Raw genomic sequence first — 191,036 nt, 5'->3', positions numbered from 1 at the left:
ACATACAGTTCGGTTACGAGGGTGTCCAGATCGGCGTCCATGACGAACCTCCCAGTTCGACGAATGGGGTAGCAACGCCGATCTTGGACACCCTCCCTATCTCATGGCACGTCGCCACGCCGTACCCGACCCCTTGGAATAGGTCATCTAGCGGTAGAACCTGGCCAGGAAGGTCGCGACCACCGCGGGACGGTCGCTGCCCTCGACCTCGATCGTCTGGTCGACGGTCAGCTGCACGCCGTCGCCCTTGACCTCCTCGACGGCGGCGATGGTCGAGCTCATCCGGATCCGGGCGCCGACCGGGACGGGGGCGGTGAAGCGCACGCGGTTCAGGCCGTAGTTGACCTTCGTCTTCACGTCGGCCACGTCCATCAACTCGCCCCACAGCGGGATCAGCAGGGAGAGCGTCAGGAAGCCGTGGGCGATGGGGCCACCGAACGGGCCGTCCTTCGCCCGCTCCGGGTCGACATGGATCCACTGGTGGTCGTCGGCGGCGTCGGCGAACGTGTTGACCTGTTCCTGGGTGATGGTGCGCCAGGGGCCGGGCCCAACCGCGGTGCCGACCAGGGACGGCAGCTCGTCGAACGTGTACATCGTCGTCATGGGATGTCCTCTCGAACCAGGGTGTCGGGATGTCAGGGTGCCGGGTGGTCAGTGGGTGAAGGCGCTCAGCCCGGTGATGGCCCGGCCGACGATCAGGGAGTTGATCTCGTGGGTGCCCTCGTAGGAGTAGACGGCCTCCGCGTCGGCGAAGAACCGGGCGACGTCGGTGTCCAGCGTGATGCCGTTGCCGCCGCAGACCTCCCGGGCCAGCGCCACGGACTCGCGCATCCGCGCGGCGCACCAGGACTTGGCCAGGGCCGAGTCCTCGTCGCGGTAGACGCCCGCGTCCTGCTGCACGGACAGACGGGTGAGCAGGCCGAGGCATCCGGTGATGTTGCCCAGGATCCGCGCCAGCTTCTCCTGCACCAGTTGGAAGCCGGCGATGGGCCAGCCGAACTGGGTCCGCTCGGTCGTGTACCGCAGGGCCGCCTCGTAGGCTCCCGCCTGCACGCCGGCCGCGATCCACGCGACGTCGGACCGCATCCGGCGCAGCATCCGGGCGACGTCCTTGAAGGAGGTGCAGCGCTGCAGCCGGAACTCTTCGGCCACGGTCACGTCGGTGAGGGTGATGTGGGCGTTCTGCACCATCCGCAGGGCGGCCTTGTTGGCGATGACGTCCAGGTGTACGCCCGGGGCGTCGGTGCGCACGAGGAAGCCCTTGACCTGCTGGTCCGCAGTGTCGCGGGCGAACACGGCCAGGTACTCGGAGAAGGTTGCGGTGCCGATCCAGCGCTTGGCCCCGTTGAGTACCCAGGTGTCTCCGGTGCGGGTCGCCGTCGTCGTCAGTCCGCCGGCGACGTCGGACCCGTGGTCCGGCTCGGTGAGCGCGAAGACGCCGCGCATCCGCCAGCTGGTGATCTCCCGGTCCCAGCGGGCGACCTGCTCGGGGGAGCCGCCCTCCCGGACCGCGGTGCGGAAGAGGCCTGCCTGACCGGTGTAGTAGGTGGCCAGGGAAGCATCCGTGCGGGCCAGTTCGAAAACGCGGAACGCGTGGTAGAGGCCGCGCGGCTCCACCCCGCTGGCGGTCAGGGAGTGCGGTGCCATCAGGTCCAACTCGTGCAGCGGGGCCATCAGCTGGGTGGGGAACTCCGCCCGGTCCCAGTACTCGGCGAGCAGCGGGTGCGCCTGCTCGTCGAGGACCCGCCGCAGTCCCCACAGGACATCCCGCTCGGCGTCGGTCAGCAGTGATTCGTGGTCGTACGGGTCGCACGCCGCGTAGAGGCGTTCCGTCATGGTCGTCGCCTCCTCACGCGCCGGCCGCGGCACTCCTGCCGGAGGTCAGCCCCAGCAGCCGCACGGCGTTGTTCTTGAGGATCTTCGGGCGTACCTCGTCGGAGAAGGACTGCTGTTCGAACGCGCCGAGCCACTTCTGCGGTGTGATCAGCGGGTAGTCCGTTCCGAACAGCACCTTGTCCTGCAGGATCCCGTTGGCTGCCTTGACGAGCGACTCGGGGAAGTACTTCGGGGACCAGCCGGAGAGGTCGATGTACACGTTGGCCTTGTGGGTGGCGATCGAGTTCGCCTCCTCCTGCCACGGCACCGAGGGGTGTGCCATGATCACCGGCAGGGCCGGGAAGTCCGCCGCGACCGCGTCGAGCAGCAGCGGGTTCGAGTAGGCCAGCTTGATGCCGCCCCCGCCCGGCAGGCCGGCGCCCATGCCGTTCTGGCCGGTGTGGAAGATGCACGGCAGACCGATCCGCTCGAGCGCCGCCCACAGGGCGTGGAACTGCGGGTCCGACGGGTCGAAGCCCTGCAGACTGGGATGGAACTTGAAGCCACGGACGCCGAGTTCGCCGGCCAGGTATTCGGCGCGGGCGATCGCCTCCGCGCCGGTGCGTGGGTCGACGCTGCCGAACGGGATCAGCACGTCGTTGTTCCGGGCGGCGCCGGCGACGAGGTCCTCCACACTGTTCGGCTCGTGCTTCAAGGCGGTGCGGGCGTCGACGGTGAAGACGACGGCGGCCATGCCCCACTCGCGGTAGCGGGCGGCGATGGTGTCGATGTCGGGGCTGCGGTCCTCGGCGTTGAAGTACGCGCTGGAGGCCTCGGTGAGCGCCGCCGGTAGGGACGCGTGTCCGTGGTCGTCGACCTCGACGTGCACGTGCATGTCGATGGCGGTCACCGCGTCCGGATCGACGCCGAGTTCGTATCGGACCGGCGCGGTGCTCTGCGCGCTCACTTGGCGCCCCCCGTCTGCTTCAGGTTCTGCGTCGGCTTCAGGTCCTGCGGCAGTGGCGGTAGCGTCTCGCCGACCGTGGCGAGGTTCCCCTCGGCGATCGTGGGGAACTGTTCGCGCAGCGCGTCGTACGTCCAGCCGCCCTCCCGGTACTCGGTGATGACCGCCGTCGGGTGGGAGAAGATCTGCAGTCGGTCCCCACCGGAACCGATGGCCTGGCCGGTGATGGTCGCGGCCTCGTCGGAGGCGAGGTACGCGACCAGTCCGGCCACATCGTCCGCGGTACCGAAGCCGAGGTCGTGGCGGAAGAAGGACGGCATGGCCTCACCGCGCTCGTCGGCCTCGACGGCGGCGGCGAAGTACGGCACGGTCTTGGTCATGGCGGTGGCGGCGACGGGGATGATGGCGTTGGCGGTGACGCCGGCCTTCTTCATCTCCAGGGCCCAGGTGCGCACCATGCCGACGATGCCGGCCTTCGCTGCGGCGTAGTTGGTCTGCCCGAAGTTGCCGTACTGACCGGTCGGGGAGCCGATCGTGATGATCCGGCCGCCCACGGCGTGCTCCTTGAAGTAGGCGTATGCCTCCCGGACGCAGGTAAAGGTGCCGCGCAGGTGCACGTCGATGACGATGTCGAAGTCCTCGTCGGTCATTTTCAGGATTGACTTGTCGCGCAGCACGCCGGCGTTGGTGACGAGGATGTCGAGGCCGCCGAAGGTGTCGACGGCGGTGCGCACGAGCTGGCGCGCCGTCTCGGTGCTGCCGACCGGGGCGACGACGGCGACGGCGCTGCCACCGGCACCGGTGATGGTCGCGACGGCTGCGTCGGCCACGTCCTGATGCACGTCGTTGATCACGACGTTGGCGCCCTGGCGGGCGAGCTCGGCGGCATAGGCGAGGCCCAGGCCCTGGCCCGAGCCGGTGACGATGGCGGTCTTGCCCTGCAGGCTCATGCGATCCTCCGGTGCGTCTGCGTGCACGGTCCACCGGGATGCGGTGAGACCCTTGTCACATTCCATGAGAATATGGATCATTGAAAATGTCAACGATTGATCTTCTTCATTTCCTCGGGAGGGCATGTGACCGTCGGAGACACCGTGGGGACGAGGCCGTCCCGGCTCGCGCAGGCAGCGATCGCCGACGACATCGGTCTGCTGCTCGCGAAGCTGCACGCCGCCGGATCCGTCCTCAACAACCGGGCGCTGGCCGCCGTCGACCTGCGCGAGCGGTCCTACTCGGTGCTGCGGCTGGCCTGCAGCGGGCTGGAGCCGACGCAGCGGGAGCTCGCCGAGTTCCTGAGCCTGGACCCGAGCCAGATCGTCGCGCTGGTCGACGGGCTCGAGCAGCGCGGCCTCGTGGTCCGGGAGCAGGGTCGCACCGACCGGCGGCAGAAGATCGTCCTCGCCACCCCGGCCGGCGAGCGAATCCACGCGCAGGCCGCGGCGGCCGTCCGGGCGTGTGAACGCGAGCAACTGGCCGGCCTGGACGACGACGACGCGGCGACGCTGCGGGCGCTGCTGCGTCGCGCGTTGTGGGGTTGATCCGCACGCTGCGTGTATCCCGCCACCCTCTGCCATGAGCATTTGACGGTGCATCGGATGAAGCGGCGGCGGAACCGCCGCCCGCGCAATGATTCCAGGGTCGGGACAAACGGCGCACATCTTGCGGACCTGAGTCACAGATCCCGGGTATCATCGCTGACGTGGGAGGGCGTTGGTTTCAACGATTCGTGGGGCTCATCATCCTGGGTGCGGTCGGTTTCGCGGCGGCACTGCTCTGGTGGGGGGTGGCGGCGAACGTGCCCGCGCGCCTGTGGGAGCCGGTACAGCTGAGCATCGCCGGGGTGTGGAGCGTCTTCTACGACGCGAACCTGCCGGACCTGCGGGTACTCGCGATAGCGGGGGCGCTGGCCCTGTTCCTGGGCGCTGGCATCGCCCTGGTGGAGCGTCGGGTGGCCACCCTGTACCGCCGGTCCCCGCCGCACCTGGTATCCCGACCCCTCGCCCCACGCGTCATCATGAACGCCACCCGCGGCGTGTTCGCCGGCCCGGTGACGATCACCGTGCTGATCCCTGCGCACAACGAGCAGGTCACGTTGCCGGGCACCCTCGCGTCCCTGCGGGAACAGGACCGGCGGCCCGACCGGATCGTCGTCGTCGCCGACAACTGCACCGACCGCACGGCGGAGCTTGCCCGTGCGGGCGGAGCCGAGGTGTACGAGACCGTCGGGAACACGGAGAAGAAGGGGGGAGCGCTCAACCAGGTGCTCCGCACCCTGCTACCGGATCACAGGGACAACGACGTCGTGATGGTGATGGACGCCGACACGACGCTCGACGACGGATTTCTGGCCGCCGCGGAGAAGGCTTTCGAGGGGGACCGGGCGCTGATGGCCGTCGGGGGACTGTTCTACGGCGAGGAGGGGCACGGCCTGATCGGCCAGTTCCAGCGCAACGAGTACGTGCGCTACAGCCGCGAGATCGCTCGCCGTCGTGGTCGTGTCTTCGTGCTCACCGGCACGGCATCGATCTTCCGCCCGGTGGCGTTGCGCACCATCGCCGCCCTCCGCGGCACCCAGATCCCGGGTCGGCCGGGCGACGTGTACGACACCGCGGCTCTGACCGAGGACAACGAACTGACGCTCGCCCTCAAGTCGTTGGGCGGACTGATGATCTCGCCGCCGGGCTGCACCGTAGTGACCGAGTTGATGCCGACATGGCACACCCTGTGGGCGCAGCGGCTGCGGTGGGAGCGCGGCGCGCTGGAGAACCTCGGTGCCTACGGCGTCACGCCGCAGACCTTTCGTTACTGGGCGCAGCAGCTCGGCATCGGCTACAGCGTGATCGGTCTGAGCACCTACCTGCTGCTCATCGCCGTCATGCTGGCCTCGATGGATACCTGGATCTGGTTCCCGTTCTGGCTCGGCGTGGGCGTGCTCTTCGCGATCGAACGCGTGGTCACCGCGTGGAAGGGCGGCTGGCGGGCTCGGCTGCTGGCCCTGACGATCTTCCCCGAACTGTTCTTCGACCTGTTCCTCGACGTCGTCTTCGTCAAGGGCATCCTCGACATCACCCGGGGCCGCCGGGCCACCTGGAGCCATCTGACGCGCACTGAGACCCCGGCACCGGCGGCCCGCCCGTGAACGCGCTCGCCCTCGCCGCTGCCTTCGTCCCCCGGGGGATCCTGCTGCCCGAATCGGTGCTCTACGGCCACGCCTTCGCGGTGCTGTCGACCTTTGTGGCCATCAACACCGTCATGTACGCGGTGCTGACCATCGTCAAGATCTTGCCCGGTGTCCGCCTGCCCCGGCGTCGCAGCGGGCGCCGCCTGCGCAAGGAGACCAGGAGCATCTACCCTGACGGGCCGCTCTGACCCCAGGGTTGCGAGGGCCGAGGCGCTCGGCCCGCAACGGAGGATGACGCCGGGTGTCGGTACTCCCACGTGCGTCCGACCGGTCGGTACGCTGGAGTGTCACGTCAGGAGGCATCATGCGCTACGCCGAGTCCGTGCTGGACACCATCGGCAATACCCCGCTCGTCAAACTCAGCCGCGTCACCGAGGGCATCGCCGCCACGGTCCTGGCGAAGGTCGAGTTCTTCAACCCCGGCGGTTCGGTCAAGGACCGGATCGCCGCCGCGATGATCGACGCGGCGGAGAAGTCCGGCGAGCTCAAGCCCGGCGGCACGATCGTCGAACCCACCAGCGGCAACACCGGCGTCGGGCTGGCGCTCGTCGCCCAGCAGCGCGGCTACCGCTGCATCTTCGTCTGCCCGGACAAGGTCGCCGAGGACAAGCGCGCGACGCTGCGCGCCTACGGTGCCGAGGTCGTCGTCACCCCGACCGCGGTCCCGGCGGACAGCCCCGACTCCTACTACGGCGTCTCCGACCGGATCGTCGCCGAGACGCCCGGCGCCTACAAGCCGAACCAGTTCTTCAACCAGAACGGCCCGGGCGCCCATTACGCCAGCACCGGACCGGAGATCTGGCGGGACACCGAGGGGGCGGTCACCCACTTCGTGGCCGGCATCGGCACCGGCGGGACCATCAGCGGCACCTCCCGGTTCCTGAAGGAGGCCTCGGACGGCAACGTGCGGGTGATCGGTGCCGACCCCGTGGGGTCGGTCTACTCCGGAGGCACCGGTCGGCCCTATCTGGTGGAGGGCGTCGGCGAGGACATGTGGCCGGGCGCCTACAACCCGGGTCTGGTCGACGAGGTCATCGCCGTCGACGACGCCGAGTCCTTTGCCATGACCCGGCGGCTCGCCCGGGAGGAGGGCCTGCTGGTCGGCGGCTCCTCCGGCATGGCGGTCGCGGCGGCGCTACGGGCCGGGAAGGACCTGCCGGCCGACGCCGTCGTCGTCGTGCTGCTGCCGGATTCCGGCCGCGGCTACCTGCAGAAGGTCTACTCGGACGCGTGGATGCGTTCGCTCGGTTTCGCGGGCCCGGACGGCGACACGACGGTCCGCGAGGTGCTGGCCGGGAAGGACGGCGGCCTGCCGGCGCTGGTGCACGCACACCCGTCCGACACGGTGCACGACGCGATCGAGATCATGCACGAGTACGGCGTCAGCCAGCTGCCCGTGCTCTCGACCGAGCCGCCTGTCATGCTCGGCGAGGTAGCGGGATCGCTGGACGAAAGGTCCCTGCTCGACGCCGTGTTCACCGGCGCCGCCCGGCTCGCCGACCCGGTGAGCCGGCACCAGGGCGCCGGCCTGCCCCACATCGGCATCCACGAGGACATCGACGCCCTGCAGCTGCGGCTGCGGGACGCGGACGCCCTGCTCGTCCTCGAGGAGGCCAAGCCGGTGGGTGTGATCACCCGCAGCGACCTGTTGGCGTTCTACGCGAAGGAGGCATGACGTGTCCGGTTTCTCCACCCGCGCCATCCACGATGGCCAGGTTCCCGACTCGCGCACCGGCGCGGTGATCCCCCCGATCTTCATGACGTCCACGTTCGTCCAGGACGGCGTCGGCGGGCTGCGTGAGGGCTACGAGTACTCGCGGTCCGGCAACCCCAGCCGCGACGGGCTGCAGACCCAGCTCGCCAGCCTCGAGGGCGGCGCCCGCGGGTTCACGTTCGGTTCCGGTCTCGCCGCCGAGGACGCCCTGGTCCGCGCCGTGCTCAAGCCCGGCGACCACCTGTTGATGGGCAACGACGTGTACGGCGGCTCCCACCGGCTGATGAATCGGATCTGGGCGCCCTGGGGCATCGAGCTGTCCACCGTGGACGTCGCCGATCTCGACGCCGTGCGCGCCGCGATCCGACCGAGGACGCGGATGCTGTGGGTCGAGACGCCGTCGAATCCGTTGATGACGATCTCCGACATCGCCGCCCTCGCGCGGATCGGGCACGAGGCCGGCGCCGTCGTCGTCGCGGATAACACGTTCGCCACCCCCGCGCTGCAACAGCCGCTCGGCCTCGGCGCCGACGTCGTCGTGCACTCGACCACGAAGTACATCGGCGGGCACTCGGACGTGGTCGGGGGCGCCCTGATCACCGCCGACGACGCCGAGCTCGCCGAGCAGATCGGGTTCCTGCAGTTTGCCGTCGGCGCGATCAACTCCCCGATGGACGCGTGGCTGACCTCGCGGTCGCTGAAGACGCTGGATGTGCGGATGGAACGGCACTCGACCAACGCGCAGCGGGTTGCCGACGCCCTGGCGGGCAACCCGGCCGTCTCGCGGGTGTTCTACCCCGGCCTGCCGGACCACCCGGGCCACGAGCTCGCGGCCCGGCAGATGTCCCGGTTCGGCGGCATGGTCTCGATCCGGCTGGCCGGCGGCCCCGAGGCGGCGCTCGCGCTGGCCCGGCACACCGAGCTGTTCGCCCTGGCCGAGTCCCTCGGCGGGGTGGAGAGCCTGATCTGCTACCCCGCCGAGATGACGCACGCCTCGGTCAAGGGCACCGAGCTGGCCGTCCCCGAGGATCTGCTGCGGCTGTCCGTAGGCCTGGAGGACGCCGACGACCTGGTGGCCGACCTCGAGCAGGCGTTCGCCGCGATCGGTTGAGCCCGACCCAGAACGACGGAGTGACCGCCATGACCTCCGTCATTGCCGGCCACGCGGGAATTTCGACCTCCCGCCGTCGCCTGTACCAGATGTGATGGACACGATCGAGACCCCAGAGCCGACCACTCCCGCACAGCGGACTGCCCTCGTCGTCGGCGCGAGCGGCATCACCGGGTCCGCGCTCGTCGACCGACTCCGGGACGCCGGGTGGGAGGTTCTCGCGCTGTCCCGCCGGGCCTCGTCATCGGCCGGTGTCCGCGGCATCGCCGCCGACCTGCGGGACCCGGAGAGCCTGCGTACCGCGCTCGCGGACGAGCGGCCCACCCACGTGTTCTTCACGGCGTGGCAGCGGATGCCGACCGAGGTCGAGAACATCGCCGTCAACGGCGGCATGGTGTGCGATCTGCTCGCCGCCTTGTCCCACGCGCCGCTGCGGCACGTGGCGCTGGTGACCGGGCTCAAGCACTACCTCGGGCCGTTCGAGGCCTACGGCGAAGGCCGGATGCCGGACACCCCCTTCCACGAGGAGGAGCCGCGACACGAGACCCCGAACTTCTACTACGCCCAGGAGGACGAGCTGTTCGCCGCGGCCGAGCGACAGGGCTTCACCTGGTCGGTGCACCGCTCTCACACCGTGATCGGCTACGCGGTGGGTAATGCGATGAACATGGGTCTGACGATCGCCGTGCAGGCAACGCTCGCGAAGGAACTCGGCCTGCCGTTCGTCTTCCCCGGCAGCGCGACCCAGTGGAACGGGCTGACCGACATGACCGACGCCGGTGTCCTCGCCGAGCAGATGGTCTGGGCGGCGACCGATCCGGCTGGTGCCGACGAGGCGTTCAACATCGTCAACGGTGACGTGTTCCGGTGGCGGTGGATGTGGCCGCGACTCGCCGCCCACCTCGGGGTCCCGCCGGAGCAGGTCGTCGGCTTCGAGGGCGCTCCCCGCCCACTCGAGCAGCAGATGGCCGAGCATGAAGCGGCGTGGCCGGGGATCGCACAGAAGCATGGCCTCGTCGAGCCTGACATCAGCCGACTCGCCTCGTGGTGGCATACCGACGCGGACCTCGGCCGCGACATCGAGGTCGTCACCGACATGGGCAAGAGCCGGGCCGCCGGGTTCACCGGCTACCGTCGCACCGAGCAGGCCTTCGCCGAGCTGTTCGTCCGCTACCGCGCCGACCGGCTGATCCCCTGACCGGTGATCGCCGACGCATCGGCCCGGTGATACTGGCTGCATGAGACCGACGATGCCGGGCGCCTTCTCCCGGTCCGAGGGCGAGCGGGCCGGAACGCACCTGCTCGTGATGCTGCACGGCTACGGCACGGGCGAGGAGCGGATGGAGTCCCTCTTCGCCACGCTGCCGGCCGGGTTCACGGCCGCCGCTCCCCGGGGCAGCCTGGACGTCGGTGACGACGTCGGCTGGTACCTGCTCGACCCGGGCCTGCGCACCGAACAGGGAACGGTGATCGCGGCCGCGTCCGGGGTTCTCGCCTGGTTGGACGGCGTGCTGGCCACGGGTCCGTTCCGCAGTGTCAGCCTGTTCGGCTTCTCCCAGGGCATGGCGATGGCCACCATGCTGCTGCGGCTGCGCCCGGACGGGTTTCGCTGCGTGACCGGGATCGGCGGCTTCGTCCCCGACGTCGAGCTGCTCGCGGTGACCGAACCGCTGCCGGTCCGGGTGCCGTACCTGTGGCAGCGGGGCACGGCCGACCACATGATCCACCCGGGCGCCGTGCAGGACACGCAGGAGTGGCTGACCGCGAACACGGCCCTCACCCGGCGCGAGTTCTCCGACGTCGGGCACGTGATCACCCCGGCGATGATGGTCGAGACCGACATCTTCCTGCGTGAACACGTCCTCGACGACGGGTGAGACCCTCAGAGCCAGCGTGGTGCGGCGGCGGCGGGCGAGCCGTCGGCGAGTGTCACACCCGACTCCTCCCCGGCCGGCACCCGACCGGAGGCCCAGCGGACCAGGTCCGCGAGGGAACCGCGGACCTCGACCCCGGCGGGATCGTCGATGACGCCGACCCGACCACCGTCGGCTGACCCCGATCCGGCTGACCCCGCTCCGGCTGAGCCCGCGTCGGCGCCTGCATCCGACCCGTCCGTCACCGTCGGCGTGAACGCCTCACCGCGCTTGGCCCAGGCACCGGCGATCTCCGGCAACAACCGGCGCAGCACCTCGACCGGGACGTCGGTGAACCGGGCGCCGTTGTCCAGATCGATGGCATGCAGCCACACCTCGCGGGTGCGCATCCACACCGTCTCCGAGGCCGGGACGGTGCGGCCCTGCGCGGTGCGCACCTCGGCGACCCACTTCTCGTCGGGCAGGTCGCGCCACTCCACGGACAGGTGCACCGCGGAGTGGTCGAACAGGTTCAGCAGGGCGATCGGCTGCAGCGTGGCGCCGAACTCGATCTCCCGGTTGCGGTACGCCGTGTCCGGGTACATCGGGGTCTCCACCCCGCTCGCCGCCCACTCCACCAACCGGGAGATCGCCCGCGCGTTGTATCCCACGTGGGCGATCAGGTGCCGGCGGCTCCAGCCGGGCAGCAGGGACGGCTCGTCCATGTCCGCGTACGAGAGCTCCCCGAGTTTCCGGGCGAAGAATGCCGTGCCCCGGCGGGCGGTCAGCAACTCGCCGCGGACCTTCTCGTCCGTGACCAGGTCGTGGCGGGCGACCACGCTCAGACCCCCAGCGCGGCGGGCACCTGCGCGCGGGCCACGTTGACCAGCTCGCCGATGCCCTCGATCCGCGTCTTCACGGTCTGACCGTCGGTGATGTACACCTCGGGTGTGCGGGCGCGGCCCACGCCACCGGTCGTGCCGGTGAGGATGAGGTCGCCCGGATTGAGCGTGATGATCTGTGAGATGTAGGAGACGAGGAACTCGGGCCCGTGCACCAGGTCGCCGATCGAGCCGACCTGCATCTGCTGCCCGTCGATCTCGGTGGTGATCGCCGCGTCCTTCGCCAGTTCGTCCGGGGTGACGACGACGGGGCCGACCGGGGTGGAGGCCTCCCACATCTTGCCCTGCAGCCACTCCTTGGTGCGGAACTGGTAGGTCCGCATCGAGATGTCGTTCGCCACGGTGTAGCCCGCGATGTACTGGCCGGCTTCTGCTTCGGACACCCGGCGCGCGGTCCTGCCGATGACGACGGTCAGCTCGGCTTCCCAGTCGATGGCCGGGTCGGCCTCGGGCAGCTCGACGTCGTCGTAGGGGCCGGTGAGCGTCTCGGCGAACTTCGCGAACAGCGTCGGGTACTCGGGCAGATCCCGGCCCATCTCCGTGATGTGCGAGGCGTAGTTCAGGCCGACGCACAGCACCTTGGACGGGTTCGGGACGACGGGGGCCAGATCGGCGCCGTCGATCGGGTGCTTCGCACCCTCGGCGGCGGCGGCGATCCCGCGCCAGTCGGGCCGGGCGAACAGCTGCCCGAGGTCGGCGTACCCGTCGATCTCGACGAACGCGTCCCCGTCCTGCCGAACGGCAACAGTACTGACGGCGACGGTCCGCCCGGCGGTCGCTCCGGATGTCGTGCGCAGGGTGGCAAGCCTCACTTGGTCTCTCCCTCGATGTAGGTGCGATTGAAGGCGAGGCGCTCGTAGATGGGCGCATCGCCGAACGTGAAGAGGTCGAAGTCGGTCTCGGCCTCGATGGACCAGGCGGCCCAGGACGGGACGACGACCATGTCGCCCTTCTCCACCCGGTGGGTGGTGCCGTCGAGCACGAAGGAGCCGACGCCCTCGAAGATCTGGTAGACCGACGAGCCGACCTGGCGGACGGTGCGGGTCTGCACGCCCGCGCGCAGGCGGTGGAACTCGGCGCGGATCGTGGGCATGACGTCGCCGCCGGTGGTCGGGTTGGTGAAACGGACCGCGGCGTGGCCCTGACCCACGGTGGCCGGGTACCCCTCGTCCTCGAGGGCGAGCTGCTCGGTCAGGGCACGATCGGTGTACTCCCACCGGTAGGCACCGATGGGGGAGTTGGTGGTGTTCTGCAGACCCGAGAGCGGGCGCAGCCCCGGGTGGCACCAGAGCCGTTCGGACCGGGAGATGTCCGGGGTGGCTTCGTCGGTCACGCGTTCGGTGCCGAACTCGAAGAAGCCGGCGTCCATGCCGTGCACGAACGGGATGTCCAGACCGTCGATCCACGCCATCGGCTGGTCCGTCTCGTTGTGGTGACCGTGGAAGTTCCAGCCCGGGGTGAGCAGGAAGTCACCCCGGGACATCCGCACCGGGTCGCCGTTGACGACGGTCCACACGCCCTCGCCCTCGACGACGAAGCGGAAGGCGTTCTGGGAGTGCCGGTGCTCGGGAGCCACCTCGTGACCACCCAGGTACTGGATCGCGGCCCAGAGGGTGGGCGTCGCGTACGGCAGGCCGTTCAGACCCGGGTTGGCCAGGGCGATCGCGCGCCGCTCGCCACCGCGGCCGACCGGAACCAGGTCCCCGGCGCGGGCGGCGAGCGGCAGCAGGGTGTTCCAGCGCCACACGTGCGGGACGGCGGCCGGACTCGGTGTCATCGGCATCAGCTCGTCGATCTGGGTCCACAGCGGGATCATGTTCTCGTCCCGCATCATGGCGTACATCTGCTCGAGCTCGGCCGCTTCCTCGGGCGTCGGCTCGGCCGCGACCATGGCGTTCGTCGTGCTCTCGTGCGTCGTGGTCTCGTCGAAGACGGACATGCTGACCTCCTGCTGGATGACGGGGGGGGGGACGCGTCGGCGGTGTTCGCCGGTTCCCCGGTGCCCGGGGTGACCCTCCACATTCCTGTGGTACGGGTCACGCGAGCCTGTGAACGACTCTAGAGCCGTCCACGCGGGCCGGGAAATCGATTCTGCCATCCGGAATCTGGTCCGGTGCGGATCAGTCGTCGGTATCCAGGTCCGCCAGTTCCTCCTCGATCTGCCGCCGCCGGTCGAACAGCACGGCGCGGACCGAGCGCGCCGACAGCCGCTCGTACCGGAACGTCGGCGCGGAGAGGCTCAACGACGCCACCGCACGCCCGTCGGCGCTACGGAGGGCGACGCCGAGGGCGCTCACCCCGCTCTCGGTGGCATCGATGTTGGCGGCGAAGCCTTGCTGCCGGATCTGCGCCAGCTCGCGCAGCAGGTCCTCCAGGCCGGCTTCGTCGAGGGCGTCCCCGCTCGTCTCCGCTCCCGGGGAGGTGAAGAGCCGGCGCACCGCGTCGTCGTCGAGCTCGGCCAGCAGCACCTTTCCGCCCGAGGTGCGATGGGCCGGCAGCACCGCGCCACGGCGGTCGCCCACCCGCAGCACGTTCGACGACTCCACCGTGAAGAGGAAGCGGGACTTCGTCCCCACGCGCACGCTGAGGTTGACCGTTTCCCCGGTGTCCGCGCACAGTGCCTCCATCTGCGGCGCGCACAGGGAACGGAGCTGCCGGTTCCGGCTGCTGGTGACCGGACCCACGCCCAGGGCGGGACCGGGCTGGTAGCGCCGGTCCTCGTCCTGCACGGCGAACCCGCGGTAGACCAGCATGGCCATCAGCCGGTGGGCCGTCGACGGCGCGATCCCCAGTTCCTCGGCGGCGTCCTTGAGCCGGAGCCTCCCGGTGTCGCGCAGCAACTGCAGCAGGCGCAGCGTGTTGTCCACGGACGTGAGTGCATACGCGGGACGGGTCTGCAGCGGTGAATTCTGCACACCAGAATGTTATGCCCATCTCATCGATGTGACCTCCACCATGGAGCCCATGCCCCCTTCTTCTCCTGCGCCGACGACGATGTCGGACGCCCCAACGTCGCGGTTGCTTCCCCCGCGCACCCTGATCGCCGTCGTCGTGTGCTGGCTGCTCGTCGTCTTCGACGGGTACGACCTCATCGTGTACGGCACCGTGCAGAACGAGCTGATCACGACGACGGGCTGGGGTCTGAACCCCGCCACCGCCGGCACCATCGGCTCCCTCGCCTTCGTCGGCATGATGATCGGCGCCATCTTCGCCGGTCGAATGTCGGACACCTGGGGGCGCAAACGCACCGTGCTCGGATGCGCGCTGGTGTTCTCCCTCTTCACCGTGCTCTGCGCGTTCGCGCCGAATGCCCCCGTCTTCGGCATCCTGCGGCTGCTCGCCGGCATCGGCCTCGGTGGGCTGGTGCCGACGGCCAACGCCCTCGCCGCCGAGTTGATCCCGCCGCGGTGGCGGTCCATGACGGCCACCCTGATGATGTCGGGCGTGCCGATCGGGGGCAGCGTCGCGGCCCTGACGGGGCTCGCGCTCATCCCTACCCTCGGCTGGCCGTCGATGTTCCTGATCGCCGTGGTCGCCCTGGTGATCCTGGTCCCGATCGGCTTCGCCGTACTGCCGGAGACGCTGCCCTCGGCCGACCGTCGCGCCGCCGCGGCCGCGGGTGTCCCGGAGCGGAACGCGCCCGGCTTCGGTCACCTGCTGCGGGCGCCGTATCTGAAGATGAGCATCCTGTTCGCGGTGGCCACCCTGTTCACCCTCTTCGCCTGGTACGGCCTCGGTACCCAGCTGCCCAAGATCATGGCCTCCACCGGCTTCGACCTGGGGCCGGCCCTGCTGTTCACCCTCGCCCTGAACCTCGGCGCCGTCGCGGGCTCTCTGCTGACGGCCTGGGCGGGTGATCGCTTCGGCTCGGTGCCCACCGCCATCGTCGCCGCCCTGCTGGCCGGTGTCGCCCTGATCCTGTTGCTGACGCACCCGGCCTCCACCGGGATCGTCTACCTGTTGCTGGTGCTCGCCGGCATCGGCACCCACGGCACGCAATGCCTGATCATCGCGGCCATCGCCAGCCGGTACCCGGACCGGCTGCGCGGCACGGCACTGGGCTGGGCGCTCGGCGTCGGCCGCATCGGCGCGGTCCTCGCCCCGCAGATCTCGGGTCTGCTGCTGGCCACCAGGGGACTGGACCCGGCGGTCAACTTCCTGGTCTTCGGCCTTGCGGCGCTCGTCGCGGCCGTCCTGCTGCTGGGCGTACGCCGTCACCCCGTGCGCAGCACGGGGGGTATCAGCGGCACGGAGAACACTGCGAACGTCGAAGAGACCGGTACCGCGAGGAACCCTGCACTGGAGGTCAAGTGAGTATGGACAACACCACCACCACGAACACCGAGGTCCTGGTCGTCGGGGGCGGCATCGGCGGTCTCGCCGCCGCCCTGGCGATGAAACGCAACGGTGCGGACGTCACCCTCGTCGAACGGGCGCCGGAGTTCGGTGAGGTCGGTGCGGGGCTGCAGCTGGCCCCGAACGCCACCCGCGTACTGCGTGACTGGGGGCTGCTGGAGAAGGTGCTCGACGTCGGCGTGGCGCCGAAGCACATCGTCTTCCGGGATGCCGTCACCGGCGCCGAACTGCTGCGCCAGAACGTCCAGGGTCGGTTCGCCGAGCGGTACGGCGCCCCGTACGTCGTCGTGCACCGGACCGATCTGCACCGGATCATCCTCGACGCGGCGGCGGAGGCCGGCGTCACCCTGCTCAACGACGCCGAGGTCACCGGGACCGTGACCGTCGGCTCGCGGGTCTGCGCGACGATCCGGGACGGCCGCACCTTCGAGGCCGACGTGGCGCTCGCCGCGGACGGTCTGCACTCGGCGCTCCGCGCGCAGATCGCCGACGACAAACCGATCCCGTCCGGATACGTGGCCTTCCGCGGCGCGCTGCCGGTCTCCGAGGTGAAGTACCAGTCGGACATGGAGGACGTCGTCATCTGGCTCGGACCACACTGCCACCTCGTGCAGTACCCGCTGCGCAAGGGCGAGATGTTCAACACCGTCGCCGTGTTCCGGTCCCCGGCGTTCCTGCGGGGCGAGCAGATGTGGGGCAGCGAGGACGAACTGGAGGAGGCCTACCAGGACTGTGTGCCCGAGGTGCGTTCCGCTCTGGCGAACCTCTGGCGGGTGCGGAGCTGGCCGATGTTCGACCGGGTGCCCATCCCCGACTGGATCGACGGGCGCACCGCCCTGCTGGGCGACTCTGCGCACCCGATGTTGCAGTACCTCGCGCAGGGCGCCTGCCAGGCCCTGGAGGATGCCCGCACACTCGAGCGGATCACGTCCGACACGGTGTTCGCCGGTGGTTCCGTCGACAATGCGCAGTGGGACGAGGCGCTGTCCCGGTTCAACCGGGTTCGTGCCCCCCGCACCGCCCGGGTACAGCGGACCGCCCGCGTCTGGGGCGAGTCGTGGCACGTCAGCGAGCCGGTCGAGAAGCTTCTGCGCGACATGCTCTTCGCCTCCGCGGTCGGCGACGTGTACCGCTTCACCGACTGGGCCTATGCGGTGGAGGCGACCGACGCCCTGGAGGCCGCGGCCGGGCCGAGCGCCGCGGTCGAGAAGATCGCCGCCCGCACCGATGACAACGCTCCCGGCGGCGGGGCCGGCATCGTCGGCACCGCCCCGACGGTTCAGCCGCGGGAGGAGCTGACCCACAAGGTGGCCGTCTGATCGGTCGGCCGGGTGCGGCGAACGGGGCCCGCGCAGTGCGCCCGTACGGGACCCGTTCCCGTCCGCGGTCCGTCCCGGGCGGGACGGAGGGGGAGATCCTCAGTCCACTGAGTACAGTGGACGGAGCATTCGTCCGCGACCCAGGAGGAACCATGGCGGATCGACCGGCCAACCCCGCAATGAGGTTCGCCTCCAAGGCGGCCTTCGACGACGAGGGCAACCCGAAGCCAGGACTGACCAAGGTGCTCAACCGCGCAATGGACGTCAATCGTCCCCTCGTGCTCGCCAACCTCAAGCGGCTGCGCCGCAAGCACCCCGACGCGAGCGCGAAGAAGCTCGCCCGAACCCTCGAGCGCAACTACCTGGCGGCCGTGACCGTCGGTGGCGGAGGGATCGGCGCCACGGCGGTGGTCCCGGGGATCGGCACCGTCGCCTCGCTCGGCCTGTCCGCGGTCGCGACCGGCGCCTTTCTGGAAGCCAGTGCGTTCTACGCCCAGTCGATCGCCGAGCTGCACGGCGTGCATGCCAAGGACCCCGAGAAGACCAAGGCCATGGTGATGGCCATCATGCTCGGCGAGGAGGGCAACCAGCTGATGCAGTCGTTCGCGGCGCAATCGGCAGGCCGCGGGGCCGGCCCCAACCCCCGCTGGGGACTGGTCCTCGGCCGCGGCACGTCGGACACCATCACGAAGACCATCGTGTCGAGCATCCGACGCCGGTTCATCAAGCGGTATCTGCTGCGCAGCGGCGGCGCCGTCCTCGGCCGCGCCCTCCCGTTCGGGGTCGGCGCGGTGGTCGGCGGTGGTGCCAACCTGGCGATGGGCCGCGCGGTGATCAAGGCCACCCAGGAGGCTTTCGGGGAGGTTCCGGACACCCTGCCGGGGGAACTCGTCGCTGACCTGCAACGCGTCGAGCTGTCATCGACGCCCCCGTCGGCTGATCCGTCTACGCCGTCGACCGCGGGCGGCGGGACCGGGCCCACCGCGGGGGACACGGGTTCCGACCGGTGACCACGGCCCTGGTCACCGGGGCCTCCGCCGGCCTCGGGACGGAGTTCACGCGGCAACTGGCCGCCGCCGGGCACGACGTCGTCCTGGTCGCCCGGGACGCCGAGCGGCTCGCCGCCCTGGCCGACGAGCTGCACCGGGACCACGGGGTGCGCACGGAGGTGCTGCCCGCCGACCTGGTCGCCCAGGACGGGCTGGCCGCCGTCCGGGCCCGGATCGAGCAGGACGAGGACCCGGTGACCGTGCTGGTCAACAACGCCGGATACGGGATCCTCACCGACTTCATCGACACTCCGGTGGCCGACGAGCAGCGGATGCTGCGCCTCCTCGTCGAGGTGCCCCTGGTGCTCGGTCACACCGCGATCAGGGCGATGGCCACACGCGGGGGTGGCCACGTCGTCAACGTCTCCTCGGTGGCCGGTTTCATCCCGCGCGGCAGCTACGGTGCGGCCAAGGCCTGGCTGATCAGCTTCAGCCGGTGGGCCAACGTGCGGTACCGGCCCCGCGGCGTCGTCGTCACCGCGGTGTGCCCGGGCCTGGTGCACACGGAGTTCCACCGGCGGATGGAACTGGACACCCGGAACATCCCCGGTTTCGCCTGGCTGGACGCACCCCGCGTCGTCCGTGAGGCTCTGGCCGGCGCGTTCGACGGCCGCGCCGTCGTCGTCCCGTCGAAGCGGTACCGCGTGGTCGTGGCCGCGAGCCGCGTGCTCCCGGACCGGCTGATGGCCGCGGCCGGCCGCCTCGGCCGCTGACCTGCCGCGCACCGGGGATGCTCAGCCGAAGACGGCCTGCGCGATCGCGAAGATGACCAGCCCCGCCAGCGACCCGACCACGGTGCCGTTGATCCGGATGAACTGCAGATCCTTACCGACCTGCAGCTCGATCTTCGCCGACGTCTCCTCGCCGTCCCACCGCTCGACGGTCTCGGTGATGATGGACGCCGCCTCGTGCCGGTACCGGCGCACCAGGTACGACGCCGTGTCGGCGAGCCAGCCGTCCACTTTGCCGGCGAGCTCGTCGTCGTCGCACAGCCGCTGGCCGAACTCCGTGACCAGCCCGGTGAACCGGCGGGAGAGGTCGCTGTCCGGGTCGGAGACCGCCGTCAACAGCGCCGCCTTGGCCTGATCCCAGGCGGTGGCCGCGAACCCGCGCACCCGCGGATCGTCGAACGTGCTCTCCTTGATCCGGTCCACCCGGGCCATCATCACCGGGTCGTGCTGCATGTCGTCCGCCAGCCGCAGCAGGTAGTCGTCGATGGACCGGCGCACCCGGTGCTGGGGATCCGTCTGGATGGCACGCACGAACTTGAGCAGCTCGCTGTGCACCTTGTAGCCGACGACACCGTCGAGCACGGACGGCACCCAGGACGGGGAGCGCTCGGTGACCAGGTCGATGACGGTGCCCTGATTCCCGTCCAGCCACTCCTCGGCCCGGTCCACCAGCATGTCGACCACCGGGCGGTGGTGCCCGTCGACGAACAACTCGTGCGCGACCCGACCGAGCGGCGGTCCCCACGGCGGGTCGACGACGTGCCGGCGCACCATGCCCTCGATCAGGCCGGCGACGTCCTCGTCCTTGAGCAAGGTCAGGGCACCGCGGATGACGACGGCGCCCTCGGCGGTCACGGTCTGGGCGCCGGTGCGGCCGTCGTCCTCGCCGGGCGAGACGAGCCAGCGGCCGACGCGCCGGGAGACGTGGGCGGCGGCGAGCTTGCCCCGCACCACTGTCTCCGAGAGGAAGTTCGACTCGACGAAGTCGCCCAGGGATGCACCGATCGCGTCCTTGCGCCGGGGGATGATGGCGGTGTGGGGGATCGGCAGGCCCATCGGGCGCTTGAACAGGGCAGTGACGGCGAACCAGTCGGCCAGGGCTCCGACCATGCCGCCCTCCGCGGCCGCCCGCACGTACTGCAGCCACGGGTACCGGCCCTGCAGCGCGAACGCGACGAGGAAGATGACGGCCAGGCCCACGAGGAGGGCGAGAGCGATCGTCTTCATCCGGCGCAGTCCGGCCGCGCGGACAGCGTCCTGCTCGGCGGACATCGGCGCCGGGTCGGTCGCGGTCGGGATGCTGCTCGTCGTCGTCATGCCTCTATCTTCCCGCGCCGCGGGAGCTGGACAGCGGTTGCGCTCGCCACAAGGGAAAAGACTCGCGCGCGAAGACCATCAGGGTGCTGACAATCCGCTAGGCTGGGATGCACCGAAGAGATCGGTGAATGGGCGGCGACCGCTGCCCACCCATCACGGAGGAGGGGTCATGACCACGACTTCCCACAATCGCACCGGCCGGGCACCCGTGCAGACCGTCGCACTGATCGTCGGTGCGGTGTTCCTGCTCGTCGGCATCCTCGGATTCATCCCCGGCATCACCAGCAACTACGGCGCGATGTTGTTCGCGAGCGATCAGTCGGACGCGCTGCTGCTGGGCGTGTTCCAGGTGTCCATCCTGCACAACATCGTGCATCTGTTGTTCGGCGTCGCCGGCCTTTCCGTGGCCCGCTCCTTCTCGGGGGCGAAGAACTATCTGATCGGCGGCGGCGTGATCTACCTCGTGCTGTGGCTGTACGGCCTGCTGGTCGGCAAGGAGTCCGCCGCGAACTTCGTTCCGCTGAACACTGCCGACGACTGGCTGCACTTCGTCCTGGGCGTGGGCATGATCGTCCTCGGCGTGGTGCTGGGACGGCGGGTGACCACCCGCCGGCACACCTGAGCGGATTCCTCCGCCGGCCCGGTGAAGAGCCATCATCGGGCCGGCGGAGGTCTGGCTCCCGACCCGTCCGCGAACCGACCGATGTCACCATTCCGAGCACCGATCAGCGACTGCAGAGGAGACGATCATGAGCAGCAGCGTCAATCGTCCGTCCGGTGACGGGCCGCTCGACCCGCGCCGACCCGAGGACTCCGAGGGCGCCGGACCCCGTCACGGCACGGACGGCGACGGCACGCGGGACGGAGCCACGCACGATGACATGGCTCGGGAGCGCGGGTCCCGTCGCGACGCGGGGGCGGCCCGGGACCCGGGCGCGGCCCACGGCGGCCGGCCGGCCGACCGTGTCCGGGAGGATACCGCCGCGGAGACCGCCGCCGGGCAGGGCGGGCCCCGGAACACCACCGCAAGGGACGGCGGTGTTGACGAGACGACCAGACGTCGGCCGGCGACGCGGGAGCGGGTGGTGAAGGAGCGCAGCCGTGCCACCCGGGCCATCGCCCGGACCGTCGCCGCCATCGTCGCGCTCGTCTTCCTCGCGGTCGGTGTGCTCGGTTTCATCCCCGGGATCACGACGGGTGTCGACCGGATGACCTTGTTCGGCGCCGGCTCTGCTGCCCTGTTGCTCGGCGTCTTCCAGGTCTCGGTGCTGCACAACGTCGTGCACCTGGCGTTCGGCGTGGTCGGGCTGTTGATGTCCCGCTCCGCCGGTGCGGCGCGCACGTTCCTGATCGGTGGCGGGATCATCTACCTCGTCCTGTGGATCCTCGGCCTGATGTTCGGGTCCGACGCCAACTTGAACGTCGTGCCCGTCAACGACGCGGACAACTGGCTGCACCTGGGACTGGGTGTCGTCATGGTGCTGCTCGGTCTGCTGGTCGGACGGCGGCACACGGTCAGCCGCGAGATCGTCGACTGATCGGCTCACCGGCGGACCGATCGGCCGCTCGACCGATGCGTGCAGCGTTCCTGCAGGTCGGGCCGGTAGAGTCGGCTGCTGTGAAGGAGATGTCGATCGAGCCGCAGCACGAGCCGACCGCCGCACGCCCGGTCGTCTACGCCCATCGGGGTGCCAGCGCCCGCTGGGCCGAGCACACCAGGGCGGCCTACCTGCAGGCCCTGGAGGACGGCTCCGACGGCGTCGAGTGCGACCTCCGGCTGACCCGGGACGGGCACCCGGTGCTGTGGCACGACGACGACATCGACCGCACGTCCGACGGCACCGGCCGCGTCGCCGACGTCACGCTGGCGGAGATGAGCCGACTCGACGTGAGTTCGTGGAAGGGCGCGGCCATTCCGCTCCGCTTCGGCGCTCCGTCGGAACAACTGCTCACGCTCGACGACCTGCTGGACCTGCTCCTCGAGCACGGGCGTCCCATCGGCCTGGCGATCGAACTCAAGCACCCGATACCGCAGGGCCGCCAGTTGGAGAAGACGGTCCTGGGCACCCTGAAGCGGCGCGGTCTCGACGTGCGCACCTGCCGCCTGGCGAACATCACCGTCTCGTTCATGAGCTTCTCCGCGGAAGCGGTCAACTACCTGCTCGCCACGGTGAACCGCGACCACGTGTGCCAACTGATCGACGACGTCTCCGTCCACGACCTGCGGACCAAGGAACTGCTCGGTCCCGTGATGCGGTTGATCGTCAGCCGCTACCTGCGCCGGCTGTTCTCCGAGGCGAACGTGGTGATCAACAAGCGCCGGGTGGGCCTGGTCGGGCCCGGATTGGCCTATCTGCGCCGACACCCGCGCCGGGTCCAGCGCTGGCGGGATGCCGGGGCCGTCCTGCGGGTGTGGACCGTCGACGACGTCGACGACGCGCGGTACTGCATCGACCGCGGGGTGCGGGAGCTGACCACCAATCGTCCCGCTGAACTGCTGGCCTGGCTGCGGGCCGCGCAGCCGGATCCGGCCGTGCCGGGGGCCTGAGCCCATGTCGACACCCATCCGCGACTACGCGTTCCTCTCCGACCTGCACTCGGGCCTGTTGGTCTCCCGCCACGGCAGCATCGACTGGCTCGCCTTCCCCCGGTTCGACTCGCCGTCCCTCTTCTCCGCGCTGCTGGGCGACCCGGACCACAGCCGCTGGTTGCTGCACGCCGTCGATGGCACCGTCAAGGAACGGCGCTACCTGCCCGGAACGTTCGTGCTGGAGACCGTCTGGCAGGGCCCGACGGGGACCGCCCGGGTCACCGAGTTCATGCCCGTCGGCACCGGCCGGGCTGACGTCGTCCGACGGATCGAGGCCCTGAGCGGAACGGTCGAGTTCGCCGAGGAGCTCGTCATCCGGTTCGGTTACGGGGACACCGTGCCGTGGGTGCGCCGGGTGTCCGACCCCGGCGGCGCACCCGCGCTGGTGGCGATCGGTGGACCCGAAGCCGTCGTCCTGCGCCAGCCCGACCTGCCGACCGGCTCGGACCACCACCACCGCGGACGACTGCGGGTGAGTGCGACGGGATCGGCGGTCGGGCCGGAGCGGCGCCAGGCGGATCTGGTGCTCAGCTGGTTCCGCTCACATCTGTCGGTGCCGGGACCGATCGACGTCGACGTCGACCTCGCGCGCACCATCGATTACTGGGAGCGGTGGACGGAGCAGGCCACGAACACCGGTGGTCACGATGCGTTCGTGCGGCGGTCCCTGCTGGTGCTACGCGCCCTCACCCACGAAGCCACCGGTGGGATCGTCGCCGCCGCGACGACGTCCCTGCCCGAGAGCCTCGGCGGTGAACGGAACTGGGACTACCGCTTCTGCTGGCTGCGCGATGCGGCGCTGACCCTGGAGTCGATGCTCGACCACGGCCACGCCGATGAGGCTCTGCAGTGGCGGAACTGGCTGCTCCGGGCCGTCGCGGGTGATATCGAGGACCTGCAGATCGTCTACGGCGTGGCGGGGGAGCGGGAACTGTCCGAACGTGAGCTGCCGCACCTGGCCGGCTACGCGTCGTCGCGCCCGGTCCGGATCGGCAACGGCGCGGTCGAGCAGTACCAGGCGGATGTGGTCGGGGAGGTGATGGTCGCCCTCGGCAAGCTGCGCGGCATCGGCGTGGCCGAGGACGAGTTCTCCTGGTCCCTGCAGCGCGAGCTACTGCGCTTCGCCGAGCAGAATCTTGAGCGCAAGGACCAGGGTCTGTGGGAGATGCGCGGCGACGACCACTGGTTCACCCATTCGCGGGTGATGATGTGGGCGGCGTTCGACCAGGGCGTCCGTGCCGTCCGCGAGCACGCGATGACGGGCCCGGTGGCGCGTTGGGAGAGAATCCGCGACGGCCTGCGGGCGGAGATCCTCGACCACGGGTTCGACGACCGGGCCGGCTCGTTCGTGCAGGCCTACGGCGGCACCGAGGTGGACGCCTCCCTGCTGCAACTGCCGCAGGTGGGGTTCATCGCCTACGACGACCCGCGGATGCTCGCCACCGTCGCCCGGATCGAACAAGAACTGCGTGACGGGAAGGGACTGGTGCTGCGGTACCGGACGGAGCGCTCCGACGACGGCGTTCGCGGCGGCGAGCACCCCTTCCTGGCCTGCTCCTTCTGGCTCGTAGAACAGTTCGCGATGACCGGTCGGCGCGACGACGCGGTCGCCCTGATGGACACCGTCACCGGTTGCGGCAACGACCTGATGCTCTTCTCCGAGGAGTTCGACCCCGACAGCGGGCGGATGGTCGGCAACTTCCCGCAGGCGTTCTCCCATCTGGCCCTGATCCGGGCCTCCGACGCGCTCGGGGGCCACGACCCGAACCGCGGCCGCAGCGACGGCCGCCGGCACCGACGCTGAACCGGAACGGCCGACGTCAGTCCCGGACGAGCGCCGCCGTGGCCTCCGCGATGGCGCGCTCCTCGTCGGTCGGCACGACGAGCACCGGGATCGCCGAGTCCGCGCCACTGATTCGCCGCGCGTCCGTGGACCGGATCTCGTTGGCAGCGACGTCGAGCGTGACGCCCATCGCCCCGAGCAGCCCGACCACGCGCGCCCGGAAACCCGATGCGTTCTCGCCGATCCCGGCGGTGAAGACGACGGCCTGCGCGCCGCCGACCGCCACGTGGTACCCGCCGATGTACTTGGCCAACCGGTAACTCGCCACCTCCAGCGCCAGCTCCGCCCGTCGATCGCCGTCGGCAGCAGCCTCGTCCACCGCCCGCATGTCCGACTGTCCGGCCAGACCCTTCAACCCGGACTCCTTGTTCAGCAGCCGGTCCATCTCCTCCGCCGTGTACTTCCCGCGCACGATCAACTGCGTGATCACCGAGGGGTCGACGTCCCCGGACCGGGTGCCCATCACCAGACCCTCGAGCGGGGTGTACCCCATCGACGTGTCGACACTGACGCCGTCACGGATGGCGGTCACCGACGCGCCGTTGCCCAGGTGCGCGACGACGGCGGCGAAGTGGGACCGTTGGATACCCAGGAAGGCAGCCGCCGCGCCGGTGACCAGGTCGTGGCTGGTGCCGTGGAACCCGTACCGTCGCACCCCATGCTCGGTGTAGAGCGAGTCCGGCACCGCGTACCGCCACGCGTATTCGGGCAGGGTGCGGTGGAACGCCGTGTCGAAGACGGCGACCTGCGGCAGGTCCGGCAGCGTCTGGGTGATGGCGCGGATGCCGAGCACGGCGGCCGGGTTGTGCAGGGGGGCGAGCGGGGAGAGCCGCTCGATCTCGCGGGTGATCTCGTTGGTGATCCGCACCGGGCCGCTGAACCGCTCCCCGCCGTGCACCACACGGTGGCCGACGGCGTCGAGCGTGCGGCCGCCGAGCTCGTCGTCGAGCCGGTCCTTGAGGGTGTCCAGCGCGTGCTGGTGGTCCGGCACCTCGACCTCACCGATCCGTTCGATCAGGCCGGAGGTGACGACGTCCCCGGCAGTGTCCGCGGTGTCCGCGACCTCGCGCACCTGGTACTTGATGGAGGAGGATCCGGAGTTCAGCACGAGCACGAGCATCGGGGGGCCTTTCTGTCAGGCGGTGGAGGTCAGTCGGTGGCGGGGGCGGTGTCGCCCTGGCCCTGGATCGCGGTGATCGCCACCGTGTTGACGATGTCCTCGACGGTGCAGCCGCGGGAGAGGTCGTTGACCGGTTTGCGCAGCCCCTGCAGCACGGGCCCGACGGCGACCGCGCCGGAGGACTGCTGCACCGCCTTGTACGTGTTGTTGCCGGTGTTCAGGTCCGGGAAGACGAACACCGTCGCCTGCCCGGCCACGGTCGAACCGGGCAGCTTCGAGGCCGCGACGGAGGCGTTCACCGCGGCGTCGTACTGGATCGGTCCCTCCACGGCCAGGTCGGGCCGGGCGGACCGGACCAGTTCCGTCGCCCGCCGGACCGCGTCGACCGCGCCACCGGCGCCGGAGCCGCCGGTCGAATAGGAGAGCATGGCGACCTTCGGATCGACGCCGAACTGTTCGGCGGTCTGCGCCGAGGCCAGGGCGATGTCGGCGAGCTGCTCCTCGTCCGGCTCCGGGTTGACGGCGCAGTCCCCGTACACCAGCACCCGGTCCGCCAGCAGCATGAAGAACACGCTGGAGACGATCCGCACGTCCGGCCGCGTCTTGACGAACTCCAGGGCCGGGCGAATGGTGTTCGCCGTCGTGTGCGCGGCGCCGGAGACCATGCCGTCCACCTCGCCCAACTGCACCATCATGGTGCCGAAGTAGGAGCCGTCCAGCATCACCTCGCGGGCGCGGGCGACGTCCACGCCCTTGTGGGCGCGCAGCCGGGCGTACTCCTCAGCGAACCGCTCCCGCAGTTCGCTGGTGGCCGGGTCGATGACGGTGATGCCGGACAGGTCCACGCCCTCCCGCGCGGCCACGTCCCGGGCCTCGGCCTCGGACCCGAGCAGGGTCAGGTCGCACACGTCTCGGCGGTGCAGGATCTCCGCCGCGTGGAGGATCCGCGGGTCGGTACCCTCAGGCAGCACGATGTGACGCCGTTGGGAGCGGGCCCGCTCGATCAGCCCGTGCAGGAACCGCAACGGCGTCATCTTCTCCGGCCGGGGCAGGTCGAGCCGGGCCAGCAGCTCGGACCCGTCGACCCGCCGGTGCCACGCGCCGAGGGCGGCCGCGACCTTCCGCGGCTGCCCGGTCGAGAGTTCGCCCTGCACCTGCACCACCGCCCGGGTGGTGGTGAACGTGTCGGCGGCGGTGACGAAGACGGGAAACGCCGCGTGCGTGAGCAACCGGGTGACCAGCGGGTTCGGGGTCAGCCCGTTGGTCAGGATCATCGCCGACGGGACGGGAAACTGGGGGGTCATCGCGGAGGCGGTGGCGGCGAGGATCGCGTCGGAACGGTCGCCGGAGACGATGACGAGATTGCCGTCGTCGAGCACGCTGAGGAAGTTGCCGCCCTCCATGGAGGCGACCTTCACGCCGCTGATGTCCCGGGCGGGCCCCTCCGGGCCCGTCACCGGCGCCAGCCCGAGCGTCTTCTGCATCTCGACCACCGACGGCAGGCCGAGGGATGGGATCTCCGGGATCACGTACACCGGCCGCCGCGTGCTGCCGGGGCGGATCGCCGCCATCACGGCGTCCACGTCGGGCGGCTCCACCCGGTTGACCAGCATCGCCAGGATGGACACGTTCTCCGCCTGCAGGCTGCGCCGGGCGACGTCGACGGCGTCGGCGGCCTCGTCGATCGTCCGACCCCGCCCGCTGACCACGCCGACGACATGGCAGCCGAGATTGTTCGCGAGCCGGCTGTTCAGGTCGAACTCGACGGCCGCGTCCTGGCCGGAGAGATTGGTGCCCTCGACCAGGACGATGTCGCACTCCCGGGCGATCTCCCCGAACAGAGCGACCGAGCGGGCATCGATCTCGTCCCGCTCGCCGGCGATCAGCAGCGCCCGTGCGTCCCGGGCCGTCATGCCGGCGCGGGCAGTGGCCTCCGTGAGGCCGAACGAGGAGCGCATCAGCGCCACCATCGAATCCTCGGCCGGGCTCGACGCCGGGGTGATCGGCCGGAAGAACCCGATCCGGTCGGCCCGCTTGTACAGCGAATCGGCCAGGCCGAGGGAGACGAGGTTCAGGCCGGCGCCCTGCGTCATGGCGCTGACATAGATTCCGCGTGCCATGGTGCTCCTTCGCTCGGATGCCCCCATTGTGGCAGGTGGGCCCACCGAGGAGCTCAGGCGTGTCAGTTCACGCGGAATGCCACCTTGAGCGCACGGTCGACCTTCACCATGGTGTCGAGCGTCAGGGCGCCGGCGCGACGGAGATCGTCATCTGCATAGATCGTCTCGATGTCATCGCAGAGCACGCTCCCGGCAAGGACGTCATCGTGCTGGAGCTGAACGATGCTCTCGAGCGGCGGCTTCCGGCTGGTCGTGATACGGGCGACGAGCGCGCTGCCGAGAGCTCGGTTCCGGGCGTTGTTCGACACGACGAGCCAGGGCTTCTCCCCGTACCCCAGGTCGCAGAAGTACACCTGTCCGCGCACGAACGGCATCAGTCCCGGCCCTTCTTCGTCCGGTGGTGCTCGCGGTCAGCACGACGTGCGCGGGTGGCGGCGGCGAAAGCACGGTCGTCGTCGTCCAGCGTGGCCGCGTAAGCGGCATAGCCGGAGGCGATGACCTCGTCGCGCACGGTTGCCCGGGCAACCGCAAGGAGGCTGGAAATCGTCTGCGCCTCGGAGAGTCGCTCAGGAAGCGGCCCCACGATCGCTTCGACCGCTGCGCGCTCGGGCGATCCGGGAGTGCGCACGAGGTCGGCGAGAGCGAGTTCTGCGGCGTCCACGGGCACGCTCTTGCGAATCACGGCTGGAGAGGACATGTGTCCCAGTCTATCGCCGTGACGCATCCTATGCAGCGCTTTCTGCATCACGGGACTCCGCGGTGTTCGGCGTCCGACAGATCAGTGACAGGCTGGACCCATGATCGTCGCCTTCTCCGTGTCCCCCGCCGGTGCTCCGTCCGACCCCGCGCTGCGCGCCGGTGAGGGGGACGCGTCCGTGCACACCGCCGTCGCCGAAGCCGTCCGGATCGTCCGCGAATCCGGCCTGTCCAACCACACCAGCTCGATGTTCACCGAGATCGAGGGGGAGTGGGACGAGGTGATGGACGTCGTCAAGCGCGCCACCGAGGCCGTCGGGCGTTACGGCAGCCGGGTCTCCCTCGTACTCAAGGCCGACATCCGACCCGGGCACACCGGTGAGCTGACCGGCAAGGTGGAGCGGGTCGAGCGCCTGCTCGACGGCGATTCCGGCACCGGCTCCGGCACGGACCACGACGCCGGCGCGTGATCGCCTCCCCTCCACCGCGACCCCGCCCGGAGTGCTGATGGGCCGACGTCGCCGGGGTCCCGACAAGGACGCAGCGGCCGATGCCGATGCAGCGGACGGTCCCGTCGCCGGCACCTACCCGATCGACACCGGCACCGCCGAACTGCTGCCTGACCCCTACCGGGACGGCGCGTGGCAGTTGCTGGTGAACGGTGTCCTCTCCTCCCACTGGGTGCCGGGGAAGCCGGCCGAGCTGGACTTCGAGTACATGCGGTGGATCGCCGCGCTGCTGCGGGACCGGTTCGACGACGTTTCTTCTGGCGCTGGCGCTGGCGCACCCCTGCGCCTGCTGCACCTCGGCGGCGCCGGATGTTCGCTGGCCCGCTGGGCCAACGCCGTCTACCCGGCCAGCCGGCAGGTCGTCGTCGAGATCGACGCGGCGCTCGCGGCCCTCGTCCGCCGCTGGTTCGACCTGCCCCGCGCCCCGATGCTGCGGCTGCGGGTGGGGGAGGCGCGCGCCGTGACCGAGTCCCTGACCCCCGGCACGCGCGACGTCGTCATCCGCGACGTGTTCGCCGGGGCGGTGACGCCGGGGCCCCTGACCACGGTCGAGTTCACCCGCGCGGTCGACGCGGTGCTGGATGACTCGCCCGGTCATGGCGGCGTCTACGTCGCCAACTGCGGCGACCGGCCTGATCTCGCCCTCGCCCGCGGTGAGGCCGCGACCATCGCCGCCGTCTTCGAGCACACCGTGGCCATCGCGGACCCGCCGATGTTCAAGGGCCGCCGCTGGGGCAACATCATCTTCGCCGGCTCCCACGCGCCGCTCGAGCCCTCCCCGGCGCTGCGCCGTAGCCTGCTCACCGACGCCGTGCCCGCGCAAGTGTGGGACGACGCGCAGGTACGCCGCTTCGCCGCCGGCTCCCGCCCGCGGGTCGACTGACGAAGGCCGTCCTTTCGCCGGTATGCGCGCGTCGCGGCCGGTTCACACCAGGTCGATCCGGCACCGAGGCCCGGGAGCCCGAGCCAGTCGGGTGTCCGTGGTCAGCAACGCACTGGCACCGGTCGATTCCGCCAGAGCGACGTACGTGGCGTCGTAACCGCTCAGATTGTGCCTCAACTCCCAGATCCGCGGCCGGAGCCAGTCGGCCGGAAACCTGGTCAGCGTCAGCTCGATGAAACCCTCCAGCGCGAGGACCCCTTGCTCCTCACTGAGCGCGCCGCGGCTGACCAGGCCACGCAGCACATGAGTCACTTCACTGTCGATCAGGTGCGGACTCGCCAGTTCTTCGCCGCCCAGCTTCCCCGGGTCGAGCCCTCCGGCGAGCAGTTCGACGACGACGCCGGCGTCAACAATCTTCAATCGCCGCGTCCGTCGTGCAGAACGGCCAGGATGGTGTCGCGGTCCGATCGACCCCGCACGCGTTCCTGCGTGCGGCGGACGACCTCGACGTTGTCGCGCACGATCTGTGCACGCCTGGCGAGATGCTCCAACTCGCGCTGCATGTACCTGGTCAGCGACAGCCCTTCCGCCCGAGCGGCCCGAGCGATGGCGTCGTGCACGTCGTCGGGAACGTCGCGGATGTGCATGACTTTCGGCATGCGGCAACCGTACACCCGCGTGGGTGCATATTGCACCCACGGCCGACCGCGCGGCACACACGTCACCCGGGGGGCAGCAGCGCCTCCCGCATCCGGTCCACTTGCGCCCGCAACTCCGTCACGAACGCCGCGACCGTCGGCTGCCGGAGCGCCTCCCGCCGGCTGACCAGCCAGTACCCCAGCGTCTCGGACACCACGGCCGGGAACAGCCGGACCAGGTCCTCGTGCCGGTCCGCGATGAAGCAGGGCAGCAGGCCGAGCCCGGCGCCGCCGCGGGTCGCCTCCACGTGCACGAACACGTTCGTCGAGGTCAGAGCGTCGCGCATGGCCGGCAGGATCCGCGGCGCCGCGTCCAGCGGGTCCACGCTGAGCATCGAGTCGATGAAGTAGATCAGCGGTGCCCCGGTCAACTCGGCCACGGACGAGGGCGTCCCGTGCTCGGCCAGCCACGCACGCGACCCGTAGAGTCCCAACCGGTAGTCGGCGAGCCACAGCGCCTCCGCCCGCCGGACCTCGGGTCTGCCGACCACCACCTCCAGATCCAGCCCGGCCCGGTGCTGCAGGGCGCGGCGGGTGGTGGTGACGATCTCGACGGCGATGCTCGGGTGCCGCCGCCGCAGCCGGGCGACCGCGGGCGGCACGACCAGCGCGCTGAACCCGTCGGTGGCGCTGAGCCGGATCACCCCGCTCAGCGCGGGCGCCTCCCGGTCGCCGCGCAACCGGTCGACGGCGGCCTCGACCTGCTCGGCCTCCGCCAGCGCGGACCGGCCCAGTTCGGTCAGCTCCCAGCCCGACGGCGACCGGACCAGCAGCCGCCCGCCGAGTCGACCCTCCAGGGCGGCCACCCGCCGGGAGACAGTCGTGTGGTTCATGCCCAGATCGTCGGCGGCGGTGACATAGGTCCCGGACCGGGCGACTGCCAGGAAGACGAGCAGGTCGTCTGCGATCGGAGCAGCTGCAGGCAGGGGACCGAGTGCCATGGTCTGCATTCTTGCAGATCGCTTCTGCTGTCCTGGTCATTGCCGCGGCCACCCGGTGCCTCCCTACACTGCTGACAACCGGTGGCATGGATCACATCGGTACCCGTCCACTCGCACCGGCCGGGCCACCCCTCGCACCGGCGTCAACGACGACCTCGCTAGGACGACCATCCGGGATCCGGGATGATGCCGTCAGTCAGGAGCACACCATGAGCACGCCGAGCAACGTGGCCGCCACGTCCGCCGCCCGCGATCCCCATCCCAGCCGCCGAGACCTCCGTCGCGTCGTCGCTGCGTCCATGGCGGGCACCGTCGTGGAGTGGTACGAGTTCTTCCTCTACGCCTCCGCCGCGGCCCTCGTCTTCAACAAGACGTTCTTCCCGCAGGGCACGAGCGAGATCGACGGCTTCATCCAGATCATGCTCACCTATGCGGTGGGCTTCATCGCCCGGCCCCTGGGCGGCATCGTCTTCGGCCACTTCGGCGACAGGTTCGGCCGCAAGTATCTGCTCCAGGTGGCGATCATCCTGGTCGGCGTCTCGACCTTCCTGATGGGTTGCCTGCCGGACTTCGCCACCATCGGCTACGCCGCGCCGCTGCTGCTGGTGGTCCTTCGATTCCTGCAGGGCTTCGCCGTCGGCGGGGAGTGGGGCGGTGCCGTGCTGCTCGTGGCCGAGCACGCCCCGAACCGGCGCCGGGGCTTCTGGGCCGCGTGGCCGCAGGCCGCCGTCCCGGGTGGCAACCTGCTCGCCACCGCCGTGCTGTGGATCCTCTCGACCACACTGACCAGCGCCCAGTTCCTCGGCTGGGGCTGGCGGATCGCCTTCTGGCTCTCCGCCGTGATCGTCGTCGTCGGTTACTACATCCGCACCCGCATCACCGACGCGCCGATCTTCGCGCAGGTACAGAGCGAGGTCGAGGAGTCGAAGGCCCAGTCCTACGGCGTCGTCGAGGTGTTCCGCCGCTACCCCAAGGGCGTGTTCGGCGCTATGGGCCTGCGCCTGGCCGAGAACATCATGTACTACTTGGTGGTCACCTTCTCGCTGTTCTACCTGACGCAGCTCAAGGTCAACACCGCCGAGATCCTCGGTCTGATGTTCATCGCGCACGTCATTCACTTCATCACCGTGCCGCTGTGGGGCGGGCTGACCGACCGCATCGGCCGCCGCCCCGTCTACGCCGTCGGGGCCGTCCTCTCCGCCACGTGGGGCTTCTTCGCGTTCCCGATGTTCGACACGCGCAGCACCGTCGTCATCCTCGCCGCCATCGTCATCGGCCTGCTGTTCCACGGCCTGATGTACGCGGGGCAGCCGGCCATCATGGCGGAGATGTTCCCGACGCGGATGCGCTACTCCGGCGTCTCCCTCGGCTATCAGGTCACCTCGCTGATCGCCGGCTCCCTCGCCCCGACCATCGGTGCGTGGCTGCTCAAGGAGTTCGAGTCGTCCGTGCCGATCGCGATCTACCTCGCCCTCGCCTGCGTCGTCACGTTGGCCTCCGTCGCCTGGATCCGCGAGACTCGAGGAATCTCCCTACACGACGTCGACGACGAGGACCGGCAGCGCCTGCTGGCCGAGAAGGGAACCGCGTGAGCACCTCGTCCCCCACCAGCACCACCCTCGCGCCCGCCGCGGCGGCCGACCTGACCGGGCGGACCGCCCTGGTCACCGGCGCCGCGAGCGGCATCGGGTCCGCCATCGCCCGGGCACTGGCCGACCGGGGCGCGCACGTCATCGCCGCCGACCGGGACGACGACGGCGTCCGGGACGTCGCCGGCCAGATCGGCGGGACGCCGTGGACCGTGGACCTGACCGACCTGGCGGTACTGGACCGGCCCCCCGCCGACGCGGCGATCGACATCCTGGTCAACAACGCCGGCATCCAGCACGTCAGTCCGATCGAGCAGTTCGACCCGGCCGACTTCTCCCGGATCATCACCCTGATGCTCGAAGCCCCGTTCATGCTGATCCGGTCCGTCCTTCCGCACATGTACGCGCGGGGCTGGGGCCGGATCGTCAACATCTCCTCCGTGCACGGGTTGCGTGCGTCCGCCTACAAGAGCGCATACGTCGCCGCCAAACACGGCCTCGAGGGGCTGTCGAAGACGACGGCCCTGGAGGGCGGCCCGCACGGCGTCACCAGCAACTGCATCAACCCCGCCTACGTCAACACGCCGCTCGTGCAGCAGCAGATCGCCGACCAGGCGCAGGTGCACGGGCTGGCGGAACACGAGGTGGTCGAGCGGATCATGCTGGCGGAGAGCAGCATCAAGCGGCTCGTAGAGCCGGAGGAGGTGGCATCGTTGGCCCTGTGGCTGGTCTCCGAGCACGCGGGGATGGTGACCGGCGCCTCGTACACGATGGACGGCGGATGGAGCGCACGGTGAGTCAGGACAGCACGGTGGATCACGGCACGGGGACGGCCGGCGCAGCGGGAACGCTCGCGCAGCGGCCCGGCAGCAAGGTGGTCGCCACCATCGAGGAGGCCGTCGCCGGCATCGGCGACGGCGCCCTGCTCGCCGTCGGCGGGTTCGGGCTGTGCGGCGTGCCGCAGATCCTCATCGACGGCGTCCTCGCCTCGGGTGCGACGGACCTGGCCATCGCCTCCAACAACTGCGGGGTCGACGAGGCCGGTCTCGGCGTGCTGCTGATGGCCGGCCGGATCCGGAAGATGTACTCCTCCTACGTCGGGGAGAACAAGGAGTTCGCCCGCCAGTTCCTCTCCGGCGAGCTCGAGGTGGAACTGATGCCGCAGGGCACCCTGGCCGAGAAGCTGCGGGCCGGCGGCTCCGGCATCGCCGCGTTCTTCACCCAGGCCGGCGTCGGCACGCAGATCGCCGACGGGGGGCTGCCCCGCCGGTACGACGGCGACGGCGGCGTCGCGCTCGCCTCGCCGCCAAAGGAAGTGCGGGAGTTCAGCCACGGCGGCACCGCCACGGAGTTCGTCCTCGAGGAAGCGATCGTCGCCGACTACGCGCTCGTGCACGCGCTGAAGGCGGACCTCTACGGCAACCTCGTGTTCAACAAGGCGGCCCGGAACTTCAACCCGCTGGCCGCGATGGCCGGGAAGGTCTGCATCGTCCAGGCCGAGGAGGTGGTCGAACCGGGCGAGCTGGACCCGGACCAGATCCACCTGCCGGGCGTGTACGTGCACCGGGTGCTGCCCGTCGGTGCGGACATCACCAAGCCGATCGAGAAGCGCACTATCACTGCCGCGGGCACTGCCGCGCGCGACGGAGGGAACTGACATGGCCTGGACCCGTGAGCAGATGGCGGCCCGGGCCGCGCAGGAACTGCCCGACGGCGCGTTCGTCAACCTCGGCATCGGGCTGCCCACCCTGGTGCCCAACTACATCCCCGAGGGCCGGTTCATCATGTTCCAGTCCGAGAACGGCATCCTCGGCGTCGGCCCGTACCCGACCGAGGACACCGTCGACCCCGACCTCATCAACGCCGGCAAGGAGACGGTGACGACGCTGCCCGGTGCTTCCTTCTTCGACTCCGCGACCAGCTTCGGCATGATCCGTGGCGGCAAGATCGACGTGGCCATTCTCGGCGGCATGCAGGTCTCCGCCGCCGGGGACCTGGCGAACTGGATGATCCCGGGCAAGATGGTCAAGGGGATGGGCGGCGCCATGGATCTGGTGCACGGTGCCCGGAAACGGATCGTGCTGATGGAGCACTGCGCGAAGGACGGCTCCCCGAAGATCTTGGCCGAGTGCGATCTGCCGCTGACCGGGGCGAAGGTGATCAACCGGATCATCACCGATCTCGGGGTCCTCGACGTCACCGACGACGGGCTCGCCCTCGTCGAACTGGCCCCCGACGTCACCGCCGAGGAGCTGGTCGAGCGGACCGGGGCGCCCGTCGCCGTCTGAGGGGGCCTCTCGGCGCTCTCGGCGCGAACCCGACCGCCGAGTGTGCGGCAATTGCGCTCATCCGGCGGTGATGGCGACGCCGTCCGTACACTCGGCGCGAACCCGACCTCCCACGTCGTCCGTACACTCGCGGGAGTTGCTGTGCGCGGGCTGGAACGTCAGGAGATGCCGGCGGCCTGCTGGATGGCGCCGACGGCGAAGAACAGGACGAACGCGCCGGCCACCGCGTACATCAGCGGGTGGATGTCGCGGGCACGGCCCTGCACCAGGCGGATCAGGGTGTAGGAGACGAATCCGGCGCCGAGACCGTTGGCGATCGAGTAGGTGAACGGCATCAGGGCGAAGGTGAGGAACGCGGGCAGCGCGATCCCCACGTCGCTCCAGTCGATGCGCCCGACCTGGGAGGCCATCATGAATCCGACGACGACGAGCGCGGGAGCCACGGCCTCGAACGGCACCAGGTAGATCAGCGGCGTCAGGAACATGGCGAGCAGGAACAGGACGCCGGTGACGACGTTGGCCAGGCCGGTGCGGGCGCCTTCCCCGATCCCGGCCCCGGACTCGACGAAGATCTGATTGGAGGAGATCGAGGCGCCGCCGCCGGCGACCGCGCCGAGCGCGTCCACCAGCAGCACCCGGTTGACCCGCGGCAGGTTCCCGTGCTCGTCGGTCAACCCGGCCTCGTTGCCCAGCCCGACCATGGTGCCCATGGCGTCGAAGAAGATGCTGAGCAGGATCACGAACGCGAGCAGCAGCGCCGAGACGCCCCCGAGCTGAGTGAAGGAACCGAAGAGACTGACGTTTCCGATCAAGCTCAGGTCCGGAGCCGACCACGCCGGCATGGACGGGACCACGAGGGACCAGCCCTGCTGGTTCGGCGGGGTGTCCGGTCCCAGGAAGGTGGGGCCGATGCGGAAGACGGACTCGAGAATGTTGGCGAGCACGGTGGCCGCGATGATGCCGATCAGAATGGCGCCGCGCACTTTCCTGACCACCAGGGCGATGGTCAGGGCGAGGCCGAACAGGAACACCAGGGTCGGCCAGCCGACCAGTTTGCCGTCGAAGCCGAGGCCGACCGGGACGGTGGTACCCGCCGCGTCCGGGACGCGGCGCACGAACCCGGCGTTGACCAGACCGATCAAGGCGATGAACAGGCCGATGCCGACGACGATCGCCGTCTTCAGGCCCTCCGGGACCGCGCGGAACACCGCCTCCCGGAAGCCGGTGGCGACCAGGAGCAGCATGGCCAGGCCGGCGAGGATGACGAGGCCCATCATATCGGGCCAGGTCAGACCGGGCTGGGTCGCCACCGTGATGGACACCAGGGCGTTCACGCCCAGGCCCGTCGCGATGGCGAACGGGTATTTGGCCCACAGGCCCATCAGCAGCGTCATGATGCCGGCCACCAGTGCCGTGACGGCGGCGACGCGCGGGATGCCCAGCATGTTCCCGGCCGAGTCGGGACCCGCGAGGACGAGCGGGTTGAGTACGACGATGTAACTCATCGCGAAGAAGGTGGCCAGCCCGCCGCGGACCTCGCGGGGCACCGTCGAACCCCGGGCGCTGATGTGGAAGAACCGGTCGACACGGCCGTGGGGCCGCGTTGTCGCTTCGGCGCCGGTGCCAGCCGGTGCCGGTGAGTGTGCGCGCATAGCTGTTGCCCTTCGCCCGTGCCGAGTGCTCAAGAATCGTAACCGTTCGATCACGTTTGCTCTCCTCCTCGCGTCATCCGCGTGATGAACGCCACGATCCCGACAGGCACGACGGTACGCTCGGGGCACGAGCACAAGTTTTCGCAAACCGTAGATCACAGGAAGCGAGGATGCCATGACCGACCAGCCCCGGACCGGCACACCCGAGCCCCCAATGGGCACCGGCCCGTCCGAGCCGCTCCCGGTGGTGGTCGGTGTCGACGGGTCCGACCACAGCCTCGCTGCCCTGGACTGGGCGGTTGCGGCGGCACGGAGCCGGCAGGCGCCGCTCGTCGCCCTGATCGCGTACAGCGTGCCGATCTTCGCCGCGTCCGGCATGGACGGCGGTTACGCCTCGATCGACGACGCCGTCATCCGGGACGGTGCGAACGCCGTGCTGACCGCGGCCCTGAAGGGAGTCGACGCCTCCGGTGTCGACGTGCGGGTCGCGGTGGAATCCGGTGACGCCGCCGGGGTGCTGCTCTCGTGGTCGGAGCGGGCCCAGCTGCTCGTCGTCGGCTCTCGCGGGCGCGGCGGCTTCGTGGGTCGGTTGCTCGGCTCCGTCAGCGGTGCCCTGCCGGCGCACGCCCGCTGCCCGGTCGTCACCGTGCCCCCGGCCGACAAGCGGGCCGATCGGGTGGAGGACGTCGTCGTCGCCGCGGTGGACGGGTCCGAGCACGCCCGGATGGCCGTGCTCGTCGCCGCCGAGGAAGCCACGCGCGCCCACCTGCCGCTGCGCCTGCTGTGCGCGCTGCCGCCGATCACCGCCACGATGGCGTGGGTGCCCGCCCCGCTGGACCGCGACGGCATGCGCAACGACGTGAACGAGCAGATGATCGCCGGGACGCGCTGGTTGGGCCATCACTTCCCGGACCTGGACATCTCCTACGAGCTCATCGACGGTGTCCCGGTCGACGTCGTCGTGGCCGCCTCGGCGTCGGTGCGACTGGTTGTGCTCGGCACCCGCGGCCGCGGGGGATTCGCCGGCATGCTCCTCGGCTCGACCAGCCGCGGAGTGCAGGCGCACGCTCGGGGCCCCGTCATGGTGGTGCCCGACCGGGACGACCCGCGCCTGGCCGATCGCCCGTCGTACGGTCCGATGGCCTGACCACCGGACCAAGCCGATCCCGTCGCTGACCTTCCCGGGCAGCGACGGGGCCGGTCAGCGGCCGACGTCACGACGGGTGAAAGCCGCGGCGGCGACGGCGACGAGGATCGCGATCGCCACCGCGAACGCCAGCAGGACGCCGCCGTCGGCGCCGTTGGCCAGCGGACCCGGCCCGAACACCGCGTGGTACGGGGAGTAGGCCTGCAGGCCCGCCAGGTCGGGTGACTGATTGCCCAGCGCGTTGAACACGTAGCCGAGGACGGCCACGGCGGTGCCCGCGCCGATGCCCCAGACGCGGCGGCCGGTCACGGCACCCGCCGTCAGCGCGACCGTGCCGGTCAGCAGCGCCAGCAGCCCGAACTCGAGGCACATGCCCGCCAGGTGCACCGGATCCAGGCCCAGCCGGGACGGCCCGTTCAGGGCGAGGACGACGACGAACACCACGACGGTCAGCACGGCGATCCGCACGACGAGGGCGGCGAACCGTTCGAGCACCACCTGCGTGCGCGTGACGCCGTGGGCGAGGGTGAGTTCGAGCTGGCCCGATTCCTCGTCGCCGCCCACCGCCGCCGCTCCCCAGGCGATGACGGCGATCGTCGTCAGGACGAAGCCCATCAGCCCGAAGAAGGTCGACTGGGTGTAGCCGGGCCCGGTGCCGATCTGGTCGTAGTTCAAGGTCCGGACCAGTTCCTTCGGAAGCGACGAGATCAGCTGTTGCATCTGCGCGGTGCCGCCGATGGAGGGGAACAGCGGCAGGTACAGGAACAACACCGCGCTCAGGCCGACGCACCAGCCCACCAGCGAACGCCAGCTGCTCTCCAGGGCCACCGCGAACAGCGGCAACGGCCGGGTACTCGTCCACCGTGAATCGGCGACCCTCGCTCCGGTGCTTCTCATCGCGCCACCTCGTCCGAATCACCGGCACCGACCGCCGCGTCGCCCGGCACGAGCGCCGGCCGGTCCGTTCCGTAGAGCCGCAACACGGCGTCCTGCAGATCGGGCTCCTCCAGCACCAGGTCGTGCACCGGCAGGGTGGCGAGTGCGCGGAGCAGGGGCCGTATCGGGCCGCCCAGTTCCGCCTGCACGTCCGCGAGGCCGTCGCGGACGTGCCGCGTCACCGCGGTCAGGCCGGATTCCGCCAGGTCGGCGTCGAGCGCTCGCTCGTCGCGGGTCTCCACCTGCAGCCGCACCCGGCGCACGGCCGACCGGCGCAGCACCTCCACCCCGGCGACCTCGACCACGACCCCGTCCCGCAGGATCACAACGGCGTCGGCGGCCTCCTGGATCTCGCTGATCACGTGAGACGAGAGCAGCACGGTGCGGCCCTCGTCGCGCACCTCCTTGACCATGCCGAGGAACTCCCGCTGGATCAGCGGGTCGAGTCCGCTGGTCGGCTCGTCCAGGATGAGCACCTCGGGGTCGTGCATGAACGCCTGGATCAGCCCCAGCTTCTGCTTGTTCCCCTTGGACAACTTGCGGACGGGCCGATCGAGGTCGATCCGGAGCCGCTCGGCCAGTTCGTCGATCCGGCCGGGAGGCACCGGGCCGGAGACGGCGGCGTAGTGGGAGAGCAGTCGGCGTCCGGTGATCCGGCCCTGCAGGATCAACTCACCGGGCAGGTAGCCGATCCGTCTCCTCAGGTCGGGGCCGCCGGTGCGGCTGTCCGTGCCGGCGACCGCCGTGCGACCCGAGGTGGACCGGATGATGTCGAGCAGGATCCGCATGGTCGTCGTCTTGCCGGCTCCGTTCGGGCCGATCAGCCCGTACACGCTGCCGCGCGGGACGGTGAAGTCCACGGCGCGAAGCGCATCGTGCCGGCCGAAGCGCTTGGTCAGGCTCACGACGTCGATGGCGTTCGCCGTCGAACCGGACCGGCCCTGCGCCCTCGTCGATGCCAGCGCCTTGGTCGGTCCCGGGGCCGTGGCCGGTTCCCGGTCAGCCGGCGCCGCGATCGGTGCCGGGGCGGCAGGTACTGGTGTCGCCGTCGATGTTCGATGCCGTCCGCTCATCGTGTGCTTCCTTCCGGTCCGGCTTCGGTGCCGTGGCTACCGGCGCCGTCGAGAGCGGCGAGGGAGTCCTCGGTGATCCGGCGGACGGTTTCGTCGGTGTACAGACCCTCGGTGTAGAGCTGCAGCAGTGGCCCGGTGAGCCGGCGCAGGACCGTCGGCCCGAAGGCCGGCTCCCCGAGGGTGCGGGCGATCTGGTCGGGCAGCAGCAGCATGGCCAAGCTGCCCATCGCCATCACGACGGCGGTGGCCCGGGCGTCGTCCACCGGGCGCAGCGTTCCGTCGGCGACGCCGGCGTGGACGTACTGCTCGGTCTCGGTGATCATCGTGTCGATGAACCCGGCCCCGGTCGGCGTTCCCTCGGTCACCGCGCGCGCCATGTAGTCCATCGGCACCCGGGTGGCGGCCGGATCGGCGACGAACGACGCGATGACCTCGCGCAACCCGTCCGTGCTCGCCTCGGCGCGGGCCCGCTGAACGAACCACGCGAGCACGTACTCGTCGCACTGCCGGCGCAGCCCGTCCTTGCTGCCGAAGTGATGGATGAGCAGACCGGGGCTGACCCCGGCGTCGGCCGCGACCGCGCGCATGGTGGTCCGGTGGAAGCCCTCCCGGGCGAAGCGGGCGACCGCCGCGTCGCGGATCCGCGCCCGGGTGGTGAGGTCGTCACCGCCGGACCGCTCGGTTCCGCATGTTGAACGCATGTTCAGTACGCTAAACACTCGTTCAACGGTGGACAAGAGTTCACGGCGGAATGAGAACAATGCGGGCGGCCTCTAGGCGCTTCAGCCCCAGCCGAGTTCCTTCAATCGGTCGTCGTCGATGCCGAAGTGATGGGCGACCTCGTGCACGACCGTGGTACGGATCTCGTTCACCACCTCCTCGGGGGAGGTGGCGAGCATGAGGATGGGTCGGCGGTAGACGGTGATGCTGTCTGGCAGCGAACCCGCGTCCCACCAGCCGTCCCGTTCGGTCAGCGGCGTCCCCTCGTAGAGCCCGAGTAGTCCGGGTTCCTCGGGCTCCTCGGCCACGAAGACCGCGACGTTGACCATGGCGGCGCGCAGGTCCGCCGGGATCTCGCGCAGCGCCACCCGTACGGCCAGGTCGAAGTCCTCCTCGGAGAGTTCCATCACCCTCCCATTCTCCCGGCAGGAAGCAGGGGGTGGCGGGCCGACCCCGGGACATCGTTCGTTTTGGCGTAATCGGCGTCCTCCCCTATGCTGGGTGAGGTCCACAACGGGATGCCTCGCCGACGAGGAGTCGCTGCTCGCGCAGGATCCGTGATGTGTTCGGGCCCCCATCGTCTAGTGGCCTAGGACACCGCCCTTTCACGGCGGCGACACGGGTTCGAATCCCGTTGGGGGTACGCGGAGGTCCGGATCGGATCTGCGGAGATCACCGGCTGGGGTAGGATCGAGATCCTGCCCGGGTGGGTACACCAAGGCCCTGTAGCGCAGTTGGTTAGCGCGCCGCCCTGTCACGGCGGAGGTCGCGGGTTCAAGTCCCGTCAGGGTCGCTCAGGCGGTTTCGGCCGACGACGTGAATCGTCCTCCCGGAGCCGTCGCGGCATATCGCCTCGGGGTCGCCGGGGCGGTGCCGGGCTCTGTAGCTCAGTTGGTAGAGCGTTCGACTGAAAATCGAAAGGTCACCGGATCGACGCCGGTCGGAGCCACCATCGTCGAAGAAGCCCCCGGGTGCATCTCGGGGGCTTCTTCCGTTCCCGTGGGTTGCGTACGGCGAGGTTCGCGGCATCGCTACGCTGAGGTTCACGACCGACATGAGAGGCGGCATGGTGACCTGGTCCGAGAGTCCCTCCACGGCGCCCCCGCCACCAGGAATCGAGCGACGCGACGAGGAGATGGTGGGCACCACCCACATCGCCGACGTCGCCGCGGCCCGGATCGCCGCGCTCGCCGCCCGCCGGGTGCCCGGTGTCCACGCGCTCGGTGCCGGCACACCGCGGGCGATCGGCGCGATCCGGGACGCGGTCGGGGCGAACGAGACCCGCAGCGGCGTCCGGGTCGAGATGGGCAGCCGGCAGATCGCCGTCGACGTCGTGCTCATCGCCGAGTTCGGTGAGCCCCTGCGGCAGCTGGCCGAACGCGTGCGGGCTGCGGTGCACCACGACGTCGAGCGGCTGGTCGGCCTGCAGGTGACCGAGGTCAACGTGGAGGTCGCCGACGTCCAGGTGCCCGACCGGCACCGGGACTGACGGCCCGGCGGTACAGGAAGAAGGAAGAGCATGCGCATCACCGGGTTCAGTGACGTGTGCCTACGAGTGCTGATGCGGCTCGGTGTTGCCGGTGACGCCGGTGCGACCAGTCGCGAGGTGGCCTACGCGATCCGAGTCCCGTACACCCACGTCACGAAGGCTGTCGCACGACTGCGTGAACTGGGCCTGGTGCACACCACGAGGGGCCGCGGAGGCGGTCTGCAATTCACCGACGAAGCGGCCGACGCGACGGTCGGATGGTTGATGCGCCGGCTCGAGCCCGACCCGGACCCTGTCGCCTGCGACAACCCGGCCGCGCCGTGCCCCCTGCGCCAAGCGTGCAATCTGCGCACCGCCCTCCGGCGGGCGCGGGAGGAGTTCCTCCGCTCCCTGGACGGTGTGCGGATCGCCGACCTGTTCGACGCGCCCACGTCCGGCCTGCTGGTGCAGATTGCCGCTGCCGGCGTCATGGGGGGAGGGGAGACGAGCAACGGATAACTAGCATATAAGATGCAAGTTATCCGCGCTTGACCCATTCGATCGAGGAGAACCCATGCTGTCGGACCGCGCCCGCCCCGTCGTCGAAGCCACGCTTCCGGTGGTCGGTGAGAACATCGTCGAGATCGCTTCGCGTTTCTACCGACACATGTTCGACGAGCATCCCGAGTTGCTCGACGGCGTCTTCAACCGAGGCAATCAGGCCGACGGAGCCCAGCAGCAGGCTCTCGCCGGCTCGGTGGCGGCGTTCGCGTCCTTCCTGGTCAATCGGCCGGGTGAGTTGCCCGAGCACCTGCTCGACCGGATCGCGCACAAGCACGCGTCGCTGGGCATCTCCCCGGCCCAGTACCAGATCGTGCATGACAACCTGATGTGGGCGATCGTGGACGTGCTCGGAGACGCGGTCACACCGGAGGTGGCCGCGGCGTGGGACGAGGTCTACTGGCTGATGGCGAACGTGCTGATCAACCAGGAGCGCGGCCTCTACAGCGCTCGCGGCGTCAACCCCAGCACTGTCTGGCGCGACTGGGAGGTCGAGCAGCGGATCGCCGAGACGGACGATGTCGTGACGTTCGTCGTCAAGCGCGTCGACGACCGGCTCGTGAAGGCTTCCCTGCCCGGGCAGTACGTCACCGTCAAGGCCCTGATGGCCGACGGCGTGCATCAGCCTCGCCAGTACAGTCTCACTGCCGCGGACGACGGCGAGCACCGCCAGTTCTCGGTCAAGCGGGTGGCCGGCGGTGGCAAACCCGCCGGCGAGGTATCCACCCTGTTGCACGACGACATCCGGGTGGGCGACCGCCTGACCATGTCGCTGCCCTACGGCGACGTCGTGCTCGACGACTCGGGCCGGCCCGTGGTGTTCGCCAGCGCCGGTGTCGGCATCACTCCGATGGCCGGGATGCTCTCCCACCTGGTCAAGGCGCACTCCGGTCTGACCATCCGGGTGCTGCACGCCGACCAGCGTGAGCAGAGCTTCGCCCTGCGCAGCCAGGTCGACCGTGACGTCGCCGCCCTGGCGGACGCGCGCTTGCACCTGTGGTACGAGGACGGGCCGGAGAGCACCCTCGCGGCAGCTTCCGTGCACGAGGGTTATCTGTCCCTGGACGACGTCGATCTGCCCGAGAACGCCGTCTACTACCTCTGTGGACCGCTGCCGTTCATGCAGGCCGTCCGCAGCGGGTTGATCGACCGCGGCGTGCCGGCCGCCGACATCCAGTACGAGGTGTTCGGGCCGGACCTGTGGCAGGCGGACGTCGCCTGACCCCGCAGTCCCGACGACGACGTCGCCCGAGCGGCTCGGCCGCCTGTCCAGGTGCCTGAGCGGCACCGGGACTGACGGAGCCGGCGGAGCCGGCTGTCAGGGCAGGCGCAGCCACACCGCCGTGTCGGGCGCCAGTGCGCCGCCGTCGACGGCGTCCGGGACGCTCGCCAGCAGCAACTCGGCCCCGGCCGGCAGCTCGAACGACCGGCCCGAGGCGTTGAGGACCACGAGCACGCCCTCGGTGGTGAAGGCGAGGACGCCCTCGTCCGGGGCATGCACGTCCGCCCACGCCATCGTGCCGGTGCCCAGGCGCAACTGTCGGCGCAGTGCCGTCAACTGCCGGTACAACTCCAGCGTGGAGCCCGGCACCCCCTCCTGTACGTCCACGGCGTGGTCGGCGAACGCGGCCGGCTGCGGTAGCCAGCTGGCCCCGGTGGGGGAGAAGCCGTACGCCGGCGCCCCCGCCTGCCAGGGCAGGGGTACCCGGCAACCGTCACGGCCGAGTTCGGCCCCACCGCTGCGCACGAACGTCGGGTCCTGCCGCACCTCGGCCGGCAGCTGCGTCGCCTCCGGCAGGCCGAGTTCCTCACCCTGGTAGAGGTAGGCGGACCCAGGCAGGGCGAGCATGGCCAGCGTCGCGGCGCGGGCGCGGCGCAGGCCCACACCGGCGTCGGGTTGCTCGTCGTCCGGCCCGATCCCCGGGGGCCGGTGGGTAGGGTCGGCCAGGCCGAAGCGGCTGGCGTGCCGGACGACGTCGTGGTTGGACAACACCCACGTGGTGGGCGCGCCGACCGCCTCGTTCGCGCTCATCACGTTCTCGACCGCGCGGGCCATCCCCGCCGCGTCCCACCCCTCGATCAGGAACTCGAAGTTGAAGGCCTGCTGCATCTCGTCGGGCCGGACGTACTTCGCCAGCCGCGGGGCGGGTTCGACCCACGCCTCGGCGACCATCATCCGGTCCCCGTCGTACTCGGCGAGCACCTCGTTCCAGTGCCGGTAGATCTCGTGCACGCCGTCCTGGTCGAACATCGGCGCGGGTACGTGCTCCTCGATCGGGTCGGCCCCGTCCGCGCGCGTGGTGCCCTCGACCATCGCGGTGTGTCCGTCCCAGTCCGGCAGGTCGGGGTGTTTGACCAGGCCGTGCGCGACGTCGACCCGGAAACCGGCGACGCCGCGGTCCAGCCAGAACCGGAGGACGTCGTCGAACTCGGCCACCACCTCCCGGTTGTGCCAGTTCAGGTCCGGCTGGGTGACGTCGAAGAGATGCAGGTACCACTGGCCGTCGGGCACCCGGGTCCAGCCCGGTCCGCCGAAGACGGACGTCCAGTTGTTGGGCGGTTCCGCGCCATCGGGCCCGCGCCCGTCCCGGAAGAGGTACCGGTCCCGTTCGGGGGAGCCGGGCGCCGACGCGAGGGCCTGCTGGAACCAGACGTGCTCGCTCGAGGTGTGGTTGGGCACCAGGTCGACGATGGTGCGGATACCCAGGGCGTCAGCCTTCTCCCGCAGGGCGTCGAAGTCGGCGAGAGTGCCGAACCGGGGATCGACCTGACGGTAGTCCGCGACGTCGTAGCCCGCGTCGTGCTGCGGGGACAGGTAGAACGGGGAGAGCCACAGGGCGTCGACGCCGAGCCGTGCGAGGTGGTCCAGTCGGGCCGTGATGCCGGGCAGGTCGCCCATCCCGTCCCCGTCCGCGTCGGCGAAGGAGCGGGGATACACCTGGTAGATGACGGCGTCGGCCCACCACGGGGCGGTCCGGGTGTCGGCCGGGGCGGGTTCGAGGGTCACGAGTTCTTCTCCAGGGTTCAGCTGGTCAACAGGGCGATCGGTAACGATTCGGCGCCACCCACTCTCTCACGGGCGTAAGCGCTTGCGGTCGTCGCCGCGGTCTTACTACTATGACGCACGTCACTGGTGCCGACGGGCCGTCCGTTCGTGACACGTCTCGATGAGGAGAACCGGAATGGGAAAGCGAAAGAAGATCGTCCCGCTGGCGGCGGTGAGTGCCCTGGCGCTCTTCCTTGCCGCCTGCGGGGGTGGCGGGTCCAGCTCCGGCGGGGGGCAGCAGCAGAACAGCGATGCGGCCGCCAACATGGAGGGACGCGGCCCGATCACGTACGTGCAGGGCAAGGACAACTCCAACGTCGTCGCCCCGATGATCGCCAAGTGGAACGCGATGCGCCCGAACGAGAAGGTCACGTTCAAGGAGCAGTCCGACAACGCGGACCAGCAGCGCGACGACCTGGTCAAGAACTTCCAGGTGAAGAACCCCAACTATGACGTCGTCAGCGTCGACGTGGTCTGGACCGCGGAGTTCGCGGCCAAGGGCTGGCTGCAACCCCTCAAGGACTCGTTGGCCCTCGACACGTCCAAGATGATCCCGTCGACGGTCAAGGCCGCGACCTACAACAACACGCTGTTCGCGGCCCCGCAGTCCTCGGACGGCGGCATCCTCTGGTACCGCAAGGATCTGGTGCCGACCCCGCCGAAGACGTGGGACGAGATGATGGGCATGTGCTCGGTCGCCAAGAAGAACAACATCGGCTGCTACGCCGGCCAGTTCGCCAAGTACGAGGGCCTCACCGTCAACACCGCCGAGGCGATCAACTCCGCCGGGGGCAAGATTCTCGACGACCAGGGCAAGCCGGCGGTGAATTCGCCCGAGGCCCAGCAGGGCCTGCAGAACCTGGCCGACGCCTACAAGAACGGCAACATCCCGAAGGAGGCCATCACCTTCCAGGAGGAGCAGTCCCGCGCCGCCTTCCAGGACGGCAAGCTGCTGTTCCTGCGCAACTGGCCGTATGTGTACAACCTGCTCAAAGGCCAGGGCTCCAAGGTCGCCGACAAGTTCGGCATGGCGCCACTACCCGGCAAGGACGGCACCGGCGCCTCCGCGCTCGGCGGCCACAGCTCCGCGATCAGCGTGTATTCGAAGAACAAGGCCACCGCCAAGGACTTCCTCACGTTCGTGACCAGTGAGGAACAGCAGAGGGCGTTCGCCGTCAACGGCTCCCTCGCCCCGGTGCTCGCCTCCCTCTACTCCGACGCGGCCACGGTCAAGGAGTTGCCGTACCTGCCGGTGCTGAAGACGTCGATCGACAACGCCGTGCCGCGGCCGGTGACGCCGTTCTACCCCGCCGTGACCAAGGCGATCCAGGACAACGCGTACGCGGCGATCAAGGGCGAGAAGGATGTCAACACCGCGCTCGACGACATGAACAAGGCACTCACGGCCGCCACAGCCGGCTCCCAGTGATCGACGCCGGGGGCGGGCACGGATCGGACCGGTCCCGCCCCCGGCACTTCCTCGCACCACCACTTCCATGACCCCGCTCCGACCGGGTCAACAGGAAAGGAGGCACCATGTCGACGGTAGTGAACGAGACGGATCTGAACGGCGGCGGCACGGCGCCCGAGCCGCTCGAGGAGCGAGCGGAGAAGACCAACAGTCGCCAGGCGACGATGCTGCTCGCCCCCACCCTCGTCCTGCTGGCCGTGGTGATCCTCTACCCGATCATCAGCGCCATCACCTTGTCCTTCCAGAAGGACCAGGGCCTCGACCCGGCGACCGGCCTCTTCGTGGCCGGCGGGCCGGCGGGCTTCGACAACTACACCACGTGGCTGCTCCAGCAGTGCCCGCCCGGGGCGGGTGCCTTCACGTGTCCGGACGGCAGCATCGGCGGCCAGTTCTGGACGGCGACCGGCGTCACCTTCCTCTTCACCATCGTCACGGTAGCCCTGGAGACCGTGCTCGGCTTCTGGATGGCGACCATCATGGCCCGCAAGTTCAAAGGCCGCGGGCTGCTCCGCGCGGCGGTGCTCGTGCCGTGGGCCATTCCGACCGCCGTCACGGCGAAGCTGTGGTACTTCATCTTCGCGGCCGACGGCATCCTCAACAACCTGATCGGCCAGACCATCCTCTGGACCGGCAGCGAGTGGCCGGCCCGCTGGGCCATCATCATCGCCGACACGTGGAAGACGACGCCGTTCATGGCGCTGCTCATCCTCGCCGGTCTGCAACTGATCCCGGCCGAGGTGTACGAGGCGGCCAAGGTGGACGGCACCTCCGCGTGGCAGCGGTTCACCCAGATCACGCTGCCGCTGGTGAAGCCGGCCCTGATGGTCGCGATCCTGTTCCGCGTGCTGGACGCGCTGCGGATGTACGACCTGCCGGCCATCCTGACCGGCGGCGCGAACGGCACCACGACGCTGTCCATCCTGGTGATCCAACAGATGCGCGCCGGCGTGAACAGCGCTGCGGCGCTGTCGACCATCACGTTCGTCATCATCTTCCTGGTGGCGTTCATCTTCGTGAAATTCCTCGGGGCCAACGTCGTCGCGGGCGCCGGCCCGAAGCGTCGGAAACGGAAGAAGGTGGCAGCAGCATGACCGCCGTCGCAGGGCCCGTGGCCGGAGAAGCCGCACAGGCCCAGATCCCCAACAACAGTGCCAGCCGGCGGGACCGGTGGGCGAACATCCGCACCTACATCAGTGCGGTGATCATCCTGTTGTGGTGCCTCGCTCCCTTCTACTGGATGGTGGTGACGGCGTTCCGGGACGTGAACTTCACGTTCGACAACACGCCGTGGCCGACGCACGTGACCCTGGACAACTTCCGGGCCGCGTTCGACGAGAGCACCGGCAACCGCTTCCTGCTCGCGCTCGGCAACAGCCTGTTCGTCTCCACGGTGACGACGCTGATCTCCTTGGTGGTCGGCGTGTTCGCCGCCTATGCACTGGCCCGGCTGAACTTCCGGAACAAGTTCCTCATCCTCGGCTTCATCCTGGGCGCCTCGATGTTCCCCGGTGTGGCTCTGGTGACCCCCCTGTTCCAGTTGTTCACCAGGATCGGATGGATCGGCACGTATCAGGCGCTGATCATCCCGAGCATCTCGTTCGTCCTGCCGCTGACCGTGTACACACTCACCTCCTTCTTCCGCGAGATGCCGTGGGAACTGGAGGAGGCGGCGCGGATGGACGGGTGCACGCCGGGGGAGGCGTTCCGGAAGGTGATCATGCCGCTGGCTGCGCCGGCGGTCTTCACCACGGCGATCCTGGCGTTCATCTCGGCCTGGAACGAGTTCCTGATCGCCAGCCAGCTCTCGAACGAGGCCACCCGCACCGTCACGGTCGCGATCGCCTACTTCGCCGGAGCGATCCCGAGGCAGGAGCCATACACGACGGTGATGGCGGCGGGCACGATCGTCACCATCCCGCTGGTCATCCTGGTGCTGATCTTCCAGCGGCGGATCGTCGACGGCCTCACGGCCGGCGGCGTGAAGTAGAGCCCACGGCAGCACGATCGGCATGCGGTACGACGATGACGAGGACGAGCTCGACGCGGAGGATCAGTTGCGCCGGGTGCGGATCGCCGAGCACCTGGAAGCGGTGATCGGCTTCCTCGCCTTCGCCGTCCTCGCCGTCGCCGGCATCGGCGTCTACACGGCCGCGAGCGGCCAGCCGTCCTGGACGTGGTTCGTCGGAGCGGTCCTGCTGGCGGGCGTCGTCGTGGCGCTCTGGCGGCTGCGACGCCGCCTCCCCCGGGTGGAGGCCCGACGCCGCCCGTCCTGACGACGCACCGTTTTCCTTTCACCGTCCGGTCTCACGCAGAAGGTTCGGCATCATGCCCAGCATCGACCAGGTCGCGGCGCGTGCGGGTGTCTCCACCGCCACGGTCTCCCGCGCCCTCCGTGGTCGTTCCGGTGTCTCACCCAGCACCCGGGACCGTGTCCTGGCGATCGCGGACGCCATGGGCTATGTGGCCTCGTCCTCAGCGGCCGGCCTGGCGACCGGGCGCAACATGGCCATCGGGGTGCTCGTTCCGGTGGTGCACCGGTGGTTCTTCGCCTCCGCCATCGAAGGGGTGGACCGGCAGCTGCGGGCCCGCGATTACGACCTCGACCTGTACAGCCTCGGGGGCCACGGCACCAACCGGGACCGCGTCTTCCACCGGTCCATGCTGCGCAAGCGGATCGACGGGCTGGTGGTGCTCTGCATGGCCCTGACCGATGACGAGCTCACTGCGCTGCACGCGCTGGAGCAACCGGTGATCGTCGTCGGCGGACCCGTCGAAGGGTGCCGGCACATCAGCATCGACGACCGTGCCGCGGTCCGGGACGCGACGAACCACCTGATCGGTCTCGGCCACGAGCGGATCGTGCACCTGGCCGGCGGGGGCTCGTTCGGTATCGAGTTCTCCGTCCCGCGGCTGCGGGCGGCCGGCTTCGGCGACGCGATGGAAGCCGCGGGTCTGGGCGCGGGCCCCGAGGCGACGGTGTTCGGTGACTACACGGCGGACTCGGCCAAGGCCACGGTGGCCCGCGTGCTCGACCGGGCGCCCGGGACGCGACCGACCGGGATCGTCGCCTCCTCGGACGAGATGGCGTTCGGCGCGCTGCTGGCCGCGGCGGAGGCCGGTCTGCGGGTGCCGGAGGACCTGTCGGTGATCGGCATCGACGATCACGAGTTCGCCGGCGTCTTCGGGTTGACGACGATCCGGCAGGACCCGGTCGCGGCGGGCGAGCGGGCCGCGGCCCTGTTGTTGGGCGAGCTGGAGGGCGACGGGCGTGTCCCGGCCGCCCAGCCCGGCCCGGAAGCACACGAACTGGTGATCCGCCGCAGCACCGGGCCGGCGCCGATGCTCACCGCGGCCACATCGGGTGCCCGCGTCCAGCCCGCCTGAGCGCCCCGGCACCGGCAGCACCGGAATCGGGACGCCGGGTCAGGACGCGCGAGCGAGCTGCTTGATCGGCAACCAACGGCCGGCCAGCCGTCGGTAGGCGGCGGCCGCCCCGGTCATGTCCCCGTCCGCCAGGCATTCGATGCCCAGCCGTAGGTCGGAGGGGGAGTCGTCGGGGTAGACGGCCTCCGCCACCTGCCCGTAGTCCAGCGCCACCGCGGCGCCGTCGTCGAACCCGTCCAGCCACTCGGCGAGTTCGGCGAGCTCACCGAGCAGATCCATCTCCGGGACCACCGCCGCCAGACTGGTCGCCGCGAACTGCACGCGGTCGCGTGCCTCGCCGATACCCGCGCACAGGCGGCAGTTGCGGATCCGCCCGTCCGCACTGAACACCTGAACGGGGTCCTCGTCGCTGAACAGCGCGAACCAGGACAGGGGAACCCCCCACGTGGCGGTCCGGGTGTGCAGTCGATCGGTCCCGTCGGAGGTCCGCAGGTCGTCCAGATGCCGTTCGAGCGCCTCGCCGGGCACCACCAGTTCGGCCAGGTCGGTGGAGACGGCGTTGCCGAGCTTCTCGGCGGCCAGCAGTGCCCGGACCCCGAGCTGGCCGGGATTGAACAACCGGTGCGTCGTCCCGGCGCCGTCCGTGACGTCCAGGGCACGGACGTGCTCCGGGCCGACCGGGAACGGCTGGTAGCGCGGTTCGCAGGCCCGGGCCAGGGACGCCAGCATGTCCATCCGGTCGGCGGCCGCCGGGTCCTCGGCAGCCCCGACCAACCCGTGCGGCTCGAAGGCGTGCAACGGCTCGTACACCCGCAGGTGCGACTGGAAGGGCAGCCCGACGGCGACGTCGTACGTCCCGCCGATCGCCACGATGCCGACCATGGGGTCAGCGTAGACCGGCGCTCACGCCAGCTCCACCACCACCGGCGCGTGATCCGATGCGCCCTTGCCCTTCCGCTCCTGCCGGTCGATGGAAGCGCCGGTGACGCGGGCGGCGAGGGCGGGGGAGGCCAGGATGAAGTCGATGCGCATGCCCTCCCGACGCGGGAACCGCAGCTGCTTGTAGTCCCAGTACGTGTACACCCCGGGCCCGGGAGTGAACGGGCGGACGACGTCGGTGAACCCGGCGCCCTCGAACGCGGTGAAGGCGGCCCGCTCGGGGGCGCTGACGTGGGTCGATTCCTCGCGCTCGAACAGCTCGATGTCCCACACGTCCTCGTCCCGGGGGGCGACGTTCCAGTCGCCGACCAGGGCCACCTGGGCGTCGGGATCCTCGGCGATCCACCCGGCCGCCTGGTCCTTCAGCGCCGTGAGCCACTCGATCTTGTACTGCATGTGCGGGTCGTTCCGGTCGCGACCGTTGGGCACATAGAGGCTCCACACCCGGACACCGCCGCAGGTGGCCGCGATCGCTCGCGACTCCTGCACGGCCTCCGCGCCCTCCTTGCCGAACGCCGGCTGGCCGGCGAAGCTGCGCTCGACGTCGTCCAGCCCGACACGGGACGCGATCGCCACCCCGTTCCACTGGTTGACCCCGGCGTGAGCGACCGCGTAGCCCTTGCGTTCGAACAGGTCCCAGGGGAAGTTCTCGTCCCGGCACTTGGTCTCCTGCAGGGCCAGCACGTCCACGTCGGAGCGGTCCAGCCACGCCTCCACCCGATCGGCGCGGGCCCGCAGGGAGTTGACGTTCCAAGTCGCGATCCTCACCGCACCAACGTACCAAGGCCCCGCTCGTCCCCTGCTGGCCAATTACTAGGATGTCCGAGTATTCTCGCTGGAGACGTGGATCACATCCGGCTCCGATCCCGAGCGGCGTTCCGCGTTCCTCTGATATTCGATGCGAAGGAGTTCCGGTGACCCGCGATCTCACCCACTACAGCGGCGGTGCCCACCGGGCCGGCATGTCCGGCCGTTTCGGCGACGTCCACAACCCCGCCACGGGAGAGGTGACGTCCCGTGTCCCGCTGGCGGACGCCGGTGAGGTCGCCGCGATCGTCGATGTCGCCGCCGCCGCGCAGCCGGCCTGGGCCGCCACCAACCCGCAGCGACGCGGGCGCATCCTGCTGCGGTTCGTCGACCTGGTCAACGAGCACGTCGACGAGCTCGCCGCACTGCTGTCCGCGGAGCACGGCAAGACCCTGGCCGACGCGAAGGGCGACATCGCCCGGGGCATCGAGGTGGTGGAGTTCTCCGCCGGCGCCGCACCGCATCTGCTCAAGGGCGAGTTCTCCGACAACGTGGGCACCGGTATCGACGTCCACTCGCTGCGCCAGCCGCTCGGCGTCGTCGCCGGCATCACCCCGTTCAACTTCCCCGCGATGATCCCGCTGTGGAAGGCGGGCCCGGCGCTGGCCGCCGGCAACGCGTTCGTGCTCAAGCCGTCCGAGCGGGACCCGTCCGTGCCGCTGCGGCTGGCCGAGCTGTTCACCGAGGCCGGTCTGCCGGACGGTGTGTTCAGCGTCGTCAACGGCGACAAGGTCGCGGTCGACGCCCTGCTGGACGACCCGCGGGTCGAGGCCGTCGGCTTCGTCGGCTCGACGCCCATCGCCCAGAGCATCTACGCGCACGCGGCCGCCAACGGCAAGCGCGCCCAGTGCTTCGGCGGCGCCAAGAACCACATGGTGATCCTTCCGGACGCGGACCTGGACATGGCCGTCGACGCCCTGATCGGCGCCGGCTACGGCTCGGCCGGGGAACGCTGCATGGCCATCTCGGTGGCCGTGCCGGTCGGCGAGCGCACCGCGGACGCCCTCGTCGCCCGGCTCAAGGAGCGGATCGACGGGCTGCGCGTCGGCGAGGCGACCGCGCCCGACGTCGACTTCGGCCCCGTGATCAGTGCGGCGGCGAAGGAGCGGATCGAGGCAGCCATCGCCACCGGCATCGACGAGGGCGCCGAACTGGTGGCCGACGGCCGCGGTCGCACCGTCGAGGGTTTCCACGGCGGCTTCTGGGTCGGGCCGACGCTGTTCGACCGGGTCCGGCCCGAGATGGCGCTCTACCGCGAGGAGGTCTTCGGTCCGGTGCTGTCCGTGGTCCGGGCCGCGGACTACGAGGAGGCCCTCCGGTTGCCCAGCGAGAACGAGTTCGGCAACGGGGTGGCGATCTTCACCCGGGACGGTGACGCCGCCCGTGATTTCTCCTCCCGCGTGCAGGTCGGCATGGTCGGCGTCAACGTGCCGATCCCCGTGCCGATCGCGTATTACACGTTCGGTGGGTGGAAGGCGTCCGGGTTCGGTGATCTGAACCAGCACGGCGCCGACGCCTTCCGGTTCTACACCAAGACCAAGACGGTCACCACCCGTTGGCCCTCCGGGATCCGGGCGGGCGCGAGCTTCGTGATGCCCGAGGGCAGCTGATGACGGTGCCGTCCTCTCCTGCGCAGACTCTCGAGCCCGCCGAGCCGCCGGTCCTCACCGCCGTCCGCGGCCGGCTCGGGGCCATCACCTTGAACCGGCCGCGCGCCGTCAACGCCCTGACCACCGAGATGGTGGAGTTGATGATCGCGGCGCTGCAGGCCTGGCGTGACGACGACGCCGTCGACCAGGTGCTCGTGCGCGGCGCGGGGGAGCGCGGCCTGTGCGCCGGTGGGGACATCGTCGCCATCTACCGCGACATGACGGCGGGCGATTCACCCCCGGGTACGCGGGACACGTCCGCCAGTGAACGGTTCTGGGCCCGGGAGTATCTGCTCAACGCCATGATCGCGGCGTACCCGAAGCCCTACGTCGCCTTCATGGACGGTCTGGTGCTCGGCGGGGGGATCGGGGTCTCCGCGCACGGCAGTCACCGGCTGGTCACCGAGCGGACCCGCAGCGGGATGCCGGAGACGACGATCGGTTTCGCGCCCGACGTCGGCGGTACCTGGCTGCTCTCCCGGGTTCCCGGGGGCGCGGGTCTGCACGCGGCGCTCACCGGCGCCCACCTGGACGCCGCCGACGCCCTGCACCTTGGGCTCGCCGACCGCCTTGTCGACGCCGCGGACCTCGACGCGGTCGCCACCGCCCTGGAGACGGAGGCCGCCGACGACGTCGTCGCCCGGTTCGCCGTCGACCCCGTCCCGCCCTCGGCGCTCGCCGCCGCGCGGGCGTGGATCGACGACGCGTACGGGCGCGACACTGCGACCGGGATCGTGGCCCGGCTGGACGAGCTCGGCGCCGCGGGCCATGCGGACGCGGCCGAGGCCGCGGCGACCATCAGGGAGAAGTCCCCGACGTCCGTGGCCGTGACGCTCGAGGGCGTGCGCCGGGCCGGACGCGCGGATCGGCTGGAGCAGGTCCTGGTGGACGAGTACCGGGTGGGTGTGCGGCTGCTGCAGGGACACGACTTCCCCGAGGGTGTCCGTGCGCAGGTGATCGACAAGGACCGCACCCCGCACTGGGATCCGGCGACCCTGGCGGATGTGGATCCTGCCGCGGTCGCGGCCTGCTTCGCGCCGCTGGGCACGGCGGAGCTGGACCTGCACGACCTGGACCTGCACGACCCGAACCGGCACGACCCGAACCTTTCCAGCGACCCGGCGCCAGCCGCCGGACCGGTAACCGCCGGCTCCACCACCGCCGGCACGGCAACGGAGGACGCATCATGACCGACACCACGCCGACCCCTTCGGACGAGGCGGCCGCAGACGAGACCGCCGCCACCGGCTCCGCCGGCGCGGCCCCCGGCACCGGCCGGATCGCCTTCCTGGGGCTCGGGCACATGGGTCTGCCGATGGCCGCCAACCTGGTCGCCGCCGGCCACGACGTCGTCGGGTACGACGTCGTCCCCGCCGCGCTCGACGCCGCCCGCGCCGCCGGCATTCCCACCGCGGACAGCGCCCTCGACGCGGCCGCCGGCGCCCGCATCGTGCTGACCATGTTCCCGAGCGGGGCGCACCTGTTGCGTGCCTACCTGGGCGGACCGGCCGAATCCGGCCTGCTGGCGGCGGCGGAACCGGACACCCTGTTCCTGGACTGTTCGACCATCACCGTCGAGGAGTCGCGGGAGGCCGCCGATGCCGCGCTCGCGGCCGGGCACCGCAGCGCCGACGCCCCGGTCTCCGGCGGCGTCGTCGGCGCCGAAGCCGGCACGCTCACGTTCATGGTGGGCGCCGAGGAAGCGGACCTGCCCCAGTTCATGCCGCTGCTGGAGGTGATGGGCAAGAAGATCGTGCACTGCGGTGGCCACGGCGCCGGCCAGGCCGCGAAGATCTGCAACAACATGGTCCTCGGCGTCAGCATGATCGCCTCCTGCGAGGCCTTCGTGCTCGGCGAGAAGCTCGGCCTGACCCACCAGGCGCTGTACGACGTCATCTCCACCGCCTCCGGGCAGTGCTGGTCGGTGACGACGAACTGCCCCGTGCCCGGGCCCGTGCCCACCAGCCCGGCCAACCGCGACTACCGGCCCGGCTTCTCCGGCGCCCTGATGGCCAAGGACCTCGGCCTCGCGCTGGCCGCGGTGCGCAGCACCGGGGTCGCCGCCCAGCTCGGGCCCGCCGCGGCCGCCATCTACGAGCAGTTCGCCGCGGGCGACGGCGGCACCCGGGACTTCTCCGGCATCATCACGGATATCCGGGACGCCTCGGTGGACGCATCGACCAGCACGCCCGCCGACGCACCCGCCGGCACGACCGCCGGGACACCCGCCGACGGCGACCGGTCGGAAGGCTGAGCCCGTGAGCGAGCAGGAGACACGCGACCAGGGCAACATCCGGGTCGAGACCCGGGACCGGGTCGGCCTGATCACCTTGGACCGGCCGAAGGCGTTGAACGCCCTGAACAAGGCCACCATGGACGAGCTCGTCGCGGCGGCCACAGCCTTCGACGCCGACCCCGGGATCGGCGCCGTCGTCATCACCGGCTCCGCGAAGGCCTTCGCGGCCGGCGCCGACATCAAGGAAATGGCGTCGCAGTCCTACATGGACATGTACGCCGCCGACTGGTTCCGGCACTGGGAGGACCTGACCCGGCTGCGGATCCCCCTCGTGGCCGCCGTCTCGGGCTACGCCCTCGGCGGGGGCTGCGAACTGGCGATGATGTGCGACCTCATCATCGCCGCCGACACCGCCCGGTTCGGTCAGCCCGAGATCGCCCTCGGGGTGCTTCCCGGCATGGGCGGCACTCAGCGGCTGACCCACGCGGTGGGCAAGGCGACCGCGATGGACATGATCCTCACCGGGCGACAGCTCGACGCCGAGGAGGCCCTGCGCGTCCGCCTCGTCTCCCGCGTCGTGCCCGCGGACCGGCTGCTCGAGGAGGCGCTCGAGGTCGCCGGGAAGATCGCGAGCGCCTCGAAGCCGATCGCCATGCTGGCCAAAGAGGCCGTCACCACGGCGTTCGAGACCGGCCTGACCCACGGCGTGCAGATCGAGCGGCGTCTCTTCCACTCCGCCTTCGCCACGGAGGACCAGAAGGAAGGGATGGCCGCCTTCGTCGAGAAGCGGACGCCGGACTTCCGCCACCGCTGACCGTCAGCCCCGTCGCCGCTGACGCCAGTCACTGCGGACCGCCGTGGTCGCGAGGACCGGAGGAGGAGAGCGAGTCGCGGGGCAGGGCCGGTCACGGGTGGTTGTCACTCGGCGAAGTCACCGGCCTGACGGCGGAACCGCGCCAGGATGCGGATCAGCGCGTCGACGTCGGCGGCCTCGAACCCGGTGTCGCTGAACACCTCCCGGTTCAGTGCCTCCGTGGCCCGGCGCGCTAGCTCACGGCCCTCGGCGGTGAGGCAGATCAGCGTCGTGCGCCGGTCCACCGGGTGTGGCGACCGGTGGACCAGGCCGGCCGTCTGCAGCCGGTCCACCGCGTTCGTGACCGACGTGGGGTGGACCTGCAGCAACGAACTCGCCCGACTCATCGCCAGTTCCCCTCGGCGGGTGAAGGCGAGCAGCGTCAGCAGCTCGTACCGGGCGAACGTCAGCGCGTACGGCCGCAGCGTCGCCTCGATCCGCTGCAGCAACAGCTGCTGGACCCGCATGATGGCGGTGACCGCCGCCATCGGCGCGGCCTCACTGTCCCAGCCGCGTCGCGCCCAGTTCCGCTGCGCCTCAGCGATCGGATCCCGCGGGAGCGGTCGGTCCATCCTCGCCCCCTTCGACGCCGGACGTCAGCGAGCCGCCCGCGTCGCCGCCGGAGCCGGCGTCCGACCCGACACCCGCAGACCCGTCCCCCGCAGACCCGCCCCCCGGCGACCCGGCAGGTCGCTGCCCGCGCAGCGACGGGAAGTCGGTGTCCGTGTACTCCACGCCGAGACCCTCCGGCGGGGTCGAGCCCGACGCGCCCGATCCGTGCCGGGCCAGCTCCGCGCTGCGCAGCTGGACGCGGCGGATCTTGCCGGAGATCGTCTTGGGCAGCTCGGCGAACTCCAGCCGCCGGATGCGCTGGTACGGGGCCAGGTGCTCGCGGCAGTGCCGCAGGATGTCCTCCGCCAGTCCCGGCCCGGCGTCGTACCCGGCCACCAGGGTGACGAAGGCCTTCGGCACCGACAGCCGCAATTCGTCGGGGGAGGGGACGACGGCGGCCTCCGCCACCGCAGGGTGCTCGATCAGCACGCTCTCCAGCTCGAACGGGCTGAGCCGGTAGTCACTGGACTTGAACACGTCGTCGCTGCGGCCGACGTAGGTCAGGACGCCCCGCTCGTCCCGGGAGGCGATGTCCCCGGTGTGGTAGACCCCGTCCCGGAACGCGTCGGCCGTGCGCTCCGGATCGCCGTGGTACCCGCGCATCAGGCCGACCGGTCGCGGGTCCAGGCGCAGGCACAGCTCGCCCTCCTCGGCCTCGGCACCCGTCGCGGGGTCCACCAGGACGACGTCGTAGCCCGGCAGCGGCCGGCCCATCGCGCCCATCGTCAGCCGCCGGCCCGGCGGGTTGCCCACCTGCACGGTCGTCTCGGTCTGCCCGAAGCCGTCGCGGATGGTCTGCCCCCACGCGGCGGCAACCCGGTCGATCACCTCCGCGTTCAGCGGTTCGCCGGCCGAGACCAGCTTCCGCGGCGGCGTGGCCAGCTGGCTCAGGTCGGCCTGGATCAGGTACCGCCACACCGTGGGCGGGGCACAGAAGCTCGTCACCCGATACCGGTCCATGGCCGCCATCAGCGCGACCGGATCGAACCGGGAGTAGTTGTAGATGAACACCGTGGCCTCGGCGATCCACGGCGCGAACACGTTGGACCAGGCGTGCTTGGCCCACCCCGGGGACGCCACGTTCAGGTGCACGTCGCCGGGCTCCAGCCCGATCCAGTACATGGTCGACAGGTGCCCCACCGGGTAGGAAGTGTGCGTGTGCTCCACCAGCTTCGCCTTCGACGTGGTGCCGGAGGTGAAGTAGAGCAGCAGCAGCTCGTCGGCGCCGGTCGGCTGGTCCGGGACGAAACGCTCGGAAGCCGTGCGGGCGTCCGCGTAGTCCAACCGGTCCGACGCCGGGGCTCCGTCGATCTGGATGACGCGGTAGTCCCCGGGCACATGGTCGAACTTGGCGGCGTCGTCGGCCGCGGCCACGGCCCACCGCGCGCGGCCCCGCTGCACCCGGTCGGTCAGATCGGCCGGACCCAGCTGCGTCGTCGTGGGGATGAGCACCACGCCGAGCTTGATCCCGGCCAGCATGAGCTCCCACAGCTCGACCCGGTTGCCGAGCATCAGGATCATCCGGTCGCCGCGCTGCACGCCCTGCTCCCGCAGCCAGGTCGCCACCTGCGCGGATCGCCGGGACAGCTCGGCCCACGACCAGCGGGCGGCACTGCCGTCCTCCTCGACGATGACCAGCGCGTCGGTGTCCCCCCGCTCGCCGGCGCCGACGGCGTCGAACCAGTCGAGGGCGAAGTTGAACTGCTCGAACCGGGGCCAGCTGAAAGCGGCGTTCGCGGCGTCGACGTCCTCCCGCAGCTCGAGCAGGCGATCCCGCGCGGCGCGGAACCGCGCGGTCGAGTCGGTCGGCGTGGGGTCGGATACGGCGTTCATACGCCTCCGTTCAGGGCCATACTCGTGATTCAGGTCACAGCGCACTATACTTGGACATCCAACCATGTGGAAGTCTCGACCAGACTCCCGCTGGTTCGGCCGTACCCCCTGTCTCCACACCGAGGAGCCGCTCCGTGCGCCCCATCGTCACCCCCGCCATCACCCCCGTCGACCCTTCGCTCTCCGGCCCCGCGCCGAGCGGATCCGCCGGGCCAACCACGCCCACCGCGTCCCGTCCGTCATCGGCGGCCCCGGTCGGTGCTCCGGCTGCGCCGCAGCTGCTCCCGCTGGACGTTCTCGACGTCGCGGCCGCTCTGAGCGCGAGCGAGCAGGCCAGGCTGGCCGAGGCGACCGCCTGGCTGCAGGAGCGGATCCGCCCGGCGAGCGTCGGGCCCTGGCAGCGCGACGAGTTCCCCCGCGACCTGATCGCCGAACTGGGCGAACGGGGCTACGGGAACCTGCGGCAGTCCGGTAGCGAGCTGTTCATCGGGTTGCTGCACGCGCAGATCGCCCGGGCCGACCTGTCCCTGTCCGCGTTCGTCGGCATCCACAACGAGCTCGTGGTGGGCATGATCGAAGCCCTCGGCTCACCCGAGCAGCGCGACCGGCTGATCCCCGGACTCTCCCGCTTCACCACGCTCGGCGCCTTCGCCCTGACCGAGCCCGAGCACGGATCGGACATCGCCGGCGGCCTGGCCACGACCGCGCGCCGCGACGGGGACACCTGGGTGATCTCCGGAGCGAAGCGGTGGATCGGGGCCGGCACGGTCGCCGACGTCGTGCTCGTCTGGGCCCGTGACGAGGCCGACGGCGTGATCAAGGCGTTCATCGTCGAGGCGGACCGGCCCGGCTTCACCGCCACCCGGATCGAGCACAAGGTCGGCCTGCGCATCATGCAGAACGCGGACCTGGCCTTCGACGACGTGCGGGTGCCCGAGGCGAACCGGTTGCCCGGGGCGCACGGTTTCGCGGCGGCCAATCGACTGCTGTGCGACTCGCGTGCCTGGGTCGGGTGGCAGGCCGTCGGCGCCCAGCTCGCCGCCGTCGACATCGCCCGTTCGCACGCCCTGGACCGCCGGCAGTTCGGCCGTCCCCTCGGCGCGTTCCAGCTGGTGCAGGCCTCGCTCGCGGAGATGTTCGGCAACCTCACCCTGAGCCTCGGGATGATGACGCAGATCGCCCGTACCCAGGCGGAGGGACGGCTGACCATGCCGCAGGCGGCGCTGGCGAAATCCACGATCACCCGGCTCACCCGGGAGAGCCTCTCGCTCGGCCGGAACCTGCTCGGCGGCAACGGCATCCTCAGCGACCACGAGATGGCCAAGATCTTCGCCGACGTCGAGGTGCTGCACACCTACGAGGGCACCTACGAGATCAACACGTTGATCGTGGGCCGGGCCGCGACCGGCATCTCGGCCTTCGCCTGAGCTGTCTTCGACCGAGGTGGCGGGAACGGCGACATCTGCTCGAACCGCTCACCTCACGGCGCGTTCACTGGACATTCACGCGGAGGCCGCATCAGACTTGTTGACTGGCGTCGTCACCGACCGTTCGGTTCGGCTCACGTGAAGGATCGTCGGCCGGGTCGAACCCGGGAACGCCAGGCAGCACCGTCTCACGAGAGAGCCGACCGATGACCACGATCCGGTCCGAACACCCCGATCCTTCCTGTTTCCTGTTGCACGTCAGCGACACCCACCTGCGGGCCGAGGGCCGCGTCGGCGGCGTCCTCGACGCCGAGGCGAGGACCCGGGGGGTGTTCGAGCAGATTCGCGCGGCCGGGGGTTCTCCGGACGCCATCGTCGTGACCGGGGACCTGGCCGACCACGGTGAGGCCGACGCCTACGCGGCCCTGCGCGCCCTGGTCGACCCCGTGGCCGCGAGCCTGGGCACCCGGATGATCTGGGTGATGGGCAACCACGACGACCGCGCGAACCTGCGCGAGTACCTGCGGGGCGACGCCCGGACCGGTGAGCCGCTGGACGAGGTGCACTGGATCGGCGGCCTGCGGATCATCGTGCTGGACACCACCGTGCCCGGTTACCACCACGGTGAACTCTCCGACGACCAGCTGCGCTGGCTCGCCGGCGAACTGGCCGTGCCCGCCCCGGACGGCACCCTGCTGGCCATGCACCACCCACCGGTCCCGTGCGTGCAGAACCTGGCCGCCCTCGTCGAGCTGCGCGGTCAGTCCCGGCTGGCCGACGTCGTGCGCGGCAGCGACGTCCGGTCCATCCTCGCCGGTCACCTGCACTACTCGACGACCGCGACCTTCGCCGGCATCCCGGTGTCCGTGGCATCGGCGACCTGCTACACGCAGGACCTGACCCGGCCCGTCGACGCCGCGAGCGGTATCCGGCCGACCATGGGTCGGGACGGCGCCCAGACCTACAACATGGTGCACGTCTACCCGGGCACCGTGCTGCACACGGTCGTCCCCGCGGCCGGAGGCGACCTGGTCGGCGAGCGGGTGGACGCCGAGGAGGTCGCCCGGCGGCTCAGCGCCGCCGGTCACCAGACCAGCAGCACCCCGGCGACGCCGGCCCTGGCCTCAGCCCGCTGATCCCTTCTGCGCGGCCTGCTGCCCGGTCTTCTCCCAGGGAGCCGGGATCGGGAAGTACCGGGTGAGGAAGTCCGTCACCCGCTCCTGCCGCTCCGCCGCGCTCACCTCCGGGAACGAGCCGTCGTTGAGGCAGAAGAAATCCTGGTTGCGTTTACGCAGCAGCTTGTCCAACCGGTTCAGCCCACTGGGCACGGTGGTGTCCACGTACTTCACCTTGGCGCCGATCTTGGTCACCGCCCGACCGGTCAGCAGCGCGTAGTAGTGGTACAGCGAGTTGGTGACCGAGATGTTGTCCTTGGCCCGGAACCGGCTGGCGGCGGTCTCCGCGAACTCGGCGCTGAACTCCTGCTCCATCTCCCGCAGCACACTCTTGCGCAGCGGTGCGGCCGTGTGTTCGAGGTGCCGGGTGGTGATCCGCCCGAACCTCTCGTAGAGCAGCCGGCGGTTCACCCGCGCCGCGTTCTCGAACCCGGAACGGTCCAGGTGGTTGTCGCCCAGGCCGATCCGGGTGCTCGCCTCGATGAACTTCGTGATCCCGCCGGGGGAGAAGAACAGGTCAGGGCTGACCGGCCGGCCGAAGAACATGTCGTCGTTGGAGTAGAGGAAGTACTCGCTCAGTCCCTCGATGTTGTGCAACTGCGCCTCGATGGCCTGGGAGTTGAACACCGGCAGCACCGACGGGTCGGCGAAGTGGTCGGCCGCGCGGACCACGGTGATCGCGGGATGCTCCGGGTCGAGCCACTCCGGCAGTGCCGAGTCCGTGCACAGGAAGATGCGCCGGATCCAGGGCGCGAACATGTGCACGGAACGCAGCGCGTACCGCAGCTCGTCGATCTGCCGATACCGTGCCTCCGCGGCATCACCCTCACCGTGGACGACCCCGGGCAGGTAGGACGCGCGGCGGGCCAGCAGGTCCGTGTCGGAGCCGTTGACCCAGGAGAAGACGATGTCAATCGGGAAGTCGATGTCCGTCGCGTGGTCCGCGAACATGTTCTCGATCGTCGGCCACGTCCGGCCGAACCGCTCGACCGTGCCGCGGACCGCCTCGTCGGCCGGCAGCGTGCGCCGGGTGACGGAGTTCTCGATCGGCAGCTGGAGGGTCTCCCCCTCCCATTTCCACAACTCGATCTGGACGCCGGTCTCGTGCCCGTAGAGCAGGCCGCCGTGGGGGACGACTCGCGGCCGGTAGAGCCGGAACATGCGCGCCCTCGTGCTCTCGGTCAGCTTCCCGTCGCCGACCAGCAGCGATCGGTCCTTCCGGGCGTCGACGGTCACCGAGTAGAAGGGCTCGTCGGTGCACGCCGCGACGAGGGCCTCGCGCAGGGCCTTCCGCTCCGTCCACGGCACCGCGATCACCGGCCGCGCGTCGTTGCCGCGCACCAGCAGGAACGAGATGCCGGCCCGGTCCAGGGCGTCCCGGACGAACAGCAGATCCTCGACCATCGCCTCGTGCGGGGTCAGACCGTCGTTGATCAGGGCGTACCCGCGGGCGCTGTGGACGACGTCCGGGCGGTCGGCCAGCCTCCGTCCGGCCGCCGCGGACGTGACCTCCTGGACCGTGGTGAGGAAGGTCTCGTCCTCCGCGGTCGCATGGTAGACATCGTTCGGTGTGACGGTGGGATCCACGACAGCCTTTCCTGGACGTTCTCGCCGCCATGATAGGTCCTCCCGCCGCCGGCAGGGTGCCGCGGGCACGGTGGGCGGGCGCGCTGGAGAGGCCGCTGGATACACTGGCGTGCATGAGCGCACCCTCTTCCCTGGACGACGCCCGCGCGCGCCTGCAGGAGCTGATCGGCGAACTCGCCGTCGTGCGCGGCCGGGTCACGTTGGCCAGCGGGATGGAGGCCGACTACTACATCGACCTGCGTCGGGTCACGCTGCACCACGAGGCGTCGCCCCTGGTGGGCCGCGTGCTGCTGGACCTGCTGGACCGCCACGGTCTCGGCGACGTCGACGCCGTGGGAGGCCTGACCATGGGGGCCGACCCGGTGGCGACGTCGATCATGCACACCGCGGCCGGCGAGGGCCGGCGGATCGACGCGTTCGTGGTGCGCAAGGCCCAGAAGTCGTACGGGATGAGCCGGCAGGTGGAGGGTCCCGACGTCGCCGGCCGCCGCGTGGTGGTCGTCGAGGACACCTCCACGACCGGCGGCTCGGCCCTGACGGCGGTCGAGGCGCTGACGGCGGTCGGGGCCGAGGTGGTGGCGGTGCTCGTGATCGTGGACCGCAACACGGGCGCCCGCGAGCGCATCGAACAGACCGCGCAGGTGCCCTGCCTCTCGGCCTTCAGCAAGGACGATCTCGGGCTCTGAGCAATGGACGGTCTGCCGGACCTCACCCGGGCGGCTCAGCAGCTGCGGTTCATCAGCCGGATGCGAACGACGTCCCGGCGCACCTTTCTGCGGACCGCGGCCGTCGGTGCCGTGCTCGCGGCCGATCTCGGCATCACCGGGTGGATCGCCCACGAACGGTCCACCCACACCGTGCAGGGGGTGGGTGCGCCCGACGCCGACGCCCTGCACCCGGACACCAGCTGGCTGGTGCTCCCCGGCTTCAAGCTCAGCTGGGAGGAGAGCCAGTGGGTGCTGAGCTCCCTCGCGCCGTCGATGGTCAAGTGGGGTCGACTCGCGTGGGCCGGCTACTCCAACGAGGGCCTGGAGATCGCCGCCCTGACCCGGGCCGTGCTCGGGTACGTCTCCGAGCGCGGCATCACCCGGATGCTGCTCTACGGGCACAGCTTCGGCGGCATGGTCGCCGTCCAGCTCGCGGTCCGACTGCGCCGCGCCGGTCTCGAGGTGCCGCTGATCGTGCTCGACTCCACGCCCCACAGCCGGGTCGACGTGCTCAACTCCCGGTGGTTCGACGGTCTGGTCTACTCGTACGAGCTCGGCTACGCCATCCCGTCCACGGTGCGCGCCGCGATGGAGCTGGGGGAGCGGGTGGCGAACAAGAACGAGCGGACCTGGCAGCAGATCGCCGACCAGACCGCGGCGCAACTGAGCCCGCTGGCGCCGTCGAACACGCTGATCCAGTCCGAGTCCGCGTACATCTACAACTTCGAGGTGGGGGTCTTCGCCCGTGATCTGGGCTCCACCCGGGTCGGCTACCTGGGCAACGCCGCCGACGACACGGTGGACTCGGTCAACGCCGCGGCCGGCTGGGCGGACTCGCTGCCGCGCAACTTCGTCCCGCCGTTGATCTCCACCGCGGGGGCCCGGCCACCGCATGCCAGCCCGCAGTGGAACCCGCTGCTCTACCAGCAGGCCCTGGACCGGCTGAGCTGGCAGTGCCTCCCGGTGCCCCGGGCCGTCGGAGCGGTGCTGCCCCCGCGTCCCTGATGCGGCTGCCCCGGACGCCGGGCCTCACAGATCCTGCAGGAGCGCCTCGACGTCGTCGTAGATGCGGTTGGGGCGGAACGGGAACGTGTTGATGTCGTCCCGGCGGGTGATCCCGCTGAGCACCAGGACCGTCAGCAGACCCGCCTCCATGCCGGCGATGATGTCGGTGTCCATCCGGTCCCCGATCATCGCCGTCGTCTCCGAGTGCGCTTCGATCCGGTTCATCGCGGATCGGAACATCATGGGGTTCGGCTTGCCGACGATGTAGGGCTGCCGGCCGGTGGCCTTCGAGATCAGCGCGGCCACCGACCCCGTCGCGGGCAGCACGCCCTGCGGCGACGGCCCGGTGACGTCCGGGTTGGTCGCGATGAACTTGGCGCCGCCCATGATCAACCGGATCGCACTCGTGATCGCCTCGAACGAATAGGTCCGGGTCTCCCCGAGGACGACGTAGTCCGGCTCGCTGTCGGTGAGGATGAACCCGGCCTCGTGCAGGGCCGTCGTCAGTCCCGCTTCCCCGATCACGAACGCGCGGCCGCCTGGCGCCTGGTTGGCGAGGAACTGGGCGGTGGCCAGCGCCGAGGTCCAGATGTTCTCCTCCGGTACCGCCAGCCCGGACCAGGAGAGGCGCGCGGCCAGATCCCGGGGCGTGAAGATCGAGTTGTTCGTCAGCACGAGGAACCGGCGCGACGTGTCGACCCACCGTCCGATCAGCTCGGCGGCCCCGGGAATCGCCTGGTTCTCGTGCACCAGGACGCCGTCCATGTCGGTGAGCCAGCACTCGATGTCCTGGGGGGTTCTGATGACGTACTCCTCGGCACGGCGGCAAGGGCGGGCATCTCGATCCTGTCACTGATCCGACGCGCTGGCGAGGGTCGGGAATGTGAGACAACCCATGGCAACTGGTTGTCCCCGTCCGAGCCCCCTCCGACGATGGTGGCATGTCCTCCATCGCCCAGCACCCCGACCGGCTGTTCCCGGCGGACCCCGGCGTCCGGGAGGTGGCCCGACGCCTCCACGCCGCGGTGGAGTCGCTGCCGGTCATCTCCCCGCACGGCCACGTGGACGCCGCCGTCATCGCCGACGACGTCGCCTTCCCGGACCCGACCACCATGCTGATCAGCCCCGACCACTACGTCACCCGGTTGCTGCACGCCGCCGGCGTGCCGCTGGAGCAGCTGCGCGTCGGCGGGAGCGCGGACACGACCCCGCGCGAGGCCTGGCGTGTCTTCTGCCGCCACTGGCCGCTCTTCGACGGAACCGCCTCCGGCTACTGGCTGCGACAGGAGTTCGTCGACGTCTTCGGCGTCGACGATGCGGACCTGCGGGAGGAGACCGCCGACGCCGTCTACGACGCCCTGCAGGCGAGGATCGACGAGCCCGGCTTCCGGCCGCGCGCCCTGATGGCGCAGTTCGGCATCGAGGTGCTCGCCACCACCGACGACCCGCTCGCGGACCTGGCCGCGCACGACCGCCTCGCCGCCGACCCGTCGTTCGCCCCCCGCGTGCTGCCGACATTCCGGCCCGACGCCTACACGAAGTTCTGGGCCGACGGGTTCGCCGCCAACGCCGACCGGCTGATCCAGGCCGCCGGCGGGGGATCGACGGGATACGACGGCTACCTGGCCGGCATCGCCGAACGGCGGCGCTACTTCGCCGAGCACGGTGCGGTGTCCTCCGACCACGGCACGCACACCGCCGACACCCTGAAGCTGGACCGCGCCGAGGCGGCCGCCCTGTTCGCGAAGGGCATGGCCGGGACGGCGACGCGCGCGGAGGCGCTCGCCTTCGAGGCGCACATGCTCTACCAGCAGGCCGCGATGGCCGTCGACGACGGGCTGGTGATGACCCTGCACCCCGGCGTGCACCGCAACACGCATCCGACGACCCTCGCCCGATTCGGGCCCGACACCGGCCACGACATCCCGTTCGCCGTCGACTTCGCCACCGGCCTGCAGCCGCTGCTGGCCGACTTCGGTACCGCCGCCGGCTTCCATCTCATCCCCTTCACCATCGACGAGACCGTGTTCTCCCGGGAGATCGCCCCCCTGGCGGGCTTCTACCCGTCGGTGTTCGTCGGCGCCCCGTGGTGGTTCCTCGACGCCCCGGACGCGATGCTCCGCTTCCGGTCGGCCGTCACGGAGACGACCGGCTTCTCCCGGTCGTCCGGTTTCATCGACGACACCCGCGCGTTCTGCTCGATCCCGGCCCGGCACGACGCCTCCCGCCGGGTCGAGGCCTCCTTCCTGGCCCGCCTCGTCGCCGAGCACCGGGTGACGGAGGAACGCGCGTTCGAGCTCATCGTCGACCTGGTCGACGCCGCACCGCGCCGGGCGTTCAAGCTGTGAGCGCCGCCGAGACGTCACCGGCCGTTCCCCCGTCACCGGCGGGGGAGCCTCGTCCTCTGACCGCCGCCACCGCCGGAGTCGGGCACCGACCGCCCGTCCGCATCGTCCATCTCGGCCTCGGTGCGTTCCACCGCGCCCACCAGGCCTGGTACACGGAGCGGACCGGTGACGGCTGGGGGATCGCGGCCTTCACCGGCCGCAGCCCCGAGGCGGCCGAGCAGCTCGCCGCGCAGGACGGGCTCTACACCCTGGTCGAGCGCGCCGCCGACGGGGACCGACACCAGCTGATCACCGCCGTCGTCGAGGCGCATGACGGCGCCGACCTGCAAACTCTCTCCGGGCTGCTCGCGAGCCCGGACACCGCTGTCGTCACTCTGACCATCACCGAGGCCGGGTACCGGTTGGCGTCCGACAGCCACGACGACGGGGCCGGACCCCGGCTGGACGGCGCCGATCCGCTCGTCGCCGGGGACGTCGCCGCGCTGCGCGCGCACGGGATCGGCGGTGTGACCACGGACGGTGCCGGACCAGAGAACGTCGACGGGACCCGGGTCCGCACGGCCGCCGGCCGGCTCGTCGTCGGGCTCGCCGCCCGCCGGGCCGCCGGAGCCGGACCCCTGGCCGTCGTCCCCTGCGACAACCTGCCGGCCAACGACGCTGCGGCCCGCGCCGCGCTGCTCGGCACCGCGCGACTGGTGGACGCCGAACTCGCCGACTGGATCGAGGCGACCGTCTCCTTCGTGGGAACGTCGATCGACCGGATCACCCCGCGCACCACCGACGCCGACCGCTCCTCCGTGGCCGCGGCCACCGGGTTCGCCGACGCCGTCCCGGTGGTCACGGAGCCGTTCTCCTCCTGGATCCTCGCCGGAGACTTCCCGGCCGGCCGGCCGGCCTGGGAACACGCCGGCGCGGTGTTCGTGCGGGACCTCGAGCCGTTCGAACGGCGCAAGCTGTGGCTGCTCAACGGTGCCCATTCCCTGCTGGCCTATGCCGGGCAGCTGCGTGGTCACGCGACCGTCGCCGAGGCGCTGGCCGACCCGGCGGTCGCCGGCTGGGTCGAGGACTTCTGGAACGCAGCCGAGCGACATCTGACAGCTCCCGAGCTCGACGTCCCGGCTTACCGTGCCGCCCTGCGGGAACGGTTCGCCAACCCGCGGATCGCCCACCACCTGGCCCAGATCGGCAACGACGGCTCCCTGAAGCTGGCCGCCCGCGCCCTGCCGGTCTACCGCGCCGAGCGCGACGCCGGCCGGGACGGTGCGGCGGCGCTGCGACCGGTTGCCGCCTGGATGGACCAGATGACCGCCCAGGTCACCGCCGGGATCCCCATCGCGGACCCGTCGGCCGACCGGATCGACACGGCCGTGGACACCGGACGATCGGGCACCGGGCAGACCGACACCGACCAGACCGCCGCCCTGCTCGCCGTCGTCGATCCCGCGCTGGCGCGGGACGAGCAGACGGTGGCGGCCGTGGCTGCGCTCCGCGCCGGGTCTCGTACTACCGTGAGACGGTGACCCACCCGCCCGGAAGTTGCTCGTCCACTACCGACCCGCCCGACCGTCACCCGGCGAACGGTCCGGCCGCGGTGCCCGTGGGAGTGGAACCCGTCGGAGTGGGGCCGTGGGAGGGCGGCTGGCCGACGGGCGCGCACTGGGACCCCGAACTGCTCCGGCACGGCGACTCCCGCAACGTCGTCGACGAGTACCGCTACTGGCGGCACGAGGCGATCGTCGCCGATCTGGACCGACGCCGGAATCCGTTTCACGTCGCCATCGAGAACTGGCAGCACGATGCGAACATCGGCTCGATCGTGCGCACCGCCAACGCCTTCCTCGCCGCGCAGGTGCACATCATCGGGCGTCGGCGGTGGAACCGGCGAGGCGCCATGGTGACCGACCGTTATCAGCACGTTCGCCATCACGACACGTTGGCGGACTTCCTCGCGTGGGCGCGGGACGCCGGTCTGATGGTCCTCGCCATCGACAACGGTCCCGGCGCGGTGCCCCTGGAAACCGCCGGACTGCCCGAGGCGTGCGTGCTGGTGTTCGGCCAGGAAGGTCCGGGGCTGACGGACGCGGCGCACGACGCCGCGTCGGCGACGCTCTCCATCGCCCAGTTCGGTTCGACCCGGTCCATCAACGCCGCGGCGGCGGCGGCGATCGCCATGCACGCGTGGGTGCGGCAACACCGGTTCGGTACGCTGCCCGGCTGACAGGCTCGGACGGCGTCCCGCCCCGGCGCGGGGCGTCGCCTGCCAACTAGGATGAGAGCGGAAGTCCTGGGCGGCGGCACCGGCCCGCCAGCACAGCCGCGGCGGCAGAGGGCCGTCGCCCCCGACGGATCAAGGAGACGACATGCCCGTTGTATCGCCCGAGAAGTACGTCGAGATGATCGATCGCGCGAAGCAGGGCGGGTTCGCCTATCCGGCGGTCAACGTCACGTCGTCCCAGACCCTGAACGCCGCGCTGCAGGGGTTCGCCGACGCCGGCTCCGACGGCATCGTCCAGGTCTCCACGGGTGGAGCCGGTTACTGGTCCGGCGCTTCGGTCAAGGACATGGTCGCCGGGTCGCTCGGCTTCGCCGCGTTCGCCCGTGAGGTCGCGAAGAAGTACCCGGTCAACATCGCGCTGCACACCGACCACTGCCCGAAGGACAAGCTCGACGGCTTCGTCCTGCCGCTGCTGGCCGAGTCCGAGGCCGCCGTCAAACGCGGTGACGGTCCCGTCTTCAACTCCCACATGTGGGACGGTTCCGCCGAGACCCTCGAGGAGAACCTGCGGATCGCCGAGGAGCTGCTGGCGCGCACGTCGGCGGCGAAGATGATCCTCGAGGTCGAGATCGGCACCGTCGGCGGCGAGGAGGACGGGGTCGCGAACGAGATCAACGAAAAGCTCTACACCACCCCGGCCGACGGGCTGAAGACCGTCGAGGCGCTGGGCACCGGCGAGAAGGGCCGCTACATCACGGCCTTGACCTTCGGCAACGTCCACGGCGTCTACAAGCCGGGCAACGTCAAGCTCCGCCCCGAGATCCTCAAGCAGATCCAGGACGAGGTCGGCGCGAAGCTCGGCAAGGAACGGCCCTTCGACCTCGTCTTCCACGGCGGCTCCGGCTCCTCCGAGCAGGAGATCGCCGACGCCGTCTCCTACGGCGTGATCAAGATGAACATCGACACGGACACCCAGTACGCCTTCACGCGTCCCGTCGCCGGGCACATGCTCTCCAACTACGAGGGCGTGCTCAAGGTCGACGGCGAGGTCGGCAACAAGAAGCAGTACGACCCCCGGGTCTGGGGCGCCGCGGCCGAGGCCGGCATGGCCACCCGCGTCGCCGAGGCCGCCCGTCACCTCGGCTCCGCCGGTCACACCTTCTGACGGTTCACCCCGTCACCGCCGCACCCCGTCACCGTCGCACCCTGACGCCGGGCCCGCGCCGCGTACTCCGCGTGGCGCGGGCCCGGCGTCCGCCCGTCCCGAGAGGAACCCCATGACCGCCGACCCGCATCGCAACCTGCTGCAGCCCGACCCCACCCTGCTCCCCGAGCGGCCCGATCTGGACGCCCGCCTCGAGGCCGGGGACGAGGCCGAGGACCTGGCCCGCCAGTTCCCGGCCGTTTCCCTGCCCTGGGCGCTGCTCGCCGAGGACGCCCTCGGCGACGGCCGTGTGATCGAGGGGTACGCCTATGCGCGGGTCGGCTACCACCGTGGCCTGGACGCGCTGCGCCGGGCCGGCTGGCGCGGCGCCGGTCCCGTCCCCTACCGGCATGAGCCCAACCGTGGCTTCCTCCGCGCTCTGGCCGCGCTCGGGCAGGCCGCCGCGCAGATCGGGGAGATCGACGAGGCGGAACGGGTCGCCGCCTTCCTGCGGGATGCGGATCCGACCGCCGCCGACGCGATCGCCGACGCCGGCCGGCCCGGGACTGGGGGCTGACCGATGGACGTCGAAGCCCTCGTCACCCAGCTCGCCGTCGACCTGCAGGGTGAAGGCGTGACCACGGGGGAGGCGTTCGGCGGTTCCGGCTTGTTCGTGGCCGGTCACCCGTTCGCGTGCCTCAACGGCGACACCATGGCGTTCCGTCTGGGCCGGAACACCGCTGCCGCCCGGGATGCGCTCGCGCTGGAAGGCTCCGGCGACTTCTCGCCCGCCGGTGACGGCGTCGTCGAGACCGGCTGGGTGGCCGTCCCGGTCGAGCAGGTGTCCGAGTGGAACCGGCTGGCGGAGGCCGCACTGCGGAACGTCCGGGGCTGACCGCTCTCGCCGTCGAACCCGTTCGCCGCCCGCGGTGAGAACCACCACCTCTGGACTTTCCGCGCTCGTCCCCGCACGCTGGAAGGAACCGGATCGCCCATCCCCCGCGATCGGTCAATCGCGTCGACGAGATCCGTGCGGCGCCACAGCCGGAAAGGCAGAACTCGATGCGCGTCGGAGTCGTCAAGGAGATCAAACCAGCGGAACGGCGTGTGGGCCTGGACCCGTCCGGCGCGCAGTCCCTCACCGCGGACGGTCACCGGGTGCTCGTCGAGCACGACGCCGGGGTCGGGGCCGGGCACACGGACGCGCACTACGAGGCCGCCGGTGCCACCATCGCCGACGCCGAGCGGGTCTGGTCGGACGCCGAACTGCTGGTCAAGGTCAAAGAACCGGTCACGGCGGAATACCCGCACCTGCACGCCGGGCAAACCCTCTTCACCTACCTGCATCTGGCTGCGGACCGGCCCCTGACCGAGGCGCTGCTCCGGTCGGGCACCACCGCGATCGCCTACGAGACGGTGCAGGACCACACCGGACTGCCGCTGCTGGCGCCGATGAGCGAGGTCGCCGGGCGGCTGGCCGGGCAGGCCGCCGCCATGTACCTGCAGGCCCCGTTCGGCGGTGCCGGGATCCTGATGGGCGGGGTCCCCGGCGTGCGGCCGGCCCGCGTCGTCGTCATCGGCGGCGGCGTCGTCGGCACCCAGGCGGCCTTGATGTCGCTCGGCCTGCGCGCCGAGGTGACCGTGCTCGACACGAGTGCCGCCCGGATTCGCCAGCTGGAGGAAGTCTTCGGCGGCCGGGTGCGCGTGTTGATGAACGACCCGCACACCCTGGCGGCCGAACTCGCCGACGCCGACGCCGTCATCGGTGCCGTGCTGGTGCCGGGCGCCGCCGCGCCGAAGGTGGTGCGCCGGGAGCATCTGGCGCTGCTCAAGCCGCACTCCCTGCTGGTCGACGTGGCCATCGACCAGGGCGGCTGCTTCGAGACGTCTCACCCGACCACCTACGAGGACCCGGTCTTCGAGGTGGACGGGATCCAGCACTACTGTGTCGCGAACATGCCCGGAGCAGTGCCCTGGACCTCGACCAAGGCACTGATCAACGCGACCCTGCCGTACGTGCAGCGGCTGGCCCGGCTCGGCCCCGAGGAGGCACTGCGAGCCGACCCCGCACTGGCGAAGGGGCTGAACGTGGCCGACGGGCGGATCGCTCACCCGGGCGTCGCCGCGGCCTTCCGGGACCTGCCCGCGTCCCTGCGTCAGCTCTCCGCGGCCGGCTGACCCGTAGTGCCGTCCAGGCGTTGCCCGCCGTCGGCGTCGAGGCCGGTCCCGCTGGCACAGCCCAGTGCCGCGGACAGGCGGTCCGCCGTCGACCTCAGTCGGCGTCGAGGTCGCGCCGGTATCCGCTCGGGGTGACGTTGAGGACGTGACGGAAGTCGTTGGTCAGGTGCGCCTGGTCGGCGTACCCGAGGTCCGCGGCCAGTGCGGCCAGGGAGAGCCCGGGTTCTTGACGTAGCCGTTCCGCCGCCTCCTGCAACCGTCGGCGGCGGATCATCGCCGCGGGGGACAGCCCGATACAAGATGCGGCCGGCGTCGGTGATCACCGGGATCCGACGCACCAACCAGGCCGTGAAGGCGGTGACCGCTCGTTGCCGCAGCTCGGTCGGATCGCCGTCGGGGCGCATGGCCGCCGCCACCGACCGGTGGGGCCACGTTCTACCGTCGGCTCATGAGCACATCATCACAGGAGAACACCCGCGGGGTCACCGGTCAGCACACCACCGCGGGCATTCCGCACGGCGTCAGCCGTCTCACCCCGTTCATCGCCGTGCCGCGGGCCGCCGAGGCCATCGACTTCTACCGCGACGTGTTCGGCGCCCGGGCGGTCAGCGTCACGGAGATGGGCGGTGTCGTCGTCCACGCGGAGCTGGATCTCGGCCACGGCCACCTCCAGCTCGGTGAACCGATGCCGGACTACTATCTGGTGCCGCCGCCGGAGGGCGAGGGCGACTGCTACTCCCTCGGGCTCTACGTCGAGGACGCCGACGAGGTGACGCGACGCGCGGAGGCCGCCGGGGCGACCGTCCGGGAGCCGCTGTCCACCTTCGTCTCCGGGGACCGGTTCGCCAGCGTCCGGGATCCGTTCGGCGTTCGCTGGTCCATCATGAGCCGGGTCGAGGACCTCTCCGAGCAGGAGAGCGCCCGCCGCGTCGACGCGTGGGCGGCCGAGCAGCAGGGTTGAAGCGAACCGACGGCGTGTCGCCGCCGCTCCGCCCGCTCGGCACGCGGTGCGCCATCGGGGGCGCCGGTCGGATCCGGCTCGGGACGCGCTCGCCTCCGAAGGTTCGCCGTGGATCCTCCGTCAGTGCAGGATCGTCGTCGTGACCCGGGCCAGTGACGGGGCGGCCGGCGCGGAGGAGAAGCCGAAGGTCACCGGCGGTGCCAGGAGGCGCAGGCCACCCAGGTCCACCCCGTCGTCGTCGCCGTCGACGGACACCACCCGATGCAGGTCCCGCACGCCGTAGAACTCCCGCCGACCGCCGCCGGCAGCGCCGGCCGTGTGCACGCCGCGGACCACCCGCGCCGCGACCGGGTCGATCAGTCGCAGCCACGCCGGAGCGGCAGCGAGAGGTCCGGGAACCCAGCGCAGCAGCCGGCCCCAGCCGGTCCGACCGCCGATGCCGACGGTCGCGGTCAGGGCGCCGGCGGCGAGGTCGAGCGTGGCGGTGAGGACCCCGCCGTCGCCGATCTCGGCCGGGGGGACCACCGGGGCGATGGCGCAGGAGACGGGCTCCACGCGCACCTCGTCGAACCGGTACGTGGCCCCGACGTAGTCGGCGATCGCCGGGTCCGGTGCCACCAGCGTGCGCGTGCCGTCCGGACCCTGCAGCATGACGTCGGTGAAGGCCCCGAACGGGGAAACGTGCCAGTGCCCGACGACCACGCGCAGGCCGCTGCCCGTGCCGAAGCCGGCGATGTGCCCGTCGAAGCGGTCGCGGAGCGGTCTCGGCACGGTTCCTCCCGGGATTGGGCGAGGCGGCGGCGGTCGCCGGGTGGCATGTTGTCCCCCGACTGTCGCAGGATAGTCCGTGTGACCTCTCGCACGCCCGACCCCGTGGCCGCCGCCGCCCGCACCAACGCCGATGTTGTTGATGATCCGACCAGCGCCGACGCGATGCGCGCCGACCAGACCAGCACGGACTTGACCAGCGCCGACTTGACCAGCGCCGACGTGATCCGCGAGACCGCGGCCAGGCTGGACGCCCTCGACCGCCTCGCCGGCTGCCGGGACCTCTTCGTGCCCGCCGACGGCTCACCCGGCCACGTCCCCGTCACCGCCTATCTGGACGGCAATTCGCTGGGGCGGCCCCTGCTCGCGACCGAGACCCGACTGCACGAACTGGTGCGCGGTGCCTGGGGGACGGGCCTGATCCGGTCCTGGGACGAGCAATGGATGGCGCTGCCCTACCGGCTGGGTGACCGGCTCGGCGACGTCTGTCTCGGGGCGGCCCCCGGGCAGACCGTGATCGGCGACTCCACCACCGTCATGCTGTACAAGCTCCTGCACGCCGCCCTCGTGCACCAGCGGGCGGTCAGCGGCGGACGACGCGTCGACCTGGTGCTCGACCGGGAGAACTTCCCCACGGACCGGTACGTGGCCGCCTCGCTCGCCGACGCGCTCGACGCCCGGTTGGTGTGGATCGACCCGGACCCGGCCGGCGGCGTCACACCGGAGCAGGTCCGCGCCGTCGTCGGGGGGCGGACCGCCGTCGTGCTGCTCTCCCACGTCGCGTACAAGTCGGCGTGGCTGGCGGATCTGCCGGCCATCACGGCGGCCGCGCACGGCGCCGGGGCCCTGGTGCTCTGGGACCTCTGCCACTCCGCCGGGGTGATCCCGGTCGGCCTCGACGAGCACGACGTCGACCTCGCCGTCGGCTGCTCCTACAAGTTCCTGGGCGGCGGTCCGGGGGCACCGGCCTTCGGGTACGTGGCCACCCGGCTGCAATCCGACCTCGCGTCCCCGATCACGGGGTGGATGGGTCACGCGGAGCCGTTCATGATGGGCCCGGACTACGCCGCCGGGACCGGGATGCGCCGCTTCGTCTCCGGAACCCCGGCGGTGCTCGGGATGGCCGGCATCGAGGACACCGTGGACCTGGTCGAGGACGTCGGCCTGTCCGCCGTGACGGCGAAGGCGACGGCGCTGGGGGAGTTCGTCATCGGCGTCGTCGACGGGCTGCTGTCCCGCCGCGGGGTCCGCGTCGTCAGCCCACGCGACCCGGGCCGGCGGGGGGCGCACGTGACCATCGCGCACCCGCGGTGCCGGGAACTCTACCGGCAGCTGTGGGGTGAGGGCATCGTGCCGGACTTCCGGGAGCCGGGCGGCATCCGGCTGGGGCTTGCGCCGCTGAGTACGTCGTACGCCGAGGTCGCGACGGCGCTCGTCCGGATCGACGAGCTGCTGCGCTGAACGGGTTGCAGCACATCTCGTCCCGCCTGCTGAGTTCGCCACTACCGCCCGAAAGGGCACATCAAAGAGCCCCACGTTCGGGCGGAACCGGCGAACTCGCGCGTCGGGGTGACGCCGCTGAGCGGGATGCCGGCGTCGGCGCAGTATCCCTCGTCCAAGGCCGCGGTCAACATGCTCACCGCCCAGTACGCGAAGGAACTGGCCGGCACCCCGATCAAGGTCAACGCCGCGAACCCGGGATTCACCGACACCGACTTCAACGGCCACGCGGCGTCCGCCCGGTGGAGCAGGGCGCCGAGCCCAGCGTCCACCTGGCGACCCTGCCCGACCACGGGCCTCCGGTTTGCTGTACGGGCATCTGTGGACCACCGAGGGCGACGGTGACGGCGGCTACGGCATCCTGGCCTGGTGATGCGGTTCGGCGGAGTGGTGAGGTCGGTTCTCCGACGGAGTGGCGGATCGGCGTGCCGGCGGAGCCGGCTGACTCACGGCGGGGCGGGGTGGAGCGTCGTCAGGGTCAACTGACGACGATGGTGCCGGTAGTGCTGGGGCGCCCACGCGAGGATGTCGCGCCGTGTCATCCAGGGCTGGAAGTACGGGTCCCAGGACGGCGGCACCCACATCCCCCGGGCGAGCGCCTCCTCGTCCGCCCGGTCGTACCAGGCCGTGATCGACGTCGTGGTGCGGTCCATCATGCGCGTCATCGCGTCCGGGCTCAGCAGCCGGCCGGCGGCCGCGCTGCCGGCCCAGTTCACGCCGTTGTAGGGAACCGTGCAGCTCTGCAGAAGCCGGCTCCACCCGCGTGCCACCGGGTCGGGCAGCCGGGAGAAGATGCCGATCAACGGGATCGCGGTGCGGGCGACGTTCTGTCCCAGGACCAGGTGGAACAGGAGTTGCCGGTTGCTCCAGCGGGTCCCGTTGGTGGGCCGGTCGAGTTCGTCGCGCCGGGCCGACCGGACGATGCGCGTGAAGTCCGCGGTGACCCGCAGCAGGTCCTCCCGCAGGTCCGAGGGGTCCTGTGGCACGCGTCCTCCCTCCGTTCTTCTGGCGAGTTAGCCACCTGCGCCCGCAAGGGCATCTCAAAGAGCCGCCTGTTCGAGCGGAGTCCGCTAACTCACGGACACGAGGCAGGGCGGACAGGGGGCAGGGCGGAGCTAGGTTCACGGGTCGGTCAGCCGGTGTAGTTCGGCCAGCACGGCGGGCCAGTGCGGGCTGTCGGGGTCGATCAGGTCGAGGTGGTGTGCGCCCTCCAGGATCCGGGCGTGCAGCCGCGGTGACGCGGGCAGGTCGGTGGTGAGGGCGACGGGCACCAGCGTGTCCCGGTTCCCGTGCAGGACGGTCACGGACGCACCCGGCTCGGATCCGGACTTGAGCAGCGCCTGCGGATCCAGGCGCGCGTAGCGGTCGGGGTACTCGGCCGGCGACCCGCCGATCCAGTCCGGGACGGCGTCCGAACCGAGGTGATCACGGTCCGCGACCGCCAGGTCCGCGACCGGGGCGAGCGCCAGCACCGGCACCGGGGCGAGGTCGGCCGTGAGCGCCCGCAGCAGGACGAGAGCCCCGCCGGCGGAATGGCCCACCCACGCGGCGGCGGTGCCGTGCCCCGAGGTGCCGTGCCCCGAGGTGACGTGCCCCGCGGTGCCGGGTAGAGCCGTGCCGGGTACAGCAGCGAGGGCGGCGTCGAGCGCCCGCAGGTCCTCGACCGTGTCGTCGGGGGATCCGGGCACCCGCCGGTACTCGGCGAGCACGACGCGATACCCCTCCGCGGCGAGCGCACGCGCCTGCGGGCGGGCGTGGGTGCGGTCGGTGCCGGGCCGGAAATAACCGCCGTGCACGACGACGACGAGCGGTCCGTCGTCGGGCCCGAACAGCTCGGCGATCTGGTCCGGTCCGGGCCCGTAGGACCACGCCGGGCCAACCGGCCCGGGATCCGCCTGCAGTGCGGTCAGCGCGCGCTGCTCCTCGGCCGCTGCCGCCTCGGCGGAACGCTTCGCCGTGCCGGCGTCCGTCCCGTCCTGGCCCGGATCGTCGTTGCGTGCCCCGCCACTCATCGGGTGGGGCGGCCCAGCGGACCGTCGTCGAGACCGTCCCGCAGCTCGATCAGGGACTCGACCACCGTGGTCGCCCCGGCCCTCGTCAGCTCCTCGACAGAGAAGCCCCCGGTACGGACGGCAATGGTGGGGATGTCCGCCTTGCCGGCGGCGACGGCGTCCCACGTCGAGTCGCCGACCATGACGGCGTCGCGGCCCTCGACCTTGTCCAGGGCCACCTGCACCAGGTCCGGTGCGGGCTTGGATGCCTCGGCGTCCTCCGACGTCGTCCACGCGTCGGCGATGTCCTTCCCGCCGATCAGGTCGAGGAAACGGTCCACGTGCTTCTGCTTGCCCGAACTGGCCAGCACGAGCCGGAATCCGCGTTTCTTGACCTCGGCGAGCAGCTCGGTGGCGCCGTCGAACGCGGCGACCGAGTCGATCATGTCATCGAACTCCTCCACCCACGCCGACCGGACGTCGTCACCGTGACGCTGCTCGACGTCGTCGCCGGCGACGTGGGCCACCAGCTGGTCCCCGCCCATGCCGATCGCACGGTGCAACCGCCACACCGGCAGGGTGATGTCGAAGCGCCGGAATGCCAGGTACCAGGCGAGCGCGTGCTGGTAGTTGGTGTCGACCAGGGTGCCGTCGACGTCGAAGATCGCGGTGTCCGCCATGAGGTTCCGCCTTTCTCACGTTCCGGAGTGGTTCGTCGCCCACGCTACTCGGCGACGAGTGCGCCGGGGAGCACGGGCCCGGCGCCCAGTCGGCGCGCCAGGCCCATCACGTCCACGGGAGCACGGACCTTGACGTCATTGTCGAAGTAGACGTACACGTCCCGGCCGGCGCCGTCGGGACAGCCGGTCCCGGTGAGCCAGCCGTTCACCGTCGCCGCCCACCGGTCCAGCTCGGCCTCGGTGTAACCGGAGGTGTACAGCTCCTCGGCGCCGTGCAGCCGGACGTAGACGAAATCCGCGGTCACGTGCCGCAGATCCGGCCAGCGCCCGGCGGTGTCGGCGACCACCAGCGCGACCCCGTGCCGGCGCAGCTGCTCGGTGAAAACCGGGGTGTCGTAACTGGGGTGCCGGATCTCCAGGGCGTGCCGCAACGGCCGGTCGCCGTCGACGTCGAACCACGTCCGCTCGTCGGTCATCCGCTCGTCCCGGTCGGCGGCGAGCCGGGCGGCCTCAGCCGTGGTGGCGGGCAGTCGGGCGAGGAACTCGTCGAGCAGCGCACCGTCGTAGGCGGCGCGTTCGGGCAGTTGCCACAGCACCGGCCCGAGCTTGTCCGCCAGGGCGAGCACTCCGGAGGCGAAGAAGTTGGCCAGCGCGGTGTGCACGTTCCGCAGCCGCAGCAGGTGGGTGATGTAGCGGCCGCCCTTGACCGCGAACACGAACCCGTCCGGGGTGTCCGCGTACCACTGCCGGTAGCTGCTCGGCCGCTGCAGGGAGTAGAAGGAGCCGTTGATCTCCACGCTGGCCAGGCGCTGGGAGGCATACGCCAGCTCGTCGCGCTGGCGCAGACCCGGCGGGTAGAACGTGCCCCGCCACGGCGTGTACCGCCAGCCGGAGATGCCGACCCGGGCGATGCCGGTGACCGTCGCAGCGTCGTCGTCGTGGGCCATCCCCGCACGCTACTCCCAGAGCGCCCGTCGCCGGTGCGGCACGTACCGTGGACGGGGTGCGACGGGGTGCGACGGGGTGCGACGGGGTGCGACGGGGTGCGACGGGGTGCGACGGGGTGCGACGCAGACGAGCTCGACGCGCGAGTCGCTCCGGTAGACTCGGCTGCGAAGCGCCCCCGGGCTGCGGGATCCCGCAGCGTACGAGGGGCTTTCTCATGTGGCCGCCGGGCGGCACCGGCGTCACTGCATCGCAACGAAGGAGTGATCCGATGCCAGCGATCGTCGTGGTCGGGGCCCAGTGGGGCGACGAGGGCAAGGGCAAGGCGGTGGACCTGCTCGGCGGGCGCGTCGACTACGTGGTCAAGCCCAACGGGGGCAACAACGCGGGGCATACCGTCGTCGTCGGCGGCGAGAAGTACGAACTGAAGCTCCTCCCGGCCGGCATCCTGTCCCCGAACGTGACGCCCGTGATCGGCAACGGCGTCGTCATCAACCTCGAGGCACTGTTCGAGGAGATCGACGGGCTGGCCGCCCGCGGCGCCGACACCTCCCGACTGCTCGTCTCCGCCAACGCGCATCTGGTGGCGCCGTTCCATCAGACCATGGACAAGGTCACCGAACGGTTCCTCGGCAAACGCGCCATCGGCACCACCGGCCGCGGGATCGGGCCCGCGTACATGGACAAGATCGGCCGGCTCGGCATCCGGGTGCAGGACGTGTTCGACGAGTCGATCCTGCGGCAGAAGGTCGAGGGTTCGCTGCGGCAGAAGAACGAACTGCTGGTCAAGCTGTACAACCGGCGCAGCGTCGACATCGAGGAGACCGTCGCGTACTTCCGGTCCTTCGCCGATCGGCTGGGGCCGATGATGGTCGACACCACGCATGTGCTGAACAACGCGCTCGACGCCGGCAAGGTCGTGCTGATGGAGGGCGGCCAGGCGACGTTCCTCGACGTCGACCACGGGACCTACCCGTTCGTGACGTCCTCGAACCCGACGGCGGGTGGGGCGTCCGTCGGCTCCGGCATCGGGCCGACCCGGATCGACCGGGTGGTCGGCATCATCAAGGCCTACACCACCCGCGTCGGCGCCGGACCGTTCCCCACCGAACTGTTCGACGAGATGGGCACCCGCCTGCAGCAGACCGGTGGTGAGTACGGCGTGAACACCGGCCGGCCCCGGCGCTGCGGCTGGTACGACGCCGTGCTGGCCCGGCAGGCCTCCCGCATCAACGGCTTCACCGACTACTTCCTGACCAAGCTCGACGTGCTGACCGGCATCGACCGGATCCCGGTGTGCGTGGCGTACGACGTCGACGGGGTCCGGCAGGACGAGATGCCGGTGACGCAGACCGAGTTCCACCACGCCAAGCCCGTGTTCGAGTACTTCGACGGCTGGACCGAGGACATCTCCGGTGCCCGGTCCCTCGCCGACCTGCCGGCCAACGCCCGCGCCTACGTGTCGGCGCTCGAAGCGATGAGCGGTACCCGGTTCTCCGCGATCGGGGTGGGCCCGGACCGCGAGCAAACGATCGTCGTCCACGACCTGATCGGCTGACGCCGGTCCGGGGCAACGCCACGACGGCCGGGACCGTCTACCTTCGTTGCCGGGCCTCACGATGCGCAAGGTCCGAGTTCATCCACCGGGAGGCCCGGTGTGACCCCATCAGCGCCCCGACGTTGCGGTATTTCTCGAGCCTTCGCGGCATGAGTTCGGCCAGGTCGGACGAGGAGAGCTGGGCCAGTTCGTATTCGATGGCCTGGCCCAGCCGCTGGCAGAAGGCCCGTCCCTCGAGGGCTGCGCCGCCGCGTTCGTCCACGATGTGCTCCACCATTCCGTGAGCGTGGAGCGAGGCGACGTCGACGCCCTGAGCCTCGGCCACGTCCGCGGCGAACTCGGTGCTGCGGTGCACGATGGCGCTGGCGCCTTCGGGTGGTAGCGGGGCCAGCCAGGCGTGCTGTGCTGCGATGGTGCGGTCGGCCGGGAACAGGGCCAGGGCCCCGCCTCCGGTGCCCTGGCCCATGAGGACGGACACCGTGGGGCAGTCCAGGCCGATGAGATCGTGGAGGGATCGTGCGATCTCGCCGGCAAGCCCGCCTTCCTCGGCCTCCCTGGACAGTGCGGCGCCGCCGGTGTCGATCACCGTCACGAGGGGCAGGCCGAGTTCCTCGGCCAGCCGCATGCCGCGGCGGGCTTCGCGCAGTGAGGCCGGGCCCATGGCGGTCTGTTGCGAGGGACGGGGACGGGTGTGTCCGAGCACCACGCAGGACATCTGGCCGAAGCGGGCCAGTGCCAGAAGCAGCCCTAGATCCTTCTCCCCCTGCCCGGTGCCATTGAGCGGCAGCGCATCGCGGGTCCCGTAGGCGAGCAACTGCCGCAGGTCGGGGCGGCGGGGGTTCCGGGAGATCGCGATCGAATCCCAGGCTCCGGCGTCGGACGGTCCCACGGTCAGCGTCCGGGGTGGCCTGACCTGCGGGGGCGGCCCGGCGACGAGGATGCTCAGGGCGCGGTCGACGATGTCGGGCAGCTGCCCCGGCGACACCACAGCGTCCACGAGGCCCTTGTCGAAGAGGTTCTCGGCCATCTGGACGTTCTCCGGGAACGGTTCTCCGTGAAGCGCCTCGTAGACCCGGGGCCCCAGGAATCCGAGGAGGGCGCCGGGCTCGGCGACGGTGATGTGCCCGAGCGAACCCCAGGAGGCCATGACCCCACCGGTCGTGGGGTGGCGGAGGTAGACCAGGTACGGCAGGCCGGCCTGCCGGTGGGCTCGGACCGCCGCAGTGATGGTCACCATGGACAGGAATGCGGTAGTGCCTTCCTGCATGCGCGTGCCACCCGAGGCCGGACCGGCGAGGAGCGGAAGCCCTTCCCGGGTGGCCCGTTCGACGGCGTTCACGACGCGTTCCGCTGCGGCAAGGCCGATCGAGCCGGCCAGGAACCGGAACTCGCTGACGACGACGGCCACCCGCCGGCCGCGGAACAGGCCCTCCCCGGTGAGGACGGATTCGTCCACGCCGGTCTTCTCCCGGGCCGCCGCGAGCTCCTGCCGGTACTCGGGGCTGGGGTCGGGATCAGCCACGGGCGAGTCCCAGGATCGGAAGGATTCGGGATCGAGCACGGTGGAGATCAGTTCGGTGGCGTTCAGGTGGCGGCGTTGCTGGGGTGCGCTCATGCTCAACGGCCTCGCTCGTCGGCGTCGGCGGACTCGGAGGTGCCGCCGTCGTCGTCCGTCGGGAGCAGCCCGAGCCACTGCCTGACCTGATCGCCGTTCTGGTTCAGCAGCGGCGGCGCTGTGTGAGCCTTCAGCGTGGTCTCCGCGGTGTCCGCGGTGCTGAAGAAGCGCAGTGGCGGGCCCGGAAGGGTGACGTTGCCGAGGACCTGGTGGTCGACGTCGATCACCAGGCCTTGGGAGTGCACCTGGTCCCATGCGTAGACCTCGTCCAGGGTGCGGACCTTGCCGGCGGGGATCCCTGCTTCGTTCAACAGCGCGAGGAGCGGCTCTGCCTCGTAGTTGGCGAAGACGCGTTCCACCTCTTCGATGACCTGGTCCCGGTTCTGGACCCGCTCGGCGTTGGACGAGAACTCCGGGCGGTCGGCGTCGATGCCGAACGTGATGGCGAATGTGCGCCACAGCTTCTCGCTGCCGACGCTGATCTGCACGCTCCCCCCGCGGCAGTGGAACAGGCCGTAGGGTGCGATGGAGGGGTGGTGGTTGCCCTGTGCCTGGGGGACCTCGCCGGCAACGGTGGCGCGTGTCCCCTGGAACGCGTGCACGCCGACCAACGCTGCCAGCAGCGAAGTCCGCACGATCTGACCTTGCCCGGTCCGTTCGCGCTCCAGCAGCGCCGCGAGCGTGCCGAACGCCCCGTACATGCCGGAGAGCAGGTCGGCGATGGGCACACCCACGCGCTGCGGATCGTCCGGCCCGGAGCCGGTCAGGGACATCAGCCCGGCCTCGCCCTGGAGGATCTGGTCGTAGCCGCTGCGCCGTGATTCGGGGCCGTCGTGACCGAACCCGGTGATGGACAGGATCACGAGGGCGGGGTTGATCGCGTGCATGTCAGCGGCGGAGAATCCGAGCCGATCGAGCACGCCGGGCCGGAAGTTCTCGATCACGACGTCGGCCCGCTCCAGCAGCTCGCGCAGGATCGTCCGTCCGTCGTCGCTTTTGAGGTCGAGGGCGATGGACTCCTTGTTGCGGTTGCACGAGAAGAAATAGGTGGCCTGCGGGTCGTCGTCGGGGCCGACGAACGGCGGTCCCCAACCGCGGGTGTCGTCTCCGGTGCCGGGGTTCTCGATCTTGATGACGCGTGCGCCGAGGTCGGCGAGCATCATGCCGGCGTGCGGCCCGGCCAGGGCTCGGCTCAAGTCCACCACGAGGTAGCCGGCGAGGGGCCCTTCGGGCTGGGGTGTGGATTCGTGGCTCATGCTGGTGTTCCTTCTCTTGGTCGGAGGGGGCGGCCGGTACAGGCCCGGAAACGGCGATATCCGGACGGCTACATCCAGCCGGGAAGGACCATGACCAGCCAAGCGATGGCGGGGCCGGCAACCACGACGATGCCGCTGTAGGCCAGGATCTGCTTGTAGAACCGGTCCTTGTCCACGTTCTCCGGGGCACTGGCGAGGACCAGAGCGCCGTTGGTGGAGAACGGCGAGACGTCCACGATGGTGGCGGAGACCGCCAGCGCCGCGATGACGCCAACGGCACCGATCTCACCGGTGGACAGGAACGGGACGGCCAACGGGATGAGGGCAGCCAGGATGGCGGTGGAGGAGGCGAAGGCGGAGACGATGGCGCCGATGTAGCAGATCAGTAGGGCCGCCAGCAGCGGCATCCCGAGCTGGGCGACGCCGTCCGAGACGAAAGTGATGGTGCCGGCCTCCTCGAGGACGCCCACGAAGGTGAGCATGCCGCAGATGAGCAGGACCGTGGACCAGCTGATCTTGTTCACCGCGCCCTTCTGCGCCGCGGGAGAGACGAGGGCCAGGATGACGGCGATGGTGATGGAGACGAATCCGACGTCGACCTTGAAGCCGAGGGAGATGACGGCGAGGACGATCAGGCCGGCGATGGTGATCACCTGAGCGAAGGTGGCCCGAGAGCCGGCGGCTTCGGGGGAGTCGGCAGCCGAATCGGCTGCGGGGACGCTGGAGGTTCCCTTGCGGGCGACGCCGGCGGCCGAGATGTCCGAACCGGAGCCCTGCAGGGTGACACCGGCGGCCCGGGAGGCGACGCTCACGGCCATGCGGGATTCGGCGGCCTGTTCCACGAGCTGGCCGGTCCGGGTGAGGAGCAGTCTGCTGCCGCCCAGCACGATGAAGAGCACCATGGCGATGGCGAGGTTGAAGATGAAGCTGGCAAGGAAGATCGCCATCGGGCTGGCTTGTAGGTCCGTCTTGGCGATGATGCCGTTGACCGTGACGCCGTAGACGGAGATGGGCGAGAAGCCGCCGGCCTGTGCGCCGTGGATCACCATCATGCCCATCATCAGCGGGTTGATCCGGTACTTGGCAGCGGAGCTGAGGGCGATCGGGGCGATGATCGCGACGGCGGCCGGAGACAGGGCTCCGACGGCGGTGATGACTGCCGTGATGACGAACATGACCCAGGGGATGAGCGCGACCTTGCTGCCCACCATCCGGACTGCGCCGCGGACCAGCAGGTCGATTGTTCCGTTGTTCTGAGCGATCGCGAAGAGATAGGTGACGCCGACGATGGTCAGGAACAGGCCGCCGGGGAAGTTGGCGAGGATGTCGCTGGTGGACATCCCCAGGACCACCGAGCCGAGCAGGAAGGCGCCCACGAAAGCGAGGGCGCCCATGTTGAGTGGTAGGAACGTGGCCAGCAGGAACATCACCACCAGGACGATGATGGACAGGACAGGAGCGGACATCGTTCTTCCGAGGTGAGAGCGGGGCGAGATTTGATGTGAGGTGGATTACAGATCCACTGGCTTAGCCTCCTGGACACCAGGTGACTTCGTCAAGACCCGCGGCTAAACTGGCCGGACGACCTCGGGAAGGATGCGCGTGACCAGGAAGACGCCGACGCAACAGATCTCCCGTGTCGCTCGGCCCCGACTCTATGAACAGCTCGTCGAGCAGCTGATGGACTACGTCGAGTCCGCGGAGCTCGGGCCGGGGGACACCCTGCCCGCCGAGCGGGACCTGGCCGAGCGGCTGGGCGTCTCGCGCGCCACGCTCGCCCAGGCGCTGGTCGCCCTGGAAGTTCTCGGGGTGATCGACGTCCAGCACGGGACCGGGGCGGTACTCGTCTACCGCCCCAACGTCCCCTCCGTGCTCAGGGGGCTGCGTGAGCACCACAGCCGGCTTCCCGAGATCGTCGAGGCTCGCAGCACGCTCGAGGTCAAGCTGGCCGAGCTTGCCGCCGAACGCCGCACCGACGAAGACCTGCAGGCGATCGACGAGGCACTCGACGTGATGGCGGCAGAGGTCGCGTCCGGCAGCAAAGGGGCCCACGGCGACGAACTGTTCCACCGGGCCATCACCGCCGCCGCGCATTCCGGCGTACTGGCCCAGCTCATGACCTTCATCGCCGGGATGATCCTCGAGACACGGCTCGAATCGTTGGGACAGCCCGGCCGGCCGGAGCAGTCACTCGCCTCCCACCGCAAGATCGCCGACGCCGTCCGGGCCAAGGATCCCGCTGCGGCGGCAGCGATGATGCTCGAGCACATCGATCTGGTGTCCGACGTCGCCCTGCTGCACCAGGACCCGGCCTGATCTGCTGGGCCGTTCCGGACGCCGTTCTCGGCCGCTGCGAACACGGCTGCCGCGGATGGCGGATCGCTCATACCGACCTCCCGATGATGATTGACCCCATCAGCCTCGACGCGCCGCCGGTCGGCCCGACGCCACCGCGGATGCCGCCGCTCGCCGGGGGTTCGCCTGCAGCTGCGTCTCACGGGCATCCTCTACTGTGGGAGCAGTCCCCGAGCTCGAGGAGGAGGAGGACACATGCTGGTCAGCGTCGGTCAGTTCAACCCGTCGGGGTCGGTGGGCGCCAATCTCGCGGTGATGCGCTCGCTGGCCGAGCGGGCCCACGACGACGGCGCCGCGTTGGTCATCTTCCCCGAGGAGTCGATGTTCAGCATCGGCAAGGTGGACGGCGACCTCGCCGCCGCGGTCGCCGCGCACTGGTCCACCTTCGTCCGCGACCTCACTCTCCTCGCGCGCGACCTGCAGATCGCCGTCATCGCCGGTGGATACGAACCCTCCAGCGACCACCGGCCGTACAACACGCTCGTCGTCGTCGACGCCGAGGGCCGGGTGGTGGAGACCTACCGGAAGCTGCACCTGTACGACGCGTTCTCGTACCGGGAGTCCAGCCGCATCGCCGCGGGCGACGACGGCCCCAAGAACGTCAATCTGGGTGGCCTGAACATCGGGGTGATGACCTGCTACGACCTGCGCTTCCCCGAGGTCGCGCGGGTGCTCGCCGAGGAGGGCGCCGACCTGATCGCGGTGCCGTCGGCGTGGTTCAAGGGTGACCACAAGGTCGACCACTGGGAGACGCTGCTGAAGGCGCGGGCCATCGAGAACACCTGCTGGGTGGCCGCCGCGGGCACGGCCAGCGGGCACACCATCGGCCACTCGGCGATCATCGACCCGATGGGCGTGCCTCAGGACTTCCTCGAGGACGAGGAACAGGGTCTGGTGACGGTCGACGTGACGCGGCGGCGGATCGACGAGGTCCGCGAGTTCCTCCCCGTGCTGCGCAACCGGCGCCTGACGACGTCCCGCACGCTCGTTCCCGCCCCGAACGGCGACTGACCGTGCCTCCCGCCGCGGTGGCGCGGGGGCTGACCTACCATCAGGTCGGGTGGACCGCGGCCGGCTGGTGGCCGCCGGGATACCGGTGGACGAACCGCCGCGGCGTCGTCGGGCACGGCGAGCACGCGTTCGAGCGGCTGGGCACGGCGATCGCCCACTGGGAGATCCTCTCCGGTGCGGGACTGAGCGTCGACGCCGACGACGACGTCGCCCGGCCCGGCGCGCAGGTGCGCAGCACCGTCAGTGCGGCGACCCTGCTCGGAGCCGACGCCGTCGCGCGCGTCCCGGTCTTCCTCCGTGGGCTGTTGTGCGCCGGGCTGACGGCCCCCTGCCGCGTCGTCTGGGTGGCCCCGGCCACGGTCGTCAGCCCGCTCGCGGGTCGGACCCCGGTCGCGACGTCGGGCTTCGGCTACGGCACGCTGCCCGGCCACCCCGAGCGGGGCGAGGAGGCGTTCCTCGCGCACCTCTACGACGACGGCGACGTCGAGTTCGAGGTGCGGGCGTTCAGCCGACCCGCGACCGCGGTGTTCACCCTCGGAGCACCGATCGGCCGCCGGCTGCAGCGGTTCATCACCGACCGGTACGTCGACGCCGCCCGCGCGGTCGTAACCGCGGAGAGGGATCAGACGGTGGCCGGGCGCTCCCGGCGGTAGCCGCGTTCGAACGTGGCGTCGGGATCCGCGTCCAGCGGCGTGAACCCGCACTTCACCAGGACCCGCTGCGCGGCATGACCGTCCCACGTCGTGCTGGCCTGCACGGCCGTGATCTGCGGGAACGAGAACGTGAAGTCGACGACGGCGGTCGTGGCTTCGGTGGCGTAACCGCGGTTGCGCCGCGACGGGCAGACGCTGCAGATCAATTCGCCCACCCGATCGATCGGCGGCCCCTCGAACCCGATCGTTCCGACCACCAGGCCGGTGCCGCGCTCCACGATGGCCAGCCGGCCGAAGGAGGTGGCGATGTCGAAGGCGCCGCCGCCGTCCTCGAGCATGCGCGCGGTGTCCACGTCCATGGGCTGCGGGAAGTCCTCGGCCCATTCGGCGGGGTGCGCGCCGGCGAGCATGGCCTCCACGTCACTGGCGGTCATCGGACGGAGAATCAATCGAGCGGTGCCCACACCGGTAGCGGGCTCGAGCTCTCCAGGGCTGATCTGCATGGGTTCATTATGGGGTGAAAGCTGGTCACGTCCCATCCCGTCCGATTCGCGGAGGAAAAATCGCTTCCGGCCACCGGTGAATCGGTCGCTGACAAGCGACTCGATGGCCGGGAATCCACACCTCAATACGGCGCAGACAGCTCGCCGAACATCGGGAAGTGCTTGATGTTGCGAGTGAACACCCGGGCGTCGAGGGCGATGGTGGTGGCGGCGATGGCGAGGTCTGCCGAGTCGATGCCGCGATTGCCGGGCAGCCACCGTCGTCCGAGTTCACCAGCGATCTCGGCGATCCTCTCGTCCACCGGATGCCACACGAAGGCACCGAACAGCGCTCGGGTCGCATCCTCCTCGCGAGCACGCATCCCGGCCAGCACTTCCAGTCTGGTCACCTCGCTTGCATGCAGATGGCCGGACTCACGCGCCTTGCGGAGAACGGAAGCCGCGGCCGACTCTCCTCGGAGCACATCGACCAACACCGACGTGTCGACGACGACCGTCATCGTGCAACTGCCTGCTCCAACCGGTTCGCCGAGCGCAAGCGCTCGACATACGCTTCGCCGTCGAGGTCGCGGTCACCCCAGGCGCCGAGCGCGGCATCGATGGCTCGGAAATCAGCGTCGACATCTCCCCCGGGGCCGTAGGTCCTGGACACGGCATCGCGGATCAGTGCGGAGATCGAGCGACCTGTGCGCGCAGCCTCCCTGTCCAGGAGTCGCCGCTCTTCCACAGTCAGGGAGATCTGAGTGCGAAGCATGATGTAACGATACATCATCCGCATGCCTGCGGTCGGAGACGACGCATGGTTCTTGGATCCAGGTTCCCACGCGTTCGACCCAGCGGGGGGCAGGCCTCCGGCGGTGTCAGGCCCGCACCTGGCGCTTCGAGGAGATCACCCCCGTGTCGAATCCGGCCAGATGCAGGCCGCCGTGGAACCGGGCGTGCTCGATCTTCACGCATCGGTCCATGACGACGTTCAGCCCCGCGGCCTCGGCGTCGACGGCCACGCCCTCGTGCCACGAGCCCAGTTGCAACCAGATGGTGCCCGCCCCGACGTCGATCGTCTCGGCAAGGACGCCGGGCAAGTCGTCGTGCTTGCGGAACACGTCGACGACGTCCGGCGTCTCCGGCAAGTCCGCGAGGGACGCGTACACCGGCTGGCCGAGGATCTGACTCGCCACCGGGTTGACGAAGTACACGCGGTACGGGGAGGAGGACAGCAGGTAGGTCGCCACGAAGTAAGAGGCGCGGGAGGGCTTGTCCGAGGCGCCGACGATGGCGATGGACCGCGCGTTCCGCAGGATGGCCAACCGCTCGGCCGCGGTCGGACCGGTCCAGGTGCGGGTCGTGTGCTCTGCCGTGGACGTGGTGCTCATGCGCGTGCTCCGATCTCGCAGGACGGCACGCCGTCGGCAGGGCCAGCCACCTCGGGCGTGACGAAGGTGTCGTCGTTGGTGTCCAGTTCACCGGTCTCGGCCGCTGTCTCCTGCGCGGCGGTCAGGGCCTGGTCGAGGTCCCACAGGATGTCCTCGACGTCCTCCAGACCCACCGAGATCCGGATCAGGTCCTCGTTCACCCCGCCCGCGGCGAGTTGCTCGGTGCTCAGCTGCCGGTGCGTCGTCGACCCGGGATGCAGCACCAGCGTCCGGGAATCCCCGACGTTGGCCAGGTGACTGGCCAACTGCAGGGACTCGATGAATCGTTCCCCGGCAGCCCGGCCGCCGCGCACCCCGAAACTGAACACCGACCCCGGGCCGAGCGGCAGGTACCGGGCCGCGCGCTCGTGGTGCGGATGGGAGGACAGCCCGGCCCAGTTGACGTAGGAGACCCGTTCGTCGTCGTCCAGCCACGTGGCGACGGCCCGGGCGTTGGCCAGGTGCGCGTCCATCCGCTGCGGCAGGGTCTCGACACCCTGCAGGAGCGCGAAGGCGGACTGCGCGGAGAGGGACGGCCCGATGTCACGCAGCTGCTCGGACCGCAGTTTGGTCAGGAACCCGTACTCCCCGAAATTGCCCCACCAGGACACGTTGCCGTAGGAGGGCACCGGTTCCGTCATGGCCGGGAACTTCCCGTTGCCCCAGTCGAACCGGCCGCTCTCGACGACGACACCGCCGAGGGTGGTTCCGTGGCCGCCGAGGAACTTGGTCGCCGAGTGGATGACGATGTCCGCGCCGTGTTCGATCGGCCGGATCAGGTACGGGGTGGACAGCGTCGCGTCGACCACCAGCGGCACCCCGGCGTCGTGCGCCACCGCGGCGAGCCCGGCCAGATCGGCCACCTCGCCGGAGGGGTTGGCCACCACCTCGGTGTACACGGCCTTCGTCTCCGGCCGGACGGCGGCGGCGAAGTCGGCCGGGTCGGTGCCGGGGACGAACGTCGTCTCGACCCCGAACCGGCGCAGCGTCACGTCGAGCTGGGTGATGGTGCCGCCGTACAGCTGGGAGGAGGCGACGATGTGGTCCCCGGCCCCGGTCAGCGCGGCGAAGGTGATGAACTCCGCTGCCATCCCGGAGGAGGTGGCGACGGCACCGATCCCGCCCTCGAGTGACGCGATCCGCTCCTCCAGCGCGGCGACCGTCGGGTTGCCGATCCGCGAGTAGATGTTCCCGTACTTCTGCAGGGCGAACAGGTTGGCCGCGTCGGCCGTGTCCTGGAACACGAACGACGTCGACTGGTAGATCGGCACCGCCCGGGCGCCGTGCTCGGCGTCGGGCGTGCCCCCGGCATGCAGCGCGCGGGTGCGGAATCCGAAACGGTGATCGGCCATCGGTCAGTGTCCTCCTGTCGACGTGGCGGCGAGCTCGGGATCACCGAGCTCGACGCCGTGCTTGCGGGCCAGGTCGGCCTCCAGTTCGCGCACGATCGGCAGGATGTCCCGGCCGAACGCGGCGACCTCCTCCTGGAAGTGCAGGTAGCAGGTGAGCAGCAGGTTCACGCCCCGCTGCTTGTAGGCGACGATCCGCTCGGCGATCTGCTCCGGGGTGCCGATCAGCTGGGTGCGGAAGCCGTCGTTGTACTGGATCAGGTCCTCGAACGAGGAGTCGGCCCACATGCCCTTGCCGTCCTTCGTGGCCGGGCCCGCCTCCTGGACGGCGCCGCGGAAGCCCTCGACGGCGGGCCGGTGCGCCTTCTCGACGATCTCCCGCAACGTGTCCCGGGCTTCCTTCTCGCTGTCCCGGGCGATGACGAACCCGTTCAGGCCGAAGCGCGGCGCGGTCCGCCCGATCGCCGCGGCGGAGGCGTGCACGTCGTTGAACTGCTCGGTGAACCCCTCGAAGTCCTTGCCGTTGGAGAAGTACCAGTCGGCGACGTGGCCGGCGGCGATCCGCGCCGCGGTGGAGTTGCCGCCGAAGAAGATGTCCGGGTGGGCACGCCCGGGCACGGACACCGGGGCGGGGGAGAGCGTGAAGTCGCTGATGTCGTAGTACTTCCCGTGGAACGAGAAGTCCTGCTCGGTCCACAGCCCGCGCAGGATGGAGATGAACTCCTCGGTGCGCACGTACCGCTCGTCGTGCTCCAGCCACGGCAGGCCGAACCCGTCGAACTCGGCGCGAAGCCAGCCGGAGACGATGTTCACGGCGGCCCGGCCGCCCGAGATGTGGTCGGCCGTGATGATGTACTTCGCCAGCACCCCGGGGTGCCACATGCCGGGGTGGACGGCGGCGATCACCTTCAGCTTCTCGGTGGCGGCCAGCAGGGCGAGGGAGAACGACGTCGCCTCGTGCTGCTTGTCGGCCCCGTAGCTGGCGGCGTACCGGGTCTGCGACAGCGCGTACTCGAAACCGGCGTCCTCCGCGATCCGGGCCAGCTTCTTGTTGTAGTCGAAGTCCCAGCTGGTCCGTTGCTCGATCGTGGAGACCACCAGGCCGCCGGAGACGTTGGGGACCCAGTAGGCGAACGACAGGGGCCGGGCGAGATCGATCCGTGGGTCGGTGCTGCTCATCGGGGGTCCTTCACTGGACGGTTCCTTCATCGGGCGGACCGCTGGGTTCCCGGCAATGGACGCATGCGGGCAGGCGGCTCCTGCTCGATGCTCAAGATTGCTGCGCGCTCTCTTCCATCGCTTCTGGCGGTAGCACCGTGTGGTCAGCGGTTCTTCGACCACGGTTGCTGCGGCGTCATCGATCCAGATCTCTCGGCCGCTCGGGATGGTGCAGCCATTGTGCGCTGTTCGCGCGCCACCGGGCAACCCGGGTCCGCCATCCGGCGTCACGTCCGCCGTGGCGGGGCGGCTCACAGACCGAAGCGGGGTGCCTCGATCACGGGGCAGGTGTCCATCACGACGTCGAGCCCGGCGGCGGTGGCGCGAGCGGCCGCGGCGTCGTCGACCACCCCGAGCTGGAGCCACACCGCACCGGCCCCGGCCTCGATCGCCTGGTCCACGACGGCGCCGACGTTGGTCGAGTTGACGAAACAGTCGACGACGTCGATCGGTCCACCGGCCGCCGTCGCGTCCGCGAGCGTGCGGTGGCCCGGTTCGCCGAGCGCCGCCTCGCCGCGCGGGTTGACCGGCACGATCTCCATTCCGAGCCGGTCCCGCAGCATCGCCGCGATGCCTGGGGCAACCCGATGCGGATTCCCGCTCAGCCCGACGACCGCCCAGCGGCCGGGCGTGCTGAGCAGGCGACGCATGGTTTCCGGGTCGTTCCGGTGGGTCATGCCCCTCATTCTCCCGGCATTTCTCCGGCCCGGCCAGGCTCGCGACCCCGGCTGGGCCAGCTCGCCACCCCTACTGCGTCAGCCTGCGGACGTGTGCTCCACACAGGACTGTGACCCTGTGAGGCGCCGGATGCAGCAACTCTCCGCGAGCTGGCGGGAGAGGAAAGCAGCAGGAGTGTGACAGATCATGGCGCGCGAACGAGCGAGCGTGTTTGCCAGACGGGCCGGTGATGCCGTTACAGTGGGCCGCATACCATCCCGAGCGGCCGAGAGATCTGGCTCAGTGACGCCGCAGCAACCCACCGACTCGTCGGAGCGGGTGCTACCGCCAGGATCGATGGAGTTGATCTGACGTGAGTCTGTTCTCGCCCGCGCATACCGCCGTCTCCGGGGTCGCCGACCCCGCCGACTCGCCCGAATTCTGGTCCGGCACCGACGCGGGGATCACTTTCCGCGGTGTCGGCCGCAGCTTCGGTCCCCACGACGTCGTCGCCGGCGTCGACCTGCACGTGGCCCCCGGTGAGGTGATCGCGGTGCTCGGCCCCAGCGGTTGTGGCAAGTCGACCCTGTTGCGCCTCGCCGCCGGACTGGACGCGCCGACCACCGGCTCCATCGTCATCGGTGACGCCGCCGTCCGCTCCTGGGACCGGCGCTGCGCCGTCGCCTTCCAGGAACCGCGTCTGTTGCCCTGGCGCAGCCTCCGGGAGAACGTCGCGCTCGGCCTGCCCCGCACGCGCCGCCGTCGTTCCGCCGCCGAGGACGCGCGCGTCGACGAGTTGCTGGAGCTGGTCGGCCTGGCCGACTTCGCCGGGTACCGCCCGCGAGCCGTCTCCGGGGGCATGGCGCAGCGTGCCTCCCTGGCTCGGGCGCTGGCCCGCGACCCGTACGTGCTGCTCCTGGACGAACCGTTCGGCGCGCTCGACGCCCTCACCCGGCTGAAGATGCAGGACCTGCTCCTCTCGGTGCATGCCGCCTCCCCGGCGACCATCCTGCTCGTCACCCATGACGTGGACGAGGCCCTCCAGCTCGCGGACCGGATCGTGTTGCTCGGACCCGACGCCGACGCTGCCGCCGACGCCGCTGCTGCGAACCGAGCCGGAACCGCCGACGGCGTCGTCACGTACCGAGAAGTTGCGGCCCGCGGGCCCGCGGGCGTGCGCTCCGTGCACGCGGTGCCCGGCGCCCGTCCCCGGAACCGGGGATCGGCGGACCTGGCACGAATCCGCGGGGAGCTGTTCGCCGCACTCGGCGTCGCCGCGCACTGACCGCCCGCGCCACCATCCCACCCCACACCGGCGTCCGGCTCACCGCACCGATTTTTCGGTCCGGTAGCTCGCCACCTTTCGCCCGCTCAACTCGGTTCCGGCGCAGCCGGTTCCGAGACATGTTCCGAGACATCCCGTCCCACCCCACACCCCCCAACCGGAGGATCACCATGGCCCGCCCTGCCCGACTCGTCCGCTCCGCCCTCACCGCCGTCGCCGTCGTCACCGCCGCGACCCTGACCCTCACCGGCTGCGCAGGGGAGGGCTCCGGCACCTCCGCCGCCAACGCCGCTGCCGGGGGTGGGGGCAACGCCAAGACCCTGACCATCGACTTCGCCACCTACAACCCGCTCTCCCTGGTGATCAAGCAGAAGGGCTGGCTCGAGGCGGCGTTGAAGAAGCAGGGCGTGACCGTCACCTGGGTGCAGTCGGCCGGGTCGAACAAGGCCAACGAGGGACTGCGCTCCGGCGCGCTCGACGTCGGTTCCACCGCCGGGTCCGCTGCGCTGCTGGCCCGGGCGAACGGCTCGCCGATCCGCGCGATCGACATCTACTCCCAGCCCGAGTGGTCCGCGCTCGTCACCACGCCGAAGACGGGCATCACGTCCGTGGCCGACCTGAAGGGCAAGTCGGTGGCCGCGACCAAGGGCACCGACCCCTACTTCTTCTTGCTGCAGGCCCTCGCCGCCAACGGACTGAAGGCGAGCGACGTCACCGTGCAGAACCTGTAGCACGCCGACGGGCGCACCGCCCTGCAGAGCGGCTCGGTGCAGGCCTGGGCGGGGCTGGACCCCATCATGGCCGCAGCGGAGAAGTCCGGCGCGAAGCTCTTCTACCGCAACGTCGACTTCAACACCTACGGCTTCCTGAACGCCACCGAGAGCTTCCTGAAGAACGAACCGGAGATCGCGCAGACCGTGGTGAACACCTACGAGGCCGCCCGGGCCTGGGCCAAGACGAATCCCGCCGAGACCGCGGCGATCCTCGCCGACGTCGCCGGCATCGACAAGGCCGTGGCCACCAAGGTGATCGCCCGCACCAACCTCGGCGTCGACCCGGCCCCGGGGGCGAAGCAGCGCGCGGTGCTCGAACGGGTCGGGAAGATCATCGTCGACTCCGGCGACGTCAAGGACGCCGGAGCGGTCGACACCGCGCTGAACGCCCTGCTCGACGACGGCCTGGTCGCTCAGGCGGATCCCTCCGCGGTGGTCACCCAGTGACTTCCTCCCTCCCGCAGGCCCGCAGGGACGCGGCACCCGGCACCCTGACCGGCACCGCCGCGATCCAGGATCGCCGGGTGACCATCGGTGGCCAGGGAATCTCGCGCGTGCCACGTGGCCGGCGGGTGCCGCGCTTGTCGCGCGTGCCGCGCTTGTCGCGCGTGCCGCGGGGTACGCGCTGGGCGGCCGGCATCCTCGTCCCCCTGCTGCTGCTCGCCCTGTGGCAGACGACCACCGCGCTCGGGATGTTCACGCCCGTCCAGCTGCCCCCGCCCGCGGACGTCCTTGCCGCCGGCGCGGACCTGGTCCAGCGCGGGCAGCTGGGCATCCACATCTGGATCTCCACCCAGCGGGTGCTGCTCGGGTTCCTGCTCGGCGCCGCGGCCGGCCTGGCCGCGGGCGCCCTGGTCGGGCTGTCCCGGGTCTCCGCCCTGCTGTTCGGCCCGACCATCGGCGCGTTCCGGGCCGTGCCGTCGCTGGCGTGGGTGCCGCTGCTGCTGCTGTGGATCGGCATCGGCGAGAACTCCAAGGTGCTGCTGATCGCCATCGGCGCGTTCTTCCCCGTCTACACGACCGTCGCGCTCGCCCTGCGACATGTGGACCCGCACCTGGTCGAGGCCGGCCGCGCCTTCGGCTACGGGGGTGTGCGGTTGCTGCTGACCGTGCAGCTGCCGGCCATCCTGCCGGCGGTGGTCTCCGGACTGCGGCTCGCGCTGGCCCAGGCATGGCTGTTCCTCGTCGCCGCCGAGTTGCTCGCCTCGTCGATGGGTCTGGGGTTCCTGCTGATCGATTCGCAGAACAATGGACGGACGGACCGGCTGCTGCTGGCGATCGTGTTGCTGGCGATCCTCGGCAAGGTCACCGACGCGGTGCTGGGCCTGGCGCAGCGCGCCGCGGAGCGGAGGTGGACATGAACCGAGGAGTGATCGAGATGGACGACGGGGTGCGGAACGCATGGACCAGCGCCGACGAGCGCCGCGGCGACGTCGTCAATCCCGCACACCTCGGCGACGACGCGCGGGTCGCGTTCTGGGAGCGGCAGGCGCAGCGGCTGGACTGGGTGCAGCCGTGGCACACCGCGCACCGGTTCGAGCCGGCGGTCCGTCGTCCCGGCCACGCGGGAGAGAACGGCGCCGGGGAGGACGGGGCGGACACGGACGACGACGACGGCGTCTACGCGCCGCCGGTGATCGAGTGGTTCGCCGGCGGGAAACTGAACGTGGCGTACAACTGCGTCGACCGGCACGTCGAGGCCGGCCGGGGCAGCCACGTGGCGCTGCACTTCGAGGGTGAACCGGGAGACCGGCTCACCTACACGTACGCTGACCTGCAGCGGGAGGTCAGCCGGGCCGCCAATGCCCTCGAGGCGCTCGGCGTCGTCGCAGGGGACCGGGTGGTCATCTACCTGCCCGTCATCCCGGAGACCGTCATCATCACCCTGGCCTGCGCCCGGATCGGTGCGGTGCACTCGCTGGTGTTCGGCGGCTTCTCCGCGGAGGCACTGCGGTTCCGGGTGGAGGACACCGGGGCGAAGGTGCTCGTCACGTCCGACGGTCAGCACCGCCGAGGCGCCGTCGTCCCGGTCAAACGGAACGCCGACGCCGCCGTCGGTGCCGGTGCGCGCGGTGGCGCGAACGCCGTCGAGCACGTCGTCGTGGTCCGCCGCACCGCCAAGCCCGGCGCCGCCGGTGGTCGCCCCGGCGCGGTGCCGGTCGGCGCCCGCGGGGCCCGGTCCACCGCGGAGAGCGCGGTGCCCTGGACGGAGGGTCGGGACGTGTGGTGGCACGAGCTGCTGGCCACCGTGCCGGACACGCATGAACCGGCCGCGTTCGACGCCGAGTCGCCCCTGTTCCTCATGTACACCTCCGGGACCACGGGCCGGCCCAAGGGCTTGGTGCACACGATGGGCGGGTACCTGGTGCAGACCGCGTACACGCACGCCCTGCTGTTCGACCTGCTCCCGGATGCGTCCGGAGGCGGTGGGGTTGCCGGCCGCGTGGACGAACTCTCCACCGCCGTGGACCCGGCGCGCCGGGACGCCACCGTGCACTGGTGCACCGCGGACCTGGCCTGGGTCACCGCGCACACCTACGAGATCTACGGGCCGCTGGTCAACGGCGTGACGCAGGTGATCTACGAGGGCACCCCGAACACGCCGCACTTCGGCCGGCACCTCGAGATCATCGAGCGCTACGGGGTCACCACCTACTACACGGCGCCCACCCTGGTCCGGTCGCTGATGGGCGCCTTCCCGGACGGGGTGCCGGCCACCTACAACCTCGACTCGGTGCGGCTGATCGGCACCGTCGGGGAGGCCATCAACCCCGAGGCGTGGCGCTGGTTCCGGCAGCACATCGGCGGCGGCGCGGCATCGGTGATCGACACCTGGTGGCAGTCCGAGACCGGCGCCACCATCCTCTCGCCGCGCCCGCACGACGCCGCCTTCGACCGGGAGGACACCGAGGCCGGCGGCCCGAAACCCGGGTGCGCGACCCGCGCCCTGCCGGGGGTGAACGCGTCCGTGGTCGACGCCGACGGCGTCCGCACGCCGCCCGGGGTGCCGGGATTCGTCGTCGTCGATGCGATCGGGCCGTCGATCGCACGCACGGTGTGGAAGGACCCGCAACGCTACGCGGACTCCTACTGGCGCCAGTACGCGGACCGGGGCTGGTTCTTCGCCGGCGACGGCGGCCGCTACGACGAGGACGGGGACATCTGGATCCTCGGCCGGGTCGACGATGTCATCAACGTCTCCGGGCACCGGCTCTCAACCATCGAGATCGAGTCCGCCCTGGTCACCCACCCGGACGTCGTCGAGGCGGGCTGCTGCCCCGTCGGCGACCCGCTCACCGGGCACGCCGTCGCCGCCTTCGTGGTGCTGCGGGCGGGTTCGTCCGTGTCCGCCGAGGACCTGCGGGCGCACGTGGGCACCGTGATCGGCCCGATTGCCCGGCCCAAGGTGCTCATCCCCGTGCCGGACCTGCCCAAGACCCGGTCCGGCAAGATCATGCGGCGCCTGCTCACCCAGTTGTGGGAGGGGAGCACCCTGGGGGACATCACGAGCCTGCAGGACGAGACGTCGGTTGAGGGGATCGCGCGGGCGGTCGCGAGCGAGCGGGGGCGCTGACCCCGCGTCCCGCCTCTCCCCGACCCGGTCACGGCCGTCGTCGTTCCCGTTGACTATTGAATTCTGGGGCTCTGTACGCAGGTTGGAGCCCCGAAATTCAATAGTCAACGCGGGGAGAGGCACGAGGTGGTGGGCGGGGAGACGCACGAGTCACATCAGGGCGCTGGTCAGCCGGCAGACGTTGTCGAGGAACTTCACCCCGAGCGCGCGCTGGCGCCAGTCGTCGAGAGCGAGCACGGTGCTGGCGGCACGGTACCGGTCCAGGACGCCGTCGAGGGTGCTGACGAAGTCGCGACCGTACACGAGGGTCGACACCTCGAGGTTGAGGGCGAAGGAGCGCATGTCCAAGTTGGAAGAGCCCACGACGGCGACGTCGTCGTCGATCAGGATCGCCTTCGTGTGCAGGATCGTCGGTCGCCGGTGGCGGTAGATGGTGACGCCGGCCTCCATCAACTCCTCGTAGTAGGAGCGCTGCGCGTGGTAGACGAAGAACTGGTCACTGATCTCGCTGACGTACAGGGCGACCCGCACACCGCGCTGGGCCGCGCTGGTGACCGCCGACATGGACGACTCGTCCGGCACGAAGTACGGGCTGACGATGTCCACCCGATCGAGCGCGTGATACAGCACCGTGTTGATCATCCGGAGATTGTTCTCGTTCTCGAACCCGGGCCCGGACGGGACCACTTGGCACATCAGGCCACCGGAGGCCTCGGCCGGCAGCTCGTCCTGCGCCTCGTGGATGAGCAGCTCGTCCGTCTCCGAGTACCAGTCGGTGACGAACAGAGCGTTCAGCGCGTCCACCACGGGACCGGTGCCCCGCACCCACAGATCCTCCCACTGCAGGCCGCGGCGGCGGTTGCGCCGCTTGTTGTAGGACCGGTCGATGCAGTTCTGCGACCCGGTGAACGCGACGTCGCCGTCGATGACGACGATCTTGCGGTGATTGCGCAGGTCCGGCCGGGTGTACTCGAGCTTCCACGGCCGCAGCGGCAGCATCCGGGCCCATTGCACGCCGGAGCGGTCGAGCCGTCGCACCAGGGTCGAGTAACCGGGGTACCCGGCGGAGCCGAGGTGGTCGAGCAGGAAGCGGACCGTCACGCCGCGGGCGACGGCGTCGTCCAGCGCGTCCAGCAGCGGGGCCGTCGTCGGATCGTCCGCGGCGATGTAGAACTCCAGGTGGACCCAGCGCTCGGCCCGGCGGATCTCCTCCGCCATCGCCGCGTAGGCGGTCTCGTAGCCGTCCAGCAGCGTCAGGTCGTTGCCCGCGATCATGGGCAGCGCACCGAGCCGGTCGTTCAGCACGGCCGCGGCGCGCACCCACACCGGCATCGGGCGGTCGTCGCCGATGACCGCGGCGGGCGGGGAGTTCTCGCGGATCAGCCGGTTCATCTCCACCTGCTTCTCGCGCCGCGCCCGGGGCAGCTTGTAGCTTCCGAGCAGCAGGAACAGGATCAGCCCGACGAACGGGATCAGGTAGATCGCCAGCAGCCAGCCCAGGGCGACCGAGGGGCGCCGCTTGTTCGGGACGATGCCGAGCATCACCAACCGGATCACCAGCTCCACGGTGGCCACCGCAATCGCCCACCCCAGTGGCATGGCACTGAGGTTGAACAAGGACAGGTCCACGTCGGCAGTGTATCGACGTCGTCGGCCGCGGCTCCGGTCGGTGGGTGACACGTCTCCCGCCGGGGGAGGGGAGTGGGGTCAGAGACGAGGGAGAAGCCCCCGGACGTAGCCGGCCTGACCGAGATGCTGATAGCAGTCGCCGATCACGCTGGCCAGTCGGACGCCGCGGGTGACGGGCGGATCCCACCGCTCGTCGATCACCTCATCGAGGGAATCCGCGGTCACGCGCTCCAGATCGACGAGGGTCTGTCGGTGCACGTCATGGTGGTAGCCGATCAGCTGGTCCGCCGAGGTCACCTGCACCTGCGTCACCTGCTCGGGGGTGTGCCCGAAGCCGGTGTCGGTCTCCGGCAGGCCGAGCGCCAGCTCGGTGCTCCAGCGCTGCGGCCAGACCTGGCGGTGGTCGAAGGCGTCGGCCAGGTGGTCGTCCTGCACCCGGGTCAGGTGCCAGACGAGCCAGGAGATCGAATTCGCCTCACCGAACGGCCGCTGGTTCAGCTGGTCGGCGCTCAGGCCGTCCAGGGTGCGTTCCACCGATGCGGCGATCGCGTCGAAGATCGTGCGGTAGACATCGCGTGCATCCATCCGTCGATCCTTCGCCCTTCGACGTCGGGTCGTCAATAGCGGGCCGGCGCACTCCTCAGCCGAAGTGGGCCGGCAGCGTGGCCGACCACGCCTCCCGCAGCTGGGCCATCGCCAGCGTAAAGTGGCCCTGTACGTCCAGCGACGGTGCCGGCACGTCGTCGGTCCCGACGCCGACGGCGTCGACGACGCCGATGCGGATCGCCGGATAGCCGCGAGCCGTGCACATGTCGGTGAACCGCACCTCCTCGGACCGCGGGACGGCGACCAGTGCCCGGCCCTGCGACTCCGAGAACAGCAGGGTGAAGACGTCGACGCCGTCGCGTTCGGCCACCTCATCGAGGCCGACCCGAGCCCCGACGTCGTACCGCAGGCACGCCTCGACCAGCGCGGCGGCGAGGCCACCGGTCGACAGGTCGTGCGCGGCGTCGACCATCCCGTCGCGGGAGGCGTTGATCAGGATCTCGGCCAGGGTCTTCTCCGCCGCCAGGTCCACGGACGGGGGGCGCCCGCCCAGGTGTCCGCGCAACCCGGCCCACGCGGAGCCGTCGAGCTCGTCGCGGGTGGTGCCGAGCAGGTAGATCGCCTGCCCGTCCTCCCGCCAGCCGGACGGGGTGCGCCGGGCCACGTCGTCGAACACGCCCAGCACGCCGACGACGGGTGTGGGGTGGATCGGGACGCCGCCGGTCTGGTTGTACAGGGAGACGTTGCCGCCGGTCACCGGCACGGCCAGGTCGCGGCACGCGTCGGAGAGCCCGGTGACGGCCTGCACGAACTGCCACATCACGGCCGGGTCCTCGGGGGACCCGAAGTTCAGGCAGTCGGTGACGGCCAGCGGCCGCGCCCCGGTGGTGGCCACGTTGCGATACGACTCGGCCAGCGCCAGCCGCGCCCCCTCGTACGGGTCCAGATAGGCGTACCGGCCGTTGGCGTCCGTGGCGATCGCGACCCCGAGCCCGGTGCCCTCGTCGACGCGGATGACGCCGGCGTCGTCGGGCATCGCCAGGGCGGTGTTGCCCTGCACGTACCGGTCGTACTGGTCGGTCACCCAGTCCTTCGCGCACAGGTTCGGGGAGGCCATCAGCTCGAGGACGGCGCCGGCAAGGGCGTTCCCGGCGGGCCGATCGGTGTCCGCGACCGACCCGGCGAACCGGTCCGCCTGCACACCGTCCAGCCAGTCCGGCCGGGCCTGCGGCCGGTCGTAGACCGGGCCCTCGTGCGCCACCGTGCGCGGGTCGACGTCGACGATCACCTCGCCGTCCCACTCGATGACGAGCCGGCCGGTGTCGGTGACCTCGCCGAGCCAGGAGTACTCGACCGCCCACCGACCCATGATCGCCTCGAACGCGGCGACGTTCTCCGGCGTCACGACCGCCATCATGCGCTCCTGCGACTCGCTCATCAGGATCTCCCCCGGGGTGAGGGAGGGGTCGCGGAGCAGCACGTTGGTCAGTTCGACGTGCATGCCGCCGTCGCCGTTGGACGCGAGTTCGCTGGTGGCGCAGGAGATGCCGGCGGCGCCGAGGTCCTGGATGCCCTCGACGACGCCGCCGGCGAACAACTGCAGGCAGCACTCGATCAGCACCTTCTCGGCGAACGGGTCGCCGACCTGCACCGCCGGGCGTTTGGCGGGCTTTCCCGAGCCCTCGAACGACTCCGACGCGAGCACGGACGCGCCGCCGATGCCGTCGCCGCCGGTGCGAGCTCCGAACAGCACCACCTTGTTGCCGGTGCCCGACGCGTTCGCCAGCCGGATGTCCTCGTGCCGCAGCACCCCCACCGCGAGGGCGTTGACCAGCGGGTTGCCCTGGTAGACGGGGTCGAAGACGAGTTCGCCGCCGATGTTGGGCAGGCCGAGGGAGTTGCCGTACCCGCCGATGCCCGCGACGATGCCGTGCACCAGCCGGGCGGTGTCCGGGTGGTCGACGGCGCCGAAGCGCAGCGGGTCCATCACGGCGACGGGCCGGGCGCCCATCGCGATGATGTCCCGGACGATGCCGCCGACGCCGGTGGCCGCACCCTGATAGGGCTCGACGAACGACGGGTGGTTGTGCGACTCCACCTTGAACGTGACCGCCCAGCCGTCCCCGATGTCCACGACGCCCGCGTTCTCGCCGATACCGACGAGCAGGCGCTCCGTCATCGCGTCGGTGACCTTCTGCCCGAACTGGCGCAGGTGGATCTTCGAGGACTTGTAGGAGCAGTGCTCGGACCACATCACCGAGTACATGGCCAGCTCCGCCGCGGTGGGCCGGCGGCCCAGGATCTGCCCGATCCGGTCGAACTCGTCGCGTTTCAGACCGAGCTCGGTCCAGGGCAGCTCGACGTCGGGGGTGTCGGCGGCGTGGGCGACGGTGTCCAGGGTGAAGGAGCGGGAGGCGGTGTCCGGCGCCCTGGTCCCGGGAGTCTCGGCGATGTTCTCGGTGACGTTCGAGGCGGTGTCTTCGGTCATGGGGCAGCGGGGTCTCCTCAGCGGTGGACGAGCGTGGTGAGCACGGAGGTGAACAGGCCAAGACCGTCCAGGGACGGGCCGTAGCCGTCCTCCACGGCGTGCTCGGGGTGCGGCATGAGCCCGACGACGTTGCCGGCCGGGTTGGTGATGCCGGCGATGTCCCGGCGGGAGCCGTTGGGGTTGCCGTCGAGGTAGCGGAACACGACCCGGCCCTCACCCTCGAGCGTCTCGACCGTGGCGTCATCGGCGACGTACTGGCCGTCCTGGTTCTTCAGGGGCACGACCATCCGCTGTCCCGGGGTGAACGCACTCGTCCAGGCCGTGGCGGTGTTCTCCACGCGCAACGCCTGGTCGCGGCAGACGAAGTGCAGGTGGTCGTTCTTGATCATCGACCCGGGCAGCAGGTGCGCCTCGGTGAGCATCTGGAAACCGTTGCAGATGCCGAGCACCGGCAGGGGCCCACCGGAGGAGGACCCGGAGCCGCTCGCGGCGTCCACGAGGCGTTCCATCAACGGTGCGAACCGGGCGATCGCGCCGGCCCGCAGGTAGTCGCCGTAGGAGAATCCGCCGGGCAGCACGACGGCGTCGACGTCCTGCAGATCGGCGTCGGCGTGGAAGAGGGGCACCGGGGTCGCTCCGGCGAGCCGGATCGCGCGGGCGGCATCCCGGTCGTCGAGGGAACCGGGGAACGTGACGACGCCGATCCGGGCCTCGTCCAGCGCGGGCCGGTCCACGCCGGTGTCGTCCCCGATCAGCGGAAGATCACTCACTGCTCGGGCCCTGCGCCGGGCTGGAGCGCCTCGGACGGATGCGCCGGGCTCGTCTCACCGACCGCGTACACGGAGACGACGTCCTCGATCACCGGGTTGGAGAGCAGTGTCTCGGCGGCTTCCCGGGCGGCGGCCAGGTGCGCCTCGGTCACGGCGCCGTCGACGGCCAGCTCGAACCGTTTGCCCTGCCGGACGCCGCTGAAGGCGTCGATGCCGATCCGGGGCAGCGCGTTCACGATGGCCTTGCCCTGCGGGTCCAGGATCTCGGGCTTGGGCATGACTTCGACGACGATCCGCTGCATGCGGGCGACTCCTGCGGGCTGGTGGAACCGGGAACGCTCGAGGAGGTGCCGTCTCACGCCGGTCGGCGTTCCGCGAGCTTGCCAGCCCAGTCTATCCGCCCCGGCGCACCGCCCCGACGACAGGACGACGCACACCGGGAACCGGACGCGACGTACCGGTGCCGGGCTCAGGCCCGGTACCGGATCACGCCGTCGACGACGGTGGCTCGGACGGTCGCGTCCCGGACGGCGTCGCTGGTGGCCGTCAACGGATCGATGTCCAGGGCGACGAAGTCGGCGAGCATGCCGGGTGCAAGCGTGCCCTTGATCGTCGACTCCCCGGACGCGGCGGCGGCACCGGTGGTGTAGGCGGCGAGCGCCTCCCGGGGGGTCAGCCGCTCGGCCGGTTGCCATCGCCCGGGTCGGCCGTCCGGGCCCCAGCGGGCGACGGCGGCGGCGATGCCGTGCAGGGGGCGGGGCGCCTCGACCGGGGCGTCGGAGCCGAAGGCGAGCGTGACGCCCGCGTCGAGGACGGATCGCCACGCGTAGGCGGCCAGGCCGTCGTCGGGCACGAAGTGGCGCAGGGACAGGTCGGGGGCGTAGTGCTGGGGCTGCATGGAGGCGACCACTCCCAGGGCCGCCAGCCGATCCAGATCCGGTCGGCGGATGAACTGGACGTGCTCGATGCGGTGCCGCAGCCGGTGCTCCCGGGTCAGGTCGGCGGCGCGCGCGAAGGCGTCCAGCACCTGGCCGTTCGCCCGATCGCCGATCGCGTGCACGGCCGCCGCGATCCCGTGGGAGGCCGCGTGGGTCAGGAGTGCGTCGAGCTGTGCCGGTGCGGTGACCTCGACCCCGTGATCGTCGCCGTTCGACGTGCCGCCGGTCGAGTCGGCGAAGGGGTGCGTCATCAGGCAGGTGTGGGAGCCGAGGGCCCCGTCGGAGAAGATCTTCACCGGCCCGATCCGGATCCACGGGTCGCCGTCGCCGGTCCGCAGCCCCGCGGCGATGTGCTCGTCCAGGTCCGCGACCGGCAGCAGCTTGTGCAGCCGCAGGTGCAGGTCACCGTCCGCCCGCAGCCGCTCGGCGGCGTGCAGCACGGTCATCCCGTCGACGTCGTGCACGCCCGTCACGCCCTGAGCGAGCAGATACCGCTGGGCGGCGCGGAACTGCTCGACGCCGTCACCACCGGCCGGGCCGTTCTGCAGCTCGCGGACGGGAAAGACCGCCGATTCCCGGAGGATGCCGGTCGCTTCGCCGGCGGCGTCGCGCACGATCTCCCCGCCGACCGGATCGGGGGTGTCCCGGGTGATCCCGAGCCGGTGCAGGGCGGCGGTGTTCGCCCAGACGGTGTGCGCGTCGGCGCTGATCAGGGTCACCGGACGCTCGCCGGTGACGGCGTCAAGACCGTACCGGTCCGGCTGCGCCGGTGGTGTCCAGTGGTTGTGGTTCCAGGACCCGCCGAACAGCCAGGCGCCGGGCGGCATCGTCCGCACGTGGGACTCGACGCGGCGCAGCGCCTCCTGCTCCGAAGCCGCGGAGCGCAGGTCGACCCCCATCAACTCCTCGGCGAACTGGGTCAGGTGCACATGCGCGTCGGTGAACCCGGGGACGACGACGCTGTCCCCGAGGTCGACGATCCGGGTGCCGGCGGGGGCGTGCGCCCGCAGCCTCGCCGGGTCTCCGGTCGCGAGGACCCGGCCGGCGCGGACGAGCAGTGCGCGCGCCGGTCCGTCGCCGGCGTCATCGGCGAGGGTGTGGACGGCGGCGGCGGTGTAGAGGGTCGTGGTCATGGGTCCTTCCGGGTCGGCTCCCAGTCTGGCGCACGCCCGGACGACTCCGGTCGCTACCGGTGATCCCGGTCGGGTGGGTGCCGGGGCGGTCACCCGGGCTCGACGACGCAGGACCGGACCGCGATCGGCGGCCGACCGGAAAGGTTCCTCGCCGAGGGCGCGGCTAGGCTGAGGCCATGGGCGAGGAATCGAAGTCAGCGTTGCCGTTCATCCTGGCCGGCGCCGTCGCCGTCGGCCTCGGCGGGATCCTGTTCTCGCAGGCGCGCCGGCAGCGCGAGGACGAGAACCGCCGGCGGGCCCAGGAGTCGCTGCGAGCGGCGCAGCAGCGGCACGGGGAGCACCCGTTGCGTCGGCCGGACCCCGCGACACCGTCCGCGACGGACCGGCCCGCCTGAGCCGGCGTCACCGCACGAACGCCGCCAGCGAATCCAGTGCGGCCAGCAGGCGCTGCCGCAGCTCGGCCCCCCGGTCGGCGAATCCGCGCTGGGCTGCCACGTACTCCCCCTTGCCCGCGGGCGTCTCGATCGGCACAGCGGTCAGGCCGTGTCCGGTGAGGTCGTAGGGGGAGGCCCGCATGTCGATCTCGCGCACGTCCGCCGCGAGGTCCAGACAGTCGAGCACCAGCTCACCGGGGACCACCGGCAGCAGCGTGTACGCCCACTTGTACAGGTCCATCGTGGCGTGCAGGCAGCCGGGCTGGTCGAGTTCGACCTGCCGCTCCCGCGTGGGGTGCAGCTCGTTGCGCGGCACCGCCTCGTCGGTGAAGAAGCGGAACGCGTCGATGTGCGTGCAGCGGAGCCGGTGGGACTCGACGACGGCGTCCGTGCCCGCCGCGCCCAGCCGCAGGGGCAGCGCCTCATGCCTCCGGTCGCCCGCGTCCTGCCGATACACCATCGCCCACTCATGCAGGCCGAAGCAGCCGAACTGACCGGGCCGCGACGCTGTCGAGCGCAACAGCCGCCCGACGAAGGCGACGGTCACCGACCGCCGGGTCAGGAAGCCGTCCACGTCCACGGTCACGGCCGGCTCGTCCGCGGTCAAGCCCAGCCCGGCTCGCTCCGCGACGTCCAGTGACCGGTAGTCCCTCCAACCGGCCCGCTCGGTGGCCGACCGACCGGTGACGACGACGCCGGCCCCGGGGTGCCAGCGTTCGAGCCGGCCGGGGGTGAGGGCGTAGTAGGTGAAGAGGAAGTCCTCGACCGGGTGTTTCACCCCGGCGGAGCGGCGCTCCCGGTGCGCAACGGTGTACCGGGCGGCCCGGTTCCGGTGCGCGGCGGCCCGCTGCTCGCCGTCCGGCGCGGTCAGGAGCGTGAGCGGCCTCATGACCGCATCCGGGCGAGCCAGGAGTGGTCCATGGCGAGCTCTTCTGCGTCGATCTCGAGCAGCACCTGCCGCATCACCTCGTCGTCGATCGTGCCGGCGTCGCGCTCGTCCATCAGCACGTCGCGGCGGATCCGGAGCAGGTCCCGGCGCAGCCCCTCGAACGCCGCTGCCGCGGTCGCCGACGCGGTCGCCGACTCCTCCTCCGCGTCGACGGCCGACCGCACCTGACCGGTGCGGTCGCGGGCCAGTTGCTCCAGGCGCCCGATGAACTGATCGGTCTTCTGACGACCGTACCGAGCGTCCCACTGGTCACGGTGATCGTGCAGGTGCGCCAGCGCCCGGTCGGTCGTCCGTTCGAACACGACCAGCTCGGCGGCCAGCTGCCGGCGCCTCCGGCCCGGGTCTGCGACGCCCATCCGGCGGATCAGCCAGGGCAGAGTCAGCCCCTGCAGCAGCAGACTGCCGACCGTGACGGTGAACGCGGTGATGACGATGGTGCTGTGGCCGGGGAAGGCCTCGCCCGTGGCCGTGGTCTGGGGTACCGACGCCGACGCGGCGAGCGTGACGACGCCGCGCATGCCGGTCCAGGAGACCACGGTGGTCTCCTGCCAGGTGAGGCGGTCCTGCCGACGTCGGGAGGGCAGCCGGCGGCCGATCAGCTCGGTGCCGAACACGAACGCCGGTCGAACCAGCAGGCACACGGCCAACAGGACGAGGGCGACGACGGCGGAAGGCCACAGCCCCTCGGAGCTGTCGGCCGCCTCCTCGACGACGCCCGGCAGTTGCAGCCCGATGAGCGCGAAGACGAAGGCTTCCAGAAGCACATCGGTGGCCGCCCAGATGGGCTGCTCCTGCAACCGGGTCGCGTACCCGGAGCGCGGTGAGTGGTAGCCGACGAACAGACCGGCGGCGACGGCGGCGAGCACGCCGGAGCCACCGAGCTGATCGGCAGCGGTGTAGGCGACGAAGGGTAACAGCAGGCTGAGGACGGTCTCGATGACGGCATCGTTCAGCCGGGCCCGGACGAGATGCACGATGTAACCCAGCGCCAGGCCGACTGGGATGCCGACGACGACGGCGATGACGAAGGTGGCTATCCCTTCACCGGCGCGGGTGGGCAGGGCCACCCCGGCGAGGAAGACCTTGAACAGGGTCAGGGCGGCGGCGTCGTTGATCAAGGACTCGCCGGAGAGCACCGTCATGACGCGCCGGGGCAGGCCCAGTTTCTTGCCGATCGCGGCCGCCGAGACGGCGTCGGGAGGGGCGACGATCGCCCCGAGCAGGAGGGCTGCCGGCAGCGTCAACTCGGGGACGATCCAGAACGCGATCAGACCGGCGACGACGGCGGTGACCGCCACGAGGCCGATCCCGAGCTTGGTGATCTGGCGGAGCGACTGGTGGAAGTCCTGATAGGAGATGTCCAGGGCGGCCGAGTACAGCAACGGCGGCAGCACGATGGTGAGGATGACCTCGGAGTCGAACCGGAAGTCGGGCAGTCCGGGGACGGCCGACGCGGCGAGAGCGACGGCGACGACCAGGAGCGGGGCGGGGAACTTCAGCCGCCGGGCCACGGCGGTCACGGCGAGCGAAGCCAGGAGCAGGAGGAGCAGGGTGGTCAGTTCCATGGCGCCTCCCGGACGGTCAATCCTCTCTGGGGCGTGGTGTCAGCGGCCCGTGCCGCCGTGCACGGTGGCCGTGGTCTCACTGTCCAGCCCGAACGCCTGATGCACGGCGCGGACGGCCTCGTCGAGCGAGTCGGCCCGCGTGACCACGGAGATCCGGATCTCCGAGGTGGAGATCATCTCGATGTTGATGCCGGCGCGGGACAGTGCGGAGAAGAACTGGCTGGAGACGCCCGGGTTCGAGCGCATCGCGGCACCGACCAGCGACAGCTTGCCGATGGAGTCGTCGTAGGAGAGGGAGTCGAAACCGATCTGCCCCTGGGCCGCCTCGAGGGCCTCCAGCGCCGTCGCCCCCTGGCTCATGCCGAGGGTGAAGGAGATGTCGGTGCGGCCGCGGGTGGTGGAGATGTTCTGAACGATCATGTCGATGTTCACCTGGGCTGCGGCGATCACCTCGAAGATGCGTGCGGCCTTGCCGGGGACGTCGGGGACGCCGACGACGGTCAGCTTGGCCTCGGAGCGGTCGTGGGCGACGCCGGAGATGATGGGCTGTTCCAAGGTGATCCCTTCGCTGATGTCGTGCGCCGTGGCGGGGTCGGGAATGACCCAGGTGCCTTCGTGGTGGCTGAAGGAGGAGCGGACGTGCAGCGGCAGGCCGAAGCGACGGGCGTACTCGACCGAGCGCAGGTGCAGGACCTTCGCGCCGGACGCGGCCATCTCCAGCATCTCCTCGCTGCTGATCCGACCGATCTTCTGCGCGTTGGGCACGATCCGCGGGTCCGCGGTGTAGACGCCGTCCACGTCGGTGTAGATCTCGCAGACGTCGGCGTGCAGGGCGGCGGCGAGGGCGACGGCGGTGGTGTCCGAGCCGCCGCGGCCGAGCGTGGTGATGTCGTTGGTGGACCGGCTCATCCCCTGGAACCCGGCGACGATGGCGATGTTCCCCTTGTCGACGGACGTGCGGATCCGGTGCGGATCGACCTCGACGAGACGGGCACGGCCGTGCAGGCTGTCGGTGATCAGGCCGGCCTGACTGCCGGTGAACGACTGTGCCCTGGCGCCGAGGTCGGAGACGGCCATCGCGAGCAGCGCCATGGAGATCCGCTCACCGGCGGTGAGCAGCATGTCCATCTCGCGGGCCGGGGGCGCGGCGGTGAGTTGCTCGGCCAGGTCCAGCAGTTCATCGGTGGTGTCACCCATCGCGGAGACGACGACGACGACGTCGTGCCCGGCGCGCTGGGTGTCCACGACCCGGCGGGCGACGCGCTTGACGCCCTCGGCGTCGGCGACGGAGGAACCGCCGTACTTCTGGACGATCAGGCTCACGGGCGTTGCGCTCCTGCCACGGCTCACGGACACGGGGGCGGGCCACGCGCGGCGGGCGCGCGGACGCCACGGAAAGTGTAGTCCGGCCGCCCGGAGGGGCCTCAATCGCGTCCGGAGTGTGGCCGTCCGGCTCGGTGCGGGTTGGCCGGGACGGACCGTGGGTACGTCGGGTCGCCGGCACGAGCTCCCGGGTGGGGCTGCCGGATCGACGGCCGCGATTCAGAGGTTGCGGCGGCCCTCGAAGGCGCGGCCGAGGGTGACCTCGTCGGCGTACTCGAGGTCCCCGCCCACGGGCAGGCCCGAGGCCAGCCGGGTCACCCGGATGCCGAGGGTGGAGAGCATCCGGCCGAGGTAGGTGGCGGTGGCCTCCCCCTCGAGGTTGGGGTCCGTGGCGATGATGACCTCGGTGACGGCGTCGTCGGAGAGCCGGTTGAGCAATTCCCGGATACGCAGCTGCTCCGGACCGACGCCGCCGATGGGGTTGATGGCGCCACCGAGCACGTGGTAGCGGCCGCGGTAGGCGCGGGTCCGCTCGACCGCCATCACGTCCTTGGACTCCTCGACCACGCAGATGGCGCTCGGATCGCGGCGCGGGTCGCGGCAGATCGAGCAGGTCTCGGACTCGGAGACGTTCCCGCAGATCGAGCAGAACTTGACCCGCTCCTTGACATCGGTGATGGCGGTGGCGAGCCGGCGCATGTCCGCTCCGTCCGCCTCGAGGATGTGGAACGCGATGCGCTGAGCGGACTTGGGGCCGATGCCGGGAAGGCGTCCGAGCTCGTCGATCAGCTCCTGGACGGCTCCTTCGTACACGGTCTCACCTTATCCTTCACGGGTGCGGGGGTGCGGGGGTGCGGGGGTGCGGGTCAGTCCCGTAACAGCTCGCGCTCGTCGACGAGCTGGGCACCGAGCACGCGTTCGGCGGCGGCGCGGCCGGCGCGGCCCGAGTCCTCGAGCACCTGGTCATCCTCGCTGGGGATGTCCTCCAGCGGCGTCGGCACCGCCACGGATCCGGCCGCCGCGGGCCGTTCCGCGGGTGCCGCCGTCCCGGGCGATGACGCGCTCGTCGACCGGTCCGGTTCGATCCTGTCGGCGTCACCACCGGTGGGGTCCGATCGGGTGCGGTCGCTCAGGGAAGACGGTGACGGTCGCACGGGCGCCTCGGACGACGTGCCGGGGAGCGTGCGTGCCGGTGCCTCGGCGGAGGATGTGCCGGGGACCGTGCCTGCCGGTGCCTCGGCGGAGGATGTGCTGGGCGCGGGGCGTGCCGGTGCCTCGGCGGAGGAGACCCGCCCGTTGGTCGGCGCAGGGCGCGCCGTTCGGGACGTCCCCGGAACCGGTTCTGTGGGTGCGGGAGCCGGGGGGCGCAGCGCGGAAGTCCCGCGGCCGGGACCCGGGAACCCGTCGTCGGGGAACGGCGGCTCCTCGGGACCGGGCTCGTCCGGGAGAGGAGGCTCGTCGTGCCCCGGGTCCGGGCGTGCCGGGACCGGCGCAGCGGCTCCCGCGTGAACGGACCCGGCCGTCGGCGTCGAACCCGCTTGGGCTGAGGATGCAGGAGGCTGCGGTGATGCGGCGGACGCCGCGGGCACGGGCCCGGACGGCGACCACACCCGCTCCCGAGGATTCGTGTCCGCCTTCTCGGTCCGGCCCGCTCGGGTGTCGCGATCGGCCGGCACCATGTCGGGCCGGGACGCGCGCTCGACCGTCCGGGCAGCCGGATCCGCCGTGACCGGACGGGTGGAACCGGTCGGATCCCCCGCGACGGGACGGCCGGAAGCGGCCGGACGCGCGCCGCGGCCGGTCGATTCAGCCGGTGCTTTTGGGCGGCCACCCCCGTCCGCGGTCTCGTCATTCCTGGCACCACCGGAGGGCGGCGCCGAGCCCGGATGAACGGCGGCGACGCGAACCTGGAGCCCGAGAACGGAGCCGAGGGCATCCCGTACGTGCTCCTCGTGCCGACCGAACTGGTCCGCGATGCCCGAGGTCGGGAACTCGAGGTAGAGCGTGTTGTCCCGCAACGCGCGGACGGTGCCGTTCTGGCTCACCAGGATCCAGGCCACCTTCTTGGTGCGGCTCAGTGCCTCGAGCACCTCGGGCCACGCCCGGCGCACCATGTCCACGTCCGCACCGGAAGTACCGCCGGGTGCCGGTGCATCGGCGCCGGTCTCCGCGCTTCCGGCAGCTGCCGCCGCCGCGGGCGCGGCCTGTTCCTCTCGCCGGGTCTCGTCGTCCTCGGCGGCGGCGTTCCCACCGGGACGGCGAGAGGCCGGAGGTTCGGGCAGGTCGTCGGCGGCCACCGGCTCCGCCGCGACCGGGGATGCGTCGTGATCGGTGGGCACGTCGTGGTCATCGACCACGGGCTGCTCCGCCCCGGCCTCGTCGACGGGGGCCGGCGCGGGGCAGGCCGGCGCAGGACGGGCGGGCGCCGGGCGCGCGGGGGACGTGGCCGGAGCTTCCGGCGCGCCGGGCGTGCCCGCGCGGTCCCGGCCCTCCGTCCTGCCGGCAGCAGTGGGCCCGGAGGCGCTGTCGAATCCGGACCCGACAGCGCGGTTCGCTGGTTTGTCGACGACGTGGTGGGTTCCGCGAGCCGGGTCCGGGGCGGAAGCCTCGTCGGCGCTACCCGCGGAAGGTGCCCCGTCGGTCGCGGTGGCCGCGGGAGCACCGGCACCGGGTGTGAGGCCCACGTGATCACTGCCGTGTTCCGCGGCACCGGAGATGGCGCTCGCCGGCCCTCGCCCGGCGTCGGGCGCGGCGTAGTTCAGGCGTCGCTCGATCCGGTCCACCCGGGCGGCGACCCCCCGCTCGCCGACCTCGGCGCCGGGCAGCAGCAACCGCGCGCACAGCAGCTCGAGGTGCAGGCGGGGGGAGGTGGCGCCGGTCATCTCGGTCAGGGCCGCGTTGGTGATGTCGGCCGCGCGGGACAGCTCCGCCCGGCTGAGCTGGCGGGCCTGGTGCTGCATCCGGGCGATCGCGTCCTCGGGGACGGCGCGCAGCACGTGGCGGGCGGACTCGTCCATGGCACCGACGATGATCAGGTCACGGAACCGCTCGAGCAGGTCCTCGACGAATCGGCGGGGGTCGTGTCCCGTCTGGATCACCCGATCCACTGCCCCGAACACCGTGGCTGCGTCCCCGGCGGAGAGGGAGTCGACGACGTCGTCGAGCAGGGAGGCGTGCGTGTAGCCGAGCAGGTCGATGGCCATCTCGTAGCTCAGGCCCTCGTCCGCGGCACCGGCCATCAACTGGTCCAGGACGGAGAGCGTGTCCCGGACCGAGCCGCCGCCGGCGCGGATCACCAGGGAGAGCACGCCCGGGGCCACCGGCACGTTCTCCTCGGCGCACAGCCGTTCGAGGTACGCGAGCAGGGGCTCCGGCGGGACCAACCGGAACGGGTAGTGATGCGTGCGGGACCGGATGGTGCCGATCACCTTGTCCGGCTCGGTCGTGGCGAAGATGAAGAGGATGTGCTCGGGCGGTTCCTCGACGATCTTGAGCAGCGCGTTGAAGCCGGCCGACGTGACCATGTGCGCCTCGTCGATGATGAAGACCTTGTAGCGGTCGCGCACCGGGGCGAACGTCGCCCGCTCGCGCAGATCCCGCGCGTCGTCGACGCCGCCGTGACTCGCGGCGTCGATCTCGATGACGTCCAGGCTGCCGGCCCCGTCGCGCGCCAGTTCCCGGCAGCTGTCGCACACGCCGCACGGAGTGTCGGTGGGACCCTGAGCGCAGTTCAGACAGCGGGCCAGGATCCGGGCGGAGGTGGTCTTGCCGCACCCGCGCGGTCCGGAGAAGAGATAGGCGTGGTTGACCCTGTTCTTCCGCAGCGCCGTCATCAGCGGCTCGGTGACGTGCTCCTGGCCGATGACGTCGGCGAACGTCTCGGGACGGTAGCGGCGGTACAGGGCTGTGCTCACGGATGAAACCCTATCGACTGGCACTGACGGAACTGGCCGGCCGGTGACGGTGCTCGGGACGGGCCGCCACGGGCGCAGAAACGTAGAGACCCCTCGCACACCCGCCAGAGCCCGTTTACCCTTGCTACCTTCCGGTCCTGGGGGAGTTCAACAGGATGACGCCGCGCGAGGGGCTGCGAACAAGTCTAACGGATCCGGGCTCCACTCTCGTGCCGGGCGCCGTGACGCTGTCCTCGTCGGCCACTGGTCCCCGCGGGCGGAGGGTGGCTAGTCTGCGAGTGAGGCCGTGGCCGCGGTGACCGTCGAGCGGATCGCCACCGTGGTCGGACGACCTCGGACGTGAACCGCGACCCGCGCCAGACGCGTACGAAGGAGACGATGGTGAGCACCCCGAACGACCGGTCCCGTCCCGGTCAGTCAGACCCCGATCAGCCCGGCCTCGACGACGTGATGGAGCCCGAGGACGACGCGCTCCCCAGCCGGGACCGCAGCTACCACGGCGGCGCGAAGCCGGTCGACGACGAGGAACTCGACGAGCTGGCGGAGGCGACGGAGGAAGAGCGCGTCGATGCGGGCGTCGCCGACTACGCGCCGAGCGAGGTCCCGCCGGCCACCGACGCCCTTCCCGAGGGCGCCTCCCCGGAGGCCGAACGGGCGCAGCGTGGCCTGGACGAGGGAGGCGACGAGGCCTGACCCGCCCGGATTGGGTTGGCGGTGCGGCTATCGGGTATCGTGAGACGGTGCTCGTACGCGGGCACCACCAGGAGGATTCGCCTAGCGGCCTATGGCGCACGCCTGGAACGCGTGTTGGGTTAACGCCCTCGGGGGTTCAAATCCCCCATCCTCCGCCAGTGTGATGTCGAGGGTCCTTGTGTTGCGACAACGCAATTCAGGGACCCTCGTGCGTCCGGCCCATGTGTAGAGATCTCTGCCGCAGGTGTGGGATCAACCGTGGTGACGTTCCATGTCGGCCAGCGTGCTGATCTTGTCCAGTTTGAGGTAGTGGAGCTGACGGACGAGCCGCAACGTGGGCTTGAGCGCGAAGCAGACGGACCCGATGAGGAAGCACCACAGCGCCGGCGTCATGGCCGAGGGTGAAAAGAACAGGATGCTGCCGACGATGAAGAGGCCGGCAGCGGCGAAGTCGACGATGGTGTAGATGATTTCAATGGTGGCGTACCAGCGTGCGTGCGCTTCGCTCTTCTGGCTCTTCGAGGGATCGAACAAGCGCATCGTTTCCTCCATCTCTGTAGGACATTCTGGCCCTGCGTCCTCGGAGCCTAGCCGCTCCCCCTGATGGAGTGAGGGCTGCGGGTCAGCTGCCCAGTCGCATCTCCGCCACCCGCTCGCGCAGGAAGCGGGCGGCCGCGACGTCGGGTTCGACATCATCCACGGCTTCCACCGGGTAGGGCGGGTCCTCCCGGCGCGGCACCGGCCGCACGTCCACGTGCACGACGTCGTGACCGCGTTCGTGCAGCCAGTCGGCCATCGCGTAGTCCGACGGGGTGTCGCCCACCGTGTACCACCGCCGCGGCAGCGGCCCGTCGTCGTCAAACAGTTCCAGGGCGCGCTCCGCCCCGAGTGCCTTGCCCGACCGTTCGTGCTGGATGTCCGTGGAGATGATCGTCGGCTCGACCCGGACCGGTGTGTTGCCCTGCTCGTCGGGGTGGAACCGCCGGTCGTACACCTCGTGGATCCAGCCGATGCCCGCGTGGGTCAGGGCGGCGAGCAGCTCCGCGTCGAAGTCCGCCTGCACGCTCAGGTAGGCGTCGTTGGTCACGGCGGTCGACTGCTCGAGGGTCACCATCGCCAGCTTGCCCTCGTCCAGGAACATGTGGGTGCCGTACCGGCCCGTCAGTAACGGCCGGACGAGGTCGGTGATGAGCGCGGGCAGTCGCACCGACTCGTCGACGTGCACCGTTCCGCTCGGCTCCCCGGAGCTGAACCAGGTGCCGCCCTTCTCCCCGATCGCGTGTAGTCGCGCTCGCGGATCCATGCCGGCGTCCCGCAGGCGTGGGGTCACCTCGCGCTGCAGGAACTCGGCGGAGCGGCCGGTGTTGAAGGCCAGCGGGATCCCCGTGTTGCCCAGAGCCACCAGGTCGGTGACGATGCTCTCGACCTCGATGGTGCGGGTCACCGTGTTGGCGATCGGCCCGTCCACGTCGAGCAGGAGACCGAACGGGGCCGGCGAGGACGCGAAGGGAGGGGCGATGTCCATGGGCACCAGTGTGGCAGCCCGCCCGCGCTCGGTCCGTGCAGTGGGCCTCGGACCTGACGCCTCGTCCCGGACAGCGGGCCCCGGACCCCGCGCGAGAGGCACCGTGGTCGGGGCTGTGCCTAGCATGGTCCAATGATCTTCGCGGCGGTCGGTGAGGGCCGACCCTATCCGGACCATGGCCTGGCCACACCGAAGGACTGGGCCGCGGTCGCTCCGCGCCAGGTGCGCCTCGACCAGCTGGTCACCACCCGGCGGACCCTGGACCTGGAGGCCCTGCTCGCGGAGGACAGCACCTTCTACGGCGACCTGTTCCCGCACGTGGTCAAGTGGCGCGGGCAGCTGTACCTCGAGGACGGCCTGCACCGAGCGGTCCGCTCGGCCCTGCACCGGCGGGCGGTGATGCACGCCCGCGTGCTCGAGATCGAGGACTGAAACGGACCGAAGGTCCACGAAGCCGGACCGACGGCAGAAAGGCGGCCCCCGTGGCGCGACGGCCGCGCGACCCTCTGGACCTGCACGGTCACCACATCGTCACCAGCGAGGAGTTGCACCGCATCCTGCGGGCCGATGAGCCCGAGCGGGAACGGAACCGGCACCGTCACCGGCTGCTGCACGGCCTGGTGCTGGTCCTGACGCTGGTGGTGCTCGGCTCGGCGCTGGTCCTGGTGCTGGCCATGGTGCAGGGATACCGTCCGTTCCCCGCGTCCGCGCCGTCGACGTCCGCGTCCGCAACACCCCGGCCCACCGTGGACGCCGCCGGCTGCCCGATCGACCCGGTGGTGCCGGCGGCGGCGGGCCGGGTGCGGGTGGGGGTGTTCAACGCGACGACGACGCCGGGGTTGGCGGCCTCGGTCGCGGCGCGGCTGCGGGAGCGCGGCCTCGAGATCACCGCGGTCGGCAACCGCGCGGTGGAGGACCGCGCGCCCGTCGTCGTGGTCGCCGGCCGAGCGGGTCGATCGGCGGCGCTGACCGTGCAGCGGCAGCTTCCCGGGTCCGTCTATCGGGAGGACGAGCGGTCCGGGACGGCCGTCGACCTCGTCCTCGGCACCCGGTTCCGCCAGCTGACCGACGCCGGAGTGGTGGACACGACCGGGTCCGGCCGGCTGAGCTGTGGCCGTTGAACGCCACCGTTGCGGACGATCCCGGACAGCACCGAGGGCCGGTGACTGATCGCCACCGGCCCCCGGTTCAGCGGTCCCTCCGGGAAGGGGCCACGGGATGGATCACTCGCTCAGCTTGTACCCGGTCCAGCCGGTGCCCACGATGTTCATCGTGGTGAACGCCTTGTTGACCACCCGGTAGTTCCGCAGCTTCCCGGCGTTGTCGATGCCCAGCACGCTGAGCGAGCCGTTGCCCGTGAAGTCGGGACGGGCAACGATGTCGGACATGATCTGCCAGCCGCGACCGACCACCGGACGTGCCTCATTGAGGAAACCTCCGGCGCCGTTGCTGCGATAAACCAGAAGCTCACCGCGGGTGTTGCGAGCGACCAGATCGGTGGACCCGTCCTTGTCCCAGTCCGTGTCCGAGATCTCGAACCCGCTCCAGCCCCGCCCGATCACCGAGCTGGCACCGATCAGACCATTGGTGTTCGGGTAGTACCGCATGTCACCGTTGCTCTCGATGGTCAGGATTCCCGGAGCGCCGGTACGTGTCCACTGGGTGGCGAGAACCTTCTTGGTGGCCCACCCGGAGGAGGCGAGGGTCACCGGAGTGGCGAACCCGCCGGTCCGCACGCCCGGGTAGACCGTCAGTCGGCCGTCCTTCCACTGGGCGACGACGTCGAGCACCTGGTCGCCGTTCCAGTCGACCACCGAGGTCGACACGGCGTTCTGCCAGCCCGCACCGATCTGCTTGCGTGGCGTCACACCGCCCCGGCCGTCGGCCGGGTAAGCCCACAAGCGACCGCCCGGATCGATAGTGGTCACCGTGGAGGCCGACGGGATCGACGGCGACGCCGGCGCCGGCAGTGTGACCGGGACCACCTGCGCCTTCTCGCCGTCCGTGGCCGACAGGTCGCCGGTCGCGTTGTGCAGGTGCAGGAACAGCGCCTGTGCCGCGCCACCGGAGGCCGATCGCTGGGCCGGCAGGCCCGTGTTCGGCACGTCGGCGAACAGGACGGAACCGTCCGCGTTGCCGAACGCGACGTTCGGCTGGCTCAGGTTGTACGCGATCCAGCTAGTGGAGTCGATCGCACTGTTGCTGTAGCCGTTGAAACTGGACACGCGGTACTGGATCGGCGCCGACTTCGACAGGTCCAGGCCGTAGACACCCGCCCGCACCGGGAGGGTGAAGGCGTTGGTGTCGAAGGTGTTCGTGTCGGTCTCACCGGTCCGGCCGTTGAGCGGCCGCACATCCACCGGGTCAGCGGCGAGCTTGCCGTTCACCACCGGATACGTGGCCGCGAGGACCAGGTCCACACCGGTCTGACGGGTCGTGAAGGTGACGTAGTCCGTCTTGCCGTCCCGGTTGGTGTCCACCTCGACGTCGAACTCGGTGCTCGCGGCGATCGCCGGGTTGTTGGCCCAGGTGGAGATCCCGAAGTTGACCACACCGTCGGTCCGGGCGTTGCCGCCGGCCGCGGCGACCGCCGGGACCGAGCTGTTCGCCCCCACGTACTGCAGGTCGACGACGTCACGCTGCGGCGCGGTCGAATCCGGCAGGCGCGTGCTCGACGCCCCGAGCTGGAAGCCGCCGACGACGGCGCCGAACCCGGTCTGCGTGTTGCCCCGACCCGAGAGCGGCACCAGGGTGCTGGTCGGATTGGCGCTGAAGGACACGGTCCCGGCGGACATTGCCGACGCCGGCTTCACCGACGCGTACACCGGTACGCGCAGCACCGGCTTCGACGCGGCCGTCAGAGTCAGCCGACCGGCGGCCTCGGCCATGAACTGCCGGGCCAGGCCCTGCTGCTCCGTCTCGAGTGACGGGTCCATCGACTTGGCCAGCGCCCGAGGGTCGTTGATCGTCATCGTGATCGGGACGGTGGCCGAAGCGGCGGCCGGCACCGACACGGTGGCGGGTACCGCGTAGGCCACACCGGGCACCTGGCTGGAAGCCCGGAAGGCGGCCGCGTAGCTCACCGCGGTAGTGGTGTTGTTCCGCACCGTGACGTTCTTCGTGACCGTCACCGGCTTGTCGGTCACCTCGAGGACGCCGAAGTTGATGCTGGTCAGCGTCGGGTCGTCCGTCGCGTAGGCGTACGTCGGGGAATTGAGCGCCTCCAGGGCGTCCACCCGACCCGAACCGACCCGGTTCGGGCCGTACGGGGTGCCGTCCGCGGTGAGCACGTCCTTGTTGGCGGTGTTCATCACCAGCGCCTTGGTCTGCGTCGCCGTGAGGAACGGGTACTTGCCTCGGACCAGCGCCGCGATGCCGGCCACGTGCGGAGTCGCCATCGAGGTACCCGACTTGACGTTCGGCTTGTTACCGCTGCCCACGGCGGCGGAGCCGATCAGAGTGCCCGCGGCGGCGACATCGGGCTTGATGATGCCGTTGGAGCCGTGCACGCCACGGGAGGAGCTGGCATTGAGCTGGTCCTTCTGGCCCGAGGCGCCACCGGCGGTGCCGATGTAGTCCGGGCTCAGCCGCAGCTGCAGGGTGCCTGCGGTGGCCGCCGGGCGCAGCTTGTCGGACGAGGTCCGGTTCAGCTGGATACCCGGGATGGTGGCGTTGCCCGCGATGCCCGAGTCGAACACGTCCCGCGGCGAGTCGAGCACGACACCCGTGGCGCCGGCCTTCTCCGCGTTGTTGAACCGCGCGGCCGAACCGCACGGGAAGGAACCGTTCTCCTCCCACTGCAGCCACACCCACTTGCCGGTCAGGGACCCGGCAGGGAACGCCTGGCAGCCGAACTTGTTGGCCGCGTCCGGCACGACCACCGTGCCGGTCAGTTGCGCCTGCGTGACGCCGGCGGCGTTGTAGTCGAAGTTGGCGGAGTACTGGCCCTGCGCCTGACCGGCGACGTTCGCCGGTGCCAGGACATCGACCCGGTCGAGGGTGACCTGCGAGCCGATGCTGTTCGCCACGGTCAGGGACGACCGGGCGTTGCCCGGTGAACCGCCGATGTCGTAGCTGTCACCGGCGTTGCCGGAAGCCACCACGGAGAGAATGTTCTGATCCGTCAGATTGTCGACGATGGCGTTCTCGGGATCGTCCGTGGGGGACCAGTCGCTGCCCAGGGACATGTTCACGATCTGCGCCCGATCGCTGAAATCGCCGTCCCCGTTCGGGTCGAGGACCCGGTCCAGGGCCGAACCGACGACGTCGGACGAGCCGTCACAGCCGAAAACGCGCAGCCCGACGAGCTTGGCCTTGGGGGCCGAACCCGGGCCGATGCGCATGGCGTTGACCGTGTCGGCGGTCAGGGTGCCGTAGTCGCCGGTGAAGGTCGAGCCGTCGGCGTTCACGCCGTACCCGGCGGCGGTGCCGGCCACGTGAGTGCCGTGCCCGTTGCAGTCCAGCGGGTTGGCGTCCGGCTTCGGCACCGGCTGATACGTCGCCGAGCTGGGATCGGCGTTGTAGTCGTCGCCCACCAGGTCGTAACCACCGGCGAACTTCGCCGGGTCGTAGAGGCCGGCCGGCACCGTCGGGGAGGCCTTCGCCTGAGCGAACGCCGCCGCCGTGCCCGGGCCGCCGAAATCGGTGTGGGTGTAGTCGATACCGGTGTCGATCACGGCGATCGTCGTGCCCTCACCGGTCGCCTTCTTCTGCACCCACGAGTCCAGGGCTCGGGTGTCGATGTCCGTGCCCTTGTTGCTGGGCTTCTTCGGCACCAGCGGGGTGATCTTGACGACGTTGGCCTGCTTGGCCAAGGCGCGCAGGGCGGCCGCGTCGCCGCGCAGGGCGACACCGGGAATCGTGTTGGTGGTGGTGTAGAGCGTGCTCGCACCCGCCGCGCTCGCCGCCGACCGCGCGGCCGAGGTGATGCTGGCGCGGATGGCTTTGACCTCGGCGACCCGTGCGACCGGCTTCTGCGTGCCGCGTTTGACGCCGACGGGCTGGGTGCGGTCGAACGCACCCTGACCGGTGAACTGGACGAATACAGAAGTCTGCCCCGACGCGCTGGCGAGCCGGGGCGAGATCTTGGTGGCCTTGACGGGCTGTGACTTCAGCCCCTGGGCCGGGGGGGTGGGACCAGAATTCTGGTCGGCCATGGCGGGTGTCGCGAAACTCGTCACGAGTGCGGCACCTGTCAGGGTCGCCAGCAGGGCCCGTCCCAGGCCCCGGTTGCGCGCTCTTTTCATGCTTCTCCTCGAAGAGGGCGAGCAGAACATCGCGTCCGCGTCCGATCGGGACGCAGCGGCGCGACGGGAAGGTTCTGCTCGCGTGCGGTGATGACCCGGATGACTCCGGTGGCCGCCATCGAGCGACAGCGGTTGACTCCTACCCTGATGTCAGGTTGGTCACATGTCAACGATGCGCGGCCGGATCTTGACCGTGCCGTGACCTGCCGCAACGATGATAAGGAAGCTGCCGATCGCCCTGCTCAGCCTGCAGCGCCCTGCCACACGGCGTCGAACGGTGCGTTGGACGAGACCCGACCCTGGATCGCCGCCGTCACCAGGGATTTCGCGGTGCGGGCCGCGGTCAGCGGGTCCGCGCCCTTGCCGAGCTCCGCGGCGACCGCGGCCGCCAGCGTACAGCCCGCGCCGCTGACGGCCACGTCACCGATCTTCGGTGCCGTCAGGATGTCGACGTGGCTCCCGTCGAAGAACACGTCCTGGGCCGAGTCGCCGGCCAGCCGGACGCCGCCCTTGGCGAGCACGACGGCGCCGCTGGCGTCGTGGATGCGGCGTGCGGCCTCGGTCAGGTCCTCCACCGAGTCGATGTCCGTCATGCCGGAGAGCTGGATCGACTCGAAGTGGTTGGGCGTCACGAACGTGGCGCGCGGCAGGATGTGCTGTTTGAGTGCCTGATCGGTGTCCAGCGCGGCGCCGGGCTCCTGTCCCTTGCAGATCAGGACCGGATCGAGCACCACGGTGCGCGGCGTGTGCTCGGCGAGCCACCCGGCCACCACCTCGATGGTCGCGGGGGTGCCGAGCATGCCGATCTTCACGGTCTCGATGGTGTAGGCCGCGGAGATGGCCTCCAGCTGGTCGGTGATGACCTGCGGTTCGACCGGGACGAAGCGGTGGTTCCAGTCGTTCTTGGGGTCGAACGAGACGATGCAGGTCAGGGCGGCGATCCCGAACACCCCGGACTGCTGGAACGTCTTCAGATCGGTCTGGGCGCCGGCCCCGCCGGTCGCTTCGGACCCGGCGATGGTCAGGACGACTGCGGGCGCGTCGGGCGCGGCGGGCGCGTCGGGTGAGGCTGCAGAGGGGAGTTGTGCCATGGGCACCATTGTTCACCCTGCGGACTGCACCCGGACTGCACCCCAAGGTCGCTCCACCGCGGCGAACGACGCGTGACAGAATGGCGGTGCCCGCGAAGCGGGCGCGTCCCGACCGGGTGGCAGGCGGTCCGGCGCACAGCATCCGCATCCCGCGACACCGTCGCGTGGGTCGCCGTCGCACCCGTCTCGAGAGGCACCTGTCATGAGCGTCGCCGTCACGCCCCACCGCGCCGCGTTCGCCACCCGCAACCGCCGCTACTTCGACATCCTCGTCGCCCTGTTCTGCGTGGTCCTGATCCTGTCGAACGTCGGGGCGTCGAAGGGCGTGCTGATCGGGCCGGTGTTCGGCGACTTCACCATCGTGACCGACGGTGGGTTCTTCCTGTTCCCGCTGGCCTACGTCCTCGGCGACGTGCTCAGCGAGGTGTACGGCTTCGCGGCCGCCCGTCGCACCGTCGTCACCGGTTTCGCCCTGTCGCTGCTCGCGTCCCTGGCCTTCGTCGTCATCATCGCCCTGCCCGGATTCACGGACGCGTACGGCACCGCGAAGCAGTCCGCGCTGGAGGGCGCGCTCGGGCAGGTGCCGCAGATCGTGATCGCGAGCATGGCCGGATACGTGGTGGGCCAGCTGCTCAACTCGTGGGTGCTGGTCCGGCTCAAGGAGCGCACCGGGGAGTCGGCGCTCTGGGGTCGCCTGATCGGCTCCACGGGCGTCGGCGAGTTCGCGGACACGCTGATCTTCTGTTCCATCGCCGCCCCGGTGATCGGCATCGCCGACGCCGGCCAGTTCGTCAACTACGTCATCGCCGGGTACCTCTACAAGTGTCTGGTGGAAATCGTCGTCAGTCCGCTGACCATGCTGGTTATCCGGGTGATCAAGTCCCGCGAGCCGGACTACGCCACGCCGCCGGCGGCCTGAGGCCACGGACGCACCACCGGCCTGCCGCCCTCGCCGTTGGTAGCGTTCCTCCCATGACCGACGGACCACTGCTGACCGTGCAGGGTCTGGTCTGCGGGTACGGATCGGTGCCCGTGTGCGGTCCGGTCACCGCGTCGGTGGATGCCGGCGACGTGCTGGGCATCGTGGGGTTCAACGGGGCCGGCAAGTCCACGGTGGCCCGGACCATGATCGGTCGTCAGCCCGCGCTCGACGGCGAGAGTCGCTTCCGCGGGCTGCTCATCGACGACCGGGCAGCCTCGTTCCGGGCCGCCGTCGCGTGCGTGTTCGACCAGGACGCGTTCTTCCCCTCCCTGACCGTCGCCGAGCACCTGGAACTGGTCGCCCGCGGCCACGGCGTGCCGGACCCGGCCGGCGCCGTCGAGCGGGAGCTGGACGCCTTCGGCGTCATCGCCGTCGCCGACGCCCTGCCCACCGAGCTCTCCTCGGGCCAGCGCCGCCGCCTGCTGCTGGCCGCCGGGTTCGTCCGGCCGCGGGACCTGCTCGTTCTGGACGAGCCCGAGCAGCGGCTGGACCCCGTGATGCAGCAGGTGCTCGGCGGCCGCATCCGCGCGGTCGCCGCGGACGGGTGCGCGGTGGTGCTCGTCACCCACTCACCGGACCTGCTGCGCGCGACGGCGACCTCTTGCCTGCTGATCGACGACGAGGTGCGCCCGGTCCCGGTCGACGCCGGTGCGGCCCTCATCTCGGGGACCCGGCGGTGAGGACGCCGCAGCTCGAGGCCGGCGCCGTCACCGGCTTCGACCCCGCAGTCTTCACCCGGCGGATGTCACGGCGCCACCAGCACCGTTCCCGGATGTCGGCACTGCTCGACGGGTACACGGCGGCGTTGTCGGTCGGGGTGGCGGCGCTGTTCGGGTACGGGTTGCTCACCGCGCTGAACCAGCAGCTGGGTGCGGTGGCGGTCAGCCGCCCGGTGACCGACCCGGCCGTCGCGGTGCTCCCGCCCGCGGTGTTCCTGCCCGTGCTGGGCCTGCTGCTGGTCGCGGCCGTGGCGAACTGGGCACTGCGGCTCGGGCCCGTCGGTCCCGACGCGGCCACGCTGGCCTGGTGGATGTCGGCGCCGGTGCCCCGCTCACGCCTGCTCGAGCGGATGGGTCTGAGCCGGGTCGGCGCCGCTGCCGCCCTCGGCGCGGCGCTGTCCGCACCGGTCCTCGCGGTGGTCACCCTGGGACCCGGGTTGCTGCTCGGTGTGCTCAGCGTGGGCCTGCTCGCCGCGATCGCGACCGAGGAGGCGGTCGTGGCGCAGACCGCGGACCGGGGGCAGGTGCTGCGTCGGACGGCGACCGTGCTGGCCGTCCTCGGCGGGATCGCCGTCCTCGTCCTGTGGGTGTGCGGGTCGCTCGTGCCGTCCAGCCTGCCCCTGATCGGGCACGTCCTGGCGCTGGTGCCGACCGGGTGGTTCGTGCTCGCTGCCGAGGGGGCCGGGTGGCCGCTGCTCGTGCTCGCCGTCGTCGTCGTGCTGCTCTGGTCGGCGATACGCCCCCGGCTGGCCGAGCTGACGACCGACCAACTCGCCCGGGGCGGCGGGGCGATGACGACCCTTCGGCTCTGGGCGATGACCGGAGGTGCCGACGACCTGGTACGGACCGCGCCGACCGACGCCGTGTCCACCCGCCGGGGGCGCCCCCTGATCCGCCGGGTCGGCACGCCGTCCGGCGCCCTGCTGGTCGCGGATCTGCTCGGCACCGCCCGGCGACGCGGCTGGTCCGGCTACGCCTGGTTGCCGGCGCTCGCGTGGCTGCCGCCGCTGACTGTCGGGGGCAACGGTGTGCTTCCCGTGGCGGGAGGGATCGTGATCGTGGCGCTGGCGGGGATGAGCCGGGCCGCCCGGGGGCTGCGGGCGAGCGCGTCGGTGCCCGAGCTCGACGACCTCCTGCCGCTCTCCGCCGCCCGGACCCGGCAGTTGCACGCCCTGGTTCCAGGCGTCGTGCTGGCCGCGATGATGGCGGTCCTGTCCGGGGGTCTGGTGCTGCTCGGCGCGGCCGACGCCGGGCTGGTGCTGCTGGGCGCCGTCGCCGGACTGGGTCTGGGCGCCTGCGCGGTGCGCTCGGCGTACCGGCCGCCGGTCGACTTCTCCGCACCCCCGGTCCCGACGCCGTTCGGCTACCTGCCCGCCTCCGCCCTGGCGACCATGGGGCAGGGTCCGGATCTGGCGCTGGTCGTCCTGGTGCCGCTGGTCGTCGCCCTGCTGGCCGGGGGGACCGCACCACTCCTGCTCCTGGCGCAGGCGGTGGTCACCCTCGTCGTGGGCGTCGCCGCGACGACCCCGAGCCCGGTGAACCCGTGAGGGACGTCGGTTCCCACTCGTTCTCCGGCTTCGCGCGACTCGCACTCCGGCTCAGCCGACCGTCGTCGTCCCCCTCGCCGCCGTGCGCCCGTAGTAGCGCCCGAGCACGTCGGCCTTGAGGTCGAAGAACGTGCCGTCCTCGAGTGCCCGCCGCGCGTCGTCGACCATCCGCACCACGAACCGCTCGTTGTGGATGGAGGCGAGCGTGGCCGCGTTCATCTCCTTCGCCTTGAACAGGTGCCGCAGGTAGGCGACCGTGTAGTGGGCGCAGGTGTAGCAGTCGCAGGTCTCGTCGATGGGCGTGAACTGCCGCTTGTACCGGGCGCCGGCCAGGTTGATCCGGCCGTCCCGGGTGTACACCGCCGACGTGCGGGCGACCCGGGTGGGGGAGACGCAGTCGAACGTGTCGGCACCGTTCTCGATCGCGGTGAACACGTCATCGGGTTCGGAGATGCCCAGCAGGTGCCGAGGTCGGTCCTCGGGCAGCTCGTCGGCGCACCAGCCGACGATCGTGCCCAGATTCTCCTTCTCCAGCGCGCCGCCGATGCCGTAGCCGTCGAAGCCCCCACCGTCCTCGCCGTCGTCCATCCCGCTCGTCATGGCCGCGAGGTCCCGGCAGGCCTTCCGGCGCAGATCCTCGTACTGGGCGCCCTGGATCACGCCGAACAGCGCCTGGTACGGCTTGCCCGAGCGCTGCGTCGTCAGCCGGGCGTGCTCGTCGAGGCAGCGCTGCGCCCACCGGCGTGTGCGCTCCAGTGACTCTTCCTGGTACCCGCGCGAGTTCATCAGGGTGGTCAGCTCGTCGAAGGCGAACGTGATGTCCGCTCCCAGCTGATGCTGGATCCCCATCGAGACCTCCGGGGTGAACCGGTGCCGGTCGCCGTTCAGGTGCGAACGGAACCAGACCCCGTCCTCGTCGACGTCCGCCAGCCGCTCCTTGCCGGGGGCGACGGCGTCGTCGGCCCCCTGGCGCTCCGCGGGCAGGTCCATCGAGATGACCTTCTTGAACCCGCTACCCAGGCTCATCACCTGGAAGCCGCCCGAGTCCGTGAACGTGGGCCCCGGCCAGTTCATGAAGCGACCGAGCCCACCGGCCTCGTCGACGATGTCCGCGCCCGGCTGCAGATAGAGGTGATAGGCGTTGGCCAGGACGGCCTGCCCACCGAGTTCGGCGACCGCCTCCGGCAGCACGGCCTTGACCGCCGCCTGGGTCCCGACCGGGATGAACGCCGGGGTGCGGATCGGCCCGTGCGGGGTGTCGATGACGCCGGCGCGCCCGGCGGCCGGCGACGTCGTCGTCTCGGTCAGGCGGGCGGTGACGTGGAAGGAGAAGTCGCTGCGGGGCACCGGCCCATTCTGCCAGCGGGCGCCGCCCCCCTCTCGCTGCCCCTCCTGCTCGTTGACTATTGGATTTCGGGGCTTCGGAGGCTGGCCGGAGCCCCGAAATCCAATAATCAACGTGGAGAGTGCGGCTGGTTGTCCACAGGCGGGCGCCGGCCGGGCCTGTGCGAGGCGGTGAGCAGGCACGATGGAGCGGTGAGGTGCACGTGAGCGCCCGGGCCGCGCTCCCGCCGGAGTTCGCCCTCCGCCCCTTCGCGGTGCGAGAGGCGATTGCTGCCGGGGTGAGTGCGGATCGCCTTCGAGGCCACCACCTGGCGGCAGGGATCACCGGTGCGCGGATTCCGGCGGAGCTGGGCGGATCGGTCGCCGTCAGGGCGCGGGCGGCGATCGCGGCCATGCCGACGGCAGTGGTCAGCCACACGACCGCCGCCGCCCTGTGGGGTCTACCTCTTCCCCGCAGGCTCCAGGAGGCCGAACTCCTCCACGTCACGCACGCGGCGACTCCACGGACCTCGGCTGTGCACCGTCGCGGCGTCGTCGGCCATCTCGCCGTCCTGTCCGAAGCCGACGTGACGGTCCGGGGAGGCGTCCGCGTGACGACGCCGGCGCGCGTGTTCCTCGATCTGGCCTCAGAGCTGACCGTGGACCAGCTGGTCGCGGTCGGCGACGCGATGGTCTGCTGGCACGCGGACCCGCGAGGATTCGAGCCGGACGATCCGCTCGTGAGCCTGGTCGACCTGCAGCGTCGCGTGGCGATCGTGCGACGGCGGCGTGGCGTCCGGACCGCCCGGGCCGCGCTCGAGCGCGTGCGGGTCGGTGCCGACTCGGAGCCCGAGACCCGGCTCCGGCTGATGCTGGTGGACGCCGGCCTGCCGGAGCCGGAGCTGAACGTGTGGATCGCGGTGAACGGGCGACGCCGGGTCGTCCTGCCGGATCTCGCCTACCGCCAGCAGCTCCTCTCGGTGCAGTACGACGGCGCCCACCACGCCGACCCTCGGCAGCACGCACTGGACATCGAACGGGCCGATCTCACCGCGGCCGCCGGCTGGACCGAGGTGCGCATCGCGGCCGCCGACCTGAGCGCGCTGGTCGTCGTTCCCGGTCTCGGGATCGTGCCACGCGCCGTCGCCAAAGTGGCGGCTGCTCTGGGTGCTCAGGGCTGGGCTCCACGATGATCGATCTCGTCCGGCTGCCCGTTCCGGGTCCCGGATCGTCTTGCGCTGCGGTCGTCGTCGGCCCATCCCGTCGCGTTGACTATCGAATTTCGGGGCTTTCTGGGGCTGCGAGAGCCCCGAAATTCGATAGTCGACGTGGGGTGGGTGGTGATATTCCCGCAGGCTGCGGGTGGCGGCCGGGGTGAGGTGCGGAACGAACAGTGCCTTCACCGGCTTCGGACGCCCGGACCTGTGATGTGCTGGAGGTCGTGGCAGGAGTTCGCGATTTCTTCCGATTCGGACCCGCGCAGGCGGATCACCTCTCGGCCGCCCGCATCGCCGTGGGGGTTGCCGTGCCGCTGGTGGTCGTCATGCTCCTCGGCCGTACCGACCTCGCGGTGTACGCGGCCTTCGGGTCCTTCACCGGCATCTACGCGCGTCGGGAGACGCTGCGCCGCCGCTTCGTCCACCAGTCTGTTGCCGGGCTCGTCATCCTCGCCTGCCTCGCCCTCGGAATGCTCGTCGCCGATGCCGCCGGCGTCAGCGGGGTGACCATCGTACTGATCGGGTCCGTCGTCGCGGCGCTCGGGGCCGTGCTGGCCGCCGGGATCGGGCTCAAGCCCAGCGGCTCCGTCTTCTTCGTCTTCGCCTTCACCTCGATCGCCGGCCTGCCGTCGCCGCCACCGGCGGCTCAGGGCCTCGGCGTCGCCCTGGGCACGATCGCCTTCTGCGTGTTCCTCGGTTACCTGGCCCGCGTGCTGCCGGGCATGGGAGAGGGCGCACCGATCCTCGGCGGTTCCTTCAGCGCGGCGCAACTCACCTGGCACGGTTCGCAGTTCCTCATCGTCGCGCTGATGGCCGGGGTCATCGGCCAGCTCTCGGGTGTCGGCCACAGCAACTGGGCGATGGTCGCGGGGATCGCCGCGATCGCCGCGCCCGATGCGCCCGCGCGCGTCGGGCGCGCCATCCACCGCGTCGTCGGCACGCTCGCAGGGGTCGCCGTGAGTGCGGTCATCCTCGGGCTGCGTCTGGGTGCTTGGGCCCTCGCACTCGTGATCATCGTGCTGCAGTTCCTCGGCGAGCTGTTCGTCGTCCGGCACTACGCCACGGCCCTGCTCTTCATCACCCCGCTGGCCCTGTGCATGGTGCAGTTGAGCAATCCGATGCCGGTGGGGCAGCTGGTGGTCAGCCGCGCCGTGGAGACGGTGATCGGCGCCGCCGTCGCGGTGGTTGTCGTGGTGCTGCTGGAGCCGGCCGTCGCGCGGGTGCGGAACCGGGCCTGATCGGCGTCAACGGCCCCAGCCGACGTGGGCCAGCGCCTGCCGCACGAGATTGCCGCGTCCGCCCACGAACTCCGCCTGCACGCCTTCGCTGAGGCATTCCTCGGGCGTGAGCCAGGACAGCTGCAGCGCGTCCTGTCGCGGGCTGCACTCCCCGGTGACCGGGACGATGTAGGCCAGCGCGACGGCGTGCTGCCGGTCGTCCGTGTAGGGGGACGGCGACGGCGACGGGAAGTACTCGGCGACCGTGAACGGCGCCGGCGACGGCGGGATCTGCGGCAGGGCGAACGGCCCGAGATCCTTCTCCAGGTGCCGCAGCAGCGCCGCGCGGATCGACTCCCGGTAGAGCACCCGGCCGGAGACGAAGGTGCGCACCATCTCGCCCTCGTCGCTGGCGGTCAGCAGCAGCCCGAGCTCGGTGACGTAGCCCAGCGTGTCGACCCGGACGGGCAGCGCTTCGACATACATCATCGGAAGCCGCTGCCGTGCCTCGTGGAGGTCCTCCGGCGAGAGCCAGCCGGGGTAGGGATCGGGCGTGCGCACGTTGCTCATGTCCTCTGTTCTATCCGATCGACCGGTGGGTGCCCGACCGCCACGCAGCCGGACGGCACGCGCGGAGCCTTCCGAGCTGCGCAGGCCCGCACGATGGCGTGGCCGTGTCTGCGTTCCGGCCGCGCAGCGTCGGGCCGGTCCCGCGATCGATTCCGCGCCCGGCAGCACGGCCTCAGACGACTGACGTCGAATCCTCCGCGGCTGTCCCGCCGACGCATACGGCGGCCGCCTCGAGGCTCATCCACGCCTGCAACTGGGTGGACAGTTCAACCGGACCGCCGAGCGGATAGCTGGTCGCGGCGTCGACGCCGGCGTCGGCGGAGAAGATCAGGGCGCCGTCGCCCGGGCCCTCCGCGGACCGGGACTCGCCCGGAGGGACGCGCCGGCGGCCGGTCCACAGCGCGTCGGCGGTGCCGGTGACCAGACGCGCGGCCGTGGACCGAGCCGTCGGGGGCAGCCGCGCGTCGATCGCGACGGCCGCGAGGTACCGCACGAGTATGCCGGTGAACAGGCCGCCGTCACCACCGCCGTGGGTGATCAGCACCTTGGCGCCGGCCACGACGGGTGACGGGCGGGTGAGGCCCGCGTCGACGGCGTCGACGAGCCGCGCCGCGGCGTCGAGGTCGGCCGGATCGCCGAGCGCGAGCAACGCGCCCAGCACCGGCCCCTGGTTGTAGGTGTAGCGGGACCGGACGGTCTCGACGCCGCGCCGGCCCAGCCGTACACCGTCGAGGTACAGGCCCGAGTCGGGGTCGAGCAGCCGGTCCCGCAGCCAGTCCGTGAGCGCCCGGGTGCGCTCCGGCTCCCCGGCGCGGGCGAAGAACAGGGCGGCCGGAGCGGTTGCGGCGGTGTTCTTGAAGGTGCGCCGCGTGTTCCAGAACACGCCGCCGCCCGCGTCGTCGGTGCTGGCGCTGATCAGCCGCGGCGCGAGGACGTCGATCACGGCACGGCTCTGCCGGGTGCCGGCACCGGTGACCGCCCGGGCCAGCTCGTCCAGCCGGCCGGCCGCGAGGGCGAGCCAGGCCATGTCGTCGTAGTAGAGGTTCGGGTAGCGGCCCAGGTTGCGCAGCCGGATCCCGCGCAGCAGCTGGTGGCCCAGCCGCAGGGCCGCCGGGGGCAGGCCGGACCGGTGTTCCCGCCAGCCGGCGTCGACGAGGCAGTCCAGGTAGTGGGCCTGCCACCAGTAGTGCCAGGGCGGTCGGAGATCGGCGGCCCACGGACGCGGCCAGCGGACCGCGGCCAGGCCGGTGCCGGGAAGGTGCAGTAGCCGGTGGCCGAAGAGGGTGATCACCGATCCGGCCGCGACGGCGGCACGCACCGAGGCCGGGGAGTTCGCGGGTTCACTCATGGGGCCAGCCTAGGGACAGCGCGAACGGGCGCCGGCGGGACGGCGCCCGGCCGGCGCTAGGCTGGCAGGCGACACGGCGACACGGCGACCCGGCGACCCGGCGACCCGGCGACACCGGGGACACCGGGGACACGGGGCGACCGGTCGGGCCGTGATCGGAGCCGGGCGCACGAGGCAACCGGCCACGGCACGGGCCACCGACACCGGATCCGGCGTCGAGGATCGGGACACCGACAGAAGGGGATGGCATGCAGATCGAGGGTTCGACCGCGCTGATCACGGGCGGTGCGTCCGGCCTGGGGGCCGCAACCGCACAGGCTCTGCACGACGCGGGGGCCGCCGTCGTGCTCGTCGACCTGCCGTCCTCGCGCGGTGAGGAGGCCGCTACCGCCCTCGGAAACCGCGCCCGCTTCGCCGCCGCCGACGTGTGCGACGAGGCGCAGGTCGCCGCCGCTGTGGCCACCGCGAACGAACTGGGGCCTCTGCGGATCGTCGTCAACTGTGCCGGCGTGGCCACGCCCGGCAAGGTGCTCGGCAAGGACGGGGTGCTGCCGCTGGATCGGTTCAGCCGCGTCGTGGCGGTCAACCTGATCGGGACCTTCAACGTGATCCGGCTCGCGGCCGAGGCGATGAGCGAGGTCGAACCGCTCCAGGGCCCGTTCGGCGCGGAGCGCGGCGTCATCGTCAACACCGCGTCGGTGGCCGCGTTCGACGGGCAGATCGGCCAGCCGGCCTACGCCGCGTCCAAGGGCGGTGTGGCCGCCATGACCCTGCCACTCGCCCGGGAGTTCGCCCGCCAGTGGATCCGGGTGATGACGATCGCCCCGGGCATCTTCGAGACGCCGATGATGGCGGGTCTGCCCCAGGCCGCGCAGGACTCGCTCGGCGCCCAGGTGCCCCACCCGTCGCGGTTGGGCAAGCCGGCCGAGTACGCCGCGCTGGTCGAACACATCGTGAGCAACCCGATGCTCAACGGCGAGACCATCCGCCTCGACGGTGCCATCCGGATGGCCCCCCGATGACGGCCGCGGGGGACGTCTCACCGCTGCTCACCCTCGTCAACCGGCATCCCCTCGGCACCGCGACCGAACTGCCCGACGGTACCGTGCGGCTGGAGTTCGAGCGGGACTACCTGCACGACGTGCATGAGGTGTGGCGGATGATCACCGATCCGGCACGGACGGAGACGTGGTGGGCGCAGGTCCGCGGGGAGGCCCGGGAGGGAGCGGCCTTCGACCTGCACTGGCTCAACGGCCGGCCGGACCCGTTGCCGTGGTGGCAGGGCACCGTGTTGACCGCTCACCGGGATGCGGTGTTCACGATCAGCAACAGTGAGCACGGCCGGCTCGAGTTCGACCTCGCCGCGGCGAACGACGGCGGTTCCCGCCTGCGGTTCACGGCCGACGTCGCGCTCTCGCCCCTGGAGGTGGCCACCGTGATGGCCGGCTGGCACGTGCATCTGGAGCACCTGCACGACGCCCTCGACGGTCACCCGGTCCGCTGGGACACCTGGTGGGACGCCTGGTACCCGCTGTGGGAGCGGCTCAACGCCCGGTACGAGAAGCGGCTGCTTCAGGACTGAACGTCTGCGGCGGCACCGATGCCGTCGAGCACGGCCGCCCCGGCGGCCGCCGGATACGGTACCGGCAGGAACGACGCCAGCACACCCGGATCCGCAGTCGACGAGAGGCGATGGCGCCGGTGGCCGGATCAGGGTCCGAGCGTGCGCCGACTGGTGTAGGTGACGTCGCGGCCCGTGATCGGGTCGGTGAACCCGATCGACCGGGCGAGCAGGCACAGGGGACGGCCGTGGTCGTCGGGCGCCTCGTCCTGCAGCACCGGATAGTACCGGTCGCCGCGGATACCGAGGCCGAGGGACGCCATGTGCACGCGCAACTGGTGGGTCTTGCCCGTGTGCGGGTACAACCGGTACCGGCCGATGGGCGGATCGCTGCACTCGAGAACCTCGCCCTCGAGGACACGGTCCAGCTCGACGACGGTCTCCGCGTTCGGCGGCCCCGGCACCTCGCGGGCCAGCAGGTAGGAGCGGGACTTCTCGATCCGGCTGCGCACGGTGACCGGCAGGGCCAGGTCCGGTCGGACACCGGCCAGGGCCTCGTACTCCTTGTGCACCTGGCGCCGCTCGAACATCACCTGGTAGCGCCCACGGGTGGCAGGGTCCTTGGCGAAGAGGACGACGCCGGCGGTCATCCGGTCCAGCCGGTGCACCGGGGTGAGGTCGTCGATACCGGTCCGTACCCGCAGCCGGACCAGCGCTGACTCGCTGACGAATCCGCCACCGGGGGTCGTCGGCAGGAAATGCGGCTTGTCCGCCACCAGCAGGTGGTCGTCCTCGTGCAGGACGTCGACGTCGAAGGGGATCGGCGTCTCGGTGGGCAGGTCCCGGTAGTACCAGAGGAAGGTGTGGGCGGTCAGCGGGGTGGCGGCGGTGAGCCGCGTGCCGTCCGCGGCGGACACCTCGCCGGCGTCGAACCGGGCCCGGATGCCGTCGGGGTCCACGTGGCCCCACCGGTCCAGCAGGTAGTCCAGCGCCGTGGCCCAGGGCCCGTCGTCGGGCAGCCGCACCCGGGTGGCGTTGACGCCGTTGCGCACGGGCAGCGGCGAGGGCATCACCGGACCAGTCTAGGCGGCGGGGTCTCAGTCGGCGGCCGGCACGACGGCGTCTCCCGGGTGCACGGGAACGGGTTGACACGTCGGGCAGAACCAGTACTCCCGCACGTCCAGGTCGGTGTTGCCGGCCTGGTCCTTGCGGATCGGCGTGCCGCACCGTCGGCAGGGCCGCCCGGCCCGGCCGTACACCCAGTTCTCCTCACCGCGCCGGGTGCTGCCGGTGGTGACGATGGCCGCCTGCTCCCGGTTGAGCAGCAGCAGCCGGTGGGCGCGGTCGATCAGGCGCGGCAGTGCCGGGACGTCGGCGACGGCGGTGAGCGGATGCACGCCGGCGAGGAAGCACAGTTCGCACCGGTAGATGTTGCCGACGCCGGCGAGGTTGCGCTGGTCCAGCAGCGCCTGCCCGACGGCTCTGCCCGGTTCCCTGCCGAGGCGGGCCAACGCCTCGGCGGCGTCCCAGTCGGCGCCCAGCAGGTCCGGGCCGAGATGCCCGACGTGGGCGGCCTCGTCCGCCGTGGGAAAGACCTCCAGCATGCCCAGGGAGAAGCCGACCGCGGTAGCGGTGGCCGTCCCGAGCACCGCCCGCGCCGAGTGGGCCGGGCGCCGCCACCGCCCCTCCGGCGGGTACAGGTGCCAGGAGCCCTCCATCTTCAGATGGGAATGGACGGTGCTCTCCCCGATCCGCATCAGCAGGTGCTTGCCGCGGGAGACGACGCCGTGCACGGGCTGCCCGGTCAGGTCGACCGTGGCGACCGAAGGCACCCGCAGGTCGCAGCGCGTGAGCACCTGACCGGCCAGCGCCCGGTCCAGGTTGCGGGCGCTGCGCCACACGGTGTCGCCCTCAGGCACGGATCCTCAAGCCCCGGGGAGTGGAGTAGAAACCGGCGTCGGCCAGGGCGGACCCGGTCGGCGTGTCCAGCACGGAGCGGCCGTTGACCTTCTCCACGGCGAGCTTGTCCACCGCGCCCCGGCGGACGACGCCGGCCAGTGCCCGCGCCGCCCGGGTGAGCGCATCGGGCTCCTCGTCGAAGACCAGCAGCGTCCTGCCGCCGCGTTCGACGTACAGCACCAGGGCACCGTCGACCAGGGCGACCAGCGCACCGGCCTTCCGCCCCGGGCGGTGCCCGCTGCCCTCCAGGGCCGGCCACGCCAGAGCCGACCCGTAGGGGTTGGCCGGGTCGGTCGCCGCCAGGCAGATCGCCGTCGGTTCCCTGCGGGACACCTCCGTCTCCTCGGAGAAGGAGCGGAGCCGGTCGACGGTGGCGGGCACGGAGAACTGGGCGGCGCCGAGTCCTTCGATGAAGTAGCCCCGCCGGGCCTGACCCATCTCCTCGAGCCGGCTGAGCACCTTGTAGACGGTGCCGAATCCGCCGGGGGTGCCCTCGACGGCCACCGAGCCGCGGGTGAGCACCCCGTACCGGTCCATCAGCAGCTCGGCCATCGCGTGCGCCTGCACGGTGGCGTCGAGGGCGGACTCGGGCAGCAGGGACCAGCGTCCGGCCGTGGTGGGCAGGACCGCCGGACGGGGGGTCTGGTTGCGCATCGCGGAGGAGCGCAGGTCCGGGCCCCGGCCGAGGGTCGACTCGCGGCCCAGAGCGGCCAGCCCGTCCCGGCCGGGCCGGTGACCGGGCAGTCGGGACCGCCCGAAGCGGCCCCCGCCGGTGCGCGCCCGGGCCGGCGCCCGTTTGGCGGTGTGCGTGGTGTGGCCGCCCGCCAGCAGGGACCGGACCGGGGCGTACGTGTCGTTGCCGACCACCCCGGCCCACACCAGGCCCCACAGGGCGGTGGCAACCTCGTCGTCCGTGGCGGGGCGGCCAGGTCCGTTCCCCTCGGCCGGCCCGTTCCCCTCGGCCGCCCCGGTTCCCGCTCCGTCGCCTGCCCCGTCATCGTCGCCGTTCCCGGCGGCGGATGGACCGGGGGATACCGCCGGCGCGGCCCCCCGGACGGCGTCGGCGAGTTGGCGGAAGAACCACGCCCCGCCGCGGGCGAGGAAGTCGATGATGGCCTGCTGCAGACCGGTGGGCACGAACAGGGGCTGCCGGGCCAGGGTCAGGTCCGCGGACTCGGCCAGGTGCAGGTTGAGCCACCCGTCGTTGCCGGCCAGTTCCCCCGCGCCGGCGACGAGCACGTCACCGGTGGCCATCAGCTCGTCGAGCATGGCGGGGGCATAGTCGGCGACCCGGCCGGCGAGTACCAGTGGCTCCCACGCACTGGCGGGCACGGGCACCCCGGCGAGTTGGTCGACCACGGTGAGCACGCCGTCCAGGCCCCGGAGGCTGCCCCGTTCGGGCCCGATGTGCTGCCAGGCCGGCAGGAATCGCGCGTACACCTGCGGGGTGACGGGCTCGACGTCGTGCCGCAGCGCGGCGAGGGAGCGACGGCGGATCCGCCGCAGCACCTCGACGTCACACCACTCCGCGGCCCCGGCGGACCCGACCGGTTGCAGTGACGCGGGCCGGAACTCGCCTTCGGCGACGCGGCCCTCGACGGCGAGGCGCTGCAGGGTGGTGGTCACGACGGCGACGCCGAGACCGAGCCGACGTGCCGCCTCGGCGGCCAGGAACGGCCCGTGGGTGCGCGCGTACCGGCCGACCAGGTCGCCGAGCGGGTCCGGCACCGGTTCGATGAAGGCGGTGGGCACACCCATCGGCAGGGGGACCCCGGCGGCGTCGCGCAGCCGAGCGGCGTCCTCGACCGCGGCGTACCGCGGGATCCCGGAGATGGACACCGACAGCGCGCGGTTGGCGCGGACCAGTTCGTCCGCCCACGCGGTGACGGTGGCGAGCGGGGCCGTCGGCGTGGGCGGGGCGGCCCCCGGGTCGGGGGCCTCGCCGGACGGACCCGGTGCGGAGCTCTCGAGCGCGGCGACGTCCGATGCCGCACCGCCGGCCGGACCGTACTGGTGCCCGCCGCCGGACGCCGCGGTCCCGGCGTCGGGGTCATCGGTGCGGGCGGCGATCTCGTCGGCGGCCAGGGGACCGAGCAGGCGGAGCAGGTCCGCGACGCCCTCGGGCCCGCGGACCCGCCACCCGTCAGCCAGGTGCTGCAACTGCGCCTCGGTCTGGTCGATCACGCCCGGGTCGAGCAGTTCGCGCAGTTCGGCCCGGCCGAGCAGCTCGTTGAGCAGGGTCGGGTCCAGGGACAGGGCGGCGGCCCGGCGCTCGGCCAGCGGGCTGTCGCCCTCGTAGAGGAACCCGGCGATGTACCCGAACAGGAGCGACCGGGCGAACGGGGACGGCTGCGTCGACGTGGTCTCCACCAGCCGCAACTCGCGTCGGGCGACCTGCGCACTGATGTCCTTCAGCGCCGGCACGTCGTACACGTCCTGCAGTACCTCCCGGACGGTCTCCAGGATGATCGGGAACGTCGGGTACTTCCGGGCCACGTCCAGCAGCTGCGCGGAGCGCTGCCGCTGCTGCCACAACGGGGACCGCTTGCCCGGGTTGCGCCGCGGCAGCAGCAGGGCCCGGGCGGCGCATTCCCGGAAGCGGGACGCGAACAGGGCGGAGCCGCCCACCTCGGCGGTGACCAGCTCGTCGAGCTCGTCCTCCTCGAACACGAACAACTCCGCGCCGGGCGGGTCGTCCTCCATCATCGGCACCCGCAGCACGATGCCGTCGTCGCCGGCCATCGCCGCGCCGTCCAGGCCGTACCGCTCCTGCAGCCGCGCGCCGACGGCCAGCGCCCACGGCGCGTGCACGGGCATGCCGAACGGGGAGTGCAGCACGATCCGCCAGTCGCCGAGCTCGTCGTGGAAGCGTTCGACGACGAGGGTGCGGTCGTCAGGCACCTGGCCGGTCGCCTCCTTCTGCTCGGCCAGGTAGGTCAACAGGTTGGAGCACGCCCACTCGTCCAGGCCGTTCGCGGCCAGCCGGGCGCGGGCGTCGTCGTCGGCGGTGGACAGCTCGCGGACGAACGCGCCGAGGGCCCGGCCGAGTTCCACCGGGCGGCCGAGGGAGTCGCCCTTCCAGAACGGCACCTTGCCCGGCTGGCCCCAGGCGGGGGAGACGAGCACCCGGTCGTACGTGATGTCCTCGATCCGCCAGCTGGTGGCACCGAGCGCGAAGACGTCCCCGACCCGGGACTCGTAGACCATCTCCTCGTCCAGTTCGCCGACACGGCGGGGGTTCTTCCCATGTTCCTCCCCGACGATGAACACCCCGAACAGTCCGCGGTCGGGGATCGTGCCCCCGCTCGTGACGGCGAGTCGTTGCGCGCCCGGACGGCCCGTGATGGTGCCCTCGGTGCGGTCCCAGACGATCCGTGGCCGCAGCTCGGCGAACTCGTCCGACGGGTACCGGCCGGCGAGCAGGTCCAGGGTCGCGTCGAACGCCGACCGCGGCAGGGTGGCGAAGGGCGCGCTGGCCCGGACGGTGTCGAACCACTCCTCGACGTCGATGGTGCCGAGCGCCGATGCGGCCACGGTCTGCTGGGCCAGGATGTCCAGCGGGTTCGTGGGGATGGACAGGGACTCGATGGCGCCGGCGACCATCCGCTCGACCGTGACGGCGCTGTTGACCAGGTCGCCCCGGTGTTTGGGGAACAGCACGCCGCGCGAGATCTCGCCGACCTGGTGCCCGGCGCGGCCGACGCGTTGCAGGCCGCTGGCGACCGACGGCGGGGACTCCACCTGGATCACCAGGTCCACGGCGCCCATGTCGATGCCCAGTTCCAGGGAGCTGGTGGCGACCACGCACCGCAGCCGCCCGGATTTCAGGTCGTCCTCGATCTGTGCCCGCTGGTCCTTGCTGACCGACCCGTGGTGGGCGCGGGCGAGCACCGGTTCCGCGCCGGACGTCGACCCGGCCTGGGCCATCACCTGGGCCGGCGGCCCGGACGCGGCATGGGCCGGGACCGGCAGCGGCTCGCCGTCCGTGCCGGTGGCCCACACCTCGGCGCTCTGCTGTTCGACGAGCTGCCGGTCCGCGTGGATCTCGTTCAGCCGGGCGGTGAGCCGCTCGGCGAGCCGGCGGGAGTTGGCGAACACGATGGTCGACCGGTTCGCCTCGATCAGGTCGACGACCTTCTCCTCCACGTGCGGCCAGATGGACGCCTGCGGGGTCTGTCCGGCGGAGGATCCCTCGAGTCCCGGAGCGGGGCCGAGTTCGGTCATGTCCTCGACGGGGACGGTCACGGTCAGGTCCCACGACTTGCCCGACGGCGGGGCGACGATGGTGACCGGGGCGTTGCCCCCGAGGAACCGGGCGACGGTCTCCCGCGGCTGGACGGTCGCGGAGAGGCCGATCCGCTGGGCAGGGCGGGCGAGCAGCGCGTCGAGCCGCTCCAGGGTCACCGCGAGGTGGGCGCCCCGTTTGGTGCCGGCGACGGCGTGCACCTCGTCCACGATCACGGTGTGCACATCGGTCAGGGTGTCCCGCGCCCGCGAGGTGAGCATCAGGTAGAGCGATTCGGGGGTGGTGATGAGAATGTCCGGTGGATGAGCGAGCAACTGCCGCCGGTCCGCTGCCGTCGTGTCACCGCTGCGGACGCCGACGCTGATGTCGGGCGGGGTCTCGCCGCGGCCGCGGGCGGTCTGGGTGATGCCGATCAGAGGCGCACGCAGGTTCCGTTCGACGTCGACGCCGAGGGCCTTCAACGGGGAGATGTAGAGCACCCGGGTACCGGTCGGGCGGTCGTCCTTCGACCCCGGCGCCGACCTCGACCCGTCCGTCGGGGCCGCGCCCGCCTCCGGCACCTCGACGCCGGATGCCCCGGAGCCGCGCCCACCGAGGAAGGAATCCAGGGCCCAGAGGAAGGCCGCCAGTGTCTTCCCGGATCCGGTGGGGGCGACGACGAGCGCGTGGGCGCCCGCCGAGATCGCCTCCCACGCACCCGTCTGAGCGGCCGTGGGCGCCGCGAACGCACCGCGGAACCAGGTGCTGGTCGCGGAGCTGAACCGGTCGAGTACGTCCACGGCTCCATCATCCACCCCACCACCGACCGAACTCGCCGACGGGTGGACGCCCTCGCGGGCAAGGTGGTCAGCTCAGGGGCTGGAACGCTCCGACGTGCAGCAGGACGATCTTCGGGTTGCCGCAGCCGTTGGCGGTGTAGGGCAGGAACAACGCGTCGGTGGCGCTCGGCGGGTAGACGCGGAAGCCGTCGGCCGGCTTGAGGTTGCACACGCCGCCGTAGTTCTCGGCCCGCGTGATCTGCAGCCGTGCCCGGGCACTCTGCCCCGGGTTCAGCGTGATGGTGACGGTCGCCTGCGTCGTGTCGCGCTGGGCCGGTACACCGATCTGCTCCCCGGTGCCGCCACCGACGAACGAGACGCCCGGGTAGCCGGCGAGCCGACAGGCGTCCCCGGACGTGTTCCGCACCGTCAGGCCGGCATAGACGCTACCGGCAGCGGCGCCGCCGGGCAGTGCGGCGGCGGTCCCGCTCAACCGGGCGGCCGTGCACAGGGGCAGACCCTCGGCGGCCGGGCTCGACGGGCCGGCGGTGGGCCCCGGGGTCTTCGGCTTCGAGGCCGGAGCCTTGGAGGAGGGAGCGGAGGAGATCGGAGCCGACGGCGCCGACGAGGAAGAGGCCGACCCCGACGGCCCGGCGCTGGTGGTGCTGTCCGTGGCCGGTGCGGAGGAGTCGGTGGCGGAGCCGGTCGGCGTGGCCGCCGTCGAGGCGCTGGCCGAGGTGGCCGGGGCGCTGCCGGAGGAGGCCGCGGTACCGGTGGAGGAGTTGGGGGCGCACGCGCTCAGAGTCAGGGCGACCGCGGTGATCCCCAGCACCACCGCGGACGTCGACCTCGTGGATGTCATGGGGTCCAGTGTTCTGTCCCGCGGTATCCGGGTCAACGACCGCGCCGTGTCGTTATCGGATCGTTCCTGCACGTCGGACGCGGCGCGGCCGCGCTCACCCGTGGTCGTTGGGACGGCCCATCAGCCATTCGGGCAGGAAACGGACGTCCGGGTCCAGGCGCAGCACGACGAAGCCCTGGGCGAGGAAGAAGCACTGCCGGGCGGTCTGCTCGACGCCGGAGTCGCTCGCGTCGGGTCGGACCACGACCATGCTGGCGCCCGCCGCGACGGACTCGTCGATGAAGTGGCTGACCAGGGCCGCGCCGACGCCGGCGCGGCGGTGCGCGGGATGGACGAACAGTTCGGCCAGCCAGGAACCGTGGCTGCCGGCCAGCCCGCGGTGGTCGGGCAGGGCCTCCCAGTGCCGGAACCGGTGGTGACCGGTCAGGAACCCGACCAGCCGCCCGTCCACCTCGGCGACGGTCGCCGGCAGGTTCGGCGTCGGCGGCCCGAGGGACGCCGTCTTGCCCGGCTTCCACCCGGCCAGTAGCTCGGCCAGTTCCGGTCCTTGCCGGAGCTCAGGATGGTAGAGGTGCACCCCGTCGGCCATGCCGCTCCTCCAAGTCGGTCGGATCCCTCGGTCACCGGTTCCATGCGGTGGCGTCGGCCAGGGCCGGGATCACGCCTGCGCCAACCGGGGCGCCAGCTCGTCGGCCAGCTCGCGGGCGAGGAAGCCGACCGGCCCGACCCGCCGGGCGACCCGTTCACCGGCGGTGTGGTGCAGCCAGGTGGCCCACAGGGCCGCGGTCTGCGGTGCGGCGCCACGGGCCAGCAGGCCGCCGGCCGCGCCGACCAGCACGTCGCCGCTGCCGGAGGTGCCCAGTCCGGGGCCACCCGCCCGCACCCGGAACGCGCCGTCGGGCCCGGCGACGATGCCACCGCAGCTGACGACGGCGTCGAACCGCCGTGCCGTCTCTCTGGCGCCGGCGGCCTCGTTGCGTGGTTCTTCGCCGAGCAGCAGCCCCACTTCCGTCTGGTTCGGGGTGAGCAGCAACCGGCCTGCGACGGGTTCGGCGAGTTCCGGATGATGGGCCAGCGCGCCGAGCGCGAAGGCGTCGAGGGCGACGGCGGTGTGGGCGCAGAGCCGGGGTAGCAGTTCCCGCAGCAGAACGGCCGTCTGGTCGATGTCGGTCAGGCCGGGCCCGATCACGACGGCGTCGGCGTCCTCCGCGAGCAGCGTCTCGGCGCAGTCACCGAGTACCGACCCGGCCGGATCCTCGGGCAGGCCCACGATGCCGGCCTCGGGCAGGGCGACGGCCAGCGGGCTCGCGACCGACGCGGCGATCGCCAGGGTCAGCCGGCCGGCCCCGACCCGCAGCCCGGCCAGGCCGGTCAGTGCGGCGGCACCGGGCGTGCGGCGGGAGCCGCCGACCACCAGCAGGGACCCGCGCTGGCGTTTGCCCCCGCTCGCGGTCGGCAGGGGGTGCCGCCGCAGCAGGCGCGGGCTGACGTGGTCAGGGCGTCGTGTCATCGGACTCTCCACTGTGCCGGGTGACGGCGGCGTCGTGCCGGTCGAGGTGGCTCACGTCGTTGACGACGACCGCTCGCCACCCCGGTTCCGTCTCGATGCGCTCCAGGACGGTGACCGCCGCGTTCGGCATCGGATCGGTCCGGGCGTCCTCGAGCAGGGCCCGTTCCTCGATCCGCTCGCAGACGTAGCGGATCAGGGAGACGACGGCGTCGTGGCACACGACCAGCACCGTTCCGCCGTCGTTCCCGTCCGGGTCGGATGCCGTCTCGACGTCGGCGAGCAGGGAGCGCACGCGCAGGGCGACGTCCGCCCACGACTCGCCGCCGGGCGGACGGTAGTAGAACTTGCCCAAGTACTGCCGGCGGTCGGCCTCGCCGGGGTACCGGACGCGGACACCCCGGGCGGTGAGGGCGTCGAGGATACCCAGCTCCCGGTCCCGCAGCCGCTCGTCGACCCGGGGGACGAGGTCGAGCCCGGCGGTGCGCAGGGCGATCGCCGTGGTCTGCCGCGCGCGGACGTAAGGGGAGACCCACACGGCGGTCGGCGTGGGCCCGGACCCCGCGTCGGCCAGGTGGTGCCCCAGCGCCTGCGCCTGCTGTCGCCCGGTCGCGGAGAGCTCGACGTCGGCGTCCCGGGCCGGGACGGCGATCCGCTCGGCACCGGCCGCGTCCGCCTCGGCGGCCGCCCGGTTCGCCTCGCTCTCTCCGTGCCGGGCCAGGATCAGCCGGCGGACCCGGACCCCGGTGGCGATCGTCGTCACCGGCCGCCGGCGAGGCGCCGGCCCCGCTGCTCCCGGCCGGCCGGGCCGTAGGGGTAGTCGGGCCACACCGGGTCGCTCGCCGCGGTCAGGACGGTCAGTTCGTCCTCGCTCAGATACAGGTCGGCGGCGCCGAGGTTGTCGTGCAGCTGCTCGACGCTGCGAGCCCCCAGGATCACCGAGGTGACCGCGGGCTGGGCGGCGACCCACGCCAGCGCCACCTGTGCGGGGCTGACGTCGTGGTCCTTCGCGATGCCGGTGACGGCGTCGACCACCCGCCAGGTGGACTCCTCCGCGTTGCGCTCCTGGTACGCCTCCATGCCGCGTTTCGGGTTCTCTCCGAGCCGGGTGGCGCCGGTCGGTTCCGTGTCCCGCTGGTACTTGCCGGTCAGCCAGCCACCGGCGAGCGGCGACCAGGGCAGCAGGCCGATGCCGGCGTCGAGCGCGGCGGGCACCACCTCGGCTTCGATGCCACGCACCAGCAGGTTGTACTGGGGCTGCAGGGTGACGGGTGGGTGCCAGCCGTGGGCGCGGGCCTCGTGCACCGCCTTGGTGAGTTGCCAGCCGGTGAAGTTGGAGAAACCGTAGTACCCGATGTGCCCGGCGGTGACGGCGTCGTCGAGGAACTGCAGGGTCTCGTCGAGCGGGGTGATCGGGTCCCAGGCGTGCATCTGGTACAGGTCGATGTGGTCCACCCCGAGCCGGCTGAGCGAGTTCTCCAGGGCCCGACGCAGGTGGCGGCGGGAGGTGCCGACGTCGTTCGGTCCGGTCCCCATCGGGAACCGGCCCTTGGTGGCCAGGACCACCCGGTCGCGCCGGGACTGGTCGGCCTTGAACCAGGCGCCGATGATCTCCTCCGAGACACCCGACGAGTAGACGTCGGCCGTGTCGAGGAAGTTCCCGCCGGCGTCCAGGTAGGCGTCCAGCAGCGCGTGGGAGGTCTCGACGTCGGCCTCCGCCCCGAACGTCATGGTGCCGAGGGCGTAGGTGGAGACGACGGCGCCACTGCGGCCGAGCGTGCGGTAGTCCATGGTGCTTCCCTTCGATCGGGGTCGGGGATGGCGGCCCGGACGGCTTCAGGCCGTAAGACGCACACCACGCTACTCCCGCGTCCTTCGCAGGGCACCGGGGGCCCCCGTCACGGCGTCGTCCTGCCGGTGAGTCAGTGCTGGCCTGCCGGTGAGTCAGTCACTTGCTTCCCGAGTCAGTCAGAACAGACCCCCAATTTCGGGCGGAACTGACTGACTCACGGCGGGGCTGGGGTGGCGGCGTCGCACGACGCCGCGCGGATGGCGTTCGAGCGGGTCTGGGCGATGGGCTGGCCGTTCCACGCCCGGCGTCGGCTGCAGGGCGTACGACTGGAGGCGACCGACGTCGACGTCGCGGTCGGCGACGGGCCCGCGGTCACGGGACGGGCCGCCGACCTGCTGCTGCTGATGACCGGCCGGACCGCGGCCGCACTGCCGCGCCTGACCGGGCCCGGCATCGGGCTGCTGCCGGCATGAACACCTGCCTGCCAACTCGATGAGTCAGCTGGATCCGCCCGAAACAGGAGGGGAAAGAGCCCCGCCTTCGGGCGGGAACGACTGACTCAGCGGCTGGGCCACCGAATGAGAAGGCGGCACGCCGGCGCACGATGGCACGGTCGGACGCGCGAAGGGCCCCGACCGGCGTGGTCGGGGCCCTTCGTCGATGCCGGAGGCATCAGTCGGCGGTGACGGTGGGATTTGAACCCACGTTGGCTTTGACACCAAACAACATTTCGAGTGTTGCACCTTCGGCCGCTCGGACACGTCACCAACGCCGATACCCTACCGGGTCGCCCGAGCACGGCACCAATCGAGTGGCATCAGCAACGGCACCGCGAATGGTGCGCGACGGCGTCGTCGAACCCGGATCACCGGTGGGCGGCGAAGAAGTCCCGGAGCAGGGCGGCGCACTCGGCCTCCCGCACCCGGGGGTACACCTGCACCCAGTGATTCAGCCGCGGTTCGCGCAGCACCTCGAACACCGAGCCGGAGGCGCCCGCCTTCTCGTCCCAGGCCCCGAACACGACGCGCGGGAGCCGAGCCAGGACCGCGGCCCCGGCGCACATCGCGCACGGTTCCAGGGTGACCACCAGCGTGCAGTCGTCCAGCCGCCAGCGCCCCAGCCGAGCCGCCGCCGCCCGGATCGCGAGCACCTCGGCGTGCGCCGTCGGGTCGGCGTCCACCTCCCGCCGGTTGTGCCCGGCCCCGAGCACGGTCCCGCCCGGTCCGACGACGACGGCGCCGATCGGCACGTCGTCGTGCGCGAGCGCCGCGGCGGCCTCGGCCAGCGCCAGACCCATCCAGGCGTGGTGCTGCACGGGCACGTCGAGGGGCACGGGCAGGGCGGGCATGAAGCCATTGTGCCCGCTGGTACGTTGGGCAGCATGCGCGTCACCGTCGTGGACCACCCGCTCGTCGCCCACAAGCTCTCCGTGCTGCGTGACGCGGACACCAACTCACCCGTCTTCCGGCAGCTGACCGAGGAACTGGTCACCCTGCTCGCCTACGAGGCCACCCGCGGGGTGCGCGTCCACGACGTCGAGGTCACCACTCCCGTCGCCACCACCACCGGCACCGGGCTGGACAAGCCGACCCCTCTCGTCGTGCCCATCCTGCGCGCGGGTCTGGGCATGCTCGAGGGCATGACCCGGCTGGTGCCCACGGCCGAGGTCGGCTTCCTCGGCATGGCCCGCAACGAGCAGACCCTCGAGGCGGTCACCTACGCCGAGCGGCTCCCCGACGACCTGACCGGGCGGCAGGTGTTCGTGCTCGACCCGATGCTCGCCACCGGAGGCACCCTGCGCGAGGCCATCCAGTTCCTCTTCGCGCGCGGCGCCGAGGACGTGACCTGCATCTGCCTGCTGGCCGCCCCGGAGGGTCTGGAGGCCCTGGAATCACGTCTCGGCGACGAACACCGGGTCACCATCGTGCTCGCCTCCATCGACGAGCGGCTCGACGAGAACGGCTACATCGTCCCGGGCCTGGGCGACGCCGGTGACCGGCTCTACGGCGTCGTCGGCTGACCCCTCCTTCTGCGCCAGCTCGTCATTAGATGCTCCATCGGGGCCCTCGCAACCGCTTGCGTCGACATCTAGTGACGACCTGGCGTGCGGTCCTTGCCGACGCGGCTGTCGGAGCCGGTGACAGACTGAGCCCGTGCTCCTCGATGACGTCGTCACCACGGCCACGGCCGTCACCGCGACCCGCTCCCGGTTGGCCAAGGTCGATGCCCTGGCCGCCCTGCTGCGTCGGCTCGAGCCCGGTGACGTCGCACCCGCGGTCGGGTTCCTGATCGGCCGACCCCGGCAGGGCCGGGTGGGTGTCGGCTGGCGCAGCATCGGTGCGATCACCGGCGACCCCGCCGCCGAGCCCACCCTCACGGTCGCGCGGCTCGACGCGTTCCTCGACCGGCTGCTGACGACGACGGGCGCCGGTTCCGACGCCGTCCGCTCGGCGGATCTAGCCGGCCTGATGTCGAAGGCCACCGCGGGCGAGCAGGATTTCATCACCCGCGTGCTGCTCGGTGAGGTCCGCACCGGCGCGCTGGACGGCGTGCTCACCGACGCGATCGCCGCCGCCTCGGGCCACCCCGTCGCCACGATCCGACGGGCGGTGATGCTCTCCGGCGACCTCGGCGGGACCGCCCGCCTCGCGCTCACCGAGGGCGAGGCGGCGCTCGCCGCCGTCGGGCTCGTCGTCGGCCGACCGGTCCTGCCGATGCTCGCCGCGACGGCGGCCACGCCCACGGCCGCCCTGACCACCACGGGAAAGGCGTCGGTGGAGTACAAGCTCGACGGCGCCCGCATTCAGGTGCACCGGTCGGGGGAGACGGTGCGCGTGTTCACCCGGAGCCTCGCCGAGGTGACCGAGCGGCTGCCCGACGTGGTCGCGGCGGTCCGCGCCCTGCCCGTCCGGGACGTGATCCTGGACGGGGAGACCCTGGCCCTCGACGAGGCCGGCGCACCTCGGCCGTTCCAACAGACGATGTCCCGGTTCGGCACACTGGCCGACTCCGCGATGGCCCAGGAGACGGTGCTCACCCCGTGGTTCTTCGACGTGCTGCACGTCGACGGGCGGGACCTGCTCGACGAGCCGCTTTCGGTGCGGATCGCCGAACTGGATCGCATCGCCCCGGACCTCCGCGTGCCCGGCGTCATCACCGACGATGCCGCGACCGCCGAACGGGTGTCCACCGAGGCGTTCGCCGCCGGGCAGGAGGGCGTCGTCGTCAAGGTGGTCGACTCGCTGTACGCGGCCGGCCGCCGTGGGTCGAGCTGGATCAAGGTCAAACCGGTGCACACGTATGACCTCGTCGTCCTCGCCTGCGAGTGGGGGTCCGGCCGGCGGCAGGGCTGGTTGTCCAACCTGCACCTGGGCGCGCTGGATGCCGACGGCGCGTTCGGGGAGCCGGGCGGCTACGTCATGGTCGGCAAGACGTTCAAGGGTCTGACCGACAAGCTGCTGACCTGGCAGACCGAGCGGTTCCAGGAGATCGAGGTCCGGCGCACCGCCCAGACCGTGTTCGTCGAGCCGCGCGTCGTGGTCGAGATCGCCATCGACGGCGTCCAGACCTCCAGCCGTTACCCCGGCGGGGTGGCGCTGCGGTTCGCCCGGGTGAAGCGGTACCGGGAGGACAAACGGCCCGAGGACGCCGACACGATCGGCACCCTGCGCGGCCTCCTCCGGAACTGATCCCCTCCAGCTCGCTTCTCCCCCCGTGCTCGCAGCGACCTCCGGTGTGCGGGTGTTGACGTGCCGACGGGGATCGGTGAGCGTGGGGGCATGTCCAGCAGAGGTGAGTTCGGTGACCCGGTCGTGCTCGACGTCGACGGCTTCGACGTGCGGCTCTCCAGCCCCGACCGGGTCTACTTCCCCGCCCGCGGGGAGACGAAGCGGGACCTGGCGGCCTACTACCAGAGCGTCGGGCCCGGCATCGTGCGCGCCCTGCGGGAGCGGCCGTGCATGCTGCACCGGTTCCCCGACGGCGCCGCGGGGAAGAAGGTGCACCAGAAGCGGCTGCCCCGCGGAGCCCCGCCGTGGGTGGAGACCGTCCGGCTGCACTTCCCGCGCTGGAACCTGCACGCCGACGAACTGTGCGTGACCAAGCTGGCCGACGTGATCTGGGCGGTGCAGATGAGCACCGTGGAGTTCCACCCCTGGAACAGTCGCCGTGCCGACACCGAGAAGCCCGACGAGTGGCGCATCGACCTGGACCCCATGCCGGAGGCCACCTGGACCGATGTGCGCCGGGCCGCCCACGTCGCCCACGAGGTGCTCGACGAGCTCGGCGCCACCGGCTGGCCGAAGACCAGCGGCGGCGACGGCCTGCACGTCTACGTCCGGATCGCACCCGAGCACGGCTTCGGCGACGTCCGCCGCGCCGCGCTCGCCTTCGCCCGCGAGGTCGAGCGCCGACTTCCCGACGACGTCACGACGACGTGGTGGCGCAAGGACCGGGACCCGTCGACCGTGTTCGTCGACTTCAACCAGAACGCCCGCGACCACACCATCGCCTCCGCCTACTCGGTGCGCGGCAACGACGTCGGCACCGTCTCGGCGCCGCTGCGGTGGGACGAGGTCGACGACGCCGAGCCGGGGGACTTCACCATCGCGACGATGCCCACCCGGTTCGCGCAGCTCGGCGACCTGCACGCGGGCATCGACGACGCCGTCTTCGACATCGCTCCGCTGCTGGACTGGGCAGCCCGCGACGAGGCCGTCGGCAAGCAGACCCCGCCGGAGCCGGAGGAGGGCACCAAGCCCTGACCGGGGCGGCTGCTGCCCTGCCCCTCCGGAACCGGCGACCACGTCCACCACGGTGCGCCGGCCACCGGAGTCCTACGTCGAGAAGTGACGCACTCGCGGCAGCAGCCGGACGGGAGGGCGGCCCCGGTCCACCACCGTCCAGCCGACAGCTTCCGGCCATCGACCGAAGAGGATGTAGTTCACGCCGTCACGGGGCGGACCGTCGTGGATCCCCCCATCGACCCGGTGACCCGTCGCCCCGTCGTTGACGAGGGCTGCCGACGGCGCAGTGAAACCGGGGCTGCCGTCGTCACGCAGGTGTCGAGCTTCGCTCCGGCATTGCTCATAGGTGTCCTGGTCGCCGGTCATCACGGCGTACGGCAGCGCTGCCGGTTTGAGGTCGTCGACGTCGACCTCGATCGCCCAGAAGGCTCTCTCCACCCCAGCCAGATCGACCTCATCGACGATCTCTTCATGCCGGAGATACTCCGCCCAGGCCCCATGGGACGTGTCGGCGAGATACTGCACCGGGCCCTCGTCGGTTCCGTGCCAGCGGCCGATCGGTTGGGCCGGCTGTTCCCAGAAGAACGGGTATCGGCGATCGCCGTGTCGAAAGAGGATCATCCGAACGCCGGTCCGAGGAGCGAATGCGCCAGATCGCGTACACGGACGACGTCCGGGTCGTCCGGTCCCCAGGCGCCGGTCAGGATGTCGCCCGGCGCCCGTCCATCCAGTGCGGTCCGAGACCGGTGGAACCATCGTCGAATGCCGAAGTCGTTGTACGAGCCCAAGAGATCGGCGACGATCGTGGTGATCAGGTGCAGACGCGCCGCGACGGCGTCCGGGGTCGAACGCTCTCCCGACCGGTACCTGATCAGTGAGCTCGGCGAGATCGACAGAAGGGAGGCGAGGCCGTCGCCGAACAGGTCGCTGATCGGAACCCATTCGGCCTCGGGGATCGGGGACTGCTCCCACGCGTCCAGGACCGTCTCCGCGGCTCTGATCACTTCTGCGATGGTCGGCTGCTCGGAGAGCCCGGGTGCACGGCGACCCAACCCCAGCAGCGCGAGTGCCCTGGCCGCTGCAATGAAGGACGGCAGCCCGGTTCCGATATCGTCGACCCGGGGAACGGCGCGGATCGTCTCCGCCAGGGAGACGACGCGGATCAGTCCGGTGAGAGCTCGTGCCCTCTCCTCGGCCGGCGCGGTCGGCAACGAGGCTCGGTCCGTGGCGACGGCGTGAGCGCGGGTGGACATGTCACCTCCTCAACTGGACGGTGATCGGGTTCCTCCTGCATTCCGATGCTACTCCGCTTCCTCCGTCGGGGTCGAAAGACGAGAACAGGCCGGTGACGAGCCGCGATCCACGGCGTCGTCGCCGGCCTGAACGTCAAGCCGCGTAGGGCGAAGGCGTTCGGGCCGGCCTCCCGGACCGGTTCCTGGTTCAGAACCGGTAGCCGAGCCGGCGTGCGGCAATCCTCACGACGTCGGCCGCAGCCGGATGGTGGAGCGGCAGGGAATGGTCCGGGTACGGCGGGAACGCATCCGCGCTCGGCGTCCACAGTGTGACGCATGCTCCGCCGGTCATCGTCGAGGACGTGAGCTGCCCGTCAAGTTCAGGGTGTTGCTCCACGATCGCCCGAGCCCATGCCCGGCACTTCGCATGAGGCCCCTGCGCCAGGGAGGTAGAGGCACCGTGCCGGGTCAGCCAGTCTCCCGTCAGGTCCAGCAGCCGCAGCGTTCGAGACGGGCGCCAGGAGGTCAGGGCGGGCGAGCCGGTGAACCAGTCCACGGTCCCCCGGTCCTGGAAGACCTCGGCCACCGCGGTCGCGATGTCGCCGGCCGTGTACATGACCCCGAATCCGGGATGTTCGCCGACAGGCTCGGGATGGGGGTCCCAGCGGGCCGTGAGCGGCCCGAACTCACGCAGCGCGTTCCACGGGTGAGCGCCTGCGCTGCGGTGGATGCGGATCAGCGGCCGGTCCGTCGCCCAGTCGGTGAGGTTCTCCTCGGTGACGATCAGCGGCCGATCGGGCCGCCACGGACTCTTCGCGATCAGGGCAGCCACCGGAGCCCGGTCGCCAGTTCGACGACCGGCTCAACCGGGCCGCCGCCGGCAAGCCACTGCAGCGGCGGCGCATTCCCGGTTTTCTCGTTGGGCGTGCTCAACAGGGCCTCGACCGTCAAGGGGTGCGCGTCGGGCGGCAGTGAGGCAATCACGTCGGCCAGACCACCCGGTACGGACACCGTGCCGTCCTCGTCCCGCAGGAACTGCCAGCGCGGGTACCGCACTCCGCTGCGCGTGCTGATCCCGTACAGCTGCCCTCGATCGTGACGGCGGGCCACGGTGGTGCGATCGACGCCCAGCAGCGTGGCCGCATCCTGCGCGGTCATGGAGCCGTTGAGCGTCCGCGTAGCCCACCTGACCCGGTCCTGCTCAACGAGGGCTTGCGACTGGGCGGTGTCGTCAAGCAACTCGACCAGTTCGGCTTGGTCGTCACCGTCCAGGCCGGAGACGTTCAGCAGCCACTCCACGTCGGATGCCGTAGCGGGCTGGCCTGCGGCCGTTGGGCCGGACGACGCCTCGACGAGAGCATCACGTAGTTGTTCCTCGGACAGGGATGACCCCGCCTCTCGGATGAACCGCTGCACGATCGACGACATACTCTCATCATACCGCCGGGTGCCCACAGGTGCACGGCCATGCAACGATGGGCGAGGAGCTACAGGGTCACGTCGTTCTTCTCCGCGTACTCCTGTGCGCTCAGCAGCGGACCCTCCTCGGAGACCTCGACGGTGAACAGCCAGCCGGCGCCGTACGGATCCTCGTTGACCAGGGCGGGGTTGTCCGCGACGTCGGCGTTGACCTCGGCGACCGTGCCGGTGACCGGGGAGTACAGGTCCGAGACGCTCTTGGTCGACTCGATCTCGCCGCAGGTCTGCCCCGCGGTCACCGTGGCGCCGGCCTCGGGCAGGTCGACGTAGACGACGTCGCCCAGCGCGTCGGCGGCGACCTTCGAGACGCCGATCCGGGCCGGGGAGGAACTGTCGATCCACTCGTGCTCCTCGGAGTACCGCAGGCCGGTGCGGACCGGGCCGTTGCTGTTCGGGTCAGTGCTCATGACGGGGTTTCCTCTGCTCGGGTCGGGCGGGACGGGTCGGGACGATGGGGAAGCGGGGGAAGGGCTACTGCTCGCGCCGGTAGAACGGCAGCTCGACGACCTCGAACGGTTCCGCCTTGCCCCGCAGGTCCACGTCCAGGCGGGTGCCCGGCGCGGTCAGGGCGACGTCGACGTAGGCCATCGCGACCGGGTAGCCGAGCGTCGGGCTGGGCTGGCCGGAGGTGATCTCGCCGACCTGAGCGCCGTCGTGCAGCACGGGGTAGTGCGACCGGGCGGCGCGCCGCCCCAGGCCCTTCAGCCCGACCAGCCGCTGACCACTCGTGCTGCCCTCACCGGCGTCCTTGCCCGCCTGCAGGGCAGCACGGCCGACGAAATCGCCCTCCTTGGACTTCAGGGCGACGACGCCGCCGAGCCCGGCGGCGAACGGAGAGCGGTCGCGGGAGAGTTCGTTGCCGTACAGCGGCATGCCCGCCTCCAGACGCAGGGAGTCCCGGGCGGCCAGACCGCAGGGGATCAGCCCGTGCTGCTCGCCGGCGGTCCGCAGCGCCGTCCACAGCCCGGGGGCGGCGTCGTTGGCCAGGAACAGCTCGAAGCCGTCCTCGCCCGTGTACCCGGTGCGGGCCAGCAGCACCGGCACGCCGGCGGCGGTCACGCGGATGCCCGCGTAGTACTTCAGCGCCCTGACGGCCTCGGCCTGCTCGGAGGGCACGACGGCCCGCACGATCTCCTCGGCGTTCGGGCCCTGCACGGCGATCAGCGACGTCTGGGCCGATACGTCCCGCAGGGTGACGCCGTCGAACCCGGCCCGCCGCTCCTCGAGGACGGCGGCGACGGTCGCGGCGTTGCCCGCGTTGGGGACGACCAGGTACTCCTCCTCGGCCAGCCGGTAGACGATCAGGTCGTCGATGATGCCGCCGTCCTGCGCGCAGATCAACGAGTACTTCGCCTTGCCGACCGCGATCGCGGACAGCCGGCCGACCAGCGCGGCGTCGAGGAACTCCCCGGCCCGGGGCCCGGTCACCTCGATCTCCCCCATGTGGGACAGGTCGAACAGGCCCGCGGCGGCGCGGACGGCCCGGTGCTCGGCGAGCTCCGACCCGTACTTCAGCGGCATCTGCCAGCCGCCGAAGTCGGTGAAGGAGGCACCGAGCTCGGCGTGGATGTCGTACAGGGCCGTGAACCGCTGCGTGGTCGTGGTCTCGGTCATGGAGGTCTCCGTTCGGAAGTGACGTCGTTGGGGGCGGAGAACTCAGTTCTCGAAGGCGCTCAGCGGCGGGCACTCGCAGATCAGATTGCGGTCCCCGCCCGCGCCGTCGATCCGGCCGACCGGGGCGAAGTACTTGTCCTGCGTGTGCGTGGCACCCGGGAAGGCGGCCTCCTCGCGGGAGTACGGCCGGTCCCAGTCGCTGCTGATAACGGCGGCCGCGGTGTGCGGGGCGCGGCGCAGCGGCGAGTCGTCGACGGTCAGCGTCCCGTCGGCGACGTTCTCGATCTCCGCGCGGATGGCGATCATGGCGTCGATGAACCGGTCGATCTCGCCCAGGTCCTCCGACTCGGTCGGCTCGACCATCAGGGTGCCGGCGACCGGGAAGGACAGGGTCGGGGCGTGGAAGCCGAAGTCGATCAGGCGCTTGGCGACGTCCTCCGCGGTGACCCCGGTGCGGGCGGTCAGCTCACGCAGGTCCAGGATGCACTCGTGCGCGACCAGCCCGGCCTCGCCCGTGTACAGCACCGGGAAGTGCGGGTCCAGCCGCCGGGCGACGTAGTTGGCCGCGAGCAGCGCCGAGGTGGTGGCCTGGGTGAGGCCCTCACCGCCCATCAGCTTCACGTAGGCCCACGAGATCGGCAGCACGCCGGCGGAGCCGTAGCGGGAGGCCGACACGGGGATGTCGCTGCGCTCGGTGTCCGCGGTCCACGTGGCCGCGTCACCGGGCAGGAACGGTGCCAGGTGCTCCCGGACCGCGACCGGTCCGACGCCGGGACCGCCACCGCCGTGCGGGATGCAGAACGTCTTGTGCAGGTTCAAGTGCGAGACGTCCCCGCCGAACGCACCGGGCTGGGCGAGGCCGACCAGGGCGTTCATGTTCGCGCCGTCGATGTACACCTGACCGCCCGCGGCGTGCACGGCCTCGCACACCTCCCGCACGTCGGCGTCGTACACCCCGTGCGTGGACGGGTAGGTGATCATGATCGCGGCCAGGGTGTCCCGGTTCGCCTCGATCTTCGCGGCCAGGTCGTCGTGCTCGATCTCACCGTTCCCGGCGGTGGCGACGACGACGACCCGCATGCCCGCCAGCACCGCGGACGCGGCGTTGGTGCCGTGCGCGGACGCGGGGATCAGGCAGACCGTGCGCTGGTCGTCGCCACGGCTCGCGTGGTACCCGCGGATCGCCAGCAGCCCCGCCAGTTCGCCCTGGGAACCGGCGTTGGGCTGGATCGACACCCGGTCGTACCCGGTGATGGTCGCCAGGTCCGACTCCAGGTCGGCGATCAGTTCCCGCCAGCCGGTGGTCTGGCTGTCCGGGGCGAACGGGTGGATGCCGGCGAACTCGGGCCAGGTGATGGCCTCCATCTCGACGGTCGCGTTCAGCTTCATGGTGCAGGAACCGAGCGGGATCATGGTCCGGTCCAGCGCCAGGTCCCGGTCGGCCAGTCGGCGCAGGTAGCGCATCAGCTGGGTCTCGGACCGGTAGCTGTGGAACACCGGGTGGGTCAGGTAGTCGCTGCTGCGCCGGGTCTCGGGCGTCAGCGCGAACGACGCGGCCGGCTCGGGGGCGGCGTCCAGCTCCACCCCGAACGCGCGAGCGACGACGACGACGTGGTGGGCGATGGTCAGCTCGTCGCACGAGATGCCGACGGTGTCGGCGTCGATGCGGCGCAGGTTCACGCCGTCACGCTCGGCGGCCGCGACGACGTCGTCGGCCCGTCCCGGCACGGAGGCGGTGACCGTGTCGAAGAAGGACCGGTGGGCCACGGGCACGCCGGCGGCGTCGAGCGCGGTCGCCAGTTCGCGGGCGTGACCGTGCACCCGATCGGCGATCGCGCGCAGGCCTTCCGGGCCGTGGTGGACGGCGTACATGCCGGCGACGATGGCGAGCAGCGCCTGCGCGGTGCAGATGTTCGACGTCGCCTTCTCCCGCCGGATGTGCTGTTCGCGGGTCTGCAGGGCGAGCCGGTACGCCGGGGCGCCGGCGTCGTCCTTGGACACGCCGACCAGCCGGCCCGGCAGCTGACGCTCCAGGCCCCGGTGCACGGCGATGAACGCCGCGTGCGGGCCCCCGTAGAACAGGGGGACGCCGAAGCGCTGCGCGGAGCCGACGGCGATGTCGGCGCCCTGCTCGCCCGGGGAGGTGATCAGGGTCAGCGCGAGCAGGTCGGTGGCCACAGTCACCATCGCGCCGCGTGCCTTCGCGGCGGCAATCAGCTCGGCGGCGACCTCCACCCGGCCGGACGCACCGGGCTGCTGCAGCACGATGCCGTTGATCGGGCCCTCGGGCAGCCCGGCGGACAGGTCGGCGACGACGGTCTCGAACCCGAGGGCCTTCGCGCGGCCGGTGACGACGGCGATGGTCTGCGGGAACAGGTCCGCGTCGAGCACGGTGACGCCGTCCTTCGCCGCCTTGTCCCGGTTGGCCCGGCGCATCAGCAGGACGGCCTCGGCGACGGCGGTGGCCTCGTCGAGGAGGGAGGCGTTGGCGATCGGCAGGCCGGTCAGGTCGGCCACCGCGGTCTGGAAGTTCAGCAGCGCCTCGAGCCGGCCCTGGGAGATCTCCGGTTGGTACGGGGTGTACGCGGTGTACCAGGCGGGGTTCTCGACGACGTTGCGGCGGATCACCGGCGGGGTGACCGTGTCGTAGTAGCCCTGGCCGATCATCTGGACCCGTGGCGTGTTCTTCGCGGCGAGCGCGCGCAGCGCGGCGAGGGCGTCCGACTCGCTCAGGGCCGGACCGAGCTCGAGGGGGCGGTCCTGCTTGATGGTGTCGGGGACGGCGATGGCGGCGAGGGCCTCGACCGAGTCGAGGTCGATGGCGTTGAGCATGTGCTTGACGTGCTCGCCGCGACGGGCGCCGATGTGGCGGTCCGCGAAAGCCGTGGGCGTGGACGGGATCATGAGGAACTCCGGAGGTCGGTCAGCCGGCGGGCGCCGGTACGGACGGGTTCCTCCCCGCTCTGTCTCGGACCTGAGAGATTCCACCGGGCCCGAGTTTGTCGGTCGGGCCGGCTTGCACCGTCGGTGAGCCCGCGAGGGCTGCTTTCCAGAGGTGGCTCGCCGCGGCGGTACAGGTGCCTGAGAGATTCCCGGGGAGGACTTGCTCCTTCGGCGCCCGCGGGTGCGGGACTCTCCCGCCGCGGATCACAGCCTGCCGGACGAGGACCACGTGTCACCGCAGTACATGTGACTGCGATCACCGGCCGACGGGATCAGTGTAGCGAAGCGGAACGGTCCCCGCCACGGCACGACGAGATTCCGCCCACATCACCCGGGTGAACCGGCCCGGCCCGGACCGGCACGGGGTCGTCGGGCACCGACATCACCCAGTGGGGGTCGCGGGCGGTGACCCGGCGTCGGCGACGAACTGCCGGACCACCGTCTCCCCGCGCGTCGCGCGGCAGTTCGTTCCGGAGCGACCGCCGCCTGCGCTCAGACCCGGGATGCGGTCCTTGACGGCGGGGTCCACCGGTACTTGATTTTTCAGCAGCGGAGGGATTGCCTTCCAGGATCAACCCCGACAGGAACGTCGTGCCACGTCAGTCGCGTGGTGTGGCGCGCCGGTCGGCCATCGCCGGACTCCCCGCCGGCGATCGGATGAGACAGGCAGTCTCACCATGTGGACATTTCAGCCATATGTTACTTGCACGTACGGTTGTCGCCGGGACAGAATCGAGACGTGAACAACACGACCGTCATCCGTCGCCTCGGTGTCCACCCGACCGTGCGGCGAATGTGTGGTCGACGAATGCCCCGCTGATCAGGTCCACCCCACCCGCCATCGCATCCAGCGCGTCGGATCCCCTGGAGCCCACGCACCGGCATTCACCGTCGTTCACCTTCATCGTCATGTGAGGTTCCCCATGTCTGTCGCCTCGTCCGGATACGTCCACATCTCCCTGCGCAACCGGCAGCAGGCACCCGTAGCACGCGGGTCCGCGGTCCGTCCCCCGGTGCCTCCCACCGGTCCAATGCCCGTCGTCGGGCGCTATCCGGGTCTGCGCTCGGTGCCGACCGGCCGTGACGCCACCGGCGTGCCGGGGCCCGAGGACGTGACGGCAGCGGAGTCGGAGAGTTCCGCCCGCGGTTTCGTCATCTACGTGGGTCTGGACGAGCAGGCCGCGGCGGAGCACGGCACGAGCCTGGTCAAGCTGGTGCAGGACCTCCGCACGCACGTCCGCTCGGTGGTCCCGGAAGCGGAGAGCTACGCGGCGGTGGCGCTGGCACCGAACGACGCCGTCGGCAGCGACCTGGACGTCGTCCGAGGCACCCTGGGCGACCCGACCATCAGCGGAACCCGCGCGCACCAGCCCGAACCGGCTCCCGCCCCGACCGTCAACCGGCCGACCGGCGTGCTGATCGACCTCTCCCGACGAGAGGTGTTCCTCGACGGGGACCTGCTGAACCTCACGTTCAAGGAATTCGAGTTGCTGAACTTCCTGGTGGAGAACGGAACGCGCACCGTCAGCCGCGACGAACTGCTCAGCGGCCTGTGGCGCAACGCCGAGGAAGCGCCCAACGAGCGGACCATCGACGTGCACATCCGGCGACTGCGCTCCAAGCTCGGCCGGCTCGCCAACACGGTGCGCACCGTGCGGGGTCAGGGTTACCGGTTCTACGACCACCCCGAGGTCGTCGTCTGGGCCGCCCCCGAATACTCCATCTGAACCGCGCTCGCGGCGCAGGGTTCGGGGCCCGGCCCGCTGGATAGACTCACCGGATGAGCCCCGATCATCGTCGTCTCCTGCTGCTGCGCCACGCCAAGGCCGCCGCCGCCCCGGAGGTGACCGACCACGATCGGCCCCTCGCGGGGCGCGGGCACGACGAGGCGCCGACCGCGGGGCGGTGGATGGTCGAGCACGGCGTCGTCCCCGACTTCATCCTGTGCTCCAGTGCCCTCCGCGCCCGGCAGACGACGACGTGGGTGTGCCAGGAGCTGGGGGAGAAGGCGCCGACGCCGCAGTTGCGGGACGACCTGTACAACGCCGGCACCACGGGCCTGCTCGCCGTGATCAATCACGTGCCGGAGACGGTGCGGACCCTGCTGGTCGTGGCCCACTTCCCGGGGGTGCAGAACGTCGCCCTCCGGCTGGCGTCGGCGGAGTCGGACCAGGACGCCGTGACCGACCTCGGCACCGAGTACCCGACGCTGGGCCTGACCCTGCTCGAGCACGACCTGCCGTGGGCCGAGCTGGACCGGCGCGACGCAGCCGTCACCGCGTTCGCGGTGCCGCGCTGCGTTCGGTGAGCGCCGCGCGGCGAGCCGCCGGGGCGCGCTGAGCCCGGCGCGCTGAGCCGGCCGACGCCGCGATCAGCGCCCGACCTTCTCCAGCAACCGCAGCCACACCTCGCTGATCGTGGGGTAGGCGGGTACCGCGTGCCAGAGCCGGTCCAGGGGCACCTGCCCGGCCACCGCGACGGTCGCCGAGTACAGCAGTTCGGAGACGTCGGGGCCGGCGAAGGTGACGCCGGTCAGCGTGTCGTCCGCGGTGTCGATCACCAGCTGCGCCCAGCCCGTGTAGCCGTCGGCGTGCAGGGCGGAGCCGGCGACCGTGATCGGCAGCTCCACGATCCGCACCTCCAGCCCGGCGTCGCGAGCCTGCTCCGCGGTGCGCCCGACCATGGTCAGTTCCGGGTCCGTGAACACCGCCTGCGGGACGGCCATCTCGTCCGCGGTCGCCGCGTACTTGCTGAACGGGCCGGCGTCCGGGGTGCTCCCGTGCGCGCGCGCCGCGATGAAGTCGCCGGTCGCGCGGGCCTCGTACTTGCCCTGGTGGGTCAGCAGCACCTTGCCCGCGACGTCACCGACGGCGTACAGCCAGTCCGTGCCGGTCACCTGACCGGTCGGCGCGACCTCGGGCAGGCCTCCCTTGTCGGTCAGTTCCACACCGGCGTGCTCGGTGCCCAGGTCGTCCGTGGCGGGCCGGCGGCCAGTCGAGACGAGCAGGCGGTCCGCGACCACCGGCTCGGCACTGTCGAGCGTCAGGGTGACGGTGCCGTCCGCGGCGGCCTCCACCCGCGTGGTCCCGGTGTTCTCCAGCACGGTGATGCCCTCGGCGCGAAGCGCGTCGAGGACGACCTCGACGGCGGGCCGGGGGAACTTCGCCAGCACACCGGAGCGGGCGATGATGGTCACGGTGGAGCCGAGCCGGGCGAACGCCTGCGCCAGTTCCATCCCGGCGACGCCGCCACCGAGCACGGCGAGCCGGCCGGGCACCTCGTGCGCCGAGGTGGCCTCCCGGGTGCCCCAGAAGTCGACGTCGGCGAGCCCGTCGATCGGCGGCGTCACCGGCGTCGAGCCCGTCGCCAGCACGACGGCGTGCCGGGCGGTGATCACCGTCGTTCCGCCGTCGGGCGCCGTGACCGTGACCTCCCGCTCCCCGCTGATCCGGCCACGGCCGCGCAAGAACGTCGCCCCGATGCCCTCGATCCACTCGACCTGCCCGGCGTCGTCCCAGTGCGACGTGAACTCGTCGCGCCGCGCGAAGACGCGGTCGACGTCGACCGAGCCGGTGACCGCCTGGGCCGCACCGTCCACCGCCCGCGCCGCGTGCACCGCGGTGAGGGGCCGGATCAACGCCTTGGACGGCATACACGCCCAGTAGGAGCACTCGCCGCCGGCCAGGTCGGACTCGACGACCACGGCCTGCAGACCACCGGCGATGACCCGGTCGGCCGCGTTCTCCCCGACGGGGCCGGCGCCGATGACGACGACGTCGGTGGTGATCGTCCGGTCCGGTGTGGCGGCGGTCATCGGTCGGCTCCCGCGGCCGTGACGGTGTCCAGGTCTGTGGTGTGCAGCGGTTTCATGGGTGTCGCACCTTCCGTGTGGCGGTGGGCGGGCCGACCAGCTCGTCCGCTGCTCGCCGTCCCGCGTCCGGCGGTGGCGCCGGCTACGGACCCATCATGGCGAGGCCCCTCACCCGGTGCCAAGGGCGAGGCGCGGAGCAGAATCCCCGCGGTGACGGCGAACCGGCCGTGGGCGGAAGGGGCCGCAACCGCAGCAGCCCCGGTTCACGAGGAACCGGGGCTGCTGTGCTGGTGCGCCTGAAGGGATTCGAACCCCCAACCTTCTGATCCGTAGTCAGATGCTCTATCCGTTGAGCTACAGGCGCCTTCTCGTCACTGATCGCACGGTCGCACACTCCGGACGGAGCGGTCTGCGGCAGGTGGACGACGGTGAACGGGCCGGATAAAACCATACACCGGCGCCGAGGGGTGCCCAAATCTGCGGCGCCGCCGAAGGAGGGAGATGACGGCAACCGGGTCACACGAACATACCGGTCTACGTGACCTGGATCACAGTGGGCGCTCGTTCTTCGTGCGTCGGCGCGTCGTCGTGCCGGGTCGACGGTGACGCGGAGCGGTCCGACCCGGGCGGGCGCTGCCGGCTCCCCCTACGATGAGGGCACCTCAGGTCCCAACGAAGGGAAACGCCATGGCCGGTACGGTTCAGGAGACGAGTGCGACGAGCCCGAGCGGGGACTCCGCCGTCAGGAACGCCCTCGAGAACGCGCCGACCACGCACGCTCGGCTGCTCGCCTGGGTGAGCGAGGTTGCCGAGCTGACGCAGCCGGACGACCTGGTGTGGGTCGACGGCAGCGAAGCGGAATGGAGCCGGCTGACCGACGAGATGGTCGAGGCCGGGACTCTGGTGCGGTTGGCGGAGGACAAGTTCCCGAACTCGTTCGCCGCGTTCTCCGATCCCGAGGACGTTGCCCGCGTCGAGGAGCAGACGTTCATCTGTTCGACGGAGGAACGTGGTTCGGGGCCGACCAACAACTGGATGGACCCCGAGGAGATGAAGGCCACGCTGCGCGGCCTGTACCGGGGAAGCATGCACGGGCGCACCATGTACGTCATCCCCTTCGTGATGGGCAGTCTCGAGGCGACCGAACCCAAGTATGGCGTCGAGATCACCGACAGCCCGTACGTGGTCTGCTCGATGCGGATCATGGCCACCATCGGCGCGGCGGTGCTGGAGAAGATGACCGCGACGGACGCGTTCTTCGTGGAGGCGCTGCACTCGGTCGGCTTCCCCCTAGACAACGGCCAGCGCGACGTGCCGTGGCCGTGCAACGAGACCAAGTACATCGTCCAGTTCCCCGAGGACCGGGCGATCTGGTCCTACGGCTCCGGTTACGGCGGCAACGCGTTGCTGGGCAAGAAGTGCTACGCGCTGCGGATCGCCTCCGCCATCGCGCACGACGAGGGCTGGCTCGCCGAACACATGCTCGTGCTCAAGATGACCGACCCCGGCGGTCGGGTGCACTACGTCTCGGGCGCCTTCCCGTCCGCGTGCGGCAAGACGAACTTCGCCATGATCCAGCCGACCATCGACGGGTGGAAGGCCGAGATGGTCGGGGACGACATCGCGTGGATGCGGTTCGACGAGTCCGGCACCCTGCGGGTGGTCAACCCGGAGGCGGGCCTGTTCGGCGTCGCGCCCGGCACCGGGTGGTCCACCAACCCGAACGCCATGCGCGCCGTCGCCGCGGGGAACACCATCTTCACCAACGTCGCCCTGACCGACGACGGCGGCGTCTGGTGGGAGGGCATGACCGACGAGGTGCCCGCCCACTTGACCGACTGGCGCGGCCGCGACTGGACCCCGGCGTCGAAGAATCCCGCCGCCCACCCGAACTCGCGGTTCTGCACGCCGATCAAGCAGGTCGACATCCTCGCCCCGGAGTACGACGATCCCGACGGCGTGCCGCTGTCCGCGATCATCTTCGGCGGCCGGCGCAAGACGACGGTGCCGCTGGTGCACGAGTCGTTCGACTGGGAGCACGGCGTGTTCGAGGGGGCGACGCTCTCCTCCGAGACCACGGCCGCCGCGTCGGGGGCTGTCGGCGTCGTGCGCCGTGACCCGATGGCGATGCTGCCGTTCATCGGCTACAACGCCGGCGACTATCTCGCGCACTGGGTGAAGCTCGGCAAGGCACACCACGGCAAGATGCCGAGGATCTTCTACGTCAACTGGTTCCGGCGGGACCGGGACGGCGGCTTCGCGTGGCCCGGCTTCGGGGAGAACTCGCGGGTGCTCAAGTGGATCATCGGCCGGCTCGACGGTGAGGCCGGCGGGGAACAGACCCCGATCGGCGTCGTGCCCCGCCCCGAGGACCTGGACCTGACCGGGCTCGACATCTCCGAGCAGCAGCTCGCCGACGCCCTGAAGGTGGACGTGGAGGAGTGGCGCCGCGAGCTGCCGGGCATCCACCAGTGGTTCAACGTGCTGCAGGACTCGCTACCGCCAGAGATGGTGCGCCAGTATCACCGGCTGGAGGTCCGCCTGGAGGTGTGAGGACCGCCTTGGTCAGCGCAATCCCCGCCGCTCCGCCCGATTGCCGCGTTGCCCGGCCCGTCTTCCGCGTTGCCCTACCCGATCTCCGCGTTGCCCAGCCCGTCTTCCGCGTTGCCCAGCCCGATTGGGACAGGTCCTACCGTTGAGGCGGTGTGGGGCACCGCCTCGTCGGGAGGAACTGTCCCGAGCGGATTTGTCCACAGGAGCGGAGTTGTCCACAGGAGCGAGGTGCTCCCTGTTTCCTGAGGCGCGGGCTTGGGACAGTGAACGGATGAACACCGTTCGACCCGCGCCGTCACCTGAAGAACTGGGGCTGCGCTCCGCCCGCGCGCTCGAGCTGTCCGGATACCCGCCGAACCGGGTGAGGCGGCTCGTCGAACGGGGAGTGCTACGACGGGTCCGGCGCGGCTGGTACGTCGGTGAGGACCGCTGGCAACGCCTCGACGCCGACGATCGCTACCGGACGTCGGTCTATGCGTGTGGGTTGTCCCTGTCCGACGACGCCGTTCTCAGCCATGAGTCCGCGGCCGTCCTGCACGGTCTGCACCTGCTTTCCGTGCCGGATCGGGTGCACGCACGGGTCCCGGTACCGGTGGCCGGCCGCGGGACGCGTACCGACGTGGCGTACCACCGGATGACCCTCCAGCTCGTTCCGACGACGACGGTGTACGGACTGCGCATCAGCGGACGAGAGGACGTCGTCAGGGACATGGCGTCGATCGCCACTCATCGGGCGGCGCTCGTGGTCGCCGATCAGGCGGCCCGGCGTGGCCTCGACACCGACGTGCTCCGGCGGTGGATCGCCGATAACCCCGGCCGACCCGGCGTCCGCCGGCTTGCTCTGGTCCTGGACCGGCTGGACCCGGCGGCGGAGTCCGCGGGTGAGACGCTGACCCGGGTACTCCTGCACGAGTGGGCGGTCCCGCTCCCGGTCAGCCAGCACTGGATCATGACCGCCATCGGCTACCATCGGGTGGATTTCGCCTGGCCGGACCGCCGCATCATCCTCGAGTTCGACGGGCGCGGGAAGTACTTCGACTACCGGCCGACCGCTGAGGCACTCTACGAGGAACGACGTCGGGAGAAGGCTCTCGTCAACGCGGGTTGGCGCGTCATCCGGATCGGCTGGGCGGACGTCACTCGGAAGACCGAGGCCTTCCGTCGCCTCATCACGGTAGCGCTCGCCGCCGACCACCGGCCGGCAGTCGGCTGAGCTCGTCGCCCGGTGGGACCGACCACGTTCCCGTCCTCGTCGCTCGTCCGTCGTCCCCGGTGGGACAGGTACTACCGGAATGCGTGGGATTGCCACCGCCTCGGCGGTAGGAACGGTCCCAACGGCGAACTGGGGCTCGGGGCGCCACCGCCTCGGCGGTAGGAACTGTCCCACTGGCGGAACTGTGCCTCGGGTCGGCGGCGGAACGGTCGCTCAGGCGCGGACGAAGGTGAGCACGCGGTCGCGGGTGCGTTCCATCAGTTCCCGCGTTGCGGCCTCCCCGTTGTACCGCAGGAACGGCTCGGTGTTGGACGGGCGGAGGTTGAACCACCAGGACCCGTCGGCCGCGCTGAACGTGGTGCCGTCGAGCTCGTCGATGACGACGTCGTCGCCGGCGAACTCCGCCCGCACCCGGTCCACCGCCCCGGCCTTGTCCTCGATCCGCGAGTTGACCTCGCCGGAGGAGACGTAGGGCTCGTAGGCGGCGCCGAGTTCGGAGAGCGGCCGGTCCTGCTCGCCGAGGGCCGCGAGCACGTGCATCGCCGCGAGCATGCCGGTGTCGGCGTTGAAGAAGTCACGGAAGTAATAGTGCGCCGAGTGTTCGCCGCCGAAGACGGCACCCTCGGCCGCCATCACGGCCTTGATGAAGGAGTGCCCCACCCGGGTACGTATCGGCCGGCCACCTTCCCGCTCGACCAGTTCGGGCACCGCGCGGGAGGTGATCAGGTTGTGGATGACGGCGGGGCGCTCCTCCCCGGCGGCCCGCGCCCGGGCGATCTCGCGCTTCGCGACCAGCCCGGTGATCGCCGACGGCGAGACCGGTGCACCCTTCTCGTCGATGACGAAGCAGCGGTCGGCGTCGCCGTCGAACGCCAGACCGAGGTCCGCGCCGTGTTCGACGACGGCGGCCTGCAGGTCGGCCAGGTTCTCCGGTTCCAGCGGGTTGGCCGGGTGGTTCGGGAAGCTGCCGTCCAGTTCGAAGTACAGCGGCACGACGGTCAGGGGCAGCGCCGGCAGAATCGCGTCCCCCAGTACGGCAGGCGTCGTCATCCCGGCCATGCCGTTGCCGGCGTCGACGACGACGGTCAGCGGCCGGATCTGCCGCAGATCGACGAGTGAGCGGAGGTAGGCCGCGTAGTCGGCGAGCACGTCCGTCACGCCGACGGCGCCGCGCCGCTCGGCCGGCTCCACGTGGCCCTCCGCCAGGTATCGCTGCGCCGCGTCGCGGATCTCGTTCAGACCGGACTCCGAGGAGACCGGCACGGCGCCGGCGCGCGAGAACTTGATGCCGTTGTAGGACGCCGGGTTGTGCGAGGCCGTGAACGTGACGCCCGCCGCACCGAGGGTCCCGCACGCGAAGTACAGCTCGTCCGTGGAGATCAGGTCCAGCAGCTGAACGTCCGCGCCGCGAGCGGTCGCGCCCTCGGCGAAGGCCTTCGCGAAGGCGGGGGAGGAGGGGCGCATGTCGCCGCCGACCAGTACGGTCTGCCCGGCCAGGTCGAGCACGTCGACGAAGGCGGCGCCGGTGGCGCGGACGGTCTGCTCCGTGATGGTCTCACCGACGATGCCGCGCACGTCGTAGGCCTTGAACGATTCGCTCAGGTCGCTGGTCTCGGGCACGGGCCTCTGCTGGTTCACGGGTCAAGGGTAACGAAGGCCCCACGCCTCTCGGTCCACGCACGCAGGTGACGCGTCACCGGGGGCGCCGATGCCGGGCTACCGTGAGACCGGTGAGTGTGACCGATGAGCGCTGAGTTCACCGGGTATCTCCGGGGCAGCCCGGGTTACCGGCGCGTCATCGCCGCGCTGGCGTGCGCCGGCGTCGTCACGTTCGCCCAGCTTTACTCCCCGCAGGGCGTACTGCCGCTGATCGCGGCCGACCTGGGCATCACTGCCTCCGACGCCGGGCTGACCATCTCCGCGGCCACCGCCGGGCTGGCGCTGTCCGTCGTGCTCTGGTCCTTCGCTGCCGACCGGTTCGGCCGGGTGCAGGCCATGCGCGTCGCCATCGTGGCCGCCACCGCGCTGGGCCTCGCCGTCGCCGTCACCCCCGACTACGGGGTACTGCTGATACTGCGTCTGCTCGAGGGGGTCGCCCTGGGCGGAGTGCCCGCGCTCGCCGTCGCGTACCTCAACGAGGAGGTGCACCCGTTCCACGCCGCGCTCGCGGCGGGCACCTACGTCGCGGGCACGACCGTCGGCGGCCTGCTGGGCCGGATCGTCGCCGGGCCGGTCGGGGAGTGGCTCGGCTGGCGCGCCGGGATGCTGACCGTCTCGGGGCTGGCCGCCGTCGCGGCCGTCGGATTCATCCGGCTGGCCCCGATCCCACGCGGGTTCGCCGTCACCCGCGGTCCGGACCGCCGCGGTGGCGGGTTCGCGCTGCTGCTGGTACACCTGCGCGACCCCCGGATGCTCGCCGTCTTCGCGCAGGGCATGCTGTTGATGGGCGGCTTCGTGGTGATCTACAACTATCTGGGCTTCCGGTTGGAGGGGCCGCCGTGGTCCCTGCCGCACGCGGTGATCAGCGCCATCTTCGTCGCGTACCTGGCCGGGACGGTGTCCTCGCCCGCGGCGGGCCGGCTGGCCTCGCGCCACGGCCGGCGCCCGGTGCTGCTCGGAGCGACGGCGGTCATGGTCGTGGGGGTGCTGATGACGACGACGCTGTGGCTGCCCGTGATCCTCGCCGGCGTGCTGGTGCTCACGGCCGGCTTCTTCGGCGCGCACGCGATCGCCGCCGGTTGGGCCGGCGCAACCGCGACCGCCGGCCGAGCCCAGGCCACGTCCCTCTACAACCTGGCGTACTACCTGGGCTCGAGTGTGTTCGGCTGGTTCGGCGGCGTGCTGTTCGGCTGGTGGGGCTGGCCAGGGGCGGCCGTGCTGGTCATCGGCCTGGCGGCCGTGGCAGCGGCGCTGGCCCTGCTGGTGCTGCCCGCCGCGCCCGTGCTGCCCGGCGGGGAACAGAACCGCTGACCAGGAGCCGGAGCGGGTCTATGCTGCCGAGCAGGAGGACATTGGGAAGGGAGCTGACGATGGCGCAGCAGCTGGAGACGATCGAGACCCGGATCCCCGGCCGGATGGACCGACTGCCGTGGGCGGGCTGGCACTGGATGATCGTCGTGGGACTGGGCACGGTGTGGATCCTGGACGGCCTCGAGGTCACCATCATCGGGTCGATCAGCGATCGGCTGACCCAGTCCTCCTCGGGGCTGGGCCTGACGCCGTCCGAGATCGGCCTGGCCGCGGCGGTCTACGTGGCGGGTGCCTGTATCGGCTCTCTGGTGTTCGGGTACCTGACCGACCGCTGGGGCCGGAAGCGCCTGTTCATGATCACCCTGCTGCTCTACCTGCTGGCGACGGTCGCCACCGCCTTCTCCTTCAACCCGATCTACTTCTTCATCTGCCGATTCTTCACCGGCGCCGGGATCGGCGGCGAGTATGCGGCGATCAACTCCGCTATCGACGAGCTGATCCCCGCGCGCCACCGCGGCGTCGTCGACCTGGCCATCAACGGCTCCTACTGGCTGGGTGCAGCCTTCGGAGCAGTGCTGTCCGTGGTGCTGTTGAACGAGGGCTTCTTCGCGGCGGACATCGGCTGGCGGCTGGCCTTCGGGCTCGGCGCGATCCTCGGCCTGGTGGTCCTGCTGGTGCGGCGGCACGTCCCGGAGTCGCCCCGGTGGATGTTCATCCACGGCCGCAATGACCAGGCGGAGAAGCTGGTGGAGGGCGTCGAACACCGCGTCGAGCGGGAGACCGGGAGATCGTTGGAGCCGGTGAACGCCAGCATCACCATTCATCAGCGGCACTCCATCGGCTTCGGCACCATCGTCAAGGTCGCCTTCGGGCAGTACCCCAAGCGATCCGTGCTGGGCCTGAGCTTGTTCATCGGTCAGGCGTTCCTGTACAACGCCGTGTTCTTCACGTACGCGCTGGTGCTGACCAAACTGCTCGACGTGCCCGGTGACGCCGCGCCGTGGTACCTGGTGCCGATCGCGCTCGGCAACTTCGCCGGTCCCGTGCTGCTGGGCAGGCTGTTCGACTCCGTCGGCCGCCGGCCCATGATCGCCGGTTGCTACATCGGCTCGGGCGTCCTGCTCGTGCTGACCGGCCTGCTCTTCCAGGCGCAGGTGCTCGACGCCGTGTGGCTGACCGTGTGCTGGTGCGTCGTCTTCTTCTTCGCCTCCGCCGGCGCCAGTTCCGCCTATCTGACGGTCAGCGAGATCTTCCCCATGGAGACCCGAGCGATGGCGATCGCCTTCTTCTACGCGGTCGGGACCGGGCTCGGCGGCATCATCGGGCCGCTGCTGTTCGGCGGGTTCGTCGAACAGGGCATCGGCGCGGTGACCTTCGGCTACTTCATCGGGGCGGCGCTGATGATCGCGGCCGGTGTCGTGGAGATCTTTCTCGGGGTCGAGGCCGCCCGCAAGTCCCTGGAGGACATCGCCGCACCCATCTCCGCCGCCCAGCCGACGGTCGGGACGCGCTGACGCGGACGGCGCACGACGACGCCCCGGCACCGTGGTGGTGTCGGGGCGTCGTGGTGGGTCGGTCGAGGGGTAGCTCAGTCCGGGTCGTGAACAGGCGCTCAGCCGAAGTCGGGCCAGGTGCTGCCGGTGCTGAACGGGCTGGTGCCGTCATGGGTGCTGCGGAACGTCTCGACGTTCTGCAGGTAACGCTCGCGCCGGTCGGTGGCCGGCTTCGGGGCGCTGGGGCGGACGAACCGTGCCAGCAGGTTGGTGCGGCTGCGCGGTGCGGCCGGGCGGATGGTCATCAAAGTGCTGGTGTCGATGGCGCTCATCGATCTTCTCCTTCGGTGGTGGGTGGCGTGTCGGTGGTCGGAGCCTGCGGTGTGCTCGGGTCGAGGATGGGGAACAGGTTGAGCTGGACCTGGACGGCGCGCATGCCGTCGGCCAGTTCCCGATTCCGGTAGGGGGCGATGATGGCCTCCAGGGCGCGGGTCACCCGGTGGCTGATGTGATCCAGCTCGGTGGCGGTGACGCGGACGTTCGCGGCCTCGAGCACACTGGCCTCGAACCACGGCCGGGGCAGTTCGCGTTCGCCGCGCTCCTCGAACGCGGCGAGCAGCGCGGCGCGGTTGCGGCCCCACTCGCGCAGGATCACGTGGGCCGCCTCGACGCCGGCGGGGTTGTCGGCGACGGCCAGAGGATTGACGTTGATGGAGCCCGGGGTGCGTTCCCACCACCGATCCCGGGCGTTGCCGCGGTCGGGCACGTCCCGGATGAAGTCATGCTTGGCCAGCTGCCGAAGATGGTAGCTGAACGAGCCGCTCGTCCCGCCGAGTCGCTCGGCGAGCGAACTGGCGGTCTGCGGCCCGAACTGGCTGAGCGTGTTCAGGATCTGTACGCGCAGCGGGTGGCCCAGCGCCTTCAGCGATTCGACGCCGACGTCCCGGACCGGGCTGGCCAGCACGGGCAGCGCGTCGGTGGGAGGGATCTCGGACATGGCAACAACGATAGCATCGCAAAGACATGTTTGCAAAGGAACCTTTGTGATCTGCGACACTTGGTTGATGTCTCTTGTCTGCGACACTGGAGCTGCACCCGTGCCGTGCGCCGGTCCGGGGATCGGTGGTTTTGTGCAGCTCCGTCAGTTCTGGGTACGCTGGGAAGGCTGGTGACAGCGCTGGAGACGTGCCAGAGCGGCCGAATGGACTTCACTGCTAATGAAGGGTCGGGCTAAAACTCGACCGGGGGTTCAAATCCCCCCGTCTCCGCGAGCGGCGTCCGCGGACGCCGAGAGCACAGCACCGGGAACGGCCCGGGCCCTCAGGGGCCCGGGCCGTTCGTCGTTCCCGGGTCATCGTTCACACGCCGGGCCGTCGTTCACGGACTCTGTGCCGGCCCGCGAGCGTCAGCGGGCGCGGCGGCTGCGTCAGCCCGCCACCTGCTGCCACAGGAACTGGCTGCTCAGCGCCGCCATCTGCGCGGCCTGCCGGTTGTCCGACGCCGCCGCGTGGCCGCCCTCGAGCGCCTCGTAGAACCACACGTCGTCCGCGCCCATCGCCTCCATCCGCGCCATCCGCGCCGCCATCTTGCGGGCCTGCACCGGCCCGACCCGGTCGTCCGAGGTGGCGGTGTAGATCAGCGTCGCCGGGTAGTCGGTGCCCGGGACGAGGTTGTGGTACGGCGAGAAGGTGCGGATGAAGGCCCACTGTTCGGGGTCGTCGGGGTCGCCGTACTCGGCGATCCACGAGTACCCGGCGGACAGCTTCGTGTACCGGCGCATGTCCAGCAACGGGACACCGCAGGAGATGGCGCCGAACAAGTGCGGCCAGGTGGTGAGCATGTTGCCCACCAGCAGGCCGCCGTTGGATCCGCCCGAGCAGCCCAGGTGCTCCCGGGTGGTGACTCCGCGGTCGATCAGGTCCTGCGCGACGGCGGCGAAGTCCTCGTACGCGCGCGGCCGGTTGGCCTGCAGGGCGGCCCGGTGCCACCCGGGCCCGTACTCGCCGCCGCCGCGGATGTTCGCGATCACATAGACGCCACTGCGGCCGTCCGCCGTGCGCCGGGTCAGCCAGCTGCGCCCGATCGCCCCGCTGTACGCGGGGGTGCGGGAGATCTCGAACCCGCCGTACCCGTTGAGCAGGGTGGGGTTGGCGCCGTCGAGCACCAGGTCCTTCGGGCCGATCTGGAAGTAGGGCACCCGGGTGCTGTCGGCGGAGGTGACGAAGTGCTGCTCGACCTGCAGGCCGGCCGTCTCGAAGAACGACGGCGAGGTCTTGACGGTGTGGGCCGGTTCGCCGTCGTCGCCGGTCGCAGCGCCGCCCAGCCGACCGCGCTGCAGGGTGGTCGGGGTGAGGAACCCGGAGACGGTGAGCCAGTAGTCGTCGCCCTCGTCCGGATCCTCGTCATCGACCGCGGCGGCATGCGCGGTGCTCAGCGCCGGGGCGTCGGGCAGTTCCGTGCCGGTGAACCCGGCGTCCGGGTCGAGGACGAGCACACGGGAGGCGACGTCGGTGAGCAGGTTGAGGATCAGGTGGTGCGCCGTCCAGCTCCAGCCCTGCAGGGACGTCCGCTCGTCGGGGGCGAACACGACGATCAGCTCGCGCTGGCCGGCGAGGAAGGCGTCCAGCGGTGCGGCGGCCAGGGTGCCGGCGGGCACGGTGGTGCCGTCGTGATCCCAGTCGGTCTGCGGACGGAACAGCAGCCACTGCCGGTGCAGGTCGACGTTGACGTCGTCGGGCACGTCGACGTGCCGCCAGGCGCCGGGTTCGCTGTCCGGGTCCGCGACGTGGGTGCGACTGCGGAAGAAGTCGATGACGTCGACGGCGATGTCCCGCTCGAAGCCGGGGGTGCGGTCGTGGGCGAGGACGGCCATCAGGTGGTCCTCGGGCACCTCCCACAGCACGGGCGCCTCGGTGAGTTCCTGCCCGCGGGTGAGGCGGCGGCCGGTGCGCGGGTAGGAGGACGTGGTCATCGACCCGGGACCGACCTCGGTGCCGACGAAGATCGTGTCCGCATCCACCCAGCTCACCTGCGTCTTCGCGGCCGGCAGGTCGAAGCCGCCGGCGACGAAGGACTTCTCCTCGACGTCGAACTCGCGCACGCGGACGGCGTCCCCACCGTCGGGGGAGAGCTTGACCAAGCCGCGCCGCCAGGGCTCGCCCGGCGTCGGCCGCAGCAGGCTTGCCCCGGCGAACACCCACGGCGTGCCGTCGGCCGCGGCGAGGGCGTCGACGTCGAGCAGAACCTCCCACTCCGGCCGCTCCTGCTGGTAGGACGCCCAGGTGGTGCGCCGCCACAGACCGCGAGGGTTCGTCTCGTCGCGCCAGAAGTTGTAGTAGTACGGGCCGCGCTTCGTGACGTCGGGGATCTTGGCGGTGTCGTCGAGGACGGCGAGGATCTGCTCGCGCAACCGGTCGTAGGCAGCGGCGTCGAGGGCCGCCTCGGTGCGCGCGTTCTGCTGCTCGGCCCAAGCGAGTGACGCGGCGCCGTGGATGTCCTCCAGCCAGAGGAACTCGTCGGCCGGCTCGGCGTCGTCGCCGGGGGCGCTCTCGGTGGAGGAGGGTGCGGTGCTCGCCTGTGTGTCGCTCATCCAGCCATCGTAGGGCCGACCCGTGCGGGGCCGTCCCCGGTGGGGCGGGGCCGTTCGTGCGGCCCGTTAGGCTGACCGGATGGGGTCACGGGAGGTCACGGTCGCCGTCGTCGGCGGCGGACCCCGCGGCACCTCCGTGCTCGAGCGGCTCCTCGCCCACGGCCGGGAGCATCCCCACGTCCGGCTCCACGTGCACCTGATCGACCCGTTCCCGGCCGGTCCGGGTCGGGTGTGGCGGGCCGAGCAGTCCCGGCTGCCCCTGATGAACACGCCCGCCCTGTTCCCGACCGTGGTACCCGACGGCGTGCTGCCGGTGCCCGGCGTCGCCGGGTGGACGTTCGACGGCTGGCGCCAGCGGATGACCGACGGCGAGGAGGCCGGCGTCGGCCGGAAGACCGATCGGACCGGCACCGGCCGGGACGGCGACCAGACGCGCCGGGACGGGGGTCCGCCCGGCGCTGAGACCGGGCCCGACGGGGCGCTCTGCGGGGGCCTGGACGCCGGCGAGTGGGCCGAACTGCGGGCCCTGACCTCGAGCGACTTCCCGACCCGGCGGCTGTACGGCCGGTACCTGGCCGCGACCCTGGCGAAACTGCGGGCCGCCGCCCCCACGAACGTGACGATCACCGAGCACCGGGCCACCGTCACGGCCCTGACCCGGCAACACTCCGGCAGCGGGGCGGAGCCCGAGGGTCAGGTCCACCGGTTCTGCCTCACCCTCGACGACGGGCACGCGCCGTCGGAGGTGCCCCTGCTGGACGCGGACGCCGTCGTCCTCGCCACCGGTCACCAGGAGAGCCGGCTGCGGCCCGAGCAACGGCTGCTCCGCGACGCCGCTGCCCAGCACGGGCTGCGGTACCACCCACCGGCGATCCCCGCCGACGTGGACCTCACCGACGTGCATGCCGGGGAGCCCGTGCTGGTCCGCGGCCTGGGTCTGAACTTCTTCGACCTGATGGCCGAGCTGACCGAGGGCCGCGGCGGGGTGTTCGAACCGTGGCAGGACGGGCCCCGGCGGCGCTACCGGTACCGGCCGTCGGGTCGAGAGCCCGTCCTCCACGCCGCCTCGCGCCGCGGCGTCCCGTACCGGGCCAAGGCGGTGCTGCAGACGTACCTGCCCCGCCGGGTGCGGCTCCGGTTCTTCACCGACGACGCGGCCCGAGCGCTGCGCCGCGAGGGTGCCACCCTGACGTTCCGGCACGACCTGTGGCCGCTGCTGCGGCGCGACGCCCTGTGGGCGTACTACACGACGCTGGTCGCGACCACCCCGGCCGACCTCACCGACGACGGGCCGGCCTTCCTGGCCGAGCTGGACGCCCTGCTGAGCGAGCCCGTCCGCGGCGACGACCCGGCGTGGGACGACCGGCTGCGGCACCTGGCCGCCCGGTACGTGCGGGAGGACGCCCGGATCAACCCCGACAAGCTGGCTCAGCCGCTGGGCCGTCGAACCTGGGAGAGCGCCGCCGACTTCGACTCCGCCGTGCTGCACTACCTGCACGCCGACGCCGCCGGGTCCGCCCGCGGTGAGGACGACCCGCTGAAGGTCGCGATCGGGGCGCTGAACGCGGGCCGGTACCTGCTCAAGACCGTGGTCGCGGACGGCGGGATCACCGACGAATCCTGGCTGCGGGAGCTGCGCGGCTGGTTCGAACCGTTCGTCGAGGGCCTGGCCAGCGGTCCACCGGTACAGCGGATCGAGCAGCTGATCGCGCTCGTCGAGGCCGGCGTCGTGCGCTTCGTCGGGCCCGATCCGCAGTTCGGCGTCGAGGAGTCCGGGGCCGCTTTCGTCGCGTCCTCCCCGTGGGTGGCCCGGCCGCCGGTGACCGCCCGGGTGATGATCGAGGCGACGGCGCCGGCGAACGCGATCGCTCGGGCCGAGTCGCCGCTGCTGACCGGGATGCTCACGGACGGGTTGATCCGGCCTCGGTCCATGATGGGGGTGAGCGGCACCCCCGAGATCACCTCCGGCATGGACGTCACCCGGCCGCCGTACCGGGCGATCGACGCCGCGGGGCGCACGGTCGACGGGCTGTACGTGATCGGGCTGCCACTCTCCTCGGTCCAGCTCGGCACGGCGATCGCGGCCGAGGCGCACCGGTCGGCCCGGTCCGGTGGCCGGACGCTGTGGGACGCCGACCGGATCGCCGCCGACATCGTCGCGGGCGCGGCCGGCTCCGGAAGCGCGGCAGGGGCACCCCGGCGAACCGGGGTGCCCCTGGGCGGTCCACCTGATCAGCCGCGGATGCGACAGATGCCGTAGCGCACCAGCTCGGCGAAGTACTTCAGCCAGGCGCCGATCCCCCCGGTGGTCGGCGGTGTCGGGGCGACGCACTGCTTCCCCGGCGGGGTCGCCGCCCGGACCGTGGCCGGGACATCGACCGTCGTCGACGTCGGCGCCGCGACCAGCCGCAGCACACCCGCTCCGGTGGGCGCACCCGCCGGCACCGTCACCCGTACGGTGGCGGAACCGCCGGTCACCGGGACGCTGCCCAGCGACGTCGTCGTGCCCGCCGCGTCGATGAACGTGGCCGCCACCGTCGTGTTCGTCGGGCTGCCCAGGGAGGTCAGGTCCAGGGACGAGAGCGCGACGCTGACGGACGAGCCCGCCACGACCGGCCCGCTCGGCAGGCCGGTCGTCTGCACCCCGCGTCGGGCGAAGTCCGGCGAGACCGGACTGTTCGCCTTGAGGTAGGCGATCCACGCGTCCCGGTCGATCAGGCCCGAGTCCCGGGTGTTGGTGCCCTCCTTGAAGACGGTGAAGTTGTCCCCGCCCTGCGCCAGGAAACTGAACGTGCCCACCCGGTAGGACCGGGCCGGATCCAGCGGCTGCCCGTTGACCCGCACCGACGTGACCTTCGCGCCGGCCGGCTGGGCGGGGTCGAAGGTGAAGGTCATGTTCTTGGACACGCTCAACGCCAGGAACGACCGAGACCCGCCGGCCGGTTGCCATTGCTGCTCGAGGAGCGTCTTGACCTGGGCGCCGGTGAGTGACGTGGTCCACAGGTTGTTCACGAACGGCAGCACCGCGTTAGCCTCGGCGTAGGTGATGGTGCCATTCTGATCCTGCGGGTTGTTCGGGTCGGCCGACGCGTAGTACAGCTCGTTGCGCAGGCCGCCGGGGTTGACGACGCTGATCTCGGCGCCACCGACCGCCGGGTCCTTGAGCCGGTCCAGCAGGGCGTCGGCCACGAGGTGACCGAGGGTGGACTCGCTCGCCCGGTCATCCCGGCTGGTGCCGATGAACGCCGTGGTGATGTCCCCGGTCACCTTGCCGACCGGCTGGTTGCCGACCTCGGCGGCCTTCGCCAGGGCGGCGTCGGTGATCTGCTTGACCTTCGCGACCGCGGGGTACGTCGCCACCAGCTGGTCCGCCGGCGTGCTCGTGCGCGGCACGTTGCGGACATGATGGCCGGTGACCGCGGAGGTCGCCGGATCCCACGTGAGCGTGATCTGGCCGATGTTCTCCCCGTAGCTGCCGGTCTGCAGGATCGGGCGGGTCTTGCCGGGTTGCCCGGGCACGGCACCTTCCCACGCGTACTGCTTCTGGGTGTGACCGGTGAAGATGGCGTTCACCCACGGGCTGGTGCCGGTGACGATCTTCGCGAACGCCCCGCCGGCGGCGACCTCCTGCGCCAGCGTCGCCTTGTCCGGGGTGCCGGCACCGGCGCCCTCGTGGTATTCGGCGACGATGACGTCGGCGAGCTTCGCCTCGTGCAGCCGGGTGGCCACCCGGTTGACCGCCTCGACCGGATCACCGAAGTCGAGGTCGGTGATGCCGCCGGGGCTGACCAACGTCGGCGTCTCCTGGGTGACGGTGCCGATCACGGCGACCTTCACGCCCTTGACGTCGACGATCCGGTACTCGTCCAGCACCGGCTTCTTCGTTCCCTTGGCGTACACGTTCGCGCCGAGGTAGCTCCAGTCCGCGGCGGTCCGGACCCGGTCCCGCAGATCGGGCCACCCCTGGTCGAACTCGTGGTTGCCGACGGCGGACGCCGTCATCCCGAGAGCGTTGAGCACGTCGATGGTGGGCTGGTCCTGGGCGACCGAGGACGCGAACAAGGAGGCGCCGATGTTGTCACCGGCGGAGAGGACCACGGTCTGCCCCGAGGGTGCGGCCGCCTTGAGTTGTTCCACGGTGCCGGCCATGTTGACGGTGTTGCTGTCGATCCGGCCGTGGAGATCGTTAATGTTCAGCAGGTTGATCTCGGTGCTGCCGCCAGCCGGGGAAGCCGGGTTCAACCCGACCAGGATCGGGTCGTGGTCGCTGGAGCGGTAGGCGTCGGGCCGGTAGAAGTTCGTCGCGTTGTTGTTGTACCGGCTGTACTCCAGGGCGACCGGCTCGTCGGCGTTGATGTCCCAGATGTCGGCGCCGGTCACCGCGGCGTCGGCCTCGGGGGAGGCGAAGACGTGGTCGAGGGATCCCACGGCGCCGCCGAAGGCGTAGGTCTGCTTGCCGGTCTTCGCGCCCTGGCTCACGTAACCCGCGGCGAGGATGCGCTGGACCGGGTCTTCCTTCGCGTACGAGTTGAAGTCCCCGACGAGGAAGACCTTCGTGACGCCGGTGTCCTTCTTCTGCGCCTCCGCGAAGGCGAGCAGTGCGTCGGCCTGGCGGACCCGATCTGCGTTGTACGCTCCCTGTCCGTCCCCGCTGTCGACGTTGCCGCCGGTCGCCCCCGACGCGCCCTTGGATTTGAAGTGGTTGCCGATCACCATGAACCGGGACGCGTCCGGCGCGCCGACCGGTGTGAACACCTGCGCCAGCGGCTCGCGGGCGTTCGTGTAGGCGGGTGAGCCGAGGAGTATGGCCGAATCGCCGACCGGCTGCACGGCGGCCTTCTTGTAGATGAACGCAGTCCGGATGACGTCCTCGTCGGCCAGCGGCGGCACGGCGGCTGGCGAGGGAACGTACGCCCAGGTGTCCGTCCCGGTGCCGGCGTTGAGCGCGGCGACCAGGCGCTTCAGGGCGTCGTCGCGGTCCTCGCCGAACTTCGCGGAGTTCTCGATCTCCTCCAGCGCGACGACGTCGGCGGTGAGCCCGTTGATGGCGGTGACGTGCTTGTCCTGCTGCCGCTTCAGGTTGGCCGCGTCCCAGGCGCCGCGCGCCTGGCAGCCGTCCTTGACGGTGACGGGGTTGCCCGCTCGGTCCGTGTACGCCCGGCAGCCGGGCAAGGAGTCACCGGTGGTGGTGAAGTAGTTCAGCATGTTGAACGTGGCGATCTTCACCGCTCCGGCCACGTTCTTCGGGGCGGCCTGCCGCGTGTCCCTGAAGGTCGCCGGCTGCACGGTGTCCGCGTTCTCGGCGGTCAGCGGGACCAGCGGCTGGTACTTCCAGGCGTTGTTCCGGTAGTCCAGGACGACGTCGGTGGTGAAGGTGGCCTGCGCGCCGACCCGGATCGGTTTGTCCGGCGTCAGGTACGGCAACGGGAGGGCCTGGTTCGCAGCGCCGCCGAGGAAGTCGGTGGTGGCGCCGTCGTCCAGGCGCACGGTCTTCGCCGTGTTCTGCGCGGCGGCGGCCCTAGCGGCGGCGCCGGGGGCGACGGCCACGGTCGGGGTGAGCAGGGGGCTGGAGCCCGGCGTAAGGCCGATCTCGCCGTACCGGTTGAGGCTGTAATTGTCGGTGACGGTGAAGTCACCGGCCGGGGCGACCAGCATCCCCTCAAGGGATTCCTTCTGCGCCTCGTCCGTGGGCAGCCCCACGGTCGTGGCCTTGACCTCGGGGGCGGCCTCGGTCAGGGCGGTGACGCCGCCGCCGGGGACGGAGAGTTGGGTCAGGCCGTAGTACTCGCCGACGGTGCCGGTGACCTGGATGTAGTCGCCGACCTTCACGTCGCCGACGGTCGCGGGCGAGTAGACGAAGACCGCGTCCGACGCCCGGTGGGTGGTGAGGTCGACGTCGCCGCCGGTGCCCGCCGTCTGCAGGTAGTAGCCGTTGAAGCCGCCGGTCGGGTACGCGGCGGTGACCCGTCCCCGGGTGGTGACGGTCTGGTTGATCAGCCCACTGCTCGACCCGCTGCCCTGGATCCTCGCGATCGGGGTGACGGTCGCCGGCGCCGTGGTGGGACTGCTGGTGGGATCGACGGTGGGGCTCGATGTCGGGGAGGCCGACGGGGACGGGTCCGGCGCCGTCGAGGACGCCGTGTTCTGCGGCGTCACGTCGGCGCTCACCGTGAAGTCCGCGCCGTTGTCGTCGGTGTCCGGGCCGGAGCGGGTGATGGACTTCGGGTCCGTGGTGGCGGCCGGGGCGGCTGCGGCCGTGGTCTCGAACGTGTTGGACGTGCCGTAGCCCAGGACATCGACGACGCCGGGCACCTGCCGGGCGTCGGTGATCGATCCGGTCGGCAGGTCGGGAACGGCCGTCGTTCGGTCGGCGAGGACCAGGGTTCCGGCGGTGGCCGCGAACGAGGTGCCACCGGTGGCGTCGGCGGCCGGCAGGGCCGCGCCGGTCGCGCCGTTGGAGGAGGCCGCCACGAGGTAGTGGCCCTTCGCGGGGACGCTGCCGGTCAGGGGGATGACGCCGGTGGGCGCGGCGGTACCGGCGGCGGACCGGTACTGCACGGACCAGCCGTCGACGCTGACCGCGGCGTCCGAGCCGTTGTAGAGCTCGACGAACTTGTTCTTGTAGGGGGCGTTGGCACTGCCGCCGTTGGTGTACGCCTCACTGATGACGACACCGGAGGCCGACGATGCGGGGGTGGGTTCGACCGCTGTCGCCGGGAGGGCGAGCAGGGGCGAGGCGAGCAGAGCGGTGGCGAGGGCAGCACCGACGGCGGCCCTTGGCTTGACTCTCAGGGCTGGCATTCTCATGGGACTCCCGTTCGAGGCCCGGTCGGTGATGGGTCGACCGGTGCGAGTGATGGTGGTGCCGATGCGTCCGAGGCTACGGGTGACCTCCGACACAACAGCTCCGGCGTCATCACATCAGGCCCGCGTGAACGAGAGATGTCGGCCGGTCGACGTGCGAGTTCGCCGGTTCCTGCTGACCGGGGGGAGATTTTCCTCCCCCGCTCGAGACGAAGTGGCGAGGTCAGCAGGGAACGCCGGTCGACGCGCGAGTTCGCCGGTGCGCAGCCGTCAGGATCGGCGCCGGGGCCGGCGCACGTCGTCGTCGGCGGACGCGAGCCGCCCGCCGGTCTGCCGGTCGAGCAGCGCCTCGCGCAGATACGGGAGGGCGAACTCGACCCGGCCGGTACCCGCCGGCCGGATCAGCTCGTCCTCGATCAGCCGGGCACGGTAGACCGACTGGTACTTGACGCTGACGCCGATCCGCGCGGCGATGTCCGCGACGCGCGAGGGACCGTCGTCGTCGAGCATCGCCGTCAGGTAGTCGGCCTTACGGGCGCTGAGGCCGCGCAGGGCCGGGCCGTGCACGTTCCGGATCATCTGCGCGACGACATCGGAGCGCGCCTGGGCGACGTCCTCCACCGCGATCACCGGGGACGTTCCGGCCCCTTCCCAGGCGTGCGCACCGATGAGTTGGATCAGGTAGGGATAACCGAACGAGATCTGCCCGGCGAGCACCGCCGCCTCCGGGGTGATCGACCGGCTCGTGTCGGCGACGGTCTGCCGGATCGTCTCGATCGCGGCGCTGAGGGGGACGCTGCCGAGCTCTACCCGGTGGGCCCGGCGCAGGAAAGTCGTGCGGTCGTGGTCGAGGAGGTCGTCGACGCCGGTACGCACGCCCGCCGCCACCAGGCCGACCGGGAGGTCGCGGCGCAGCAGGTCCTGCAGGTGCTGGGTCACCTCGTGCAACTGGTCCCGGTCGACCGACTGCACCTCGTCCAGGATCAGCAGCAGACCACCGTGACCCTCGCCCGCGACGGTGGCGAGCCGTGTCAGCAGCTCCCCGAGGGGCAGACGCTCCTTCTCGTACCGGTCCACCACCTGACGGGTCGCGACGATGCCGGAGGCCCCGGCGCCGGTGAGCCGGGACCGGACGGCGTCGGGGTCGAGGGACCGGAGCCGGTCGACGGCCAGTTCACGCAGTTCCTCCACCAGGGACGACGACGCCGTGTGCAGGGTGAGGACCGTCCACCCCCGGTCGGTCGCCACGGACTCGAACTCGGTGATCAGCACCGTCTTGCCGGTGCCGCGGGCGCCAAACACCAGCACGTTGCGTTCGCCCGGCCGGTTCTCGCGCAGGGCGCGGTCGAAGTCGTCGACGACGGCGCCGCGACCGGCCAGGACGGCCGGGGTCAGCCCGAACCCCGGCCGGAAGGGATTGTCTCCGTTCATGATCCCGTCATGTTAGTGCTTGTTAGAAAGTGCATCCTGTGGAACTCGCCAGATGCACGGGTAGGGACGGCGGCGGCACATTGTGGCGATCGGTGAGCGCGCGGCCGCGGAGCCCGACCGCGCGAGCGGAAGGTGAGGGATTCGAACCCTCGGTACGGGGTCACCGCACACTGGTTTTCAAGACCAGCTCCATCGGCCGCTCGGACAACCTTCCCGGGCCTGCAGTCTGTCATGGGCGCCCGGGACAGAACAAAGCCACGCGGGGTCCACCGAACACGGCGGACCGACGTGGTCATCGGGTTCCGCCAGAAACAAGGGTCGGCCGGGGTGCTGGCCGTGTCGACCGGGCACAATGGGCGGGTGAAGGCGATCCAGATCCAGTCCCCGGGCGGCCCCGAGTCGCTCGTCCTCACCGACGTGCCCGACCCGCGGCCCGCCCCCGGCGACGTCGTCATCGACGTCGTCGCCGCCGGCCTGAACCGGGCGGACGTCAACCAGCGCAAGGGCCACTACCCGCCGCCGCCGGGAGAGTCGGAACTGCCGGGTCTGGAAGTCTCCGGCCGGATCAGCGCGGTCGGTGACGGCGTGGACGGTTTCGAAGTCGGCGAGCCGGTGTGCGCGCTGCTCGCCGGTGGCGGCTACGCCGAGAAGGTCGCGGTGCCCGCCGGGCAGGTGCTGCCGGTGCCGGCCGGCGTCGACGTCGCCGACGCCGCCGGGCTGCCCGAGACGGTCGCCACCGTGTACTCCAACCTCTACCTGCAGGCGCGGCTGCAGCCGGGGGAGACCGTGCTGGTCCACGGCGGCGCGGGTGGCATCGGCACGACGGCGATCCAACTCGGCACTGCGCTCGGCTCACCCGTGTACGTGACCGCCTCGTCGGCGCAGAAGATCGAGGCGTCGGCCCAGCTCGGCGCCGTTGCCGGGATCGACTACACCGGCGAGGACTTCGTCGAACGGATCCATGACCTGACCGACGGCCGGGGCGTGGACGTGATCCTCGACGTCGTCGGCGGCGCCTACCTGGATCGCAACCTGCGGGCGCTCGCGCCGAACGGGCGGCTGGTGATCATCGCCACCCAGCAGGGCAGCCGCGCCGAGTTGAACATCGGCCGGCTGATGAGCAAGCGGGCGTCGGTGATCGGCACGACCCTGCGCGCGCGGCCGAGGGCGGAGAAGGCGGAGATCATGGCTGCCGTCCGGGAACACGTCTGGCCCCTGATCGAAGCCGGCCGGTTGACGCCGCTGATCGACCGGCGCTTCCCGCTGACCGAGGCCGCCGCCGCACACGAGTACTTCGACTCCGGCAGCCACATCGGCAAGGTGCTGCTCACCACGGGAGCCTGAGCACCACCGCCACGGGGATCGCCACGGGAATCGCCGGCGGTGACCGCCGTCACGAAACGTCGGTGGCCCGGAGTAATCTCGAATCAGCACGACGCCGCGGGCCGGGCAGCCCGCGGCGTGCAGCAGGACCAACACGACCAGCACCAGCAGCGCCCGCCACCCGCGGCGGCCTGCGGGACAGCCGCTCGCCATCATCACGAGCGCCGAACCGAGGAGAGCGACATGGGCTCACACCGCAGCGACGAGAATCGCAGCGACGACAACGGCCGAGAGCACGGCCGGGACCACCGCCACGACGCCACCGGAACGACGTCCGCGGCCACCGCGCTCGCATCCGATCCGGACCTCCCGCCCGCCGCGGTCGACGAGGAGGTGCTGGAGGCCGAGCACCGGCGGTGGACGCCCGTGAAGATCGCGATCTGGGCGGCCATCGCCCTGCTCGGCGGCCTCGCCTGGGTGATGCTGGCCCTGGTCCGCGGGGAGACGGTGAACGCCATCTGGTTCGTGTTCGCCGCCGTCGCCACCTACCTGATCGCCTACCGCTTCTACTCCCGCTACATCGAGCGGTACATCACCAGGCCGGACGACCGACGGGCCACCCCGGCCGAGTACAAGGCGAACGGCCGTGACTACATGCCGACCGACCGCCGGGTGCTCTACGGCCACCACTTCGCCGCGATCGCCGGTGCCGGCCCGCTGGTCGGTCCGGTGCTGGCCGCGCAGATGGGTTACCTGCCCGGCACCGTGTGGATCATCGTCGGCGTCGTCCTGGCCGGCGCGGTGCAGGACTACCTCGTGCTGTTCTTCTCCATGCGCCGCGGTGGCCGGTCCCTCGGCCAGATGGCGCGCGACGAGCTGGGTGTGGTCGGGGGCATCGCCGCCCAGTTGGCCACGCTCGTCATCATGGTCATCATCGTCGCGATCCTCGCCCTCGTGGTGGTCAACGCCCTGGGGGAGAGCACGTGGGGCGTCTTCTCCGTCGGCATGACCATTCCCATCGCCCTGTTCATGGGCGTCTACCTGCGCTACCTCCGCCCCGGCAAGGTCAGTGAGGTCTCCGTCATCGGGTTCGTCCTGCTGATCCTGGCCATCGTCGCCGGCCGCTGGGTGGCCGAGAGCGACTGGGGCAACGCCCTGTTCCAGTTGGACAAGGTCACTCTCGCCTGGCTGATCATCATCTACGGTTTCGTCGCGGCCGTGCTGCCCGTCTGGCTGCTGCTGGCCCCGCGCGACTACCTCTCCACCTTCATGAAGGTGGGCACCATCGTGCTGCTGGCCGTCGCTATCATCGTGGTCCGCCCGGAGGTCTCCGTCCCGGCGTTCAGCGAGTTCGCCGGCCGGGAGAACGGGCCCGTGGTGCCGGGGTCCCTGTTCCCGTTCCTGTTCGTCACCATCGCCTGCGGGGCACTCTCCGGCTTCCACGCCCTGATCTCCTCCGGCACGACGCCGAAGCTGATCGAGAAGGAGCGGCAGACCCGGATGATCGGGTACGGCGGCATGCTGATGGAGTCCTTCGTGGCGATCATGGCGCTGGTCGCGGCGATCTCCATCGACCGTGGGATCTACTTCGCCATGAACTCCTCGGCCGCGGCCACCGGAGGCACCGTGCAGGGCGCCGTCGCCTTCGTCAACGGTCTCGGTCTGCAGGGCGTGAACCTCACCCCGGACATGCTCACCCAGACCGCGAACGACGTCGGGGAGACCATCGTCTCCCGCACCGGCGGCGCCCCCACCCTCGCCGTCGGCATGGCCCAGATCTTGCAGCAGTGGTTCGGCGGCGGCGGCATGATGAGCTTCTGGTACCACTTCGCCATCATGTTCGAGGCGCTGTTCATCCTCACGGCCGTGGACGCGGGCACCCGGGTCGCCCGGTTCATGCTGCAGGACTCCCTCGGCAACGTGTTCCCGCGGTTCCGGGACACCTCCTGGACCGCCGGTTCGTGGATCACGACGGCGATCATGGTGGCCGCCTGGGGCGCCATCCTGATCATGGGCGTCACCGACCCGCTGGGCGGGATCAACACGCTGTTCCCGCTGTTCGGCATCGCCAACCAGCTCCTGGCGGCCATCGCGCTCGCGGTCTGCATGGCGATCATCGCCAAACGCGGCGTGGTCGGTCGGCTCTGGGTGGTGGCCCTCCCGCTCGCATTCGCCGCCGTCGTGACGATCACCGCGTCGATGTTCAAGATCTTCTCCCCGGTGCCCGCCGTGGGCTACTGGGCCCAGAACGCCGCCTTCCGCGATGCGCTCGCCGCCGGGAAGACCAGCTTCGGCACCGCCAAGACCACCGCCGCCATGGAGGCGGTGGTCCGCAACACCGTCATCCAGGGCACCCTGTCGATCGTGTTCGTGACGTTGTCGATCATCGTCATCGTCGCCGCGATCGTGACCACCGTGCGGGCGTTGCGTGCCGGTGGTGGTGCGGACACGGAGGACGCCCCGGTTCCCTCCCGGATCTACGCGCCGGCCGGGTTCGTCCCGAACCGGGCGGAGAAGGAGCTGGAGGAGCGGTGGGCGACCGTGCCGGCCGGGGCGCAGCCGCAGCGAGTGGGCCACTGATGGCGTCATCGTCGTTCCGACCGGGGACGCCCGCTGCCGGGAGAGCCGTCGGTTCCGCCCGGCGGCCGCGCGGGTGGTGGGCGACCCTGCGCTGGTACGTCCGCGGCGTCCTGGGGGAAGACGTGTACGACGCCTACGTGGCGCACCGTGCGGCTACCCACCCCGAGGGTCCGGTGTTGAGCGAGCGGGAGTACTGGCGGGCACGCACCGACTGGCAGGAGAAGAATCCGCAGGGGCGCTGCTGCTGAGCATGGCCGGCTTCTTCTCCGCGGCGCGTGCCGCCCGGCGGGACGACGCGGCGCTGGGTCGCGGGGTGTGGCGCCGGGCGCACGACCGGTTCCGGCGGGGGCTCGACCGGTACCACCAGGTGACCGAGGAGGTGGCCGACGCCGTGACCGCCAACGCGCTGGTGCTCACCGGTGACGAGCTCGCCGACCTGCTGCCCCGGGTGCGCGCCGTCTGCGCGGCCGCCCATCGGGCCGCACCCAGCGAGGGCAGCGACATCCCGGCCTCGGCCCGCGGACGGCTGTCCGACGTGCATCGGGCCCTGACGCGCAGCGGCAACGCGTTGGCCGCGACCGCGGAGGCCGCCGCGATGGTGCGGCTCGGCGCGGGCGGGCTCGACGCCGTCCACCGCCGGGCGGCCAACGTCGTCGAATTCGTCCGGGAGGCGGAGGAGCGGATCGCCGGGGAGTCCACCGACTGAGGCCGCCAAGCCGGCGATTGCCGCGTTGGTCGCCGGTCGCCTCGGACATGGGGCGATCGCCGAGGATCGTGGCATGTCGTCCCCGTAGCCCGGCTCGCCACCGGGCCGGGCTACGGGGCAAGGATCAGCCGTGCAGGCCGGTACTCAACGAGCCAGCGGTGCCCGCAGCGGGTAGTCCTGGTCGGAGAGGATCACCTGAGCGCCCGTGCCCGTCCGCTCGTTGACGATGACGGGAGCGAGCAGGTTGACGGTGGTCGCGTCCTCCCCGGGCGTGGCGACGACGAGCACGCGGACGGACTCGCCCGCGGCCAGGCCCAGTCCCTCGGCAGCGTCCGTGAGATCCGGGGCGTACCCCGGCACGTAGACGGAGGCATCGAGCAGGTACAGCCGCAGATCGGTCTCCGCGGCCGGGCGGAGGCTGAACAGTCCGGGTGCGCCGGTCACGGCGTCCAGCGTGTAGGCGGTCCAGGGGGCCAGGCCCGGCATCGGCTCGACGAGGGTCAGAGCACTCATCGCAGGAAGTCCATCAAGGTCGACTGCAGGGTCTTGGCGGTCACGGCCAGCGCCGCCTGGTAGCTCGTCTGCTGCAACTGCAGATCCAGGACCGCGGTGCCGAGGTCGACGTCCTCGATCGCAGCCCGGTTCGATTCCAGGGACACCTTCGCCGCCGCGTTGGCGTCCTTCGCGGCGGTCAGCGTGGACAGCCGGGCTCCGGCGTCGGCGCGGGCGGTGGTGACGGTGCGCAGCGCCGTGTCCAGTTCGGCCAGCCGCCCGGTCCCGGTGCCGCCCGCGCGCAACTCGGTGGAGATCGCATCCAGGAGCGCGAACACGGACCCGCCGCCCGTACCGAAGATCGCGGCGCCGTCGGCGTCGACCCGCACCGTCTGCTCGGGGCCGAACCGCCGTTGCACCGCGTCTCCGGCGACCCCGGTGTACACCGGGGGCTGGCCGTCGGTGAAGGCGGCCGGGGTGTCCGCCGTCGCGGCGAACAGGTTGCGGCCCTGGTGGGTGGTGTTGGCGGCGGCGAGCAGATCCGCCCGGAGGGCGTCGATCTGTTGCGCGAACGCGGCCCGGTCGGCGGGGGTGCGGGAGGCGTTCAGGGACTGCTGAACGCTGTCGCGCGCCGAGATGATCGCGTCGGTGGCGTTGCCGAGGGCGGCGTCGACCCGGGTCAGCCACGCGGTGCCGTTGTCGATGTTGCGCCCGTACTGGGCGTTCGCCGCGGTCTCGGCCCGCACGCGGAGCGCCTGTGCGGTGCCGGCCGGGTCGTCCGAGGGCCGGGTGATCCGGCGCAGGGACGTGGCCGTCTCCTGGGCGTCGGCGAGCCGGCCCTGCGCGGCGGCGAGTTGCCGGCTCGCGGAGGCGGCCATGGTCTGGGTGGTGATGCGGAGGGTCATCGCAGTCCTACGGTACCGGTGCGGTTGATCAGGATGTCGAGCGTCTCGTCCATGGTCGTCAGCACCCGGGCCGCCGCCTGGTAGGCGTACTGGGCGGAGACGAGGGTGACGTTCTCCTCGTCGAGGCTGACGGAGCCCGACGAGGTCTGGCTGCTGCGGGCGGCCCCGGCCGCGGCCGCCGTGATGGTCTGCTGCCCGGTCGCGGAGCGTGCGGCCGCGCCGAGGGCCGCGACGGCGGTGGCCCAACGCCGGTCGGGGGAGTCGGGACCGCTGCCGACCCGCGCCAGGCCTGCGGCGGCCGTGCCGTCCAGCGGACCGGAGCCGCGGGCGGCGGTGGCCAGCGCGGCCGGATCGGTGGGCACCACGGTCAGGCCGGCGGCCGCGGGGCGGCGGGGGTCGAGAGCGAAGAAGTCACCGGCCGGCGAACCGGAACGGGTCGTCCCGGCGTTGTGCGCGGTGTTCACGGCGGTGGCCAGGTCGCCGGCGATGCCGTCGAGAGCGGCTGCGGCCTCGGCGATCGGCCCCCCGGTCCCGGCGTCGTCCGCGGGCGCGAGCACGCTCAGCGTCGCGGCCAGCTCGCCGCCGGTCAGGGCGACCGGTGTGCCGGGCGTGTCCTGCCAGCTGACGCGCACGGGCGCCCCGGACGCCGGATCGGCCGGGCCGGTGACGGTGAGGACGCGGGCCGCGGTGCCGCTGACCAGCCAGGTCCCGTTCAGCCGGACGGTCATCCCGCCGTCGGGCTGAAGCTGGGCGGTCGCCCCGGCGGTCGACGCGAGGGTCTCCGCCAGCCGCGCCCGTTCGTCGATCAGCTCGTTCGCGGTTCCGCCGGCGGCGGTGGTGGAACCGATCACCCGGTTCAGCTCGGCGAGCCGACCGGCCGCCGCGTTGACCTGTGACGTCAAGGCATCCACGTCGGCGCGGCGGTCCCGCCACTGGGTGGTGACGGCGGTGCGAGCGGTGGCCAGGCTCGCCCCGAGGTCCCGGCCGGCCTGCAGGACGGCGACACCCGCCCCGGGCTCGTCCGGGTTGTTCGCCAGATCCGACCACGCGGACCAGAAGGCGCTCAACCGTCCGGACAGCGCGGTGGTGCCCGGCTCACCGTACGCGTCCTCGAGGGAGCCGTAGGTGGTGGCGCGGACCTCGGCGTACCCGGCGGCGGCGGCGCTGGTGCGCACCCCGGCGTCGAGCAGGGCGTCACCGAGCCGGCTGATCCCGGTGACGGTGAGGCCGGCGCCGACGGGGGAGGCGAGGCTGCCCCGGGTGACGGCGGCCGGCGCTAGTGCGCTCTGTTCGACCCGCTGCCGGGTGTAGCCGGGGGTGGCGACGTTGTCGACGTTCTGCGCCGCGATCAGCAGGGTCTGCTGAGCGGCGCCCAGCCCGCGCTGGGCGAGCTGGAGTCCCGCGAAGCTGCTCATGACGCCTTCCCGGAGCTCAGAGGTTCTGGTCGAGGAACCGGGACAACGACGACGGCGCCGCCGACCCGGTCGCGTCGTACGTGCGCGACGACGGCGCCATGGTCGCCATCGTCTCCTCGGTGGCGCGGGCCGCGGCCCGCAGGAACTGTTCGTTGGCGTCGCGCAGGGAGCGGATCGTGGCGGTCTGCTCGACCATGGCGGCCAGGTGCGAGCGGAGAATGTCCTGCCAGGCGCCGTCCGGGGTGACCTCGGCCAGCTCGCGGAGGGTCGCCTCGGTCGGTGCGCCCCACTCGGTCGCCAGCGCGGCCACCATCACGGTGCGTTCCAGGCCGGCGACGGCGAGTTGGTCGACGACCTGCTCCACCTCCGCGGTGGCCTGGGGCAGGCGCCGGGTCCGTCCGGCGGTCAGCAGCAGCTGTTCCACCTCCAGGCGGAAGGTCAGCGTGTCCAGCAGTTCGCGTTCGCGCCACAGCTGGGCCGACAGGTCGGTGAACGACATGCCTGGGCGTCTCCTTCGGGTACCGGGGGCCGGGGCCGTGACATCGGTTCCCGGGACCGACCTCGTCTCCGACGCCGGCACCGATCACTATTGGCAGTCGACGCCCGCCGGTAAGGCCACGCACCTGGCCCGGGACGTCCATTTCGGGTGTCACTGGGCGTACTGCGCCTCTCCCCGCCGGAAGGACCAGTTCTCGTTCGGCGCGACCGAAGCGTGTAGCAGAACGCTACGATAGGCCCATGCCTGCGATGCCGACCCACCCTACCCGGATCGACCACGACGTCTACGAGGCCGCCAGGGCCGAGGACGGAAGCGCGTCCGAGCGGATCAATCGGTGGGCGCGGATCGGGCGGGAATTGGAGGCGACGGGCAGCGGAGCGGTGGTGGCCAGGGTTCTTGCCGGCAACGGTTCGTACGACGCGCTGGCCGGGCGTGAGCAGGCGATGGTTCGGGCGGCCTGGAATGAGCGGATCGCCGGCGCCATCGCCTCGTTGGATCTCGAGCAGGAGTTGACTGCGGCCGGCGAGCCGTGGGCGGAGGGTGACGAGGAGGGCAACCTCGTCATCAGGGGCGGGGAGTGAGTTCGCCGGTCCTGCACCTGCTGGCCGGTCCGAACGGGTCGGGGAAGACGACCTTCGTCGAACGCGTCCTCGCGCCGAACCTCGTGCTTCCGTTCATCAACGCGGCTGCGATTGCGGCGAGGAGATGGCCCGGGAGTGAGTCCGAGCACGCCTACGAGGCGTCGCGGGAGGCGGCGGAACAGCGTGCGCGGCTGCTGGCCGTGGGGGCATCGTTCATCACGGAGACCGTGTTCAGCCACCCGAGCAAGGTCGACCTGGTCGAGCAGGCCGCGGCCCTTGAGTATCTCGTGACGCTGCACGTGATCATGGTCCCCGAGGAGGTGGCGGTGCGGCGTGTCGACTATCGCACGGCACACGGCGGACATGCCGTTCGCGAGGCGAAGATCCGCGGGCGGTATGCGCGGCTCTGGACCCACGTCGCGGCGGCGCGGCTGATCGCGGACCGGGCGCGGTTCTACGACAACAGCAGAGCGGCGAACCCGTTCCGCCTTGCCGCTATCCTCGAGCACGGTGTCGCGGTGGGGGAGGCGCAGTGGCCGACGTGGACCCCTCCCGAACTGCTGCGGTAGGGCGGCCCTGACCGACGGCGGCCAGTTCCCGAGCGGAGAGGCGCTTCGCGACCCTGACCGACGTCGTCGTCCCCGGTCGCGACGATCTCTCGGGCCCATTCGGCGGCATGAGTTGGCTCCCTGTCTCCTCTGTCTGCAGGGACCCGGTGCATGCATCGTCGACGCTGATGGTTCAGGGTCGGCTTCGCCTACTTCACTGGCTGCATCCTCCTTGCCTCAGTCTGTCCTGGTCAGATCCTTCTTGTCCCGTGCCTAACGATCCCTCCGGGCCTGCCGATAGATCCAGATGCGAGCCCACGGACGGGCTCAGGCAGTACCCGAACAACAATCACGGAGGATGACCTGTCATGGCGATGACCATCAACACCAACACGGCCGCGAGCAACGCGTACCTGAACCTGTCCCGCACGC

Annotated in this window: 173 protein-coding genes, 8 tRNA genes, 1 other RNA gene, 1 pseudogene and 4 riboswitches (1 of these 187 only partly in view); of the genes and pseudogenes, 90 read left to right on the top strand and 93 right to left on the bottom strand. The window is 71.1% G+C overall.

What is annotated here, in order from left to right; all coding sequences use genetic code 11:
* Positions 1 to 147: 147 nt before the first annotated feature.
* The 4 genes from BKD30_RS12325 to BKD30_RS12310 form a co-directional block, all read right to left on the bottom strand.
* Positions 148 to 603, bottom strand: coding sequence for a MaoC family dehydratase (locus BKD30_RS12325; RefSeq protein WP_076704941.1), 456 nt, complete (start codon positions 601 to 603; stop codon positions 148 to 150).
* A 48-nt stretch (positions 604 to 651) separates the two neighbouring features.
* Positions 652 to 1,836: an acyl-CoA dehydrogenase family protein gene (locus BKD30_RS12320; protein ID WP_076705019.1), complete on the bottom strand. Its 1,185-nt coding sequence runs from the start codon at positions 1,834 to 1,836 to the stop codon at positions 652 to 654.
* Between the two features lie 13 nt (positions 1,837 to 1,849).
* Positions 1,850 to 2,710: an amidohydrolase family protein gene (locus BKD30_RS12315; protein WP_076705017.1), complete on the bottom strand. Its 861-nt coding sequence runs from the start codon at positions 2,708 to 2,710 to the stop codon at positions 1,850 to 1,852.
* Between the two features lie 68 nt (positions 2,711 to 2,778).
* Positions 2,779 to 3,729 (bottom strand): SDR family NAD(P)-dependent oxidoreductase, encoded by a 951-nt coding sequence (locus BKD30_RS12310; protein ID WP_076705015.1) that lies wholly within the window; start codon positions 3,727 to 3,729, stop codon positions 2,779 to 2,781.
* A 126-nt stretch (positions 3,730 to 3,855) separates the two neighbouring features.
* Here BKD30_RS12310 and BKD30_RS12305 point away from each other — a divergent pair, with 126 nt between their 5' ends.
* The 7 genes from BKD30_RS12305 (at position 3,856) to BKD30_RS12275 (ending at position 10,662) form a co-directional block, all read left to right on the top strand.
* Positions 3,856 to 4,317, top strand: coding sequence for a MarR family winged helix-turn-helix transcriptional regulator (locus tag BKD30_RS12305; RefSeq protein ID WP_235861669.1), 462 nt, complete (start codon positions 3,856 to 3,858; stop codon positions 4,315 to 4,317).
* Between the two features lie 188 nt (positions 4,318 to 4,505).
* Entirely contained in the window at positions 4,506 to 5,918 is a 1,413-nt protein-coding gene (locus BKD30_RS12300; protein ID WP_235861667.1) for a glycosyltransferase family 2 protein, read from the top strand.
* Entirely contained in the window at positions 5,915 to 6,148 is a 234-nt protein-coding gene (locus BKD30_RS12295) for a hypothetical protein (RefSeq protein ID WP_083956425.1), read from the top strand. Before BKD30_RS12300 ends, BKD30_RS12295 begins: the two co-directional genes overlap by 4 nt.
* Positions 6,149 to 6,264: 116 nt before the next feature.
* Positions 6,265 to 7,635: a cystathionine beta-synthase gene (locus tag BKD30_RS12290; RefSeq protein WP_076704938.1), complete on the top strand. Its 1,371-nt coding sequence runs from the start codon at positions 6,265 to 6,267 to the stop codon at positions 7,633 to 7,635.
* Between the two features lies 1 nt (position 7,636).
* Complete coding sequence (locus tag BKD30_RS12285) at positions 7,637 to 8,785, top strand: cystathionine gamma-synthase (RefSeq protein ID WP_076704936.1); 1,149 nt, start codon at positions 7,637 to 7,639, stop codon at positions 8,783 to 8,785.
* A gap of 94 nt (positions 8,786 to 8,879) precedes the next feature.
* Positions 8,880 to 9,983: an SDR family oxidoreductase gene (locus tag BKD30_RS12280; RefSeq protein ID WP_076704934.1), complete on the top strand. Its 1,104-nt coding sequence runs from the start codon at positions 8,880 to 8,882 to the stop codon at positions 9,981 to 9,983.
* Between the two features lie 40 nt (positions 9,984 to 10,023).
* On the top strand, positions 10,024 to 10,662 hold the full coding sequence (locus BKD30_RS12275) for an alpha/beta hydrolase (RefSeq protein WP_235861665.1): 639 nt from the start codon (positions 10,024 to 10,026) through the stop codon (positions 10,660 to 10,662).
* A gap of 5 nt (positions 10,663 to 10,667) precedes the next feature.
* On the opposite strand, the gene BKD30_RS12270 is transcribed toward BKD30_RS12275, so the two are convergent.
* The 4 genes from BKD30_RS12270 to BKD30_RS12255 form a co-directional block, all read right to left on the bottom strand.
* A complete protein-coding gene (locus BKD30_RS12270) occupies positions 10,668 to 11,477 on the bottom strand; it encodes a maleylpyruvate isomerase family mycothiol-dependent enzyme (protein WP_076704930.1) in 810 nt (269 codons plus the stop codon).
* 2 nt (positions 11,478 to 11,479) lie between these two features.
* The gene (locus tag BKD30_RS12265; protein WP_076704929.1) at positions 11,480 to 12,352 is read right to left on the bottom strand and encodes a fumarylacetoacetate hydrolase family protein; all 873 of its coding nucleotides are present in this window, start codon (positions 12,350 to 12,352) and stop codon (positions 11,480 to 11,482) included.
* Positions 12,349 to 13,479, bottom strand: coding sequence for a cupin domain-containing protein (locus BKD30_RS12260; RefSeq protein WP_076704927.1), 1,131 nt, complete (start codon positions 13,477 to 13,479; stop codon positions 12,349 to 12,351). Before BKD30_RS12260 ends, BKD30_RS12265 begins: the two co-directional genes overlap by 4 nt.
* A 181-nt stretch (positions 13,480 to 13,660) precedes the next feature.
* Complete coding sequence (locus tag BKD30_RS12255) at positions 13,661 to 14,455, bottom strand: IclR family transcriptional regulator (protein ID WP_076704924.1); 795 nt, start codon at positions 14,453 to 14,455, stop codon at positions 13,661 to 13,663.
* 40 nt (positions 14,456 to 14,495) lie between these two features.
* Between BKD30_RS12255 and BKD30_RS12250 the strand changes: the two genes are divergently transcribed.
* The 4 genes from BKD30_RS12250 to BKD30_RS12235 all read left to right on the top strand — a co-directional run bounded on the left by BKD30_RS12250 (position 14,496) and on the right by BKD30_RS12235 (position 18,977).
* A complete protein-coding gene (locus BKD30_RS12250) occupies positions 14,496 to 15,854 on the top strand; it encodes an MFS transporter (RefSeq protein ID WP_408033381.1) in 1,359 nt (452 codons plus the stop codon).
* A gap of 2 nt (positions 15,855 to 15,856) precedes the next feature.
* Complete coding sequence (locus BKD30_RS12245) at positions 15,857 to 17,215, top strand: FAD-dependent monooxygenase (RefSeq protein WP_076704921.1); 1,359 nt, start codon at positions 15,857 to 15,859, stop codon at positions 17,213 to 17,215.
* 152 nt (positions 17,216 to 17,367) lie between these two features.
* Positions 17,368 to 18,225 (top strand): hypothetical protein, encoded by an 858-nt coding sequence (locus BKD30_RS12240; protein ID WP_076704919.1) that lies wholly within the window; start codon positions 17,368 to 17,370, stop codon positions 18,223 to 18,225.
* Complete coding sequence (locus BKD30_RS12235) at positions 18,222 to 18,977, top strand: SDR family NAD(P)-dependent oxidoreductase (protein WP_076704917.1); 756 nt, start codon at positions 18,222 to 18,224, stop codon at positions 18,975 to 18,977. The genes BKD30_RS12240 and BKD30_RS12235 overlap by 4 nt, the downstream gene beginning before the upstream one ends.
* Positions 18,978 to 18,998: 21 nt before the next feature.
* Here the strand turns inward: BKD30_RS12235 and BKD30_RS12230 are convergent, their stop codons facing one another.
* On the bottom strand, positions 18,999 to 20,312 hold the full coding sequence (locus tag BKD30_RS12230) for a DUF445 domain-containing protein (RefSeq protein WP_408033380.1): 1,314 nt from the start codon (positions 20,310 to 20,312) through the stop codon (positions 18,999 to 19,001).
* 169 nt (positions 20,313 to 20,481) lie between these two features.
* On the opposite strand from BKD30_RS12230, the gene BKD30_RS12225 reads away from it, so the two are divergent.
* From BKD30_RS12225 to BKD30_RS12210, 4 genes are all read left to right on the top strand, one after another.
* Complete coding sequence (locus BKD30_RS12225) at positions 20,482 to 20,934, top strand: DUF4383 domain-containing protein (RefSeq protein ID WP_076704916.1); 453 nt, start codon at positions 20,482 to 20,484, stop codon at positions 20,932 to 20,934.
* A 127-nt stretch (positions 20,935 to 21,061) separates the two neighbouring features.
* Complete coding sequence (locus BKD30_RS16960) at positions 21,062 to 21,850, top strand: DUF4383 domain-containing protein (RefSeq protein ID WP_328586912.1); 789 nt, start codon at positions 21,062 to 21,064, stop codon at positions 21,848 to 21,850.
* A 35-nt stretch (positions 21,851 to 21,885) separates the two neighbouring features.
* On the top strand, positions 21,886 to 22,860 hold the full coding sequence (locus tag BKD30_RS12215) for a glycerophosphodiester phosphodiesterase (protein WP_235861663.1): 975 nt from the start codon (positions 21,886 to 21,888) through the stop codon (positions 22,858 to 22,860).
* A gap of 4 nt (positions 22,861 to 22,864) precedes the next feature.
* Complete coding sequence (locus BKD30_RS12210) at positions 22,865 to 24,706, top strand: glycoside hydrolase family 15 protein (protein WP_076704914.1); 1,842 nt, start codon at positions 22,865 to 22,867, stop codon at positions 24,704 to 24,706.
* Between the two features lie 16 nt (positions 24,707 to 24,722).
* Here BKD30_RS12210 and BKD30_RS12205 read toward each other — a convergent pair whose 3' ends face one another.
* The 4 genes from BKD30_RS12205 to BKD30_RS15955 all read right to left on the bottom strand — a co-directional run bounded on the left by BKD30_RS12205 (position 24,723) and on the right by BKD30_RS15955 (position 28,730).
* Positions 24,723 to 25,865, bottom strand: a complete 1,143-nt coding sequence (locus BKD30_RS12205; RefSeq protein ID WP_076704913.1) for an acetate/propionate family kinase — start codon at positions 25,863 to 25,865, stop codon at positions 24,723 to 24,725.
* Positions 25,866 to 25,894: 29 nt separating this feature from the next.
* On the bottom strand, positions 25,895 to 27,985 hold the full coding sequence (gene pta / locus BKD30_RS12200) for a phosphate acetyltransferase (protein ID WP_076704912.1): 2,091 nt from the start codon (positions 27,983 to 27,985) through the stop codon (positions 25,895 to 25,897).
* Between the two features lie 62 nt (positions 27,986 to 28,047).
* A complete protein-coding gene (locus BKD30_RS12195) occupies positions 28,048 to 28,359 on the bottom strand; it encodes a type II toxin-antitoxin system PemK/MazF family toxin (RefSeq protein WP_076704911.1) in 312 nt (103 codons plus the stop codon).
* Positions 28,359 to 28,730: a molecular chaperone GrpE gene (locus BKD30_RS15955; RefSeq protein ID WP_143588183.1), complete on the bottom strand. Its 372-nt coding sequence runs from the start codon at positions 28,728 to 28,730 to the stop codon at positions 28,359 to 28,361. The genes BKD30_RS12195 and BKD30_RS15955 overlap by 1 nt, the downstream gene beginning before the upstream one ends.
* 52 nt (positions 28,731 to 28,782) lie before the next feature.
* Between BKD30_RS15955 and BKD30_RS12185 the strand changes: the two genes are divergently transcribed.
* Both BKD30_RS12185 and BKD30_RS12180 read left to right on the top strand, forming a co-directional pair.
* Positions 28,783 to 29,151 carry a thiamine-binding protein gene (locus BKD30_RS12185; protein ID WP_076704910.1) on the top strand — a complete coding sequence of 123 codons (369 nt, stop codon included), beginning with the start codon at positions 28,783 to 28,785 and terminating at the stop codon, positions 29,149 to 29,151.
* Between the two features lie 37 nt (positions 29,152 to 29,188).
* Positions 29,189 to 30,073, top strand: coding sequence for a spermidine synthase (locus BKD30_RS12180; RefSeq protein WP_076704909.1), 885 nt, complete (start codon positions 29,189 to 29,191; stop codon positions 30,071 to 30,073).
* A gap of 42 nt (positions 30,074 to 30,115) precedes the next feature.
* On the opposite strand, the gene BKD30_RS12175 is transcribed toward BKD30_RS12180, so the two are convergent.
* From BKD30_RS12175 to BKD30_RS12165, 3 genes are all read right to left on the bottom strand, one after another.
* Complete coding sequence (locus tag BKD30_RS12175; RefSeq protein WP_076704908.1) at positions 30,116 to 30,493, bottom strand: type II toxin-antitoxin system VapC family toxin; 378 nt, start codon at positions 30,491 to 30,493, stop codon at positions 30,116 to 30,118.
* Complete coding sequence (locus tag BKD30_RS12170) at positions 30,490 to 30,732, bottom strand: hypothetical protein (protein ID WP_076704907.1); 243 nt, start codon at positions 30,730 to 30,732, stop codon at positions 30,490 to 30,492. The genes BKD30_RS12175 and BKD30_RS12170 overlap by 4 nt, the downstream gene beginning before the upstream one ends.
* Before the next feature lie 62 nt (positions 30,733 to 30,794).
* Positions 30,795 to 31,712 (bottom strand): LysR family transcriptional regulator, encoded by a 918-nt coding sequence (locus BKD30_RS12165; RefSeq protein ID WP_076705004.1) that lies wholly within the window; start codon positions 31,710 to 31,712, stop codon positions 30,795 to 30,797.
* Between the two features lie 209 nt (positions 31,713 to 31,921).
* Between BKD30_RS12165 and BKD30_RS12160 the strand changes: the two genes are divergently transcribed.
* The 4 genes from BKD30_RS12160 (at position 31,922) to BKD30_RS12145 (ending at position 35,589) form a co-directional block, all read left to right on the top strand.
* Positions 31,922 to 33,304 carry an MFS transporter gene (locus BKD30_RS12160; protein WP_083956421.1) on the top strand — a complete coding sequence of 461 codons (1,383 nt, stop codon included), beginning with the start codon at positions 31,922 to 31,924 and terminating at the stop codon, positions 33,302 to 33,304.
* A complete protein-coding gene (locus BKD30_RS12155; protein WP_083956419.1) occupies positions 33,301 to 34,098 on the top strand; it encodes a 3-hydroxybutyrate dehydrogenase in 798 nt (265 codons plus the stop codon). Before BKD30_RS12160 ends, BKD30_RS12155 begins: the two co-directional genes overlap by 4 nt.
* Before the next feature lie 77 nt (positions 34,099 to 34,175).
* Complete coding sequence (locus tag BKD30_RS12150; RefSeq protein ID WP_076704998.1) at positions 34,176 to 34,958, top strand: CoA transferase subunit A; 783 nt, start codon at positions 34,176 to 34,178, stop codon at positions 34,956 to 34,958.
* A 1-nt stretch (position 34,959) separates the two neighbouring features.
* Positions 34,960 to 35,589 (top strand): CoA transferase subunit B, encoded by a 630-nt coding sequence (locus BKD30_RS12145; protein WP_076704906.1) that lies wholly within the window; start codon positions 34,960 to 34,962, stop codon positions 35,587 to 35,589.
* A gap of 158 nt (positions 35,590 to 35,747) precedes the next feature.
* On the opposite strand, the gene BKD30_RS12140 is transcribed toward BKD30_RS12145, so the two are convergent.
* On the bottom strand, positions 35,748 to 37,241 hold the full coding sequence (locus BKD30_RS12140) for an NCS2 family permease (RefSeq protein ID WP_083956415.1): 1,494 nt from the start codon (positions 37,239 to 37,241) through the stop codon (positions 35,748 to 35,750).
* Between the two features lie 175 nt (positions 37,242 to 37,416).
* Here BKD30_RS12140 and BKD30_RS12135 point away from each other — a divergent pair, with 175 nt between their 5' ends.
* Complete coding sequence (locus BKD30_RS12135; protein ID WP_076704905.1) at positions 37,417 to 38,388, top strand: universal stress protein; 972 nt, start codon at positions 37,417 to 37,419, stop codon at positions 38,386 to 38,388.
* A 54-nt stretch (positions 38,389 to 38,442) separates the two neighbouring features.
* On the opposite strand, the gene BKD30_RS12130 is transcribed toward BKD30_RS12135, so the two are convergent.
* The 4 genes from BKD30_RS12130 to BKD30_RS12115 form a co-directional block, all read right to left on the bottom strand.
* Entirely contained in the window at positions 38,443 to 39,285 is an 843-nt protein-coding gene (locus tag BKD30_RS12130) for an ABC transporter permease subunit (protein WP_076704903.1), read from the bottom strand.
* A complete protein-coding gene (locus BKD30_RS12125) occupies positions 39,282 to 40,397 on the bottom strand; it encodes an ABC transporter ATP-binding protein (protein ID WP_083956414.1) in 1,116 nt (371 codons plus the stop codon). The genes BKD30_RS12130 and BKD30_RS12125 overlap by 4 nt, the downstream gene beginning before the upstream one ends.
* Complete coding sequence (locus BKD30_RS12120; protein WP_076704901.1) at positions 40,394 to 41,098, bottom strand: TetR/AcrR family transcriptional regulator; 705 nt, start codon at positions 41,096 to 41,098, stop codon at positions 40,394 to 40,396. Before BKD30_RS12120 ends, BKD30_RS12125 begins: the two co-directional genes overlap by 4 nt.
* 81 nt (positions 41,099 to 41,179) lie before the next feature.
* Positions 41,180 to 41,524 carry a metallopeptidase family protein gene (locus BKD30_RS12115; protein WP_076704900.1) on the bottom strand — a complete coding sequence of 115 codons (345 nt, stop codon included), beginning with the start codon at positions 41,522 to 41,524 and terminating at the stop codon, positions 41,180 to 41,182.
* A 163-nt stretch (positions 41,525 to 41,687) separates the two neighbouring features.
* On the opposite strand from BKD30_RS12115, the gene BKD30_RS12110 reads away from it, so the two are divergent.
* The 6 genes from BKD30_RS12110 to BKD30_RS12085 all read left to right on the top strand — a co-directional run bounded on the left by BKD30_RS12110 (position 41,688) and on the right by BKD30_RS12085 (position 44,368).
* Positions 41,688 to 41,760: transfer RNA gene (locus tag BKD30_RS12110), tRNA-Glu, on the top strand.
* A gap of 76 nt (positions 41,761 to 41,836) precedes the next feature.
* Positions 41,837 to 41,910 (top strand) — tRNA-Asp (locus BKD30_RS12105).
* An 83-nt stretch (positions 41,911 to 41,993) separates the two neighbouring features.
* A tRNA-Phe gene (locus BKD30_RS12100) sits at positions 41,994 to 42,069 on the top strand.
* A gap of 114 nt (positions 42,070 to 42,183) precedes the next feature.
* The gene (locus tag BKD30_RS12095) at positions 42,184 to 42,606 is read left to right on the top strand and encodes an Asp23/Gls24 family envelope stress response protein (protein WP_076704898.1); all 423 of its coding nucleotides are present in this window, start codon (positions 42,184 to 42,186) and stop codon (positions 42,604 to 42,606) included.
* A 30-nt stretch (positions 42,607 to 42,636) separates the two neighbouring features.
* A complete protein-coding gene (locus BKD30_RS12090) occupies positions 42,637 to 43,104 on the top strand; it encodes an RrF2 family transcriptional regulator (RefSeq protein ID WP_076704896.1) in 468 nt (155 codons plus the stop codon).
* Between the two features lie 55 nt (positions 43,105 to 43,159).
* Positions 43,160 to 44,368, top strand: coding sequence for a globin domain-containing protein (locus tag BKD30_RS12085; RefSeq protein ID WP_076704894.1), 1,209 nt, complete (start codon positions 43,160 to 43,162; stop codon positions 44,366 to 44,368).
* 96 nt (positions 44,369 to 44,464) lie between these two features.
* Here the strand turns inward: BKD30_RS12085 and BKD30_RS12080 are convergent, their stop codons facing one another.
* On the bottom strand, positions 44,465 to 46,153 hold the full coding sequence (locus BKD30_RS12080) for a glycoside hydrolase family 13 protein (protein WP_076704892.1): 1,689 nt from the start codon (positions 46,151 to 46,153) through the stop codon (positions 44,465 to 44,467).
* Between the two features lie 175 nt (positions 46,154 to 46,328).
* On the opposite strand from BKD30_RS12080, the gene BKD30_RS12075 reads away from it, so the two are divergent.
* The 5 genes from BKD30_RS12075 to BKD30_RS12055 all read left to right on the top strand — a co-directional run bounded on the left by BKD30_RS12075 (position 46,329) and on the right by BKD30_RS12055 (position 51,047).
* Positions 46,329 to 47,621, top strand: a complete 1,293-nt coding sequence (locus BKD30_RS12075) for an ABC transporter substrate-binding protein (protein ID WP_076704890.1) — start codon at positions 46,329 to 46,331, stop codon at positions 47,619 to 47,621.
* A 206-nt stretch (positions 47,622 to 47,827) separates the two neighbouring features.
* Positions 47,828 to 48,754: a carbohydrate ABC transporter permease gene (locus tag BKD30_RS12070; protein ID WP_235861675.1), complete on the top strand. Its 927-nt coding sequence runs from the start codon at positions 47,828 to 47,830 to the stop codon at positions 48,752 to 48,754.
* Positions 48,751 to 49,650, top strand: coding sequence for a carbohydrate ABC transporter permease (locus BKD30_RS12065; RefSeq protein WP_076704888.1), 900 nt, complete (start codon positions 48,751 to 48,753; stop codon positions 49,648 to 49,650). The genes BKD30_RS12070 and BKD30_RS12065 overlap by 4 nt, the downstream gene beginning before the upstream one ends.
* 22 nt (positions 49,651 to 49,672) lie before the next feature.
* On the top strand, positions 49,673 to 49,936 hold the full coding sequence (locus BKD30_RS12060) for a hypothetical protein (protein ID WP_076704887.1): 264 nt from the start codon (positions 49,673 to 49,675) through the stop codon (positions 49,934 to 49,936).
* A gap of 52 nt (positions 49,937 to 49,988) precedes the next feature.
* Complete coding sequence (locus tag BKD30_RS12055; protein WP_076704885.1) at positions 49,989 to 51,047, top strand: LacI family DNA-binding transcriptional regulator; 1,059 nt, start codon at positions 49,989 to 49,991, stop codon at positions 51,045 to 51,047.
* Between the two features lie 39 nt (positions 51,048 to 51,086).
* On the opposite strand, the gene BKD30_RS12050 is transcribed toward BKD30_RS12055, so the two are convergent.
* Both BKD30_RS12050 and BKD30_RS12045 read right to left on the bottom strand, forming a co-directional pair.
* Complete coding sequence (locus BKD30_RS12050; RefSeq protein ID WP_076704883.1) at positions 51,087 to 51,929, bottom strand: hypothetical protein; 843 nt, start codon at positions 51,927 to 51,929, stop codon at positions 51,087 to 51,089.
* Positions 51,930 to 51,950: 21 nt separating this feature from the next.
* On the bottom strand, positions 51,951 to 52,754 hold the full coding sequence (locus tag BKD30_RS12045; RefSeq protein WP_076704881.1) for an exodeoxyribonuclease III: 804 nt from the start codon (positions 52,752 to 52,754) through the stop codon (positions 51,951 to 51,953).
* Between the two features lie 146 nt (positions 52,755 to 52,900).
* Here BKD30_RS12045 and BKD30_RS12040 point away from each other — a divergent pair, with 146 nt between their 5' ends.
* From BKD30_RS12040 to BKD30_RS12025, 4 genes are read left to right on the top strand one after another with little or no spacing between them, the layout of a single operon-like run.
* A complete protein-coding gene (locus BKD30_RS12040) occupies positions 52,901 to 54,403 on the top strand; it encodes a CoA-acylating methylmalonate-semialdehyde dehydrogenase (RefSeq protein WP_076704879.1) in 1,503 nt (500 codons plus the stop codon).
* Positions 54,403 to 55,632 carry an enoyl-CoA hydratase/isomerase family protein gene (locus BKD30_RS12035; RefSeq protein ID WP_076704877.1) on the top strand — a complete coding sequence of 410 codons (1,230 nt, stop codon included), beginning with the start codon at positions 54,403 to 54,405 and terminating at the stop codon, positions 55,630 to 55,632. Before BKD30_RS12040 ends, BKD30_RS12035 begins: the two co-directional genes overlap by 1 nt.
* Entirely contained in the window at positions 55,629 to 56,696 is a 1,068-nt protein-coding gene (gene mmsB / locus BKD30_RS12030) for a 3-hydroxyisobutyrate dehydrogenase (RefSeq protein ID WP_083956408.1), read from the top strand. The genes BKD30_RS12035 and mmsB overlap by 4 nt, the downstream gene beginning before the upstream one ends.
* Positions 56,697 to 56,700: 4 nt before the next feature.
* Positions 56,701 to 57,492, top strand: a complete 792-nt coding sequence (locus BKD30_RS12025; protein ID WP_076704875.1) for an enoyl-CoA hydratase — start codon at positions 56,701 to 56,703, stop codon at positions 57,490 to 57,492.
* Between the two features lie 104 nt (positions 57,493 to 57,596).
* Here the strand turns inward: BKD30_RS12025 and BKD30_RS12020 are convergent, their stop codons facing one another.
* Together BKD30_RS12020 and BKD30_RS12015 are read right to left on the bottom strand one after the other, a co-directional pair.
* Positions 57,597 to 58,103: a MarR family winged helix-turn-helix transcriptional regulator gene (locus tag BKD30_RS12020; protein WP_076704873.1), complete on the bottom strand. Its 507-nt coding sequence runs from the start codon at positions 58,101 to 58,103 to the stop codon at positions 57,597 to 57,599.
* Positions 58,069 to 59,976: an AMP-binding protein gene (locus tag BKD30_RS12015; RefSeq protein WP_218189301.1), complete on the bottom strand. Its 1,908-nt coding sequence runs from the start codon at positions 59,974 to 59,976 to the stop codon at positions 58,069 to 58,071. The genes BKD30_RS12020 and BKD30_RS12015 overlap by 35 nt, the downstream gene beginning before the upstream one ends.
* A gap of 278 nt (positions 59,977 to 60,254) precedes the next feature.
* On the opposite strand from BKD30_RS12015, the gene BKD30_RS12010 reads away from it, so the two are divergent.
* Together BKD30_RS12010 and BKD30_RS12005 are read left to right on the top strand one after the other, a co-directional pair.
* On the top strand, positions 60,255 to 61,403 hold the full coding sequence (locus BKD30_RS12010; RefSeq protein WP_076704994.1) for an acyl-CoA dehydrogenase family protein: 1,149 nt from the start codon (positions 60,255 to 60,257) through the stop codon (positions 61,401 to 61,403).
* 206 nt (positions 61,404 to 61,609) lie between these two features.
* Positions 61,610 to 62,539: a phosphodiesterase gene (locus tag BKD30_RS12005; protein WP_076704872.1), complete on the top strand. Its 930-nt coding sequence runs from the start codon at positions 61,610 to 61,612 to the stop codon at positions 62,537 to 62,539.
* Here BKD30_RS12005 and BKD30_RS12000 read toward each other — a convergent pair.
* Positions 62,528 to 64,165: a stealth family protein gene (locus BKD30_RS12000; protein ID WP_173893112.1), complete on the bottom strand. Its 1,638-nt coding sequence runs from the start codon at positions 64,163 to 64,165 to the stop codon at positions 62,528 to 62,530. The two genes, BKD30_RS12005 and BKD30_RS12000, sit on opposite strands and share 12 nt — an antisense overlap.
* Before the next feature lie 113 nt (positions 64,166 to 64,278).
* Here BKD30_RS12000 and pyrE point away from each other — a divergent pair, with 113 nt between their 5' ends.
* Both pyrE and BKD30_RS11990 read left to right on the top strand, forming a co-directional pair.
* Positions 64,279 to 64,851 carry an orotate phosphoribosyltransferase gene (gene pyrE, locus BKD30_RS11995; protein WP_076704871.1) on the top strand — a complete coding sequence of 191 codons (573 nt, stop codon included), beginning with the start codon at positions 64,279 to 64,281 and terminating at the stop codon, positions 64,849 to 64,851.
* 3 nt (positions 64,852 to 64,854) lie between these two features.
* The gene (locus tag BKD30_RS11990) at positions 64,855 to 65,877 is read left to right on the top strand and encodes an alpha/beta fold hydrolase (protein WP_076704870.1); all 1,023 of its coding nucleotides are present in this window, start codon (positions 64,855 to 64,857) and stop codon (positions 65,875 to 65,877) included.
* A 24-nt stretch (positions 65,878 to 65,901) separates the two neighbouring features.
* On the opposite strand, the gene BKD30_RS11985 is transcribed toward BKD30_RS11990, so the two are convergent.
* Entirely contained in the window at positions 65,902 to 66,642 is a 741-nt protein-coding gene (locus BKD30_RS11985) for an HAD-IIA family hydrolase (protein ID WP_083956406.1), read from the bottom strand.
* Between the two features lie 176 nt (positions 66,643 to 66,818).
* Here BKD30_RS11985 and uxaC point away from each other — a divergent pair, with 176 nt between their 5' ends.
* The 7 genes from uxaC (at position 66,819) to ald (ending at position 73,762) form a co-directional block, all read left to right on the top strand.
* Positions 66,819 to 68,225 carry a glucuronate isomerase gene (gene uxaC / locus BKD30_RS11980; RefSeq protein WP_076704868.1) on the top strand — a complete coding sequence of 469 codons (1,407 nt, stop codon included), beginning with the start codon at positions 66,819 to 66,821 and terminating at the stop codon, positions 68,223 to 68,225.
* Complete coding sequence (locus BKD30_RS11975) at positions 68,222 to 69,745, top strand: mannitol dehydrogenase family protein (RefSeq protein ID WP_083956404.1); 1,524 nt, start codon at positions 68,222 to 68,224, stop codon at positions 69,743 to 69,745. The genes uxaC and BKD30_RS11975 overlap by 4 nt, the downstream gene beginning before the upstream one ends.
* A gap of 77 nt (positions 69,746 to 69,822) precedes the next feature.
* Positions 69,823 to 70,443: a TrmH family RNA methyltransferase gene (locus BKD30_RS11970; RefSeq protein ID WP_235861661.1), complete on the top strand. Its 621-nt coding sequence runs from the start codon at positions 69,823 to 69,825 to the stop codon at positions 70,441 to 70,443.
* 142 nt (positions 70,444 to 70,585) lie between these two features.
* A complete protein-coding gene (fbaA, locus tag BKD30_RS11965; RefSeq protein ID WP_076704865.1) occupies positions 70,586 to 71,605 on the top strand; it encodes a class II fructose-bisphosphate aldolase in 1,020 nt (339 codons plus the stop codon).
* Between the two features lie 112 nt (positions 71,606 to 71,717).
* Positions 71,718 to 72,161 carry a DUF3151 domain-containing protein gene (locus BKD30_RS11960; protein ID WP_076704863.1) on the top strand — a complete coding sequence of 148 codons (444 nt, stop codon included), beginning with the start codon at positions 71,718 to 71,720 and terminating at the stop codon, positions 72,159 to 72,161.
* Between the two features lie 3 nt (positions 72,162 to 72,164).
* Positions 72,165 to 72,479 (top strand): hypothetical protein, encoded by a 315-nt coding sequence (locus BKD30_RS11955; protein WP_076704862.1) that lies wholly within the window; start codon positions 72,165 to 72,167, stop codon positions 72,477 to 72,479.
* Positions 72,480 to 72,646: 167 nt separating this feature from the next.
* Complete coding sequence (ald, locus tag BKD30_RS11950) at positions 72,647 to 73,762, top strand: alanine dehydrogenase (protein ID WP_076704860.1); 1,116 nt, start codon at positions 72,647 to 72,649, stop codon at positions 73,760 to 73,762.
* A gap of 94 nt (positions 73,763 to 73,856) precedes the next feature.
* On the opposite strand, the gene BKD30_RS16315 is transcribed toward ald, so the two are convergent.
* On the bottom strand, positions 73,857 to 74,051 hold the full coding sequence (locus BKD30_RS16315; protein WP_408033382.1) for a helix-turn-helix domain-containing protein: 195 nt from the start codon (positions 74,049 to 74,051) through the stop codon (positions 73,857 to 73,859).
* 159 nt (positions 74,052 to 74,210) lie between these two features.
* Between BKD30_RS16315 and BKD30_RS11940 the strand changes: the two genes are divergently transcribed.
* Positions 74,211 to 74,723 (top strand): VOC family protein, encoded by a 513-nt coding sequence (locus BKD30_RS11940; protein WP_076704858.1) that lies wholly within the window; start codon positions 74,211 to 74,213, stop codon positions 74,721 to 74,723.
* Positions 74,724 to 74,843: 120 nt separating this feature from the next.
* Here the strand turns inward: BKD30_RS11940 and BKD30_RS11935 are convergent, their stop codons facing one another.
* Positions 74,844 to 75,494 carry a hypothetical protein gene (locus BKD30_RS11935; protein ID WP_076704856.1) on the bottom strand — a complete coding sequence of 217 codons (651 nt, stop codon included), beginning with the start codon at positions 75,492 to 75,494 and terminating at the stop codon, positions 74,844 to 74,846.
* A gap of 162 nt (positions 75,495 to 75,656) precedes the next feature.
* Between BKD30_RS11935 and BKD30_RS11930 the strand changes: the two genes are divergently transcribed.
* Both BKD30_RS11930 and BKD30_RS17115 read left to right on the top strand, forming a co-directional pair.
* A complete protein-coding gene (locus tag BKD30_RS11930; protein ID WP_076704989.1) occupies positions 75,657 to 76,952 on the top strand; it encodes a kynureninase in 1,296 nt (431 codons plus the stop codon).
* A gap of 126 nt (positions 76,953 to 77,078) precedes the next feature.
* A complete protein-coding gene (locus tag BKD30_RS17115; protein ID WP_076704854.1) occupies positions 77,079 to 77,336 on the top strand; it encodes an SDR family NAD(P)-dependent oxidoreductase in 258 nt (85 codons plus the stop codon).
* Positions 77,337 to 77,437: 101 nt separating this feature from the next.
* On the opposite strand, the gene BKD30_RS11920 is transcribed toward BKD30_RS17115, so the two are convergent.
* The 4 genes from BKD30_RS11920 to BKD30_RS11905 all read right to left on the bottom strand — a co-directional run bounded on the left by BKD30_RS11920 (position 77,438) and on the right by BKD30_RS11905 (position 80,609).
* Positions 77,438 to 77,977: a DinB family protein gene (locus tag BKD30_RS11920; RefSeq protein WP_083956400.1), complete on the bottom strand. Its 540-nt coding sequence runs from the start codon at positions 77,975 to 77,977 to the stop codon at positions 77,438 to 77,440.
* 135 nt (positions 77,978 to 78,112) lie between these two features.
* Complete coding sequence (locus tag BKD30_RS11915) at positions 78,113 to 79,003, bottom strand: alpha/beta hydrolase family protein (protein ID WP_083956398.1); 891 nt, start codon at positions 79,001 to 79,003, stop codon at positions 78,113 to 78,115.
* Positions 79,000 to 79,662 carry an HAD family hydrolase gene (locus tag BKD30_RS11910; RefSeq protein ID WP_076704852.1) on the bottom strand — a complete coding sequence of 221 codons (663 nt, stop codon included), beginning with the start codon at positions 79,660 to 79,662 and terminating at the stop codon, positions 79,000 to 79,002. Before BKD30_RS11910 ends, BKD30_RS11915 begins: the two co-directional genes overlap by 4 nt.
* Positions 79,663 to 79,706: 44 nt before the next feature.
* The gene (locus BKD30_RS11905) at positions 79,707 to 80,609 is read right to left on the bottom strand and encodes a DUF72 domain-containing protein (protein WP_076704850.1); all 903 of its coding nucleotides are present in this window, start codon (positions 80,607 to 80,609) and stop codon (positions 79,707 to 79,709) included.
* Positions 80,610 to 80,878: 269 nt separating this feature from the next.
* Here BKD30_RS11905 and BKD30_RS11900 point away from each other — a divergent pair, with 269 nt between their 5' ends.
* The gene (locus tag BKD30_RS11900) at positions 80,879 to 82,165 is read left to right on the top strand and encodes an adenylosuccinate synthase (RefSeq protein WP_076704848.1); all 1,287 of its coding nucleotides are present in this window, start codon (positions 80,879 to 80,881) and stop codon (positions 82,163 to 82,165) included.
* A gap of 37 nt (positions 82,166 to 82,202) precedes the next feature.
* On the opposite strand, the gene BKD30_RS11895 is transcribed toward BKD30_RS11900, so the two are convergent.
* The 3 genes from BKD30_RS11895 to BKD30_RS11885 all read right to left on the bottom strand — a co-directional run bounded on the left by BKD30_RS11895 (position 82,203) and on the right by BKD30_RS11885 (position 86,502).
* A complete protein-coding gene (locus BKD30_RS11895; RefSeq protein ID WP_083956396.1) occupies positions 82,203 to 83,780 on the bottom strand; it encodes a carboxyl transferase domain-containing protein in 1,578 nt (525 codons plus the stop codon).
* Between the two features lie 2 nt (positions 83,781 to 83,782).
* Positions 83,783 to 85,036 (bottom strand): CaiB/BaiF CoA transferase family protein, encoded by a 1,254-nt coding sequence (locus BKD30_RS11890; protein ID WP_076704846.1) that lies wholly within the window; start codon positions 85,034 to 85,036, stop codon positions 83,783 to 83,785.
* Positions 85,037 to 85,104: 68 nt separating this feature from the next.
* The gene (locus tag BKD30_RS11885; RefSeq protein WP_076704844.1) at positions 85,105 to 86,502 is read right to left on the bottom strand and encodes an SLC13 family permease; all 1,398 of its coding nucleotides are present in this window, start codon (positions 86,500 to 86,502) and stop codon (positions 85,105 to 85,107) included.
* A gap of 136 nt (positions 86,503 to 86,638) precedes the next feature.
* Here BKD30_RS11885 and BKD30_RS11880 point away from each other — a divergent pair, with 136 nt between their 5' ends.
* The 3 genes from BKD30_RS11880 (at position 86,639) to BKD30_RS11870 (ending at position 89,055) form a co-directional block, all read left to right on the top strand.
* The gene (locus BKD30_RS11880; RefSeq protein WP_408033379.1) at positions 86,639 to 87,352 is read left to right on the top strand and encodes a FadR/GntR family transcriptional regulator; all 714 of its coding nucleotides are present in this window, start codon (positions 86,639 to 86,641) and stop codon (positions 87,350 to 87,352) included.
* Between the two features lie 234 nt (positions 87,353 to 87,586).
* On the top strand, positions 87,587 to 88,402 hold the full coding sequence (locus BKD30_RS11875; protein WP_076704840.1) for a carbon-nitrogen hydrolase family protein: 816 nt from the start codon (positions 87,587 to 87,589) through the stop codon (positions 88,400 to 88,402).
* A 2-nt stretch (positions 88,403 to 88,404) separates the two neighbouring features.
* Positions 88,405 to 89,055, top strand: coding sequence for a DUF1990 family protein (locus BKD30_RS11870; RefSeq protein WP_159440577.1), 651 nt, complete (start codon positions 88,405 to 88,407; stop codon positions 89,053 to 89,055).
* Here BKD30_RS11870 and BKD30_RS11865 read toward each other — a convergent pair.
* The 7 genes from BKD30_RS11865 to BKD30_RS11835 form a co-directional block, all read right to left on the bottom strand.
* On the bottom strand, positions 89,025 to 89,558 hold the full coding sequence (locus BKD30_RS11865; protein WP_076704838.1) for a GNAT family N-acetyltransferase: 534 nt from the start codon (positions 89,556 to 89,558) through the stop codon (positions 89,025 to 89,027). The genes BKD30_RS11870 and BKD30_RS11865 overlap by 31 nt on opposite strands.
* 122 nt (positions 89,559 to 89,680) lie before the next feature.
* Positions 89,681 to 90,058, bottom strand: a complete 378-nt coding sequence (locus BKD30_RS11860; protein ID WP_076704837.1) for a type II toxin-antitoxin system VapC family toxin — start codon at positions 90,056 to 90,058, stop codon at positions 89,681 to 89,683.
* Entirely contained in the window at positions 90,055 to 90,312 is a 258-nt protein-coding gene (locus BKD30_RS11855) for a ribbon-helix-helix domain-containing protein (protein WP_076704983.1), read from the bottom strand. The genes BKD30_RS11860 and BKD30_RS11855 overlap by 4 nt, the downstream gene beginning before the upstream one ends.
* 106 nt (positions 90,313 to 90,418) lie before the next feature.
* Positions 90,419 to 90,931 (bottom strand): CoA-binding protein, encoded by a 513-nt coding sequence (locus tag BKD30_RS11850; RefSeq protein WP_076704836.1) that lies wholly within the window; start codon positions 90,929 to 90,931, stop codon positions 90,419 to 90,421.
* Positions 90,928 to 92,322, bottom strand: coding sequence for an O-acetylhomoserine aminocarboxypropyltransferase/cysteine synthase family protein (locus tag BKD30_RS11845; RefSeq protein WP_083956392.1), 1,395 nt, complete (start codon positions 92,320 to 92,322; stop codon positions 90,928 to 90,930). The genes BKD30_RS11850 and BKD30_RS11845 overlap by 4 nt, the downstream gene beginning before the upstream one ends.
* A gap of 3 nt (positions 92,323 to 92,325) precedes the next feature.
* A complete protein-coding gene (sfnG, locus tag BKD30_RS11840) occupies positions 92,326 to 93,498 on the bottom strand; it encodes a dimethylsulfone monooxygenase SfnG (RefSeq protein ID WP_143588181.1) in 1,173 nt (390 codons plus the stop codon).
* A 111-nt stretch (positions 93,499 to 93,609) separates the two neighbouring features.
* A riboswitch (SAM riboswitch) is annotated at positions 93,610 to 93,710 on the bottom strand.
* Between the two features lie 78 nt (positions 93,711 to 93,788).
* On the bottom strand, positions 93,789 to 94,214 hold the full coding sequence (locus BKD30_RS11835) for a CoA-binding protein (RefSeq protein WP_076704834.1): 426 nt from the start codon (positions 94,212 to 94,214) through the stop codon (positions 93,789 to 93,791).
* Between the two features lie 250 nt (positions 94,215 to 94,464).
* Positions 94,465 to 94,558, top strand: a riboswitch (SAM riboswitch).
* Positions 94,559 to 94,567: 9 nt separating this feature from the next.
* Between BKD30_RS11835 and BKD30_RS11830 the strand changes: the two genes are divergently transcribed.
* The 4 genes and pseudogenes from BKD30_RS11830 to BKD30_RS11815 all read left to right on the top strand — a co-directional run bounded on the left by BKD30_RS11830 (position 94,568) and on the right by BKD30_RS11815 (position 99,826).
* Positions 94,568 to 95,479, top strand: a complete 912-nt coding sequence (locus BKD30_RS11830) for an ABC transporter ATP-binding protein (protein WP_083956390.1) — start codon at positions 94,568 to 94,570, stop codon at positions 95,477 to 95,479.
* 170 nt (positions 95,480 to 95,649) lie between these two features.
* Positions 95,650 to 96,699, top strand: a pseudogene (locus tag BKD30_RS11825) (aliphatic sulfonate ABC transporter substrate-binding protein).
* A gap of 134 nt (positions 96,700 to 96,833) precedes the next feature.
* Positions 96,834 to 97,613 (top strand): ABC transporter permease, encoded by a 780-nt coding sequence (locus tag BKD30_RS11820; protein ID WP_235861672.1) that lies wholly within the window; start codon positions 96,834 to 96,836, stop codon positions 97,611 to 97,613.
* A 17-nt stretch (positions 97,614 to 97,630) separates the two neighbouring features.
* Positions 97,631 to 99,826 (top strand): AMP-binding protein, encoded by a 2,196-nt coding sequence (locus tag BKD30_RS11815; protein ID WP_076704977.1) that lies wholly within the window; start codon positions 97,631 to 97,633, stop codon positions 99,824 to 99,826.
* Positions 99,827 to 99,976: 150 nt separating this feature from the next.
* Here BKD30_RS11815 and cls read toward each other — a convergent pair whose 3' ends face one another.
* The 6 genes from cls to BKD30_RS11785 form a co-directional block, all read right to left on the bottom strand.
* Positions 99,977 to 101,455 carry a cardiolipin synthase gene (gene cls / locus BKD30_RS11810; RefSeq protein WP_235861657.1) on the bottom strand — a complete coding sequence of 493 codons (1,479 nt, stop codon included), beginning with the start codon at positions 101,453 to 101,455 and terminating at the stop codon, positions 99,977 to 99,979.
* A gap of 78 nt (positions 101,456 to 101,533) precedes the next feature.
* Complete coding sequence (locus tag BKD30_RS11805) at positions 101,534 to 102,040, bottom strand: mycothiol transferase (RefSeq protein ID WP_076704833.1); 507 nt, start codon at positions 102,038 to 102,040, stop codon at positions 101,534 to 101,536.
* A gap of 55 nt (positions 102,041 to 102,095) precedes the next feature.
* The gene (gene purL, locus BKD30_RS11800) at positions 102,096 to 104,489 is read right to left on the bottom strand and encodes a phosphoribosylformylglycinamidine synthase subunit PurL (protein ID WP_083956388.1); all 2,394 of its coding nucleotides are present in this window, start codon (positions 104,487 to 104,489) and stop codon (positions 102,096 to 102,098) included.
* A 17-nt stretch (positions 104,490 to 104,506) separates the two neighbouring features.
* A complete protein-coding gene (gene purQ, locus BKD30_RS11795) occupies positions 104,507 to 105,259 on the bottom strand; it encodes a phosphoribosylformylglycinamidine synthase subunit PurQ (RefSeq protein WP_076704831.1) in 753 nt (250 codons plus the stop codon).
* Positions 105,256 to 105,561 (bottom strand): phosphoribosylformylglycinamidine synthase subunit PurS, encoded by a 306-nt coding sequence (purS, locus tag BKD30_RS11790; protein WP_076704829.1) that lies wholly within the window; start codon positions 105,559 to 105,561, stop codon positions 105,256 to 105,258. The genes purQ and purS overlap by 4 nt, the downstream gene beginning before the upstream one ends.
* 167 nt (positions 105,562 to 105,728) lie before the next feature.
* A complete protein-coding gene (locus BKD30_RS11785) occupies positions 105,729 to 107,330 on the bottom strand; it encodes an amidohydrolase (RefSeq protein ID WP_076704828.1) in 1,602 nt (533 codons plus the stop codon).
* 176 nt (positions 107,331 to 107,506) lie between these two features.
* Here BKD30_RS11785 and BKD30_RS16210 point away from each other — a divergent pair, with 176 nt between their 5' ends.
* The gene (locus BKD30_RS16210) at positions 107,507 to 107,725 is read left to right on the top strand and encodes a hypothetical protein (protein WP_076704827.1); all 219 of its coding nucleotides are present in this window, start codon (positions 107,507 to 107,509) and stop codon (positions 107,723 to 107,725) included.
* A 7-nt stretch (positions 107,726 to 107,732) separates the two neighbouring features.
* On the opposite strand, the gene BKD30_RS11775 is transcribed toward BKD30_RS16210, so the two are convergent.
* The 6 genes from BKD30_RS11775 to ffs form a co-directional block, all read right to left on the bottom strand.
* The gene (locus tag BKD30_RS11775; protein WP_076704826.1) at positions 107,733 to 108,653 is read right to left on the bottom strand and encodes a 3-methyladenine DNA glycosylase; all 921 of its coding nucleotides are present in this window, start codon (positions 108,651 to 108,653) and stop codon (positions 107,733 to 107,735) included.
* Positions 108,650 to 110,278: a Na+/H+ antiporter gene (locus BKD30_RS11770; protein WP_076704825.1), complete on the bottom strand. Its 1,629-nt coding sequence runs from the start codon at positions 110,276 to 110,278 to the stop codon at positions 108,650 to 108,652. Before BKD30_RS11770 ends, BKD30_RS11775 begins: the two co-directional genes overlap by 4 nt.
* Before the next feature lie 39 nt (positions 110,279 to 110,317).
* Positions 110,318 to 111,601 carry an aspartate kinase gene (locus tag BKD30_RS11765; RefSeq protein ID WP_083956386.1) on the bottom strand — a complete coding sequence of 428 codons (1,284 nt, stop codon included), beginning with the start codon at positions 111,599 to 111,601 and terminating at the stop codon, positions 110,318 to 110,320.
* Between the two features lie 219 nt (positions 111,602 to 111,820).
* Positions 111,821 to 112,414, bottom strand: a complete 594-nt coding sequence (gene recR / locus BKD30_RS11760) for a recombination mediator RecR (protein WP_076704823.1) — start codon at positions 112,412 to 112,414, stop codon at positions 111,821 to 111,823.
* A 53-nt stretch (positions 112,415 to 112,467) separates the two neighbouring features.
* Positions 112,468 to 115,515 (bottom strand): DNA polymerase III subunit gamma and tau, encoded by a 3,048-nt coding sequence (locus tag BKD30_RS11755; RefSeq protein WP_083956385.1) that lies wholly within the window; start codon positions 115,513 to 115,515, stop codon positions 112,468 to 112,470.
* An 81-nt stretch (positions 115,516 to 115,596) separates the two neighbouring features.
* An RNA gene (gene ffs / locus BKD30_RS11750) (signal recognition particle sRNA small type) lies at positions 115,597 to 115,693 on the bottom strand.
* 203 nt (positions 115,694 to 115,896) lie between these two features.
* Here ffs and BKD30_RS11745 point away from each other — a divergent pair.
* Positions 115,897 to 116,208 (top strand): hypothetical protein, encoded by a 312-nt coding sequence (locus BKD30_RS11745; RefSeq protein WP_235861656.1) that lies wholly within the window; start codon positions 115,897 to 115,899, stop codon positions 116,206 to 116,208.
* Positions 116,209 to 116,278: 70 nt separating this feature from the next.
* Positions 116,279 to 116,366, top strand: a tRNA-Ser gene (locus BKD30_RS11740).
* Between the two features lie 94 nt (positions 116,367 to 116,460).
* Here the strand turns inward: BKD30_RS11740 and BKD30_RS11735 are convergent.
* Entirely contained in the window at positions 116,461 to 116,748 is a 288-nt protein-coding gene (locus BKD30_RS11735) for a YrhK family protein (protein ID WP_076704973.1), read from the bottom strand.
* Between the two features lie 82 nt (positions 116,749 to 116,830).
* Positions 116,831 to 117,733 (bottom strand): hypothetical protein, encoded by a 903-nt coding sequence (locus BKD30_RS11730; protein WP_076704820.1) that lies wholly within the window; start codon positions 117,731 to 117,733, stop codon positions 116,831 to 116,833.
* Positions 117,734 to 117,865: 132 nt separating this feature from the next.
* Here BKD30_RS11730 and BKD30_RS11725 point away from each other — a divergent pair, with 132 nt between their 5' ends.
* Positions 117,866 to 118,165 (top strand): type II toxin-antitoxin system VapB family antitoxin, encoded by a 300-nt coding sequence (locus BKD30_RS11725; RefSeq protein ID WP_076704819.1) that lies wholly within the window; start codon positions 117,866 to 117,868, stop codon positions 118,163 to 118,165.
* A 50-nt stretch (positions 118,166 to 118,215) separates the two neighbouring features.
* Entirely contained in the window at positions 118,216 to 118,854 is a 639-nt protein-coding gene (locus BKD30_RS11720; protein WP_076704818.1) for a LytR C-terminal domain-containing protein, read from the top strand.
* A 102-nt stretch (positions 118,855 to 118,956) separates the two neighbouring features.
* Here BKD30_RS11720 and BKD30_RS11715 read toward each other — a convergent pair whose 3' ends face one another.
* Together BKD30_RS11715 and BKD30_RS11710 are read right to left on the bottom strand one after the other, a co-directional pair.
* Positions 118,957 to 122,979 (bottom strand): S8 family serine peptidase, encoded by a 4,023-nt coding sequence (locus tag BKD30_RS11715; RefSeq protein ID WP_083956383.1) that lies wholly within the window; start codon positions 122,977 to 122,979, stop codon positions 118,957 to 118,959.
* A gap of 242 nt (positions 122,980 to 123,221) precedes the next feature.
* Positions 123,222 to 124,070, bottom strand: a complete 849-nt coding sequence (locus BKD30_RS11710) for a hydroxymethylpyrimidine/phosphomethylpyrimidine kinase (protein WP_076704816.1) — start codon at positions 124,068 to 124,070, stop codon at positions 123,222 to 123,224.
* Between the two features lie 202 nt (positions 124,071 to 124,272).
* On the opposite strand from BKD30_RS11710, the gene BKD30_RS11705 reads away from it, so the two are divergent.
* From BKD30_RS11705 to BKD30_RS11695, 3 genes are read left to right on the top strand one after another with little or no spacing between them, the layout of a single operon-like run.
* Entirely contained in the window at positions 124,273 to 124,989 is a 717-nt protein-coding gene (locus BKD30_RS11705) for a queuosine precursor transporter (protein ID WP_076704815.1), read from the top strand.
* A 53-nt stretch (positions 124,990 to 125,042) separates the two neighbouring features.
* The gene (locus BKD30_RS11700; protein ID WP_076704814.1) at positions 125,043 to 125,732 is read left to right on the top strand and encodes an ABC transporter ATP-binding protein; all 690 of its coding nucleotides are present in this window, start codon (positions 125,043 to 125,045) and stop codon (positions 125,730 to 125,732) included.
* A complete protein-coding gene (locus BKD30_RS11695) occupies positions 125,729 to 127,318 on the top strand; it encodes a DUF6297 family protein (protein WP_076704813.1) in 1,590 nt (529 codons plus the stop codon). Before BKD30_RS11700 ends, BKD30_RS11695 begins: the two co-directional genes overlap by 4 nt.
* A 51-nt stretch (positions 127,319 to 127,369) precedes the next feature.
* Here BKD30_RS11695 and tgt read toward each other — a convergent pair whose 3' ends face one another.
* Positions 127,370 to 128,665 (bottom strand): tRNA guanosine(34) transglycosylase Tgt, encoded by a 1,296-nt coding sequence (tgt, locus tag BKD30_RS11690; RefSeq protein WP_076704812.1) that lies wholly within the window; start codon positions 128,663 to 128,665, stop codon positions 127,370 to 127,372.
* A gap of 200 nt (positions 128,666 to 128,865) precedes the next feature.
* On the opposite strand from tgt, the gene BKD30_RS11685 reads away from it, so the two are divergent.
* Complete coding sequence (locus tag BKD30_RS11685; protein ID WP_076704972.1) at positions 128,866 to 129,834, top strand: hypothetical protein; 969 nt, start codon at positions 128,866 to 128,868, stop codon at positions 129,832 to 129,834.
* Positions 129,835 to 130,082: 248 nt separating this feature from the next.
* Complete coding sequence (locus BKD30_RS11680) at positions 130,083 to 131,096, top strand: FUSC family protein (RefSeq protein WP_076704971.1); 1,014 nt, start codon at positions 130,083 to 130,085, stop codon at positions 131,094 to 131,096.
* A gap of 6 nt (positions 131,097 to 131,102) precedes the next feature.
* Here the strand turns inward: BKD30_RS11680 and BKD30_RS11675 are convergent, their stop codons facing one another.
* Both BKD30_RS11675 and BKD30_RS11670 read right to left on the bottom strand, forming a co-directional pair.
* Positions 131,103 to 131,645, bottom strand: coding sequence for an NUDIX hydrolase family protein (locus BKD30_RS11675; protein WP_076704811.1), 543 nt, complete (start codon positions 131,643 to 131,645; stop codon positions 131,103 to 131,105).
* A gap of 172 nt (positions 131,646 to 131,817) precedes the next feature.
* On the bottom strand, positions 131,818 to 132,993 hold the full coding sequence (locus BKD30_RS11670; RefSeq protein ID WP_076704809.1) for a glycoside hydrolase family 76 protein: 1,176 nt from the start codon (positions 132,991 to 132,993) through the stop codon (positions 131,818 to 131,820).
* Between the two features lie 248 nt (positions 132,994 to 133,241).
* On the opposite strand from BKD30_RS11670, the gene BKD30_RS11665 reads away from it, so the two are divergent.
* Complete coding sequence (locus BKD30_RS11665) at positions 133,242 to 134,015, top strand: 3-hydroxyacyl-CoA dehydrogenase (RefSeq protein ID WP_076704808.1); 774 nt, start codon at positions 133,242 to 133,244, stop codon at positions 134,013 to 134,015.
* Entirely contained in the window at positions 134,012 to 134,575 is a 564-nt protein-coding gene (locus BKD30_RS11660) for an SRPBCC domain-containing protein (RefSeq protein ID WP_076704806.1), read from the top strand. The genes BKD30_RS11665 and BKD30_RS11660 overlap by 4 nt, the downstream gene beginning before the upstream one ends.
* Before the next feature lie 128 nt (positions 134,576 to 134,703).
* On the opposite strand, the gene BKD30_RS11655 is transcribed toward BKD30_RS11660, so the two are convergent.
* From BKD30_RS11655 to BKD30_RS11620, 8 genes are all read right to left on the bottom strand, one after another.
* A complete protein-coding gene (locus tag BKD30_RS11655; RefSeq protein ID WP_076704804.1) occupies positions 134,704 to 135,624 on the bottom strand; it encodes a pseudouridine synthase in 921 nt (306 codons plus the stop codon).
* 27 nt (positions 135,625 to 135,651) lie between these two features.
* Positions 135,652 to 136,473: a DNA-formamidopyrimidine glycosylase family protein gene (locus BKD30_RS11650; protein WP_076704802.1), complete on the bottom strand. Its 822-nt coding sequence runs from the start codon at positions 136,471 to 136,473 to the stop codon at positions 135,652 to 135,654.
* Entirely contained in the window at positions 136,466 to 141,538 is a 5,073-nt protein-coding gene (locus tag BKD30_RS11645) for an Lhr family ATP-dependent helicase (RefSeq protein WP_235861655.1), read from the bottom strand. Before BKD30_RS11645 ends, BKD30_RS11650 begins: the two co-directional genes overlap by 8 nt.
* Positions 141,539 to 141,605: 67 nt before the next feature.
* Positions 141,606 to 142,379 carry a DUF4232 domain-containing protein gene (locus BKD30_RS11640; RefSeq protein ID WP_143588180.1) on the bottom strand — a complete coding sequence of 258 codons (774 nt, stop codon included), beginning with the start codon at positions 142,377 to 142,379 and terminating at the stop codon, positions 141,606 to 141,608.
* Between the two features lie 94 nt (positions 142,380 to 142,473).
* On the bottom strand, positions 142,474 to 142,968 hold the full coding sequence (locus BKD30_RS11635; protein ID WP_076704798.1) for a GNAT family N-acetyltransferase: 495 nt from the start codon (positions 142,966 to 142,968) through the stop codon (positions 142,474 to 142,476).
* Positions 142,969 to 143,037: 69 nt separating this feature from the next.
* Positions 143,038 to 143,889, bottom strand: coding sequence for an ADP-dependent NAD(P)H-hydrate dehydratase (locus BKD30_RS11630; protein WP_076704796.1), 852 nt, complete (start codon positions 143,887 to 143,889; stop codon positions 143,038 to 143,040).
* The gene (locus BKD30_RS11625) at positions 143,873 to 144,649 is read right to left on the bottom strand and encodes a histidine phosphatase family protein (RefSeq protein WP_076704795.1); all 777 of its coding nucleotides are present in this window, start codon (positions 144,647 to 144,649) and stop codon (positions 143,873 to 143,875) included. Before BKD30_RS11625 ends, BKD30_RS11630 begins: the two co-directional genes overlap by 17 nt.
* A complete protein-coding gene (locus BKD30_RS11620; protein ID WP_076704794.1) occupies positions 144,646 to 145,677 on the bottom strand; it encodes an aldo/keto reductase in 1,032 nt (343 codons plus the stop codon). Before BKD30_RS11620 ends, BKD30_RS11625 begins: the two co-directional genes overlap by 4 nt.
* A gap of 231 nt (positions 145,678 to 145,908) precedes the next feature.
* Between BKD30_RS11620 and BKD30_RS11615 the strand changes: the two genes are divergently transcribed.
* Positions 145,909 to 146,151, top strand: coding sequence for a hypothetical protein (locus BKD30_RS11615; protein WP_175578475.1), 243 nt, complete (start codon positions 145,909 to 145,911; stop codon positions 146,149 to 146,151).
* A gap of 207 nt (positions 146,152 to 146,358) precedes the next feature.
* Here the strand turns inward: BKD30_RS11615 and BKD30_RS11610 are convergent.
* Together BKD30_RS11610 and tadA are read right to left on the bottom strand one after the other, a co-directional pair.
* Positions 146,359 to 146,445: transfer RNA gene (locus BKD30_RS11610), tRNA-Ser, on the bottom strand.
* A 98-nt stretch (positions 146,446 to 146,543) separates the two neighbouring features.
* On the bottom strand, positions 146,544 to 147,026 hold the full coding sequence (gene tadA / locus BKD30_RS11605; protein ID WP_143588179.1) for a tRNA adenosine(34) deaminase TadA: 483 nt from the start codon (positions 147,024 to 147,026) through the stop codon (positions 146,544 to 146,546).
* 33 nt (positions 147,027 to 147,059) lie between these two features.
* Between tadA and upp the strand changes: the two genes are divergently transcribed.
* The 3 genes from upp to ligD all read left to right on the top strand — a co-directional run bounded on the left by upp (position 147,060) and on the right by ligD (position 150,441).
* Positions 147,060 to 147,698, top strand: a complete 639-nt coding sequence (gene upp, locus BKD30_RS11600) for a uracil phosphoribosyltransferase (RefSeq protein ID WP_076704793.1) — start codon at positions 147,060 to 147,062, stop codon at positions 147,696 to 147,698.
* Positions 147,699 to 147,831: 133 nt separating this feature from the next.
* The gene (locus BKD30_RS11595) at positions 147,832 to 149,367 is read left to right on the top strand and encodes an ATP-dependent DNA ligase (protein ID WP_076704792.1); all 1,536 of its coding nucleotides are present in this window, start codon (positions 147,832 to 147,834) and stop codon (positions 149,365 to 149,367) included.
* Positions 149,368 to 149,457: 90 nt separating this feature from the next.
* Positions 149,458 to 150,441 (top strand): non-homologous end-joining DNA ligase, encoded by a 984-nt coding sequence (gene ligD / locus BKD30_RS11590; protein ID WP_076704791.1) that lies wholly within the window; start codon positions 149,458 to 149,460, stop codon positions 150,439 to 150,441.
* 72 nt (positions 150,442 to 150,513) lie between these two features.
* Here the strand turns inward: ligD and BKD30_RS16145 are convergent, their stop codons facing one another.
* From BKD30_RS16145 to gcvP, 7 genes are all read right to left on the bottom strand, one after another.
* The gene (locus tag BKD30_RS16145; protein WP_076704790.1) at positions 150,514 to 151,044 is read right to left on the bottom strand and encodes an RES family NAD+ phosphorylase; all 531 of its coding nucleotides are present in this window, start codon (positions 151,042 to 151,044) and stop codon (positions 150,514 to 150,516) included.
* The gene (locus BKD30_RS16140) at positions 151,041 to 151,676 is read right to left on the bottom strand and encodes a hypothetical protein (protein WP_076704789.1); all 636 of its coding nucleotides are present in this window, start codon (positions 151,674 to 151,676) and stop codon (positions 151,041 to 151,043) included. The genes BKD30_RS16145 and BKD30_RS16140 overlap by 4 nt, the downstream gene beginning before the upstream one ends.
* Positions 151,677 to 151,863: 187 nt before the next feature.
* Positions 151,864 to 152,487 (bottom strand): RES family NAD+ phosphorylase, encoded by a 624-nt coding sequence (locus tag BKD30_RS11575; protein WP_076704787.1) that lies wholly within the window; start codon positions 152,485 to 152,487, stop codon positions 151,864 to 151,866.
* Positions 152,475 to 153,110 carry a MerR family transcriptional regulator gene (locus BKD30_RS11570; protein WP_143588178.1) on the bottom strand — a complete coding sequence of 212 codons (636 nt, stop codon included), beginning with the start codon at positions 153,108 to 153,110 and terminating at the stop codon, positions 152,475 to 152,477. The genes BKD30_RS11575 and BKD30_RS11570 overlap by 13 nt, the downstream gene beginning before the upstream one ends.
* Positions 153,111 to 153,142: 32 nt before the next feature.
* Positions 153,143 to 153,541: a glycine cleavage system protein GcvH gene (gene gcvH / locus BKD30_RS11565; protein ID WP_076704783.1), complete on the bottom strand. Its 399-nt coding sequence runs from the start codon at positions 153,539 to 153,541 to the stop codon at positions 153,143 to 153,145.
* Positions 153,542 to 153,605: 64 nt separating this feature from the next.
* Positions 153,606 to 154,748: a glycine cleavage system aminomethyltransferase GcvT gene (gene gcvT, locus BKD30_RS11560; RefSeq protein WP_076704781.1), complete on the bottom strand. Its 1,143-nt coding sequence runs from the start codon at positions 154,746 to 154,748 to the stop codon at positions 153,606 to 153,608.
* A gap of 42 nt (positions 154,749 to 154,790) precedes the next feature.
* Positions 154,791 to 157,652: an aminomethyl-transferring glycine dehydrogenase gene (gene gcvP / locus BKD30_RS11555; protein ID WP_076704780.1), complete on the bottom strand. Its 2,862-nt coding sequence runs from the start codon at positions 157,650 to 157,652 to the stop codon at positions 154,791 to 154,793.
* 49 nt (positions 157,653 to 157,701) lie between these two features.
* Positions 157,702 to 157,807: riboswitch (glycine riboswitch) on the bottom strand.
* Positions 157,808 to 157,898, bottom strand: a riboswitch (glycine riboswitch). It abuts the riboswitch before it with no gap.
* A 716-nt stretch (positions 157,899 to 158,614) separates the two neighbouring features.
* Here gcvP and BKD30_RS11550 point away from each other — a divergent pair.
* Together BKD30_RS11550 and BKD30_RS11545 are read left to right on the top strand one after the other, a co-directional pair.
* Entirely contained in the window at positions 158,615 to 159,418 is an 804-nt protein-coding gene (locus tag BKD30_RS11550; protein ID WP_076704779.1) for a winged helix-turn-helix domain-containing protein, read from the top strand.
* Between the two features lie 53 nt (positions 159,419 to 159,471).
* Positions 159,472 to 159,999, top strand: coding sequence for a SixA phosphatase family protein (locus tag BKD30_RS11545; RefSeq protein ID WP_076704778.1), 528 nt, complete (start codon positions 159,472 to 159,474; stop codon positions 159,997 to 159,999).
* A 63-nt stretch (positions 160,000 to 160,062) separates the two neighbouring features.
* Here the strand turns inward: BKD30_RS11545 and BKD30_RS11540 are convergent, their stop codons facing one another.
* Positions 160,063 to 161,505: a dihydrolipoyl dehydrogenase family protein gene (locus BKD30_RS11540; RefSeq protein ID WP_076704777.1), complete on the bottom strand. Its 1,443-nt coding sequence runs from the start codon at positions 161,503 to 161,505 to the stop codon at positions 160,063 to 160,065.
* 285 nt (positions 161,506 to 161,790) lie between these two features.
* A tRNA-Arg gene (locus BKD30_RS11535) sits at positions 161,791 to 161,866 on the bottom strand.
* Positions 161,867 to 162,189: 323 nt separating this feature from the next.
* On the opposite strand from BKD30_RS11535, the gene BKD30_RS11530 reads away from it, so the two are divergent.
* Positions 162,190 to 164,055: a phosphoenolpyruvate carboxykinase (GTP) gene (locus tag BKD30_RS11530; protein WP_076704776.1), complete on the top strand. Its 1,866-nt coding sequence runs from the start codon at positions 162,190 to 162,192 to the stop codon at positions 164,053 to 164,055.
* Positions 164,056 to 164,326: 271 nt separating this feature from the next.
* Entirely contained in the window at positions 164,327 to 165,268 is a 942-nt protein-coding gene (locus BKD30_RS11525) for an endonuclease domain-containing protein (protein ID WP_076704775.1), read from the top strand.
* Positions 165,269 to 165,481: 213 nt separating this feature from the next.
* Here the strand turns inward: BKD30_RS11525 and BKD30_RS11520 are convergent, their stop codons facing one another.
* Entirely contained in the window at positions 165,482 to 166,906 is a 1,425-nt protein-coding gene (locus BKD30_RS11520) for a phosphomannomutase/phosphoglucomutase (RefSeq protein ID WP_235861653.1), read from the bottom strand.
* A gap of 105 nt (positions 166,907 to 167,011) precedes the next feature.
* Here BKD30_RS11520 and BKD30_RS11515 point away from each other — a divergent pair, with 105 nt between their 5' ends.
* Together BKD30_RS11515 and BKD30_RS11510 are read left to right on the top strand one after the other, a co-directional pair.
* Positions 167,012 to 168,238 (top strand): MFS transporter, encoded by a 1,227-nt coding sequence (locus BKD30_RS11515; protein ID WP_076704774.1) that lies wholly within the window; start codon positions 167,012 to 167,014, stop codon positions 168,236 to 168,238.
* 59 nt (positions 168,239 to 168,297) lie between these two features.
* A complete protein-coding gene (locus BKD30_RS11510; RefSeq protein WP_235861652.1) occupies positions 168,298 to 169,752 on the top strand; it encodes an MFS transporter in 1,455 nt (484 codons plus the stop codon).
* A gap of 98 nt (positions 169,753 to 169,850) precedes the next feature.
* On the opposite strand, the gene BKD30_RS11505 is transcribed toward BKD30_RS11510, so the two are convergent.
* A complete protein-coding gene (locus BKD30_RS11505; protein WP_076704772.1) occupies positions 169,851 to 170,063 on the bottom strand; it encodes a hypothetical protein in 213 nt (70 codons plus the stop codon).
* Positions 170,060 to 170,728 carry an ArsR/SmtB family transcription factor gene (locus BKD30_RS11500; RefSeq protein WP_076704770.1) on the bottom strand — a complete coding sequence of 223 codons (669 nt, stop codon included), beginning with the start codon at positions 170,726 to 170,728 and terminating at the stop codon, positions 170,060 to 170,062. The genes BKD30_RS11505 and BKD30_RS11500 overlap by 4 nt, the downstream gene beginning before the upstream one ends.
* A gap of 182 nt (positions 170,729 to 170,910) precedes the next feature.
* Between BKD30_RS11500 and BKD30_RS11495 the strand changes: the two genes are divergently transcribed.
* Positions 170,911 to 170,999, top strand: a tRNA-Ser gene (locus tag BKD30_RS11495).
* 158 nt (positions 171,000 to 171,157) lie between these two features.
* Here BKD30_RS11495 and BKD30_RS11490 read toward each other — a convergent pair.
* Entirely contained in the window at positions 171,158 to 173,320 is a 2,163-nt protein-coding gene (locus BKD30_RS11490; protein WP_076704768.1) for a prolyl oligopeptidase family serine peptidase, read from the bottom strand.
* Positions 173,321 to 173,399: 79 nt separating this feature from the next.
* Between BKD30_RS11490 and BKD30_RS11485 the strand changes: the two genes are divergently transcribed.
* Positions 173,400 to 175,580, top strand: coding sequence for an FAD/NAD(P)-binding protein (locus tag BKD30_RS11485; RefSeq protein WP_076704766.1), 2,181 nt, complete (start codon positions 173,400 to 173,402; stop codon positions 175,578 to 175,580).
* On the opposite strand, the gene BKD30_RS11480 is transcribed toward BKD30_RS11485, so the two are convergent.
* The 3 genes from BKD30_RS11480 to BKD30_RS11470 form a co-directional block, all read right to left on the bottom strand.
* Positions 175,553 to 180,121 carry an ExeM/NucH family extracellular endonuclease gene (locus BKD30_RS11480; RefSeq protein WP_076704964.1) on the bottom strand — a complete coding sequence of 1,523 codons (4,569 nt, stop codon included), beginning with the start codon at positions 180,119 to 180,121 and terminating at the stop codon, positions 175,553 to 175,555. The genes BKD30_RS11485 and BKD30_RS11480 overlap by 28 nt on opposite strands.
* Positions 180,122 to 180,394: 273 nt before the next feature.
* Positions 180,395 to 181,555, bottom strand: a complete 1,161-nt coding sequence (locus BKD30_RS11475; RefSeq protein ID WP_076704764.1) for an ATP-binding protein — start codon at positions 181,553 to 181,555, stop codon at positions 180,395 to 180,397.
* Positions 181,556 to 181,681: 126 nt separating this feature from the next.
* Positions 181,682 to 181,769: transfer RNA gene (locus BKD30_RS11470), tRNA-Ser, on the bottom strand.
* A gap of 146 nt (positions 181,770 to 181,915) precedes the next feature.
* Between BKD30_RS11470 and BKD30_RS11465 the strand changes: the two genes are divergently transcribed.
* From BKD30_RS11465 to BKD30_RS11450, 4 genes are all read left to right on the top strand, one after another.
* Positions 181,916 to 182,899, top strand: coding sequence for an NAD(P)H-quinone oxidoreductase (locus BKD30_RS11465; protein ID WP_076704963.1), 984 nt, complete (start codon positions 181,916 to 181,918; stop codon positions 182,897 to 182,899).
* Between the two features lie 222 nt (positions 182,900 to 183,121).
* On the top strand, positions 183,122 to 185,458 hold the full coding sequence (locus tag BKD30_RS11460) for a carbon starvation CstA family protein (RefSeq protein WP_083956374.1): 2,337 nt from the start codon (positions 183,122 to 183,124) through the stop codon (positions 185,456 to 185,458).
* On the top strand, positions 185,458 to 185,706 hold the full coding sequence (locus BKD30_RS11455) for a YbdD/YjiX family protein (RefSeq protein ID WP_083956433.1): 249 nt from the start codon (positions 185,458 to 185,460) through the stop codon (positions 185,704 to 185,706). The genes BKD30_RS11460 and BKD30_RS11455 overlap by 1 nt, the downstream gene beginning before the upstream one ends.
* Before the next feature lie 2 nt (positions 185,707 to 185,708).
* A complete protein-coding gene (locus BKD30_RS11450; protein WP_076704762.1) occupies positions 185,709 to 186,164 on the top strand; it encodes a hypothetical protein in 456 nt (151 codons plus the stop codon).
* Between the two features lie 144 nt (positions 186,165 to 186,308).
* On the opposite strand, the gene BKD30_RS11445 is transcribed toward BKD30_RS11450, so the two are convergent.
* The 4 genes from BKD30_RS11445 to BKD30_RS11430 are packed head-to-tail and all read right to left on the bottom strand — an operon-like array spanning position 186,309 to position 189,475.
* Positions 186,309 to 186,677, bottom strand: a complete 369-nt coding sequence (locus BKD30_RS11445; RefSeq protein WP_076704760.1) for a flagellar assembly protein FliW — start codon at positions 186,675 to 186,677, stop codon at positions 186,309 to 186,311.
* Positions 186,674 to 187,561 (bottom strand): flagellin N-terminal helical domain-containing protein, encoded by an 888-nt coding sequence (locus BKD30_RS11440; RefSeq protein WP_076704759.1) that lies wholly within the window; start codon positions 187,559 to 187,561, stop codon positions 186,674 to 186,676. The genes BKD30_RS11445 and BKD30_RS11440 overlap by 4 nt, the downstream gene beginning before the upstream one ends.
* Positions 187,558 to 188,976, bottom strand: a complete 1,419-nt coding sequence (gene flgK, locus BKD30_RS11435; RefSeq protein ID WP_076704758.1) for a flagellar hook-associated protein FlgK — start codon at positions 188,974 to 188,976, stop codon at positions 187,558 to 187,560. Before flgK ends, BKD30_RS11440 begins: the two co-directional genes overlap by 4 nt.
* Positions 188,977 to 188,992: 16 nt before the next feature.
* A complete protein-coding gene (locus BKD30_RS11430; protein ID WP_076704757.1) occupies positions 188,993 to 189,475 on the bottom strand; it encodes a flagellar protein FlgN in 483 nt (160 codons plus the stop codon).
* A 239-nt stretch (positions 189,476 to 189,714) separates the two neighbouring features.
* Between BKD30_RS11430 and BKD30_RS11425 the strand changes: the two genes are divergently transcribed.
* From BKD30_RS11425 to BKD30_RS11415, 3 genes are all read left to right on the top strand, one after another.
* A complete protein-coding gene (locus BKD30_RS11425) occupies positions 189,715 to 190,056 on the top strand; it encodes a hypothetical protein (RefSeq protein ID WP_083956372.1) in 342 nt (113 codons plus the stop codon).
* Positions 190,053 to 190,625, top strand: a complete 573-nt coding sequence (locus BKD30_RS11420; protein WP_083956370.1) for an AAA family ATPase — start codon at positions 190,053 to 190,055, stop codon at positions 190,623 to 190,625. Before BKD30_RS11425 ends, BKD30_RS11420 begins: the two co-directional genes overlap by 4 nt.
* A gap of 347 nt (positions 190,626 to 190,972) precedes the next feature.
* Positions 190,973 to 191,036, top strand: the 5' end (the start) of a protein-coding gene (locus BKD30_RS11415) for a flagellin N-terminal helical domain-containing protein (RefSeq protein WP_076704756.1). It continues 809 nt past the right edge of the window; the window shows 64 of its 873 coding nt (coding positions 1–64); it begins with the start codon at positions 190,973 to 190,975; the stop codon falls past the right edge of the window.

Source organism: Tersicoccus phoenicis (genome assembly GCF_001968835.1).
GTDB classification, from domain to species: domain Bacteria; phylum Actinomycetota; class Actinomycetes; order Actinomycetales; family Micrococcaceae; genus Tersicoccus; species Tersicoccus phoenicis.
The sequence above is the reverse complement of the archived record's forward strand: the minus strand, read 5'-3'. Positions and strand labels throughout refer to the sequence as shown.

Bases quoted from the DNA above. Each gene is read 5' to 3' on its own strand.
- BKD30_RS12325 (WP_076704941.1), bottom strand. From the start codon at position 603: ATGACGACGATGTACACGTTCGACGAGCTGCCGTCCCTGGTCGGCACC.
- BKD30_RS12320 (WP_076705019.1), bottom strand. From the start codon at position 1,836: ATGACGGAACGCCTCTACGCGGCGTGCGACCCGTACGACCACGAATCA.
- BKD30_RS12315 (WP_076705017.1), bottom strand. From the start codon at position 2,710: ATGCACGTGCACGTCGAGGTCGACGACCACGGACACGCGTCCCTACCG.
- BKD30_RS12310 (WP_076705015.1), bottom strand. From the start codon at position 3,729: ATGAGCCTGCAGGGCAAGACCGCCATCGTCACCGGCTCGGGCCAGGGC.
- BKD30_RS12290 (WP_076704938.1), top strand. From the start codon at position 6,265: ATGCGCTACGCCGAGTCCGTGCTGGACACCATCGGCAATACCCCGCTC.
- BKD30_RS12280 (WP_076704934.1), top strand. From the start codon at position 8,880: ATGGACACGATCGAGACCCCAGAGCCGACCACTCCCGCACAGCGGACT.
- BKD30_RS12275 (WP_235861665.1), top strand. From the start codon at position 10,024: ATGAGACCGACGATGCCGGGCGCCTTCTCCCGGTCCGAGGGCGAGCGG.
- BKD30_RS12260 (WP_076704927.1), bottom strand. From the start codon at position 13,479: ATGTCCGTCTTCGACGAGACCACGACGCACGAGAGCACGACGAACGCC.
- BKD30_RS12250 (WP_408033381.1), top strand. From the start codon at position 14,496: ATGGAGCCCATGCCCCCTTCTTCTCCTGCGCCGACGACGATGTCGGAC.
- BKD30_RS12245 (WP_076704921.1), top strand. From the start codon at position 15,857: ATGGACAACACCACCACCACGAACACCGAGGTCCTGGTCGTCGGGGGC.
- BKD30_RS12240 (WP_076704919.1), top strand. From the start codon at position 17,368: ATGGCGGATCGACCGGCCAACCCCGCAATGAGGTTCGCCTCCAAGGCG.
- BKD30_RS12230 (WP_408033380.1), bottom strand. From the start codon at position 20,312: ATGACGACGACGAGCAGCATCCCGACCGCGACCGACCCGGCGCCGATG.
- BKD30_RS12225 (WP_076704916.1), top strand. From the start codon at position 20,482: ATGACCACGACTTCCCACAATCGCACCGGCCGGGCACCCGTGCAGACC.
- BKD30_RS16960 (WP_328586912.1), top strand. From the start codon at position 21,062: ATGAGCAGCAGCGTCAATCGTCCGTCCGGTGACGGGCCGCTCGACCCG.
- BKD30_RS12215 (WP_235861663.1), top strand. From the start codon at position 21,886: ATGCGTGCAGCGTTCCTGCAGGTCGGGCCGGTAGAGTCGGCTGCTGTG.
- BKD30_RS12210 (WP_076704914.1), top strand. From the start codon at position 22,865: ATGTCGACACCCATCCGCGACTACGCGTTCCTCTCCGACCTGCACTCG.
- BKD30_RS12205 (WP_076704913.1), bottom strand. From the start codon at position 25,865: ATGCTCGTGCTCGTGCTGAACTCCGGATCCTCCTCCATCAAGTACCAG.
- pta (WP_076704912.1), bottom strand. From the start codon at position 27,985: ATGGCACGCGGAATCTATGTCAGCGCCATGACGCAGGGCGCCGGCCTG.
- BKD30_RS12195 (WP_076704911.1), bottom strand. From the start codon at position 28,359: ATGCCGTTCGTGCGCGGACAGGTGTACTTCTGCGACCTGGGGTACGGG.
- BKD30_RS15955 (WP_143588183.1), bottom strand. From the start codon at position 28,730: ATGCAGAAAGCGCTGCATAGGATGCGTCACGGCGATAGACTGGGACAC.
- BKD30_RS12185 (WP_076704910.1), top strand. From the start codon at position 28,783: ATGATCGTCGCCTTCTCCGTGTCCCCCGCCGGTGCTCCGTCCGACCCC.
- BKD30_RS12180 (WP_076704909.1), top strand. From the start codon at position 29,189: ATGGGCCGACGTCGCCGGGGTCCCGACAAGGACGCAGCGGCCGATGCC.
- BKD30_RS12170 (WP_076704907.1), bottom strand. From the start codon at position 30,732: ATGCCGAAAGTCATGCACATCCGCGACGTTCCCGACGACGTGCACGAC.
- BKD30_RS12165 (WP_076705004.1), bottom strand. From the start codon at position 31,712: ATGGCACTCGGTCCCCTGCCTGCAGCTGCTCCGATCGCAGACGACCTG.
- BKD30_RS12160 (WP_083956421.1), top strand. From the start codon at position 31,922: ATGAGCACGCCGAGCAACGTGGCCGCCACGTCCGCCGCCCGCGATCCC.
- BKD30_RS12145 (WP_076704906.1), top strand. From the start codon at position 34,960: ATGGCCTGGACCCGTGAGCAGATGGCGGCCCGGGCCGCGCAGGAACTG.
- BKD30_RS12140 (WP_083956415.1), bottom strand. From the start codon at position 37,241: ATGCGCGCACACTCACCGGCACCGGCTGGCACCGGCGCCGAAGCGACA.
- BKD30_RS12135 (WP_076704905.1), top strand. From the start codon at position 37,417: ATGACCGACCAGCCCCGGACCGGCACACCCGAGCCCCCAATGGGCACC.
- BKD30_RS12130 (WP_076704903.1), bottom strand. From the start codon at position 39,285: ATGAGAAGCACCGGAGCGAGGGTCGCCGATTCACGGTGGACGAGTACC.
- BKD30_RS12125 (WP_083956414.1), bottom strand. From the start codon at position 40,397: ATGAGCGGACGGCATCGAACATCGACGGCGACACCAGTACCTGCCGCC.
- BKD30_RS12120 (WP_076704901.1), bottom strand. From the start codon at position 41,098: ATGCGTTCAACATGCGGAACCGAGCGGTCCGGCGGTGACGACCTCACC.
- BKD30_RS12115 (WP_076704900.1), bottom strand. From the start codon at position 41,524: ATGGAACTCTCCGAGGAGGACTTCGACCTGGCCGTACGGGTGGCGCTG.
- BKD30_RS12095 (WP_076704898.1), top strand. From the start codon at position 42,184: ATGGTGACCTGGTCCGAGAGTCCCTCCACGGCGCCCCCGCCACCAGGA.
- BKD30_RS12090 (WP_076704896.1), top strand. From the start codon at position 42,637: ATGCGCATCACCGGGTTCAGTGACGTGTGCCTACGAGTGCTGATGCGG.
- BKD30_RS12085 (WP_076704894.1), top strand. From the start codon at position 43,160: ATGCTGTCGGACCGCGCCCGCCCCGTCGTCGAAGCCACGCTTCCGGTG.
- BKD30_RS12075 (WP_076704890.1), top strand. From the start codon at position 46,329: ATGGGAAAGCGAAAGAAGATCGTCCCGCTGGCGGCGGTGAGTGCCCTG.
- BKD30_RS12070 (WP_235861675.1), top strand. From the start codon at position 47,828: ATGCTGCTCGCCCCCACCCTCGTCCTGCTGGCCGTGGTGATCCTCTAC.
- BKD30_RS12065 (WP_076704888.1), top strand. From the start codon at position 48,751: ATGACCGCCGTCGCAGGGCCCGTGGCCGGAGAAGCCGCACAGGCCCAG.
- BKD30_RS12060 (WP_076704887.1), top strand. From the start codon at position 49,673: ATGCGGTACGACGATGACGAGGACGAGCTCGACGCGGAGGATCAGTTG.
- BKD30_RS12055 (WP_076704885.1), top strand. From the start codon at position 49,989: ATGCCCAGCATCGACCAGGTCGCGGCGCGTGCGGGTGTCTCCACCGCC.
- BKD30_RS12050 (WP_076704883.1), bottom strand. From the start codon at position 51,929: ATGGTCGGCATCGTGGCGATCGGCGGGACGTACGACGTCGCCGTCGGG.
- BKD30_RS12035 (WP_076704877.1), top strand. From the start codon at position 54,403: ATGACGGTGCCGTCCTCTCCTGCGCAGACTCTCGAGCCCGCCGAGCCG.
- mmsB (WP_083956408.1), top strand. From the start codon at position 55,629: ATGACCGACACCACGCCGACCCCTTCGGACGAGGCGGCCGCAGACGAG.
- BKD30_RS12020 (WP_076704873.1), bottom strand. From the start codon at position 58,103: ATGGACCGACCGCTCCCGCGGGATCCGATCGCTGAGGCGCAGCGGAAC.
- BKD30_RS12015 (WP_218189301.1), bottom strand. From the start codon at position 59,976: ATGAACGCCGTATCCGACCCCACGCCGACCGACTCGACCGCGCGGTTC.
- BKD30_RS12005 (WP_076704872.1), top strand. From the start codon at position 61,610: ATGACCACGATCCGGTCCGAACACCCCGATCCTTCCTGTTTCCTGTTG.
- pyrE (WP_076704871.1), top strand. From the start codon at position 64,279: ATGAGCGCACCCTCTTCCCTGGACGACGCCCGCGCGCGCCTGCAGGAG.
- BKD30_RS11990 (WP_076704870.1), top strand. From the start codon at position 64,855: ATGGACGGTCTGCCGGACCTCACCCGGGCGGCTCAGCAGCTGCGGTTC.
- BKD30_RS11985 (WP_083956406.1), bottom strand. From the start codon at position 66,642: ATGGACGGCGTCCTGGTGCACGAGAACCAGGCGATTCCCGGGGCCGCC.
- uxaC (WP_076704868.1), top strand. From the start codon at position 66,819: ATGTCCTCCATCGCCCAGCACCCCGACCGGCTGTTCCCGGCGGACCCC.
- fbaA (WP_076704865.1), top strand. From the start codon at position 70,586: ATGCCCGTTGTATCGCCCGAGAAGTACGTCGAGATGATCGATCGCGCG.
- BKD30_RS11960 (WP_076704863.1), top strand. From the start codon at position 71,718: ATGACCGCCGACCCGCATCGCAACCTGCTGCAGCCCGACCCCACCCTG.
- BKD30_RS11955 (WP_076704862.1), top strand. From the start codon at position 72,165: ATGGACGTCGAAGCCCTCGTCACCCAGCTCGCCGTCGACCTGCAGGGT.
- ald (WP_076704860.1), top strand. From the start codon at position 72,647: ATGCGCGTCGGAGTCGTCAAGGAGATCAAACCAGCGGAACGGCGTGTG.
- BKD30_RS11940 (WP_076704858.1), top strand. From the start codon at position 74,211: ATGAGCACATCATCACAGGAGAACACCCGCGGGGTCACCGGTCAGCAC.
- BKD30_RS11930 (WP_076704989.1), top strand. From the start codon at position 75,657: ATGCGCGCCGACCAGACCAGCACGGACTTGACCAGCGCCGACTTGACC.
- BKD30_RS17115 (WP_076704854.1), top strand. From the start codon at position 77,079: ATGCCGGCGTCGGCGCAGTATCCCTCGTCCAAGGCCGCGGTCAACATG.
- BKD30_RS11915 (WP_083956398.1), bottom strand. From the start codon at position 79,003: ATGAGTGGCGGGGCACGCAACGACGATCCGGGCCAGGACGGGACGGAC.
- BKD30_RS11910 (WP_076704852.1), bottom strand. From the start codon at position 79,662: ATGGCGGACACCGCGATCTTCGACGTCGACGGCACCCTGGTCGACACC.
- BKD30_RS11905 (WP_076704850.1), bottom strand. From the start codon at position 80,609: ATGGCCCACGACGACGACGCTGCGACGGTCACCGGCATCGCCCGGGTC.
- BKD30_RS11900 (WP_076704848.1), top strand. From the start codon at position 80,879: ATGCCAGCGATCGTCGTGGTCGGGGCCCAGTGGGGCGACGAGGGCAAG.
- BKD30_RS11895 (WP_083956396.1), bottom strand. From the start codon at position 83,780: ATGAGCGCACCCCAGCAACGCCGCCACCTGAACGCCACCGAACTGATC.
- BKD30_RS11890 (WP_076704846.1), bottom strand. From the start codon at position 85,036: ATGAGCCACGAATCCACACCCCAGCCCGAAGGGCCCCTCGCCGGCTAC.
- BKD30_RS11885 (WP_076704844.1), bottom strand. From the start codon at position 86,502: ATGTCCGCTCCTGTCCTGTCCATCATCGTCCTGGTGGTGATGTTCCTG.
- BKD30_RS11875 (WP_076704840.1), top strand. From the start codon at position 87,587: ATGCTGGTCAGCGTCGGTCAGTTCAACCCGTCGGGGTCGGTGGGCGCC.
- BKD30_RS11865 (WP_076704838.1), bottom strand. From the start codon at position 89,558: ATGCAGATCAGCCCTGGAGAGCTCGAGCCCGCTACCGGTGTGGGCACC.
- BKD30_RS11860 (WP_076704837.1), bottom strand. From the start codon at position 90,058: ATGACGGTCGTCGTCGACACGTCGGTGTTGGTCGATGTGCTCCGAGGA.
- BKD30_RS11855 (WP_076704983.1), bottom strand. From the start codon at position 90,312: ATGCTTCGCACTCAGATCTCCCTGACTGTGGAAGAGCGGCGACTCCTG.
- BKD30_RS11850 (WP_076704836.1), bottom strand. From the start codon at position 90,931: ATGAGCACCACGTCCACGGCAGAGCACACGACCCGCACCTGGACCGGT.
- BKD30_RS11845 (WP_083956392.1), bottom strand. From the start codon at position 92,322: ATGGCCGATCACCGTTTCGGATTCCGCACCCGCGCGCTGCATGCCGGG.
- sfnG (WP_143588181.1), bottom strand. From the start codon at position 93,498: ATGAGCAGCACCGACCCACGGATCGATCTCGCCCGGCCCCTGTCGTTC.
- BKD30_RS11835 (WP_076704834.1), bottom strand. From the start codon at position 94,214: ATGACCCACCGGAACGACCCGGAAACCATGCGTCGCCTGCTCAGCACG.
- BKD30_RS11815 (WP_076704977.1), top strand. From the start codon at position 97,631: ATGGACGACGGGGTGCGGAACGCATGGACCAGCGCCGACGAGCGCCGC.
- BKD30_RS11805 (WP_076704833.1), bottom strand. From the start codon at position 102,040: ATGGATGCACGCGATGTCTACCGCACGATCTTCGACGCGATCGCCGCA.
- purL (WP_083956388.1), bottom strand. From the start codon at position 104,489: ATGACCGAAGACACCGCCTCGAACGTCACCGAGAACATCGCCGAGACT.
- purS (WP_076704829.1), bottom strand. From the start codon at position 105,561: ATGCAGCGGATCGTCGTCGAAGTCATGCCCAAGCCCGAGATCCTGGAC.
- BKD30_RS11785 (WP_076704828.1), bottom strand. From the start codon at position 107,330: ATGACCACGACCCTCTACACCGCCGCCGCCGTCCACACCCTCGCCGAT.
- BKD30_RS16210 (WP_076704827.1), top strand. From the start codon at position 107,507: ATGGGCGAGGAATCGAAGTCAGCGTTGCCGTTCATCCTGGCCGGCGCC.
- BKD30_RS11775 (WP_076704826.1), bottom strand. From the start codon at position 108,653: ATGAGGCCGCTCACGCTCCTGACCGCGCCGGACGGCGAGCAGCGGGCC.
- BKD30_RS11770 (WP_076704825.1), bottom strand. From the start codon at position 110,278: ATGGAACTGACCACCCTGCTCCTCCTGCTCCTGGCTTCGCTCGCCGTG.
- BKD30_RS11735 (WP_076704973.1), bottom strand. From the start codon at position 116,748: ATGCGCTTGTTCGATCCCTCGAAGAGCCAGAAGAGCGAAGCGCACGCA.
- BKD30_RS11730 (WP_076704820.1), bottom strand. From the start codon at position 117,733: ATGGACATCGCCCCTCCCTTCGCGTCCTCGCCGGCCCCGTTCGGTCTC.
- BKD30_RS11725 (WP_076704819.1), top strand. From the start codon at position 117,866: ATGATCTTCGCGGCGGTCGGTGAGGGCCGACCCTATCCGGACCATGGC.
- BKD30_RS11715 (WP_083956383.1), bottom strand. From the start codon at position 122,979: ATGAAAAGAGCGCGCAACCGGGGCCTGGGACGGGCCCTGCTGGCGACC.
- BKD30_RS11710 (WP_076704816.1), bottom strand. From the start codon at position 124,070: ATGGCACAACTCCCCTCTGCAGCCTCACCCGACGCGCCCGCCGCGCCC.
- BKD30_RS11705 (WP_076704815.1), top strand. From the start codon at position 124,273: ATGAGCGTCGCCGTCACGCCCCACCGCGCCGCGTTCGCCACCCGCAAC.
- BKD30_RS11700 (WP_076704814.1), top strand. From the start codon at position 125,043: ATGACCGACGGACCACTGCTGACCGTGCAGGGTCTGGTCTGCGGGTAC.
- BKD30_RS11675 (WP_076704811.1), bottom strand. From the start codon at position 131,645: ATGAGCAACGTGCGCACGCCCGATCCCTACCCCGGCTGGCTCTCGCCG.
- BKD30_RS11670 (WP_076704809.1), bottom strand. From the start codon at position 132,993: ATGAGTGAACCCGCGAACTCCCCGGCCTCGGTGCGTGCCGCCGTCGCG.
- BKD30_RS11665 (WP_076704808.1), top strand. From the start codon at position 133,242: ATGCAGATCGAGGGTTCGACCGCGCTGATCACGGGCGGTGCGTCCGGC.
- BKD30_RS11660 (WP_076704806.1), top strand. From the start codon at position 134,012: ATGACGGCCGCGGGGGACGTCTCACCGCTGCTCACCCTCGTCAACCGG.
- BKD30_RS11655 (WP_076704804.1), bottom strand. From the start codon at position 135,624: ATGCCCTCGCCGCTGCCCGTGCGCAACGGCGTCAACGCCACCCGGGTG.
- BKD30_RS11640 (WP_143588180.1), bottom strand. From the start codon at position 142,379: ATGACATCCACGAGGTCGACGTCCGCGGTGGTGCTGGGGATCACCGCG.
- BKD30_RS11635 (WP_076704798.1), bottom strand. From the start codon at position 142,968: ATGGCCGACGGGGTGCACCTCTACCATCCTGAGCTCCGGCAAGGACCG.
- BKD30_RS11630 (WP_076704796.1), bottom strand. From the start codon at position 143,889: ATGACACGACGCCCTGACCACGTCAGCCCGCGCCTGCTGCGGCGGCAC.
- BKD30_RS11620 (WP_076704794.1), bottom strand. From the start codon at position 145,677: ATGGACTACCGCACGCTCGGCCGCAGTGGCGCCGTCGTCTCCACCTAC.
- tadA (WP_143588179.1), bottom strand. From the start codon at position 147,026: ATGCCCGCCCTGCCCGTGCCCCTCGACGTGCCCGTGCAGCACCACGCC.
- upp (WP_076704793.1), top strand. From the start codon at position 147,060: ATGCGCGTCACCGTCGTGGACCACCCGCTCGTCGCCCACAAGCTCTCC.
- ligD (WP_076704791.1), top strand. From the start codon at position 149,458: ATGTCCAGCAGAGGTGAGTTCGGTGACCCGGTCGTGCTCGACGTCGAC.
- BKD30_RS16145 (WP_076704790.1), bottom strand. From the start codon at position 151,044: ATGATCCTCTTTCGACACGGCGATCGCCGATACCCGTTCTTCTGGGAA.
- BKD30_RS16140 (WP_076704789.1), bottom strand. From the start codon at position 151,676: ATGTCCACCCGCGCTCACGCCGTCGCCACGGACCGAGCCTCGTTGCCG.
- gcvH (WP_076704783.1), bottom strand. From the start codon at position 153,541: ATGAGCACTGACCCGAACAGCAACGGCCCGGTCCGCACCGGCCTGCGG.
- gcvT (WP_076704781.1), bottom strand. From the start codon at position 154,748: ATGACCGAGACCACGACCACGCAGCGGTTCACGGCCCTGTACGACATC.
- gcvP (WP_076704780.1), bottom strand. From the start codon at position 157,652: ATGATCCCGTCCACGCCCACGGCTTTCGCGGACCGCCACATCGGCGCC.
- BKD30_RS11550 (WP_076704779.1), top strand. From the start codon at position 158,615: ATGTCTGTCGCCTCGTCCGGATACGTCCACATCTCCCTGCGCAACCGG.
- BKD30_RS11545 (WP_076704778.1), top strand. From the start codon at position 159,472: ATGAGCCCCGATCATCGTCGTCTCCTGCTGCTGCGCCACGCCAAGGCC.
- BKD30_RS11540 (WP_076704777.1), bottom strand. From the start codon at position 161,505: ATGACCGCCGCCACACCGGACCGGACGATCACCACCGACGTCGTCGTC.
- BKD30_RS11530 (WP_076704776.1), top strand. From the start codon at position 162,190: ATGGCCGGTACGGTTCAGGAGACGAGTGCGACGAGCCCGAGCGGGGAC.
- BKD30_RS11525 (WP_076704775.1), top strand. From the start codon at position 164,327: ATGAACACCGTTCGACCCGCGCCGTCACCTGAAGAACTGGGGCTGCGC.
- BKD30_RS11515 (WP_076704774.1), top strand. From the start codon at position 167,012: ATGAGCGCTGAGTTCACCGGGTATCTCCGGGGCAGCCCGGGTTACCGG.
- BKD30_RS11510 (WP_235861652.1), top strand. From the start codon at position 168,298: ATGGCGCAGCAGCTGGAGACGATCGAGACCCGGATCCCCGGCCGGATG.
- BKD30_RS11505 (WP_076704772.1), bottom strand. From the start codon at position 170,063: ATGAGCGCCATCGACACCAGCACTTTGATGACCATCCGCCCGGCCGCA.
- BKD30_RS11500 (WP_076704770.1), bottom strand. From the start codon at position 170,728: ATGTCCGAGATCCCTCCCACCGACGCGCTGCCCGTGCTGGCCAGCCCG.
- BKD30_RS11490 (WP_076704768.1), bottom strand. From the start codon at position 173,320: ATGAGCGACACACAGGCGAGCACCGCACCCTCCTCCACCGAGAGCGCC.
- BKD30_RS11485 (WP_076704766.1), top strand. From the start codon at position 173,400: ATGGGGTCACGGGAGGTCACGGTCGCCGTCGTCGGCGGCGGACCCCGC.
- BKD30_RS11480 (WP_076704964.1), bottom strand. From the start codon at position 180,121: ATGCCAGCCCTGAGAGTCAAGCCAAGGGCCGCCGTCGGTGCTGCCCTC.
- BKD30_RS11475 (WP_076704764.1), bottom strand. From the start codon at position 181,555: ATGAACGGAGACAATCCCTTCCGGCCGGGGTTCGGGCTGACCCCGGCC.
- BKD30_RS11460 (WP_083956374.1), top strand. From the start codon at position 183,122: ATGGGCTCACACCGCAGCGACGAGAATCGCAGCGACGACAACGGCCGA.
- BKD30_RS11455 (WP_083956433.1), top strand. From the start codon at position 185,458: ATGGCGTCATCGTCGTTCCGACCGGGGACGCCCGCTGCCGGGAGAGCC.
- BKD30_RS11450 (WP_076704762.1), top strand. From the start codon at position 185,709: ATGGCCGGCTTCTTCTCCGCGGCGCGTGCCGCCCGGCGGGACGACGCG.
- BKD30_RS11445 (WP_076704760.1), bottom strand. From the start codon at position 186,677: ATGAGTGCTCTGACCCTCGTCGAGCCGATGCCGGGCCTGGCCCCCTGG.
- BKD30_RS11440 (WP_076704759.1), bottom strand. From the start codon at position 187,561: ATGACCCTCCGCATCACCACCCAGACCATGGCCGCCTCCGCGAGCCGG.
- flgK (WP_076704758.1), bottom strand. From the start codon at position 188,976: ATGAGCAGCTTCGCGGGACTCCAGCTCGCCCAGCGCGGGCTGGGCGCC.
- BKD30_RS11430 (WP_076704757.1), bottom strand. From the start codon at position 189,475: ATGTCGTTCACCGACCTGTCGGCCCAGCTGTGGCGCGAACGCGAACTG.
- BKD30_RS11425 (WP_083956372.1), top strand. From the start codon at position 189,715: ATGCCTGCGATGCCGACCCACCCTACCCGGATCGACCACGACGTCTAC.